General features: G+C 58.8%; 191 protein-coding genes, 3 tRNA genes and 6 pseudogenes (2 of these 200 running past the window's edge). 111 read left to right on the plus strand and 89 right to left on the minus strand.

Annotation, left to right across the window (positions count from 1 at the left end; translation table 11 throughout):
• Positions 1–2,717, minus strand: the 5' portion of a protein-coding gene (locus AB4O23_RS02330) for a DUF2339 domain-containing protein (RefSeq protein WP_217855703.1). The gene continues 799 nt to the left of window position 1, outside the view; only the first 2,717 of its 3,516 coding nucleotides appear in the window; the start codon lies at positions 2,715–2,717; its stop codon lies off the left edge, out of view.
• 157 nt (positions 2,718–2,874) lie between these two features.
• Positions 2,875–5,325 (minus strand): glycogen/starch/alpha-glucan phosphorylase, encoded by a 2,451-nt coding sequence (locus AB4O23_RS02335; RefSeq protein ID WP_017529541.1) that lies wholly within the window; start codon positions 5,323–5,325, stop codon positions 2,875–2,877.
• 226 nt (positions 5,326–5,551) lie between these two features.
• On the opposite strand from AB4O23_RS02335, the gene AB4O23_RS02340 reads away from it, so the two are divergent.
• On the plus strand, positions 5,552–5,986 hold the full coding sequence (locus AB4O23_RS02340) for a YkgJ family cysteine cluster protein (protein WP_068935359.1): 435 nt from the start codon (positions 5,552–5,554) through the stop codon (positions 5,984–5,986).
• Between the two features lie 193 nt (positions 5,987–6,179).
• Here the strand turns inward: AB4O23_RS02340 and typA are convergent, their stop codons facing one another.
• Positions 6,180–8,000: a translational GTPase TypA gene (typA, locus tag AB4O23_RS02345; protein WP_460150383.1), complete on the minus strand. Its 1,821-nt coding sequence runs from the start codon at positions 7,998–8,000 to the stop codon at positions 6,180–6,182.
• A 139-nt stretch (positions 8,001–8,139) separates the two neighbouring features.
• A complete protein-coding gene (gene thiI / locus AB4O23_RS02350) occupies positions 8,140–9,594 on the minus strand; it encodes a tRNA uracil 4-sulfurtransferase ThiI (RefSeq protein ID WP_068937238.1) in 1,455 nt (484 codons plus the stop codon).
• 334 nt (positions 9,595–9,928) lie between these two features.
• On the opposite strand from thiI, the gene glnA reads away from it, so the two are divergent.
• The 5 genes from glnA (at position 9,929) to ntrC (ending at position 15,324) form a co-directional block, all read left to right on the plus strand.
• Entirely contained in the window at positions 9,929–11,335 is a 1,407-nt protein-coding gene (gene glnA, locus AB4O23_RS02355) for a glutamate--ammonia ligase (RefSeq protein WP_017529544.1), read from the plus strand.
• A 109-nt stretch (positions 11,336–11,444) separates the two neighbouring features.
• Positions 11,445–11,984, plus strand: a complete 540-nt coding sequence (locus AB4O23_RS02360) for a chorismate mutase (RefSeq protein WP_460070183.1) — start codon at positions 11,445–11,447, stop codon at positions 11,982–11,984.
• A 99-nt stretch (positions 11,985–12,083) separates the two neighbouring features.
• A complete protein-coding gene (locus AB4O23_RS02365) occupies positions 12,084–12,509 on the plus strand; it encodes a cupin domain-containing protein (protein ID WP_065879512.1) in 426 nt (141 codons plus the stop codon).
• A gap of 296 nt (positions 12,510–12,805) precedes the next feature.
• Positions 12,806–13,891 carry a nitrogen regulation protein NR(II) gene (gene glnL / locus AB4O23_RS02370; RefSeq protein ID WP_017529546.1) on the plus strand — a complete coding sequence of 362 codons (1,086 nt, stop codon included), beginning with the start codon at positions 12,806–12,808 and terminating at the stop codon, positions 13,889–13,891.
• Positions 13,888–15,324, plus strand: a complete 1,437-nt coding sequence (gene ntrC, locus AB4O23_RS02375; protein ID WP_017529547.1) for a nitrogen regulation protein NR(I) — start codon at positions 13,888–13,890, stop codon at positions 15,322–15,324. Before glnL ends, ntrC begins: the two co-directional genes overlap by 4 nt.
• Positions 15,325–15,659: 335 nt before the next feature.
• Here the strand turns inward: ntrC and AB4O23_RS02380 are convergent, their stop codons facing one another.
• On the minus strand, positions 15,660–16,100 hold the full coding sequence (locus tag AB4O23_RS02380; protein ID WP_017529548.1) for a hypothetical protein: 441 nt from the start codon (positions 16,098–16,100) through the stop codon (positions 15,660–15,662).
• Between AB4O23_RS02380 and AB4O23_RS02385 the strand changes: the two genes are divergently transcribed.
• Positions 16,099–16,554, plus strand: a complete 456-nt coding sequence (locus AB4O23_RS02385; protein ID WP_010563141.1) for a tRNA (cytidine(34)-2'-O)-methyltransferase — start codon at positions 16,099–16,101, stop codon at positions 16,552–16,554. The two genes, AB4O23_RS02380 and AB4O23_RS02385, sit on opposite strands and share 2 nt — an antisense overlap.
• Before the next feature lie 119 nt (positions 16,555–16,673).
• Here AB4O23_RS02385 and secB read toward each other — a convergent pair whose 3' ends face one another.
• Genes secB through AB4O23_RS02400 form a run of 3 tightly spaced genes read right to left on the minus strand, consistent with a single transcriptional unit; the run spans position 16,674 to position 17,858 of the window.
• Entirely contained in the window at positions 16,674–17,153 is a 480-nt protein-coding gene (gene secB / locus AB4O23_RS02390; RefSeq protein ID WP_012721755.1) for a protein-export chaperone SecB, read from the minus strand.
• Between the two features lie 35 nt (positions 17,154–17,188).
• Entirely contained in the window at positions 17,189–17,443 is a 255-nt protein-coding gene (gene grxC, locus AB4O23_RS02395; protein ID WP_017529549.1) for a glutaredoxin 3, read from the minus strand.
• A 1-nt stretch (position 17,444) separates the two neighbouring features.
• Positions 17,445–17,858 carry a rhodanese-like domain-containing protein gene (locus AB4O23_RS02400; RefSeq protein WP_017529550.1) on the minus strand — a complete coding sequence of 138 codons (414 nt, stop codon included), beginning with the start codon at positions 17,856–17,858 and terminating at the stop codon, positions 17,445–17,447.
• Positions 17,859–18,009: 151 nt separating this feature from the next.
• Here AB4O23_RS02400 and gpmI point away from each other — a divergent pair, with 151 nt between their 5' ends.
• The 5 genes and pseudogenes from gpmI (at position 18,010) to AB4O23_RS02425 (ending at position 24,589) form a co-directional block, all read left to right on the plus strand.
• Complete coding sequence (gene gpmI / locus AB4O23_RS02405; RefSeq protein ID WP_017529551.1) at positions 18,010–19,536, plus strand: 2,3-bisphosphoglycerate-independent phosphoglycerate mutase; 1,527 nt, start codon at positions 18,010–18,012, stop codon at positions 19,534–19,536.
• Between the two features lie 257 nt (positions 19,537–19,793).
• Positions 19,794–21,087 (plus strand): annotated as a pseudogene (locus tag AB4O23_RS02410) (murein hydrolase activator EnvC family protein).
• 30 nt (positions 21,088–21,117) lie between these two features.
• The gene (locus AB4O23_RS02415) at positions 21,118–22,446 is read left to right on the plus strand and encodes a S41 family peptidase (RefSeq protein WP_017529553.1); all 1,329 of its coding nucleotides are present in this window, start codon (positions 21,118–21,120) and stop codon (positions 22,444–22,446) included.
• A 1-nt stretch (position 22,447) separates the two neighbouring features.
• Positions 22,448–23,233 carry a divergent polysaccharide deacetylase family protein gene (locus tag AB4O23_RS02420; protein WP_017529554.1) on the plus strand — a complete coding sequence of 262 codons (786 nt, stop codon included), beginning with the start codon at positions 22,448–22,450 and terminating at the stop codon, positions 23,231–23,233.
• 63 nt (positions 23,234–23,296) lie between these two features.
• On the plus strand, positions 23,297–24,589 hold the full coding sequence (locus AB4O23_RS02425; RefSeq protein ID WP_460062026.1) for a Vps62-related protein: 1,293 nt from the start codon (positions 23,297–23,299) through the stop codon (positions 24,587–24,589).
• Here the strand turns inward: AB4O23_RS02425 and AB4O23_RS02430 are convergent.
• The 7 genes from AB4O23_RS02430 to AB4O23_RS02460 all read right to left on the minus strand — a co-directional run bounded on the left by AB4O23_RS02430 (position 24,542) and on the right by AB4O23_RS02460 (position 30,328).
• Entirely contained in the window at positions 24,542–25,297 is a 756-nt protein-coding gene (locus AB4O23_RS02430; RefSeq protein WP_065879515.1) for a substrate-binding periplasmic protein, read from the minus strand. The genes AB4O23_RS02425 and AB4O23_RS02430 overlap by 48 nt on opposite strands.
• A gap of 66 nt (positions 25,298–25,363) precedes the next feature.
• Complete coding sequence (hisF, locus tag AB4O23_RS02435; RefSeq protein WP_003171107.1) at positions 25,364–26,134, minus strand: imidazole glycerol phosphate synthase subunit HisF; 771 nt, start codon at positions 26,132–26,134, stop codon at positions 25,364–25,366.
• A gap of 9 nt (positions 26,135–26,143) precedes the next feature.
• A complete protein-coding gene (gene hisA, locus AB4O23_RS02440; RefSeq protein WP_003187784.1) occupies positions 26,144–26,881 on the minus strand; it encodes a 1-(5-phosphoribosyl)-5-[(5-phosphoribosylamino)methylideneamino]imidazole-4-carboxamide isomerase in 738 nt (245 codons plus the stop codon).
• Positions 26,882–26,920: 39 nt separating this feature from the next.
• Positions 26,921–27,178, minus strand: coding sequence for a DUF2164 domain-containing protein (locus AB4O23_RS02445; protein ID WP_017529557.1), 258 nt, complete (start codon positions 27,176–27,178; stop codon positions 26,921–26,923).
• Positions 27,179–27,817 (minus strand): imidazole glycerol phosphate synthase subunit HisH, encoded by a 639-nt coding sequence (hisH, locus tag AB4O23_RS02450; protein ID WP_017529558.1) that lies wholly within the window; start codon positions 27,815–27,817, stop codon positions 27,179–27,181.
• A complete protein-coding gene (gene hisB, locus AB4O23_RS02455; protein WP_003218037.1) occupies positions 27,817–28,410 on the minus strand; it encodes an imidazoleglycerol-phosphate dehydratase HisB in 594 nt (197 codons plus the stop codon). Before hisB ends, hisH begins: the two co-directional genes overlap by 1 nt.
• Before the next feature lie 256 nt (positions 28,411–28,666).
• Positions 28,667–30,328, minus strand: coding sequence for an OFA family MFS transporter (locus AB4O23_RS02460; protein ID WP_065879516.1), 1,662 nt, complete (start codon positions 30,326–30,328; stop codon positions 28,667–28,669).
• 315 nt (positions 30,329–30,643) lie between these two features.
• On the opposite strand from AB4O23_RS02460, the gene AB4O23_RS02465 reads away from it, so the two are divergent.
• The 4 genes from AB4O23_RS02465 (at position 30,644) to AB4O23_RS02480 (ending at position 34,372) form a co-directional block, all read left to right on the plus strand.
• Positions 30,644–32,860, plus strand: a complete 2,217-nt coding sequence (locus AB4O23_RS02465) for an AsmA family protein (RefSeq protein ID WP_460062033.1) — start codon at positions 30,644–30,646, stop codon at positions 32,858–32,860.
• On the plus strand, positions 32,857–33,924 hold the full coding sequence (mutY, locus tag AB4O23_RS02470; protein ID WP_017529561.1) for an A/G-specific adenine glycosylase: 1,068 nt from the start codon (positions 32,857–32,859) through the stop codon (positions 33,922–33,924). The genes AB4O23_RS02465 and mutY overlap by 4 nt, the downstream gene beginning before the upstream one ends.
• Positions 33,921–34,193 carry an oxidative damage protection protein gene (locus tag AB4O23_RS02475; RefSeq protein WP_065879518.1) on the plus strand — a complete coding sequence of 91 codons (273 nt, stop codon included), beginning with the start codon at positions 33,921–33,923 and terminating at the stop codon, positions 34,191–34,193. Before mutY ends, AB4O23_RS02475 begins: the two co-directional genes overlap by 4 nt.
• Positions 34,194–34,296: 103 nt before the next feature.
• Positions 34,297–34,372: transfer RNA gene (locus AB4O23_RS02480), tRNA-Phe, on the plus strand.
• Between the two features lie 150 nt (positions 34,373–34,522).
• Here AB4O23_RS02480 and AB4O23_RS02485 read toward each other — a convergent pair.
• Together AB4O23_RS02485 and AB4O23_RS02490 are read right to left on the minus strand one after the other, a co-directional pair.
• Positions 34,523–36,130 (minus strand): ArnT family glycosyltransferase, encoded by a 1,608-nt coding sequence (locus AB4O23_RS02485; RefSeq protein WP_217855698.1) that lies wholly within the window; start codon positions 36,128–36,130, stop codon positions 34,523–34,525.
• A gap of 87 nt (positions 36,131–36,217) precedes the next feature.
• Positions 36,218–37,183 carry an arsenic resistance protein gene (locus AB4O23_RS02490; RefSeq protein WP_068936936.1) on the minus strand — a complete coding sequence of 322 codons (966 nt, stop codon included), beginning with the start codon at positions 37,181–37,183 and terminating at the stop codon, positions 36,218–36,220.
• 170 nt (positions 37,184–37,353) lie between these two features.
• On the opposite strand from AB4O23_RS02490, the gene AB4O23_RS02495 reads away from it, so the two are divergent.
• On the plus strand, positions 37,354–37,767 hold the full coding sequence (locus tag AB4O23_RS02495) for a hypothetical protein (protein WP_065879521.1): 414 nt from the start codon (positions 37,354–37,356) through the stop codon (positions 37,765–37,767).
• A gap of 55 nt (positions 37,768–37,822) precedes the next feature.
• Here the strand turns inward: AB4O23_RS02495 and gabP are convergent, their stop codons facing one another.
• Positions 37,823–39,214, minus strand: coding sequence for a GABA permease (gabP, locus tag AB4O23_RS02500; RefSeq protein ID WP_068936934.1), 1,392 nt, complete (start codon positions 39,212–39,214; stop codon positions 37,823–37,825).
• A 552-nt stretch (positions 39,215–39,766) separates the two neighbouring features.
• Here gabP and AB4O23_RS02505 point away from each other — a divergent pair.
• The 5 genes from AB4O23_RS02505 (at position 39,767) to AB4O23_RS02525 (ending at position 43,930) form a co-directional block, all read left to right on the plus strand.
• Positions 39,767–40,540 (plus strand): ABC transporter ATP-binding protein, encoded by a 774-nt coding sequence (locus AB4O23_RS02505; RefSeq protein ID WP_460116536.1) that lies wholly within the window; start codon positions 39,767–39,769, stop codon positions 40,538–40,540.
• A gap of 13 nt (positions 40,541–40,553) precedes the next feature.
• The gene (locus AB4O23_RS02510) at positions 40,554–41,306 is read left to right on the plus strand and encodes an ABC transporter substrate-binding protein (RefSeq protein WP_017529568.1); all 753 of its coding nucleotides are present in this window, start codon (positions 40,554–40,556) and stop codon (positions 41,304–41,306) included.
• 74 nt (positions 41,307–41,380) lie between these two features.
• Positions 41,381–42,073 (plus strand): ABC transporter permease, encoded by a 693-nt coding sequence (locus tag AB4O23_RS02515; protein ID WP_026067402.1) that lies wholly within the window; start codon positions 41,381–41,383, stop codon positions 42,071–42,073.
• On the plus strand, positions 42,073–42,762 hold the full coding sequence (locus AB4O23_RS02520) for an ABC transporter permease (RefSeq protein WP_017529570.1): 690 nt from the start codon (positions 42,073–42,075) through the stop codon (positions 42,760–42,762). Before AB4O23_RS02515 ends, AB4O23_RS02520 begins: the two co-directional genes overlap by 1 nt.
• Positions 42,743–43,930 carry a methyltransferase gene (locus tag AB4O23_RS02525; protein ID WP_135196351.1) on the plus strand — a complete coding sequence of 396 codons (1,188 nt, stop codon included), beginning with the start codon at positions 42,743–42,745 and terminating at the stop codon, positions 43,928–43,930. Before AB4O23_RS02520 ends, AB4O23_RS02525 begins: the two co-directional genes overlap by 20 nt.
• A 239-nt stretch (positions 43,931–44,169) precedes the next feature.
• On the opposite strand, the gene bcsQ is transcribed toward AB4O23_RS02525, so the two are convergent.
• The gene (bcsQ, locus tag AB4O23_RS02530; RefSeq protein WP_017529572.1) at positions 44,170–45,129 is read right to left on the minus strand and encodes a cellulose biosynthesis protein BcsQ; all 960 of its coding nucleotides are present in this window, start codon (positions 45,127–45,129) and stop codon (positions 44,170–44,172) included.
• A gap of 265 nt (positions 45,130–45,394) precedes the next feature.
• Here bcsQ and lapG point away from each other — a divergent pair, with 265 nt between their 5' ends.
• Positions 45,395–46,111, plus strand: coding sequence for a cysteine protease LapG (lapG, locus tag AB4O23_RS02535; protein ID WP_032883508.1), 717 nt, complete (start codon positions 45,395–45,397; stop codon positions 46,109–46,111).
• Positions 46,112–46,122: 11 nt separating this feature from the next.
• Positions 46,123–48,069, plus strand: coding sequence for a cyclic di-GMP receptor LapD (lapD, locus tag AB4O23_RS02540; protein ID WP_017529574.1), 1,947 nt, complete (start codon positions 46,123–46,125; stop codon positions 48,067–48,069).
• 55 nt (positions 48,070–48,124) lie between these two features.
• On the opposite strand, the gene AB4O23_RS02545 is transcribed toward lapD, so the two are convergent.
• Together AB4O23_RS02545 and AB4O23_RS02550 are read right to left on the minus strand one after the other, a co-directional pair.
• The gene (locus AB4O23_RS02545; RefSeq protein ID WP_065879524.1) at positions 48,125–48,463 is read right to left on the minus strand and encodes a tryptophan synthase subunit beta; all 339 of its coding nucleotides are present in this window, start codon (positions 48,461–48,463) and stop codon (positions 48,125–48,127) included.
• Positions 48,464–48,588: 125 nt separating this feature from the next.
• On the minus strand, positions 48,589–60,792 hold the full coding sequence (locus AB4O23_RS02550; protein ID WP_460070175.1) for a retention module-containing protein: 12,204 nt from the start codon (positions 60,790–60,792) through the stop codon (positions 48,589–48,591).
• A 344-nt stretch (positions 60,793–61,136) separates the two neighbouring features.
• On the opposite strand from AB4O23_RS02550, the gene AB4O23_RS02555 reads away from it, so the two are divergent.
• The 19 genes and pseudogenes from AB4O23_RS02555 to AB4O23_RS02645 all read left to right on the plus strand — a co-directional run bounded on the left by AB4O23_RS02555 (position 61,137) and on the right by AB4O23_RS02645 (position 87,424).
• Complete coding sequence (locus tag AB4O23_RS02555; RefSeq protein ID WP_068936928.1) at positions 61,137–62,489, plus strand: TolC family outer membrane protein; 1,353 nt, start codon at positions 61,137–61,139, stop codon at positions 62,487–62,489.
• 44 nt (positions 62,490–62,533) lie between these two features.
• A complete protein-coding gene (locus AB4O23_RS02560; RefSeq protein WP_017526005.1) occupies positions 62,534–64,687 on the plus strand; it encodes a type I secretion system permease/ATPase in 2,154 nt (717 codons plus the stop codon).
• Positions 64,677–66,054, plus strand: a pseudogene (locus AB4O23_RS02565) (HlyD family type I secretion periplasmic adaptor subunit). The gene AB4O23_RS02560 and the pseudogene AB4O23_RS02565 overlap by 11 nt, the downstream one beginning before the upstream one ends.
• Before the next feature lie 121 nt (positions 66,055–66,175).
• A tRNA-Thr gene (locus AB4O23_RS02570) sits at positions 66,176–66,251 on the plus strand.
• Positions 66,252–66,423: 172 nt separating this feature from the next.
• On the plus strand, positions 66,424–67,746 hold the full coding sequence (locus AB4O23_RS02575; RefSeq protein WP_460062048.1) for a tyrosine-type recombinase/integrase: 1,323 nt from the start codon (positions 66,424–66,426) through the stop codon (positions 67,744–67,746).
• A gap of 899 nt (positions 67,747–68,645) precedes the next feature.
• A complete protein-coding gene (locus AB4O23_RS02580) occupies positions 68,646–69,626 on the plus strand; it encodes an integrase domain-containing protein (RefSeq protein ID WP_460150385.1) in 981 nt (326 codons plus the stop codon).
• The gene (locus AB4O23_RS02585; protein WP_460062052.1) at positions 69,623–69,931 is read left to right on the plus strand and encodes a hypothetical protein; all 309 of its coding nucleotides are present in this window, start codon (positions 69,623–69,625) and stop codon (positions 69,929–69,931) included. The genes AB4O23_RS02580 and AB4O23_RS02585 overlap by 4 nt, the downstream gene beginning before the upstream one ends.
• Positions 69,932–70,113: 182 nt before the next feature.
• Positions 70,114–70,920, plus strand: a complete 807-nt coding sequence (locus AB4O23_RS02590) for a metallophosphoesterase family protein (RefSeq protein ID WP_460062054.1) — start codon at positions 70,114–70,116, stop codon at positions 70,918–70,920.
• The gene (gene tmk / locus AB4O23_RS02595) at positions 70,917–71,564 is read left to right on the plus strand and encodes a dTMP kinase (protein WP_460062056.1); all 648 of its coding nucleotides are present in this window, start codon (positions 70,917–70,919) and stop codon (positions 71,562–71,564) included. Before AB4O23_RS02590 ends, tmk begins: the two co-directional genes overlap by 4 nt.
• A complete protein-coding gene (locus AB4O23_RS02600; protein WP_460062058.1) occupies positions 71,554–72,435 on the plus strand; it encodes a hypothetical protein in 882 nt (293 codons plus the stop codon). Before tmk ends, AB4O23_RS02600 begins: the two co-directional genes overlap by 11 nt.
• Positions 72,432–72,776, plus strand: coding sequence for a MazG nucleotide pyrophosphohydrolase domain-containing protein (locus AB4O23_RS02605; protein ID WP_130872319.1), 345 nt, complete (start codon positions 72,432–72,434; stop codon positions 72,774–72,776). Before AB4O23_RS02600 ends, AB4O23_RS02605 begins: the two co-directional genes overlap by 4 nt.
• On the plus strand, positions 72,776–73,708 hold the full coding sequence (locus AB4O23_RS02610) for a thymidylate synthase (RefSeq protein WP_460062061.1): 933 nt from the start codon (positions 72,776–72,778) through the stop codon (positions 73,706–73,708). Before AB4O23_RS02605 ends, AB4O23_RS02610 begins: the two co-directional genes overlap by 1 nt.
• A gap of 22 nt (positions 73,709–73,730) precedes the next feature.
• A complete protein-coding gene (locus tag AB4O23_RS02615; RefSeq protein ID WP_460062063.1) occupies positions 73,731–74,075 on the plus strand; it encodes a hypothetical protein in 345 nt (114 codons plus the stop codon).
• Positions 74,076–74,604: 529 nt separating this feature from the next.
• Positions 74,605–75,933, plus strand: a complete 1,329-nt coding sequence (locus AB4O23_RS02620) for a tyrosine-type recombinase/integrase (RefSeq protein ID WP_460062065.1) — start codon at positions 74,605–74,607, stop codon at positions 75,931–75,933.
• A 905-nt stretch (positions 75,934–76,838) separates the two neighbouring features.
• Positions 76,839–77,819, plus strand: a complete 981-nt coding sequence (locus tag AB4O23_RS02625) for an integrase domain-containing protein (RefSeq protein ID WP_460062068.1) — start codon at positions 76,839–76,841, stop codon at positions 77,817–77,819.
• A complete protein-coding gene (locus AB4O23_RS02630) occupies positions 77,816–78,091 on the plus strand; it encodes a hypothetical protein (RefSeq protein ID WP_460062070.1) in 276 nt (91 codons plus the stop codon). The genes AB4O23_RS02625 and AB4O23_RS02630 overlap by 4 nt, the downstream gene beginning before the upstream one ends.
• Positions 78,092–78,334: 243 nt before the next feature.
• Entirely contained in the window at positions 78,335–80,362 is a 2,028-nt protein-coding gene (locus AB4O23_RS02635; RefSeq protein WP_460062073.1) for an ATP-binding protein, read from the plus strand.
• Positions 80,363–81,145: 783 nt separating this feature from the next.
• On the plus strand, positions 81,146–84,778 hold the full coding sequence (locus AB4O23_RS02640) for an NACHT domain-containing protein (RefSeq protein WP_460062075.1): 3,633 nt from the start codon (positions 81,146–81,148) through the stop codon (positions 84,776–84,778).
• 516 nt (positions 84,779–85,294) lie between these two features.
• Positions 85,295–87,424: a M48 family metallopeptidase gene (locus AB4O23_RS02645; RefSeq protein ID WP_460070168.1), complete on the plus strand. Its 2,130-nt coding sequence runs from the start codon at positions 85,295–85,297 to the stop codon at positions 87,422–87,424.
• A gap of 73 nt (positions 87,425–87,497) precedes the next feature.
• On the opposite strand, the gene AB4O23_RS02650 is transcribed toward AB4O23_RS02645, so the two are convergent.
• The 4 genes from AB4O23_RS02650 to AB4O23_RS02665 all read right to left on the minus strand — a co-directional run bounded on the left by AB4O23_RS02650 (position 87,498) and on the right by AB4O23_RS02665 (position 93,862).
• Positions 87,498–88,790: an OprD family porin gene (locus AB4O23_RS02650; RefSeq protein WP_460150387.1), complete on the minus strand. Its 1,293-nt coding sequence runs from the start codon at positions 88,788–88,790 to the stop codon at positions 87,498–87,500.
• Positions 88,791–89,280: 490 nt separating this feature from the next.
• Positions 89,281–89,496, minus strand: coding sequence for a hypothetical protein (locus AB4O23_RS02655; protein WP_017526019.1), 216 nt, complete (start codon positions 89,494–89,496; stop codon positions 89,281–89,283).
• A gap of 237 nt (positions 89,497–89,733) precedes the next feature.
• Positions 89,734–90,840 (minus strand): agmatine deiminase, encoded by a 1,107-nt coding sequence (gene aguA / locus AB4O23_RS02660; RefSeq protein WP_068936915.1) that lies wholly within the window; start codon positions 90,838–90,840, stop codon positions 89,734–89,736.
• Between the two features lie 121 nt (positions 90,841–90,961).
• Positions 90,962–93,862, minus strand: a complete 2,901-nt coding sequence (locus AB4O23_RS02665; RefSeq protein ID WP_460150389.1) for an aminotransferase — start codon at positions 93,860–93,862, stop codon at positions 90,962–90,964.
• Between the two features lie 151 nt (positions 93,863–94,013).
• Here AB4O23_RS02665 and rfbB point away from each other — a divergent pair, with 151 nt between their 5' ends.
• Genes rfbB through AB4O23_RS02700 form a run of 7 tightly spaced genes read left to right on the plus strand, consistent with a single transcriptional unit; the run spans position 94,014 to position 101,088 of the window.
• The gene (gene rfbB, locus AB4O23_RS02670) at positions 94,014–95,096 is read left to right on the plus strand and encodes a dTDP-glucose 4,6-dehydratase (protein ID WP_017526022.1); all 1,083 of its coding nucleotides are present in this window, start codon (positions 94,014–94,016) and stop codon (positions 95,094–95,096) included.
• Positions 95,093–95,968: a glucose-1-phosphate thymidylyltransferase RfbA gene (gene rfbA, locus AB4O23_RS02675; protein WP_017526023.1), complete on the plus strand. Its 876-nt coding sequence runs from the start codon at positions 95,093–95,095 to the stop codon at positions 95,966–95,968. The genes rfbB and rfbA overlap by 4 nt, the downstream gene beginning before the upstream one ends.
• Positions 95,965–96,510, plus strand: a complete 546-nt coding sequence (rfbC, locus tag AB4O23_RS02680; RefSeq protein WP_017526024.1) for a dTDP-4-dehydrorhamnose 3,5-epimerase — start codon at positions 95,965–95,967, stop codon at positions 96,508–96,510. Before rfbA ends, rfbC begins: the two co-directional genes overlap by 4 nt.
• Positions 96,507–97,388: a dTDP-4-dehydrorhamnose reductase gene (gene rfbD, locus AB4O23_RS02685; RefSeq protein WP_065876645.1), complete on the plus strand. Its 882-nt coding sequence runs from the start codon at positions 96,507–96,509 to the stop codon at positions 97,386–97,388. The genes rfbC and rfbD overlap by 4 nt, the downstream gene beginning before the upstream one ends.
• Before the next feature lie 36 nt (positions 97,389–97,424).
• Positions 97,425–99,233, plus strand: a complete 1,809-nt coding sequence (locus AB4O23_RS02690; RefSeq protein ID WP_017526026.1) for a sensor histidine kinase — start codon at positions 97,425–97,427, stop codon at positions 99,231–99,233.
• On the plus strand, positions 99,230–100,606 hold the full coding sequence (locus AB4O23_RS02695) for a sigma-54-dependent transcriptional regulator (protein WP_017526027.1): 1,377 nt from the start codon (positions 99,230–99,232) through the stop codon (positions 100,604–100,606). Before AB4O23_RS02690 ends, AB4O23_RS02695 begins: the two co-directional genes overlap by 4 nt.
• A 26-nt stretch (positions 100,607–100,632) precedes the next feature.
• Positions 100,633–101,088 carry a thioesterase domain-containing protein gene (locus AB4O23_RS02700; RefSeq protein ID WP_065876659.1) on the plus strand — a complete coding sequence of 152 codons (456 nt, stop codon included), beginning with the start codon at positions 100,633–100,635 and terminating at the stop codon, positions 101,086–101,088.
• Positions 101,089–101,153: 65 nt separating this feature from the next.
• Here AB4O23_RS02700 and cysQ read toward each other — a convergent pair whose 3' ends face one another.
• Positions 101,154–101,990, minus strand: coding sequence for a 3'(2'),5'-bisphosphate nucleotidase CysQ (cysQ, locus tag AB4O23_RS02705; RefSeq protein WP_065876643.1), 837 nt, complete (start codon positions 101,988–101,990; stop codon positions 101,154–101,156).
• Positions 101,987–102,553: an ADP compounds hydrolase NudE gene (gene nudE / locus AB4O23_RS02710; RefSeq protein WP_065876642.1), complete on the minus strand. Its 567-nt coding sequence runs from the start codon at positions 102,551–102,553 to the stop codon at positions 101,987–101,989. The genes cysQ and nudE overlap by 4 nt, the downstream gene beginning before the upstream one ends.
• 87 nt (positions 102,554–102,640) lie before the next feature.
• Between nudE and yrfG the strand changes: the two genes are divergently transcribed.
• Positions 102,641–103,303 (plus strand): GMP/IMP nucleotidase, encoded by a 663-nt coding sequence (yrfG, locus tag AB4O23_RS02715; RefSeq protein WP_017526031.1) that lies wholly within the window; start codon positions 102,641–102,643, stop codon positions 103,301–103,303.
• Between the two features lie 48 nt (positions 103,304–103,351).
• Here yrfG and lysM read toward each other — a convergent pair whose 3' ends face one another.
• Positions 103,352–103,792, minus strand: a complete 441-nt coding sequence (gene lysM / locus AB4O23_RS02720) for a peptidoglycan-binding protein LysM (protein ID WP_065876641.1) — start codon at positions 103,790–103,792, stop codon at positions 103,352–103,354.
• A 132-nt stretch (positions 103,793–103,924) separates the two neighbouring features.
• On the opposite strand from lysM, the gene AB4O23_RS02725 reads away from it, so the two are divergent.
• The 4 genes from AB4O23_RS02725 to AB4O23_RS02740 all read left to right on the plus strand — a co-directional run bounded on the left by AB4O23_RS02725 (position 103,925) and on the right by AB4O23_RS02740 (position 108,779).
• Complete coding sequence (locus AB4O23_RS02725; protein WP_135196898.1) at positions 103,925–104,800, plus strand: LysR family transcriptional regulator; 876 nt, start codon at positions 103,925–103,927, stop codon at positions 104,798–104,800.
• A gap of 109 nt (positions 104,801–104,909) precedes the next feature.
• Positions 104,910–105,749 carry a formate dehydrogenase accessory sulfurtransferase FdhD gene (gene fdhD / locus AB4O23_RS02730; RefSeq protein WP_065876640.1) on the plus strand — a complete coding sequence of 280 codons (840 nt, stop codon included), beginning with the start codon at positions 104,910–104,912 and terminating at the stop codon, positions 105,747–105,749.
• Entirely contained in the window at positions 105,746–108,094 is a 2,349-nt protein-coding gene (locus tag AB4O23_RS02735; protein ID WP_460150391.1) for an FdhF/YdeP family oxidoreductase, read from the plus strand. Before fdhD ends, AB4O23_RS02735 begins: the two co-directional genes overlap by 4 nt.
• Before the next feature lie 208 nt (positions 108,095–108,302).
• Positions 108,303–108,779 (plus strand): glycine zipper domain-containing protein, encoded by a 477-nt coding sequence (locus AB4O23_RS02740; protein WP_017526036.1) that lies wholly within the window; start codon positions 108,303–108,305, stop codon positions 108,777–108,779.
• A gap of 152 nt (positions 108,780–108,931) precedes the next feature.
• On the opposite strand, the gene AB4O23_RS02745 is transcribed toward AB4O23_RS02740, so the two are convergent.
• The 3 genes from AB4O23_RS02745 to AB4O23_RS02755 all read right to left on the minus strand — a co-directional run bounded on the left by AB4O23_RS02745 (position 108,932) and on the right by AB4O23_RS02755 (position 112,686).
• Entirely contained in the window at positions 108,932–109,363 is a 432-nt protein-coding gene (locus AB4O23_RS02745; protein ID WP_460062089.1) for an acyl-CoA thioesterase, read from the minus strand.
• A 23-nt stretch (positions 109,364–109,386) separates the two neighbouring features.
• On the minus strand, positions 109,387–111,324 hold the full coding sequence (locus tag AB4O23_RS02750) for a RecQ family ATP-dependent DNA helicase (protein ID WP_460089450.1): 1,938 nt from the start codon (positions 111,322–111,324) through the stop codon (positions 109,387–109,389).
• Positions 111,325–111,510: 186 nt separating this feature from the next.
• Entirely contained in the window at positions 111,511–112,686 is a 1,176-nt protein-coding gene (locus AB4O23_RS02755) for a tetratricopeptide repeat protein (protein ID WP_017526039.1), read from the minus strand.
• Positions 112,687–112,860: 174 nt separating this feature from the next.
• Between AB4O23_RS02755 and AB4O23_RS02760 the strand changes: the two genes are divergently transcribed.
• The 4 genes from AB4O23_RS02760 (at position 112,861) to AB4O23_RS02775 (ending at position 115,047) form a co-directional block, all read left to right on the plus strand.
• On the plus strand, positions 112,861–113,031 hold the full coding sequence (locus AB4O23_RS02760; protein ID WP_017526040.1) for a YhfG family protein: 171 nt from the start codon (positions 112,861–112,863) through the stop codon (positions 113,029–113,031).
• On the plus strand, positions 113,031–113,627 hold the full coding sequence (locus tag AB4O23_RS02765; protein ID WP_116079689.1) for a putative adenosine monophosphate-protein transferase Fic: 597 nt from the start codon (positions 113,031–113,033) through the stop codon (positions 113,625–113,627). The genes AB4O23_RS02760 and AB4O23_RS02765 overlap by 1 nt, the downstream gene beginning before the upstream one ends.
• 294 nt (positions 113,628–113,921) lie before the next feature.
• Positions 113,922–114,404 carry a hypothetical protein gene (locus tag AB4O23_RS02770; protein WP_065876633.1) on the plus strand — a complete coding sequence of 161 codons (483 nt, stop codon included), beginning with the start codon at positions 113,922–113,924 and terminating at the stop codon, positions 114,402–114,404.
• 286 nt (positions 114,405–114,690) lie between these two features.
• The gene (locus AB4O23_RS02775; RefSeq protein WP_065876632.1) at positions 114,691–115,047 is read left to right on the plus strand and encodes a DUF1493 family protein; all 357 of its coding nucleotides are present in this window, start codon (positions 114,691–114,693) and stop codon (positions 115,045–115,047) included.
• 190 nt (positions 115,048–115,237) lie between these two features.
• On the opposite strand, the gene AB4O23_RS02780 is transcribed toward AB4O23_RS02775, so the two are convergent.
• Together AB4O23_RS02780 and hslO are read right to left on the minus strand one after the other, a co-directional pair.
• Entirely contained in the window at positions 115,238–116,779 is a 1,542-nt protein-coding gene (locus tag AB4O23_RS02780) for a phosphoenolpyruvate carboxykinase (RefSeq protein WP_460062101.1), read from the minus strand.
• A 179-nt stretch (positions 116,780–116,958) separates the two neighbouring features.
• Entirely contained in the window at positions 116,959–117,861 is a 903-nt protein-coding gene (gene hslO / locus AB4O23_RS02785) for an Hsp33 family molecular chaperone HslO (protein WP_017526046.1), read from the minus strand.
• 125 nt (positions 117,862–117,986) lie between these two features.
• On the opposite strand from hslO, the gene AB4O23_RS02790 reads away from it, so the two are divergent.
• The gene (locus AB4O23_RS02790) at positions 117,987–118,790 is read left to right on the plus strand and encodes a phosphatase PAP2 family protein (RefSeq protein ID WP_065876631.1); all 804 of its coding nucleotides are present in this window, start codon (positions 117,987–117,989) and stop codon (positions 118,788–118,790) included.
• 62 nt (positions 118,791–118,852) lie between these two features.
• On the opposite strand, the gene AB4O23_RS02795 is transcribed toward AB4O23_RS02790, so the two are convergent.
• The gene (locus AB4O23_RS02795) at positions 118,853–119,260 is read right to left on the minus strand and encodes an RNA-binding S4 domain-containing protein (protein WP_017526048.1); all 408 of its coding nucleotides are present in this window, start codon (positions 119,258–119,260) and stop codon (positions 118,853–118,855) included.
• A gap of 116 nt (positions 119,261–119,376) precedes the next feature.
• Here AB4O23_RS02795 and rimA point away from each other — a divergent pair, with 116 nt between their 5' ends.
• The 3 genes from rimA to rimK are packed head-to-tail and all read left to right on the plus strand — an operon-like array spanning position 119,377 to position 121,554.
• Entirely contained in the window at positions 119,377–120,156 is a 780-nt protein-coding gene (gene rimA / locus AB4O23_RS02800; RefSeq protein ID WP_223496873.1) for a S6 modification regulatory phosphodiesterase RimA, read from the plus strand.
• 13 nt (positions 120,157–120,169) lie between these two features.
• Entirely contained in the window at positions 120,170–120,652 is a 483-nt protein-coding gene (gene rimB, locus AB4O23_RS02805; protein WP_460070159.1) for a retropepsin-like aspartic endopeptidase RimB, read from the plus strand.
• Positions 120,649–121,554 carry a 30S ribosomal protein S6--L-glutamate ligase gene (rimK, locus tag AB4O23_RS02810; protein ID WP_017526051.1) on the plus strand — a complete coding sequence of 302 codons (906 nt, stop codon included), beginning with the start codon at positions 120,649–120,651 and terminating at the stop codon, positions 121,552–121,554. The genes rimB and rimK overlap by 4 nt, the downstream gene beginning before the upstream one ends.
• Before the next feature lie 126 nt (positions 121,555–121,680).
• Here the strand turns inward: rimK and AB4O23_RS02815 are convergent, their stop codons facing one another.
• Together AB4O23_RS02815 and ompR are read right to left on the minus strand one after the other, a co-directional pair.
• Positions 121,681–122,994 carry an ATP-binding protein gene (locus AB4O23_RS02815; protein WP_017526052.1) on the minus strand — a complete coding sequence of 438 codons (1,314 nt, stop codon included), beginning with the start codon at positions 122,992–122,994 and terminating at the stop codon, positions 121,681–121,683.
• 117 nt (positions 122,995–123,111) lie between these two features.
• Complete coding sequence (gene ompR / locus AB4O23_RS02820; protein WP_460070157.1) at positions 123,112–123,852, minus strand: osmolarity response regulator transcription factor OmpR; 741 nt, start codon at positions 123,850–123,852, stop codon at positions 123,112–123,114.
• Positions 123,853–124,210: 358 nt separating this feature from the next.
• Here ompR and AB4O23_RS02825 point away from each other — a divergent pair, with 358 nt between their 5' ends.
• From AB4O23_RS02825 to tauD, 7 genes are all read left to right on the plus strand, one after another.
• On the plus strand, positions 124,211–126,535 hold the full coding sequence (locus AB4O23_RS02825; protein WP_017526053.1) for a Tex family protein: 2,325 nt from the start codon (positions 124,211–124,213) through the stop codon (positions 126,533–126,535).
• Positions 126,535–126,918, plus strand: a complete 384-nt coding sequence (locus AB4O23_RS02830) for a PaaI family thioesterase (RefSeq protein WP_017526054.1) — start codon at positions 126,535–126,537, stop codon at positions 126,916–126,918. The genes AB4O23_RS02825 and AB4O23_RS02830 overlap by 1 nt, the downstream gene beginning before the upstream one ends.
• Before the next feature lie 215 nt (positions 126,919–127,133).
• The gene (gene gshA, locus AB4O23_RS02835) at positions 127,134–128,717 is read left to right on the plus strand and encodes a glutamate--cysteine ligase (protein WP_017526055.1); all 1,584 of its coding nucleotides are present in this window, start codon (positions 127,134–127,136) and stop codon (positions 128,715–128,717) included.
• 245 nt (positions 128,718–128,962) lie between these two features.
• Positions 128,963–129,940, plus strand: a complete 978-nt coding sequence (tauA, locus tag AB4O23_RS02840; RefSeq protein WP_460070155.1) for a taurine ABC transporter substrate-binding protein — start codon at positions 128,963–128,965, stop codon at positions 129,938–129,940.
• Positions 129,941–129,958: 18 nt separating this feature from the next.
• Positions 129,959–130,738, plus strand: coding sequence for a taurine ABC transporter ATP-binding subunit (gene tauB / locus AB4O23_RS02845; RefSeq protein ID WP_017526057.1), 780 nt, complete (start codon positions 129,959–129,961; stop codon positions 130,736–130,738).
• The gene (gene tauC, locus AB4O23_RS02850; protein WP_017526058.1) at positions 130,735–131,571 is read left to right on the plus strand and encodes a taurine ABC transporter permease TauC; all 837 of its coding nucleotides are present in this window, start codon (positions 130,735–130,737) and stop codon (positions 131,569–131,571) included. The genes tauB and tauC overlap by 4 nt, the downstream gene beginning before the upstream one ends.
• An 11-nt stretch (positions 131,572–131,582) precedes the next feature.
• Complete coding sequence (gene tauD, locus AB4O23_RS02855; protein ID WP_460062112.1) at positions 131,583–132,419, plus strand: taurine dioxygenase; 837 nt, start codon at positions 131,583–131,585, stop codon at positions 132,417–132,419.
• Positions 132,420–132,487: 68 nt separating this feature from the next.
• On the opposite strand, the gene mgrA is transcribed toward tauD, so the two are convergent.
• The 3 genes from mgrA to epsC all read right to left on the minus strand — a co-directional run bounded on the left by mgrA (position 132,488) and on the right by epsC (position 136,915).
• On the minus strand, positions 132,488–133,525 hold the full coding sequence (gene mgrA / locus AB4O23_RS02860) for an L-glyceraldehyde 3-phosphate reductase (protein WP_065876629.1): 1,038 nt from the start codon (positions 133,523–133,525) through the stop codon (positions 132,488–132,490).
• 150 nt (positions 133,526–133,675) lie between these two features.
• Positions 133,676–135,637 carry a choline transporter BetT gene (betT, locus tag AB4O23_RS02865; RefSeq protein WP_175404166.1) on the minus strand — a complete coding sequence of 654 codons (1,962 nt, stop codon included), beginning with the start codon at positions 135,635–135,637 and terminating at the stop codon, positions 133,676–133,678.
• A 351-nt stretch (positions 135,638–135,988) separates the two neighbouring features.
• On the minus strand, positions 135,989–136,915 hold the full coding sequence (gene epsC, locus AB4O23_RS02870) for a serine O-acetyltransferase EpsC (RefSeq protein ID WP_017526062.1): 927 nt from the start codon (positions 136,913–136,915) through the stop codon (positions 135,989–135,991).
• A 167-nt stretch (positions 136,916–137,082) separates the two neighbouring features.
• Between epsC and AB4O23_RS02875 the strand changes: the two genes are divergently transcribed.
• From AB4O23_RS02875 to AB4O23_RS02930, 12 genes and pseudogenes are all read left to right on the plus strand, one after another.
• On the plus strand, positions 137,083–138,078 hold the full coding sequence (locus AB4O23_RS02875; RefSeq protein ID WP_065876628.1) for a D-cysteine desulfhydrase: 996 nt from the start codon (positions 137,083–137,085) through the stop codon (positions 138,076–138,078).
• A 218-nt stretch (positions 138,079–138,296) separates the two neighbouring features.
• Positions 138,297–139,091 (plus strand): cystine ABC transporter substrate-binding protein, encoded by a 795-nt coding sequence (tcyJ, locus tag AB4O23_RS02880; RefSeq protein ID WP_460062117.1) that lies wholly within the window; start codon positions 138,297–138,299, stop codon positions 139,089–139,091.
• A complete protein-coding gene (gene tcyL, locus AB4O23_RS02885; protein ID WP_017526065.1) occupies positions 139,091–139,756 on the plus strand; it encodes a cystine ABC transporter permease in 666 nt (221 codons plus the stop codon). The genes tcyJ and tcyL overlap by 1 nt, the downstream gene beginning before the upstream one ends.
• A gap of 3 nt (positions 139,757–139,759) precedes the next feature.
• Positions 139,760–140,506: an L-cystine ABC transporter ATP-binding protein TcyN gene (gene tcyN / locus AB4O23_RS02890; RefSeq protein WP_460070153.1), complete on the plus strand. Its 747-nt coding sequence runs from the start codon at positions 139,760–139,762 to the stop codon at positions 140,504–140,506.
• 329 nt (positions 140,507–140,835) lie between these two features.
• Entirely contained in the window at positions 140,836–141,612 is a 777-nt protein-coding gene (locus AB4O23_RS02895) for a hypothetical protein (RefSeq protein ID WP_068936896.1), read from the plus strand.
• A gap of 187 nt (positions 141,613–141,799) precedes the next feature.
• Positions 141,800–143,041, plus strand: coding sequence for an SfnB family sulfur acquisition oxidoreductase (locus AB4O23_RS02900; protein WP_217855615.1), 1,242 nt, complete (start codon positions 141,800–141,802; stop codon positions 143,039–143,041).
• A 40-nt stretch (positions 143,042–143,081) separates the two neighbouring features.
• The gene (locus AB4O23_RS02905; protein ID WP_017526068.1) at positions 143,082–144,275 is read left to right on the plus strand and encodes an SfnB family sulfur acquisition oxidoreductase; all 1,194 of its coding nucleotides are present in this window, start codon (positions 143,082–143,084) and stop codon (positions 144,273–144,275) included.
• Entirely contained in the window at positions 144,275–145,627 is a 1,353-nt protein-coding gene (locus AB4O23_RS02910) for an LLM class flavin-dependent oxidoreductase (RefSeq protein WP_460062122.1), read from the plus strand. The genes AB4O23_RS02905 and AB4O23_RS02910 overlap by 1 nt, the downstream gene beginning before the upstream one ends.
• A 79-nt stretch (positions 145,628–145,706) precedes the next feature.
• A complete protein-coding gene (locus tag AB4O23_RS02915; RefSeq protein ID WP_017526070.1) occupies positions 145,707–146,522 on the plus strand; it encodes a MetQ/NlpA family ABC transporter substrate-binding protein in 816 nt (271 codons plus the stop codon).
• Positions 146,519–147,634: a methionine ABC transporter ATP-binding protein gene (locus tag AB4O23_RS02920; protein WP_135196892.1), complete on the plus strand. Its 1,116-nt coding sequence runs from the start codon at positions 146,519–146,521 to the stop codon at positions 147,632–147,634. Before AB4O23_RS02915 ends, AB4O23_RS02920 begins: the two co-directional genes overlap by 4 nt.
• Positions 147,624–148,268: a methionine ABC transporter permease gene (locus AB4O23_RS02925; protein ID WP_058424826.1), complete on the plus strand. Its 645-nt coding sequence runs from the start codon at positions 147,624–147,626 to the stop codon at positions 148,266–148,268. Before AB4O23_RS02920 ends, AB4O23_RS02925 begins: the two co-directional genes overlap by 11 nt.
• A gap of 84 nt (positions 148,269–148,352) precedes the next feature.
• Positions 148,353–148,978 (plus strand): annotated as a pseudogene (locus AB4O23_RS02930) (class I SAM-dependent methyltransferase).
• 114 nt (positions 148,979–149,092) lie between these two features.
• Here AB4O23_RS02930 and AB4O23_RS02935 read toward each other — a convergent pair.
• The 14 genes from AB4O23_RS02935 to AB4O23_RS03000 all read right to left on the minus strand — a co-directional run bounded on the left by AB4O23_RS02935 (position 149,093) and on the right by AB4O23_RS03000 (position 163,538).
• Complete coding sequence (locus tag AB4O23_RS02935; RefSeq protein WP_017526074.1) at positions 149,093–152,152, minus strand: efflux RND transporter permease subunit; 3,060 nt, start codon at positions 152,150–152,152, stop codon at positions 149,093–149,095.
• The gene (locus AB4O23_RS02940) at positions 152,149–153,219 is read right to left on the minus strand and encodes an efflux RND transporter periplasmic adaptor subunit (RefSeq protein ID WP_017526075.1); all 1,071 of its coding nucleotides are present in this window, start codon (positions 153,217–153,219) and stop codon (positions 152,149–152,151) included. Before AB4O23_RS02940 ends, AB4O23_RS02935 begins: the two co-directional genes overlap by 4 nt.
• Complete coding sequence (locus AB4O23_RS02945) at positions 153,216–154,298, minus strand: efflux RND transporter periplasmic adaptor subunit (protein ID WP_065876622.1); 1,083 nt, start codon at positions 154,296–154,298, stop codon at positions 153,216–153,218. Before AB4O23_RS02945 ends, AB4O23_RS02940 begins: the two co-directional genes overlap by 4 nt.
• Positions 154,299–154,398: 100 nt before the next feature.
• Complete coding sequence (locus AB4O23_RS02950) at positions 154,399–155,247, minus strand: transporter substrate-binding domain-containing protein (protein ID WP_017526077.1); 849 nt, start codon at positions 155,245–155,247, stop codon at positions 154,399–154,401.
• Positions 155,244–156,020, minus strand: coding sequence for an amino acid ABC transporter ATP-binding protein (locus AB4O23_RS02955; protein ID WP_068936885.1), 777 nt, complete (start codon positions 156,018–156,020; stop codon positions 155,244–155,246). Before AB4O23_RS02955 ends, AB4O23_RS02950 begins: the two co-directional genes overlap by 4 nt.
• Positions 156,017–156,676, minus strand: a complete 660-nt coding sequence (locus AB4O23_RS02960; RefSeq protein ID WP_017526079.1) for an amino acid ABC transporter permease — start codon at positions 156,674–156,676, stop codon at positions 156,017–156,019. Before AB4O23_RS02960 ends, AB4O23_RS02955 begins: the two co-directional genes overlap by 4 nt.
• Positions 156,657–157,322 (minus strand): amino acid ABC transporter permease, encoded by a 666-nt coding sequence (locus tag AB4O23_RS02965; RefSeq protein ID WP_065876620.1) that lies wholly within the window; start codon positions 157,320–157,322, stop codon positions 156,657–156,659. The genes AB4O23_RS02960 and AB4O23_RS02965 overlap by 20 nt, the downstream gene beginning before the upstream one ends.
• Before the next feature lie 447 nt (positions 157,323–157,769).
• Positions 157,770–158,552, minus strand: a complete 783-nt coding sequence (locus AB4O23_RS02970; RefSeq protein WP_017526081.1) for a MetQ/NlpA family ABC transporter substrate-binding protein — start codon at positions 158,550–158,552, stop codon at positions 157,770–157,772.
• Between the two features lie 127 nt (positions 158,553–158,679).
• Positions 158,680–159,606: a sigma 54-interacting transcriptional regulator gene (locus AB4O23_RS02975; RefSeq protein WP_017526082.1), complete on the minus strand. Its 927-nt coding sequence runs from the start codon at positions 159,604–159,606 to the stop codon at positions 158,680–158,682.
• A gap of 48 nt (positions 159,607–159,654) precedes the next feature.
• A complete protein-coding gene (locus AB4O23_RS02980) occupies positions 159,655–160,236 on the minus strand; it encodes an alpha/beta hydrolase (RefSeq protein ID WP_017526083.1) in 582 nt (193 codons plus the stop codon).
• 240 nt (positions 160,237–160,476) lie between these two features.
• The gene (locus AB4O23_RS02985; RefSeq protein ID WP_017526084.1) at positions 160,477–160,878 is read right to left on the minus strand and encodes an ExbD/TolR family protein; all 402 of its coding nucleotides are present in this window, start codon (positions 160,876–160,878) and stop codon (positions 160,477–160,479) included.
• Position 160,879: 1 nt separating this feature from the next.
• Positions 160,880–161,599 (minus strand): MotA/TolQ/ExbB proton channel family protein, encoded by a 720-nt coding sequence (locus AB4O23_RS02990; protein ID WP_017526085.1) that lies wholly within the window; start codon positions 161,597–161,599, stop codon positions 160,880–160,882.
• 51 nt (positions 161,600–161,650) lie between these two features.
• Positions 161,651–162,448 carry an energy transducer TonB gene (locus AB4O23_RS02995; protein ID WP_065876619.1) on the minus strand — a complete coding sequence of 266 codons (798 nt, stop codon included), beginning with the start codon at positions 162,446–162,448 and terminating at the stop codon, positions 161,651–161,653.
• Positions 162,449–162,686: 238 nt separating this feature from the next.
• Positions 162,687–163,538, minus strand: coding sequence for a LysR family transcriptional regulator (locus AB4O23_RS03000; RefSeq protein ID WP_017526087.1), 852 nt, complete (start codon positions 163,536–163,538; stop codon positions 162,687–162,689).
• A 102-nt stretch (positions 163,539–163,640) separates the two neighbouring features.
• Here AB4O23_RS03000 and AB4O23_RS03005 point away from each other — a divergent pair, with 102 nt between their 5' ends.
• Complete coding sequence (locus tag AB4O23_RS03005) at positions 163,641–164,858, plus strand: CynX/NimT family MFS transporter (RefSeq protein ID WP_017526088.1); 1,218 nt, start codon at positions 163,641–163,643, stop codon at positions 164,856–164,858.
• 46 nt (positions 164,859–164,904) lie between these two features.
• Positions 164,905–165,840 (plus strand): LysR family transcriptional regulator, encoded by a 936-nt coding sequence (locus tag AB4O23_RS03010; protein ID WP_460150394.1) that lies wholly within the window; start codon positions 164,905–164,907, stop codon positions 165,838–165,840.
• On the opposite strand, the gene AB4O23_RS03015 is transcribed toward AB4O23_RS03010, so the two are convergent.
• Complete coding sequence (locus AB4O23_RS03015) at positions 165,731–166,825, minus strand: fatty acid desaturase (protein ID WP_026067124.1); 1,095 nt, start codon at positions 166,823–166,825, stop codon at positions 165,731–165,733. The genes AB4O23_RS03010 and AB4O23_RS03015 overlap by 110 nt on opposite strands.
• Positions 166,826–166,927: 102 nt before the next feature.
• Between AB4O23_RS03015 and AB4O23_RS03020 the strand changes: the two genes are divergently transcribed.
• A complete protein-coding gene (locus tag AB4O23_RS03020; protein ID WP_065876617.1) occupies positions 166,928–167,932 on the plus strand; it encodes an AraC family transcriptional regulator in 1,005 nt (334 codons plus the stop codon).
• Between the two features lie 125 nt (positions 167,933–168,057).
• Here AB4O23_RS03020 and AB4O23_RS03025 read toward each other — a convergent pair whose 3' ends face one another.
• Positions 168,058–168,423 carry a response regulator transcription factor gene (locus tag AB4O23_RS03025; RefSeq protein WP_017526092.1) on the minus strand — a complete coding sequence of 122 codons (366 nt, stop codon included), beginning with the start codon at positions 168,421–168,423 and terminating at the stop codon, positions 168,058–168,060.
• 100 nt (positions 168,424–168,523) lie between these two features.
• Here AB4O23_RS03025 and AB4O23_RS03030 point away from each other — a divergent pair.
• Positions 168,524–168,998 (plus strand): annotated as a pseudogene (locus AB4O23_RS03030) (GlcG/HbpS family heme-binding protein).
• Positions 168,999–169,021: 23 nt separating this feature from the next.
• The gene (gene uraH / locus AB4O23_RS03035) at positions 169,022–169,432 is read left to right on the plus strand and encodes a hydroxyisourate hydrolase (protein ID WP_017526094.1); all 411 of its coding nucleotides are present in this window, start codon (positions 169,022–169,024) and stop codon (positions 169,430–169,432) included.
• Here the strand turns inward: uraH and AB4O23_RS03040 are convergent.
• On the minus strand, positions 169,427–170,113 hold the full coding sequence (locus AB4O23_RS03040; RefSeq protein ID WP_017526095.1) for a Crp/Fnr family transcriptional regulator: 687 nt from the start codon (positions 170,111–170,113) through the stop codon (positions 169,427–169,429). The two genes, uraH and AB4O23_RS03040, sit on opposite strands and share 6 nt — an antisense overlap.
• A gap of 83 nt (positions 170,114–170,196) precedes the next feature.
• Here AB4O23_RS03040 and AB4O23_RS03045 point away from each other — a divergent pair, with 83 nt between their 5' ends.
• On the plus strand, positions 170,197–170,724 hold the full coding sequence (locus tag AB4O23_RS03045) for an Mpo1 family 2-hydroxy fatty acid dioxygenase (RefSeq protein ID WP_065876615.1): 528 nt from the start codon (positions 170,197–170,199) through the stop codon (positions 170,722–170,724).
• 132 nt (positions 170,725–170,856) lie between these two features.
• Here the strand turns inward: AB4O23_RS03045 and AB4O23_RS03050 are convergent, their stop codons facing one another.
• From AB4O23_RS03050 to dibA, 6 genes are all read right to left on the minus strand, one after another.
• Positions 170,857–171,837 (minus strand): sulfate/molybdate ABC transporter ATP-binding protein, encoded by a 981-nt coding sequence (locus AB4O23_RS03050; protein ID WP_017526097.1) that lies wholly within the window; start codon positions 171,835–171,837, stop codon positions 170,857–170,859.
• Between the two features lie 3 nt (positions 171,838–171,840).
• Positions 171,841–172,713, minus strand: a complete 873-nt coding sequence (cysW, locus tag AB4O23_RS03055) for a sulfate ABC transporter permease subunit CysW (protein WP_017526098.1) — start codon at positions 172,711–172,713, stop codon at positions 171,841–171,843.
• A 13-nt stretch (positions 172,714–172,726) separates the two neighbouring features.
• The gene (cysT, locus tag AB4O23_RS03060) at positions 172,727–173,545 is read right to left on the minus strand and encodes a sulfate ABC transporter permease subunit CysT (protein ID WP_017526099.1); all 819 of its coding nucleotides are present in this window, start codon (positions 173,543–173,545) and stop codon (positions 172,727–172,729) included.
• A gap of 76 nt (positions 173,546–173,621) precedes the next feature.
• A complete protein-coding gene (locus tag AB4O23_RS03065; RefSeq protein ID WP_017526100.1) occupies positions 173,622–174,632 on the minus strand; it encodes a sulfate ABC transporter substrate-binding protein in 1,011 nt (336 codons plus the stop codon).
• 65 nt (positions 174,633–174,697) lie between these two features.
• The gene (gene oscA, locus AB4O23_RS03070; RefSeq protein WP_003170956.1) at positions 174,698–174,880 is read right to left on the minus strand and encodes a sulfur starvation response protein OscA; all 183 of its coding nucleotides are present in this window, start codon (positions 174,878–174,880) and stop codon (positions 174,698–174,700) included.
• A 267-nt stretch (positions 174,881–175,147) separates the two neighbouring features.
• A complete protein-coding gene (dibA, locus tag AB4O23_RS03075; protein WP_135196890.1) occupies positions 175,148–177,061 on the minus strand; it encodes a phosphodiesterase DibA in 1,914 nt (637 codons plus the stop codon).
• Positions 177,062–177,226: 165 nt separating this feature from the next.
• On the opposite strand from dibA, the gene desA reads away from it, so the two are divergent.
• Both desA and AB4O23_RS03085 read left to right on the plus strand, forming a co-directional pair.
• The gene (desA, locus tag AB4O23_RS03080) at positions 177,227–178,411 is read left to right on the plus strand and encodes a delta-9 fatty acid desaturase DesA (protein ID WP_017526102.1); all 1,185 of its coding nucleotides are present in this window, start codon (positions 177,227–177,229) and stop codon (positions 178,409–178,411) included.
• A 188-nt stretch (positions 178,412–178,599) separates the two neighbouring features.
• On the plus strand, positions 178,600–179,601 hold the full coding sequence (locus AB4O23_RS03085; protein ID WP_026067125.1) for a GGDEF domain-containing protein: 1,002 nt from the start codon (positions 178,600–178,602) through the stop codon (positions 179,599–179,601).
• 178 nt (positions 179,602–179,779) lie between these two features.
• Here the strand turns inward: AB4O23_RS03085 and gabT are convergent, their stop codons facing one another.
• On the minus strand, positions 179,780–181,057 hold the full coding sequence (gene gabT, locus AB4O23_RS03090; protein WP_017526104.1) for a 4-aminobutyrate--2-oxoglutarate transaminase: 1,278 nt from the start codon (positions 181,055–181,057) through the stop codon (positions 179,780–179,782).
• Positions 181,058–181,240: 183 nt separating this feature from the next.
• Positions 181,241–182,683 (minus strand): NADP-dependent succinate-semialdehyde dehydrogenase, encoded by a 1,443-nt coding sequence (gene gabD, locus AB4O23_RS03095; protein ID WP_017526105.1) that lies wholly within the window; start codon positions 182,681–182,683, stop codon positions 181,241–181,243.
• Positions 182,684–183,053: 370 nt separating this feature from the next.
• Here gabD and AB4O23_RS03100 point away from each other — a divergent pair.
• The 9 genes and pseudogenes from AB4O23_RS03100 (at position 183,054) to AB4O23_RS03140 (ending at position 191,112) form a co-directional block, all read left to right on the plus strand.
• Positions 183,054–183,130, plus strand: a tRNA-Arg gene (locus AB4O23_RS03100).
• A 167-nt stretch (positions 183,131–183,297) separates the two neighbouring features.
• Positions 183,298–184,533, plus strand: a complete 1,236-nt coding sequence (locus AB4O23_RS03105; RefSeq protein ID WP_460062152.1) for a tyrosine-type recombinase/integrase — start codon at positions 183,298–183,300, stop codon at positions 184,531–184,533.
• Between the two features lie 859 nt (positions 184,534–185,392).
• Positions 185,393–185,626 (plus strand): helix-turn-helix transcriptional regulator, encoded by a 234-nt coding sequence (locus AB4O23_RS03110; protein ID WP_047279826.1) that lies wholly within the window; start codon positions 185,393–185,395, stop codon positions 185,624–185,626.
• Positions 185,623–185,928, plus strand: a complete 306-nt coding sequence (locus tag AB4O23_RS03115; RefSeq protein WP_460062154.1) for a hypothetical protein — start codon at positions 185,623–185,625, stop codon at positions 185,926–185,928. The genes AB4O23_RS03110 and AB4O23_RS03115 overlap by 4 nt, the downstream gene beginning before the upstream one ends.
• A 527-nt stretch (positions 185,929–186,455) precedes the next feature.
• Positions 186,456–186,740, plus strand: a complete 285-nt coding sequence (locus AB4O23_RS03120) for a hypothetical protein (RefSeq protein WP_060548259.1) — start codon at positions 186,456–186,458, stop codon at positions 186,738–186,740.
• Positions 186,737–187,009 carry a DUF3077 domain-containing protein gene (locus AB4O23_RS03125; RefSeq protein ID WP_048363502.1) on the plus strand — a complete coding sequence of 91 codons (273 nt, stop codon included), beginning with the start codon at positions 186,737–186,739 and terminating at the stop codon, positions 187,007–187,009. Before AB4O23_RS03120 ends, AB4O23_RS03125 begins: the two co-directional genes overlap by 4 nt.
• A pseudogene (locus AB4O23_RS03130) lies at positions 187,006–189,897 on the plus strand (DUF927 domain-containing protein). Before AB4O23_RS03125 ends, AB4O23_RS03130 begins: the two are co-directional and overlap by 4 nt.
• Before the next feature lie 98 nt (positions 189,898–189,995).
• Positions 189,996–190,838, plus strand: a complete 843-nt coding sequence (locus tag AB4O23_RS03135) for a chromosome segregation protein SMC (protein WP_460062159.1) — start codon at positions 189,996–189,998, stop codon at positions 190,836–190,838.
• Positions 190,839–190,902: 64 nt separating this feature from the next.
• Complete coding sequence (locus tag AB4O23_RS03140) at positions 190,903–191,112, plus strand: hypothetical protein (protein ID WP_256097457.1); 210 nt, start codon at positions 190,903–190,905, stop codon at positions 191,110–191,112.
• 248 nt (positions 191,113–191,360) lie between these two features.
• On the opposite strand, the gene AB4O23_RS03145 is transcribed toward AB4O23_RS03140, so the two are convergent.
• Both AB4O23_RS03145 and AB4O23_RS03150 read right to left on the minus strand, forming a co-directional pair.
• Positions 191,361–192,935 (minus strand): hypothetical protein, encoded by a 1,575-nt coding sequence (locus tag AB4O23_RS03145; protein WP_460062162.1) that lies wholly within the window; start codon positions 192,933–192,935, stop codon positions 191,361–191,363.
• 145 nt (positions 192,936–193,080) lie between these two features.
• Positions 193,081–193,980 carry a hypothetical protein gene (locus AB4O23_RS03150; RefSeq protein WP_065896182.1) on the minus strand — a complete coding sequence of 300 codons (900 nt, stop codon included), beginning with the start codon at positions 193,978–193,980 and terminating at the stop codon, positions 193,081–193,083.
• 284 nt (positions 193,981–194,264) lie between these two features.
• On the opposite strand from AB4O23_RS03150, the gene AB4O23_RS03155 reads away from it, so the two are divergent.
• The 4 genes from AB4O23_RS03155 (at position 194,265) to AB4O23_RS03170 (ending at position 199,032) form a co-directional block, all read left to right on the plus strand.
• Positions 194,265–194,480 (plus strand): hypothetical protein, encoded by a 216-nt coding sequence (locus tag AB4O23_RS03155; RefSeq protein WP_176718017.1) that lies wholly within the window; start codon positions 194,265–194,267, stop codon positions 194,478–194,480.
• A 297-nt stretch (positions 194,481–194,777) separates the two neighbouring features.
• Positions 194,778–195,170 (plus strand): hypothetical protein, encoded by a 393-nt coding sequence (locus tag AB4O23_RS03160; protein ID WP_065896184.1) that lies wholly within the window; start codon positions 194,778–194,780, stop codon positions 195,168–195,170.
• Positions 195,170–196,030 (plus strand): SEC-C metal-binding domain-containing protein, encoded by an 861-nt coding sequence (locus tag AB4O23_RS03165; RefSeq protein ID WP_065896185.1) that lies wholly within the window; start codon positions 195,170–195,172, stop codon positions 196,028–196,030. The genes AB4O23_RS03160 and AB4O23_RS03165 overlap by 1 nt, the downstream gene beginning before the upstream one ends.
• A gap of 56 nt (positions 196,031–196,086) precedes the next feature.
• Positions 196,087–199,032 (plus strand): KAP family NTPase, encoded by a 2,946-nt coding sequence (locus tag AB4O23_RS03170; protein WP_460062166.1) that lies wholly within the window; start codon positions 196,087–196,089, stop codon positions 199,030–199,032.
• Positions 199,033–200,164: 1,132 nt separating this feature from the next.
• Here AB4O23_RS03170 and AB4O23_RS03175 read toward each other — a convergent pair.
• Positions 200,165–200,608 carry a hypothetical protein gene (locus AB4O23_RS03175; RefSeq protein WP_065896187.1) on the minus strand — a complete coding sequence of 148 codons (444 nt, stop codon included), beginning with the start codon at positions 200,606–200,608 and terminating at the stop codon, positions 200,165–200,167.
• Positions 200,609–201,030: 422 nt separating this feature from the next.
• Here AB4O23_RS03175 and AB4O23_RS03180 point away from each other — a divergent pair, with 422 nt between their 5' ends.
• Together AB4O23_RS03180 and yddG are read left to right on the plus strand one after the other, a co-directional pair.
• Positions 201,031–201,807, plus strand: coding sequence for an AraC family transcriptional regulator (locus AB4O23_RS03180; protein WP_065876839.1), 777 nt, complete (start codon positions 201,031–201,033; stop codon positions 201,805–201,807).
• A 104-nt stretch (positions 201,808–201,911) separates the two neighbouring features.
• Positions 201,912–202,817: an aromatic amino acid exporter YddG gene (gene yddG, locus AB4O23_RS03185; protein ID WP_065876840.1), complete on the plus strand. Its 906-nt coding sequence runs from the start codon at positions 201,912–201,914 to the stop codon at positions 202,815–202,817.
• A 50-nt stretch (positions 202,818–202,867) separates the two neighbouring features.
• On the opposite strand, the gene AB4O23_RS03190 is transcribed toward yddG, so the two are convergent.
• A complete protein-coding gene (locus AB4O23_RS03190) occupies positions 202,868–203,932 on the minus strand; it encodes a 2,3-butanediol dehydrogenase (protein WP_223271488.1) in 1,065 nt (354 codons plus the stop codon).
• A gap of 370 nt (positions 203,933–204,302) precedes the next feature.
• On the opposite strand from AB4O23_RS03190, the gene AB4O23_RS03195 reads away from it, so the two are divergent.
• The gene (locus tag AB4O23_RS03195; protein ID WP_017526107.1) at positions 204,303–204,938 is read left to right on the plus strand and encodes a LysE family translocator; all 636 of its coding nucleotides are present in this window, start codon (positions 204,303–204,305) and stop codon (positions 204,936–204,938) included.
• A gap of 45 nt (positions 204,939–204,983) precedes the next feature.
• Here AB4O23_RS03195 and AB4O23_RS03200 read toward each other — a convergent pair whose 3' ends face one another.
• Positions 204,984–205,850: a LysR family transcriptional regulator gene (locus AB4O23_RS03200; protein ID WP_068936868.1), complete on the minus strand. Its 867-nt coding sequence runs from the start codon at positions 205,848–205,850 to the stop codon at positions 204,984–204,986.
• 116 nt (positions 205,851–205,966) lie between these two features.
• On the opposite strand from AB4O23_RS03200, the gene AB4O23_RS03205 reads away from it, so the two are divergent.
• Positions 205,967–206,998, plus strand: a complete 1,032-nt coding sequence (locus AB4O23_RS03205) for an SDR family oxidoreductase (RefSeq protein WP_065876843.1) — start codon at positions 205,967–205,969, stop codon at positions 206,996–206,998.
• Positions 206,999–207,044: 46 nt separating this feature from the next.
• On the opposite strand, the gene AB4O23_RS03210 is transcribed toward AB4O23_RS03205, so the two are convergent.
• From AB4O23_RS03210 to AB4O23_RS03220, 3 genes are read right to left on the minus strand one after another with little or no spacing between them, the layout of a single operon-like run.
• Complete coding sequence (locus AB4O23_RS03210; protein ID WP_460062171.1) at positions 207,045–207,650, minus strand: hypothetical protein; 606 nt, start codon at positions 207,648–207,650, stop codon at positions 207,045–207,047.
• Entirely contained in the window at positions 207,647–208,219 is a 573-nt protein-coding gene (locus AB4O23_RS03215; RefSeq protein ID WP_065876845.1) for an RNA polymerase sigma factor, read from the minus strand. The genes AB4O23_RS03210 and AB4O23_RS03215 overlap by 4 nt, the downstream gene beginning before the upstream one ends.
• A 54-nt stretch (positions 208,220–208,273) precedes the next feature.
• Positions 208,274–209,902 (minus strand): vWA domain-containing protein, encoded by a 1,629-nt coding sequence (locus AB4O23_RS03220; protein WP_135196965.1) that lies wholly within the window; start codon positions 209,900–209,902, stop codon positions 208,274–208,276.
• 590 nt (positions 209,903–210,492) lie between these two features.
• Between AB4O23_RS03220 and AB4O23_RS03225 the strand changes: the two genes are divergently transcribed.
• A complete protein-coding gene (locus AB4O23_RS03225) occupies positions 210,493–211,695 on the plus strand; it encodes a M10 family metallopeptidase C-terminal domain-containing protein (protein ID WP_460062177.1) in 1,203 nt (400 codons plus the stop codon).
• Between the two features lie 54 nt (positions 211,696–211,749).
• Here AB4O23_RS03225 and AB4O23_RS03230 read toward each other — a convergent pair whose 3' ends face one another.
• Genes AB4O23_RS03230 through AB4O23_RS03245 form a run of 4 tightly spaced genes read right to left on the minus strand, consistent with a single transcriptional unit; the run spans position 211,750 to position 214,089 of the window.
• A complete protein-coding gene (locus AB4O23_RS03230) occupies positions 211,750–212,400 on the minus strand; it encodes a DUF799 domain-containing protein (RefSeq protein WP_017526114.1) in 651 nt (216 codons plus the stop codon).
• Positions 212,397–212,759: a DUF4810 domain-containing protein gene (locus AB4O23_RS03235; protein ID WP_017526115.1), complete on the minus strand. Its 363-nt coding sequence runs from the start codon at positions 212,757–212,759 to the stop codon at positions 212,397–212,399. The genes AB4O23_RS03230 and AB4O23_RS03235 overlap by 4 nt, the downstream gene beginning before the upstream one ends.
• Before the next feature lie 29 nt (positions 212,760–212,788).
• The gene (locus tag AB4O23_RS03240; RefSeq protein ID WP_017526116.1) at positions 212,789–213,469 is read right to left on the minus strand and encodes a CsgG/HfaB family protein; all 681 of its coding nucleotides are present in this window, start codon (positions 213,467–213,469) and stop codon (positions 212,789–212,791) included.
• A gap of 38 nt (positions 213,470–213,507) precedes the next feature.
• Complete coding sequence (locus AB4O23_RS03245; RefSeq protein WP_460062180.1) at positions 213,508–214,089, minus strand: hypothetical protein; 582 nt, start codon at positions 214,087–214,089, stop codon at positions 213,508–213,510.
• Positions 214,090–214,261: 172 nt separating this feature from the next.
• Between AB4O23_RS03245 and AB4O23_RS03250 the strand changes: the two genes are divergently transcribed.
• The gene (locus tag AB4O23_RS03250; RefSeq protein ID WP_017526118.1) at positions 214,262–214,873 is read left to right on the plus strand and encodes a hypothetical protein; all 612 of its coding nucleotides are present in this window, start codon (positions 214,262–214,264) and stop codon (positions 214,871–214,873) included.
• A gap of 16 nt (positions 214,874–214,889) precedes the next feature.
• Positions 214,890–215,477, plus strand: a pseudogene (locus tag AB4O23_RS03255) (hypothetical protein).
• 75 nt (positions 215,478–215,552) lie between these two features.
• On the opposite strand, the gene AB4O23_RS03260 reads toward AB4O23_RS03255, so the two are convergent.
• From AB4O23_RS03260 to AB4O23_RS03310, 11 genes are all read right to left on the minus strand, one after another.
• A complete protein-coding gene (locus tag AB4O23_RS03260) occupies positions 215,553–218,141 on the minus strand; it encodes an autotransporter family protein (RefSeq protein WP_460089444.1) in 2,589 nt (862 codons plus the stop codon).
• Between the two features lie 372 nt (positions 218,142–218,513).
• The gene (locus tag AB4O23_RS03265; RefSeq protein WP_017526121.1) at positions 218,514–218,714 is read right to left on the minus strand and encodes a S26 family signal peptidase; all 201 of its coding nucleotides are present in this window, start codon (positions 218,712–218,714) and stop codon (positions 218,514–218,516) included.
• 36 nt (positions 218,715–218,750) lie between these two features.
• Positions 218,751–219,200, minus strand: a complete 450-nt coding sequence (locus AB4O23_RS03270; protein WP_017526122.1) for an SMI1/KNR4 family protein — start codon at positions 219,198–219,200, stop codon at positions 218,751–218,753.
• 139 nt (positions 219,201–219,339) lie between these two features.
• Positions 219,340–219,633: a hypothetical protein gene (locus AB4O23_RS03275; RefSeq protein WP_080598116.1), complete on the minus strand. Its 294-nt coding sequence runs from the start codon at positions 219,631–219,633 to the stop codon at positions 219,340–219,342.
• Between the two features lie 186 nt (positions 219,634–219,819).
• The gene (locus AB4O23_RS03280) at positions 219,820–220,449 is read right to left on the minus strand and encodes a hypothetical protein (protein ID WP_460062186.1); all 630 of its coding nucleotides are present in this window, start codon (positions 220,447–220,449) and stop codon (positions 219,820–219,822) included.
• A 288-nt stretch (positions 220,450–220,737) separates the two neighbouring features.
• On the minus strand, positions 220,738–221,055 hold the full coding sequence (locus tag AB4O23_RS03285; protein ID WP_440447078.1) for an SMI1/KNR4 family protein: 318 nt from the start codon (positions 221,053–221,055) through the stop codon (positions 220,738–220,740).
• A gap of 329 nt (positions 221,056–221,384) precedes the next feature.
• The gene (locus AB4O23_RS03290) at positions 221,385–221,654 is read right to left on the minus strand and encodes a hypothetical protein (RefSeq protein ID WP_460062188.1); all 270 of its coding nucleotides are present in this window, start codon (positions 221,652–221,654) and stop codon (positions 221,385–221,387) included.
• 285 nt (positions 221,655–221,939) lie between these two features.
• Positions 221,940–222,344 carry a hypothetical protein gene (locus tag AB4O23_RS03295; RefSeq protein WP_074848310.1) on the minus strand — a complete coding sequence of 135 codons (405 nt, stop codon included), beginning with the start codon at positions 222,342–222,344 and terminating at the stop codon, positions 221,940–221,942.
• A 619-nt stretch (positions 222,345–222,963) separates the two neighbouring features.
• Positions 222,964–223,488, minus strand: a complete 525-nt coding sequence (locus AB4O23_RS03300) for a hypothetical protein (RefSeq protein ID WP_080598196.1) — start codon at positions 223,486–223,488, stop codon at positions 222,964–222,966.
• On the minus strand, positions 223,488–226,397 hold the full coding sequence (locus tag AB4O23_RS03305; RefSeq protein WP_460062192.1) for a hemagglutinin repeat-containing protein: 2,910 nt from the start codon (positions 226,395–226,397) through the stop codon (positions 223,488–223,490). Before AB4O23_RS03305 ends, AB4O23_RS03300 begins: the two co-directional genes overlap by 1 nt.
• A complete protein-coding gene (locus AB4O23_RS03310) occupies positions 226,333–226,887 on the minus strand; it encodes a hemagglutinin repeat-containing protein (RefSeq protein WP_460062194.1) in 555 nt (184 codons plus the stop codon). The genes AB4O23_RS03305 and AB4O23_RS03310 overlap by 65 nt, the downstream gene beginning before the upstream one ends.
• 393 nt (positions 226,888–227,280) lie before the next feature.
• Here AB4O23_RS03310 and AB4O23_RS03315 point away from each other — a divergent pair, with 393 nt between their 5' ends.
• Positions 227,281–227,538: a hypothetical protein gene (locus AB4O23_RS03315; RefSeq protein ID WP_032883635.1), complete on the plus strand. Its 258-nt coding sequence runs from the start codon at positions 227,281–227,283 to the stop codon at positions 227,536–227,538.
• A 374-nt stretch (positions 227,539–227,912) separates the two neighbouring features.
• On the opposite strand, the gene AB4O23_RS03320 is transcribed toward AB4O23_RS03315, so the two are convergent.
• Both AB4O23_RS03320 and AB4O23_RS03325 read right to left on the minus strand, forming a co-directional pair.
• Positions 227,913–228,176, minus strand: coding sequence for a hypothetical protein (locus AB4O23_RS03320; protein ID WP_135196969.1), 264 nt, complete (start codon positions 228,174–228,176; stop codon positions 227,913–227,915).
• Positions 228,177–228,551: 375 nt separating this feature from the next.
• Positions 228,552–230,686 carry the end of a two-partner secretion domain-containing protein gene (locus tag AB4O23_RS03325; RefSeq protein WP_460116520.1) on the minus strand. It continues 5,986 nt past the right edge of the window, so only the last 2,135 of its 8,121 coding nucleotides appear in the window; its start codon lies beyond the right edge, outside the window — the gene reads right to left on this strand; it ends in the stop codon at positions 228,552–228,554.

The following is a 230,686-nucleotide window of genomic DNA, read 5'->3' on the forward strand; positions in this document are numbered from 1 at the left end:
AGCGCCCTGCCCGGCGCCACCGCCGCCAAGCGCCGCAGCGAGACAAAATGCACCACAAACACCGCCAGCCACGCCAACCAACCGTACTGCGCCGCCGGGTGGTAATAGGTGTGCGCCGAGGCCAGCAGCACAATGCCCGCCGCCGGCATCAACAGGGTGCAGAGCCTACCCAGCGACACCCAGCGCAGGCGTGTCGCCAGCAGCGTCCAGATCGCCACGCTGACGGCCGCGATCCCGAGCAGGAAGGCGCCCTGCAACTCGTCGGGAACAAAACGCAGCACTTCGCCGGTCAGCGCCATCGTCCACCAGGCCGCGCCCCACACCAGCAACACATCGGATAGGCGTTGCAGTTGCAACTGAGCAAACACCGGCGCATGTGGTTCGCGCTGCAAGCGCCAGGCACCGACCAGAGCGGCCAGGCCGAGTACCATCGGCGTCCAGAAGCCGCTGTGAGCCAAGGGGCGCAGACCTTCGCTCGTCAACGGCCCCAGCAAGTCCGGCACCGCCAGCAGGAAGGAGCCACCACCGATCAGTTGCAGCAGCAAACCAAATACAAAACTCACGCGCTGTTGCAGGTACAGGCTCAGCCAGATGATCAACAAACCACTGGCCGCCCAGACGCCACTGGCGCTTTCCCACGGCAGCACGAACAGCACGGCGAGGTTGATCAACACCAGGCCGGCCAGCAACACCACCGAAAGGCCACGCAACAGACGCACATCACTGCGCACCATGTCGTCGCGCGCCGCCAGCAGCATGCCGCCGATCAAAGCCAGGCCGATCAGCGAGGCGGTGAGCAAACCACTCCAACCGGCATTGAACACCGCCTCGCCCTCACCGCCCTGCAATCGCAGCAGAAACAACGCGCCACCCAGCAACTGCACGGCGAACGCGGTAAACAGGAAGGTGCGCGAGCCAATGCGCAGGCCAACAAGCAGCGTCACCAAGCCGGCGATGGCCCAGCTGACAGCGGTGCCTTGGGTCAGCAGCAGCAACGGCGCCAGCAGGTACAAAAAGCCCAGGCCCAGGCTCGCCAGTACCGGCAGGCCACGGCGCTCCCAGGCCGCCGCCTGCTCGCTCGGCGCCTGGCGCAACTGAAGGAAGCTGAACAACAACGCCGCGCCCAGCAGCAACGCACCCAGCGGCGCGCCGTCGAGCAAGGTGTGCTCGCCGATACGCAGTTCGCTGAGGAACGCCAGCGCCGAGCCCAGTTGCAGCAGTAACCCAAAGGCCCGCGCCAACGGTCGTTGCTGACGCAGCCCCAGCCAGAAGATCCCCGCGCCTTCCACCGCCCAGGCCGCAGCGGTCCAGCGCGCATCGAGACCCAGCGCAATCGCCAGGCTGGCAAAGATCACACCCAACGCCAGGCAGGTTTCGGCCAGTAGCAAGGCCCGCCCACCGCTCAACACACGCGCCAGGCCCATATAGATAATGCCCAGGCCGAGTGCGCTGAACGCTGCGGCGAACTCCAGGTGTTGTACCAACGCGAACTGCAAACCAAAGCCCACCAGTGGCGGGCCGAACAGCATGCTGCCGTCGACATAATCGCCTTTGGCCGCCGACCAGCGCAGCAACGCCTCACGCTCCTCTGGCGCCTCGCCCATTTCCTGCAACTTGCGCCGGGCGAACAACAGGCCGATGGCCAGGTACATCAGGAAAAACAGCATCAGGAACGGCTCGGTGCTCCACAGCAGTTCCGGCGTGTAGGAACGCATGCCCCAGGCGAAGCCGATGCCGAAGGTGCCGACAAAGCCGATCAGGTTGAGCAAGCGCCAGGCCTTGAACCAGGCAATAGCGAGGATGCCGGTATTGAGCAGGGCGAAATAGCTGAACAGCGCCACATGGTTACCGGCGCCGGTGGATGTGAGAATCGGTGCCGCAAAACCCCCGAGCGCCGCCGCGCAGGCCAACCCCAGCGCGTCCTGGGTGATCGCCAGGATCGCCGAGAACACCGTGACCGCCACCAGCATGCCCAGGGCCGCACCAGGATCAATCAGCGGGTGCAGGCGCATCGCCGCAAATACTGTGAGGTACAACACCGCGATACCGGTGCCTTGCAGCATCAAGCCGTAGTTGCTGTTACGCAGCCGCAACCACCAGCCCAGGCCCAACAGGGCGAGTGCGGCAGCGGCCACGCCGGCGTAACGCAGTTCGATCGGCACCACCATGCCTTCAGTGGCATAGCGCAACAGGAACGCCAGGCCGAGGAACAACAGCACCACCCCGACCCGCAGCACGGTGTTGCCCCCAAACAGCCAATTGCGCGCGCCGCCAATGGCGCGCTCGATCAGGTTGGGGCCGCGCGGCGCGACCGGTTCTTGAGGTGGACGTGGCGTCGGCGCAGGCGCCCAGACATCATCCGGCAACGGTTGGCTCGGTTCGGCGACCCTGGCGGCAGGCGCCAATTCGGCAGGCAGTTCCCACACCAGCTCGGGTGCCTTGGCGACAGGTGTCGGTTCAGGAGCAGGCGCTTCAAAAATGACGGTGCTCGACGGCGTGGGCACTTCGAGTTGCCGCAGGCGTTCACCCAGGGCGATCAGCGCCTTTTGCGTGGTTTCCAACTGACGTGCCTGCTGCTGCGCCTGGGTCGCCAGCTTCGACAGGCGAATCGCCTGGCCGATGCCCAACCCCAGCAGCGCACCGATGCCCGCATCATAGAACGACTCATCGAGCGTCCAGCCGAGCACCAGGCCAATCAGCATGAAAATCCATTGCATGGTCGATATTCCCTAAGCAAACCGGCGCTCAGTATATCGACGTGAACCCAATGTGGGAGGGGGCTTGCTCCCGATAGCAGGGTACCAGTCCACATATCTGCAAACTGACACTCCGCTATCGGGAGCAAGCCCCCTCCCACATTTGGATCTGCGCGGTTTAGTCGAGCGCTTTCCAGATCTCGGTAGCGTATTCGCGGATCGTGCGGTCCGAAGAGAACCAGCCCATCCGCGCCGTATTGAGCACCGCCGAACGCCACCATGCCTTGGAATCGTGCCAATGCGCTTCGACCTTGGCCTGGGCGTCCCAGTAGGAGTCGAAGTCGGCGCAGACCAGGAAGCGGTCATAGTCGATCAGCCCGTCGATCAAGCCCACGTAGCGGCCCGGATCATCCGGCGAAAACACCCCGCCACGGATCGCTTGCAGCACATCGTTGAGGCGATGCGAGGCGGCGATGTCCGGCCCGGCATTGAATTCGCCGGCATGCTTGCGCGCCTCGACCTGCTGGGCACTGAGGCCGAAGATAAACATGTGCTCGGCGCCCACGCGCTCGTGCATCTCCACGTTGGCACCGTCCATGGTGCCGATGGTCAGCGCGCCGTTGAGGCCGAATTTCATGTTGCTGGTGCCCGACGCCTCGAAACCGGCCGTGGATATCTGCTCCGACAAGTCCGCCGCCGGAATGATGCTTTCCGCGAGGCTCACGTTGTAGTTGGGCAGGAACACCACTTTGAGCAAGCCGCGCACGGTCGGGTCGTTGTTGACGGTGCGGGCGATGTCGTTGGTCAGCTTGATGATCAGCTTGGCCTGGTGATAACTGGCCGCCGCCTTGCCCGCGAAGATCTTCACCCGTGGCACCCAGTCGGTGCCCGGCTCGGCACGGATCGCCTGGTACAGCGCCACGGTGTGCAGCAGGTTGAGCAGTTGACGCTTGTATTCGTGGATCCGTTTGACCTGCACATCGAACATCGCTGCCGGGTTCACCGAAATGCCCAGGCGCTCATGGATGATATCGGCCAATGCTCGCTTACTGTGCAGGCGCTGGTCAGCGAAGGCCTTGCGGAACGCCTGCTTCTCGGCAAAGGTTTCCAGCTCGCCCAGCCGGGTTTCGATGTTGTCGAGGATATCCGGCCCCAGGGCATCCACCAGCATGGCGGTGAGTTTGGGGTTGGCCTGGTACAGCCAGCGGCGGAAGGTGATGCCGTTGGTTTTGTTGTTGATGCGCTCCGGGTAGAGTTTGTGCAGTTCTGAAAACACCGTGCTGCGCATCAATTGGGTGTGCAGGCCGGATACACCGTTAACGCTGTGGGAGCCGAGGAACGCCAGGTTACCCATGCGCACGCGGCGGCCGTTGTCCTCTTCGATCAGCGATACGGCGCGCAGGACGTCGAAGTCGTGAATGCCCTTGGCCCGCAGCGAGTCAATGTGCTGGGCGTTGATCAGGTAAATGATCTGCATATGCCGGGGCAGCATGCGCTCCATCAAGCCTACCGGCCAGGTTTCCAATGCCTCGGGTAGCAGCGTGTGGTTGGTGTAGGAAAGCGTTTCGACGGTGACGTCCCACGCGGCTTCCCAGGGAATGTCATGCAGGTCGACCAGTTGCCGCATCAACTCGGCCACGGCGATGGACGGGTGGGTGTCGTTGAGTTGGATTGCTGCGTGTTCGCCCAGGCTGAGCACCGAGCCATGCATGTTCTTGTGACGGCGCAGCAGGTCTTGCAGGGAGGCGGAAACGAAGAAATATTCCTGGCGCAGGCGCAGTTCCTGCCCCGCTTCGGTGCTGTCGGCCGGGTAAAGCACGCGGGAGATGCTTTCGGCGCGGGCCACTTCCGCCACGGCGCCCAGGTGGTCACCGGCGTTGAAGCGCTCCAGGTGCAAGTCTTCCACCGCCCGTGCCCGCCACAGGCGCAGGGTGTTGACGCTGGCGCCACGCCAGCCGACCACCGGGGTGTCGTAGGCCACGGCACGTACGGTTTCGTTGGGCGACCACACCTGGATCATCTTGCCGGAGGCGTCCGCCACGGTTTCGACGCTGCCGCCAAAGCCGATCGGGTAAATCACCTCGGCGCGCTCGAATTCCCACGGGTTGCCGAAATCCAGCCAGCGTTCGGTTTGCTCCTGTTGCCAGCCATCGACAATCGCCTGGCGGAACAAGCCATGTTCATACCGAATGCCATAGCCGTGGCCGGCAATGCCCAGGGTCGACATGCTTTCCATAAAGCACGCCGCCAGGCGGCCCAGACCACCGTTGCCCAGCGCCGCGTCGGGCTCCAGCAGGCGGATGCGTTCCAGGTCGACGCCCAGCTCCGCCAGCGCATCGCGAGCGATCTCCAACACCCCCAGATTACTCAGGCTGTCGTAGAGCAAGCGGCCGATCAGGAATTCCAGGGACAGGTAATAGACCCGCTTCTGACCTTTGCGGTAAATCCGCCGGGTATGGTCCATCCAGTGGTCGACCATCTGGTCGCGGGCGGCCAGGGCAATGGCTTCGAACCAGTCATGGTCGAAGGCGTGATCCGGGTCCTTGCCCACCGCGTAGGTGAGTTTGGTCAAGACGGCATCGCGAAATGCGGCTACCTCTGCTTCTCGTGCAAGTGGTTCCTGAGACATCAAATGCGACCTCGGGCGAGATAGAAGGAGTTGCTAGAGCCTAGACGGTCTGACAGATGGCAGACGCTCTGGTTCGTCAGTTTTTTAACTCATTCATCGTTGCGTGAATTAGATGCAGGGGCCGTGCCCAATCATGGCCACAGATGAAATCTTGAAAAGATTGTTCAAAAAACCACCAATCCCGGTATGATCGCGCGCCCTGATATCGCCTCACCCTGGAACCCTGATGAAGCCCCAACTGATCGCAGCCGCGGAACTCGACCGTCTTGAGACCTGGCAAAAATATTCCGCGCACATGTGTGGCGGTTGTGTGTCCAGCTGCTGCACGCTGCCGGTCGAAGTGAAGATCAAGGACCTGATCCGCATTGGCATCGTCGATGAATTCGAGCGCGGCGATCCGCCGAAGAACATCGCCAAGCGCTTGCAGAAGGAAGGCATTGTCGAGCGCTTCAATTCCAAGTCGGAAATTTTTACCCTGCAGCGCATGAGCAACAACGATTGCCTGTACCTGGATCGTAAGACGCGCTTTTGCACCATTTATGACAAGCGCCCGGACACTTGCCGCAACCACCCGAAGATCGGGCCGCGGCCGGGGTACTGTGCGTACAAGCCCAAGGAAGTGGTGCGCGAGACCAAGCTCAAGACCCTCGACAAGTTCTGATCCAGGTTTTTTGGGGCTTTCAAGGGCCTCATCGTGGGCAAGCCCCCTCCCACCTTTGACTATGTTCACAAACCAAAAAGTGGGAGGGGGCTTGCTCCCGATAACGCCAGTACAGGCACCCCAAATTCTGCAGGCACAAAAAAACGCCCCCGGCCTTTCGACCGGGGGCGTTTTTCATTCAGCCTGAGTTAACTCAGTTCTTGGCTTTCTTGGCAGCGCGGGTACGCTCGCCTTCGTCCAGGATCTTCTTACGCAGACGGATCGACTTAGGCGTAACTTCGCACAGCTCGTCGTCCTGGATGAATTCCAGGGCCTGTTCCAGGGTGAAGCGAACAGGTGGGACCAGGGCGATGGTTTCGTCTTTACCCGAAGCACGCATGTTGTCGAGCTTCTTGCCTTTGGTTGGGTTGACGCCCATGTCGTTGTCACGGCTGTTCAGACCAACGATCTGACCGTTGTAGATCTCTTGACCGTGTTCAACGAACAGCTTGCCACGCGCCTGGAGGGTTTCCAGGGAGTAGGTCAGTGCCTTGCCGGTTTCTACCGATACCAGAACACCGTTCTGACGGCCGGACATGTCGCCGGACTTCATGGTGTCGTAGCGATCGAAGATCGAGGTCAGGATGCCGGCGCCGTTGGTCAGGGTCAGGAACTGGTTACGGAAACCGATCAGACCGCGAGCAGGGATGTTGTATTCCAGACGTACACGGCCCTTGCCATCCGGCACCATGTTGGTCAGGTCGCCCTTACGCAGGCCCATCTCTTCCATGACCTTGCCCTGGGATTCTTCAGGGGTGTCGATGGTCACGTTTTCGAACGGTTCCTGCTTCACGCCGTCAACCTGACGGATGATCACTTCAGGACGACCAACGCCCATTTCGAAGCCTTCGCGACGCATGGTTTCGATCAGTACCGAGAGGTGCAGCTCACCACGGCCGGAAACCTTGAACTTGTCAGCCGAGTCGCCTTCTTCAACGCGCAGTGCAACGTTGTACAGCAGCTCTTTGTCCAGACGCTCCTTGATGTTACGGGAGGTCACGAACTTGCCTTCTTTACCGCAGAACGGCGAGTCGTTTACCTGGAAGGTCATGGAAACGGTTGGCTCGTCAACGGTCAGAGGCTTCATCGCCTCGACGTTGTCCGGCTGGCACAGGGTGTCGGAGATGAACAGCGAGTCCATACCGCTGACGCACACGATGTCGCCGGCGAAGGCTTCTTCGACGTCGATGCGGTGCAGGCCGTGGTGACCCATCAGCTTCAGGATACGACCGTTACGCTTCTTGCCGTCGGCGCCGATAGCCACAACCGGGGTGTTCGGCTTGACGCTGCCGCGAGCGATACGGCCAGCGCCGATAACACCCAGGAAGCTGTTGTAGTCCAGTGCCGAGATCTGCATCTGGAACGGACCTTCACGGTCAACTTTCGGCGCCGGTACGTTGTCGACGATCGACTGGTACAGCGGGGTCATGTCTTCAGCCATGTCGGTGTGGTCAAGACCGGCAATGCCGTTCAGGGCCGAGGCGTAGACGACCTTGAAGTCCAGCTGCTCTTCGGTGGCGCCCAGGTTGTCGAACAGGTCGAAGATCTGGTCCAGAACCCAGTCCGGACGCGCGCCTGGACGGTCAACCTTGTTGATGCACACGATCGGACGCAGGCCGGCTTCGAAAGCCTTCTTGGTCACAAAACGGGTTTGCGGCATAGGGCCGTCTTGAGCGTCAACCAGCAGCAGAACGGAGTCGACCATCGACATTACGCGTTCTACTTCGCCGCCGAAGTCGGCGTGGCCCGGGGTATCCACGATGTTGATGTGGTAGCCGTTCCAGTTGATAGCGGTGTTTTTTGCCAGGATGGTAATACCGCGCTCTTTTTCCTGGTCGTTGGAGTCCATCACGCGCTCGTCGTTGAGCTCGTTGCGCTCCAGGGTGCCGGATTGACGCAGGAGTTTGTCTACCAGGGTGGTTTTACCATGGTCAACGTGAGCAATGATGGCGATGTTACGTAGATTTTCGATCACTTGTGTATCTCGATCAGAGGATTCGGTGTGCTGACAGGTCGTGGCAGCGATTTACAGTAGAGTCAGGCCTTGCCGTTACAGCTTGACGGCAGAGTCGGGGGGCCGGTGACGCAGGCCACAGGCAAACAGCCCCGGGCTCTTAGCTCGGTCGATAAACGCGCACATTGGCATGCCCCTCACTGAGCAAATGGTGGGCATGCAGGCGACTCATCACGCCTTTGTCGCAATACAGCAGGTACTGACGGCTGTCATCCAGTTCCTTGAAACGCGCGTTCAATGCATAGAACGGCAGCGTTTGTACGTCGATGCCGGCGATTTCCAGCGGCTCATCTTCCGCGGCATCCGGGTGACGGATGTCGATGACGATCTGGCCGGCCAGGGCTTCGCTGACTTCTTCGATCTGCACATCCTGGCCCAACTCGTCGATAACACGATCGATCGGTACCAGCTTGGCGTTCTCGAGCGCACGCTCCAGAATCGCCATATCAAACTGTTGTTCTTCGTACTCCACGCGGTTGCGCTTGGCGTGGGTCTTGGGGTTCACCGAGATGACCCCGCAGTACTCAGGCATATGCTTGGCGAAGTCGGCGGTGCCGATTTCTTCCGCCAAATCGATGATGTCCTGCTTGTGGCTGGCGATCAGCGGGCGCAGCACCAGCTTCTCGGTCACGCAGTCGATCAGCGACAGGTTCGGCAGCGTCTGGCTGGAAACCTGGGAAATCGCTTCGCCGGTCACCAGCGCGTCGATCTGCAATTGATCGGCGATACGGGAGGCCGCGCGCAACATCATACGCTTCAATACCACGCCCATATGACTGTTATCGACTTTGCCGAGAATTTCGCCCAGCACTTCCTCGAACGGTACGCTCACAAATAGCACGCGTTGGGAGCTGCCGTACTTCTTCCAGATAAAGTGCGCAACTTCCATCACGCCCAATTCGTGTGCGCGCCCACCCAGGTTGAAGAAGCAGAAGTGGCTCATCAGGCCGCGGCGCATGATCTGGTAGGCCGCCACCGTGGAATCGAAACCGCCGGACATCAGCACCAGGGTCTGTTCCAGGGCGCCGAGCGGGTAGCCGCCGATGCTGTTGTGCTGGCTGTGGATCACAAACAACCGTTGGTCGCGAATTTCCATGCGCACTTCAATTTGCGGCGCTTTCAGGGAAATTCCAGCGGCGCCGCACTCGCGACGCAGCTTGCTGCCGACGTATTTCTCCACGTCCATGGAGCTGAACGGGTGCTTGCCGGCACGCTTGCAGCGCACCGAAAAAATCTTGCCTTCAAGGTTGTCGCCAAAATGCAGTTTGCATTTTTCGGTGATGTCGTCGAAGTCGCCCAGCGCGTACTCGTCAACCTGCAGGAAGTGTGCGATGCCCGGCATGCAGCTCAGGCGCTCGGTCATATCCTTCAAGGCTTTGGCGTCGGTCAGGCGGGTTTCCAGCTCGAGGTTGTCCCACACGCCATTCACCACCACAGCCGGGTCCAGATCTCGGAGCACGGCACGGATGTTCTTGGCCAATTGACGGATAAAACGCATCCGTACCGGTCGGCTCTTGATGGTGATTTCGGGGAAGACTTTAACGATTAATTTCATGGAAACAGCGCGCGCCGGGCCTGCTGAAAAAGGGGGGCGCGGATTATAGCGGAAATCGCTCAAGGTTTAACCAGTTAATATGCACTCACACCGCAACGCACTAAAGCGGTGCATTTGCATGCGCATGCGCCACATTGCAGTGCGCTATTTTCGGGCTTTTGTCGCTGCGCACCTTTATAGGGTCGCTTTTGGCGCAAAAAACCCATGTTGGCGCACTGGCATGCAATTTGCTCTCTTGTGAGGCAGGTTGCCATGGCGGACTATCCGCGCCGGCATCACCCACATTCTAAGGGCTAACTCCACTACCCCAGCCCGAAGCCACCCGGAGGACACTATGTCGAAGTCGGTTCAACTCATCAAAGATCATGACGTTAAATGGATTGATCTGCGCTTCACGGACACCAAAGGCACTCAGCACCACGTGACCATGCCGGCTCGCGACGCGCTGGATGATGCTTTCTTCGAAGAAGGCAAAATGTTCGACGGTTCCTCCATTGCCGGCTGGAAAGGCATCGAAGCCTCCGACATGATCCTGATGCCGGACGACAGCACTGCCGTCCTTGACCCGTTCACCGAAGACCCAACCCTGATCATCGTCTGCGACGTGATCGAGCCTTCGACCATGCAAGGCTACGATCGCGACCCACGTGCGATCGCCAAGCGCGCCGAGGAATACCTGAAGTCGACCGGTATCGGCGACACCGTATTCGTAGGCCCGGAACCAGAGTTCTTCATCTTTGATTCGGTCAAGTTCAAGTCCGACATCTCCGGTTCCATGTTCAAAATCTTCTCCGAGCAAGGCTCGTGGATGTCCGACCAGGACGTGGAAGGCGGCAACAAAGGCCACCGTCCAGGCGTCAAAGGTGGCTACTTCCCGGTTCCGCCGTTCGACCACGACCACGAAATCCGTACCTCCATGTGCAACGCCATGGAAGAAATGGGCCTGGTCATCGAAGTTCACCACCACGAAGTGGCGACTGCCGGCCAGAACGAAATCGGCGTGAAGTTCAACACCCTGGTAGCCAAGGCTGACGAAGTCCAGACCCTGAAGTACTGCGTACACAACGTAGCTGATGCCTACGGCCGTACCGCTACCTTCATGCCTAAGCCACTGTACGGCGATAACGGTTCGGGTATGCACGTTCACCTGTCCATCGCCAAAGAAGGCAAGAACACCTTCGCCGGCGAAGGTTATGCCGGCCTGTCCGACACCGCCCTGTACTTCATCGGCGGTATCATCAAGCACGGTAAGGCCCTGAACGGCTTCACCAACCCGTCGACCAACTCCTACAAGCGTCTGGTCCCAGGTTTCGAAGCACCGGTGATGCTGGCCTACTCGGCTCGCAACCGTTCCGCCTCGATCCGTATTCCTTACGTGTCCAGCCCACGCGCTCGCCGTATCGAAGCGCGCTTCCCTGATCCGGCAGCCAACCCATACCTGGCCTTCGCTGCGCTGGTCATGGCTGGCCTGGACGGCATCCAGAACAAGATCCACCCAGGCGATGCCGCCGACAAAAACTTGTACGACCTGCCGCCTGAAGAGGCCAAAGAGATCCCACAAGTGTGCGGCAGCCTGAAAGAAGCCCTGGAAGAGCTGGACAAGGGCCGTGCGTTCCTGACCAAAGGCGGCGTATTCAGCGACGACTTCATCGATGCCTACATCGAGCTCAAAAGCGAAGAAGAAATCAAGGTTCGCACCTTCGTACACCCACTGGAATACGAGCTGTACTACAGCTGCTGATCCGGTAGCGCTGCTTGACGCAGCGTGATGAAAAAGGCCTCCTTCGGGAGGTCTTTTTTTGCCCGGGAATTAACCCGAATCCCCCCTCCCTCCCACAAGGAGATCAGCATTGAAACGTCGACTTGCGTTCGCTTTAGTGTTTTTCAGCGCCAGTGCATTGGCTGCGCCCCCCACTCTTGAGCCGCTGCTCAACAGCATCGCCGAACGCCTGGAAATCGCCGACCAGGTGGCGCTGAGCAAATGGGACAGCAAAAAACCGGTGGAAGATAAGAAGCGCGAACAAGAAGTGATCGCCAGCGTTGTCGCCCAGGCGCCGAGCTACAAACTGGCACCCGCCGCCGCCGAGCAATTCTTCTCGGCCCAGATCGAGGCAAACAAGCTGGTGCAGTACACCCACCTGTCCGATTGGCAGTTCCAGGGCAAGGCACCCGACGATCCGCGCCCGGACCTGGTGAAGCAGATTCGCCCGCAGCTGGATCAATTGCAAACACGCCTGCTGCAACAACTGGCGGACTTCACCCCCCAACGTAGCGACCCGCAGTGCCCTCACTGGCTGACCGAAGCGGTGCATGAGCCGCTGAACGACCCGCTGCGGCAACTGGCGATGATCCGCGCCACGGCCGAGCTGTGTATTCGCACAGGCCAATAACGGATGACACCCACATTATTTTAGGCACCTTCCGGCATCCCTCCCCGAACAGCGATCGTAGCCTGACCGGCCACTCAGCGAACGGGATGAAACCAAACCATGGAAGCCCTCAAATGCTTGATCGCAACAGCGGCCTGCTTGTCTGCCCTAGGCTGCAGCAGCCAGCCGAAAAACGTCGTGCAAATCGAAAAGGAAACCCTGCTGCAGAGCAGCGCATCATGGGACGGAACACCTTACAAGGCCTACCCCTCCGGACCGCCGGAACTCACGCTGTTGCGGCTCAAGATCCCCGCGAATACGCAGTTACCCTGGCACAGCCACCCCATGCCGAACGCAGCGTATATCCTCTCGGGCGAGTTGATCGTTGAAGCCCGTAAAGGTGGGCAAGCCCTCACCCTGACACAAGGGCAAACCCTGGCCGAGATGGTAGGCACAGTCCATCGCGGCAGAACCGGAAGCACACCGGTGGAACTGCTGGTCTTTTACGCCGGCAGCGCGGGCATGCCACTCTCCCAGCCACACTGATAAAGCCCCACCACTGAGATCGCTCTCGCACAGCCGCCGAGAGCCCTCTCTCATCACTTCCTGAACAAACCTCACAAAACCGCACTATATTGGTGCGACGACCTGCACCCTTCCCACTGACTCACCCCATTTTGGTTCGAAACTTCCCGGCCAAGCTGGCAGAACGCCACAGTTTCGCGCCTTAAACCCCTATTTCAGGGGATTAACGCTTCTTTTCGGAGCCTTGGTTTGGTTTTTGCATTTTCCTTGTATCAGCGTGTGCCTCAAGCCCGCGCCTTGCTCCAAAAGAGGTCCCGATGACCATCAGCGATGCACTGCACCGTTTGCTACTCGACAACCTGACCACCGCGACCATCCTGCTCAATGACGACCTGCGCCTTGAGTACATGAACCCGGCGGCAGAGATGCTCCTGGCCATCAGCGGCCAGCGCAGCCATGGGCAGTTCATCAGCGAATTATTCACCGAGTCGGCCGAAGCCCTGAGTTCGTTGCGCCAGGCCGTGGAGCAGGCACACCCGTTCACCAAGCGCGAGGCGATGCTCACCGCCCTGACCGGCCAGACCCTGACCGTCGACTACGCCGTGACCCCGATCCTGAGCAACGGCGCCACCCTGCTGCTGCTTGAAGTCCACCCTCGCGACCGACTGCTGCGCATCACCAAGGAAGAAGCGCAGCTGTCCAAGCAGGAAACCAGCAAGATGCTGGTGCGCGGCCTGGCCCATGAGATCAAGAACCCCCTGGGAGGCATTCGCGGCGCGGCGCAGCTGCTGGCCCGCGAGCTGCCGGAGGAGCATCTCAAGGACTACACCAACGTCATCATCGAAGAGGCCGACCGCCTGCGAAACCTTGTGGACCGCATGCTCGGCTCGAACAAACTGCCGTCGCTGGCGATGACCAACGTGCATGAAGTACTGGAGCGCGTCTGCCAATTGGTCGAGGCCGAAAGCCAGGGCTGCATCACCTTGGTGCGCGACTACGACCCAAGCATTCCCGACGTCCTGATCGACCGCGAACAGATGATCCAGGCGGTGCTCAATATCGTGCGTAACGCCATGCAAGCCATCAGCAGCCAGAACGAGCTGCGCCTGGGCCGCATCAGCCTGCGCACCCGCGCCTTGCGCCAGTTCACCATCGGCCATGTGCGCCATCGCCTGGTGACCAAGGTCGAGATCATCGACAACGGCCCGGGCATTCCCACGGAACTGCAGGAAACCATTTTCTTTCCCATGGTCAGCGGCCGCCCGGACGGTACCGGGCTGGGCCTGGCCATCACCCAGAACATCATCAGCCAGCACCAGGGCCTGATCGAATGTGAGAGCCACCCCGGCCACACCACGTTCTCGATCTTCCTGCCATTGGAACAAGGAGCCCCCACGACATGAGCCGTAGTGAAACTGTCTGGATCGTCGATGACGACCGTTCTATCCGCTGGGTCCTCGAGAAAGCCTTGCAACAGGAAGGCATGACCACCCAGAGCTTCGACAGCGCCGACGGGGTGATGAGCCGCCTGGCGCGCCAGCAGCCCGACGTGATCATCTCCGACATCCGCATGCCCGGCGCCAGTGGCCTGGACCTGTTGGCGCGGATTCGCGAACAACACCCGCGCCTGCCGGTGATCATCATGACCGCGCACTCGGACCTGGACAGCGCTGTCGCGTCCTACCAGGGCGGCGCGTTCGAATACCTGCCCAAGCCATTCGACGTGGACGAAGCCGTCGCACTGGTCAAGCGCGCCAACCAGCACGCCCAGGAGCAACAAAACCAGGAAGCCCCGCCCACCCTCACCCGCACCCCGGAAATCATCGGCGAAGCGCCGGCGATGCAGGAAGTGTTTCGCGCTATTGGGCGCTTGAGCCACTCCAACATCACCGTGCTGATCAACGGCGAGTCGGGTACCGGTAAAGAGCTGGTGGCCCACGCCCTGCATCGCCACAGCCCGCGGGCAGCCTCGCCGTTTATCGCGCTGAACATGGCGGCGATTCCGAAAGACTTGATGGAGTCCGAACTGTTCGGCCATGAGAAAGGCGCGTTCACCGGTGCGGCCAACCTGCGTCGCGGGCGCTTTGAACAAGCTGACGGCGGCACGTTGTTCCTCGACGAAATCGGCGACATGCCCGCCGACACCCAAACCCGCTTGCTGCGGGTACTGGCGGACGGTGAGTTTTACCGCGTCGGCGGGCACACTCCGGTAAAGGTCGACGTGCGCATCATCGCAGCCACCCACCAGAACCTGGAAACCCTGGTGCACGCGGGCAAGTTCCGCGAGGACTTGTTTCACCGCCTCAACGTGATCCGCATCCACATCCCACGGATGTCGGACCGCCGCGAAGACATCCCGACCCTCGCTCGCCACTTCCTCAGCCGCGCCGCCCAGGAACTGGCCGTTGAGCCGAAGTTGCTCAAGAGCGAGACCGAGGAGTACCTCAAGAACCTGCCATGGCCCGGCAACGTGCGCCAACTGGAGAACACCTGCCGCTGGATCACGGTGATGGCGTCCGGGCGCGAAGTGCATATCAGCGACCTGCCGCCGGAGCTGCTGAGCCTGCCGCAGGATTCGGCCCCGGTGACCAATTGGGAACAGGCACTGCGTCAATGGGCTGACCAGGCGCTGGCTCGTGGCCAGTCAAACCTGCTGGACAGCGCCGTGCCGGCATTCGAGCGGATCATGATCGAGACCGCGCTGAAGCACACCGCCGGCCGTCGTCGCGATGCTGCGGTGTTGCTGGGTTGGGGGCGTAACACCCTGACGCGCAAGATCAAGGAATTGGGGATGAAGGTTGATGGTGGGGATGATGATGAGGGTGATGAAGCCTGATCACATTTGGATCTTCATAACGCTCGGGTTTGTGCACCGCTTCAATGCACTATGAACCGGCATTGAGCACAGACCAGAAAACTCGCCTATCGCTTTCGCTACAAATTCCTTAGCAGTAGAAACAACCAAAGCCCCGTATTCCGGGGCTTTGCGCTTTTTGGCATTTTCTCAAGCGGCAAATGCAAGTTTTGGCACGCCCCCTGCAATAACCCCAGTACAACCCAGTTTCGGGGACCTTGGTACAGGCAGGCCGAGAATCCCCTCTTTAACACCGAAGCCTCTGGCTTCACCCCGTTTTGGGAGCCCTGGTACAGGCAGGCCGGGAACTCCCTCTTTTATTGCTCTTGGAGATGGATCTCCAGCCGCCAGCGGTCATCGACCTCCTCGCCTTTCCACTCCCCGCGCAACGGCCGAGCCGCCACCAGGTTCAGCAGCAAACCGCTATCGGTCTTGCGAATGCGCCAGTTCACGTCCCTTTCATTGACCTTGAGCTGCCCGCTGGCGACCTTGCCCTGGGCGTCAAACAGCAGCGCCACGGTGCCGTCGACATGCTCGCCGTGCAGCTTGGGTTCACTGTTGAACCACACCACCACGCCGTCGCTTATTGTCTCTACCTGCTGCAATTGCACCGGATCGGGGATAGTCAGGCGGCCGATCATCAAGCCCACCATCAAACCGACAATCGCCAATGAGCCCATGACCCGTGGCAATAGCTTCGGCCTGGGGTCCTCTTCGGGGGTAGAATGCAGCGCATCTTTGCCTTCGGAGCCGTGCATGTTTCACGTCATCCTTTTTCAACCAGAAATTCCGCCGAATACCGGCAACGTTATCAGGCTGTGCGCCAACAGTGGCTGCCACCTGCATTTGATCGAACCTTTGGGCTTCGACATGGACGACAAGCGCCTGCGCCGCGCCGGGCTGGACTACCACGAGTACGCCACCTTGCAGCGCCACGCCGACCTGGCCAGTTGCCTGGAAAGCCTGGGCCATCCGCGCTTGTTCGCGTTCACTACCAAGGGTTCGCGGCCGTTCCATGATGCCAGTTTTGCCGAGGGCGATGCCTTCCTGTTCGGCCCGGAAAGCCGTGGCCTGCCGGCAGAGGTACTGGACGCCCTGCCCGACGGCCATCGCTTGCGTTTGCCGATGCGTGAAGGCTGTCGCAGCCTGAACCTGTCCAACACCGTGGCGGTGGCCGTGTACGAAGGCTGGCGCCAACTCGGTTTCAAATAACACGCAAAACAAATGTGGGAGGGGGCTTGCTCCCGATGACGGGTTGCCAGTCGACACTGATGTGACTGGTACACCGCTATCGGGAGCAAGCCCCCTCCCACATTTTTTACCGCATCGACTTACTGAACCGTCGACGAACCTTCCTGTTGCATGCGCTGCAGCTCTTGGGCGTACAGGGCATCGAAGTTCACCGGGGCCAGCATCAGCGCAGGGAACGAGCCACGGGTGACCAGGCTGTCCAGGGTCTCGCGGGCATACGGGAACAGGATGTTCGGGCAGAACGCGCCCAGGGTGTGGCTCATGGATGCTTCGTCCAGGCCCTGGATCAGGAAGATGCCGGCCTGTTGTACTTCAGCGATGAAGGCCACTTCTTCGCCATTCTTGACGGTGACCGACAGCGTCAGCACGACTTCGTGGAAGTCACCTTCCAGGGCTTTTTGGCGGGTGTTCAGATCCAGCGCAACGCTTGGGGTCCATTCCTGACGGAAGATGGCCGGGCTTTTCGGCGCTTCGAACGACAGGTCACGCACATAGATACGCTGCAGCGAGAACTGTGGGCCTTGAGCTTCTGCTGCTTCGGTGTTCTGTTGATCAGTCATCGCAGATCCTTCTTTATCTTGGGGTCTTTAAGGGGTTAAGCGGACAGCAGCGCATCCAGTTTACCGGCGCGCTCAAGAGCGAACAGGTCATCGCAGCCACCGATATGTTTGGCGCCGATCCAGATCTGCGGGACCGACGTGCGGCCGGCCTTCTGGGCCATTTCGGCGCGTACCTGGGGTTTGCCGTCGACCTTGATCTCTTCGAAGGCAACACCCTTTTTCTCAAGCAGGGCCTTGGCCCGCATGCAGTAAGGGCACCAATCGCTGGAATACACGACAACCTGGGTCATATCACTTCACCAGAGGCAGGTTATCGGCGCGCCAGCTGCCGATGCCACCGGACAGCTTGGCGGCGGTGAAACCGGTCTTGAGCATTTCGCGAGCGTGGGTGCCGGCGTGCTGGCCTTGGGCGTCGACCAGGATGATGGTCTTGGCCTTGTGCTTTTCCAGCTCGGCCAGGCGCGCGATCAGCTTGTCCTGGGGAATGTTCAGGGCACCGACGATGTGGCCGGCGGCGAACTCCTTGGCGGGGCGGATATCCACCACAATGGCTTCATCCTTGTTGACCAGCGCGGTCAGCTCCGAGGTGCTCAGGCTGCGGCCACCGCGGCTCAATTCGTGAGCGATCAGCAGCGCCAGCAAGATGACGAAGGCACCCACGAGCAGATAGTGGGCAGTGGCAAATGCAATCAGGTGATCAACCATCAAGGAGGTTCCAGGGCGTTAAAATGGCGGTAAGTATACACAGCCGTCAGGGGGGGCCAACCCCCGTAAAGCGGTGACGTGGTCGGAACTTCGCTTTAAACTGCCACTCCCTTTTCAATTGCCTTCCTTTATTACCGCCGCGAGAGGATCTATGACTACCACGCCTAAACCTTTGGTCCTGATAATTCTCGATGGCTTTGGACACAGTGAAAGCCACCACGACAACGCGGTCTACGCGGCGCGCAAGCCGGTGCTGGACCGTTTGACCGCCACCGTGCCCAACGGCCTCATCTCCGGCTCCGGCATGGACGTGGGCCTGCCGGACGGCCAGATGGGCAATTCGGAAGTCGGCCACATGAACCTCGGTGCCGGACGAGTGGTGTATCAGGACTTCACCCGCGTGACCAAGGCGATCCGCGATGGCGAGTTCTTCGAGAACCCGACCATCTGCGCTGCGGTGGATAAAGCAGTGGCCGCCGGCAAGGCCGTGCACTTCATGGGCCTGCTGTCGGACGGCGGCGTACACAGCCACCAGGACCATCTGGTGGCCATGGCCGAACTGGCGTTCAAGCGTGGCGCCGACAAGATTTACCTGCACGCCTTCCTCGACGGCCGGGACACGCCACCCAAAAGTGCGCAATCGTCCATCGAACTGCTGGACGCCACCTTCGCCGCCCTGGGCAAGGGCCGCATCGCCAGCATCGTGGGCCGCTACTTCGCCATGGACCGCGACAACCGCTGGGACCGCGTATCCCAGGCCTACAACCTGATCGTCGACGGCCAGGCCGACTTCAACGCCGCCACCGCCCAGCAAGGCCTGGAAGCCGCCTACGCGCGCGGCGAAAGCGATGAGTTCGTCAAGGCCACTACCATCGGCGAGCCGGTGAAGGTTGAGGACGGCGACGCCGTGGTGTTCATGAACTTCCGCGCCGACCGTGCCCGCGAGCTGAGCCGCGTGTTCGTCGAAGACGGCTTCAAGGAATTCGAACGCGCGCGCCAACCCAAAGTGCAGTACGTGGGCCTGACGCAGTACGCCGCCAGTATTCCAGCCCCGGCCGCCTTTGCGCCGGGCAGCCTGGACAACGTGCTGGGCGATTACCTGGCAAAAAACGGCAAGACCCAGCTGCGCATCGCCGAAACCGAAAAATACGCCCACGTGACGTTCTTCTTCTCGGGCGGGCGTGAAGAACCGTTCCCCGGGGAAGAGCGCATCCTGATCCCGTCGCCAAAAGTCGCCACCTACGATTTGCAGCCGGAAATGAGCGCTCCGGAGGTGACCGACAAAATCGTCGACGCCATCGAGAACCAGCGTTATGACGTGATCGTGGTCAACTACGCCAACGGCGACATGGTCGGCCACAGCGGTAACCTGGAGGCGGCGGTCAAGGCCGTGGAATGCCTGGACCTGTGCGTGGGCCGCATCGCCGACGCGCTGGAAAAAGTCGGCGGCGAAGCACTCATCACCGCCGACCACGGCAACTGCGAGCAAATGTCCGACGAATCCACGGGCCAGGCCCACACCGCCCACACCACCGAGCCGGTGCCGTTCATCTACGTCGGCAAGCGTGATTTCAAAGTGCGTAACGGCGGGGTGCTGGCGGATGTCGCGCCGACAATGCTGATGTTGATGGGGCTGGAGAAGCCGGTTGAGATGACTGGCACTTCAATCCTGGTGTGATTTCAACCACACCGCACAGCAGTGTGGGAGGGGGCTTGCTCCCGATAGCGGCGTGCCAGTTGATACATATACCGACTGACACCCTGCCATCGGAGCAAGCCCCCTCCCACATTAGCTTTGCGGTGTTTGGAAGATGTCTTTTTGCCATACCGCCGCCACTCGGCAGCTAACTTGCCCGCCGGCCCCAATTGGGCGTTTTTTTTGCAGCGCTTGGCGGGCATACTAGACCGTCCCTTTCCCTGGTGTCGCCCGCCTCTATGCTTCGCGCCTTGATTACCCTCGCTCTTGTCTGCCTGCTCCAACCGGCGTTTGCCGATGAGCGCGCACAAACCCAACAACAGTTGGACGCTACGCGTCAGGACATTACCGAGCTGAAAAAACTGCTCGGCAAGCTCCAGGAAGAAAAATCCGGAGTGCAGAAAGACCTGCGCGGCACGGAAACCGAAATGGGCAAGCTGGAAAAGCAAGTCCAGGAGCTGCAAAAAGAACTAAAGAAGAGCGAGTCGGAACTGGAGCGACTCGACGCTGAGAAAAAAACTCCAGAGCGCACGCGTTGAACAGCAACGCCTGATCGCGATCCAGGCCCGCGCCGCCTACCAGAGCGGCCGCCAGGAATACCTCAAGCTGCTGCTCAACCAGCAGAACCCCGAGAAATTCGCGCGCACCCTCACCTACTACGACTACCTGAGCAAGGCCCGCCTGGAGCAGCTCAAAAGCTTCAACGAGACGCTGCGCCAGTTGGTCAACGTGGAACAGGAGATCGCCAACCAGCAGTCGCAGTTGCAGGACCAGAAAAGCGCCCTCGACACCCAGCGCGATGAGCTCGACAAGGTCCGCAAGGAGCGCCAGCTGGCACTGGCCAAACTCAATGACGACGTGAAAGCCCGCGACGCCAAGCTGCAGGCCCGCGAGCAGGACCAGGCCGACCTGGCCAAAGTGCTCAAGACCATCGAAGAAACCCTGGCGCGCCAGGCACGTGAGGCTGAAGAAGCGCGGCAAAAAGCGCTGATCGCCCAGCAGGAAGCGGAAAAAAAGCGTCAGCGTGAGGCCGAACTGGCAGCCACCACCGACGCCCCGGCGCCCCGTAAACCGGCGCATTCCGCCCCAGGCCCGCTGGTTTCCAGCGCCGGCGAGTCCTTCGGCGGCCCTTTTGCTTCAGCCCGAGGCAAACTTCCATGGCCAGTTGATGGTCGATTGCTGGCACGCTTTGGGGAAACCCGTGGCGATGACACCCGCGCCAAGTGGGATGGGGTGATGATCAGCGCCTCCGCCGGCAGCCAGGTGCATGCCGTTCACGGTGGGCGCGTGGTATTTGCCGATTGGCTGCGGGGCGCCGGTTTATTGGTAATTCTCGACCACGGTAATGGCTATTTGAGCCTTTATGGCCACAATCAGACATTGCTCAAGTCGGCAGGTGATGTTGTAAAAGCCGGTGAATCCATCTCCACTGTCGGTAACAGTGGTGGCCAGGACACCCCGGCGCTGTACTTCGCTATTCGTCAGCAGGGTCGCCCGAGCGATCCCGCACAATGGTGCCGTTCCCAAGGATAGGGCCGCATCTACACTAGGAGTTCGTTCGACATGCTGCATTTGTCCCGCCTCACTTCGCTGGCCCTGACGATCGCCCTGGTGATCGGCGCGCCTCTGGCTTTCGCCGACCAGGCCGCCCCGGCTGCACCCGCCGCCACGGCCGCGTCCTCTGCCGCGACCACCAGGGCGCCGTTGCCGCTGGACGAGCTGCGCACCTTTGCAGAGGTCATGGACCGGATCAAGGCAGCCTATGTTGAACCCGTAGACGACAAGACCCTGCTGGAGAACGCCATCAAGGGCATGCTCAGCAACCTCGACCCGCACTCCGCCTACCTGGGCCCGGAAGATTTCGCCGAGCTGCAGGAAAGCACCAGCGGTGAATTCGGCGGCCTGGGCATCGAAGTCGGCGCCGAAGACGGCAACATCAAAGTGGTTTCGCCGATCGACGACACCCCGGCTTCCAAGGCCGGCATCCAGGCCGGCGACTTTATCGTCAAGATCAACGGCCAGCCGACCCGTGGCCAGACCATGACCGAAGCCGTCGACAAGATGCGCGGCAAGATCGGCCAGAAAATCACCCTGACCCTGGTACGCGACGGCGGCAACCCGTTCGACGTGACGCTGACCCGCGCGACGATCATGGTCAAGAGCGTGAAGAGCCAGTTGCTGGAGTCGGGCTACGGTTACATCCGCATCACTCAATTCCAGGTCAAGACCGGCGACGAAGTGGCCAAGGCCCTGGCCAAGCTGCGCAAGGACAACGGCAAGAAACTCAGCGGCATCGTGCTCGACCTGCGTAACAACCCAGGCGGCGTGCTGCAATCGGCGGTGGAAGTGGTCGACCACTTCATCACCAAGGGCCTGATCGTCTACACCAAGGGCCGTATCGCCAATTCCGAGCTGCGCTTCTCGGCCACCGGCAACGACCTCAGCGAAAACGTGCCACTGGCCGTGCTGATCAACGGCGGCAGCGCCTCGGCCTCGGAAATCGTCGCCGGCGCCTTGCAAGACCAGAAACGTGGCGTGCTGATGGGCACCACCAGCTTCGGCAAAGGCTCGGTGCAAACCGTATTGCCGCTGAACAACGAACGCGCGTTGAAGATCACCACGGCCTTGTACTACACGCCGAACGGTCGCTCGATCCAGGCCCAGGGCATTGTCCCGGACATTGAAGTACGCAAGGCCAAGATCACCAACGAGGTCGACAGCGAGTACTACAAAGAGGCGGACCTGCAAGGCCACCTGGGCAATGGCAACGGCGGCGCCGACCAGCCGACCGGCAGCGCAGCCAAAGCCAAGCCGATGCCACAGGACGATGATTACCAGTTGGCCCAGGCGCTGAGCCTGCTCAAAGGCCTGAGCATTACGCGCAGCCGTTGATATGCGCTTTGCCCTGATCATCGCAGTATTGTGCAGCCTGGCCGGGGTCGCCCACGCGACCCCGGCCGGTGAGCCGCGCAAAGCCTATCTCACCCTGATCATCGATGATCTCGGGCAAAACCTGCCCCGGGATCGTCGCGTGCTGGCCCTCCCCGGGCCGGTGACCACGGCGATCATGCCCGACACGCCTCACGCCGCCGAATTCGCCCGCGAAGCCCACAAAGCCGGCAAGATCGTGATGCTACACATGCCCATGGACCCGGCCACCGGCCCGTTCGCCTGGCATCCCGAGCTGCCTATCGAAGAGCTGGGCAAACGCCTGGACGCCGCGTTCAACGCCGTGCCCTACACCGCCGGCGTCAACAACCACATGGGCAGCCGCATGACCGCGCAACCCGCCGCCATGGCCTGGTTGATGGCCGAGCTGCAACGGCGCAACAAGTTCTTTGTCGACAGCCGCACCAGCGCGCAAACCGTAGCCGCCGCCGAGGCACAGAAGATCGGCCTGGCCCATGTCTCGCGGGATGTATTCCTGGACGACGAACGCACCGAAGCGGCGATCACCACCCAACTGCAAACCGCAATCAAGCTGGCCCACAAACAAGGCTCGGCCGTGATGATCGGCCACCCTTACCCGCAAACCCTGGCGGTGCTGGAGCGCGAATTGCCCACGCTCAAGGCACAGGGCGTGGAGTGGATCGACATCAAGTTGATGATCAGTGTGCGCAGTAATCAGGCCATGGCCGGTCACGGCAAAAACGGCACCTACCTTCCTGCGCATAGATAGATACAGCCCGCCCACGCGCTCGCTGCTCGACAGTTGATGCTCCCATCAACTGGAGCGATTTCCATGCAACCTCTGCAATTCAACGACCTGCTCATCAGCTTTACCAGCGAGTTCTTGCCGCTGTGGAACGATAAGGGTTCCAGCGCACAAAAGGCCGTCGGCCTCTGGCGACCCAGCACAACATCCGATGCGCTGAGTTCGTTTTACGCCTTGGGTGATATCGCGGTCGGTCACTACCGCAATATCAACCAAGGCAAGATCGTCGCAGTGGTGAGCGACGCGAATAAGGCCGACGGCACGGCGCTGCGTCCGCCCGTTGACTACCAACGGGTGTGGCACGATGAAGGGACCGGGGCGCATAGCAACCTTTCCATCTGGCGCCCGCTTGCGCCGCAGGGCTACGTCACGATGGGGCTGGTGTGTGGCGTCGGCTACGACAAACCCTCGCGCCATGCCGTGCGCTGTGTGCGCGAAGACCTGGTCGTGACGGCGCAATTGGGCGAGCTGATCTGGAACGATAAAGGCAGCGGCTGCGCCAACGATTTAAGCATCTGGTCGATCACCGCACCCGAGGCGCCCGTCGGCGAAGCTTACCTGGCGCCCGGTACCTTCCTTGGTCATGACAGTTATGCCAAGCCAGGTATTGAGGCCTACTCCCTGCGCCTGGCGTTGACCACCCATCTGAGCGACCTACCGTCACCTCCGGTTCTCACCGGGCACGAAATCCCCTCCCTGGATGAAAACACCGCCACGCTGCACGCCTGTGAGCTGCCGTGGTTTTGCGTAAAAGACCCGGAACTGAGCGCGGTCGAACAGCTTCAGTCGTCGCCCACCTACCGGCTCGAACGCACGGACCGTCATCGCCTCGGCGGCTTCGGGCACAACACCGGGCAGACCCCTCAGCCGTTTATGTGGACGGCCTCCAAAGGGGAACTGGGCACAAATGCCAGGGCCTTGGCGTTCAATACCAGCATCGACTTATGCAAAGAGTGGCCTGCGCATCCACAGGCGTTTGAGTTGAGTTTTTCGGCGCAGCTGGATCGTGACTTCACGCATACCCAACGCTCCGCGAAAGGCTGGAGTCATTCCTCGCCCTTGGAGATCATCATCTATGTCCCGCCGAAAAAGGCCGTGGCTGCTTACCTGTTACACAGTGAGTACTGCCTGCTGCGTCAGGATGGCAGCCAGGTTTCAGCGACCGTCAGCTACACCAATGGCGATCACGTTTATATGAGCGAATCTCCCGACACCGAGCCGCTGCCGCAAGAGGCAACCCCAAGGGAAGAAGCCCCACAAGCGGAGCCGGATCTACAGGTAACGGGCCATGATTTGATCGACAACGCCCTCACTCCGTAACTGATCAAGGGCCGCTTGCAGCCTGACCATCACGTCATCCGGCACGTCTTTGTTCAGCGCCAGATAAAGCTGCGCACTGTTGAAGCGCAGCACGGTTCTGAGTTGGGTCACCCCGACCTGGCGGGCCAGGTATCGGCCCGCCGGATCACCTGTGGCCCATAGGTCTATCTGGCCATCCATCAGCTTTTGCGCGTTGTCCTGGTCACGCAACGCGACGATCGGGTTGAGGCCCTGCTTTTCCAGGCTCTCGGCGATGGCATCGCCCTTGTAGGCGCCGATCTTGTAGCACCGCGCCTGTTTCACGTCATCCAGCTTGATCTTGCTGTCGGCTTTGGCGAGCAGTACCCAGTCATCCGGACCGATGGGGCCGACCCACTTGAACAGCGCTTCGCGGTCGGGCAGGCGGGCCATGACGAACACGCCATAGCCGGGCTTCTCCAGGGCGAGTTTGTAGATTCGCTCCCAAGGAAAACGCAAGGTGAGGTTGTAGGAAATACCGGCGCGCTTGAAGGTCTCGCGCACGATGTCCACGGCGATGCCTTCGATGTTCTCGTCCTTGGCGAAGTTCTTGCCGTTTTTCGCCATGTTGTAAGGCGGGAAATTTTCCGTGAGCAACACCAGGGAGGCGTCAGACGGTTCTTCGGATCGGGCGGTACCGACCATCAGCACGGAAATGCTGGCGAGAGCGAGCAGCAGCTGTTTGAACATGAAAGTTACCGGAATCCATGGCAAGCGCAGAGAGTGCCCCGCGCCTGCCACGGTGTCCAGCGACGTTTAGCGAACGACGATACCGCGTGCCGCCATGTAGGCCTTGGCCTCGGGAACAGTGTATTCGCCAAAGTGGAAAATACTCGCCGCCAGCACCGCGCTGGCATGGCCTTCGATCACGCCATCGGCCAAATGCTGCAGGTTGCCGACGCCGCCGGACGCGATCACCGGAATGCCCAGCGCATCGCTGATGGCGCGGGTCACGCCCAGGTCGAAGCCATTTTTCATGCCGTCCTGGTCCATGCTGGTCAGCAGGATTTCCCCGGCGCCCAGGCCTTCCATCTTCATCGCCCACTCCACCGCGTCCAGGCCGGTGGGCTTGCGCCCGCCGTGGGTGAAGATCTCCCAGCGCGGGGTTTCACCCGGGCCCGAGACCTTCTTGGCGTCGATGGCCACCACGATGCATTGCGAGCCGAAGTGCTGCGCGGCTTCGCCGACGAATTCCGGGTTGAACACCGCGGCCGTGTTGATCGATACCTTGTCCGCGCCGGCGTTGAGCAGGTTGCGGATGTCTTGCACGGTGCGCACGCCGCCGCCCACGGTCAGCGGGATAAACACCTGGCTGGCCATGCGCTCGACGGTATGCAACGTGGTGTCGCGGCCGTCGACGCTGGCGGTGATGTCGAGAAAGGTAATCTCGTCGGCACCTTGCTCATCGTAGCGACGGGCGATTTCCACCGGGTCGCCGGCATCGCGGATGTTCTCGAACTTGACGCCCTTGACCACGCGACCGTTGTCGACGTCCAGGCAAGGGATGATGCGTTTGGCCAGCGCCATGGTCAGTCCTCAGCCGTTGTAGGCATCGCAGTAAGCCTGGGCCTCGGCGACATCCAGGGTCCCTTCGTAGATCGCCCGGCCGGTGATCGCGCCGATGATCCCTGGCGCCTTGGCGTCCAGCAGCGACTTGATGTCGCCCAGGTTGTGAATACCGCCGGACGCGATCACCGGGATCTTCGTCGCGGCCGCCAATGCGGCGGTGAACGGCACGTTGCAGCCCTGCATCATGCCGTCTTTGGCGATATCGGTATAAACGATGGCAGAGACGCCGTCGGCTTCGAACTGCTTGGCCAGGTCGATCACCTGCACGGTGCTGATTTCAGCCCAACCGTCGGTAGCGACGAAACCATCTTTAGCGTCCAGGCCGACGATCACTTTGCCCGGGAACGCGCGGCAGGCTTCGGCGACGAAGGCGGGGTCTTTCACGGCCTTGGTGCCGATGATCACGTAGCTCACGCCGGCCTTGACGTAATGCTCGATGGTTTCCAGGGAGCGGATACCGCCGCCGATCTGGATCGGCAGGTTCGGGTAACGCTTGGCGATCGCGGTGACCACCTCGCCATTGACCGGCTGGCCTTCGAAGGCGCCGTTCAAGTCCACCAGATGCAGACGACGGCAGCCCCCTTCCACCCATTTGGCAGCCATGCTCACCGGGTCATCGGAGAACACGGTGGAGTCTTCCATACGGCCTTGGCGCAGACGTACGCAGGCGCCGTCCTTGAGATCGATAGCGGGGATAATCAGCATCTGGCAAACCTTATTCGAAATTCAGCAATGCTTGGGAAATCAGGGTTTCTCAAGCGACCACAAGTCGCTTTCGATGCTTTCGAACCTTTCTTTAAGGAGCGTCTGCGTGTCGAAAATCGCCCTGTTGTAATAATGCGGCGCCACTTCGTGGGTGAACAATTCGAGAATCTCGGCGACCTCGAACGACCCCAACTTGAGTTCGAAGCGATCTTCCATGAAACGCTTGATCTTGAGGGTAGCCTCACTCTCCTGTTCGGGCGTGAGGCTCAAGATCGGCTGCTTCGGCTTCCTGGCCATTTACCAGCGCCCATCCCAGGCGGCGAAGTTCTGCAGCAATTGCAGGCCATGGGTATGGCTCTTCTCCGGGTGGAACTGCACGGCAAAACGCGAGCCTTCAGCCAGCGCTGCGGCGAAATCGACGCCGTAGTGCCCACCCCCCACCACCTGGCGCGGGTTACCGGCGGCGATGTAGTAGCTGTGCACGAAGTAGAAACGCGCCATGTCCGGAATGTCGTGCCACAACGGGTGTTCCACGGTCTGGCTGACTTCGTTCCAGCCCATGTGCGGGACCTTCAGATGGGCGCCGTCTTCGTGCAGGTCCTTGCCGAAGAACTTCACCTGGCCGGGAAACAGGCCGATGCAGTCGACGCCGTCGTTCTCTTCACTGCGCTCGAGCAAGGCTTGCATGCCCACGCAAATGCCGAGGAACGGACGGTCCTGGCTGACTTCGCGCACCAGGCTGTCAAAGCCCAGGCGGCGGATCTCGGCCATGCAATCGCGAATCGCGCCAACCCCTGGGAACACCACGCGGTCGGCTTCGCGGATCACCTTGGCATCGCTGGTGATCAGCACCTTGCCGGCCCCCACGTGTTCGAGGGCCTTGGCCACCGAGTGCAGGTTACCCATGCCGTAATCGATAACCGCGACCGTCTGCATTACAGAACGCCCTTGGTCGAGGGCATTTGCCCGGCCATGCGGTCATCCAGCTCGACGGCCATGCGCAATGCACGGCCAAAAGCCTTGAACACGGTTTCGATCTGGTGGTGGGTGTTGGTGCCGCGCAGGTTGTCGATGTGCAGGCTGACGAGTGCGTGGTTGACGAAACCCTGGAAAAATTCCTGGAACAGGTCGACGTCGAAGCCACCCACGGTGGCGCGGGTGTACGGCACATGCATCTGCAGGCCTGGGCGGCCGGAGAAGTCGATGACCACGCGCGACAGCGCTTCGTCCAGCGGGACATAGGCGTGGCCGTAGCGACGGATGCCTTTTTTGTCGCCGATGGCCTTGGCAAAGGCCTGGCCGAGCGTGATGCCCACGTCTTCCACCGTGTGGTGGTCGTCGATATGCAGGTCGCCCTTGCTGACGATATCCAGGTCGATCAGCCCGTGACGGGCGATCTGGTCCAGCATGTGCTCAAGAAAAGGTACACCGATATCAAATCGGGCCTTTCCGGTGCCATCCAGGTTGATCGAGGCTTTGATCTGGGTTTCCAGAGTGTCGCGCTCGACGGACGCCTTACGTTCGGCCATCACCAGCTCCGCAAAATCATTGGGCGAAAAAGGCAGCCATTATAGGGGCGCGGGCGCTAAACAGAAACATCGAAGGGGATAAGACTGATGGAGTGTCGGGGATAGACATGTGCGTACATGTGGGACCGACTTATGAAAACTTCGCACCTTCAATGTGAAAGGGGGCTTGCTCCCGATAGCGGTAGATCAGCCAGCAACTATGCGGCTGAGCCACCGTCATCGGGAGCAAGCCCCCTCCCACAAGGGTTTTGCAGTGTTAGTGGAACAGTACCGCCGTCTTCTGCAGGGTCACCCACACACCCCACGCCAACGGAATACCCACTACCAGCCAGGCGGCAATCGCCACCGGCTTGCTGCCGGCAGAGGCTTTCCACTCCAGCACGGTGGTGGCGTCAGCGCCTTTGTCATGGCCCAGCGCCTGTTCGGCGGCCAACTCGGCATCGGTCATGAAGTACTTGTCGGCCACCGGGCGCACCAGCAGGTTGCAGATAAAGCCCAGCACCAGCAAGCCGGCGAGGATGTACAAGGTGATGTCATAGGCCGCGGCGCGTTCAACGCCAATGCTCAATTGATATTCACGCAGGTAGTTCACCAATACCGGGCCCAATACGCCCGCCGCTGCCCATGCGGTCAGCAGGCGGCCGTGGATCGCACCCACCATCTGCGTACCGAACAGGTCCGCCAGGTAGGCCGGAACGGTCGCAAAACCACCGCCGTACATCGACAGGATGATGCAGAACGCCGCCACGAACAGCGCCACGTTGCCCAGGTGCCCCAGGTTCGGGATCAGCGCGTACAGGGCAAAGCCCAGGGCGAAGAACACGAAGTAGGTGTTTTTGCGCCCCAGGTAGTCGGAGAACGACGCCCAGAAGAACCGGCCACCGATGTTGAACAGGCTCAGCAGGCCGGTGAAACCCGCCGCGATGGCGGCAATGGACGCAAGTTGCCCGGCGTCCAGTTGACCGAACGGCACATCCACACCCAGCAACTTGCCGCCGAACACTTCCTGCAACAGCGGCGAAGCCATGCCGAGGATGCCGATACCGGCCGATACGTTCAGGCACAACACCAGCCATACCAAGCGGAATTGCGGGGTTTTCCATGCCACGTTCACATGCACGTGACGGTGAGTGATCATCGCGTTGCTGGCTTTTTTCGCCGGCGCGGTCCAGCCCTCAGGCTTCCAGCCGGTCGGCGGCACGCGGTAGGACAGTGCGCCGCCGATCATGAACACGAAGTAAATCGCGGCCATCACCAGGAAGCTCTGCCACACGCCCACGCCGCTCGGCGATGCGAAGTGGCCCATCAGCGCAGCCGCCAGGGGCGCGCCCACCATAGCGCCGCCGCCAAAGCCCATGATCGCCATGCCGGTGGCCATGCCGCGCTTGTCCGGGAACCACTTGATCAAAGTCGATACGGGCGAGATATAACCCAGGCCCAGGCCGATACCGCCGATCACGCCGGAACCGATCCACATCAGCCAGATCTGGTGGGTATAGATACCCAGCGCCGAGATCAGCAGGCCACCGCACCAGCACAGGGCCGATACCACACCGGCCTTACGCGGCCCGGCATGTTCCAGCCAGCCGCCCCAGATCGCCGCCGAGCAGCCCAGGAAGATGAAGAACAGGGTGTAGATCCAGCCCAGCATGGAGATGGGCCAGTCGCATTGGGACGAGAAGACTTGGGCGATAAAGCTCATGTCCGGCGCGCAGGCCAACGGCTTGGTGATGCCCAGCGCCTTGGACAGCGGCAGCCAGAACACCGAGAAACCGTAGGCCATGCCGATGCAGAGGTGGATGGCCAGGGCGGCCGGTGGAACCAGCCAGCGGTTGAACCCGGGCTTGGCGATAATGCGCTCCTTGGACAGGAACGCAGGCTGCTCGGCGGTGTGACCCGCCGCGGTGCTAGTGCTCATTGGTGTTTCCCCCAGTTATTAGTCGTTGTCCGTCAGGCGCTCTCTCCCTCGGCCTTGCACGCAAAGCGTGGCCGTTTTTGTTGAGTGAAGCTCCATTTTGGCGCGACGATAGGTCGCAGAAGGCGGACGAACGCGCAAAGATTAGCGTCAGAAAAACCAAAGTGATATCACTTTTATCGGAAATTTCGCTTTTATTGACGTCAAATTCCCGTTCTGGCCGCCGTGGATACAATGTAACGATCGGTGAACTGATGCAGGCCGTCGGGCGTTATACTCTGCGGCTAAATTTTGAAATCGACATACAAGGACTCGCCCATGAAAGCGTTCGGCAAAATCCTGGGTCTGGTACTTCTCGGGCTGTTGCTGATCATTGTGGCTCTTGGCTTTGCCCTGACCCACCTTTTCGATCCCAACGACTACAAAGAAGAGATTCGCCAGATTGCCCGCGACAAGGCCCACATCGAGCTGACGCTCAATGGCGATATCGGTTGGAGCCTGTTCCCCTGGCTCGGCCTTGAACTGCACGAAGCCAGCGTGGCCACCCTGACCGCCCCGACCCAACCTTTTGCAGACCTGCAAATGCTTGGCCTTTCGGTGCGTGTGCTGCCACTGCTGCGCCGCGAAGTGCAGATGAGCGACGTGCGTGTCGAAGGCCTGAACCTGCGCCTGAACCGCGACAAGCAAGGCCATGGCAACTGGGAAGACATCGGCAAGAACGTGCCCGCCGCAACGGCCGGCGCGCCCGCCCCCGCCCCGGCGGAACCGGCGGCTGAAACCAAACCCGAAAAACCCGCACAGCCTATCCGCCTGGACATCGACAGCCTGACCGTCAACAACGCTCGCATCGAATACAACGACGAGCAGACCGGCAAGCAGTTCAGCGCCGAAAGCATCCAACTGAGCGCCGGCGCCGTGCATGAAGGCGCGAGCATTCCGGTGAAACTCACCGCGTTCTTCGGCAGCAACCAGCCGGTGATGCGCGTCAAGACCGAGCTTAACGGCAACCTGCGCATCGAGCGTGCGCTCAAGCGCTACCAGTTCGAAGACATGCGCATCAGCGGCGAAGCCACCGGCGAGCCGTTGCAAGGCAAGACCGTGACCTTCTCCACCCAGGGTCAATTGCTGGTGGACCAGGCGGCCAATATCGCCGAATGGACCAACATGAAATTCTCGGCCAACCAGCTGCGCGCGCTGGGCGAACTGAAGGTCAACGACCTGGACAAAACCCCGCAGCTCAGCGGCGCCCTGTCCATTGCCCAGTTCGACCTGGCCAAGTTCCTCGACAGCGTCGGCAGCCCGTTGCCGGCGATGGCCGAGGGCAGCCTGAGCAAGGTAGAACTGGTCAGCCGCCTCAAGGGCACGCCCACCAGCCTGGCCCTGGAAGACCTGAACCTGAAACTCGACGGCAGCACCTTCACCGGCCGCATCGCCGTGGACGATTTCGCCAAGCAGGCGCTGCGCGTGCAGCTCAAGGGCGATACGTTCAACGCCGACAACTACCTGCCGGCCAAGTCCGAATCCGCCAAGGGCGCAACTGCCGCGCGCCAGGCCGAAGTGCAGAACAGCGAAGCCGGCGCCATGGCAGCCGGCGGCACTACACCGCTGCCGGAGGCACCGACCAAAGGCGCCTGGAGCACCGACAAACTGCTGCCTCTGGCGCACCTGCGCAAGCTGGACGTAGACGCCGACCTGGCCTTCGGCCAACTGACCCTGAGCAAACTGCCGATCCAGGACGCCGTGCTCAAAGCCTCCGGCATCGATGGCCAGCTCAAGCTCGACACCCTCAGCGGAGGCCTCTACAACGGCACCTTCCAGGCCAACGGCACCCTCGATGTGCGCCAGGACGTGCCGGTGTTGGCGCTGCAAAGCCGGATCAAGCAAGTACCGGTCGAACGCATCCTGCAAGCCCAGGGGCAAACGCCGCCGGTGAAAGGCCAGGTCACGCTCGACAGCAGCCTCACTGGCCGTGGCAATAGCCAGAAGGCCCTGATCGACAGCCTCAACGGCAGCGCCAGTGTTGTGATCAACAACGGCGTGCTGCTCAACGCCAACCTTGAACAGCAACTGTGCACCGGCATCGCCATGCTCAACCGCAAGACCCTGAGCGGCGAACAGCGCGGCAAAGACACGCCGTTCCAGGAGCTGAAGGGCAACCTGACTTTCCGTAACGGCGTGGCCAACAACCCCGACTTGAAAGTGCGCATCCCTGGCCTGGCGGTCAACGGCAACGGCGACGTCGACCTGCGCGTGCTGGGCATGGACTACCGCATCGGCATCATCGTCGAAGGCGATCAGCGCGAAGTGCCCGACCCGGCCTGCGAGGTGGGCGCCAACTTCCGCGACATCGAAGTGCCGCTGCGCTGCCGTGGCCCGCTGGAACTGGGCGCCAAGGCCTGCCGCCTGGATAAGGACGGCTTGAGCCAGGTCGCGATCAAGGCGGCCGGCAACAAGCTCAGCGACAAGCTGGAAGAGAAGCTCGACAAGGTCAACCCACAGCTCAAAGATGCTTTGAAAGGCCTGTTCAAACGATGAGAAACGAGCAGTTTTCAACGGCGGTGCTGGACTGGTACGACCGCCACGGTCGCCACGACTTGCCCTGGCAACAGGGCATCACACCGTACCGGGTGTGGGTGTCGGAGATCATGCTGCAACAGACCCAGGTCAGCACCGTACTCAATTACTTCGACCGTTTCATGGCCTCGCTGCCAACGGTCCAAGCCCTGGCCGCCGCGCCGGAAGACGAAGTGCTGCACCTGTGGACCGGCCTGGGTTACTACACCCGGGCGCGCAACCTGCACAAGACCGCAAAAATAATCGTGGCCGAGTACGGCGGCGAGTTTCCCCGCGATGTAGAAAAGCTCACCGAATTACCCGGCATCGGCTTGTCCACCGCCGGCGCGATCGCCAGCCTGAGCATGGGCCTGCGCGCACCGATCCTCGACGGCAACGTCAAGCGCGTGCTGGCACGCTTTACCGCTCAAGAGGGTTACCCGGGCGAGCCCAAGGTGGCCAAACAGCTGTGGGCCACCGCAGAACGCTTCACGCCCCATGATCGCGTCAACGCCTACACCCAGGCGATGATGGACATGGGCGCCACGCTCTGCACCCGCAGCAAACCCAGTTGCCTGCTGTGCCCGCTGGAAAAAGGCTGCGAAGCGCATATGCTCGGCCTGGAGACGCGCTACCCGATCCCCAAGCCGCGCAAGACCGTCCCGCAGAAGCGCACATTGATGCCGATGCTGGCCAATGCCGAGGGCGAGATCCTGCTTTATCGTCGCCCGTCCACAGGCCTGTGGGGCGGTTTGTGGAGTTTGCCGGAGCTGGACGACCTGCACGATCTCGAACACCTGGCCAACCAGCATGCGCTCGAACTGGGCAAGCATCTGGAACTGCCGGGGCTGGTTCACACCTTCAGCCATTTCCAACTGGCCATCGAACCCTGGCTGGTGCGGGTCGAGGAAACCGCCCACCACGTGGCCGAGGCCGACTGGCTCTGGTATAACCTCGCCACCCCGCCGCGCCTGGGCCTTGCCGCCCCGGTGAAAAAACTGCTGAAGCGCGCGGCCGACGTATTGAACGCAGGAGTTTCGTCATGACCCGCACCGTAATGTGCCGCAAGTACAAAGAAAAACTGCCAGCCCTGGAACGCCCGCCGTACCCAGGCGCCAAGGGCCAGGACATTTACGACCACGTCTCGGCCAAAGCCTGGGGTGACTGGTTGAAACACCAGACCCTGCTGATCAACGAAAAACGCCTGAACATGATGAACGCCGAAGACCGTAAATACCTGGCGGGCGAAATGGATAAGTTCTTTTCCGGCGAGGAATACGCCCAGGCCGAAGGTTACGTGCCACCTGCTCAATAATTGATCAAAAACCGGGGTCGGCACGTAAGCGACGGTAATAATTAAATATTTTTTGAAAACTTGCTTGACGACCCCCTGAAAAACTCGTTTAATGCGCCCCGTTGCCCAGATAGCTCAGTCGGTAGAGCAGGGGATTGAAAATCCCCGTGTCGGCGGTTCGATTCCGTCTCTGGGCACCACTCATTAGTTTCAGGTGGTGCAAACGTCATCTGAAACACACAAGAAACCCGCCTAGTGCGGGTTTTTTGTTGCCTGGGATTTAACTTATCCGCGCACGGCGGCTGCGCGGCAGTGAATTCGCTTGCCGCGCGGTTAACGCACCCTCTTACTTACTCCAGCCGAAACACCAGCAATGGGTTGTCATTCAATCGCCCATTGAACGCCGGCGTCAGATACTCCAACGGTGTGCCCTTCAACAGCGCAGTCTCCTTGCGCGCCACAAGCACCCACGCCGGTCGGGGCACGGCTTCCAATCGGTCCAACTGATTGCCGCCGATAAACACCGGCTGCTCGTCGTGGTCCAGGTTCATCATGTAGCGCACCGCCCAGGTATCGCGACCGAGGTTGATAAACACCAAGGGGCCCGGTTGTGCCTTACGCAACGCCTCCACCTGGCCAACAAACACGCGGGTGTCGAACTGCAGATCCTTGGCCGGCTCCACCACACTCACCAGCAGCAGCCATTGCGCCGTTAATGCGATCAAGCTGAGCCACACCAATCGCCCGGCCCGGCGCCAGGCGATCAGCACCGCCCCTTGCAGTACCACCAGCGCTCCCACCAACATCAGCAACGAAACATCAGGCCAGTAACCGTGCTTCTGCCACCCATGCCGGCACACAAAAACCACGATCACGCATAACGCCGGTAGCGCCACGACAAGGCCTTCATAGCAGCGGCGCACACCCACGAACGCGCCTTGCGCCCGAAGCAGCCCATAGGCGGCGACAGCGGCAAACATTGGAACCATGGGCAGGATGTAATAAGCACGTTTGAAGTGCGGCACCGACAAACCGAGCAAGATCATCAAGCCACAGGCGCCAAGCCTTGCCACCAACTGCACCTCGGCATCGACGTGTCGCACAGACCAGCGATGACGCAACGCAACCAACGTGGCCAACGCCAGCGGCACCACGGGGAAATAGCGATACAGACTCAACTGAAAGTAGAAGTAGAACGGCTCGCCGCTTTCATCCAGCCGCCCAGCCACTTGCATCCTGAACACTTCGTCGGCAAAGGCGTCGCCACCGCTGATACGCGCCAGCTTCACCAGCAGCCACCAACAGAACGCCAGCAATACCAGGCCGACGATGCCGTGAGCCAGCACCTGCCTGACGCGCTCCCCAGGCTTGCCCAGCGCCCAATACACACACACCACGCCACAGACCTCGATCAACCCCAATGGCCCGCGCACGGCAAACCCAAGGATGAACAGCGGGAACACCATCAACGGCCTTAGCCGCGAGCCCAAGCGTTCGCCACTGTGCAGCAGGTAAAAGCTGCCGACACAGAGCAAAGCCACCATCTGGTCCAGGCACACCGAGCGCGACTTCTCCAGCAGTTGCGTCGTCAGCAAGGTCAGCAGCACGCTGAGCAGCGCCCACTGCCGATTCGACGGGACCAACAAGCGATAGATCAGGGCAATGACGCCGGCGGACGCCAGGGCGGTGGGCAATACGTTCGCCAGATGATTGGGCGCGCCGAACCAGCGGGCAAATACAAAGCTGAAGAAGGTCGCGGTGCCAGGGTAATCCGCGTAGGGCTGGCCGTAGGTCGTGGGGAAAAAACTTGCGCCATGGCGAAACATTTCTTGCAGGAACAGCGCCCAACGCCCATCGAACCCCTGGGGCTGTTGGTCCCAGATGCCCCAGGTGAACAGCAGCAAGGCAAACATAAAGATGCCCAGGGACTCCAGGCGAAAACGGTTGCGGTGATCCATCGGTAGACCTGTCAGGTGGGAAGCGCCGACTCATGGTGCCGAGGACACCCCTGAATAGCGCCTGAACAAACCCCAACATTCACGCGATTATCGATTTGCAGGCCACACCACGGCAGGAACGAGGCGAACGTAGATCAACTCGGCAACCAATTCGATCAAGGTCTGCAGGATTACCGCCGTGGCCGCCAGCCCGCGTACGTCTTCGGGCAGGGCCAGCGCCAGGGGTAATACCACCAGGGAATTACGCGTCGACGCGCTGAACGTCACCGCACGCGCCGTGATCGCAGGCAATGCACACAGCCGCGAAGCCAGAACTCCCATCCACGGCGCCAGCAGCGCAAAGCCCAGGTAGACCGGAATCACCGGCACCAACAGCTCGATATCCCGCACCACCGAGGTGATCTGCGAACCGATCACCACGAACAGCACCAACGCCATGGCCGGCACCGGCAGCCAGGCCCATGCACCGCTCCAAGCGCTGACGACCGAAGAACGCCGCGCCACGGACGCCGTCAACACCGCCAGAATCATAGGCAGCACGATCAACCCCACAAACGCCTGCACAAACGGCCCTGCCACCACCACCCCTTCGGACTGCGCCCCCAGCATCACCCCCAGGTACACCGGCAACAACGCCAACTGCAGCAACAACAGCACCGGCGTGGCCGCCAACATCAACCGCGAATCGCCCTTGCCGATGTGGGTGAACACCACCACGTAGTCGATGCACGGCGTCAGCAACACCAGCAACGCCCCCACCAACAGCGCCGGACGCTCTACCAGGCCACGGGTCAATGCCCACACCAGCAGCGGCACCAAAATGAAATTGGCCAGCAACAACGCCGACAGGAAGCGCTTGTTGCTCAAGCCTGCACGCAGGTCCAGAAAGGGAATTTGCAGGAACATCGCGTACATCAGTATCGCGATGGCGGGCGTGATCCATTCGTTGAGACTGTGAGCCCATGAAGGCGCGAGCAGGCCAAAGACGGCAGCCAGGAGGACGGTGACGAAATAGAGGGGGATCTGGTGGTGTTCGAGGGCGTCGCGGGTCATGAGTGAGGCTCTGGCGTGTCGCAAAAGCGTGAGCTTATGTGCCTACCGAGCGGTGGTCGAGCAATAACCCGCAGAGGCCACGAGACGAAACACACCCGCAAGCCCTTGGGATTTGCTCCGACCTGCGCTTCAATACGCCACCCAGATCCTTAAACACAGGACGTAAGCCCATGGCCTCGCCGAACAAGCAGCAAAAACGTGCCCAGCGGGCAAAGACCAAGGCCAAGCAAAACCGCACCCAACGCGCCGTCGCGGCCAAGCCGGATGCATTCGAGGGCGACGACAGCCGCATCGACCTTGAGTCGGTGGATTTGACCGAGTTGTTCGTGCAGATGCGCGACGCCGGCCAGAACAGCCAGCAGGCGCTGTGCGCCGCGTTCCTGAGCCACCCGCTGTTGGCGCTGGTGCTGGAGCAGGAAGGCGAAGAAGAAGCCACCGACTTTATTCTGGCGGCGCTGATCGAGTATCGGCAGTGGGCCACAGACAGCGATGATGAAGCGGCCGCCCTGGCGTGGATTGAATCGCCAGCGTTCCAGGCGGACTACGTGGCGGCGTCCCAGGCGCTGGTGACTTCCCAAGACTGACACCAAACAAAATGTGGGAAGAGGCTTGCCCCCTCCCACACGTGACCGCATGCATTCAGCTAAGTACCGCGGCACCCGCTCGCTGTGCCTTGCGACGGCTCGATACGAACAGCCCCGCCATCACCACCAGCACGCTCAAAATCCCGGTCGCGATGATCTCGACCCGGTGCGCCTCCTGGAACAGCATGATGGTCAGCGTCCCCACGATAAACACCATCACCGCGTAGGTCAGGCCAGGGAACAGCCACATCTTGAAGACGATCTTCTCGCCCGCCGCCATGCGTTTCTGGCGCATGCGCAGTTGCGACACCGCGATCACCAGGTACACCAGCAACGCGATGGCACCGGAGCTGGCCAGCAGGAACTCGAACACCGCCGCCGGTGCCACGTAGTTGGCGAACACCGCCAGGAATGCCGCGCCGGTGGACAACATCACCGCCCAGTAAGGCGTGCCGCTTTTATTGGTGCGCTTGGACACCGCCGGTGCATCACCGCGTCGCCCCAGGGAAAACAGCATGCGCGAAGCGGTGTACAGCGCCGAGTTCAGGCAACTGGTCACGGCAACCAACACCACCAGGTCGACGATCAGCTTGGCATTCGGGATACCCATGCGCTCCAGCACGGTCTGGTACGAACCCACCGCCGCCAGGGTCGGATCGTTCCACGGCACTAGGGATACGACGATGAAGATCGACAGCAGATAGAACAAGCCAATCCGCCAGATCACCGAGTTGGTGGCCTTGGTAATTTGCTGGCCTGGGTTTTTCGACTCAGCCGCTGCAATGGTGACGATCTCGGTGCCCATGAACGAGAACATAGTGGTGAGGATGGCCGCCAATACCGCGCCCATGCCGTTAGGCATAAAGCCTTGCGTATCGAACAAGTGCGACACGCCGCTGACCTGGCTGGTAGGCAGGAAGCCGAAAATCGCCGCCAGGCCGAGGATCACAAAACCCACGATCGCTACGACCTTGATCAACGCAAACCAGAACTCGAACTCGCCATAGTTCTTCACGCTGAACAAATTGGTCACCGTCAGCAACAACGTGATGACCAAGGTAAAGGCCCAGATGGCCACATCGGGGAACCAGGCATGCAGGATGGTGGCGGCGGCGTTGGCTTCCAACGGAATCACCAGCACCCAGAACCACCAGTACAGCCAACCAATGGTGAACCCGGCCCAATGACCGATCGCACGGTCGGCATAGGTGGAGAACGAACCGGTATCCGGTGACGCCACGGCCATTTCGGCCAGCATGCGCATGACCAAGACCACCAGCGTACCCGCAGCGGCATAGGCCAGCAGTACGGCGGGGCCGGCGGCGGCAATCGCGTGGCCGGAGCCGACAAACAGGCCGGCGCCAATAACGCCGGCAATCGACAGCATGGTGACGTGACGCGGTTTGAGCCCCTGTTCGAGGTCATTGGAGCTTTGCGTACTACTCATTGACACACCTTTGCGAGGAATTGCGAAAACGGTCCGCCCGGCCTGGACTCCTCCTCGTGAAAAGAAACCAACAGGGCGTTCTTTATTTTTTACGCAAGATTTGCGCCAAAATGTTACAAAGCCCCCATTGGCGCGGGCTGCAAGAGATTTCAACAGTCATCGCAAGTCATTGAGAACAATGGCATTTCGCTATAGCGTTACCGTGCGACCCACATTCAACGTGCACACGCGCACCAAAACCACACACAGCAAGCGCGTGACGCCCCATAAAAGAGCCCAGGGCGACCGTTTGCCCGTTTAACCCTTCCAACACCCGGCCAAAGCTGGCACCATCGCGCCCTTTTTTACGCGAAGCCTGCGGCTTTTCAGGTTCAAACGGTTGTTCGGTTGTTGATGGCGCGACACCCTGCTGTGCCGATGCGACAACCTGCCGCACACCGTCTGTTTACCGTCCGCGCCGCTGTTGGTGTCATCCAAACGCTATGCTAGCTTGGCGCCTCGCCAGGAAGGCCCCCAACAGCGCAGATCGCAATGAACACAAGAGGTACGCACATGGCCGAGGCCACGCCCGCGCTTGAAATCCGCAACTTGCATAAACGCTATGGTGAGCTGGAGGTACTCAAAGGTATCTCGCTCACCGCTCGCGACGGCGATGTGATCTCGATCCTGGGTTCCTCCGGTTCCGGCAAGTCCACATTCCTGCGCTGCATCAATCTGCTGGAAAACCCGCACCAGGGCGAAATCCTGGTGGCCGGCGAGGCACTCAAGCTCAAGGCCGCGAAGAACGGCGAGCTGATGGCCGCCGATGGCAGGCAGATCAATCGCCTGCGCAGCGAAATCGGTTTTGTGTTTCAAAATTTTAACCTGTGGCCGCACATGAGCATCCTCGACAACATCATCGAGGCGCCCCGCCGTGTGCTCGACCAGAGTAAGGCCGAGGCAATAGAAGTGGCCGAAGCCTTGCTGGACAAGGTCGGTATCGCCGACAAGCGCCACGCCTACCCGGCGCAATTGTCCGGTGGCCAGCAGCAACGGGCAGCCATCGCGCGCACCCTGGCCATGCAACCCAAGGTCATCCTGTTCGACGAGCCCACTTCCGCCCTTGACCCGGAAATGGTTCAGGAAGTACTTAATGTGATCCGCGCGCTGGCCGAGGAAGGCCGCACCATGCTACTGGTCACCCACGAAATGGGCTTCGCCCGTCAGGTCTCCAGTGAAGTGGTGTTTCTGCACCAGGGCCTGATCGAAGAGCAAGGATCGCCACAGCAGGTGTTTGAAAACCCGCTTTCGGCGCGCTGCAAACAATTCATGTCCAGCAACCGCTAACGGAGCAACATGCATGCAGAACTATAAAAAATTCCTTCTGGCTGCGGCCGTCTCGATGGCGTTCAGCGCCACGGCCATGGCAGAAACCTTGAAAATGGGGATCGAAGCGGCCTACCCGCCCTTCAACAATAAAGACGCCAGCGGCAACGTCGTGGGCTTCGACAAAGACATTGGCGACGCCCTGTGCGCCAAAATGAAAGTCGAGAAGTGCGAAGTGTATGTCTCCGACTGGGACGGCATCATCCCGGCCCTGAATGCCAAGAAGTTCGACTTTCTGGTGTCTTCGCTGTCGATCACCGATGAACGCAAGCAGGCCGTTGACTTTACCGACCCGTACTACTCCAACAAGCTGCAGTTCATCGCGCCTAAAGCCACTGCCGACTTCAAGACCGACGCCGGCTACCTCAAGGGCAAAGTCATCGGTGCACAGCGCGCGACCCTGGCCGGTAGCTACCTGGAAGACAAGCTGCCGGACACCGAAGCCAAACTGTACGACACCCAGGAAAACGCCTACCTGGACCTGACTTCCGGCCGCCTCGACGGCATCCTCGCCGACAAGTACGTGCAATACGAATGGCTCAAGAGCAAAGACGGTTCCGCCTACGAGTTCAAGGGCGACCCGGTTGTAGAGAGCGACAAGATCGGTATCGCCGTACGCAAGGGCGACCCGCTGCGCGAGCGCCTGAACAAAGCCCTGGCAGAGATCAAGGCAGACGGCACCTATAAGAAGATCAACGACAAGTACTTCCCGTTCAGCATCGAATGATCTGAGCGACCTGACCGGCGCGCTCCCTTGAGCGCGCCGGCTTTATGCAATGCCTGCCGCGATATGAAAACACCATGAATCTCGATCTTTACGGATTCGGCCCCGCGCTTGCCGCCGGCGCGCTGATGACCGTCAAACTGGCGCTCACGGCCCTGTGCCTGGGGTTGCTACTGGGCCTTGCCGGTGCCTTGGCCAAGACTTCGCCGTACAAGCCGCTGCAATGGCTGGGCGGTACTTATTCGACCATCGTTCGCGGCGTGCCGGAGCTGTTGTGGGTGTTGCTGATTTACTTCGGCACCATCAACGCCATGCGCGGGCTGGGTGAATGGCTCGGCATTCCCGACTTGTCGCTCAGCGCCTTCGCCGCTGGCGTGATCGCGCTGGGCCTGTGTTTCGGCGCCTACGCCACAGAAGTGCTACGCGGTGCGATCATCTCGATCCCCAAAGGCCACCGAGAAGCCGGCGTGGCGTTGGGCCTGTCGAAGTCGCGCATTTTCACCCGGCTGATCATGCCGCAGATGTGGCGTATCGCCCTGCCGGGGCTGGGCAACCTGTTCCTGATCCTGATGAAGGACACCGCGCTGGTCACGGTCATCGGCCTGGAAGAAATCATGCGCCATGCGCAAATCGCCGTCACCGTCACCAAACAGCCGTTCACCTTCTACATGGTCGCCGCGCTCATCTACCTGGGCCTCACATCCTTGTCGATGGTGGCGATGCACTTGCTGGAAAACCGCGCCGCACGCGGCTTCGTGAGGACGACGTAATGGAATGGGAAGTCATCCTTAAGTGGCTGCCGAAGTTTATCCAGGGCGCCGTGCTGACCCTTGAGCTGGTCGGCATCGCCGTGGTTCTCGGCCTTATCCTGGCCATCCCGCTGGGTATCGCGCGCTCTTCCAAGCGCTGGTACGTGCGCTCGCTGCCTTATGCCTACATCTTTTTCTTCCGCGGTACGCCGCTGCTGGTGCAGTTGTTCCTGGTCTACTACGGCCTGGCCCAATTCGACAGCATCCGCTCCAGCTTCATGTGGAAGTACCTGCGCGACCCGTTCTGGTGTGCCACCGCCACCATGACCCTGCACACGGCCGCTTATATCGCCGAGATCCTGCGCGGCGCCATCCAGGCCATCCCGCCTGGAGAAATCGAAGCGGCTCGCGCCCTGGGCATGTCCCGGCCCAAGACGCTGTTCTATATCATCCTGCCCCGCGCCGCCCGCATCGGGTTGCCGGCCTACAGCAACGAAGTGATCCTGATGCTCAAGGCCAGCTCGCTGGCGAGCACCGTGACCTTGCTGGAACTGACCGGCATGGCCCGCACGATCATTGCGCGCAATTACCTGACCGTGGAAATGTTCTTCACTGCCGGCGTGTTCTATCTCTTGATCTCCTACCTGTTGGTACAAGGCTTCAAACTGCTGGAACGCTGGCTGCGCGTCGATGCCTGCCAGGGACGTTGAAACACGCTTCAGAGCGCTGGATGCGTTCCTGACCGAGCATCAAGGGCTGTGGCGACCACGGCCCTTTACGCATCAACGGTTGCCTTGGGAAAGCGAACTGCCCGAACTCGCCCAATGGTTGCGCCAACGCACCTTGGCCGATGCCGAAACCAGCCACAACCACCCTCATGAAGTGCCCGCGCCCGCGCCTTTCGCTGCATTGGCCGCCGAGGCCGTGCGCCTCAGCGCTGTGGATAAGTTACCGGCGCAGCGCTTGCCACCCGCCGCGCATCGTCTGAGCGTCGACGTACCGGGCCGCAAATGGCAACAGATCGAAGCCTTCGGCGCGGCCCTTCATTTTGCGCAAACGCCAACCCACTGGCTGGACTGGTGCGCCGGCAAAGGCCACCTTGGCCGGCGACTGCTGTGCACCGGCCAGCAACTGACCTGCCTGGAACATGACCCGGCCTTGATCGCGGCCGGCCAAGCCTTGAGCGACCACCATCGACTGACCGTTACCCATCGCCTGCAAGATGTGATGGCGCACGTGGTGCTCAACGCGGAGCACACGCCAGTTGCCCTGCACGCCTGCGGCGACCTGCACGTGCGCCTGTTGCAACTGGCCAGCGCCGCCGGCTGCAAGCAACTGGCAGTGGCACCCTGCTGCTATAACCGCATCAATACACCCACCTACCAGCCACTTTGCGCAGCAGGCCGTGCCTCAACCCTGCGACTGTCGATCGACGACCTCGGGCTGCCCCTCAGCGAAACCGTCACCGCAGGCAAACGCGTGCGCCAGCAACGCGACACGTCGATGGCCCGCCGCCTGGCGTTCGATCAGTTGCAACGCCAGATACGCGGCTGCGATGAGTACCTGCCCACCCCTTCGCTGCCCGCCAGTTGGCTGGCCAAGCCCTTTGCCGATTACTGCCAGGCATTGGCCGACCTCAAAGGGTTATCCACAGGGAAACAGCAGTGGGCCGCGGTGGAGGCCGATGGCTGGCGGCGCCTCGCCGAAGTCAGAAACCTGGAATTGCTGCGTGGGCTGTTTCGGCGCCCGCTGGAGCTGTGGCTGGTACTGGATCGGGCACTGTTTCTGCGCGAACGCGGCTACAGGGTTGAGGTAGGCAGCTTCTGCGATCCGGCATTGACGCCGCGCAACTTGATGGTGCTTGCCGAGCGCGATTAAAGGGCAAAATTGTCGCATGCCAACCTGTGGATAACTCTGTTGATGAATTCTTTACGGAGCCTGTAGCCACCTGCGCTAACGGCCAAAACCCACTTTGTTCATTTTTTGTTCATCTCATAAAACGCACGTAAAACAGGCAGTTGCAGCGGGATGAGAACGGCTCCACAAAACGGCTGAGCCATGAGCCCCTCACCAACCAATTGTGTATAAGCATCCGGCGTTACGCTTATAAACCGCGCTTACGCGGTGCTTTTGCGGGTGACCAATAACCGGCAAAGGTCGCCGATATCGTCACGCGCAGGGCTTGGCGCCTTGCTATCGAGCGGGTCCGTCGCAAAGGCCAGGGCTTCGCTGAACACCGGGTCGCGATGCACGACCGCCAAGGGGTATTCACTGCGGCGCAACTTGAAGGCATCGAGCATTCCCAGGTTGAACGTCGAGTGCTCATCCAGCTGATTGATCACAAAGTGACATCGAGGTGCGGGCTCTCGCTCAAGATGGGGGGCCAACAGCGCGTCCAGTTGATCCAACGTGCCGAGGCACGCCGCATTGGGCTGGGCGACGACCAGCACGATGTCGGCCACGCTCAGTGCTTGATGAAGGTAAACGTTGTTGCCAGCGGGTGTATCGATGATCACCGTATGCGCTTCGCTCAACGCCAATGCCGACAGGTGCCGCACCAGCCATTGCGGCTCACGCGCGAGCCAGCGCTGCAGGTTTTCTTTCTGCGGGGTATCGGTATCGCCAAAAGGCAGCACTTGGCAACCGGAGAACCCCGCCTGCAGGAGGGTCGCCCAGGGTGTCTTGAGCAGGCTGCCGCCGCCCACGCCGGCGCGCTCATGGTCGACTCCAAAGTGTTGGCGCAAGGCGTTCTGGGGGTCCAGGTCCAATGCCACTACCGACTTACCCATGCGCCGCAAGCCGCTGCTCAACGCCGTGGCGAGGGTACTGCGGCCAACGCCACCATTGACGGATATCAACGCCACCACGGTCGGGCGCAGCGCAATGGGTTGAGGGTTGTGGGGTGTGTCATTGACGTAGGACGGCTGCGCGCCAAAGCGCTGGCCCTCTTTTTGGTTTACACGGGTGCCATCATCGAATGGCAGAGTGCCAAAAAAATGCACGCGCGGTTTTTTGCCCCTGGGATCACGGGCGACGCGCTTGCCGGGCAAGGCAAACAGGTCATCGGTGCGACTCATGGCCGGGCCTCCTTCACGGCGCCCGATAAAGACCTGAGAAGTCGGTAAAACAAGGCTTTACCGCAAGTCTTTTTGTAAGCGCCGATGGGATACATTCTGTGACAGCGGGGGACGAGTGTCATTATTTTGATGAAATAGCCACAACCCTTTCAGACGAGCGGAAATTGGCCAATTTACTGACGCACCCTTGATGCCTTCAAGCACCGATGATTTCATCGTGCCATTGTTTTTTAGCCGCTATCACCGCACCATTGCCCCATCTTCAATGCTGCAAGCTCTGGTAATCGCAGTGGCGATACGCTTTAAACTTCCGCGAATTCTGTACGGTTTCGCCATCACTGTATTGCTGGGTGGCGGCCTGCTCGGCGACTTGCTCGCGGACTGGGATTTCAGCCAGATCAGCCGTCGCGCCGAAACACTGTATGGGGCACTCGGCCCCGGCCGCCAGCGTATCGATGCCTGGCAACAATTGCTGTCGACACAAAAGCAGGTCAGCGAGAGCGAGCAGCTCAAAGTGGTCAACCTGTTCTTCAACCGCCAGTTGCGCTACGAGGAAGACATCGACCTGTGGCACGAAGTGGATTATTGGGCCACCCCCATTCAATCCCTCTGGAAAGGCGCTGGCGATTGTGAAGACTATGCCATCGCCAAATACTTCAGCCTGCGGCACTTGGGTGTGCCGGCCGAAAAGCTGCGCATCACCTACGTCAAGGCCTTGCGCCAGAACCGTGCGCATATGGTGCTGACGTATTATGCAAGCCCCGAAGCCATGCCCTTGGTGCTGGACAGCCTGATGGACCCCATCCTGCCGGCCAGCCAACGCACCGACCTGCTGCCCGTTTATGCGTTCAACGGCGAAGGGTTGTGGCTGACCGGCGCGGCGGGCAACAAAAAAGTCGGTGACACCAAGCGCCTGTCACGCTGGCAGGATGTCTTGAAAAAAATGACCGCTGAAGGGTTTCCGGCCAGTTCGGATAATTAACAGGAGCTACGATGTCACTGTTCAAACAATTGCTGATCGCTATCTGCGTGTTCCTGGTGGTCGCGTTCAGCGGTAGCTTCATGGTCAGCCTGGAAAGCTCGCGTACACAGTACGTCAACCAACTGCGCTCCCATGCCCAGGACGCGGCCACCGCACTGGCGCTGTCGCTGACCCCGAACATTGATGACCCGGCGATGACCGAGCTGATGGTCAGTTCGATCTTTGACAGTGGCTACTACGCGAGCATCCGTGTGATAGACCTGAGCAATAACCAGGTGCTGGTGGAGCGGGCCGCCGAACCGGATGCCAGCGGCGTGCCCGCCTGGTTCGTGAAGATGATCGGCCTGGCGCCGGCCGGTGGCGATGCCATCGTCAGTCGTGGCTGGCAGCAGGCGGCACGGGTTGAAGTGGTCAGCCACCCGATGTTTGCACTGGCCAAGCTGTGGCAGAGCGCGCTGGGCAGCCTGGGCTGGTTGTTGGTGTGCGGCGCCGTGAGCGCGGTATTGGGCGCGCTGTTGCTGCGCCGTCAACTGAAGCCGCTGGACTATATGGTCGAGCAGTCGCACGCCATCGCCCGTCGCGAGTTCCTGAGCTTGCCCGACCTGCCTCGCACCCCGGAGCTGCGGCGGGTGGTGCAGGCCATGAACCAGATGGTGGAGAAGCTCAAGGCGCTGTTCCATGAGCAGACCGAGCGTAGCGAGAAACTGCGTGTGGAGTCTTACCAAGACAGCCTGACGGGCCTGGCGAACCGTCGCTATTTCGAGATGCAACTGCAGTCTCGCGTCAGCAACCTGGAGGAGCCCAGTTCAGGTTACCTGCTGATATTGCGGGTCAATGACTTGAGCGGCCTCAACCAACGTCTTGGCGGGCAACGCACCGACCAACTGCTGCAAGCCGTCAGCCAGCAACTGGTGCGCACCTGCGCCAAATACCCGGAAACTCAAAACCTGATTACCCGCAGCCGTGGCGGCGAGTTCGCGGTCCTTGCCCCGGGCCTGGTACGTGATGAAGCGCTGCAACTGGCCCAGGATCTGGAAAGCACCCTGCAAAGCCTGCACGAAACGGGAGCCACCGACATGTCGGCCGTGGCTTATATCGGGCTGGCGCCGTACAACCCTGGCGATGCCTCAGCCGACCTGTTGATGCTGGCCGACCAAGCGCTGGCCCAGGCTGAAGCCGGCAGCGGCCCCACCTGGGTCTGCCTGGAACGCCAGGCGCCCGGCACCGTCAGCGATGACCCGCACAACTGGCACACCTTGCTCGACAACGCCCTGAACCAGGGTCGCTTCCGCTTGTTTTTCCAACCGGTGGTCAGCAGCCGTGACACCCAGCAAGTGCTGCACTACAAGGTACTTTCACGCCTGCTCGACAGTCAGGACCAGACCATTGCGGCAGGCCATTTTCTGCCCTGGCTGGAGCGCTTCGGCTGGACGGCGCGGCTCGATCAACTGATGCTCGACCTGGTGATCAAACACCTCACGCAACACAACCAATCGGTGGCGTTGAACCTCTCGGCCGCCACCTTGAACGACCCGCAAGCGTTGGAGCGGGTGTTCGAACGCCTGGCCCAACACCCCGCACTGGGGCCGCGCCTGACGCTGGAAATCGGCGAAGAGCAAGTGCCCGAACAAACCCAATTGGAGCGCCTCACCCGACGCATGCGCAGCCTGGGCTACAGCCTGGGCCTGCAACGTTTCGGCGGGCGTTTCAGCATGATCGGCAACCTGGCGAACCTGGGCCTGGCGTACCTGAAGGTCGACGGCAGCTACATCCGTGCCATTGATCAGGAAAGCCACAAACGCTTTTTTATCGAGGCGATCCAGCGCGCCGCCCACAGCATTGATCTGCCGTTGATTGCCGAGCGGGTGGAAACCGAGGGTGAATTGCGGGTGATCCGCGAGATGGGTATTGAAGGCGTGCAAGGCCAACTGGTCGGTGAGCCGGCGCCTTGGAAGTGACGCACTGACCGCTCACGCCTCCTTGACGGTCAACCCGTGAAGGAGGTGCGCAGCGTCAGATCAAGCCGGTTTCATCGTCATTGATCAGCTCGCTCAAGCCGCCCAACGTCGCCCTCGCCTTGGTACGCTCCAAAAACTTGGCCTGTGCCGCCGGCGGCAAGTCAGTGATGCTCATCACGTTCTTGGTGATCAGCACCTGGATCAAGTCATCAAGCACGCGGATCATCTCAAGGTCGCTTTGCCTGAGATGCTTGAGGCTGTTGTCCACCGCATCATCGGCAAACCACGCCAGAATCTCGTGATGGTCGGCCTCCAGTGTCTCGGTGGCCCCGGCGAAGGCATCCGCCTCGACGCGAACCAAAGCGTTCTGTTGATCGCGTTGCACGTAGAACATTAACGTTCTCCCAATAAAAAAATCCCTGCAGGCCCCAAGCAGGTGCCCTCGCAGAGATTACACAGATTTTCCCGACGCTGATGCCCATGCAGCGCCAATCCTTGAAGATTGGCGCTGCCGGGTGATCAGTCGTGATGCTTGACGGTCAGGTCGCCACCGGCGATCAGGTTATTGATCGCGGTGCTGCCGGAGCCCCAATTGGCGCCATCGATCTTGATCGTGACATCGGCCGTACCGCCCTGGGCGGTGAACGAGCCGCTGCTGCTCACGCTCAACGTCGAGTTGCCGGATGCGTCGGTGGTCAACTTCAAGTAGCTGGACAGGTTGGTGTCGTTATTGCCTTGCAGCAAATCGGACAGGTCCAGCTTGTCGCCTTCGCTGTGCTTGAAGTCGGTGACCGTGTCGCTGCCGGTATCGCCTTTGAGCCACACGAAGGTATCCGCACCCGCGCCGCCGGTCAGGGTGTCATTGCCCTTGCCGCCCACCAGGATGTCGTTGCCTGCACCACCGGAGAGGTTGTCGTTACCGCCCTGGCCGAACAGGATGTCATCGCCGGCGTTGCCGATCAGGGTGTCGCCGCCATCCTTGGTACCGTAGATGTTCGACGCGCTGGCCAATGCACCGATGTCCTGCACATGCTCGGTGACGAACTGATGCAGTGTACGGTCATCGATGTGATCGACCGTGGTGGACAGCTTCTCGGCAGCGAACGCCTTGAGTGCGGCGTTGCCTTCCTGGCCGTTGTAGCTGATCAGGTCACCGAACAGGATGTCATTGCCCGAACCACCGGAAACCTTGTCCGCACCAGTGTCGGCGGTGTGGCCGGTGATGGTGTCGGCCAGCTTCGCGGTATCGATCGTGCTGACCGTCTTGTCAGTATCGAAGTACTTTTGCAGCATGTCTTTGTCGACGCTGCTGCCCAGGCCGATGGCCTGCACTTCAACCCCGCCGGCCACCGAGGTGGTCAGCGCGGTGTAAGCCGCCTTGGCGTTGTCCAACGCATAGTCATAGCGACTATTGCTGGCAGCCCCCGCCACGTCGAAACCACCATGGCCGTCGGACACGACGTAACCTTGGAAGATCCGGGTGCCGGACGAGTCATACGAGTAGACCTTGCCGTCAGTGTCCACGATGACCCGTGTCTGGTCGTAGACGGTTGCGGTGAGCGCAGTGGTCTGGCCCAGGGTATAGGTGCTGCTGTTGACCTTGTTGTCGAAGCTGACGTTATTGCCCCACCAGTAGCTGGTTGAGCCCAGGCTGATGCTGTCGTACTTCACGTTGTAGACATTCGGCTCGCCGTCGGTAATGAAATACGTCAGGTTTTTCGCACCGGTGTTGCTGGTGGCGTCAGCGCTCTTGAACCAGGCCGTTGCCGCATTGAAGGCGTCTTCGTAGTTGGTCATGTCGTTCGGGTTGGAAGCCATGTTATTCAACACGGCCTGCAGGGCAGCCTTGGCGGCAGCCTGGTCCGCCAGGTTGACCGACACCAGCGACTCGACCTTGGTGTCGAAGTCGACCAGCAACACCTTCACTACACCCGAGCCCGTCATCTTCGCGTTAGCGATCAGGGTGTCGAAAATGCTCGAGAGCTGGCCCTTGATCGAGTTCATCGCCGACGACCCGATACTGCCCGAGGTATCCACAACAAACGCGATGTTGTAGTTGGAACCCGGCGTAGTGATACCCCCTTTGTCGCCCACCACAATGTTGTTGGCTGAGCTTGTGCCCAGATCGATGGTGTCCGCCGCCGCGCCGCCTTCGGCGACAGTGTTGTAGACCTGGGACTTGACCGTGATGGTCGTTGTCGCCACAGACGAACTCAGGCTGTTGCCACCCTCGTTGTCCGTCACGGAGACATCAATGGTGCGATCGCCGATCGCCGGGTACTTGCTGGTGCTGGAGTACTGGAACGACTCAAGCAGCGTCTTGTAGGTAGCCGCATCCGCCGCACCCGACAGGGTCAGCACGATCTTGCCGCTGACGTCCGTACCGACGCTGGTCAGGGTAATGCCTTTGTAGGTGCCCCCTACCGTCACCAGGCTGGAGCCGAGTTGATCACCCGCACTGGCGTTTTTCAGGGTGATGGTCGCACTTTGCATCTGGGTGCTGTCGACGTCAGCGATGGCCACGCTGCCGGTAATCGAAACACCGGTGTTGCTGCGCTCGGTGTACGAGGCGTTGTAGCCGGTGGCGACAGCACCATCCGCGGTGCTGAGGTCCAGGGTCGGTGCGTCGTTGACTGGGGTGACCACGATGCTCACTTTACCGGTCGTCACCTCTTCGACCCCGGTGCTCAACTCTTTGGCCGTCGCTTTCACGGTGATATCGAAGCTGGCGGTCGAGTCCTTGAGCGGCGTAACCTTCAGGGTTTTCAGGTTCCAGTCGCTGACATCGTAGAGCGCGGCGGTACCGGTGGAGGTGTAGCTGTGGCCCGTGGTGCCATCGGTAATCACGGTACCTTTGGGCAAGCCGCTGATTTCCACCTTGTGGGATTCCGAGCCGTCGTTGTCGACAAACGTGGTGGTAATCGGAGCGACCTTGATGGCGGTGTCTTCCAGCCCACGGTTGTAGACGTAGCCGGTGTAATAGCCTTCGCCATTGACCACATGGCTATCGCCCAGCACCGCGCCGGCGGCTTTCAACGCTTCCACACTGGTATAGGTCTGCACACCGCTGTTGCCCAGCGACATCGACGGGCCGTTGTTGATCGACACATTGACGTCGTAGTTGCCGCCGCCCGCCTGGTTGTAGTGGTAGATGTCGAGGGTGTAGTAACCCGACTCGGTCGGCGTATAGGCCGTCCCGGTAATCGCACTGCCCTTGCTCCAGGTTTCGGAAGCGACCAACTTGCCGCCCACGGTGATCGCCAGGCTGTCGTCGGCCGTACCGGTGAAGGTGTAGCTTTTGCCGGCTTCCAGGTAGATCAGGCCAGAGACTTTAGTCGCCGTGCCCTCCGCCACACTGCCGTTGCTGACATTGTTGATGACCGCAGTCGAGACTGCGCTGGCGGCGGTCTTAGCGTCGATCACCTTGATCAGGTCGCTGGACTGGGCAACACCATTACCGTTAGTGCCCAGGTCTTTAGCGAGCGTGCCACCGGTCCAGGTTTGAATGACCAACCCTGTCGGCACTGCGGCGAATGGGGGCACGACCACAACCGGCACATCCGTTACCGGGTGTATGTCCACCGTGATGGTTTTGGTGTCGCTGTAGGCGCTGCCGTCGGTAGCCTGGAACTTCAGCTCGGTGTAATCGCCCTGCTTGTTACCCACGCTGGTGCCGCCGAAGCTGTTGTCACCCGACTCGTTGGCCGCCGGGGTGTAGCGCACGTTGTGGTTATCGAAGTCAGATTGGCTGAATGCCTTGCCGGCTGAAGTATCGGTTTTCAGATCCGACGAGGTCAGCGCGACCCACTGGCCGTTGACTTTGTACTCGATGGAACCGGCCGGCAGGCTGGTAAACACCACTTTCGGGTTCGCGGAGTCCACATCCTTGACGCCAAAGGTGGACCAGGTCAGCTCGACCGACGTGTCTTCCTTGCTGTCGACGTAGCCATTGGTTGCAGTCGGCGCGTCGTTGACCGCCACGATGTTCACGTTCAGCGTGCTGCTGGAACCGGTGTTGGTGGTGTAGCCGACTTGCGGCACATCGCCGTTGAAGTCTTTGACCGGCGTGAAGGCGTACGCACCGTTGGTGCCGATGGTGATGCTGCCAATGCCCGCGATGATCGCGGTTTGGCCGGCGGTGTAGGTGGTGCCGTTGACGTTGAAGGTCGCAACGCTCAATGCGCTGTCCACATCGAAGTCGTTGGTCAGCACATTGCCTGTGGCGACGGTGTCTTCCAAGGCACTGCCGGTGTCGGCTTTCAGGACGCTCGCGTCGTCAACCGCCACGATGCTCACATTCAGCGTGCTGCTGGAACCGGTGTTGGTGGTGTAGCCGATTTGCGGTACATCGCCGTTGAAGTCTTTGACCGGGGTGAAGGCGTAGGCGCCATTGGTGCCGATGGTGATGCTGCCAATGCCCGCGATGATTGCGGTTTGGCCGGCGGTGTAGGTGGTGCCACCGACGTTGAAGCTTGTGACAGTCAGGGTGTTGTCGACATCAACGTCGTTGGTCAGCACATTGCCCGTGGCAACGTGGTCTTCCAAGGCACTGCCGGTGTCGGCTTTCAGGACGCTCGCGTCGTCAACCGCCACGATGTTCACGTCCAGCGTGCTGCTGGAACCGGTGTTGGTGGTGTAGCCGACTTGCGGCACATCGCCGTTGAAGTCTTTGACCGGAGTGAAGGCGTAGGCGCCATTGGTGCCGATGGTGATGCTGCCAATGCCCGCGATGATCGCGGTTTGGCCGGCGGTGTAGGTGGTGCCGTTGACGTTGAAGGTCGCAACGCTCAATGCGCTGTCCACATCGAAGTCGTTGGTCAGCACATTGCCTGTGGCGACGGTGTCTTCCAAGGCACTGCCGGTGTCGGCTTTCAGGACGCTCGCGTCGTCAACCGCCACGATGCTCACATTCAGCGTGCTGCTGGAACCGGTGTTGGTGGTGTAGCCGATTTGCGGTACATCGCCGTTGAAGTCTTTGACCGGGGTGAAGGCGTAGGCGCCATTGGTGCCGATGGTGATGCTGCCAATGCCCGCGATGATTGCGGTTTGGCCGGCGGTGTAGGTGGTGCCACCAACGTTGAAGCTTGTGACCGTCAGGGTGTTGTCGACATCGACGTCATTGGTCAGCACATTGCCAGTGGCAACGTGGTCCTCCAAGGCGCTGCCGGTGTCAGCTTTCAGAACGCTCGCGTCGTCAACGGCTTCGATTTTCACGTCCAGCGTGCTGCTGGAACCGGTGTTGGTGGTGTAGCCGATTTGCGGTACATCGCCGTTGAAGTCTTTAACCGGGGTGAAGGCGTACGCGCCATCAGTAGCGATGGTGATAGAACCAATGCCCGCGATGATCGCGGTTTGACCGGCTGTGTAGTTAGTACCACCCACATTGAAGCTTGTGACAGTCAGGGTGTTGTCGACATCAACGTCATTGGTCAGCACATTGCCCGTGGCAACGTGGTCTTCCAAGGCGCTGCCGGTGTCAGCTTTCAGGACGCTCGCGTCGTCAACAGCTTCGATCTTCACGTCCAGCGTGCTGCTAGAGCCGGTGTTGGTTGTGTACCCGATTTGCGGTACGTCACCATTGAAATCTTTGACTGGGGTGAAGGCGTAGGCGCCGTCGGTGCCGATGGTGATGCTGCCAATGCCCGCGATAACGGCGGTTTGACCGGCAGTGTAGGTAGCGCCGTTGACGTTGAAGGTGGCAACGCTCAATACACTATCAATGTCACTGTCATTGCTCAGCACGTTGCCGGTGGCAACGGTATCTTCCAACGCGCTGCCGGTGTCGGCTTTCAAGACGCTCGCGTCGTCAACCGCTTCAATCTTCACATCCAGCGTGCTGCTGGAACCGGTGTTCGTGGTGTAGCCGATTTGCGGCACGTCGCCGTTGAAGTCTTTAACCGGGGTGAACGCATAGGCGCCGTCGGTGCCGATGGTGATAGAGCCGATGCCCGCGATGATCGCGGTTTGGCCGGCGGTGTAGGTGGTACCACCGACGTTGAAGCTCGTGACAGTCAGGGTGTTGTCGACATCGACATCGTTGGTCAGCACATTGCCGGTGGCAACGGTGTCTTCCAAGGCACTGCCGGTGTCGGCTTTCAAGACGCTGGCGTCATCAACCGCTTCGATCTTCACGTCCAGCGTGCTGCTGGAACCGGTGTTGGTGGTGTAGCCGATTTGAGGTACATCGCCGTTGAAGTCTTTGACCGGCGTGAAGGCGTACGCGCCATCAGTACCGATGGTGATAGAACCAATGCCCGCGATAACGGCGGTTTGACCGGCGGTGTAGGTGGTACCACCGACGTTGAAGCTCGTGACAGTCAGCGTGTTATCAACGTCGACGTCATTGGTCAGCACATTGCCGGTGGCAACGGTGTCTTCCAAGGCACTGCCGGTATCGGCTTTCAAGACGCTCGCGTCATCAACGGCATCAATCTTCACATCCAGCGTGCTGCTAGAGCCGGTGTTGGTGGTGTAGCCGATTTGCGGTACGTCGCCGTTGAAGTCTTTGACCGGCGTGAAGGCGTACGCGCCGTCGGTGCCGATGGTGATGCTGCCGATGCCCGCGATAATTGCGGTTTGGCCGGCGGTGTAAGTGGTGCCGTTGACGTTGAAGGTCGCGACGGTCAGGGCGTTATCGACGTCAACGTCATTGGTCAGCACATTGCCGGTGGCGACGGTGTCTTCCAAGGCGTTGCCGGTGTCGGCTTTCAGCTCGCTTGCGTCATCAACCGCATCAATCTTCACGTCCAGCGTGCTGCTAGAGCCGGTGTTGGTGGTGTAGCCGATTTGCGGTACATCGCCGTTGAAATCTTTGACTGGGGTGAAGGCGTACGCGCCATCAGTACCGATGGTGATAGAACCAATGCCCGCGATGATCGCGGTTTGACCGGCGGTGTAAGTGGTGCCACCGACGTTGAAGCTTGTGACAGTCAGGGTGTTGTCGACATCGACATCGTTGGTCAGCACGTTGCCAGTGGCAACGGTGTCTTCCAAGGCACTGCCGGTGTCGGCTTTGAGTTCGCTGGCGTCATCAACCGCATCAATCTTCACATCCAGCGTGCTGCTGGAACCGGTGTTCGTGGTGTAGCCGATTTGCGGGACATCGCCGTTGAAATCTTTGACCGGCGTGAAGGCGTATGCGCCGTCGGTGCCGATGGTGATGCTGCCAATACCCGCGATGATTGCGGTTTGACCGGCGGTGTAGGTGGTACCACCGACGTTGAAGCTCGTGACAGTCAGCGTGTTATCAACGTCGACGTCATTGGTCAGCACATTGCCGGTGGCAACGGTGTCTTCCAACGCGCTACCGGTATCGGCTTTCAAGACGCTCGCGTCATCAACCGCATCAATCTTCACATCCAGCGTGCTGCTAGAGCCGGTGTTGGTGGTGTAGCCGATTTGCGGTACGTCGCCGTTGAAGTCTTTGACTGGGGTGAAGGCGTACGCGCCGTCAGTGCCGATGGTGATGCTGCCAATGCCCGCGATGATCGCGGTTTGGCCGGCGGTGTAGGTGGTACCACCGACGTTGAAGCTCGTGACAGTCAGGGTGTTGTCGACATCGACGTCATTGGTCAGCACATTGCCAGTGGCAACAGTGTCTTCCAAGGCGCTGCCGGTGTCGGCTTTCAGCTCGCTCGCGTCATCAACCGCATCAATCTTCACATCCAGCGTGCTGCTAGAGCCGGTGTTGGTGGTGTAGCCGATTTGCGGTACATCACCGTTGAAGTCTTTGACCGGCGTGAAGGCGTACGCGCCATCAGTACCGATGGTGATAGAACCAATGCCCGCGATAACGGCGGTTTGACCGGCGGTGTAGGTGGTACCGCCGACGTTGAAGCTCGTGACAGTCAGGGTGTTATCAACATCGACGTCGTTGGTCAGCACATTGCCGGTGGCAACGGTGTCTTCCAAGGCGCTGCCGGTGTCGGCTTTCAAGACGCTGGCGTCATCAACCGCTTCGATCTTCACGTCCAGCGTGCTGCTGGAACCGGTGTTCGTGGTGTAGCCGATTTGCGGGACATCGCCGTTGAAATCTTTGACCGGCGTGAAGGCGTATGCGCCGTCGGTGCCGATGGTGATGCTGCCAATACCCGCGATGATTGCGGTTTGACCGGCGGTGTAGGTGGTACCACCGACGTTGAAGCTCGTGACAGTCAGCGTGTTATCAACGTCGACGTCATTGGTCAGCACATTGCCGGTGGCAACGGTGTCTTCCAACGCGCTACCGGTATCGGCTTTCAAGACGCTCGCGTCATCAACCGCATCAATCTTCACATCCAGCGTGCTGCTAGAGCCGGTGTTGGTGGTGTAGCCGATTTGCGGTACATCACCGTTGAAGTCTTTGACTGGGGTGAAGGCGTACGCGCCGTCAGTGCCGATGGTGATGCTGCCAATGCCCGCGATGATCGCGGTTTGGCCGGCGGTGTAGGTGGTACCACCGACGTTGAAGCTCGTGACAGTCAGGGTGTTGTCGACATCGACGTCATTGGTCAGCACATTGCCAGTGGCAACAGTGTCTTCCAAGGCGCTGCCGGTGTCGGCTTTCAGCTCGCTCGCGTCATCAACCGCATCAATCTTCACATCCAGCGTGCTGCTAGAGCCGGTGTTGGTGGTGTAGCCGATTTGCGGTACATCACCGTTGAAGTCTTTGACCGGCGTGAAGGCGTACGCGCCATCAGTACCGATGGTGATAGAACCAATGCCCGCGATAACGGCGGTTTGACCGGCGGTGTAGGTGGTACCACCGACGTTGAAGCTCGTGACAGTCAGGGTGTTATCAACATCGACGTCATTGGTCAGCACGTTGCCCGTGGCAACGGTGTCTTCCAAGGCGCTACCGGTGTCAGCTTTGAGTTCGCTGGCGTCATCAACCGCATCAATCTTCACATCCAGCGTGCTGCTAGAGCCGGTGTTGGTGGTGTAGCCGATTTGCGGTACATCACCGTTGAAGTCTTTGACCGGCGTGAAGGCGTACGCGCCATCAGTACCGATGGTGATAGAACCAATGCCCGCGATAACGGCGGTTTGACCGGCGGTGTAGGTGGTACCACCGACGTTGAAGCTCGTGACAGTCAGCGTGTTATCAACGTCGACGTCATTGGTCAGCACATTGCCGGTGGCAACGGTGTCTTCCAAGGCACTGCCGGTATCGGCTTTCAAGACGCTCGCGTCATCAACGGCATCAATCTTCACATCCAGCGTGCTGCTAGAGCCGGTGTTGGTGGTGTAGCCGATTTGCGGTACGTCGCCGTTGAAGTCTTTGACCGGCGTGAAGGCGTACGCGCCGTCGGTGCCGATGGTGATGCTGCCGATGCCCGCGATAATTGCGGTTTGGCCGGCGGTGTAAGTGGTGCCGTTGACGTTGAAGGTCGCGACGGTCAGGGCGTTATCGACGTCAACGTCATTGGTCAGCACATTGCCGGTGGCGACGGTGTCTTCCAAGGCGTTGCCGGTGTCGGCTTTCAGCTCGCTTGCGTCATCAACCGCATCAATCTTCACGTCCAGCGTGCTGCTAGAGCCGGTGTTGGTGGTGTAGCCGATTTGCGGTACATCGCCGTTGAAATCTTTGACTGGGGTGAAGGCGTACGCGCCATCAGTACCGATGGTGATAGAACCAATGCCCGCGATGATCGCGGTTTGACCGGCGGTGTAAGTGGTGCCACCGACGTTGAAGCTTGTGACAGTCAGGGTGTTGTCGACATCGACATCGTTGGTCAGCACGTTGCCAGTGGCAACGGTGTCTTCCAAGGCACTGCCGGTGTCGGCTTTGAGTTCGCTGGCGTCATCAACCGCATCAATCTTCACATCCAGCGTGCTGCTGGAACCGGTGTTCGTGGTGTAGCCGATTTGCGGGACATCGCCGTTGAAATCTTTGACCGGCGTGAAGGCGTATGCGCCGTCGGTGCCGATGGTGATGCTGCCAATGCCCGCGATGATCGCGGTTTGGCCGGCGGTGTAGGTGGTACCACCGACGTTGAAGCTCGTGACAGTCAGGGTGTTATCAACATCGACGTCATTGGTCAGCACGTTGCCCGTGGCAACGGTGTCTTCCAAGGCGCTACCGGTGTCAGCTTTGAGTTCGCTCGCGTCGTCAACGGCTTCGATTTTCACGTCCAGCGTGCTGCTGGAGCCCGTGTTAGTGGTGTAGCCGATTTGCGGCACATCGCCGTTGAAGTCTTTGACCGGGGTGAAGGCGTACGCGCCATCGGTGGCGATGGTGATGCTGCCAATGCCCGCGATGATTGCGGTTTGGCCGGCGGTGTAGGTGGTACCACCGACGTTGAAGCTCGTGACAGTCAGCGTGTTATCGACATCAACGTCATTGGTCAGCACATTGCCGGTGGCAACGGTGTCTTCCAACGCGCTACCGGTATCGGCTTTCAAGACGCTCGCGTCATCAACCGCATCAATCTTCACATCCAGCGTGCTGCTAGAGCCGGTGTTGGTGGTGTAGCCGATTTGCGGTACGTCGCCGTTGAAGTCTTTGACCGGGGTGAAGGCGTACGCGCCATCGGTGGCGATGGTGATGCTGCCAATGCCCGCGATGATTGCGGTTTGGCCGGCGGTGTAGGTGGTACCACCGACGTTGAAGCTTGTGACCGTCAGGGCGTTATCAACATCGACGTCGTTGGTCAGCACATTGCCGGTGGCAACGGTGTCTTCCAAGGCACTGCCGGTGTCGGCTTTCAGGACGCTCGCGTCATCAATCGCATCAATCTTCACATCCAGCGTACTGCTGGAACCGGTGTTAGTGGTGTACCCGATTTGCGGTACGTCACCATTGAAATCTTTAACCGGAGTGAACGCATAGGCGCCGTCGGCACCGATGGTGATGCTGCCAACACCCGCGATGATCGCGGTTTGACCGGCAGTGTAGGTAGTGCCGTCGACGTTGAAGGTGGCAACGCTCAATACACTATCAATGTCACTGTCATTGCTCAGCACGTTGCCCGTGGCAACGGTATCTTCCAACGCGCTGCCGGTGTCGGCTTTCAAGACGCTCGCGTCGTCAACCGCTTCGATCTTCACATCCAGCGTGCTGCTGGAACCGGTGTTGGTGGTGTAGCCGATTTGCGGCACATCACCGTTGAAGTCTTTGACCGGAGTGAAGGCGTACGCGCCGTCGGCACCGATGGTGATAGAGCCAACGCCCGCGATGACGGCGGTTTGACCGGCGGTGTAAGTGGTGCCGTTGACGTTGAAAGTGGCGACGGTCAGGGCATTATCGACGTCGACATCGTTGGTCAGCACATTGCCGGTGGCAACGGTATCTTCCAACGCACTGCCGGTGTCGGCTTTCAGAACGCTGGCATCATCAACTGCGTCGACGTTCACATTCAGCGTGCTGCTGGAACCGGTATTGGTGGTGTAGCCGATTTGCGGCACTTCACCATTGAAGTCTTTAACCGGAGTAAAGGTGTACGCGCCATCAGCCCCAATGGTGATGGAACCCACGCCGGCAATAACGGCGGTTTGGCCAGCGTTGAATGTATTGCCACCCACGCTGAAGGTCGATACGGCCAGGACGTTGTCGATGTCGCTGTCGTTGCTCAGCACGTTGCCGGTCGCAACGCCATCTTCGGCGATGGTGTTGGTATCAGCCTGCAAAACGCTAGGATCGTCCACGGCAACCACGGTAGAGGTGGCCGCTTGCGGGTTGATCGCCAGGTTCTCGTAATTGCCGCCGGTGGCGCTGGTAATGGTGGCGCTGACGACCAGGTCTTTGCCATCGGCCAGGTTCGCGGGCGTGTCGATACTGACCGTACCGGTGGTTTTGCCCGCTTCGATGGTAATGGTCTGGTCGTTGGACAGCTTGATAACAACGTCTGTCTGCGCCGCGTTGGTCACGGTCGCGGTGTAGACGATCTTGCCGCCTTCATCCACCGATGCGGTCGCGGTCAGCGTGACGGTGGTGGTGTCGATGGTGTCGTTGATCTGGGTAACGGCCGGCGCCGGGTCAGTGGTGATGATCAGGTTGCCACCGCCGGAGGTGCCGGCGATGGTGGCGGAGATCGACGAGGCATCCAGGTAGGGCGTGTCATTGCCGGCAAACGTGACGTTCAGTACGCCCGAGGTCTGGCCGGCGGCGATCACAACTGCAAGGCCGTTGGACAAGGTAACGGTCAGGTCGCTGGTCGGGGCCTGGGTGACAAACACCGTATAAACAACCACACCACCGGCTTCGGTGATGGTGGGTGTGGCGGTCAGGGTAATAGTGACGTTACGTGGATCGACGCCATTATTGTCGGCGGCGGTCAGGGTATTGCCCACGGCATCAGCGGCGTTCAGACCGGTCGTCGGGTAGCCGATGGTAGGGTCAACCACCCCTGCGGTGGCTTCCAGTACCACAAAGCTGTGGCCGCCGCCCACGGCGCCGTCGGCACCGGCGGAGGTCGGGCCGGCAGCCGTGGCTTCAAGGACTTGGGTCGGGTCGGCACCGGCAGCGATGGCTTGCTGGAGTTCGGCGACGGACGGTGCGGCCTGTGCGGTAGCGGCGCTGAGGTCGGTGGACGAGTCAGGAGCGCTGGCGCTCCACTGAGTGTCGCGGCCCAGGTCGATGACCCGGCCATCCGCCAGCTCCAGCGAGACAGCGCCAGATGCGCCGGTATCGACCTGCTCACCCGCGACCAAGCGGTCCCCTTCTACGAGCAGGCGGCGAATCCCTTCCGGGGAAACTGCGAACACTTGACCGACAATGCTTTTGACGACCGCAACGCTGCTCATAAAAGACTCTCCGTGTATTGCCGTTCGGGGGTATCCATCAAGGAGACCGGCCCTCTCGCTGCTGCCGATTCAGATAGTTGGAGTACGCAATTTGTGTAAAAATATATTGGCGTCAATTTTCTGTTGTTTCTTGCGAAAAATTACTTTCCCGTCAAGGTATTGACCTATTGAGCGCCATCCTAAACAATCTGCCCAGTAATGTCACATTGATATTTAAGCGGCCTCGCGACTTTCTGTTTGCGCCTTCAGGCGTCCAAGAAAAACGGGCATTTCGAGTTGCCACTCCAATGCATATTCCAATTTGTTGCGGTTTTTCAGGCAACCAATCCCCGGGAAAAATCAGAATGCGTTTGCACCTTCTTAAAGCCATACCGTTTGCTCTAGCCGCCAGTTTTGTCCAGGCCCAAACCCTTCCCGAAGCGATGCAAGCCGCCGTGGAGAACCACCCGGAAATCCAGGCGGCCATCAATGCGCGCATTGCCGCCGACTATCAGGTCAGGGAAGCCCAAGGCGGCTACCTGCCTAAGGTCGACTTGCTGGGCGGTTATGGCCGTGAAAGCTCGGACAACACCTCCACACGTGCCGCCAGCAACAGCCACGACTGGAAAACACTGAACCGTGGCGAGTCGTCGATCCGTCTTCAGCAAAATCTGTTCCAAGGCTTTGGCACCGTCAATGAAGTCGGTCGCCAACAAGCCACCGCCAACTCCCGTGGGTATGCGCTGCTCAATACGTCCGAGCGCACCGCACTGACGGTTGCCCAGGTTTATCTGGATGTCTTGACCCGTCGCGAGATGGTGCAACTGGCAGAAGACAACCTGAAAAGCCACGAACGTATTTTTGACCAGATCCAACTGCGCACCAGCCGTGGCGTCGGAAGAATGGCGGACATGGACCAGGCCGAAGCCCGACTGGCCCAGGCCCAAAACAACCTGATCACCGAGCAGACCAACCTGGCGGATGCCAATACCAACTTTTTGAGCGTGGTTGGCAAAGAGCCCGACCAGCTGGAAAAACCACTGGGCATTGTGACCGCGCTACCGGCCAGCCTGGATGAAGCCCGCCGCCAGATGATTGCGGACAGCCCGGTATTGCGCTCTGCCGAGTCGGATATCGCCGCTGCCGAGAAGCAGTACGAAGCCGCCAAATCGACTTTCTACCCGCGCTTTGATGCAGTGCTGCAGCGTTCAGCCAACAACAACATCGGCGGCGAAGAAGGCCATGACAATGGTTACTCCGCGATGCTGAACATGCAGTTCAACCTGTATAACGGCGGCAGCGACAAAGCCAGCCTGCAGTCCAAGGCGTCCCAGGCCAGCCAGGCGCTGGATATTCGCAACAACGCCCTGCGTCAGTTGAATGAAGAACTCGGTTTGGCGTGGAACGCCTACAATAACGCCAGCCAGCAGGTGCCGATCGCACAGCAATACGTAGACCGCAGCAACAAAGTGCGCACCTCGTACCAGCAGCAGTTCAGCCTGGGCGAGCGCACGCTGCTCGACTTGCTCGACAGCGAGAACGAGCTGTTCACCGCTCAGCAGCGCCTGGCACAGATCAAAAGCCTGCACATCTATACGCAGTACCGCATCAAGGCCGATATGGGCCAATTGCTGAGAAGTCAGGGCGTCGTTGCGCCGCTGGCATCAGTTGTGCAGAACGAAGTCAAAACGAAGGTAAACCTGCCAGGGATGAACTGATTCTTGACGGCGTGAACCACTCAACCGTTTAAGAGAGAGTCAGCTTGGATTCTGAAATAGGTGTGGCGCAGCTCAACCATGACCCGCGCAGTCAGCATGACGACCCCTTGCTGGACGGGTTGTTGACGCTCTGCTCCCTGCATTACAAGCCTGCCAGCCGGGCCATGCTGACCACCGGCCTGCCCCTGGCGGGCCAGCGCCTGAGCCCCGACCTGCTGCCCCGCGCAGCAGCCCGGGCGGGTTTGCAGGGCCGTTTGCTGCAGCGCAAGCTGGAGCAGATCCCGTCCATCGCATTGCCGGCGTTGCTGCTTTTCAAGGAAGGACGCAGCGCGGTGCTGTTGGCATGGGAGGGTGACACCGCCCGCCTGTTGCTCAGCGAAAGCGACGGTGGCGAAGTCCAGGTTAGCCGCGAAGCGCTGAGTCAAGATTACAGCGGTCGGGTTTTCTTCGCCCAACCGCAACATAAATTTGACGTCACCAGCGGCACGCTGATCCCGCGGGCCCGCTCGTGGTTCAAAGACACCCTCAAACGTTCGCGCTGGCTGTACGCCGACGCCATCGCCGCCAGCCTGGTGATCAACCTGATCGCCTTGGCCGCGCCCCTGTTTGTGATGAACGTGTATGACCGCGTAGTACCGAACCAGGCCACGGCCACCTTGTGGGTGCTGGCCATCGGTATTTGCGGCGCCTACCTGTTCGATCTGTTGCTCAAGAGCATGCGCAGCCTGTGCCTGGACCTGGCAGGCAAGAAAACCGACCTGATCATTTCCGCGACGCTGTTCGAGCGCATCGTGGGCATGTCGATGAAAATGCGCCCGGCACGCGTGGGCAGCTATGCCTCGAACATCCACGAGTTTCAGGGGATGCGCGACTTCCTCACCTCCCTGACCCTCGCCAGCCTGATCGATTTGCCGTTTACCCTGATCATCCTCGCGGTAATCGCGCTGCTCGGCGGCCACTTGGTGTGGATCCCCATCGTCGCCTTCCCGCTGGCGCTGGGTATCGGCCATTTCCTGCAAAAACCGCTGACCGCGACACTTGAGCGCACCATGGCCCTGAGTGCCGAACGCCAGTCGAGCCTGATCGAAACCCTCGCCGGGCTGGATGCGGTGAAGGTCAACAACGCCGAAAGCGAACGCCAATACCAGTGGGAACAAACCATTGGCACCCTCAGCCGGCTGGAATTGCGGGTGAAGGTTCTGTCTGGCCTGGCGATGAACATCACGCTGCTGATCCAGCAAGTGGCGGGCGTGGCGATGATCATCTTCGGCGTGTACCAGATCATCGATGGCGCCCTGAGCATGGGCGGCCTGGTGGCGTGCTACATGCTCAGCGGCCGCGCACTCGGCCCGCTGGCGCAACTGTCGGGCCTGCTGACGCGCTACCAGCAAGCCAAGGTGACGATGGTGTCGGTGGACCAGATGATGGAGCTGCCGCAGGAACGCAACTTCGACGAGCGCCCCCTCAGCCGTAAAACGCTGCAAGGCGCGATGACGTTCCGCGAGGTCGACTTTACCTACCCGAACCAACAGAACCTGGCGCTGCGCGGCATCAACCTGACGGTTCGCCCTGGCGAGAAGATCGGCATCATCGGCCGCAGCGGCTCGGGCAAAAGCTCGCTGGCCAAGCTGTTGGTGGGCCTGTATCAACCCGACTCCGGCTCGTTGCTGGTGGACGGTGTAGACATCCGCCAAATCGACGTCAGCGAATTGCGGCATAACATCGGCTACGTGGCCCAGGACATCCAATTGCTGGCCGGCACCTTGCGCGACAACCTCGTGTCCGGTGCACGCTATGTGGATGATGAAATGGTGCTGCAGGCCGCGGAGCTGGCCGGCGTGCATGAATTTGCCAGGCTGCATCCGCAAGGTTACGAACTGCAAGTGGGCGAGCGCGGGCAAAACCTTTCCGGCGGCCAGCGCCAGAACGTTGCCCTGGCCCGCGCGCTGCTGCTGAACCCACCGATTCTGCTGCTGGACGAACCGACCAGCGCCATGGACAACACCGGTGAAGAACGCCTGAAGCAACGCTTGCAGTCGGTTATCGAAAACAAGACGGTGATTCTCGTCACCCACCGTGCTTCGCTGCTGAGCCTGGTCGATCGCCTGCTGGTGATCGACCGTGGCCAGATCCTCGCAGACGGTCCAAAAGCGGCCGTTATGGAAGCGCTGAAAAAGGGGCAGATCAGTGTTGCTTAAGTCCGGTTCAGGCCGTTGGAAGGACGTGATCTTCCGCTATTTCAAGGGCAGCGATTCGCTCGATGACCAGCCATTGCCCGAGGTCGAAAAGGCCCTGATCGACGATGCTCCGCGCATCGTGCGCCTGACCATCTGGGGCGTGATCGGCTTCTTCGTGTTCCTGTTGCTGTGGGCACACTTTGCGATTATCGATGAAGTCACCAAGGGCGACGGCAAGGCGATCCCGTCGTCGCGCATCCAGAAGATCCAGAACCTGGAAGGCGGCATCGTCGCTCAGATCTACGTGCACGAAGGGCAGATCGTCGAAGCCGGCGCGCCACTGGTGCGCCTGGACGACACGCGCTTTGCCTCCAACGTCGGCGAAACCGAAGCCGACCGCGTGGCCATGGAACTGCGCGTGGAGCGCCTTAGCGCAGAGATCGAAAATCGCCCGCTGAACATCACCGAGGACGCGCGCAAAGCCGTGCCCAACCAGGCCTCCGAACGAAGAATCGCTGTACCTGAGCCGCCGCCAGCAACTGGCGGACGAAATTGGCGGGCTGCAACAACAACTGCTGCAACGCCAGCAAGAGGCGCGTGAATTCAGCTCCAAGCAGGAGCAATACCGCAACAGCCTGAACCTGCTGCGCCAGGAAATCGGCATGTCCGAACCCTTGGTCAAACAAGGCGCGATCTCGCCGGTGGAAGTGCTGCGCCTCAAGCGCTCCGAAGTAGAAACCCGCGGCATGCTCGACGGCACCACCCTGGCCATCCCCCGCGCCCAGGCCGCCATCAACGAAGTGCAGCGCAAAATCGATGAAACCCGCGGCAAGTTTCGCAGCGAAGCCCTCGCCCAGTTGAACGAAGCCCGCACCAACCTGAGCAAGGCCCAAGCGACCTCCAAAGGCCTGGAAGACCGCGTCAGCCGCACCATGGTCACCTCCCCCGTGCGCGGCATCGTCAAACAGATGCTGGTCAACACCGTCGGCGGCGTGATCCAGCCCGGCAGCGACATGGCCGAAGTCGTCCCGCTGGACGACACCCTGCTGGTGGAAGCAAAAATCCGCCCGCAAGACATCGCCTTCCTGCACCCCGGCCAAGAAGCGATGATCAAATTCACCGCCTACGACTACACCATCTACGGCGGCCTCAAAGGCAAACTCGAAACCATCGGCGCCGACACCGTGATGGACGAAGAGAAGAAAAACACCTTCTACATCATCAAACTGCGCACCGACCGCAGCCACCTGGGCACCGACGAGAAGCCACTGCTGATCATCCCGGGCATGGTGGCGTCTGTGGACATCATCACCGGCAAGAAAAGCATCTTGAGCTACCTGCTCAAACCCATCATCAAATCGCGCGCAGAGGCCCTGCACGAGCGTTGATTTTTCGCGAGGGACGTAGGGAAATGCGGGGAGATTTGCGAAAACTTGGGTTTTCGCAAAAATAGTCAGATTTCAGGGGTTTACAGAACCTTGGCAGTCGCTATAATCGTCGCCCTAACACGCCGGTATAGCTCAGTTGGTAGAGCAACTGACTTGTAATCAGTAGGTCCCGGGTTCGACTCCTGGTGCCGGCACCATACAAGGTTCCAGAGAAGGCTTTCAAAATCTCTGGAACCCCCGAAAAACCCGCCTTCTGGCGGGTTTTTTCGTTTTGGCGTTCCGTCAGATTCCGTCAAAATCTGTTGGATTCCGACCGTTTTAGGGATAGATATAGGGGTAAGGTCATTCGATAAAGGGAGGAGTACCCTTATGTCGCGCACCACTGCACCACTCTCCGATTCGGCTTGCCGCGCAGCCAAGCCCACCGACCGCGCCTACAAGCTTTTCGACGGCGACGGCCTCTACCTCCTAGTCCAACCCAATGGCCGTAAAGGCTGGCGTCTCAGGTATGTCAAACCTGATGGACGCGAAGGACTGACTTCGTTCGGCAACTATCCTGTGGTCGGTCTCGCCGATGCGCGCCATAAGCGCCTGGAGGTGAAGCGGATGCTAGCGGAAGGCATCGATCCAATAGAGTCCAAACAACAAGCTAAGACGCAGGCCGCAGTCCAAGGCCGAACCTTTGAAAGCGCGGCCCTGGACTGGCACAAAGCGATGTCTGCCAAATGGGCACCAGGCCATGCCAAGACGGTTCTGAGCCGCCTCAAAACCCATGTCTTTCCACTGATCGGCGCTCGCTCTATTGTCGATTTGGACACCCATGACCTGATGCAACCTCTGGAAGCGATCCAGGAGCGAGGCACAATTGACGTAGCTTTAAGGGTACAAAACTACCTGCAAAGCATCATGCGCGAGGCGAAGCGCGCTCGACAGATCGCGGCAAACCCTGCCTCCGACCTTGAAGGTTTGATCAAAGCCCCGAGGGTTGTTCACCGTCCAGCGTTACCCTTATCGCGTCTGCCTGAATTGCAGGAGCGCATTGAGGACTATAACGGCCGCGTACTTACCAGGCTGACGGCCATGCTCTCGCTGCATGTGTTTGTACGCTCCAGTGAACTGCGCTTTGCCCGTTGGAACGAATTCGACCTCAAGCGCGGCACCTGGGAGATACCCGACACCCGTCCCGCGTTGGACGGCGTCCCCTTTTCCACAAGGGGTACAAAAATGGCCGGGGATATCCATCTTGTACCCTTATCGCCGCAAGCCGTGGCCCTGCTTGAACAGATCCACGTCCTCACCGGTAAATTCGACCTGGTGTTTGCAGGCGATACCAAGCCCTGGAAACCTATGTCTGAAAACACGGTGAACAGCGCGCTTCGAAAGATGGGCTACGACACCAAAACCGAAATCTGCGGCCATGGCTTTCGTTCGATGGCCTGCAGCGCACTGATCGAGTCAGGATTGTGGTCGGAGACAGCCATTGAACGGCAGATGAGCCACAAGGAGCGCAACAACGTCCGCGCCGCTTACATCCACAAAGCCGAGTTCATTGAGGAGCGCAGGCTGATCATGAACTGGTGGAGCCGGTATCTGGAGGCCAACCGGCAGGAGCATGTCACTCCACACGAATTCGCGAACCAGACCGGAGCGAACGTCGCTCGCCTAAAAGCAAAACGTGGCGCAACCGAGTAAGCGCTCGGTCTTCAGATCTCAGTGATCCGCTTGTCCACGCGGGTCCATCCAGACAGGGCTGCAAAGCCGCCCCGTCTGGATGGACCTCACTAAAAAATCCAAAGCCCACGCAACTGTCTGTGGAAAACCACTGATTTCCACCGGTGGATAATTTCATCCACAGCCGCAGAGCGCCTGAAAATTCGGGCCTTGACCCAAATTATCCACAAGCGTAGAAAAGATCGGGCAAATCGCTGTCGTTGACAGCAACCCAGGTAGCCAGAACCTTTAAGGCTACGCCACACCGTGGTGGTTCTCCCAAAGTGCGATTAGCGTCCGGCGGCTCGCACGGTCACAGCGATGTGATGGATGCCTACTTCTACTGTGGCAACTCATCCCCCTTCCTAGCTGCTCTGCAGCAACCTATCCGCTTGGCCATTTCCTTGCGCCAACCTGCGCCCGTCTCTTTCTCCCGGAAAGAGACGGGCGCTCCTACCACTGCTGCAGCCCAACTCGTACAAGGCTTTGCGGCATTCCCCCTCATGACAATCGGCGTGACAAACACCGAAAAGTCACCAGCAACAGCGATGCAGATGATGGTGCCGCAGCCCAGGGAATGGACTGCACCTGACTGACAGTCAGGCATGCCCCGGTCATCGAATCACTGCCTTCACCCGACTCAGGATCTCGCGGCGCCGGTCTCGTCAGCCAGCGCAGCCTCCACCCGCCCACTTCCTCGGAAGTGTTCAGGAGGCCAGATCATGAGATGCCCAAGCTCCCGGTCGTAAGGAGTCGCCAGTCCCGCGTTAGTGGACAACCCTCACAGGTCGCAGGGGCCTTGATCCCTGATAACACTCAGCATTCATGGCGGGATGACGTGGGGAAGGTTTTAAAGGTTTGGCTTCGAGAGGAGTTTGATCATGGCATTGGTCGGTAGACGGGACGGGCGGAACTTTGGCTATGGACGGCAACTGAGTTATGCCGGGCCACAGGCGCTACGTGATCTGTTTGGCGGCGGGCATTACGGGACGGTCAAAGCGCACAGTGATCGCTGGCAGGCGTTTGTGCGTTGGTGTCGGTCGGAGGATGAGCCAGGGTTTAACGATGCTCGGCAGATTGTTCGGCAGACTTTGCTCGATTACGCCAGACATCTGCGGCAGCAAGTTGAACAAGGTGAGCTCGCCATCGCCACCGCGCAAAACCGATTGTCCAGCGTGAACCGAACCATGGCGGCGCTTCGCGGTGATCTGAATGTGAAAGTGCCGAGTCCGAGCAAAGCGCTGGGAATGCGGCGCACCAATGTTCGTTGCTCGGTGCCGCAGGGCCAAGACCGCGAACAGGTGAAGCGGATCGTCGACGTGCTCTGCGAACACCAAATGCCTCGCGCCGCGGCCATCGCTCAGTTGGCGCGAGCCACCGGCATGCGCTTGCGCGAGGCCATTTTGGCCGATCTTCCCCGCCTAAAACGTGAAGCCGAACACTACGACAAAATCAACATCCAGGACGGCACCAAAGGTGGCCGCGGCGGCGCAACCGCGCCTCGTTGGATCACGGTGGATGACCATATTCGCGAAGCGCTCAGGTACGCCGAACAGGTCTCACCCGACGGTAGCCGCAACCTGCTGGCACCGAACGAGAGCTACCTCGATTTCCAACGGGAAATCGTCCGCCCCGCCCGAGATATCCTCCATACGCACAACCTCAAAGCCTTCCACGAACTGCGTGCGGCTTATGCGTGCGAACGCTATGAGCAGATCACCCATCACCTAGCACCCATTAACGGGGGCAGGTGCAGGCGCCTCGATCCACGCCTTGATCGAGAGGCACGCTTACAAATCAGCTATGAGCTGGGACATGGTCGAATCGACGTGGTATCGGCGTATATCGGTGGTCGGGTATGAATAAACCATTCGATATGGAGCTTTTCTTAAAAGGCGTTTTAACAGGAGGGCAGGCCACACAGCAACGTCATATACGGCAAGCCAAAACCATTCAGGCTGCGATCTATGACCGCTGGCACCTAAATAACCCATGGAGCTGGCAACAGAAACATCTAACGTGGATTCTCAACCACCACTTAAATCAAAAGACTCAATCAACACGCTATTATTATCTTCTGACTACCAGACTAATCACACTTCGCTTAGGAAAACCTTGGCAGCCAAACATAAAACAATTAAAAACCCAAAACAGGAGCAATATCTAATGGCATAGTCATGAGCACTTACACACCCAAAACACTTAATGCTGCGCAAATCAATTAAAATTACACAGTGGGCTTGGCGAGGGAGCTTTGGTATGATACGCCATAAGAGCTTACGAAGTTAAATGCGACGTATAATCACCCAAAACATTTAACCTCAACAATCAATAATTAGGACCCAGAAAATGCCCACCAATTTAATTCATATTTCCGACACCCATTTTGGTGATCCCTCCCCAACCTTTAACAGGCAAGAAATTAAAAAAGCATTAATCAAGAAGATCAATGATACAGAAGGCGATAAAATACTTATCATTAGCGGGGATATTACGTTCAAGGCCTGCCAGCAGGGTTACAGAGATGCGGAGGTTTTTTTTAGTGAAATAATGGAATCCTGTGGAATTGCTAGAGCCAATGTCATTGCCTGTCCTGGGAACCACGATATAGCTCGAGAAGGAGAACCTTTTAAAGAATTTGACCGTTTTATCTATACCCTAAGAAGGGATAGTGCAATATCCTTCACCAACAACAACTCAATATTGCTCAACATTCAACAACTATGTTTCTTGCTAGTTAACTCTGCATCACATCTCGACCACACCTACGGACAGATTCCAGATGCAACATTTGCCATGCTAGATAATGAAAAAGCCAATTTGCAGCAATGGAAACGTAGAATTGCTGTTACGCATCACCACTTGATTGGGCAAGAAATCAACGATACTTCAACCACTCGTAACGCCTATTCATTCCTTTATCATCTTGACCAATCAGGCTTCGATTATGTCCTACACGGGCATCAGCACTCAAAATTAGACTTGGTATGTGGAAATAATAAAATTCGCATTTTATCTGCTAGATCTATGAGCTATCATGGGAGAGGATACAGCAACGGATTCAGTCTACTTGATGCCGAATCAGGTACCGTGACGCCGTTCATCTTGACCCCTGACGAAGTTCCTGGATTATTGACAACAGGTGTAATTAAGTGAAAGGTAAATTTATTGTATTTGAAGGCATTGACGGCTCGGGAACTTCAACCCAATCAGAACTGCTATACAAATATTTATCCAAAAAAGGTAAAAAATCCCATTTAACTTGCGAGCCGTCAAACGGACCAATTGGAGATCTGATAAGACAAATTTTCAAAGGTCGCGTAAGCATGCCTAAGGGCCAAAATCCTATAATATCAACTGCCGATTTATTTGATGAGCAGATGGCTTACCTGTTTGCCGCAGATCGCCACGACCATCTTTTCAACACTATTGACGGGGTTTATAGCCTTATCAACAAAGGGTATACCGTAATTTCTACAAGGTACTTTTTCTCGTCATACGCCTACCACTGCACAAATGAAAGCGACATACAGTTTGTAAAAACCTTGAATGAAAGGTTCCCTAACCCAGATCTTGTAGTTTATTTAGATAATCCAGCCTCGGTATCGGTATCCAGAATAGATGAGCGGGTCTTTAAAGACGAGTACGAAAACAGTAAAAAACTTGTTAAAGCCAAAGACAACTACGACTCATTTTTTAAAACTTACAATGGTGATTTGCTTATTTTGAATGCCACCGACAAAGTCGAAGAAATTCATAACAAGATTGTAGAGCGCGTGGAGCAAAGAATTGAAAATTGAAGTAGTTCCAATATCCTCGCTTGAAGAAATAGCTGGCAATGCGGAGCAGGAAGTAAGCGATAACTTTTCTCTGAATTATATTGCGTCGCACCTTATCAGTGTAGTTGATCTAAAGCAAAAACCTCTCGCTGATGTTACTGAGGAGGCGAGCCGCTGGGCAGCTCTTGAAAAACCTGAAGAGCTGCAGATTAATCATGGGGAGTATATCAAAGATGGTCTTGAACACATCATCTCTGAACTCCAATACAAAAAGACCAGTAACAGGGCGTTGCTTTCGCTTATTGCACAAGCGGACATTTCAGGTACCGGCGATAAGCCTATTCCTTCCTTTATGCTAATGCAGTGCAACATCCACGAGGATGTACTTTACTGCACATCTTACTTCAGGGCATTAGAGGTATCTAAATTCTTAAGAATAAACCTCGAAGAGCTCCGACTTAAGATCTGTGAAATTCACAAATCAATACCAGAATTCAATAATGTCAACATTACGATATTTGCATTTAGAGCATATAAAAACCGGAACATCAATACACTTACAGTTCCAGAAATAGATAGAATTAACCCAATTGATCTTTATACCACTTTAATCGACAACCCGAAAAAAGTAGCCGCGATGCTCAGAGAAAAAAGCCTACCATCAACGGTTATAAAGACTGAATCGATAAAAAACTTGGTTATTTCTGTCGAGAAAGATGCTTTTAAAGGATTCAATAAAAGATTAATTACTCTTAACGCAAGTGGAGCAATCAGCGCAGCTGAGGCACTACTAGAATTAAGACGGCGGTCCTCTCACCATCCTGAAATTGAGAACTTGAACCAGGAATTTCAGAATAAAATTGTTGCTATCGCAGAGGAGCTAGAAAAATGAGCAAATCACTTGCGGAGCTAAAAGAAATTCAAAAGCAATTTGACCTAGGGCATACAGGGGAAAAGCAGCCATTTTACATTGAAATCACTGAAAATAACGTCCCAGATCTTGAGCACTTGGCTGTTTGCCTCGCGGGAGAGGTTGGCGAATTCTGCAACGTGTTGAAGAAAGTAACTCGTGGCGACTTTACTTGGGATCAGGCTAAAGCAGAATTGAGTGAAGAGCTCGCAGACATTTTTATTTATCTAACCAAAATATCCAATCAAGCAGACATAGATATTGAACAAGCAGTACTCAACAAGATCGAGCACAACAAACTTCGTTTCAAGAGGACTCTTTGATGCACATATTTTCTGGAGAGAACATAAATAGCGTTTATCTTTCCGCACTCAAAACCATTCGTTCAGAAAGCCATCTAACAACCGACTCTAGGGTTGGAAAAGTATTTGACCTTGGACCCGCATACTTTGAGTTCAAGAATGCTCACGATCAATTCCTAACTTTAAAAAACAGAAACTACAATCCGTACTTCGCCATTATAGAAGCCGCATGGATACTCAACGGTGAAAATACCCTTGAAGGGTTAAATAAAATAGTTCAAGGCTACGACAAATACTCTGACGATGGCCACTCACTTAACGGAGCATATGGTTACAGAATAAAAAAATATTTTGGAAAGGATCAAATAGAATCTGTCATTAGGCTTCTATCTAGCGAACCGAATTCAAGACGGGCCGTAATTACACTATACAGCACTGATGACCTCGACAATAATTCATCACACGACATCCCATGCAACGTTTCAATCTGCATGAAAATTCGAAACAAATGCCTTGATATAACGGTGCTAAACAGATCCAACGACATATTCTTAGGGATCCCGTACAACGTTTTTGTCTTTAACATACTCCAACGACACATTGCTAAGAGACTCAACGTATCTATAGGCATTCAACGACATTTCACGGACTCACTACATCTATATGAGCGCGACTTCGACCGTACAGATGAAATAATACAAACCAACTCGCAAGAAGAAATAGAATCATGGCAAAGAGCACCTTCAGCCATTTACATCTCCGAATGCATAATCGATGAATTTGAAAAAATATCAAATTCAGATATCAGCAATATAGTTTCACAAAAAACGAGAGACATTTTACACAACTACTGGACTCTTAAAAATGGCGGAGCCAAACTTGATTTTATAGCGAAATTACCTTATGATAATTTCGGCATCAGCAGTAAGCTTTGGGCTGAATCAAAAAAGTAGATACCCAATAGGACACGACTTTATGTTTCCAAATATTTTGAACGATGAGCCGAGCGAAGCCGCCAATGCCATAAAGCTCATCGCCATGAACAATATTGATAAAGAAAACGAGCTAAAGGCAATCATCTTTAACTCCAAGAATATTGATAAATATCCGTTCTCCACACTTAGCGGCACAGATTTTTTGTGCTACGTAGTTACATGTCTGGCTTGGACAAAAGTAGATACTGAACTTGTAAATATCCCACAATTCAGAAGTCGTTTGAGCAACAATATAAAATCAATACTGAAAGATCTTTCATTGGAAAGCCAACCTATCATTCCGTTATCTTCGCTAGAAGAAGACCTTTGTTCAATTATCAAATAAAAACTTTGTAATGCATTTCTCTTTTTAGCGCTCAACCCACGACATATCTTGCTGCGAAAATTATCACGACTTATTACATGCCCCACAGAAATTATCAATTAGGTCATTAGCATCAGCGACATTTTTTATTTTCAAATCCGTCACTTTTTAAACCATTTCAACAAAATATAGTCGCACCCGCTACCTCCGGCGAAGGCTACTAGTAGCATAGGCTTCGAAAAAAGTAACGCCTTCGGGGACTTCATACTCACCCCAGATCAAACGTGTGGGTAAAGGGTAGTTTTTGAGATAGATTTTTTTGCGCCATATAAAAAGCTATAGTAAACAAGATAATACATAATTATTCGATTCCTGGTGCCGCACCACATTAGGCTCCATTGCATTCCACCGAATGCTCTGGAAGCCCCGAAAACCCGCCCTTTGGCGGGTTTTTTCGTTCCAGGACCCTCTGTCGGGATCCAACAAAATCCCCCTTCCCCGAGGGTATGTTAGGGGTACTGCGATTTTCCGGTCAGGAGCGCGTACCCCTATGCCACGCCTAGCGATCCCTCTCAGCGACCTGCAATGCCGCACGGCCAAAACCCGCGAACGCGCCTACAAGCTGTTCGACGGCGGAGGTATGTACCTTTTCGTCAAACCCAATGGCGTGAAGACCTGGCGCTTGAAGTACACCAAGCCCAGCGGCAAGGAAGGTACGCTCATCATCGGCAATTACCCCATCGTTACCCTTTCAGTCGCACGACGTAAGCGAGACGAAGCCAAGGCGTTGCTGCTCGACAACCTCGACCCAATGGAAGAAAAGAAGAAGGCCAAGATCGTAGCCCAGCGGGCGGCACTGCTTTTCGAAACCGTCGCCCTGGAGTGGCACGCCGATATGTCCCGCCGCTGGACCGAAGGCCACGCAAAAACCGTAATGAGCCGACTGCGCACCCACGTCTTCCCGCTGATCGGCCAACGCCCCATCGCAGAACTCGATACCCACGATCTGCTAGAAATCACCCAGCGCATCAAGGAACGCGGCACCATGGATGTGGCGTTGAGGGTACAGAACTACTTATCCACCATCATGCGCGGGGCCAAAAGGGCTCGGCAGATCACCATGAATCCTGCACTGGATCTGGCAGGCTCGATTCACGCGCCGCGCACAGTCCATCGCCCAGCCCTCTCTCTCAGCCGCCTACCCGAACTGCTGCACCGTATCGACAACTACAACGGCCGCGAGCTGACGCGCCTTGCCGTCCTGTTGACGCTGCACGTATTCGTCCACTCCAGCGAACTGCGCTTCGCACGATGGAGTGAGTTCGATTTCCAACGTGCCATGTGGGAAATCCCCGACACGCGCGCACCGATTGAAGGGGTACGCAACTCCACACGTGGGACCAAGATGAACGGCGACATTCAAATGGTTCCGCTATCGCCGCAGGTCATCAAAATACTGGAGCGCCTGCGCAGCCTCAGTCGCTTTTCAGAGTTAGTGCTACCGGGCGACCACAAGTACTGGAAGCCCATGTCCGAGAACACGGTGAACACCATGCTCCGCAACGTCGGCTATGACACCAGCAAGGACGTGTGCGGCCACGGCTTCAGGACCATGGCCTGTAGCGCCCTACTGGAGTCCGGGTTATGGACCGACGCAGCCATCGAAAGACAAATGAGCCACAAGGAACGCAACCGCGTGCGCGCCGCGTATATCCACAAAGCTGAATTTCTGGAGCAGCGCAGGCTGATCATGGCGTGGTGGAGCAACTACATCGACGCCAACCGCCATGGGCATGTGACACCCCACGAATTCGCTCACCCAGTCGGCGACAACATCACGGCCCTACAAAATAGCCGTGGCGCATCCAAACGTGGGTAAGCCTGTGAGATCACCGTTGTCCGCCCTTCCACGCGGGTCCATCCAAGCGGGGCTGCAAAGCCGCCCTGCTTGGATGGACCTCATTTAAAAAATCTAAAGCCCACGCAAATTGTCTGTGGAAAACCATAGATTTCCACCGGTGGATAATTTCATCCACAGCCGCAGAAACCCCGACAATTCGAGCCTTGACCCGAATTATCCACAGGCGTAGAAAAGATCGGGCAAAGCGCTGTCTTTGACAGCAACCCAGGTAGCCAGAACCTTTGAGGCTACGCCCATCGTGGTGGTTCTCCCAAAGTGCGATTAGCGTCCGGCGGCTTGCACGGTCACTCACCGAGTGATGGATGCCTACTTCAGATCATTGCCATTGCGGCAAATACATCCCCCTACCCAACTGCCCTGCAGCAACCTATCCGCTTGGCCATTTCACTGCGCCAACCTGCGCCCGTCTCTTTCTTCTGGAAAGAGACGGGCGCTCCTACCGCTGCTGCAGCCCAACTCGTACAAGGCTTTGCGGCATTTCCCCTCGTGACAATCGGCGTGACAAACACCGAAATCACCAGCAACAGCGATGTAGATGATGGTGCCGCTGCCCAAGGAATGGACTGCACCTGACTGACAGTCAGGCATGCCCCGGTCATCGCATCACTGCCTTCACCTGACTCAAGATCTCGCGGCGTCGGTCTCGTCAGCCAGCGCAGCCTCCACCCGCCCACTTCCTCGGAAGTGCTCAGGAGGCCAGATCATGAGATGCCCAAGCTCCCGGTCGTAAAGAGCCGCCAATCCCGCGTTAGTGGACAACCCTCACAGGTCGCAGGGGCCTTGATCCCTGATAACACTCAACATTCTTTGGCGGGATGACGTGGGGAAGGTTTTAAGGGTTTGGCTTCGAGAGGAGTTTGATCATGGCATTGGTGGGTAGATGGGATGGACGCAATTTTGGCTATGGACGGCAACTGAGTTATGCCGGGCCACAGGCATTGAAAGATCTGTTTGGCGGTGGGCATTACGGCACGGTCAAGGCGCACAGCGATCGGTGGCAGGCGTTTGTCCGCTGGTGTCGCTCGGAGGATGGACCAGGGTTTAACGATGCGCGACAAATTGATCGGCAGACCTTGCAGGACTACGCCGGACATCTGCGCCAACAAGTTGAACAGGGTGAGCTGACCATCGCCACTGCGCAAAACCGGTTGTCCAGTGTGAATCGGACCATGGCCGCGCTTCGCGGTGATCAGTATGTGAGAGTGCCGAGCCCGAGTAAGGCGCTGGGAATGCGGCGCACCACTGTTCGTCGTTCAGTGCCGCAGGGTCAAGACCGCGAACAGGTGAAGCGGATCGTAGAGGTACTTTGCGAAAACCAGCAGCCGCGCGTCGCGGCCATCGCTCAGTTAGCGCGAGCCACCGGTATGCGTTTGCGTGAGGCGATTTTGGCCGACCTTCCGCGCCTGAAGCGCGAGTCTGAACAATACGGGAAGATCAACATCCAGGATGGCACTAAAGGTGGCCGTTCGGGTGCGTCAGCTCCTCGTTGGATCGAGGTGGATGAGCATATTCACGAAGCGATCAGGTATGCCGAACAGGTCTCACCCGACGGCAGCCGCAACCTGCTTGCGCCGAACGAATGCTATCTCGATTTCCAACAGCGAATCGTCCGCCCGGCCCGCTACATCCTCCAAATTCACGGCCTCAAAGGCTTCCACGAATTAAGAGCGGCCTATGCGTGCGAACGCTATGAGCAGATCACGCATCACCTTGCGCCAATCAGCGGCGGCAATTGCTACCAGCTCGACCATCACCTCGATCAGAAGGCCCGAGTGCAAATCAGCCATGAGCTTGGACACGGCCGTATCGACGTGGTATCGGCTTATATTGGGGGGCGAGCATGAGCAAGCCATTTGATATGGAACTGTTCCTGGCGGGCATCCTGACCGGTTCGTACACAACCCGCCAACGCCACATTCATCAGGCGAAAGCTATCCAAACAGCAATCGCTGAGCGCTGGCAACGCAATAATCCATGGACTTGGCAGCAAAAGCATCTCACGTGGTTTCTAAATCACCACTTGAACCAGAACGCTGAATCGACACGGTATTACTATCTGCTGACCGTGCACTTGCTCATTGAGCGCTTAGGAAAATCCTGGCAGTTCAACCGCTAGGCCAAGGTCAGCAATCGGCAACGGACTGTCGCTAGGCTACTCAAATTAAAGCACTAGCGTCAGCCGCTAAGGTCGAGCGAATTGCGACCTCACCCGCCTCCCCCCACCTCACGCTAAAGCTCTTGCATTGTTATTGCCTGCTTTGGGAGTATAAGCCTAATCTAGACTCCACAGCGCGAAGAACTAGATGAGCTAATAGATACCGTATTTTCGCCCCAGTCATGACTATCAATGGAGTGAACAGTGAGCCTACAAACAAACTTAAAGGGACGGTTACGCAATACTTCACTGCCCAAAAGCCATGGGTTGATGCCAGTATTTGAAGCAGTGGTTAACTCGATTCACTCCATTGAAGAGAAAGGTAATTTAGAATCTGGCGGTAGAATCACCCTCCACATTCTCCGATCTCCCCAAGAACTTCTCGAAATCGGAACAAAAACGACAAGCCCGATCACAGGATTCAGTATCTCCGACAATGGCTGCGGCTTTAATGACACTAATTTTTCATCATTCAAAACTCTTGACTCCGATCACAAAATTGAAAAAGGTTGCCGGGGTGTTGGGCGTTTAATGTGGTTAAAGGCTTTTAAGCAGGTTGAAGTCACCAGTACATTTTTGAGTGAAGTCGAATCTTACCAGAAACGCTCTTTCCAATTTGACGAAAAATTAGGGGTACACGCCGACAGCGTGGTCACATCCGAAAGTAAAGAAACGGGAACAACCATTAACTTAAAGTACTTCGAAGAATCGTACCGAAAAGCGGTCCCCACGAAGTCTGACGCTATTGCCAACCAGTTGTTAGAGCATTGCTTATGGTATTTCGTGCGTTCAGAAGGGGCACCAGAAATCACATTGGTCGATGGGTCAGAGACATTAAATCTATACAAGCTTTATGATGACCATATGCACTCAAGTGCATACCCGGAGACAATAACAATAATGGGGCAGCCCTTCGAGTTGACCCATATTAAATTTCGCGCATCAGTCAATAAGAAACACCAGATTGCCCTATGCGCTGCAAATCGCTTGGTTAAAGAAGAAAACATTCAAGGTAAGATACCAGGTCTCTACGGAAAAATCGCTGACGACTCCGGTGACTTTACATACACCTGCTATGTTTCCTCTGGCTATCTCGATCAGCATGTAAGAAGTGAGCGTACGGCCTTCGACATTGCAGAGGAATTTGATGGAATTTTTGCTGGCACTGAAATCAGTCTAAAAATGATTCGCGAATCAGTGCTTGACCGAGCCAAAGAATACTTGAATGAAGTATTATCCGTAAATATTACTGCCGGTAAGATGCGTGTAGATGACTTTATTTCCAAAAAAGCCCCACGCTACCGCCCCATCATTTCGTATATTGATGAAGAAGAGTTGATTGTTGATCCGGAAAAATCGGACAAAGACTTAGAATTGCACCTGCATGCCCAGTGGTACGAGGTCGAACGCCAGCTACTCCATGAAGGCCATGACATTATGCAGCCGTCTAGAGATGAGCATCTTGAAGAATATGAAATACGTCTACAGGCATATTTACAAAAGGCTGGAGACCTAAAAAAATCTGACCTTGCCAATTACGTGTCCCATCGAAAAGTAATTATTGATTTACTCCAAAAGTCTATTGGGCTTTTAAACGATGAAAAATACGCACGGGAAGACATAATCCACGAACTCATCATGCCAATGCGCAAAGACTCTACAGAAGTATTCTTAGACAACTGCAATCTTTGGTTAATTGATGAGCGTTTAGCTTTTCACAACTACTTGGCATCCGACAAAACCCTGAATGCCATGCCCATCACAGATAGCAACTCCACCAAAGAACCAGATATCCTCAGCCTTAGACTTTTTGACAATCCTCTGCTTGTAAATAACAGCCCATCTTTTCCACTCGCATCCATTACTGTGATTGAAATTAAACGCCCCATGCGCAACGACATGAAGGAGGGGGAAGATAAAGACCCCATACAACAGTCGCTCAGCTACTTGGAGCGAGTTCGAGAGGGGCAAGCAAAAACAAAGTCCGGCTTGCTGATTCCTGGATCAAAGTCAATCCCCGGCTACTGTTATATCTTATGCGACTTGACCGAAACGATGACAAAACGGTGTAAGCAAGCAAACCTAACTATCACTGCGGATGGCATGGGTTACTTTGGATACAATGACAACTATAAATCCTACATAGAAGTTATCTCATTTAATCAGTTAGTCAGGTCCGCTAGGGAGCGAAATAGTGCATTCTTCACCAAGCTGGGTCTCCCATCCAACTAAGACAGGGATTTAGCTTAGACGGGGCAGACCGGATAACTTTTTTATCGTGACTCAGCATATTAAGCGGCGCGGGCGCCAGAGATGCGCTGAGGAGCTATAACTTATAAAAAGCCGCATCTAGCAAGCTAAGTCTAGCTTTAATGATGATATACCGCCCCCTCCCCGCTATACCAACAAGTCCTATGGTAGCGGGATTGTGGGCTGCACCGAAAGTTATTACAGTGGGCGCTGACGTTAGCTTTAAGGTAACTAGCCCGTAGCACAAAGAAACCAGCTTAATGATCATCGATTGCTAACGCTTCAGAGATTCGACTGAGCACATCACCAAAACTCGCTCGCACCGTTAATGCTCCAACTTTATCTTCGATCACCTGATACTTTCGATGCAGTGCCCTTCTCCGCCGCCCCATGCAGGAACACACAGCATCAATTGAAACAAGTGCCACTATAAACCTCGCTACAGACCAAATCCTCACGATAAATTTAAAATCACACTAACGACCTTAAGCACCAACACAAAGTCTAACCAGGCGTTAACTTTTTAATTCGCAAAGAACAACCCGTATACCGAAGCAGTATGATAGCTCGTATAAAGTCAAAAACCGACGTACTGGCCAATTGCCGTTTTTTGAATTTTATGTAATCATTGGTACGTAGTACTATGCCCAGCATCCGAGCGCATATTAAATATTTTTAAAATCGAACAACCAAACCAATTTTCAACATACAGTCATTTAACTTAAAAAACTAACACTTCACAGCCCCTGCACAAGGATGTAGATTTTGAATCTAGTATTTTTAGCAACTTCTTGGTCTGCCACAAAGGGTGGGATAAATGCTTTAAATCATGATCTCTGCACCGCTCTTGCAATTAAGGGGTTAGATGTCACCTGTATTGTTCCTGCAAAAGATCTTTGCGAAGAACAAGAGGCAGAAGCCTCAGGCGTAAATCTCGTCTCGCTTAATCTCAACGACGAGTTCGATAAAAACGCCATTCATATTATCGCCGAGAGCCACAGTTATTTGTGCTCAACAGAAACCATCTGGGTTGGTCATGATATTAAAACTGGAAAACTCTCTTTAGAATGCAAAGAGAAATTTGGAGGAACATCCATTGTATTTCACCATATGGATTATGCCAACTACTACTCCACATTAAATCCCAGTAAATCCAGAGAAAAAATAGAATCCCAAAGAAGCATATTTGGAAAAGCCGACATTGTCGTTGGTATAGGCCCGCGGCTCGCTGCAAACGCAAAAAGATTCCGTAAGGGCCATGATGAAACATATGAATTAGTGCCGGGCTTTCCATCAATATCTCGCACCCCGCACGCATTTGATTTTCGAATTACTATCGCTGGCCGACTAGACTCAGAAAGTGACCCTATCAAAAAATCAGCTTTGGCCACTATCTGCTCTGCGAATATTTTATCTGAGCAGCAAAGCGGTCGTGGTTCGATTACATTGATAGGAACCACTCCTGAGTCGTTGGAGATTATTAAAGAAAAGACTTCTATCAACCCAAATGTCGCCATTAACGCCTTCACGCACATTTCCGACCGTTCCAGTTATTTTTCCCATATTGCTAGTAGTGACTTAATAGTGATGCCTTCTTTGAAAGAAGGGTTTGGATTGGTAGCTTGGGAAACCATAGGTCTCGAGATTCCAGTAATCATTTCGGAATCAAGCGGTGTTTATGAGCTATTGCGAAACAAAAATCTGCTCCACCTTAGCACAACTGTAAAAATTACCGGCAACGATGAAAATGACCGGGCTACATTAACGGATGCGATACGCGACGTATTTAAGAATTATCAAAACAAATCCGATCAAGCTCGAGAGCTTCATACGACCCTGTCAACTTACACGTGGGAACGATGCGCTGCGGATTTTATCGGCTTTTTGCCTCCTACAGAAAATAGCGATGCAACAGAGCATGAGAGCGACGATATACAGGCAAAAACGCTCGAAAAAACAAAAAATAGAACCGACCTTCTTACAAAATCTATACCCATCGGAAAAGATTATAGCTTTCCACGATTTGAAGATCTTCTAAAAATTAATCATAAAAATCGAGATGCACGTGAAGCTATAATCTCTACCGCAGAAGGTACCGATTTTTCAAAAGGGCAAAAAATTAAATTTGAATTCTGGAAAACTTCTTCTCCGGCTATTAACTATTTTTTAGTTTTATTTCCAAGTATTACCATAGCGCAAACGGTGACACGCGCAGTCGAAATTCTGTCAAAGAAAAAAATATTTGCCAGAGAAATAACAATTCTTCGTCGCGATAAAGGCGATGGCCAAATATATAAGATATTCCAAGAAAATAACTACAACAGCAAAATCAAAGAGTACACTTTCAAAGAGTATGTATGGCAATACTGTGTAGATGAACACATAAAGACAACCAACCCAATAAAAGAAATCAGCAATTACATTGATCAAACTCTAGTAACATACGAAGAATCCAAACCAATTCTTAACAACTCCGCCAGAAACTTCTTCAAAGAAAAGCTTTTAGAGAAAAACTCTCCAGTCGCGCATGTAATTATTGCGCCAGGCGGGATGGGTAAGACATCTTTGTGCCTGTCGATCGCTTCAGGAATTATAGCCAACCAACCATCACAAAGCTCTCCTATTCTTATTCAGTCTGAAAACCTAAGGGCTCATTTTTTAGAGGTCGGATTCTCTCATATTAAAATTGAATCATTGTATGACTTATATGAGGTTTATTCAAAATCAGAATACGGTTCGAGTACGTTAGACAAACTAACATTTGAGCTCTCCGTATTATGCGGAAATATTGTACTGATAATTGATGGACTAGATGAGTTAGCTTCTCTTCTTCAGGAAAAATTTGACCTGCTTAGCTTTTTAGCTTCCATTAAAACCTTACACAACCAACTCGGGACAAGCCAAGTAGTATTGACTACCCGAGATAGCAAACTGATAACCCAAACTCAACTATCTGAACTTGGTATGGCGCGCTATGAACTGCTTGGATTTAATGAAGACGATTGGGCAACCTATGCTCGACGTAGATTTCGCCATTTACCGTATTTTGAGGCCATCTCAGAAAAATTATTTAAATTACTTTCAGCTTTAAATCTACAAGAGGAGGGGCGCATAATACCTTTCTTCGTAGACGTAGTGTCAAACGTACTGGAAAGTGATTTTTCTAACCCTACAAATGGTTCATTTGAGATGAATTGGAAATCTACTCCATACCACTCAAATAATGACCTCCTGGACCATATAATCTACTCTGTAGTACGCAGAGAACTACGGCGTCACAAGATCGATATCAGCGCCCAAGAAGTTATCGAGTTGCTGTCTGAACTGATTTGTGTATATGGAGGCGCAATTCCTTTAACCGCACTCAAAGAAGATTTAGAAGCACTTTACGACTCACGTCACTTAGTGCTCTTCGAAAAAATAATATTGAACCCTCTCTTTAAAGCAAACAGCGCAGCATTAACACTACGATATTCATTTCTTGCAGACTACTTTCGCTCTCTTTATATAATTAAATCAATCATAATCCACTCGCAAACCAAAGAGTTCGTCAAGAGTCTAGCTAGAGCCAGCTCATCAGCGAGTACCGAAATTGTCGCAGTAAAAAAGTATTTTTCTGATAAGCATGAACAGCTACATAATAGTTTGAAAGTAATACTACTACACTACAAAGATGAGATCGGAAGGCTATCAAAGTCAGACGTCGAGTCGAAGATGGTCGAAAGTTTACGCAAAGCCTCATCTACACTACTGAGTCTATATGCATCTGTAAGAAACTTCTCTGGTGTAAAATTACGAGAGCAACTTCTTGAACTCCTCGCTAATAATAAATCTTCAGCATCACCAAACACCCTCGATGGTCTATATATTTATGGTGAGTTCCCTTCGTTAGACTTTTCCGACCTAACGATTAAAAACTCAAAATTTACGGGCTACAAAAAAATAACATCATCTAGATTCACGTCAGCTAAGTTTATATATTGCACATTCGAAAATTGCGCTTCAAACCAAGACTTTAATGAAAGCGTATTATCTGCAATATTTGACACCTGCAATATGGGGGATCTAGCAATGCTAATAGACAAGGCAGAATCACGCGGTGCCGTTTCAGAGGCGGCGCTAGAAGAAGACATACAAATGTTCTTATCAAGTTTCTTTAAGAATAGTTCCCCTTATGACCCTAAGTTGAACTGGATAAAATTTTCTAACAAAACAGCCAAACTTAAGCGTGAGAGCTTTTCAAAACTATGCCCAGAGTATTTTACTGTAAAAGTAAAAAAATCCGATGAAACTTATTATACTTTAGCGCCGACTTTTATCGATAGCGCCCGAAAGTTTTTTTCAGATAATTACGCCGACAGAAAAATGCAAGAATTTATTGACTTTATAAAGAACTGAAACATTCCTTTATATACTGATGTTGATTTTAGGGAACTATACGAGGCCAATCAGGTACCTCGCTCCCCCTAAAGAATAAATGGAGACGCGGGCATTGCCAACACAACAACAGCAGCAATCGGATGCCTATTCTCTACGAGGGATGATAGGCAACGCTCGAACTCAGGAGGTTTGCCATTCGTATGCGGCTCTGAATGGTTTACTTGCAAACTGACAACGTGCTGACATCTCAAAAATCCCGGCTTCGATTCCACTGAAAGCCATAATTAGCTGATTTATTTATAGTTATTAGTAGGGGTACGCCGAACTTTCCAGCGAACTCCAGACGCCTGAAAAACCTAGTCTCGCCGAAAAATACCGTTTGTCTGGTGCCGCACCATACGCAACATCAAAAAAGGCTCACCGAAAGGTGGGCCTTTTTTGTGCGCGCTGCCCAGCTCCCGCGGACGATCACCTCGGCCTGGCGCGTTTTTTTCGGTATAACCCTGTTCATCTCTGCGTGGTGAACGGCCCCCCATGAACGCCCTGAAATTAGTTGCTCTGCTGGTGATTTTCCCGCTGGTGCTCGCTGCCCTGGGTGGTTGGGAGCGTCAGCGGGCTGACGAAACCACCACCGCGATGATCGATTACCACATCAATGTGGATATCGCTAAGCAGCAACTTCAAGCCCTGGCGGCAAAGGACCCGGCGGCCAAGGTCAAGCTGGTAGACGAAACAATCGGTGTGCAACTGGCACTCTCCCGCCTGGCAAAAATCGAAACCGAACTGCCCATTGCTCATCGCGTGAACCGTGTGATGCGTGGGCTGGCGCCGTGGGTGATGGGCCTGGGGCTGTTGGCGGCAGGGGTTGGCGTGGCCGCTTTGGCGGGTACGTATTGGGCGGGGCGGCGGGCACGGCGGTCGCGGCAGAGGTTGTTGCAGGTGTTCTCTCTGGGCAGCCGCTTGTTGCCCTATGTGCTGGTGAGCCATGGGGTGGCGATGGCGGCGGCGGTCGCGTTGGTGCTGAGTTTTGAAGGCTTGGCGATGTGGCATATCGGTCGGCTGGGCAGCGGCGAAGTCAAGCTGATGGCGGTGCTGGGGGTGGTCGCGGCGTTCTGTCTGTATTCGATCTGGCAGTTGCTTAAACAGCTGCGCCACATGCTGGGGATGTTCACGCCCGAGCCGCTGGAGATGTACGGCCAGGTGGTCAGCCCCGAGCAGGCGCCGGGGTTGTGGCGGCATGTAAACGAGTTGGCGGGTTCACTGGGCGCGCTGCCGCCGGACCATATTGTGGTGAGCCTGGCCCAGGGTTTTTACGTGACCTCCAGCGACGCCGTTGTGCAACCGGCGGACATTGCGCTGCAGGGGCGCACCTTGCATGTGCCGCTGCTGTACCTGGGCCTGTTGAGCCGTGAGGAAATCGGCGCGGTGATCGGCCACGAGCTGGCGCACTTTGCGGGGCAAGACACGGCGTACAGCCTGCGCTTTTTGCCGATCTACGATGGGGTCAATCGCAGCCTCGAAGCGCTGTGGAACGCGTTGCTGGCCAGCGACTTTATCCAGGGACGGTTGATGCGGCCGTCGTTCATGTTCGGCGTGTTTTTCATGCAGCGCTTTGACCAGGCGGTGAACCACTGGAGCCGTGAGCGCGAATTACTCGCGGATGCCGCCGGCGCGCGGTTGGTGGGCAATGCCGCGGCCGCCTCGGCGTTGTTGCGGGTGGCGGTGTTGCAGCCGCACATTGAGGACTCACTGCTGGCGTTGTGCGACGCGGCGTCAGCGACGGACCTGCCCGATGCGGTTTTCGGCGCCTTGCGCGGGTGTGAGCTGCAACTGCCGCCCGAAACCCTGGAGATTCAGCAAGCGCACCCGACCGATTCCCACCCGTCCAATGGCGAACGCCTACAGGCATTGGGTGTGTCATTGGACGATGCAGTGCGCAGCGCCACGCGCGAGGTGGACCGTGACGCGGCGAATGCGCAAATCGACGCCTGTTTCAGCGCACCAAGGGCATTACGCGAACAACTGTCCGGCGACTTGATTGAGGTGGCGGTGGTGGAGAACGCCGAGCACACCCATCTGCTGGAAACCATGGTCGCATCGACCCAGGGCGAGCATGCGTTGCACGAGGGCGGGCGCCGAGGCGCTGTGCTGATGGCGGTGCTGTCGATCCCGTTCGTGCTGCTCGGGCTGTGGGTCATGGCCCAGCCTTGGCTTGCGCCGGAGCGCATGAAGGGCACGCCGTTGTCCGCCCTCGGCGCCGGTGCGGCCATCGGTAGCATCGCGCTGATCTTTCTATGGCTGGGCGTGCGTCGGTTCAAACGCGCCCCGCAAATTGCGTTGCGCCTGACGCCGGAACATTTTGTGTTTGCCAACCTGGCGCAGCCGTTGCCCATCGAGCACATCGACAGCGTCACGTTGCAATTTATGCAAGGCATCTGGGTGACGGTGGATCTGACGCCGGAAGCGCCATTGCCCGAGTTGCGCAAAACCGCGTTCGGCGTGCCTGGTGCACGGGTCAACAAGAAGAAGCGCCAGGTGCTTTTGCAGATGGCACAGCTGTGCATCGACAACAAAAAGATCGAGCCTTACGACGGCCTGGTGCTGATGACTGACTACGTCAACGCGTCGCTGGCGCGCAAGATTTTGCAGCACCGCGAGGACTGATCGGCGCCCATAAAAAAACCCCGAACCAGTCGGGGTTTTTTATCGCCTGGCATCAGGCACGACGTGCGATCACTTAGAAAACGTTGATCGGGTAGTCGGCGAACAGACGCAGTTCATTACCGCCAACGTTGTAGTTGCTGGCGTTGTTGGACACGCGCAACCACGAGGCACGGGCGCGCAGGCTCAGGTCTTTGGCCGGGCCGCTCTGGACCACGTATTTGAACTGGTTCCAGATTTCACGCTCGGTGCCATCGCCACGGCCAGAGCCATCGTCGATGTTGGTACCGCGCACGTAAGCGACGTTGTAGGTCAGGCCCGGCACGCCGAAGGTGGTGAAGTCGATGCCGTAGCCCGCTTGCCACGAACGCTCGTCCTTGCCGTTGAAGTCGGACCAGTACGAGTTGGCCAGCAGGATGGTGTTGCCGCCATCGCCGATGCCGGTGTCGCGGGTATTGTCGCGGTAGCCGCCATACAGGTAGCCGGTGTCGCCGGTGCTGCGCTGGTGGGCCAGAGTGAAGCTGTGTGCGCCCACTGCCCACGTGGCGCCCAGGCTCCAGATCTTGTTGTCGCGCGCGTCGGCATCGCCGCGCTGCTCGGCGAAGCTCTTGTCCAGCTTGGTTTTGTAGCCGTTGAAGTCAAAGGTCAGCGACTGTTTTTCCGGCAGGGCCAGTACGTAGTTGACGTTGACGTATTGCTTCTTCAGCACGTCTTCCATGTCGGAAGCGTACAGCGCAGCGGACAGGCTTTCGGTGAACTTGTAGCTGCCGCCCAGGTAGCTGATGTTTTTCAGGTTGCCGCTGTCGGTGCCTTCGGCGGCTTTTTGGGCTTCCTTGGTGAAGCGACCAGCGTCCAGCTGCAGGCCTTCGATCTCTTTGGAAACGATCGAGGTACCGGTGTAGGTTTCCGACAACAGGCGCGAGTTGTCGTACTGCAGCACAGGGACGGCCGGCATTTGATCGCCGTACTTGAGCACGGTGTTGGACACACGGAACTTCACTGCCGCGCCGCCCTTGGTCAGGTCGTCGGCTGCCGCGCCGCTGTCACCTTGCTTGAAGAAGTTGATACCGCCCGCACCGCTGCGACCTTTACCACCATCCAGGCGGATAGCGTATTGGCCGATCACGTCCACACCTACACCGACGGTGCCTTGGGTGAAGCCGGACTCGAATTTGCCGATGAAGCCCTGGCCCCATTCGGCTTTGTCTTGCTTGCCGTTTTTATAGTCGCGGCTGATATAGGCGTTACGTGCGGCGATGTTCAGGTGGCTGTCTTCAACGAAACCCTTGGATTGCTCCTGGTCGTTTGCCATGGCTGCCGATGCGCTCAAAATCCCCAGAGCGATCAGACTCATCCGTTGCTTCAACATTTTTTGTATTCCTTATTTCTGGTTGAGTACGCGCTGTGACACCAGGGCTCCGTGTCGCTTTTCTGGTGTCGACTTTATCCGGAAAAAAGAAGGCCCGCGGACGACTGAACATGCCGCGGGCCTTTTCTTATTGGATGAGTCATGGCTGTTAGCCACAGGCGTTGGGCGCAATCCTAGTCGCGCGTTGAACTATGTGTCAATTTCGTGAATCGTCTGTATTTAGGCGATTTAATTCTAAGCAATGGCTGAGAGCCTTTCTGGCCTTGAGCGACATTGGCCTACAGGATGCCAAGCTCGAAAAGGATTGCTCGGGTTCCGTCAGAAGGGCTGGGATGTGCGGGCGGCGCTGAGGTACTTACAGTTTCTAAAAAGCGACACACCCGTCAAATATGTGGGAGGGGGCTTGCTCCCGATTGCGGTGGATCAGCTACTGAAAACTTGGCTGACAGACCGCAATCGGAGCCCCTCCCACAGGTGTTAGCTGCGTTGCCTAGTTTTTCAACACGTCACACAACGCATGCAGTTCATCCTCGCTGAACAACCCCACCGGGTAGCGTTCACTCATCACGCTGCGTAAATCGGGCTGCTGCCTGATCTGCCGCGAGCCGTGTTCCTTCAACCAGAGCCCCAGCGCCTGGATCGCGTCGCCGTCGACCCGCAAAGGGTGGAACGTACGGGTATTCATCAGGTTGATATCGGCGTTCATTTCAGCGCTCTCTCCTACTGCTTGAGCGGCTAACTTACTCAAGGTTTATGACAGAACCGCGCAGTCATGCCCCTGAACCACTGTGAGCATCACCGATACAAGAGCTATGCCAATGTCCCGTATTCGCAGGCATACAGCCGCAAAAAAAAGCCCGCGACCGTGCTGGGCCGCGGGCTTGCTTTAGGCGCTGAAACCGAGTAGCGCCCGGTTACACGAAAGGCGCTGTTACAACTGCACTCAGTTTCTGTGCGGGGCCGGCTGTTGTTGGGTCAGGCAGTGGATATTGCCGCCACCCAGTAACAATTCACGCCCCGGCACCATCACCACTTCATGCTGTGGGAACAGCCTCTGCAGGATGGCCTTGGCCTCGCTGTCCAACGGGTCGTCGAAACTTGGCGCGATGATGCCGCCATTGGCGATCAGGAAGTTCACATAGGAACCCGCCAGGCGCACGCTCGGGTTGCGCTCTTGGGAGCCGTCCACCGGGTCGACGCCGGCACACTCTTGCTCAGTGGCATACAGCGGCCCAGGGATCGGCATTTTATGCACAGTGAATGGGCGGCCCTGTGCATCGGTGCTGCTTTGCAGGACATCCATGGCCGCATGGCAACGTGCGTAGTTCGGGTCCTGCGGGTCGTCAGTCCAGGCCAGCAGCACTTCGCCGGGACGCACGTAGCAGCAGAAGTTATCCACATGACCGTCGGTTTCGTCATTGAACAGGCCATCGGGCAGCCAGATGATCTTGTCCACCGCCAGGTTGTCGCTCAACACCGCTTCGATGCTGGCACGATCCAGATGCGGGTTGCGATTGCGGTTTAGCAGGCATTCTTCGGTGGTGATCAGGGTGCCTTCGCCGTCGACGTGAATCGAGCCGCCCTCCAGCACAAAGCCTTCGGTGCGGTAGCGCGGCGCGCGTTCGATTTCGAGGATCTTGCCGCCCACCTGCGAGTCACGGTTCCACGGCGCGTACAGGCCGCCATCAAACCCGCCCCAGGCATTGAAATCCCAGTTCACGCCGCGCACTTCGCCGCTGTTGTTGATCACGAACGTCGGGCCGGTGTCACGCACCCAGGCGTCATCGCTGGACATTTCCACCACCCGGATATTCGGCACGTCCAAGCGCGCACGGGCGTTCTCGTATTGGCCGGCGGAAACCGCCACGGTCACCGGCTCGAAGCGCGCAATGGCCTTGGCCACGGCCACATGGGCCGCCTGCGCCGGCTTGCCGCCCAGGCGCCAGTTGTCCGGGCGCTCGGGCCAGATCATCCAGGTTTGCGTTTGTGGCGCCCATTCGGCAGGCATATAAAAGCCATCGGCGCGGGGGGTGCTGTGCAGGGTGGTCATGGCGATCAAGACTCCGAATGGGGTAAAGGCCGACTTTATAACGGATAAAAATCGGCTTTAAAAGCGATCAACGAGCATGATCGATAAATATGACAAGCAATAACCGATAACAATCGATTAATTACAGTTGTTCATCCAGCACCTTCGACAGCATGTCGACAAAGAAGTCCACGCTGCGTTTAGAGGTAACCATCGGCGGCTTGATCTTGAGGATGTTCAGATAATCGCCGGTGGGCTGCATGAAGATTCCCAACTCACGCAGGCGCTCGCACAGCAGCGTGGTCTCTTCGGTGGCCGGTTCCAGGGTTTGCCGGTCGCGTACCAGCTCCAGGCCCAGATAAAAGCCGGACCCGTGCACCGCGCCCACCAGCGGGTGACGCTCGATCAGTGCTTGCAACCGAGCCTTGAAATGCCCGCCAACCACTTGGGCGTTTTCCCACAGCTTTTCTTCTTCCATGACATCCAGCACCGCCATGCCGATCCGGCAACTGACCGGGCTGCCCCCCGATGACGAGAAGAAATACCCCTCGGCCTCCAAGGCTTCGGCGATTTCACGCCGGGTAATCACCGCACCCAACGGCTGGCCGTTGCCCATGCCCTTGGCCATGGTAATGATGTCGGGCACTACGCCTTGTTCTTCAAAACCCCAGAAGAAGTGCCCCATGCGGCCATACCCCACCTGCACTTCATCGGCGATACACACACCGCCCTGGGCGCGGACCCGTTCATACACCTGATGCAAATAGCCTGGCGGCAGGGAGATCCCCCCCGCGTTGCCATACACCGGCTCACAGATGAACCCCGCCAATTGGCGCTTGCTCGCAGCCACTTTCGCCAGGTTGTGTTCCACGCTTCGTACGTAGTCCGGTGCACTGTCCGGCCCCCGAAACTCGCCGCGATAGGTATTCGGCGCGGTCACCGGATGCACCCAGTCCGGGCGACTGCTCAGCGCCTGGGGGTTGTCGGCAATCGAGGTGGACACCGCATCCGCCGCCACCGACCAACCGTGGTATGCCTCCAGCACGCTGAGCATGTCGCGCCCGCCGCTGTAGGCCCAGGTCAGGCGGATGGCCAGGTCATTGGCCTCGGTGCCGCTGTTGACCAGAAACACGCGGTCCATGCCCTTGGGTGCCAGCGCCAGCAAGCGCTCGGAGAACTCGGCAATCGCGGCATAGTGAAACCGCGAGTTAGTGTTCAGCAGCGACCACTGCCGCGCCGCCACCGCGGCCATGCGCGGGTGGCCATGGCCCAGCACCGCCACGTTGTTGAGCATGTCCAGGTAGGAACGGCCCTGCATGTCGATCAGGTGATTGCGCCAGCCGCGCTCGATGCGCGGTGGGTCGACATAATAGTGCTTCTGTGACCGGGCGAAGCTGGCGTCGCGGCGCGCGAGCAGGACGTCGGCGTCCAGCTCCGGCTCTGCGTCACAGGCCAGGCCGAGCAATGCCGAAGGTGATGGGCACAGTGCCTGCCAGGCCTGCGCCCGGGAAGGCGTGCAAAACAGCGGCGGTTCCAGGTCTGCACGGCACAGTTGCACGGTCAGCGGTGCCTGGACCTCACCCAGGGCTTGCCCTTTTACCAGCAGCGAACCGGGCTTCAATACCGTCTTCACGCCGCGCAAACGCACGCTCAACTCAACGCCTTGCACGCACACAAGGCCATCGGCGTCCTGGCGCAACGTGCCGGCGAAGGGCGCTTCCAAGGTCGTCCCATGGGGCACATGCAACTCGACGTGAAGAGGGAAACTTTCCGGCTCGGCGGCGCTGTCCGGGCAGGTGCGCGACAGCCGGTATTGGCCATAACGACCGGCCGCCAGCCCATGCACTGCCGCCGCCTCGTCCAATAACCGATGGTCGATACCGGGCGTCTCCCAATTGCCCGCTTCGAAATGCGGGCTGAGCACCCCCAGGTCGATCAGCGCGAATTCTCGCCCCACCAGCCCCGGCAACAAGGGCACGAAGCCTTCATCGGCAATCGGCGCGAGTGCCTCGCCCACGCAGCGCAAAATCGCCGCCTCCATCAGCTCGAACGGCACCGATGTCGCCACATGGAAAATTTCCCACTCATGGTCGGCGTTTTTCAACAGATAGGCATTGTCCGGGTCCAGACGTTGCTGTTGTTCGCTGCTCAGCACCAGCACCGCTGCGCGGGCGACAATCAGCGGCCACAGCACCTGCAACTCTTCGCGTTGCAAGGGGGTAATGGCGTGGCACGCCTGAATCGCCGGCAAGATGGCAAAGGGGTCACCTTCGGCATGGTGCAGCAGGGCCGCACAGGTCACCGACAGGTCAGCAATGCGCCACGTGCGCACCAGGTCACCAAAATCGATAACGCCCTGCCACTGCCACCGCCGCTGAGCATCGCGCTGCCACACCACGTTGTCGTCGGTGATGTCCATGTGCACCGCTTGCCACGGCAGGCGATCCGCCAAAGGGCCTACGCGCGCCTCGACCTGCTCGGCCACCTGCTCCAGCGCAGCGCGGTGGGGCAGGTTTTGCAGGGTGGCCAATAAGTGGGTGATCAGTTCCGGGGCGTGGCGCGGGTCCCATTGCAGGGTGCGGTCCAGGCCAGGGTGTTCAAAATCGGCCAATGCCTGGCTCATACGGCCGCAGAGGTCGCCGAACGCAGCGATCACATCACGCCCCAGATGCGGCAAATGAGTCAGTGGCTGACCGTCGATATAGTCCAACAACCGCAGGTGCAGGGTTTGGCCGCCGACGCTCAGTGTCAGTAGCTCCTCACCGCTCAGGGCCTTGATGACCTTGGGCACGCGCACGCCGTGCACCGCATTGAGCGCCGCGTGCTGGGCCTGCAACTCTGCAGCGGCATAATCGCCACGGCAGATTTTCAGAACAAAGCGGCCTTGAATGCTGTCAAGTTTGTAATTGAGATCTTGCTGGCTGCCCAATGACTGCAAAGTGCCACTAAGGCCGTAGTGCCGCGCAAGCAGTAGAGCGGCCTGATCGGGGCCTAGCTGAGGGCTGGGTAGGCTTGCACGGTGGATCAGCGTGGCGAGCAGCATTGTGACGACCTCGGTTTTTTTAGACGTCTATATCGCCATTGTTCAGGGGCGTTAGGCAACCCCCACTTACATGGTTCTTGCAGAGCTGGGCTCCACGACTCAAGCTATGCCCCATTCGCTTCAAGTACGTCTAAGGAAAAGGCCCTCCGACATGCGCATTCTCATCACCGGTGGCGCCGGTTTTATTGGCTCTGCCCTAATCCGCCACCTGATCCAACATACCGAGCACGAAGTGCTTAACCTGGACAAACTCACCTACGCCGGCAACCTGGAGTCGCTGGTCAGCGTCGCCGCCGATAGCCGTTATGAGTTCGTCAAGGCCGATATCATCGATCAGGCGGCCGTCAGCGCGGTGCTTGCGCGCTTTGAGCCACAGGCCATCATGCACTTGGCCGCCGAGTCCCACGTCGACCGTTCGATTGACGGCCCGTCGGACTTTATCCAGACCAATATTGTCGGCACCTACAGCCTGCTTGAGGCCACGCGCGCTTATTGGCTTACGTTGGCAGAGCCGGCCAAGAGCGCCTTCCGCTTCCATCACATCTCCACCGACGAGGTGTATGGCGACCTGCACGGCGTGGATGATCTGTTCACCGAAACCACGCCCTACGCCCCCAGCTCACCCTATTCGGCGAGCAAGGCCGCGTCCGACCACCTGGTGCGTGCCTGGCAACGCACCTATGGCCTGCCGGTGCTGCTGACCAACTGCTCGAACAACTACGGGCCGTTCCACTTCCCCGAAAAACTGATCCCGCTGGTGATCCTCAACGCCCTCGCGGGCAAGCCATTGCCGGTCTACGGTGATGGTTTGCAGGTACGTGACTGGCTGTTCGTCGAGGACCACGCCCGCGCGCTGCTTAAAGTGGTCACCGAAGGTGTCGTCGGCGAAACCTACAACATCGGCGGCCACAACGAGCAAAAGAACATCGACGTGGTACGTAGCATCTGCGGCCTGCTGGAAGAGCTGGCGCCGCAGCGGCCGGCCGGTGTCGAAAAATTCAGCGACCTGATCACCTTCGTCAAGGATCGTCCCGGCCACGATCAGCGTTATGCGATCGATGCCAGCAAGATCGAACGTGAATTGGGCTGGGTCCCGCAAGAGACCTTCGAAACCGGCCTGCGCAAGACCGTGCAGTGGTATCTGGATAACCTGGAATGGTGCCGCAGGGTCCAGGACGGCAGTTATCAGGGCGAACGTTTGGGCAACACCGATATGAAGGATTTGATTGCATGATGAAGGGAATCGTATTGGCGGGCGGCTCCGGCACCCGTTTGCACCCCATTACCCTGGGTGTGTCCAAGCAACTGCTGCCGGTGTATGACAAGCCGATGATCTATTACCCGATTTCGGTGCTGATGCTCGCCGGAATCAAGGACATCCTGGTGATCTCCACGCCGCTGGACCTGCCGCAATATCGCAACCTGCTGGGTGATGGCAGCCAGTTTGGCGTGCGTTTCAGCTATGCCGAACAGCCGACGCCGGATGGTCTGGCGCAGGCGTTTATCATTGGCGAAGAATTTATCGGTGATGATCCGGTGTGCCTGATCCTGGGCGATAACATCTTCCACGGTCAGCATTTTGGCGAGCAGTTGTTGGGCGCGGCCAAGCGGCCTTCGGGGGCTACGGTTTTCGGCTATTGGGTCAAGGACCCGGAGCGCTTCGGTGTGATCGACTTCGACAGCGAAGGCCGCGCCCTGTCGATTGAAGAAAAACCGGCCCAGCCCAAGTCCAGCTATGCCGTGACCGGCCTGTATTTCTACGACAACGACGTGATCCAGATCGCCAAGGCGGTCAAGCCCTCACCTCGTGGCGAGCTGGAAATCACCGATATCAACAATGCTTATCTCAAGCGCGGCGACCTGCATGTAGAACGCTTCGGCCGTGGCTTTGCCTGGCTCGATACCGGCACCCACGACAGCCTGCTGGAAGCTTCGCAGTACGTGCAGACCATCGAGCATCGCCAGGGCCTGAAAGTCGCCTGCCTCGAAGAAATCGCCTATGAAAATAGCTGGATCGACCGCGACCACCTGCTGGAACGTGCCAAATACTTCGGCAAAACCGGTTATGGCCAATACCTGTACGCGCTGGCTGGAGACAAACAGTGAACGTCGTTGAAACCTCACTGCCCGGCGTGCTGATCCTGGAACCCAAAGTGTTCGGGGATGAGCGTGGGTTTTTCTACGAGAGCTTCAACGCCCGTGCATTTGAAGCCGCGACCGGGCTCAAACGCGACTTCGTGCAGGACAACCATTCGCGCTCGCAAAAAGGCGTACTGCGCGGGCTGCATTACCAACTGGAACACACCCAGGGCAAATTGGTGCGGGTCATCGCCGGGGAAGTGCTGGACGTGGCTGTGGACATACGCCGCCGTTCACCTCACTTCGGCCAGTGGGTAGGCGTGCGCCTGTCGGCGCAGAACAACCGCCAGCTCTGGGTGCCGGAAGGCTTCGCGCATGGGTTTGTGGTGCTGAGCGACGCCGCCGAGTTCCTGTACAAAACCACCGACTACTATCAGCCGAGCGCCGAGCGCTGCATCCTTTGGAATGACCCGGCGCTGGCCATCGACTGGCAGCTCACCGAGACACCGCAACTGTCGGCGAAAGACCAAGCCGGCAAATTGCTGAAGGAAGCCGACCTTTTCCCATGACGCCCCCTTTGAAGATCCTCATCACCGGCCGGCACGGCCAAGTCTCCCGGGCGCTGCAACAGCAGCTCCAAGGCGTGGGCGAGTTGATCGTGCTGGGTAGCGACCAACTCGACCTGGCCGACGCCGACCAGATCCGCCGGCAGATACGCACCCACCGCCCCGACCTGATCATCAACGCTGCCGCGCACACGGCGGTCGACCAAGCCGAAAGCGAACCAGACGCCGCCTTCGCCATCAACGCCATCGCCCCTGGTGTATTGGCTGAAGAGGCCAAGGCCCTGGGCATCCCGCTGATCCATTACTCCACCGACTACGTGTTCGACGGCAGCAAACCCGCGCCCTACACCGAAGCCGACACACCCAACCCCTTGGGGGTCTATGGGCAAAGCAAACTGGCGGGTGAGCAGGCGATTGCGGCGGTGGGGGGCGAATATCTGATTCTGCGCACCAGTTGGGTCTATTCCAACCACGGTAAAAACTTCCTGCTGACCATGCAGCGCCTGCTGCAGGAAAAACCGCAAATGCGCATCGTCGCCGACCAGATCGGCGCGCCGACCTGGGCCGGGACCATTGCCGCCAGCACCCGTGCGTTGATCGAACGTTGGCGGGCCGGCGAGGCCGGCGAATGGGGCGTTTATCACCTGAGCGCCCAGGGTGAAACCTCATGGTTCGGTTTCGCCCAGGCGATTGGCGAGCATTTACGCACCGAGGGCAAGGCCTGCGCCGAACTGCAAGCGATCCCCTCCAGCGCTTACCCAACGCCGGCCCGGCGCCCACTGAACTCACGCCTCGATTGCAGCCGCCTGCAACAGCAATGGCACGTCAGCCAGCCGCAGTGGCAAGACGCATTGCGCGAGTGTCTTACACAACAGCACTAGGCATAATGCGCCTGTACCCCCAGGCGCACGACTCCCATGACTCCATCCCTTGCGCGAAGACCCCGCTGGCGCAGCCTTGCTCTGTTGGCGCTGTGCCTGGCACCGCTGTTGTGGCCGCTGGAGCATTTGGCCGAGCGCTACTACCGCAGCGAACTGGCCGGGCAAAACCGCCAGACTCTCGACCTGTACGTGGCCAACCTGCTGGGCACACTGCATCGCTATGAAGTGCTGCCGCAGATCCTCGGTGACTTGCCCGCCCTGCGCACCGCCCTGGATGCGCCGCACGTCAGCACCCACCTGGCCAACGCCAACCAGTTGCTCAAGGACGTTGCCGCCCAGGCCGGGGTAGAAGTGATGTACCTGATGGACACCACCGGCAAGACCCTCGCCGCCTCCAACTGGGATAAACAGGACAGCTTCGTCGGGCGCAACTTCTCGTTCCGCCCGTACTTCAGCGAAGCCATGGCCGGGCGCCTGGGGCGGTTTTTCGGCCTGGGCACCACGTCGGCCAAACGCGGCTACTTCTTCGCCGCCGCCGTGCGCGAGGGTGACACGATCATCGGCGTGCTGGTGGTCAAGGTCGACCTGGACCACACCGAAAGCCTGTGGGGCAATACCCCGGAACAACTGCTGGTCACCGACCACAACGGCGTAGTGATCCTCACCTCGCGCCCACAATGGCGCTTTCGCGCCACCCGGCCGCTGACCGCCGAAGAGCGCCAGGCCATCATTGCGATCCAGCCCTACCCAACCCGCGACCCGCAGCCGCTGAACCTGAGCGGCACCGCCTGGCTGCGCCAATCCACCGCCATCGCCGAGACCGGCTGGAACGTGGAGATCCTGGCGCCGCAATCCTTGATCAGCCGCCCCGTGCGCACCGTGGTTGCCGTGGGCGGCGCGACACTGTTGGTGTTGATGTTGCTGCTGGGCCTGCTGATGCAGCGCCGTCGCCACTACCTGGAACGCATCGCCTTCGAAGCCAAGGCCCGGCGCGAGTTGGAAATGCGCGTGGCCGAGCGAACCAGCGACCTCGAAGGCCTGAACCGGCGGCTCAAACAGGAAGTGCTGGAGCGCGAACACGCCCAGCAAGAATTGGTGCGCGCCCAGGATGACCTGGTACAGGCCGGCAAACTGTCGGCGCTGGGCACCATGTCGGCGAGCATCAGCCACGAACTCAACCAGCCCCTGGCGGCGATTCGCAGTTATGCGGAAAACGCCGAGATCCTGCTCGACCATGAACGCACCGCCGATGCGCGGGGCAATCTCAAGCTGATCAGCGAATTGACCGGGCGCATGGCCTCGATCATCGCTCACCTGCGTGCCTTTGCCCGTCGCGACCGGCACGCACCGGAGAGTGTGGCGCTGCAACCAGCGCTGGACGATGCGCTGGCGTTGCTGGCCAAGCGCCGGCGGTCGATGGAAGTGGAACTGATCCGCGATCTGCCGGAGGCGACCTTATGGGTGCAAGCCGGCGAAACCCGCTTGCGCCAGGTGCTGGGCAACCTGCTGGCCAACGCCCTCGATGCGCTCACCGAAAAAGGCCCGCCACGCAAACTGTGGCTGAGTGCCGAAACCACCGCACAGGGCGTCAACCTGTACATTCGCGACAACGGCCCAGGCTTTTGCATGGAAGCGCTGGGCCGCGCCAGCGAGCCGTTCTACACCACCAAGACGCGCACCCAGGGCCTGGGGCTGGGCCTGGCGATCTGTGAAACGCTGATGCGTGCGTTTGGCGGTGAATTGCTGTTCGCCAACCACAAGGAAGGCGGTGCGCTATTAACGTTGAAATTGCGTGCCGGCTCGCCGGGCGTGAGTCTGCAACCGTCCGAGGACCGCAGTGTATGAGTATCGATAACCAGATTCAGGTGGTATTGATCGACGACGATCCGCACCTGCGTCAGGCGTTGTGCCAAACCCTGGACCTGGCCGGGCTGAAAGTCCTGCCTCTGGGTGAAGCCAGCGGCCTTACCGCACGCCTGACGCGGGATTGGCCGGGCGTCGTGGTCAGCGATATCCGCATGCCCGGCATGGACGGCCTGGAGTTGCTCGCCGAACTGCACGGCCAGGACCCGGACCTGCCGGTGCTGCTGATCACCGGCCACGGCGACGTGCCGCTGGCGGTGCAGGCCATGCGCGCGGGCGCTTATGACTTTCTCGAAAAACCCTTTGCCAGCGACGCGCTGCTCGACAGCGTGCGCCGCGCACTGGCCCTGCGCCGCCTGGTGCTGGACAACCGCAGTCTGCGCCTGGCCTTGAGCGACCGTCAGCAACTGAGCACGCGCCTGGTGGGGCACTCGCCGCAAATGCTGCGCCTGCGCGAACAGATCGGTGCGTTGGCGGCGACCAAGGCCGATGTGTTGATCCTGGGTGAGACCGGCGCCGGCAAAGAAGTGGTGGCCCGTGCGCTGCATGACCTGTCGAGCCGCCGCAGCGGGCCGTTTGTGGCGATCAACGCTGGGGCCTTGGCCGAGTCGGTGGTGGAAAGCGAACTGTTCGGTCATGAGCCCGGCGCGTTTACCGGTGCGCAGAAACGCCGCATCGGCAAATTCGAATTCGCCAACGGCGGCACGCTGTTCCTGGATGAAATCGAAAGCATGAGCCTGGACGTGCAGGTCAAGCTGCTACGCCTGTTGCAGGAGCGCGTGGTGGAGCGATTGGGCGGCAATCAGCTGATTGCGCTGGATATCCGCATCATCGCCGCCACCAAGGAAGACCTGCGCCAGGCGGCGGACCAGGGCCGTTTCCGTGCCGACCTGTATTACCGCCTCAACGTCGCCCCGCTGCGCATCCCTCCCCTGCGCGAGCGTGGCGAAGACGCGTTGATGCTATTCCAGCACTTCGCCGACGAAGCCAGCAGCCGTCACGGCCTGCCGCTGCACGAGTTGCAGCCAGGCCAGCGCGCCTTGTTGTTGCGCCATAGCTGGCCGGGCAACGTGCGCGAACTGCAAAACGCCGCCGAGCGCTTCGCCCTGGGCCTGGAACTGGCATTGGACAGCACGCCGGACAACCCCGCCAGCGGCGCGCTCACGTCCACCCCGGGCGGCTTGAGCGAACAGGTCGAGCAGTTCGAAAAAAGCCTGATCGCCGCCGAGCTGACCCGCCCCCACAGCTCCATGCGCAGCCTCGCCGAAGCCCTCGGCGTGCCGCGTAAAACCTTGCACGACAAACTGCGCAAGCACGGCCTCAACTTCGCCAACCAAAGCGCTGACGACGAATGACCCCGCCCACCCACCACGAGGCCGCCATGAGCCGCGACAGCCGTTACCTGGAATCCATCCTCCACCACGACATCCCCCTCACCCGGGAAATGGGCTTGAAGGTGCTCGACTGGCAACACGGGCAACTGCAACTGCACTTGCCCCTTGAGGCCAATATCAACCACAAGAGCACCATGTTCGGCGGCAGCCTGTACTGCGGCGCCGTGCTGGCGGGCTGGGGCTGGCTGCACCTGCAACTGCGCGAGGAAGGGATTGAAGACGGGCATATCGTGATTCAAGAGGGGCAGATCAGTTACCCGCTGCCGGTGACGCAGGACGCTACGGCTATTTGCGCCGCGCCGGAAGAGAAGGTGTGGAAGCGTTTCTTGGCGACCTACAAGCGCTATGGCCGGGCGCGGTTGACGTTGGACACGTGGATCGTGAATGAGGGCAGTGACCAAAGAGCGGTAGCCTTCACGGGCCAATACGTCCTGCACCGCTAGCAGCCAAACACAAAACAAATGTGGGAGGGAGCAAGCCCCCTCCCACATTTTGATCTGCGCAGGTCTTAAGAACGGGCCAGGGTCAACAACCGCTCACGCCATGCCGCCTTGGCCGGCAACGCCAGAAAGAACGGGTTCAACAGCGACGCCCGCGCCGGGTAGCTGAACGGCTCGCCGCTCAGCTCCAGCACCTCGCCGCCAGCACCTTCCAGCACACCCTGGGCCGCGGCGGTGTCCCATTGCGACGTCGGCGCCAGCCGTGGGTAGCAATCGGCGCTGCCCTCGGCCAGCAGGCAGAACTTCAATGAACTGCCGATATTCGTCAACTTCAACTCACCCAACCCCGCACTCAACCCACTCAACAGGTTTTCTTGCTCAGGGCTGGTGTGTCGGCGGCTGGCAACCACGGTAAACGCCTCACCGGCCGCCGGTGCCTCGCGCACCTGGATCTGCCGAGGCGCTTCGTTCACATCGGAGCGCCATGCGCCCAACCCCGCGCCACCGAAATAGCAACGGCCATTGGTAGGCATCGACACCACACCGAACACCACACGCCCGTTTTCGATCAGGGCGATATTGACGGTGAACTCTTCACTGCCGCTGATGAACTCCTTGGTACCGTCCAAAGGGTCCACCAGCCACCAGCGCGTCCAACCGGCGCGCACGCTCTGGTCGATATCGGCGTCTTCTTCAGACAGTACCGGGATGCTCGGGTCCAGCGCGGTCAGGCCCGCGAGAATCAGGTGGTGAGCCGCCAGGTCTGCGGCCGTCACCGGCGAATCGTCAGCCTTGGAGGTCACGGCCACATCAGCGCGCCAGTACGGCAGGATGGCTTCACCGGCCTGGCGCGCCAACTCGATCACGGGGGCGATAAACGGGTGGCCTAAAAACAGTTCGCTCATGCGCCAAACACTCCACGCTGGGTCAACAGGTCTCGTACCAGATACAGCGCCGCCAGGGCGCGGCCTTCACTGAATTGCTCGTTTTGCGCCAACTGCGACAGCTCGCGCAGGTTGACCCTGTCCACGCGCATCGGCTCAGGCTCATCGCCCTCCAAGCGCTCCTCATAGAGATCGGTGGCCAATACCACCTGGATTTTCTGGCTCATGTAACCGGGCGACAGCGACAGTTCGGTAATGTGCTCCAACTGCCGCGCGCCATAGCCGGCCTCTTCCTTGAGTTCGCGGTCTGCCGCCGCCAGCACATCCTCGCCGGGTTCGATCAACCCCTTGGGCAACGACAACTCATATTCGTCGGTACCGCCGCAGTATTCTTCCACCAGCAACGCATGGTCTGCGTCAATCATCGCCACGATCATCACCGCGCCGTAACCGGCACCGCGACCCACCAGGCGCTCGTAGGTGCGTTCAACGCCGTTGGAAAAGCGCAATTGCACTTCCTCCACGCGGAACAAACGGCTACTGGCGACTATTTCGCGGGCGAGGACGGTGGGTTTCTGGCGCATAAGCGGCTCCTTGGCGTGATCGGGGTACTATACCGTGGCTTTTCCGATTGTCTGTGTCGGATATCTTTACTTATATGAGAACGCCCCATGCCCTCTTTGCCCTGGCAAACCATCGACACCGTCCTGCTGGACATGGACGGCACCTTGCTCGACCTGCACTACGACAACCACTTCTGGATGGAACACCTGCCCCAGCGTTATGCCGAACTGCACGGTGTGAGCCGGGCCATGGCCGAGATGGAGCTGCTGCCACTGTTCGAGCGTAACGCCGGACAGTTGCAATGGTATTGCCTGGATTTCTGGAGTGCCGAGCTGAAGATCCCGGTGCGCGAGCTCAAGCTGGAAACCGCTCACTTGATCGCCCTGCGCCCGGATGCCGATACCTTCCTGGCGGCGATCAAACAGGCCGGCAAGCGCGTGATCATGATCACCAACGCCCACCGCGATTCGTTGTCGCTCAAGCTTGAGCGCATCGAACTGGCGCCGTATTTCGAGCGGCTGATCAGCTCCCATGACTACGGTTTTGCCAAGGAAAACCCACAATTCTGGGATGCGCTGCAAGCCGACACCGGCTTCAACCCCTCGCGCAGTCTGTTTATCGACGACACGTTGCCGATTTTGCGCAGTGCGCGGGATTTTGGCGTGGGGCATTTGCTGGCGGTGAAAGAGCCGGACAGCAAAAAGGGGCCGAAGGACACGGCGGAGTTTGCGGCGGTCGATGATTACCGGGACCTGATTGCCGGGCTCTGAACCTATGTGGAAGGGAGCTTGCTCCCTCCCACATTTTGCCCTGCGTTGTTACTCAGGAATGCGCAGCGTCTGCCCTGGGTAGATTTTGTCCGGATGCGACAACAGCGGCTTGTTGGCCTCGAAGATTTTGTTGTACTGGTTGGCGTTGCCATACACCGTCAGGGAAATCGCGCTCAGGGTGTCGCCCTTTTTCACCACGACGAAACGGGCAGCGGCAACGGCCGGGCCGGTTACGGTGATCTGGTCATCCACACTGGCCACACCGGCAATATTGCCCAGCGCCAGCAGAATCTTCTCTTTCTCTTCCTGGCTGGCGACTTTACCGGTCACGGTCACCTTGTCGCCCTCCACCGTGGTCTGTACATCCGGATTACCCAGACCCACTTTGGCTACGTGCTCCTTCAACTGCTCACTGGCATTCGCATTGCCCGGCGTCAACAGGTCGATCAACTTCTCGCCGGCTTCCTTAACAAAACTAAAAAGACTCATGGTGCACTCTCCTTGGTATTTAAGTTCCAGATGCCCAAGACTAGACCAGCCTTACACAATTGGGTTCCAGACCGACCAAAGACCCAAACGCGCTAGAATCCCCCCGCCATTGGAATAAGCCCTGGAGCGAAGATGGACATCAAACAGCTGAAATTCCTCATCGCCCTCGACGAAACCCGTCACTTTGGCCAGGCGGCGGCGCGTTGCCATATCACTCAGCCGACCCTGTCGATGCGCCTGCGCAGCCTTGAAGAAGAGCTGGACTTGCCGTTGGTCAATCGCGGCCAGCGTTTTGAAGGCTTTACCGCCCCCGGCGAACGCGTGCTGGCCTGGGCACGCACCGTGCTGGCGGCGTATGACGGTTTGCAAGCCGAAGCGGCGGCCTGCCGGGGCAATCTGGTGGGTACGTTGCGCCTGGGCGTGGTGCCGCTGTCGAGCTTTGATCCGTTGGCGTTGATGCAACAGTTGCATAAAGAGCACCCGAGCCTGCGCTTCGAGCTGTCGGCCTTAAGCTCGGAACAGATCCTTGAGCAATTGGCGAGCAATCGCCTGGACCTGGGCGTGTCTTACCTGGAGCGCCTGGATAACGAGCGCTTCGACTCGCTGGCCCTGGGCGAAACGCGCATGGGCCTGCTCTACGATCAACGTTTTTTCAGCTTCGGCGACAAGCCGTTGAGCTGGGAAGCACTGATCGAACTGCCCCTGGGCATGCTCACCAGCGGCATGCATTTTCGCCAGTCCATCGACCACAACTTCCACAGCCGAGGGCTCACCCCCCAACCGCTGCTGCAAACCGATGCCGTCCATCAGTTGTTACAAGCCGTACACGGTGGACTGTGCTGCGCCGTGATGCCGCTGGACGGAGGCCTGGAAGCGCTCACCGAGCACCTGCGCCTGCAACCCATCGAAGACGCCCACACCCTCGCCCGGCTGGGGCTGATCATGCGGCGCGGCGCGCCACGTTCGGCGTTGGCCGAGGCCTGTTTCGCGCTGTATCAGAAATCGTAGATCGAGCCTTGATCGACGTCATCTATCGGTAGATCAGTACTGGCAATTAGACGCGACGCTTTGTCGCGCCTAGTCTAAACACTGATCAATCCGCCGGTGGTATTGCCTCATGAACGCCAAGCGCCCAGTCTGCGCGGCGCCCGCTCTCGAAACGCCCGCGCCCGCCGCCAGCCAGAGCTACCAGTACTGCACACTCGAACACACAGACGTCGCCAGCACTGCGTTGGCGGAAGAAGTGGCGTTGGCGATTGCCTACAACGACATCAGCCAGGCGGTCATGTTGGTAACACCGACCGATCTGGAAGACTTTATCGTTGGTTTTAGTATCGGCAGCGGCATTATCGCCGACGTTAGCGAGATTTATGACCTGAAACTCAGCGGTTCTGGCTCTGCCCAGTACGCCCATGTACAGATTTCCAGCCGCGCATTCTGGAACCTCAAACAGCAACGTCGCCAGCTGGCCGGCACCAGCGGCTGCGGCCTGTGCGGCGTCGAAGCCGTAGAGCAGGCTCTGCCGGATTTGAAGGTCTTGCCCGGTGCACCGTTACCGCCTGCGGCATGGCTTGATGGCCTGCGCCAGCGCATCAGCGCCTTCCAGCCCTTGGGCCAGTACAGCGGCGCGGTACATGCGGCGGTGTTTATGGACAGCCAGGGCCAGTTGCTGCTGGGCCGCGAAGACATCGGTCGGCATAACGCGCTGGATAAGTTGATCGGCGCGCTGATCCGCCAACAGATCCCGACCGAAGGCGGCCTGGCGATCGTCACCAGCCGTTGCAGCCTCGAGTTGATCCAGAAAGTCCTGCGCGCGGGCATCCAGACCCTGGTCAGCCTGTCGTCGCCCACCGGCCTGGCCCTGCAATGGGCTCGCCGACACAACCTCAATCTCATCCACCTGCCGCAAAAAAGTGCGCCGCGGGTCTACAGCCCTGCGATGGAGAACCAGCCGTGAGCAATCATCATCAAGCCGACCAAACCCCGACCCCGCGCTACAAGCCTTACAAAGGCCCGGCCGGCGGCTGGGGTGCCCTGATCAGCGTGGCACAGGCCTGGCTGACCAGCGATAACGCACTGAAAAACCTGCGCATGATGCTCAAGACCAACCAGAACGGCGGCTTTGACTGCCCCGGTTGTGCCTGGGGCGATTCGCCGGAAAGCGGCATGGTCAAGTTCTGCGAAAACGGCGCCAAGGCGGTCAACTGGGAAGCCACCAAGCGCCGTGTGGACGCCGCGTTTTTCGCCAAGCACAGCGTGACCGCGCTGCTGGAGCAGAGCGATTACTGGCTCGAATACCAGGGCCGCCTGACCGAGCCGATGCGCTACGACGCCCAAACCGATCACTACACGCCCATCAGCTGGGAAGCGGCGTTCGCCCTGATCGGTCAACACCTCAATGCGTTGCCAAGCCCGGACATGGCCGAGTTCTATACCTCGGGCCGCGCCAGCAACGAGGCGGCCTATTTGTATCAGTTGTTCGTGCGCGCCTATGGCACCAACAACTTCCCGGATTGCTCGAACATGTGCCACGAAGCCAGCGGCGTGGCCCTGGCCCAGAGCGTGGGGGTGGGCAAAGGCACCGTGACCTTTGATGACTTCGAACATGCCGACGCGATCTTCGTCTGGGGCCAGAACCCCGGCACCAACCACCCGCGCATGCTCGAACCGCTGCGCGAAGCGGTCAAGCGCGGCGCCCAGGTGGTGTGCATCAACCCACTCAAAGAGCGTGGCCTGGAACGCTTCCAGCACCCGCAACACCCGCTGGAAATGCTCACCAACGGCGACAGGCCGACCAACACCGCCTATTTTCGTCCGGCGTTGGGCGGCGATATGGCCATCCTGCGCGGCATGGCCAAGTTCCTGCTGCTGTGGGAACGCCAGGCCCAGGCCGAAGGCAAGGAAGCCGTGTTCGACCACAACTTCCTCAACGAACACACCGCCAACGTGCTGGATTACCTGGCCAAGATCGACGACACCTCGTGGGATGAAATCGTTGAGCAATCCGGCCTGCCGCTGGTGGAGATCGAGCAGGCGGCGCGCATGTACGCCAAGGGCAAGAACGTGATCATGTGCTGGGCGATGGGTATCACCCAGCATCGCCACTCGGTACCGACCATCCAGGAAATCGCCAACCTGATGCTGTTGCGCGGCAACATCGGCCGCCCAGGCGCCGGCCTGTGCCCGGTGCGCGGCCACAGTAACGTGCAGGGCGACCGCACCATGGGCATCAACGAACGTCCGCCGGTGGCGTTCCTCGACGCTCTGGAGCGTCGTTTCCAGTTCCAGGTACCGCGCAGCAACGGGCACAACGTGGTGGAAGCCATCCACGCCATGCTGGAAGGGCGTTCCAAAGTGTTTATCGGCCTGGGCGGCAACTTTGCCCAAGCCACGCCGGACAGCACCCGCACCTTCGAAGCACTGCGCAATTGCGACCTGACCGTGCAAATAAGCACCAAGCTCAACCGCAGCCACCTGACCCACGGTAAAGACGCACTGATTCTGCCGTGCCTGGGCCGCACCGATATCGACATCCAGGTCGACGGCGCGCAAGCGGTCACAGTGGAGGACTCGTTCAGCATGGTTCACGGCTCCAACGGCCAACTGCAACCGCTGTCCAAGCTGATGAAGTCCGAGCCCGCCATCCTCGCCGGCATCGCCGCCGCCACCCTGGGCAGCAAACCGGTGGACTGGAACTGGCTGGTGGCCGACTACGGGCGCATCCGCGATCTGATCGCCGACACCATCCCAGGCTTCAAGGACTTCAACGAAAAAATCAAACATCCGGGCGGGTTCTATCTGGGCAACTCCGCCGGCGCACGCCGCTGGAACACGCCCTCGGGCCGCGCCAACTTCCGCCCGAACATCCTGCCCAAGGACCTGATCCACGAGCGCACCCACGCCACAGGGCGCGTGCCGGACCTGATCATGCAGTCGATGCGCTCCCACGATCAGTACAACACCACCATTTATGGCCTGGACGACCGTTACCGTGGGGTCAAAGGCCAGCGCGATGTGTTGTTCGTCAACGAAGCCGACATTATCCGCCTGGGCTTCAAGCCTGGGCAGAAGGCCGACATCGTGTCGCTGTGGGAGGATGGCCGCGAGCGCCGCGTCAAGGGCTTTACCTTGCTCGCATTTGATATTCCGGCGGGGCAGGCAGCTGCTTATTACCCGGAAGTGAACCCGCTGGTGCCGCTCGAAAGCACAGGCGATGGCAGCCATACGCCAACCTCAAAATTTGTGGCGATACGCCTGGAAGCGGCGAGCGAGAGCGGTTTGATCCTGTCGCGTTCGGCCTGACCGATCATTTCGGACACAAAAAAAGGCCGCTTTTGTAAAAAAGCGGCCGTTCCGAAGTAGCTAATGACTCGCAAAAATCACTTAAGTTCCGTAGTTAAAACAGTAACTTGGAGAATTGTGTACAACTCGTGCTACTGGTCGGATTTCTATTGTCACAATGTCAATACAGCCTCAGGATCGCGCCGTCATCCCCTTGAGGTTTCCCTGAATGAAGTTCTCCTCGATTCTCTTGTTGTCCCTTGGCCTGGTCAGTGGCGCAGCCATGGCCGGTGGCACCACCGAAGCCGGTGTAGGCGGCGCATTGGGCGGGGTTCTAGGTTCTGTGGTCGGCCAGCAGTTGGGCGGCAACACCGGTTCGACGATCGGCGCAGCCATCGGCGGCGCGGGCGGTAGCGCGGTCGGCGCCGACAAACGCAGCCGTGGCGAAGCAGCCATTGGCGGCGCATTGGGCGCAGCCGGCGGCAACGTCGTGGGCCGCAGTGTCGGCGGCAGCACCGGTGCACTGATCGGCTCCGCAGCTGGTGGTGGCGCGGGTGGTGCGCTGGGCAACTATATGGGTAACAAGAGCGATGACGACGACCGCCGTTATCGTGGGCGCGACGACCGTCGCTACTACCGCGATGGCCACCCAGGCCGTGGCCATGCCTATGGGCATCGCAAGAACAAGCATCGTTATCGCGACTGATAAACACGCGGCCTGACGAATCACTGAAAAACTAAATGTGAGAGGGGGCTTGCTCCCGATAGGGGCGGATCAGTCATAGCATCCTTGACTGACCGACCTATATCGGGAGCAAGCCCCCTTCCACATTGTGCTTGCCGCGTTTGGGGGATCGGCTACACCGCCAACCGCTGCAACGCCTCGCGCAACGTCCCCGCTATCGTCACTGGCTGGTTAGTCTGGCGCTCCACAAACACGTGCACAAAACGCCCCGCCGCACAGGCTTGCTCTTCGCCTGCCTTGAATACCGCCAATTCATACTGCACTGAGCTGTTGCCCAACTTGCCCACCCGCAGGCCGATTTCAATGCGCTCGGGAAAGGCGATTGACGCAAAGTAATCGCACGCCGAACTCACCACAAACCCCACCACCTCACCGTCATGAATATCCAGCCCGCCCTGCTCGATCAGGTAGGTATTCACCGCCGTGTCAAAAAAACTGTAATAGGTGACGTTGTTTACATGGCCGTACACGTCGTTGTCGTGCCAACGCGTAATGACCGGCTGGAAGTGAGGGTAATCGGCACGTTGCGGCACGGAGTCAGGCATGGGCACCTCTGGTCAAAGGGAAGTTACAGGTCATTCAAATGGGCCTCGGCCCACTCGCGCACCTCGGCGTAGGGGTAGTCCTCCAGCGCAGCAAAACCCGAAATGCCTCGCGCCTTTAACCGGGTGAACAGCGGCACACTGATACCACTCAGAAAACGCGTCAACCGTTCAGCTCCAGGCAGTTGGCCGGTGTGTGCATGATGCCTGTGGATAAAATCACCGCACAGCCCCATGAAATTTTTATCCACAAGCGGCGGCAGGCTCGGCGGCGCCGGTAGATGCGCGACGTGCCCCCGGCATACCGAGCAATGCCCGCAGCGCTGCGGTGCGTTTTCATCGCCGAAATACCGCGCCAGCCGCTGCCCCAGGCAGTGTTGAGTGGCAAACAGCTCGAGCATGGCGTGAATTCGCGCCACCTCCGTCACCTCGTGCTGCTTGAAGCCTGTGTATAACTCGGCGCTCAACACCTGGGGGTCAAAGTCGGTATTCAGCAGGCTGTAGACCTCGGTCATCTGCTTGCTTTCCAGCTCGATCAGGCCCTGCTCCTGGAAGTAATCCAGCGCCTTCACCACGCGGCTGCGCTCGGCGTTGTGTTGCTGGTACAGCGCATCGAAATCCACCGTCGCCCAGGTTTTCGCACGCTTGCACACTTGGATAATCGCTGCGACAAACTGCTGCCGCTCACCGGAAAATCGTGCCAGCAACGCCTCGGGTTCGATCAGGTACTTGAAGCGATATTCAGCATAAAACGCATAGCGCGGCGCGATCACGCCCTTGAGCTCCAGTTGCACCAGCAGCGTCTTGAGTGGCAGCTCGCGGATATTGCTGTGATCCGACAGCGAGCGCAGCAGGAACTCCCACTGCCCCTCGCCGCGCGCCGCCTGCAAGTCTTCGAGCACGCGCCGGATGCCCTCCTGCTCTGGCGTATCGCCATAGACGAAGTTCTCCAGCACATTGAGGCTGTCGCGGTTGGCCAGCACCAGGCAGTCCGAAGGCTGCCCATCGCGCCCGGCGCGGCCGATTTCCTGGCTGTAGTTCTCAATGGATTTGGGCAGGTCGAAGTGCACCACATTGCGGATGTCACTCTTGTCGATGCCCATGCCAAACGCGATGGTGGCAACGATGCAATTGCAGCGCCCGCCCATGAAGCGCTGCTGGATACTCTCTCGTTTGTCGTGGAGCAAACCTGCGTGATAGGCCTCGGCCTGGATACCGTTGCGGTTCAGGTGCTCGGCGATCTGCTCGGCGGTTTTTTGCAGGGTGACGTAGACAATGCTCGGCTGGTTGGCCCGCTCACTCATCCATTGCACCAAGCGTCGGCGTTTGTCCGCACCGCTGACCGGCTCGACCAATAGATTCAGGTTCGGCCGATAGAACCCTGTGGTTACCACATCGTGCGGCGCGATGGCGAACTTGGCCTGCATATCGGCGATCACCTTGGGCGTGGCTGTAGCCGTCAGCAGCAGCGCTTGTGGGATCTTGAACTGACGTTGGTAGTCCGGCAGTTTCAGGTAGTCCGGACGGAAGTTGTGGCCCCATTCGGAAATACAGTGCGCCTCATCCACCACCAACAATGAAATCCGCACGCTTTGCAGGAAGTTACGAAAGCGCTCGTTTTTCAGGCGCTCCACTGAAATCATCAGGATTTTCAACTCGCCCGAACGTGCACGCGCCATGACGTCGTTGGCCTGCCCGCGGCTCTGGGCCGAATCGATACTGCCCGCCGAGATACCGTGGCGCTGCAAAAAACCCAACTGGTCCTGCATCAGTGCCAACAGCGGCGACACCACCAACGTCAGGTGCGGCAGCAGGACCGCCGATAGCTGGTAACAAAGGGACTTGCCTGAGCCGGTAGGAAATATCGCGGCCGCCGAACGACCGGCCAGCACGGCGCTGACCGTTTCTTGCTGGCCCAAACGAAACTGTGGATAACCAAAGACCTGCTGGAGGGTGTCGTGCATAGGCTGTCACTCCATTGACCGGTGAACGTGGCTTGAAAACGTAGCCCAGTCAGCTCAGCGGATCGAGAAAGGTCGCATGGAAAAAAGAGACAGGATGATACACAGGATGTAGCTAGGAACACCGCAAACCAAATGTGGGAGGGGGCTTACCCCCTCCCACACTTTCAGAACTGCGCCATGGCTGAATCAGCGGTTCCGCACCCGCTCAATCGCCGTGTCATACACCGGATTGGCCTTCTGCTCTTTGGCCAATTGGTAATGACGCAACGCATCCGCAAACTGCCCCGCCGCTTCGTAGATGCGCGCGATGTTGTAGTAAGCGCCGGCACGTACGGTGGTCGCATTGGCACCCGTCGCCAGGGCGATGGCCTTGCGGTTGGCCCAGATCGACTCAGCGGTGTTACCGGCCTTCTGATAGGCCAGGCCGAGGTTGCCGTAGGCCTTGCCAAAACCATTGTCCAGATCGATAGCCTGACGGAACAGGTCAATCGCCTGGTCCAGGTTACCCGCTTGGTAGGCCGCTTCACCCTGCACATTCAGACGCTTCGCATCAGCTTGTGCGGACGAGCTGACAGCTACTGCGGTGACCGCAACGCTGTCATCCAGCAATGGTTTTACTTCGTTCAGTACGTCCTTGGCATCGACCTTCACACCGCTGAACGTGTTGATGTCCTGGAAGTCGCCGCTGCCGGTCATGCGAAACACTGTCCACAGGTTACCGCTGCGGTTTTTCGGTACGTAGTAGGTGCGCACCAGCGATTGGCCCATGTACACGAACACCTTGGCTTCGCTGTTGGACAACTGGCGCGAGCCTGGATTGCCGCCGTTGCTGTAGTCATGCACGGCGTAAACGTAGCTTTCGCCGTAGTGTTTTTTCTGCAGGGTGATGGTTTCCGGGCCGTAGCTGTCGGTGTCATCTACGTCCAGCTCAGCGTCGGTGCCGGTCTTGTTCTCGAAGTAAATGTTGTTGCCGGGGAAGATCATATGGGAGTCGAGATCGTCCGGGGTCTGGCCCCAAGTCAGCACCACGCGCAGGCCGTCGAGGTTTTCCATCACCGGGCTGATGGCGTAAGTCATGCCTTTGCACGGGCACTTCACCACCAGGTTGGAATAGCCGGGCTTCTTGATGATCAGCAGGTTGCTGGCATCGTCGGCGGCTTCGCTGGTCAAGGTCACTTGGCCCTGAGCGTTGGTGCGGCCCACCACGTTCTGCGCGCCGTTGCGTTGCAGCAACACTTCGGCATCGGCGATTTTCTGATCCTTGACCACCGCGCTGAGCACTTCAATCGGCAACTGCTCGGCCTGAACGGAAAAAGCTACCGCGCACAATGACATCGCCGAAGCGACACGAAGCAAACTCATGCTTAACTCCCTTTAATAACGGGCGGAATCGCCCTACAAGATTTTGCGGTGAAACATACGCTGAATTCAGCCTGCTGGCGGAGTTTTTATACAAAATGTGACGCGGTTTTTATCCCGCCTGCCCGCTGACGCATTGCGCTACAATCAGGCCTTGCTAACCAGGAGGACGCTGCAATGAGCGAACTGACGTTTGAGCAAAAACAGGATCACTACCATAAGATCCGCCGCTCCAATTATCTGGCCAGCCTGCGCCTGGAAGGGTTCGAGACCCAACCGACGGACGTCGACAAACCGCTGCCGACCCGCGAAGCCGTGCTTGCCAAGTACCGCAACACTCCACGCTGATGCTCGACAAATACGGGGTGGGCCAGGACCCGTACTGCTACCCCGGGAGCAGCGTCCTGCGTAACCGCCTGGATTTGCTCGACGAACACCGCCTGCACCAGGCCGAGCGGGAATTATCCGAAATCGCCGTAGGCAGCCTCCCGCTCTTCCCGCCGCCCTACGACCTCGCCCGCCTGCAAAGCATCCACCGCACGCTGTTCAGCGACATCTATGACTGGGCCGGTGAACTGCGCAGCGTCAACATCCAGAAAGGCGACACACTGTTCTGCACCCCGGAACGCATCCCACCGGAAGCGGCGAAGATCATTCGTCATATGGAAGAAGCGAACTGGTTTGTCGGCGCAAACCAGGCTGAACTGGTGAGGAAAATTGCCGAGGCGTACGGCGACCTTAATGTTATCCACCCCTTTCGCGAAGGCAACGGCCGGGCGCAGCGGATCCTGTTCGAACAGATCATCGTGAACGCGGGGTTTTCAGTGAACTGGTGGCTGGTCAAACATGCAGCGTGGATCCCCGCGAACATTGATGCGGTTGCCTGCGACTATCGCGGGCTGGAGGCCATTTTCGAGCGGTGTATCAGCAGGCCGGCCAACTAAGAAAAAAGTTGGATTTTCGGGGCGCTACACCACCATCGCGGCATAGGTATCTACACAGTTTTTAAACGTTGGAAAATCCTCCCTGTAGTGAGCGGGCAAGCCGGACGCCCATCGTTTGAGCCGTTTCAGCTGTCAAATCGCTGCCAAGCCGAAAATGCCAGAAACCACTGTAGGAAACAGCCAAACACCGTGCAATCCCATTCCTAAACTGCAAAAAACACCTGCTTGCCCCCCTACAGAACGCCCCGCCTTCTGACCGAAACTAGCGCTCTCTCAATTTTTTCGGCAAAAAAAGTGAACATCGAAAGGACTCAGCACATCGGCCATTACGGCGTCACGTTCACTGTGATTCGCCTTACCGTTTTACCTGCCAACCGACAGGCACTGGCAAACCTTTGTTTATTGGAGGCCGGTCCTTCAGCAAACGAGGTTCGCTACGGCCTAATGTGCCTCTACGAAAAGAGGCTTGCCCGTGATTTGCCTTGCAAGATGACCGTCGCAATCTCCAAGCCGCTGACCCGGCGCCAGGCCGATTTGCTTAATGAACGTGGAACCATCGTGGCAGGGTTGATCGCCAGTGCTGTTTCAGCGCCCATCAGCCTGGCATCACCCTTTTTGGGAGCCGCCGCAGGTGGAGCAGTTGGCCTGAAAGTGAAAGATGTCATTCGCAGCTATCACGTCGCAGACGTCATCATCGGCATAGACGCACAAGTAAACGGCGGCATCGGTCCTCAACGATCGTTGTCAGCCATGGTCCGAAAGTTCCAGGGAGGATAATACGGTGACCGAATACTCTCCCTGGATAACTCTTATCATCGTTGTAGTACTTGCCACTGTATTGGATAGGAAACTGAAGCACCCCGTAATCAGAAAATGGACTGGGTTAGCCCTTATGCTTACAGGACCCACACTTTTATTCAGCGCCACGTCCTGGATAACACAGTTACCATTCTTCAGTTTCCCGATCATTGCCTTCATCACAGGTGTCGATCTCTTGTTCACCCAAAACAAACACAAAAGATCACACAACCATCCCCTTCACCCACTCCTGCGTGCCCCAACCATGAACCTGGCCCCCAACTTCCCCGAAGACCCGGCGATTCAACAGTTGCTGCAACTGCTGCACGAAGAAATCGGCCTGCCGAAACACAAGACCCTCCGCCTGCAAACCGCGATCAACTTCGACCTGGGTTGCGACGGCAGTGAGGCCAAACAACTCATGGAAGCACTGGAACAGGATTTTGGCGTCGACCTAGGCGACTACGACGCCTATCGTTACTTCAACCCACCGATGTTCGACGTGTTCATGAAGCGCCGCGCCAAGGGCCGTGGCGAAAAAGTGCCGCTGACCATCGGCATGCTGTACCTGGCGATCAAGACCCATAGCTGGGACACACAGACGCTGGAAAACCTGAGTTGAGCGAACACCGGGTCCAGGCACACCGCCACTCAAAATTCGATTCGTGTTTTTCAACGAGCGATTGTCGGCCGTACACGTGCTGGGGGGCGTGTGGATGCTGGTTGGGGCGATCGTTCTGCGCATCGCTTATCAACCCCTCACGCATAAAAAAGCCGCCCACAAGAGGCGGCTATTTCACAACGGCGCAGTCTTACAACTTAGGACCCGCAGCCTTGATCGCGTCGCTCACTTCAAACTTCTTGAAGTTCTCGATGAACAGACCGGCCAACGCCTTCGCCGCTTCATCGTAAGCCGCCTTGTCAGCCCAGGTGTTACGTGGGTTCAACAGGCCGGTTTCAACGCCCGGTACGGCCAAAGGCACGTCGAGGTTGATGGTGTCGAGGTGTTCGGTCTCGGCACCGATCAACGCGCCGCTCTGGATCGCTGCGATCACGCCGCGCGTGGTCGGGATGTTGAAGCGTTTGCCGACACCGTAGCCGCCGCCGGTCCAGCCGGTGTTGACCAGGTACACCTTGGAGCCGAAGCCGCGGATGCGCTTGATCAACAGCTCAGCGTATTCGCCGGCCGGGCGTGGGAAGAATGGCGCGCCGAAGCAGGTGGAGAAGGTCGACTTGATGCCGCTGCCCGAGCCCATTTCGGTCGAGCCCACCAATGCGGTGTAGCCGGACAGGAAGTGGTAGGCCGCTTGTTCTTCGCTGAGGATCGACACGGGCGGCAGTACGCCGGTCAGGTCGCAGGTCAGGAAGATCACTGCGTTTGGCTCGCCGCCCAGGTTCTTCTCGGAACGCTTGGCAACGTGCTCCAGCGGGTAGGCGGCACGGCTGTTCTGGGTCAGGCTCACGTCGGCATAGTCGGCGTGCTTGGCGTCGTCGATCACGACGTTTTCCAAGACTGCGCCGTGCTTGATGGCTTTCCAGATGACCGGCTCGTTCTTCTCGGACAGGTCGATGCACTTGGCATAGCAACCGCCTTCGATGTTGAACACCACGCCCTCGCCCCAACCGTGTTCGTCGTCACCGATCAGGTAACGGCTTTCGTCGGCCGACAGAGTGGTCTTGCCGGTACCCGACAGACCGAAGAACAGGGTCACGTCGCCCGCTTCGCCAATGTTGGCGGCGCAGTGCATCGGCAGCACGTCGGCGGCCGGCAGCAGGAAGTTCTGCGCCGAGAACATGGCTTTTTTCATTTCACCGGCGTAACGCATGCCGGCGATCAGCACTTTTTTCTGGGCGAAATTGAGGATCACGCAACCGTCGGAGTTGGTGCCGTCACGCTCAGGCACGCACTCGAAATTGGCCACGTTGAGCACTTGCCATTCGTCGCGACCGGCCGGGTTGTATTGGGCCGGGTTGATGAACAGGCAACGACCGAACAGGTTCTGCCAGGCCGTCTGGGTGGTCATTTTAACGGCCAGGTAGTGGTCTTCGGCAGCCCCTACGTGAACGTGGGAAACGAAGTGCTCTTGCGCGTTGTTGAAGGCTTCTACGCGGTTCCACAGGGCATCGAACTTGTCGGCTGGGAACTTGCGGTTGATCGGGCCCCAGGCGATGGCGTCCTGGGTGGAAGGCTCTTCAACGATGAAACGGTCAACCGGTGAACGACCGGTGCGGTGACCGGTTTCCACTACCAGCGCACCAGTATCGGCAAGCACGCCTTCACCGCGCTGCAGGGCTTCTTTGACCAGATCGTCAACACTCAGATCGGTGTATACGGCGTTATTGGCTTGCGTCATGAGGTTCCCCGTCGGCCTATGGCCGAGTGCTCCAAACGTTTTGTAGTAGAAAGTTGCGCACTACTACCGCGAAAAAAGTGGGCCGGATTATGCCAGAAAAGCCCAAAAAGAGTAGGGCCCTCCCGTCAGAACACCTCTAATCCGGCATTTGTCAGGTGATTTACCTGTGCTTAAACGTTTTAGTGGCGGGTGTCGGAAGGCGTGTCGATGCCCGCGCCAGCGAACAATTGAGCGACATCCGCCGCATCGAACAGGTAGCGCTCGTTGCAGAACTGGCAGTCGATCTCGATATGGCCACCGTGTTCCACAACCAATTGCTGCGCATCTTCCAGGCCCAGGCTGACCAAGGCATTGGCCGAACGCTCGCGCGAACAGCTGCAATTGAAGCGCAGGCCCTGTGCGTCGAACAGGCGTACGGCCTCTTCGTGGTACAGGCGATGCAGGATGGTTTCGTTGTCCAGGCCCAGCAGTTCTTCGGCCTTCAGGGTGTCGGCCAGGGCAATGATATGCCGCCAGCTTTCAGCACGGTCATCGTCGTCCTTGATGCGGTCAGCCGGTAATTGCTGCAACAGCAGGCCGCGGGCGCGCTTGCCGTCGGCATTGAGCCAGAACTTGGTGCCGACTTGCTGGGACATGACGAAATAATTGGTGAAGCAGTCCGACAGGGTCTCGCCGTCGAGGTCGACGATGCCCTGGTAACGCTGGCCTTCCGTAGGGTCGACCGTAATGGCCAATACGCCATTGGCCATCAGATCGGACAGGGTAGCGTCAGGCGCGATCTGGTCGGCGTGGTAACGGGCCAGGCCACGGATTTCACGCTCGCTGGAGCACTCGATCATCAGCATGGGCACCGGCCCTTCAGACCGCGCCTGCAGGATCAGCAGACCGTCGAATTTCATGGTGCCAACCAGCAGCGCAGCGGCCGCCATCAACTCACCGAGCAGTTGCGCGACCGGCTCCGGATAGGGGTGCTTGGCAAGGACTTCTGCGTAGCTGCGCTCCAGGGAGACCAGTTCGCCGCGGGCGTCGTTCTCGTCGAAAATGAAGCGTTGAGTGAAGTCGGTATCCGGTAGATCAGTCATAGGTCTGGGTATCTGAATTGATGACAAATTGATTACAACGTTTATAAAATTAAACGCTTTAGCACCGTTTTGGTGCGGTTTTCTCCTGGAAACAGAGAACTTAATAGAGCGAAGAGGGACAGTTTATGAACAATCCGGGTTTGTTCCAAGCCAAGTGGAACCTCCGGCGATGGGCTCTTTGCAATCTACTCGCTATCGGGCTGCTGTGTTTTTGGCTGTGGCCCACGGGGCAAATGCTGTGTTTGATTTTCGACGAGTGGCTGTTTCATCTGCTCAACGACCCGCTGGCGACCCATACAACATGGCTGCATGTGTGGGCTGTAGCCAGTTTGAGACCGTTTGATGCGGTGGTCGGGGTGATTCTGCTGACCCTGCTGATTCGCGGCGACTGGGTATTCAAGGCCGCGCAGGTGCGCCAGGCGCTGTTAGGTTTTGTCGGCATTTTGTTGCTGTTGCTGTTTATCCGCATGCTGTTTTCCAAGCTGGCGGCGCAAATGGGCTGGCAACACAGCAGCCCTTCGATGGTGGTCGGCGGGGCCATTCAGATGAGCGACTTTTTCCCCGGCCTGGAGAAGACCTGGGAGCTGAAGGACCGTTCGAGCCAGAGCTTTCCGGGGGATCATGCGTCGGTGCTGTTGATCTGGGGGATGTTCATGACCGTGTTTGCCCAGCGTATCGGGCAGTTACTGGTGATTTGGGGGTTGGCGGTGTTGTTCATGATGCCGCGCCTGGTGGCAGGCGCGCATTGGGGCCAGGACGATTACATCGGCGGCGTGTTGCTGGCCCTGTTGGCGCTGGGTTGGGGTTATTACACACCGTTTGCAGCGAAGGTGTCGGAGGGGTTGCTAAAGGTGACGACGCCGATTTTTGAGTCACTCGGCAAGTTGCCGGTGATCGGGCAATTAAGCGTCATACGCCCCGGTGCTTAATACTGCAGGCTAAATGTGGGAAGGGGCTTGCTCTCTCCCACATTTGACTGGGACAGGCACAATCAATCTTCATTGCCGCTGCCGCGAAACTTGAACAGATCGCGGCGTTGCTTCTTGCTCGGCTTGCCATCGGTGGTCAGGCCTGAAGCTCCCGCCTTGCGCATCGCCGCCGCATTTTCGCGCTTGGCGATGCTGGCTTCGGTCTCGGCGTACAACGCCTGCGCTTCAGGGGCGCCACGGCGCACAATGGAAAGCGCCTGCACGACGATCGTTTTTTCATCAAAACCGGTGCGAATCTGGAACTCATCGCCAATGCGCGGCTCCTTGCCCGGCTTGCAGCGCTCGCCACGGTGATGCACTTTGCCGCTCTCGATGGCGGCTTTTGCCAGGGCACGGGTCTTATAGAAGCGCGCCGCCCACAGCCACTTATCCAGCCGAACCTTTTCTTCCTCTTCCTGCTTCTGAGCCACTTGAATTCCTCGCTCTGAAAAATGTCGCAACTTTACCGTTGAAACCCTTCGACGCATAAACCCCAAGGCTCACCTAAGATACGCCAGATAGCATTCTGTTTTCGCGAGGATACGCCGTGACCGACTTTCCGCTTTCACTCACCTCGCCAAACCAGCCGTGCGTGGGTTGCCGGCAAAGCGAGCCCCTGGGGTTCGACTTTGCTTTCGCCTACCAACCCATCGTAGACCTTCGCGACCAGTCGATCTTTGCCAATGAGGCCTTGGTGCGCGGCATTCAGGGTGAAGGCGCCTTGACGGTGCTGGCGCGCGTCAATCAGAGCAATCGCTACCGCTTCGACCAACGCTGTCGCACGCAAGCCATTGCTGGTGCGGCCGCCTTGGGGATGCAGACCCACCTGTCCATCAATTTCATGCCCAATGCCGTATATCGCCCGGAGCTGTGTATCCGTAGCACGCTGGAGGCGGCACGTGCGCACAACTTTCCAGTGGACCGGCTGATTTTCGAAACACTGGAAAGCGAGCACGTAGATAACTATCGCCATTTGACGAATATTCTGCGTGAATACCGCGAATTCGGTTTCAAGACCGCCATCGACGATTTCGGCGCGGGCTATTCGGGGCTGAATCTGCTGGCCGATTTCCAACCTGACTTGATCAAACTCGATATGGCGCTGATCCGCGATGTCGACAAGGACCGTGTCCGTCAGGTGATCGTCCGGGGGATTGTCACAATCTGTGAGCAGTTGGGGGTTACTGTCATCGCCGAAGGCATTGAAAGTGCTGGCGAGCGAGACTTTCTGTCCGACTGTGGAATATTTCTGATGCAGGGTTACTGGTTCGCCAAGCCTGCATTCAATGCACTGGCCGAGGTCTCACCTCAGGCCTGGGCGAACTGATCGGTTATCCATATTGAAGACATTTGACCATTTGACCGTTGTAGGTCTGCGTGAATGGGTGGCACTTCCCGATTTGGGAGTGGCTGGCCTGCGCGCGAAGATCGACACCGGTGCCAGCACCTCGAGCCTGCACGCCACCGATATCGAGCCCTTCGAGCGCGACGGAGAAAAATGGGTACGCTTTACGGCGCACCTGGGCAGTGTGGTGCAACTGCGTCACCGTCGCTGTGAAGCGCCGCTGGTGACGATGAAAACCATCAAGAGCTCCAACGGTCATGCGCAGGTGCGCTATGTGATCAGCACCACCCTGGCGCTGGGCGATCGGGTATGGCGGGTGGAATTCACCCTGACCTGCCGCAAGGCTATGCGTTACCGCCTGTTGCTGGGTTCCAAGGCGCTGATTGACGGCCACTTGGTGGTCAATCCCGGCGTCAAGTACGTTCAAGACAAGCCGGTGTTCCCGGTCTCTACTATTTCTGCCCCAGGTGCTGCATGAAGATTGCTGTGCTGTCGCGAAACCCGCGTCTGTATTCCACCCGCCGCCTGGTCGAGGCCGGCACCGAACGTGGCCACGAAATGGTGGTGATCGACACGTTGCGTGCCTATATGAACATTGCCAGCCACAAGCCGCAGATCCACTACCGGGGCAAGCCGCTGGAAGGCTTCGATGCAGTGATCCCGCGCATCGGCGCGTCGGTGACGTTCTATGGCTGCGCCGTGTTGCGCCAGTTTGAAATGATGGGGGTGTATCCCCTGAACGAATCGGTGGCTATTGCGCGCTCGCGAGACAAGTTGCGCTCGCTGCAACTGTTGTCGCGCCGTGGCATTGGCCTGCCGGTCACCGGCTTCGCCCACTCCCCCGACGACATCCCGGACTTGATCGAAATGGTCAACGGCGCACCGCTGGTGATAAAGGTGCTGGAAGGCACTCAGGGCATCGGCGTCGTGCTGTGTGAAACCGCGACAGCGGCCGAGTCGGTGATCGAGGCGTTCATGGGCCTCAAGCAGAACATCATGGTGCAGGAATACATCAAGGAAGCCGGTGGGGCGGATATCCGCTGCTTTGTGGTAGGCGACAAGGTAATTGCGGCGATGAAGCGCCAGGCCAAGCCGGGCGAGTTCCGCTCCAACCTTCACCGTGGCGGCAGTGCCAGCCTGATCAAGATCACCCCGGAAGAACGCATGACCGCACTGCGGGCAGCCAAGGTAATGGGGTTGGCGGTAGCGGGTGTGGATATCTTGCGCTCCAACCATGGGCCATTGGTGATGGAGGTCAACTCGTCGCCGGGCCTGGAAGGGATCGAGACCACCACCGGCAAGGATGTGGCGGGAATCATCATTCAGCATCTGGAGAAAAACGGTGGCCCAAATATGACCCGGACCAAGGGCAAGGGTTAACCCCCGCCCGCTGACACAACAGAGCACCACGCGTGATAAGGGGCTTGCCCCCGATTGCAGTGGGTCAGCTACAAATAAGCTGGCTGATCCACCGCTATCGGGGGCAAGCCCCCTCCCATATTTTGGCTAGACCGCGTCTCTTGGCAGCATCAGCCCAAGCGGCAAACGCACCCGTGCTTCAAGGCCGCCACCTTCGCGATTACGCAATTCCACGTTGCCGCCATGCATCGAAGCAATCCGCCGCACAATCGCCAGCCCCAACCCCGTGCCCTTGCCACCCCGGGCACGGTCGCCACGGGTGAAGGGGTTGAAGATGCCTTCCAGCTCCGCCGGGTCGATCCCCGTGCCACGGTCCATCACACTCAACACCACATAGGGCGCAGCGCTGTCACCCGACACGTACGCAGCCACTTCCACGTCGGAACCGGCATGGTGCAGAGCATTGCCGATCAGGTTGTTCAGCAGACGTTTCATCGACACACGCCGCAATGCAAACGGCTGGATAGGTTCCAGACGCATGCTCACCTGTTCGCCGTTCTGGTTGTAGGGCGCAACGACCTCACGCACCAGATCCGTCAGGTCGACCTCCTCCACCACCTCATCACGGCCATCACGGATAAACGCCAGGAACTGGTCGAGGATCGCGTCCATGTCTTCGATGTCGCGGACCATGTCATCGGTAAGGTCGGTGTGGTTACCCATCAACTCCAGGGACAACCGCAGGCGCGTCAGCGGCGTGCGCAGGTCGTGGGATACTCCCGCCAACATCAGTTCACGTTCGCGTCCGGCCTGTTCGACGTCTTCGGCCATCTGGTTGAACGCCCCGTACACCTCGGTCATCTCGCTGGGCGTATCGCTGACCGGCAAACGCACGCTGCGCCCTTGACCCAGTTGGCGGGCGGCAAATACCAGGCGCTTGAGCGGCTGGTTGAGCTGCCGCACGAAAATCCACGCGGATGCGGTTGAAAGCAATCCAATAGCCAGGAACCAGCCCAGCACATTCCAGATCTTCTGCCCCCGCAGCGGGTGCGGGTACAGCGGCACTTTCAGCCAGTCTTCCCCCAGGCTCGGCGCGCGCACCCATAAGGCGGGAGACACATGCATGCGTAGCCGCACCTCGGTGTCTTCACCCAGTTCGGCCTGCATCTGGCGTTGGTAGATCTCGCTGTAGGGCCAGTGCTGCTCACCCTCCGGCACGCCCGCGCCGGCCACGCGCACCAGGGTGGCGGCCTTGGCGATCTTCTCGCGGTTCTCGGGGTCGGCGGCCCAGTAGGCACGCAGCGTCAAGGCGACACCATGGCTGTACTGCCGATCCACCAGCACGTCCTCGTTCATCAACAGATAAACCAGCGTAAGTGCCTTGGAAAACAGAACGACAATAAGCACCAGCCAAAGGGTGCGCGAGAAGAAACTTTGTGGGAACCACAGCGGGGTTTTCATAGATGACAGCTGGACACCTTGCAGGAACGAGCGGCGCTCGCAGAATTGCAGACGCCGAGCACGCCGTTGACCTTCATGGGATCAAACGCCAGGATGCTCGCCGCTGCAAATCATCGATCACTTGGTTGCGGTGCCATCCGGCACAAACACATAACCCACGCCCCATACCGTCTGGATATAACGTGGCTTGGACGGGTCTGGCTCGATCATCCGGCGCAGACGGGAGATCTGCACGTCGATGGAGCGTTCCAGAGCGTCCCATTCCCGGTCACGGGCAAGGTTCATCAGCTTGTCGCGAGTCAGCGGCTGGCGTGCGTTCATCACCAAGGCCTTGAGCACTGCGAATTCGCCGGTGGTGAGCATGTGCACTTCGTCGCCACGCTTGAGTTCGCGCGTTGCCAGCGACAACTCGTAATCGCCAAAGGTAACGCTTTCGTCTTCGCTGCCGGGCGCGCCAGGAACCGGCGGGGCCTGACGACGCAGTACGGCTTTGACCCGGGCCATCAGTTCATCCGGGTTGAATGGCTTGGCCAGGTAGTCATCAGCGCCCAGTTCAAGGCCCTTGATGCGGCTCAGCTCATCGCCCTTGGCGGTGAGCATGATGATTGGAATCTGATTGTTCGCGCCGCGCAGGCGCTTGCAGGCAGTCAGGCCGTCTTCGCCGGGCAGCATCAGGTCGAGTACGACCAGGTTGAACACTTCGCGCCCCAGTAGGCGGTCCATCTGCTCGGTGTTCGGCACCGCGCGGGCACGGTAGCCCTTGGAGTTGAAAAAACGCTCCAGCAGGCTGCTCAGCCCCGGATCGTCATCAACGATGAGAATTTTTTCGCCTTCAGCAGTTTGTGCAGTGCTGCTCATTGGATGCTCCTCTTATCTCGGCGCGCATTATGGCCTAGCTGCCGTTATACGCACCGTGTGCATTGTTAGCAGATTTTTCCTCCACTGCCAGTGAACCCGCGCCCTACAACCGCCGGCGCGGTACCCCCCAAGGGCAGAACGCTGGTTATAATGCGGCGCCTTCGTGCAGGGGCACTGTCAGACTTTACTGTTTACGGCTTCATCCGTTTTTTCAGCGCAGGGCAGCAATTTCCCGATTTCGAGGGTCAATAGGCTGCCTCTTGACCCAGGTAGCGGCGCCAGTCGGGCCGCTCAACCAGCTGCGCAAGGCCTTGTTTCCCGGGCCTGCGAGCTGCTTTTCAGAATTTCAGGTGGTTTTATGGACAGCATCAACAGCCGCATCGCCGAGGAACTCGGTGTACGCCCACAACAGGTCGAAGCGGCCGTCGCTCTACTGGATGAGGGCTCCACGGTGCCCTTTATCGCCCGTTACCGAAAAGAAGTGACCGGCAGCCTCGACGACATCCAACTGCGTCACCTGGAAGAGCGCCTGCGCTACCTGCGAGAACTCGACGAACGGCGCATCAGCATCCTCGCCAGCATCGAGGAACAAGGCAAGCTGACCCCGCAACTCGAGCGTGACATCAAGCTTGCCGACACCAAGACCCGTCTCGAAGACCTCTACCTGCCGTACAAACAAAAGCGCCGCACCAAGGGCCAGATCGCCCTCGAAGCCGGCCTGGGCGAGCTGGCCGACGGGCTGTTCAACGATCCGTCGCTGGCCCCGGAAGCCGAAGCCGCGCGCTTTATCGATGCCGAAAAAGGCGTCGCCGACGTCAAGGCCGCCCTCGAAGGCGCCAAGTACATCCTCATGGAGCGCTTCGCCGAAGACGCCAACCTCCTGGAAAAACTGCGCACTTACCTCAAGCAGGAAGCCATCCTCAGCGCTCGCGTCATCGCCGGCAAAGAGGAAGAAGGCGCCAAGTTCCGCGATTATTTCGAGCATGACGAACCGCTCAAAAGCATGCCGTCTCACCGTGCACTGGCAATTTTCCGCGGCCGCAACGAAGGCATTCTCAGCTGCGCGCTGAAAGTCGGCGACGAGTTGCCGGGCACCATGCACCCGTGCGAAGGCATGATCGGTCAACAATTCGGCATCCAGAATCAGAACCGTCCTGCGGATAAGTGGCTCGGTGAAGTCGTGCGCTGGACCTGGAAAGTCAAGCTCTACACCCACCTGGAAACCGACCTGCTCGGCGAGCTGCGCGACGGCGCCGAAACCGAGGCGATCAACGTGTTCGCCCACAATCTTCACGACCTGCTGCTGGCCGCACCGGCCGGCCCGCGCGCCACCCTGGGCCTCGATCCAGGCCTGCGCACCGGCTGCAAGGTCGCGGTGGTCGATGCCACCGGCAAGCTGCTGGACCACGCCACCGTGTACCCGCACGTGCCACACAACAAGTGGGACCAGACACTCGCCATCCTGGCCGCCCTGTGCGCCAAGCATTCGGTAGACCTGATCGCTATCGGCAACGGCACCGCCAGCCGCGAAACCGACAAGCTGGCCGCCGAGCTGATCAAAAAATACCCAGCCATGAAGATGACCAAAGTCATGGTCTCCGAGGCGGGCGCTTCGGTGTACTCGGCGTCGGAACTGGCGTCCAGGGAATTCCCGGACCTCGACGTGTCGATCCGTGGCGCGGTGTCCATCGCCCGTCGCCTGCAGGACCCGCTGGCCGAACTGGTGAAGATCGACCCTAAATCCATCGGTGTCGGCCAGTACCAGCATGACGTCTCGCAATTGAAACTGGCGCGAGGCCTGGATGCCGTAGTGGAAGACTGCGTAAACGCCGTGGGCGTGGACGTAAACACCGCTTCCGTGGCACTGCTGGCGCGCATCTCCGGCCTCAACGCCACGCTGGCGCAGAATATCGTCACCCACCGTGACGAAAACGGCGCCTTCAAAACCCGCGCCGCGCTGAAAAAAGTTGCACGCCTGGGTGAAAAAACCTTCGAACAAGCCGCCGGTTTCCTACGTGTGATGAACGGCGACAACCCGTTGGATTCGTCGGCCGTTCACCCGGAAGCCTACCCGCTGGTGCAACGCATCGCCGCCGAAACCGACCGAGACATCCGCTCGCTGATCGGCGACGCTGCGTTCCTCAAGCGCCTGGACCCGAAAAAGTACACCGACGAAACCTTCGGCGTACCGACCATCACCGACATTCTGCAAGAGCTGGAAAAGCCTGGCCGCGACCCGCGCCCAGAGTTCAAGACCGCAGAGTTCCAGGACGGCGTCGAAGACCTCAAGGACCTGCAACCGGGCATGATCCTTGAAGGCGTGGTGACCAACGTGACCAACTTCGGTGCCTTCGTGGATATCGGCGTGCATCAGGACGGTTTGGTGCACATCTCCGCGCTTTCGGAGAAGTTCATCAAAGACCCGCGTGAGGCGGTAAAGGCCGGCGACGTGGTCAAGGTCAAGGTCATGGAAGTTGATATCCCGCGCAAACGCGTCGGCCTGTCGATGCGCATGAGCGACACGCCCGGCGAAAAAATCGACGGTGCCCGTGGTGCGCGCCCTGGCTCCGCGCCACGCCCATCGCAGAACAACGCCCCCCGCAAGGAAACCGCGACTGCGGCGCCGAGCAACAACGCCATGGCCTCGCTGTTCGCCAACGCCAAGCAGTTGAAGAAGCGCTGATGCAAATCCCCGCCGGTTTGACCCAGAGCGCCTTCAGCGAACTGATCGGCTGCCGCCTGCAACGCCTGGAAGAAGGCGTTGCCGAGGTGGCCCTGACCCTGCAGCCGCACCTGCGTAACCGCGCGGGCAAGCTGCATGGCGGGGCGATTTTCAGCCTGGTGGACATCACCATGGGCCTGGCATGTTCCAGTTCCCATGGCTTCGACCAGCAGAGCGCGACCATCGAATGCAAGATCAACTACATTCGCGCCGTGGAAGACGGTGACGTGCTGTGCACCAGCCGGGTGATTCACGCCGGTAGACGCACCCTGGTGGTCGAAGCGGACGTGTATCAGGACGAAAGACTTGTCGCAAAAGCGCAGGGCACGTTCGCTGTCCTATAGCTCCTCACCCTTGATTTGAGTTAATTTCGGCGCTGCGATAACAGCGCCGGAATTTTCCCGCTGCGCTGTAGCCCAATTCGTAGAATGAAGTAGGCTTTATTTATAGCGGGTCAAATCGACTCAAAACCAGGCGATCACGCCAGTTTTAACTTCACCCTTGTAGACCGTCCTGCCCACCCCCATATTGGGGCGACTGACGCGTGAAGGAATCCAACTTGAGCGAACTTCTCAACCGCCGCCTGGCCCTGCTCGGCAAGCGCGAACACCTCTCCCTGCTAGAGCAATGCCTGCACGGCATCGAGCGTGAATGCCTGCGCGTTACCGGTGAGGGTCGCCTGGCACAAACGCCGCACCCCGAAGCCCTGGGCGCCGCGTTGACCAACGAATTGATCACCACCGACTACTCGGAATCGCTGCTGGAGTTCATCACCCCGGCCCTGCCCAACCCGGCCGATACCCTGAGCAGCCTGGACAAGATCCACCGCTTCGCCTACACCAAGCTCGGCAGCGAATACCTGTGGAGCCCCTCGATGCCGTGCCCCTTGCCGGCCGAGGAAGATATTCCGATTGCCTACTACGGCACCTCCAATATCGGCCAGCTCAAGTACGTGTATCGCAAGGGCCTGGCCCTGCGTTACGGCAAGACCATGCAGTGCATCGCCGGCATCCACTACAACTTTTCCCTGCCGGAACAGCTGTGGCCGTTGCTCAAGGAGACTGAAGGTTTTGTCGGCACCGACCGCGATTACCAGTCCACGGCCTACATCGCGCTGATCCGCAACTTCCGCCGCTACAGCTGGCTGCTGATGTACCTGTTCGGTGCCTCGCCGGCCTTGGACGCGGGCTTCCTGCGCGGTCGCTCGCACCAGTTGGAAGTGCTCGACGCCGACACCCTGTACCTGCCGTATGCCACGAGCCTGCGCATGAGCGACCTGGGTTACCAGAGCAACGCCCAAGCCGGCCTGACGCCGTGCTACAACGACTTGGCGAGCTACACCGATAGCCTGCGCGAAGCGGTAGCAACACCGTACGCGCCGTACGTTGAAGTCGGCACGCACAAGGACGGTGAGTGGGTGCAGCTCAACACCAACATCCTGCAGATCGAAAACGAGTACTACTCCAACATCCGCCCCAAGCGCGTGACCTACACCGGCGAGCGCCCGATCCAGGCGCTGATGGCCCGTGGCATCCAGTACATCGAAGTACGCTGCCTGGACATCAACCCGTTCCTGCCGATGGGCATCGACCTGCCGGAGTCGCGCTTCCTCGATGCGTTCCTGCTGTATTGCGCGCTGAACGACAGCCCACTGTTCGCCAACAACGAGTGCGGCAACGCCACCTCCAACTTCCTCAGCGTGGTCAAGGAAGGTCGGCGTCCGGGCCTGCAATTGCAGCGTGACGGCCAGCCAGTGGACATGAAAGAGTGGGCGGCCGAGCTGTTGGAGAAGATCGCCCCGCTGGCCGCTCTGCTCGATCAGAGCCATGGCATCACTGAACACAGCGAGGCGCTGGACGCTCAACTGGCGAAGGTTCAGGACCCGTCCCTGACGCCGTCGGCCAAGGTGCTGGCGGCGATGGCCGAACGCAAAGAAAGTTTCGCGCAGTTCTCGCTGCATCAGAGCCAGCTGCACGCCGAGTATTTCCGCAAGGAACCGCTCGCGCCCGAAGAGCAGGCACGTTTTGAAGAGCTGGCCCGCACGTCGCTGGCGCAGCAGGCAGAGCTGGAGCAAAACGAAGTGGGCGATTTCGATGTGTTCGTCGGTTCGTACCAGGCAAGCATCCTCGCCATCAGCAACTAAGGACCTACGCGGTTCCCGGTGGGAGGGGGCTTGCTCCCGATGGCGGCGGGTCAGTTGATGCCTATACCGACTGACACCCTGCTATCGGGAGCAAGCCCCCTCCCACAGTTGCCCTTCACTTGCAGGAAGATTGCTTCAACCTTTCGCCCATAAGCTAATTCGAAAAAGTTATTTATTTTCGGATTCTTAGATCATTTAGTCTCCTCACATGCCGACCCTCGGCCGCCTGATTGAGGAGCTTACCCTTGAAACTGCTGACCCCTCTGCGCCTTCTGGCCGCATTGTCCCTGGCCGGTGCCAGCCTGTTTGCCCAGGCGGCGGATGTGACCATCGCCTACCAGACCACCGTAGACCCCGCCAAGGTCGCCCAGGCCGATGGCGCCTATGAAAAAGCCACCCACGCCAAAATAGACTGGCGCAAATTCGACAACGGTGCCGACATCATTGCCGCCATCGCCTCGGGCGACGTACAGATCGGCTATCTCGGCTCCAGCCCGCTGACCGCCGCGATCACCCGCAAAGTGCCGGTGCAGACCTTTCTGGTCGCCACCCAGATCGGCGGTGCCGAGGCCTTGGTAGCGCGCGACGGTTCCGGCATCAACAGCCCACAGGACCTGATCGGCAAAAAGGTCGCCGTGCCGTTCGTATCCACCGGCCACTACAGCCTGCTGGCCGCGTTGAAGCACTGGAACATCGACCCGTCGAAAGTCACGATTCTCAACCTCGCGCCTCCGGCGATCATCGCCGCCTGGAAGCGCGGTGATATCGACGCCACCTATGTGTGGGACCCAGCCCTGGGCGTGGCCAAGGAAAACGGCAAAGTGTTGATCACCTCCGGCGAACTGGCCAAGTTCGGCGCACCGACGTTCGACGCGTGGATCGTGCGCAAGGATTTCGCCGAGAAGCACCCGGAAATCGTCACTGCCTTCGCCAAAGTCACGCTGGACGCCTACGCCCAATACCGCAAAGACCCACAAGCCTGGCTCGCCGACAAAAGCAACGTCGACAAACTGGTAAAGCTCTCCGGTGCCAAGGCCAGCGACATTCCGTTGCTGCTGCAAGGCAACGTCTACCCGCTGACCGCGGACCAAGTGACCTTGCTCGGCGCACCGACCACCAAGGCCGTGACCGATACCGCCGCATTCCTCAAGGAACAAGGCAAAGTCGACGCCGTGCTGCCGGACTACGCCCCTTACATCAACGCCAAGTTCATCACCAACTGATTCAAGGAGTTCGTCGCGATGGCCTTGCTACAACTGGAGCGCATCAGCGCACAGTACCCAGGCGCCCCGGAACCGGTACTGGCAGATATTTCACTTGAGCTTGGGCCCCAGCAATTGCTGGTCGCCCTGGGCCCTTCCGGCAGTGGCAAGACCTCGCTGTTGAACCTGATTGCCGGTTTTGTCGAACCCTGCGCCGGGCGCATCACCCTTGATGGCGTACCGGTCAAAGGCCCGAGCGCCGAACGTGGCGTGGTGTTCCAGGACGACGCGTTGCTGCCCTGGCAGGACGTGCTGGCCAACGTCGGTTTCGGCCTGGAGTTGGCCGGTGTAGCCAAGGCGCAGCGTGAAGCGCGTGCGCGAGAAATGCTCGCCCTGGTGGACCTGGCCGGCTTCGACAACCGCCGTATCTGGCAGCTTTCCGGTGGCCAGAAACAACGTGTCGGCCTGGCCCGCGCCTTGGCGGCCGACCCGCGCGTGCTGCTGATGGACGAACCCTTCGGCGCCCTCGATGCGTTCACCCGCGAACAGATGCAGGAGCTGCTGCTGCAAGTCTGGCGGCGCACGGCCAAGCCGGTGTTCCTGATTACCCATGACATCGAAGAGGCGGTGTTTCTGGCCACCGATCTGATCCTGCTGGCGCCCAACCCCGGTCAGGTCGTCGAGCGCCTGCAACTGGACTTCGGCCAACGCTACGCGGCCGGCGAATCGGCACGGGCGATCAAGTCCGACCCGCGTTTTATCGAAACCCGCGAGCACGTGCTGGGCAGAGTATTTTCGCAACGGCAGGTATCCGCATGAGCAGCTATGAACTCCCCGCCACTGTCGCCAAGCCGCCGGCGCACATGGCGATCGCGGTGCGTCGCAACCTGAGTACCCGCTGGGTCAGCGTGCTGACCCTGGCGGCATTGCTGACGCTTTGGTGGGCCGTCACCGCCACTGGTTTGATCGAACCGCTGTTCCTGCCACCACCGTCTGCGGTGCTGCAAAAAGGCTGGCTGCTGGCGACCACCGGTTATATGGACGCCACCTTGTGGCAGCACCTGGGCGCAAGCCTCAACCGTATCGGCCTGGGTTTGGGCTTTGCAGTGCTCACCGCCGTTCCGGTGGGGATCGCCATCGGTTCCAATCGCATTGCGCGCGGCATTCTTGATCCGTTGATCGAGTTCTACCGGCCGATACCGCCCCTGGCTTACTTGCCGTTGATCGTGATCTGGTGCGGCATCGGCGAGCTGTCCAAGGTGCTGCTGATTTACCTGGCGATCTTTGCACCAATCGCCATCGCGACCGCGACGGGCGTGCGCACTGTCGACCCGGCCAAACTGCGCGCGGCGCAATCGCTGGGCGCGAGCCGTGCCCAGTTGATTCGCCACGTGATCCTGCCCAGCGCCCTGCCCGACATCCTCACCGGTGTGCGCATCGGCCTGGGCGTGGGCTGGTCGACCTTGGTGGCTGCCGAGCTGATCGCCGCCACCAGCGGCCTGGGTTTCATGGTGCAGTCGGCGGCGCAGTTCCTGGTCACCGACGTGGTGGTGCTGGGGATCCTGGTCATCGCCCTGATTGCCTTCGCGATGGAAATGAGCCTGCGCGCCCTGCAGCGCAAACTGGTGCCCTGGCATGGCCAGGCACATTGAGTGGTGAACCTATGACCGGCCTGACCGTTACCCCATTGAGCATCGCCCTGGGCGCCCAGATCAGCGGCGTCGATATCACCCAGCCGCTGAGTGCCGAACATCGCGACGCCATCGAACACGCGTTGCTCAGCCACTCGGTGCTGTTCTTTCGCGACCAAGCCATCACGCCGCAGCAACAGGCGCGATTCGCCGCGCATTTCGGCGACCTGCACATTCACCCGATCTACCCCAACGTGGCGGAACAGCCCGAAGTGCTGGTCCTCGACACGGCCGTCACTGACGTGCGCGACAATGCCGTGTGGCATACCGATGTGACCTTCCTGCCGACCCCGGCGCTCGGCGCGGTGCTCAGTGCCAAGCTGCTGCCAGCGTTTGGCGGCGACAGCTTGTGGGCCAGTGGGTTTGCGGCCTATGCGGCGTTGTCCGAGCCGCTCAAGGCGCTGCTCAACGGCCTCACCGCTACCCACGACTTCACCAAGTCCTTTCCGCTGGAGCGCTTCGGCAACACGGCCGAAGACGTGGTGCGCTGGGAAGAAACCCGCCGCAAAAACCCACCGTTGTCGCACCCAGTAGTGCGCACGCATCCGGTCAGCGGGCGCAAGTCGCTGTTTATCAACGAGGGCTTCACCACCAGGATCAACGAACTGGAACCGGCCGAGAGCGAGGCGATTCTCAAGCTGCTGTTCGCCCACGCGACGCGGCCGGAGTTCACCATCCGTTGGCGCTGGCAGGAGAATGACGTGGCGTTCTGGGATAACCGCGCGACCCAGCATTACGCGGTGGATGACTACCGGCCGCAGCGGCGGGTGATGCATCGGGCGACGATATTGGGCGACGCACCGTTCTAGTCGTCACGCCGAAAATCAACGGTGGGAGGGGCAAGCCCCTCCCGCACTTTTGACCCAGTGGTATCAGGCTATTCAGCCGTGGATGGTTTTTCCCAAAGGTTAATCCCGCCTTCCTGCGCAAACCGGTCGATCTCTGCCAACTCCTCGGCAGTGAAGCTCAAGTTCTTCAACGCACCGACGTTCTCGATAATCTGCTCCGGCCGGCTCGCGCCGATCAGCGCACTGGTTACCCGTGGGTCGCGCAGGGTCCAGGCCAACGCCAGTTGCGCCAGGCTCTGGCCACGGCGCTGGGCAATTTCATTCAGCGCACGCACATGGGCGATGTTGGCTTCGGACAGATGCCCGGCCTGCAAAGAACCGCCACCCGGGCGATTGACCCGCGCGTCAGCGGGCACGCCGTTGAGGTATTTGTCGGTCAACAACCCCTGGGCCAGCGGCGTGAAAGCGATCACCCCGGCACCGAGTTCTTCGGTGGTGTCCAGCAGGTCTTTTTCCACCCAGCGGTTGAGCAGGTTGTAGGCCGGTTGGTGGATCAGCAACGGCACTTTCCACTCTTTGAGCAGCGCCGCCATTTCACGGGTTTTTACACCGGAATACGAAGAGATACCGATGTACAACGCCTTGCCCTGTTGCACCGCAGTGGCAAGGGCACTGGCGGTTTCTTCCAGGGGCGTGTCGGCGTCAAAACGGTGGGAGTAGAAAATATCCACATAGTCGACGCCCATTCGCTGCAGGCTCTGGTCGAGGCTGGCCAATACGTATTTGCGCGAGCCACCGCCCTGGCCATAAGGGCCTGGCCACATGTCCCAACCGGCTTTGCTGGAGATGATCAATTCATCGCGGTAGTGCTTGAAGTCTTCGCGCAGCAGCCGGCCGAAATTGATCTCGGCGCTGCCATAGGGCGGGCCATAGTTGTTGGCCAGGTCGAAGTGGTTGATCCCCAGGTCGAAGGCGGTGCGCAGCAGGGCGCGCTGGGTGTCGATCGGGGTGCTGTCGCCAAAGTTGTGCCACAGCCCCAGGGACAGTGCGGGTAGCACCAGTCCACTGCGGCCTACGCGGCGATACGGGATAGATTCATAGCGGTTTTCGGCTGCAATGTACGTCATCGAATCCTCTCTGGGCTTGGGGCAAACAAGGCCCGGGAATAACGTTATTCCCGAGCCTTTTAAGCCGCTGAATCGCTTAAGTCTGCCTCATCCTTTTACAGCAAAGCGCTACAAGAGAGGAACGGTTTGACGCACATCCACAGGCCGTTTTCAGCGCACCAAGTGCAGGAACTGCAGGTGCCGCTCGTACTGATCGAGGATGTCGTTAATGATCTGTTCCTTGGTATAGCCGACCAGGTCGTAGTCCTGGCTGCCCTCGCTCAGGTGCACTTCCGCGCGGTAATAGCGGCGGTTGTTGATCTCTTTGGAACCCATGCCGCCACGGGCGAACGACGGTGTGAAATAGCCGCGCATCTGCACCTGGTAGATGAACGGGTGCTCCTCGCCATGGCCGATTTCCAGGCTGACGCTGTCGTTGGCCGGGTCCGGCTGAGCGACCACGCTCAGGCCCTTTTCGACGAACACAGCGGTCACTTCTTCAATTGCCGGGCGTACCGTCGAGTCAAGGAAGCGATACACCTCGTCGCGCGACGGGAAGTGCACTGCCTGGCTCAAGCGCTGGCGCCAGCCGCCCCTGCCTTTACGCGAGGCCGAGATCGGCGCCAGCGAATGCAATTGTGCAATCTGCTTTTGCGACTCGAGATAGAAGGCTTTGTGCAGGCCCCACATCATCAACAGCAGGATCAGCGAGAACGGCAACGAAGTCAGCACCACCGCCGATTTCAACGAGTCGATACTGCCGGCAAACAGCAAGGCACTGGTGACCAGCGCGGTCATTGCGCCCCAGAACACGCGCAGCCATTTCGGCCCGTCTTCATCGGCGTTGCCGCCCTTGGACGACAAGGTCGACAGCACAACGGTGCCCGAGTCCGCCGAGGTGACGAAGAATACGAAGCTGATAAACACCGTCACCGCAATGACGGTTTTGCTCCACGGGTAGGTTTCCAGCAGCAGGTAGAGGCTCATCGACGGATCATCGATGGCCGACTGACCGAGCGCCGCCATGCCGTGGTTGAGTACCTGGTCGATGGCGCTGTTGCCGAAGATCGACATCCACGCCAGGGTGAAACCCAGCGGGATCAGGAGTACGCCGAACACGAATTCACGGATGGTACGGCCACGGGAAATGCGTGCGATAAACAGGCCCACGAACGGCGACCATGCGATCCACCAGGCCCAATAGAACACCGTCCAACCGCCCAGCCAGTCGCTGGGTTTGTCGTAGGCGTACACGTCGAAGCTCTTGGTCGGCAAGGCGCCAAGGTAGTCGCCGATGTTCTGGATCAGGGTATTGAGCAAGTGCTGGGTAGGCCCGGCGAACAACACGAACAGCAGCAGCGCGCAGGCCAGCAGCATGTTGATATCGGACATCACCCGCACGCCCTTGTCGACGCCGGCCACCGCGACCAGGATCGCCGCGCCCATCATCAGGGTGATCAGGCCGACCTGGATCCATTGGGTGTGGGCGATGCCGAAGAGGTAGTCCAGACCCGAGTTGAGGTGCAACACACCAAAGCCCATGTCGGCGCCCAGGCCGAATACCGTGGCAATGATGCCGAAGCCATCCACCGCATAACCAATGGGGCCGTTGATGCGCTTGCCGATCAGCGGGTACAGCGCCGAGCGCAACGCCAGCGGCAGGTTATGCCGGTAGGCGAAATACGCCAGGGCCATGCCGACGAACGCAAACACGCCCCAGCCGTGCAGGCCCCAGTGCAGAAACAGCACCTGCATGGCCTGGCGCGCGGCGTCAGCGTTCATTGGCGCGCCCTGGGGCGGTTGCACCAGGTGCGTCAGCGGCTCGGACACGCAGAAGAAAAACAGCGTGATGCTGATGCCGGCGGCGAACAGCATGCCGGCCCAGGACAAGTAACTGAATTCGGGCTCGTCGTGGTCGGCACCGAGTTTTATCTTGCCGTAGCCCGATAACGCGGTGACCACCACGAAGACCAGATACAGGGTCATCGCCAGCATGTAGTACCAGCCGACCGTATTGGCCGCCCAGTTTTGCGCCGCCAGCAACCAGGCACCGGCCTGTTGCGGGATAGCGATGACCGTGATGCCGAACAGCAAAATGAAGGTAGCGGCAAAGTAGAAAACCGGCGCATTCATGCGCACCATGCCGCTGGCTGGGGTGGACGATGCACTCATGAACGATGCACCCCGAGGGTTGGGAATGTGGCTGTAAAAAACGGACTCAGCAAAGGTAAGCCTCCTGTTGTGAGCGGGCAGCGAACCACCGGGTTTAACTTGAACAAGCGTTCAAGTTAAACATGAAAAGGCGGTCTGGGACTAATCGCAGGGCTGAGCGGCAGATACTTCCTACACCAGCTCAAGGTTTGGTATGACGGGTGGCGGGAGCCAATCGTTCAGCGATTGCAGGGAGAAATCCGGTAAAAATCTGGAATGCAATCAAAAGTGGTAGGGGGCTTGCCCCTCCCACAGGGGATTCATGCCGGTTCTTTACTTCTGCGCGCCATCGTCATGCTGCAAGTTCGCCTGCGTGATGTTCGCCTCGGCCGGTACGCTGCGGGTCAGCCACACATTGCCGCCAATGGTCGAGCCCTTGCCGATGGTGATGCGCCCCAGGATCGTCGCCCCGGCATAGATCACCACGTCATCCTCGACGATAGGGTGGCGCGGATGACCTTTCTGCAATTGCCCATCCTCGTCCGCCGGGAAGCGTTTGGCGCCCAATGTCACGGCCTGGTAGATACGCACCCGCTCGCCGATGATCGCGGTCTCGCCGATCACCACGCCCGTGCCGTGGTCGATGAAGAAGCTCGGGCCGATCTGCGCGCCGGGGTGGATATCGATGCCGGTGGCCGAGTGGGCGATTTCCGCGATGATCCGCGCCAGCAGCGGCAAGCCGGCGCGGTACAGGTGGTGGGCCAGGCGATGGTGAATCACCGCCAGGATCCCCGGGTAGCACAGCAGCACTTCATCCACGCTACGCGCAGCGGGGTCGCCGTGGTACGCGGCCAGCACATCGGTGTCCAGCAGGCTGCGCAACGAAGGCAAGGCCAGCGCGAAATCCTGGATCAGGCGAATGGCATGGGCATCGAGCCGGCTGTCATCCTGGCCACCCTGGCGCGCGGCATAACGCAGCTCCAGGCGCGCCTGGGCGAGCAAGGCGTTGAGTGCCACGTCGAGGGTGTGACCGACGTAAAAGTCTTCGCTCTCTTCGCGTAAATCCGCCGGCCCCAGGCGCATCGGGAACAGCGCCCCGCACAGCGCTTCAAGGATCTGCGCCACCGCCTCGCGCGAAGGCAATTCGCGGCCACCATGCTCGCCGCTCAACCGGCCGTTGCGCGTTCGCCATTGGTCGCGGGCGCCGCGCAGTTGGCTGACGATGGTCTGTAATTGCCAATGGCTGGAACGCTCACTCACGGTATTCACTCCTGACGTAATGGCCGTCACTTTACGGTATCCAACCGGGCCGCCCTTAAGAACCAATGGTGCGATGCTAAGAACTATTGGACATAAGCGATTGACGGTTGCCCGATGAAAAGTGCCTGCCTATAGTCGCTTCATCCCTTCAGCAACCGTGCGTAGCCATGATCAAGCAACAGCTCGACCGCTTTAACCGTCTGGACCTGTTGGGCGGCGTCACTGCCCTGGAAAAACTCGAACGGCTGTCGACCTGGCTGGGCCGGGACATCTACGTCAAGCGCGATGACACCACGCCACTGGCCATGGGCGGCAACAAACTGCGCAAACTCGAATACCTGGCGGCCGACGCCATCGCCCAGGGCGCCGATACCTTGGTGACCGCCGGCGCCATCCAGTCCAACCACGTACGCCAAACCGCCGCGCTGGCCGCCAGGCTCGGCCTGGGCTGCGCCGCCCTGCTGGAAAACCCTACCGCTACCGAAGACCCCAACTACCTCGGCAATGGCAACCGCCTGCTGCTGGAACTGTTCGACGCCAAGGTCGAACTGGTAGAGAACCTCGACAACGTCGACGACCAGCTCAATGCCCTCGCCGACCGCCTGCGCAGCAACGGCAAGAAGCCGTACCTGGTGCCCATCGGCGGCTCCAATGCGCTCGGCGCCCTGGGTTACGTGCGCGCGGGCCTGGAACTGGCCGCACAGATCGAAGACAGCGGCCTGGAATTCGCTGCCGTGGTGTTGGCCTCCGGCAGCGCCGGCACCCACAGCGGCCTGGCATTGGCGTTGAGCGAAGCGCTGCCGAACCTGCCGGTGGTGGGCATCACCGTGTCGCGCACCGACGAAGCCCAGCGCCCGAAAGTGCAGGGCCTGGCCGAGCGCACGGCCGAGTTGCTCGGCGTGGGCATCCCCGACGCGTTCAAGGTGATTCTGTGGGACGAATACTTCGGGCCCCGCTACGGCGAGCCGAATGCCGGCACCCTGGCCGCGATCAAACTTTTGGCCAGCCAGGAAGGTCTGCTGTTGGACCCGGTCTATACGGGCAAGGCCATGGCCGGTCTGCTCGATGGCATCGGGCGTCAGCGGTTTGAAGACGGGCCGATCATTTTCCTGCACACCGGCGGGGCGCCGGCGTTGTTTGCGTACAACTCAGTTTTCAACTGAATAAACGCGGGCTGAATGTGGGAGGGGGCAAGCCCCCTCCCACATTAGACCCAACACATATTCAGAAATGGAATATGAATTAAGATTTATATTATTTTCAAGTCTTAAAAACCGCCTTTATCATCGCGCCGAAGGCCAAGACGCGCTTCGCGCTTTAAGGCAGGATACGACCTACTGCGTCACCTGCTTCGCTCAACATAAAAAACACAGGGGCTCTCATGACTATTTCTGTATTGCGTCGCACGTTGCTGGTTGGCACTTTGGGTCTGGCGCTGGGCGCCGGTTGGCTGGGCCAAGCGGTTGCCGGCGAACAACTGGCCACTATCAAAAAGGCCGGCGAGATCAAGATTGGCCTGGAAGGCACCTACCCACCGTTCAGCTTCGTCGATGAAAGCGGCAAGCTCAGCGGTTTCGAAGTGGAGCTGTCCGAAGCCCTGGCCAAAGAGCTGGGTGTGAAGGTCAAGCTGCAGGCCACGCCATGGGACGGCATCCTCGCTGCCCTGGAGTCCAAGCGCCTGGACGCGGTGGTCAACCAAGTCACCATCTCTGAAGAGCGTAAGAAGAAGTACGACTTCTCCAAGCCCTATACCGTTTCCGGCATCCAGGCGCTGGTGCTGAAGAAAAACGTCGACACGATCAAGACTGCCAACGATCTGGCCGGCAAGAAAGTCGGCGTAGGCCTGGGCACCAACTATGAACAATGGCTCAAGGACAACCAACCCAAAGCCATCATCAAGACCTACAACGACGACCCGACCAAATTTCAGGACCTGCGCATCGGCCGCATTGACGCCATCCTGATCGACCGCCTGGCCGCCCTGGAATACGCCAAGAAAGCCCCAGACACGGCCGCCGCCGGCGACGCCTTCTCGCGTCAGGAATCCGGTATCGCCCTGCGCAAAGGCGAGCCTGAACTGCTGGACGCGGTGAACAAGGCCCTCGACAAGCTGCGCGCCGATGGCACCTTGAAGAAGCTCTCCGAGAAGTACTTCAACGCTGACGTCACTCAATAATGGAAGCAGGTTTCCAACTCGCGCTGGACTCCGCGCCCTTTTTGCTCAAGGGCGCGTATTACACGGTGATTCTTAGCCTTGGCGGGATGTTTTTCGGCTTGCTGCTGGGCTTCGGCCTGGCCTTGATGCGTCTGTCGCGCTTCAAGCTGCTGCGCTTGCCCGCCCGGGTCTACGTGTCGTTCTTTCGCGGCACGCCCTTGCTGGTACAGCTGTTTTTGATCTACTACGGCTTGCCGCAAGTGGGCATCGAGCTGGATCCGATTCCGGCTGCCATGATCGGTTTTTCGCTGAACATGGCCGCTTACGCCTGTGAAATCCTGCGGGCCGCCATCGCCTCCATCGAGCGTGGCCAGTGGGAAGCCGCGGCCAGTATCGGCATGACCCGCGCGCAGACCCTGCGCCGGGCCATCCTGCCGCAGGCCATGCGCACCGCCCTACCACCGTTGGGCAACAGCTTTATTTCGCTGGTCAAGGACACGGCGCTGGCCGCGACCATCCAGGTGCCCGAGCTGTTTCGCCAGGCGCAACTGGTGTCGGCGCGCACCTTCGAAATTTTCACCATGTATCTGTCCGCAGCCCTGATCTACTGGGTGCTGGCGAGCATCCTGGCGCATTTTCAAAATCGTCTGGAAGACCGGGTCAACCGGCATGACCTGGAGTCCTGAAGCATGATCGTGGTGGAAAAGCTGACCAAACAATTCAACGGTCAGGTGGTGCTCAACGGTATCGATCTTGAGGTCAAGGCAGGCGAAGTCGTCGCCATCATCGGCCCCAGCGGTTCCGGCAAGACCACCTTCCTGCGCTGCCTGAACTTCCTCGAAGAACCCACCAGCGGTCGCATCAAGGTGGGCGACATCCAGATCGACGGCAGCAAACCGCTCAACCAACAACAAAGCCTGGTGCGGCGCTTGCGCCAGCACGTGGGTTTTGTGTTCCAGAACTTCAACCTGTTCCCGCACCGCACCGCGCTGGAAAACGTCATCGAAGGGCCCACCGTGGTCAAGAAGATGCCACGCCAAGACGCTATCGCCCTGGGACGCAAGCTGCTGGCCAGGGTCGACCTGGCAGGCAAGGAAGACGCCTACCCACGGCGCCTGTCCGGCGGCCAGCAACAGCGTGTGGCGATTGCCCGGGCGCTGGCCATGGAGCCTGAGGTGATTCTGTTCGATGAGCCCACCTCGGCGCTGGACCCGGAGCTCGTCGGCGAAGTGCTGGCGACCATCCGCAGCCTGGCCGAAGAGAATCGCACCATGGTCATCGTCACCCACGAAATGAGCTTTGCCCGCGACGTGGCCAACCGGGTGATCTTTTTCGATAAGGGCGTGATCGTCGAACAGGGCGATGCCAAGGCGTTGTTCGCCAACCCCAGGGAAGAACGCACCCGACAGTTCCTGAGCAAATTCCTGGCTCACTGATACCGTTGCAACCAGGCAGCACACCGGCCTGTGACAAGGGAGCTTGCTCCCTTGTCACAGGGCCTACAGGCATGCGGCGAACCCTCAGGTAAAACACACCGCCAGCACCGTCTTAAAATCCCCCCTCCCAGTCAGACCCTTCTGAATCTTCTCCGACCCGCCGTTTAGCCCTTTGCCGCCATTGACGCCTTGCGGCAAACCCTCTTATCTAGCGCCCAGAGGATTGGATCCTATCCCGGCTACTCACTGAAATCGTTCCTTCCAGCTCCCGGCGCACCCGCGCCCACGGGCCGGAACGATTGCTGCTGGCTGCATCAAGGAGATGACTTATGACGCGCACTGCAACCGAGGCAATACTCACCGCCCCAATCCTGCCCCAAGCTAGTCGACAAGGCATCAACGCACTGGCGGCCGCACAGCTGCTGGTGGACATCGCCCCTTACCCCGGCATGGACGAAGGCGACCTGATCGAGCTGTTCTGGAACAACTGCTTCGCCGCCTCACGACGGGTGAGCGCGGGCAAGGTCGGCGCACCCACCCACCTGCGGGTTCCGCAAAGCTTTGTGCTGGACGGCCTGGCACAGGTTCGCTACCAGGTCATGCGGATCGGTCACGGCCCGTCGCGTTCGGCAGTGACCACGGTACGGGTCAAGACCAACTTCCCAGGCGGCCAGCCGATGGCGCTGTACAGCGATGAAAACCAGAACCTTGCACCGGTCGGCCTGCCCGAGACCATCCGCCGTTACGGCGTCAACGAGCGCCAGGCGCGGCGTGGAATCCCACTGACCATCGAGCCCTACCTGAACATGAGCAGCGGCGATGCCATCACCCTGCGCTGGGGCGATGTGCGCCTGGACCTGCCGCGGATCCAGGCGAAGACGGTGGGCCTGCCGGTGCAGGTCTGGGTGCCGTCGGCGGTGATTGTCGAAGGCGGGGACGACAGCCGCATCGAGGTCACGTACTGCATTCTGGATCGCGTCGGCAATAATTCACGCTGGGCGCCGGCACGCACGTTACGTATCGCCGCCTGCACCCCCCCCCACACCGCCAAGACGGCATTGACCTATCAACCACGGCCCCTCGGCTCGCCGTGCGAACCTGGGTAACGGCTCTTCTATGCATATTCCCAAAAGTTAGTTTATTTAAATATTTAACAAGCTTAGGGTATATGCACCGGACCACCGGACATCTCTGATTTTTCTGTTTTTATTTCATTGAATGCGAGGTCGGTATGGTCAGGATTACCCCGGTGCATAACGCCAGGGCATTACGTGCAGCCAAGGAGCGGCGCTGATGTCTAACTTGGCTCTAACACCCCCCCGGAATGATCTGGATATCGCGCCCCTGCTGTTGCCGGCCGCCGTGCTGCGCAACGATGCAGAGGCGCTCGACGCAGCCCATGCGCTGGCCCAGGCTGCACGTGTGCAGGCCGCCCAGCGCGACCAGCAACGCCAATTGCCGTGGGCGCAGGTCGAACAGTTCACCCGCAGCGGGCTGGGCAGTATTTCCATTCCCCGCGAGTACGGCGGCCCGCAAGTGTCTTTCGTGACCCTGGCCGAGGTGTTCGCGATCATCAGCGCGGCAGACCCGGCCCTCGGGCAGATCCCGCAGAACCATTTCGGCATCCTGCACCTGTTGCAGGGCGCAGCCACCGAGCGCCAGAAAAAGCAGCTGTTCCAGAGCGTGCTGGACGGCTGGCGCATCGGCAACGGCGGCCCCGAGCGCGGCACCAAAAACACCCTGGAACTCAAGGCGCGCATCACCGCCAAGGGCGACGGTCATGTGGTCAGCGGCCAGAAGTTCTACTCCACCGGCGCACTGTTTGCCCATTGGGTGGCGATCAAGGCGCTGAACGATGACGGCCGGCAGGTCATGGCCTTTGTACGCCGTGGCACCCCAGGGCTGCGCATCGTGGATGACTGGTCCGGCTTCGGCCAACGCACCACCGCCAGCGGCACCGTAATGTTGGACCAGGTGCCGGTGAGCGCCGAACTGGTGGTCGACAACTGGCGCATCGGCCAAAGCCCGAACATCCAGGGCGCGGTGTCCCAATTGATCCAGGCCGCCATCGACGCAGGTATCGCCCGTGGCGCCCTCGACGACACCCTCGCCTTCGTGCGTGAACGCTCGCGCCCATGGGTCGACGCCAAGGTCGAACGCGCCAGCGATGACCTGTATGTGATCGCCGACATCGGCAAGCTGACCATCGAACTGCACGCCGCCCAAGCGCTGCTGCGCAAGGCCGGTCAGGTACTGGACCAGGTCAGCGCCGCGCCGATCACCGCGCAGTCGGCCGCCCGCGCGTCCATCGCCGTGGCCGAGGCCAAGGTGCTCACCACCGAGGTCTCGTTGCTGGTCAGCGAAAAGCTCTTCGAACTGGCCGGCAGCCGCGCCACCCTCGCCGAATTCAACCTCGACCGTCACTGGCGCAATGCGCGGGTACACACGCTGCACGACCCGGTGCGCTGGAAGTATCACGCGATCGGCGCCTATCGGTTGAACGGCACGTTGCCGGCTCGCCACTCCTGGATCTGACCGACCAGAACACTTTTCCACGAGATTCTGGAGAACACCTATGACTTTCTCTGCAAACGTCGCGGTTATCACCAGCGACGAACAAGCCCTTATTGTCGCCAGCGATCTCGCCGAAGACCTGCGCCGCGACAGCGCCCAGCGCGACCGCGAACGCCGCCTGCCCTGGCCGGAGCTAGATGCGTTTTCCCGCTCCGGCCTGTGGGGCATCAGCGTGCCAAAACAACACGGCGGCGCCGGCGTGTCCAACGTCACGCTGGCCAAGGTCATCGCGCTGATCGCCCAGGCCGACGCCTCGTTGGGGCAGATCCCGCAAAACCATTTCTATGCCCTAGAAGTGCTGCGCGTGAACGGCAGCCCGGCGCAGCAACAGCGCCTGTACGCCGAGGTACTCGCCGGCCGGCGCTTTGGCAATGCCCTTGCGGAACTGGGCACCAAGACCGCTCACGACCGCGTCACGCGCATCACCCGCGACGGCGACGGCTTTCGCATCACCGGTCGCAAGTTCTATTCAACCGGGGCGATCTACGCGCAACGCATTCCGACCTCGGTGGTGGATGAACACGGCGTGCAGCAACTGGCCTTTGTGCCCCGCGACAGTACCGGCCTGGAAGTGATCGACGACTGGAGCGGCTTCGGCCAGCGCACCACCGGCAGCGGCTCGGTGGTGTTCGACAACGTGTGGGTCGCCGCCCACGACGTGATCCCCTTCCAGAGCGCCTTTGAACGCCCGACCACCGTCGGGCCGCTGGCGCAGATCCTCCATGCCGCCATCGACACCGGTATCGCCCGCGCCGCGTTTGAAGATGCGCTGCACTTTGTGCGCACCAAAACCCGCCCGTGGATCGATGCCGGCAGCGACAAGGCCACCGAAGATCCGCTGACGCTCAAGAGCTTCGGCCACCTGAGCATTCGCCTGCACGCCGCCGAAGCCTTGCTGGAGCGCGCCGGTGAGTTTGTTGACCAGGCCCAAGCCGACAGCAACGCCCACACCGTCGCCGCCGCCTCGGTTGCCGTGGCCGAAGCCCGCGCCTTGAGCACCGAGATTTCCCTGGCCGCCGGCAGCACTCTGTTCGAACTCGCCGGCAGCCAGGCGACCCTGGCCGAGCACGGCCTGGACCGCCACTGGCGCAACGCCCGCGTACACACCCTGCACGACCCGGTGCGCTGGAAATACCACGCGGTGGGCAATTACTACCTCAACGATGAAAACCCGCCGCTGCGGGGGACGATCTGATGGCAAAGAAAAAGATCCTGCTCAATGCCTTCAACATGAACTGCATCGGGCACATCAACCACGGTATGTGGACCCACCCACGGGACACCTCCACCCAGTACAAAACCATCGAGTACTGGACCGAACTGGCGCAAATCCTTGAGCGCGGGTTGTTCGATGGCTTGTTCATCGCCGATATCGTCGGCGTGTACGACGTCTATCAGAACGCCATCGACGTGCCGCTCAAGGAGTCGATCCAACTGCCGGTCAACGACCCGTTGCTGCTGGTTTCGGCCATGGCCGCCGTCACCCGAAACCTCGGTTTCGGCCTCACCGCCAACCTCACCTACGAGCCGCCGTACCTGTTCGCCCGGCGCATGTCCACGCTGGATCATCTGAGCCGTGGCCGGGTGGGCTGGAACATCGTCACCGGCTACCTCGACAGCGCGGCCAAGGCCATGGGCCTTACCGAGCAGGTCGAGCATGACCGGCGCTACGATCAGGCCGATGAGTACCTGCAGGTGTTGTACAAACTCTGGGAAGGCAGCTGGGAAGACGACGCCGTCATCAACGACCCGGCGCAACGGGTCTACGCGCAGCCGGGCAAGGTGCACAAGGTGCAGCATCACGGCGAGTTCTATCAGGTGCAGGGTTATCACCTGTGCGAGCCGTCGCCGCAGCGTACGCCGGTGTTGTTTCAGGCCGGCAGTTCGGAGCGCGGTTTGCTGTTCGCCGGGCGGCATGCCGAGTGCGTGTTCATCAGCGGGCAGAACAAGGCCGCGACCAAAGTGCAGGTGGACAAGGTGCGCGCCAGCGCGGTCGAGGCCGGGCGCAACCGGGACGACATCAAGGTGTTCATGGGCCTTAACGTCATCGTCGCCGCCACCGAGGCACTGGCCTGGGCCAAGCACGCCGAGTACCTGAGCTACGCCAGTGCCGAAGCCGGGGTGGCGCATTTTTCCGCGTCCACCGCGATTGATTTTGCCCAATACGCGCTGGACGAACCGATCCAGTACGTCAAGAGCAATGCCATCCAGTCGGCCACCAAGAACCTGCAGAACAACGACTGGACCCGGCGCAAATTGCTCGACCAGCACGCCCTGGGCGGACGCTATATCACCCTGGTGGGCTCGCCCGAACAGGTGGCGGATGAGTTGGAGTCCTGGATCAGCGAAACCGGCCTGGATGGCTTCAACCTGACGCGCATCGTCACGCCGGAAAGCTACGTGGACTTTATCGACCTGGTGGTGCCGGAGTTGCAGCGGCGAGGGTCGTACAAGACCGAATATGCGCAGGGAACGCTGCGCGAAAAAGTCTTCCACGGCACGGCGCGACTACCCGAACAACACACCGGCTCCACCTACCGACACTGATCGAAAAATGTGGGAGCAAGCCCCCTCCCACACTGGAACTGCATTGTTTGTCCTAATACCTCATGACTGGAAACCCACTATGAAAAAGACATACCTCAATAACCCAGTCAAAGCACTGGCCCTGGCCTTCGGCCTGCTCAGCTCGGCCGTGTTCGCCGCCGACGCGCCGCTCAAGGTCGGTACCACCGCCGCCTTCGCGATTCCGCTGGAGGCCGCCGTAGAAGAAGCCGGCAAGCAAGGCCTCAAGGTCGAGTTGGTGGAATTCACCGACTGGATCGCACCCAACGTCAGCCTCGCGGCCGGCGATATCGACGTGAACTATTTCCAGCACATACCCTTCCTGGAAAACGCCAAGGCCGCCGCCGGGTTTGATCTGGTGCCGTACGCGCCGGGCATCATCAACAACGTCGGGCTGTATTCCAAGCAGTACAAAAGCTTCAACGACCTGCCCGAAGGCGCCAGCGTGGCCATCGCCAACGACCCGATCAACAGCGGTCGCGGCCTGCAACTGCTGGCCAAGGCGGGGCTGATCACGCTCAAGCCGGGCGTGGGCTACAAAGCCACCGAAGAAGACATCGTGGCCAACCCGAAAAAGATCAAGATCCTGCAAGTGGAAGCCGTGCAACTGGTGCGCGCTTATGACGACGCCGACCTGGTGCAGGGCTACCCAGCGTATATCCGCCTGTCCAAGACCTTCGACGCGGAATCGGCGCTGCTGTTCGACGGCCTCGACCACCCGGAGTACGTGATCCAGTTCGTGATCCAGCCCAAGAGCAAAACCGACCCGCGCGTGATCAAGTTCGTCGACATCTACCAGCATTCGCCGGTGGTACGCGCAGCGCTGGATAAATCCCTGGGCAAGCTCTACCAGGTCGGTTGGGAAGCTAAAAAATGAGCGCCGCCAACGCCCAATTGCGCGACCTGGGCACAGCGCCCAGGGACGCCGAACAGACTGAACTGCACCCGGACCTGAACCGCGCCCATGTGCGCTTTATCAACCTGGGCAAGACCTATGACGGCCAGGTGCATGCCCTGCAAGGCATCGACCTGGCGATCCAGCGCGGCGAGGTGTTCGGCATCATCGGCCGCAGCGGCGCCGGCAAGTCCTCGCTGATCCGCACCATCAACCGCCTGGAGCAACCCAGCAGCGGGCGGGTGCTGATCGATCAGGTGGACATCGGCGACTTCGACGAAGACCACCTGGTGGCGCTGCGTCGGCGTATCGGCATGATCTTCCAGCACTTCAACCTGATGTCGGCCAAGACGGTATGGCAGAACGTCGAACTGCCGCTCAAGGTCGCCGGCGTACCCAAGCCCCAGCGCGAGCAAAAAGTGCGCGAGCTGTTGGAGCTGGTGGGCTTGCAGGACAAACACACGGCTTACCCGGCGCAGCTGTCCGGCGGGCAAAAACAGCGGGTGGGCATCGCCCGCGCGCTGGTGCACGACCCTGAGATTCTGCTGTGCGACGAAGCCACCTCGGCGCTGGACCCGGAAACCACCCAGTCGATTCTCGACCTGCTGCGCGAGATCAACCGGCGCCTGGGCCTGACCATCGTGCTGATCACCCACGAGATGGCGGTGATCCGCGACATCTGCGACCGCGTGGTGGTGCTGGAGCACGGGCGCATCGTCGAGCAAGGCCCGGTGTGGGAAGTGTTCGGCAACCCCCGACATGAAGTCAGTAAAACCCTGCTGGCACCACTGCAACACGGGCTGCCGCAAGAGCTGCAAAGCCGGTTGCACGCCGCTGCGCCGTCGCCTGACGCGGCCGTGGTGTTGCGCTTGCAGCTCACCGGCAGCAGCCGCGATGAGCCGGACCTGGCCGCGCTGTTCAGCGCCCTCGGCGGGCGCGTGCGTTTACTGCAAGGCGGCGTGGAACGTATCCAGGGGCATGCACTGGGGCAGTTGCTGCTGGCGGTGAGTGGCTCGAGTCACACCGCCGGCGAGCTGCGCACACGCGCCGCGAACTGGGCACAACAGGTGGAGGTGCTGGGCTATGTGGTTTGATCGTTTGGTACAGGGCGCCATCGACACCTTGTTGATGGTCGGTGTGTCGTCGTTGATCGCGTTGCTGGTGGGGATTCCACTGGCGGTGTTCCTGGTCACCAGCGACAAGGGCGGCATCTACCAGGCACCGGCGTTGAACCGCGTGCTGGGCGCGTTCGTCAATCTGTTCCGCTCCATCCCGTTCTTGATCCTGATGGTGGCGCTGATCCCGTTCACCCGCCTGATCGTCGGCACCACCTATGGCGTGTGGGCGGCGGTTGTACCGCTGACCATCGCCGCTACGCCGTTTTTCGCGCGCATTGCCGAGGTGAGCCTGCGCGAGGTCGACCACGGCCTGATCGAAGCCGCGCAGGCCATGGGTTGCCGGCGCTGGCACATCATCTGGCATGTGTTGCTGCCTGAAGCGCTGCCGGGGATTGTCGGCGGGTTCACCATCACGTTGGTGACCATGATCAACTCCTCGGCCATGGCCGGGGCAATTGGCGCCGGTGGCTTGGGCGACATTGCCTATCGCTATGGCTATCAGCGCTTTGATACGCAGATCATGCTCACGGTGATCGTGCTGCTGGTGGCGCTGGTGGCGGTGATTCAACTGGGCGGTGATCGCCTGGCGCGGGTGCTGAACAAGCGCTGAGCCCCGAGGGTTGCCACGCAACCGGCGCGGGGCAAGCCTGCTCAAGGTATAGTCGGGCCATCTCCGTATTCGGTATTGCCCGTCATGACCCTCAAGCCCGATGACCTCCACCAGATCACCTCCACCACCCTTGGCCACTACAACAAAGTGGCCGAGGACTTTCGCGAAGGCACACGCGATCACGATGTGAGCCAGAACATCGATGCGCTGCTGCGGCATCTCCAGGGCACGCCGCCGTTTACCGTGCTGGATTTCGGCTGCGGGCCGGGGCGGGACCTGCAGACCTTCACGCGCATGGGCCACATCGCCGTGGCCTGGACGGCTCCGAGCGCTTTGCGCAGATGGCGCGCGAAGACAGCGGTTGCGAGGTTTACCAGCAAGATTTCCTGAAGCTGGAGTTGCCGGCCGAACGCTTCGACGGGATCTTCGCCAACGCGGTGCTGTTCCATATTCCCAAGCAGGAACTGCCGCGTGTGCTCCAGCAACTGCATGGCGCGTTGAAGCCTGGCGGCGTGCTGTTCAGCTCCAACCCACGGGGTGATAACAGCGAAGGCTGGAATGGGCCGCGGTATGGCTCTTACCACGATCTTGCGGCGTGGCAGGCGCTGCTGACAACGGCCGGGTTTGTGGAGCTGGAGCACTACTATCGGCCCGCCGGGTTACCGCGCGAGCAGCAGCCGTGGTTGGCCAGCGTGTGGCGCAAACCCTAGAGACAATGCATTCCAAATGTGGGAGGGGGCTTGCCCCCGATAGCGGTGGGTCAGCCAACCTTGTTCCAACTGACACACCGCTATGGGGAGCAAGCCCCCTCCCACCCGTTGATCTCACTTGGCCTGTGATTCCTGCTTGGGCTCACGGATCTTGTACCAGGCCACATACAGCGCCGGCAAAAACAGCAGCGTCAGCAAGGTGGCGATGATAATCCCGCCGATCATCGCGTAGGCCATCGGCCCCCAGAACACTTCACGCGCGATGGGGATCATGCCCAGGCTCGCCGCAGCGGCGGTGAGCAGGATCGGCCGGCGCCGGTGCTCGGTCGCCTCCACCACCGCATCCCACGGCGTATAGCCCGCCACCTCATACTCATGGATCTGCGTCACCAGAATCACCGAGTTGCGGATGATGATGCCGATCAGCGCGAGAATGCCCAGGATCGCCACGAAACCCATGGGCGTGCCCGTGGGGATCAGCGCCAGCACCACGCCAATCAGCCCCAGCGGCGCAACACTCGCCACCAGGAACATCTTCTGCACACTGTGCAGTTGGATCATCAGGAAGGTCGCCATCAGGAACAGCATCAACGGCACCACGCTGGCAATCGGGCCCTGGGCCTTGCCGCTTTCTTCCACGGTGCCGCCGGTAGCGACTTTGTAGCCCACCGGCAAGCCCGCGCTGAACGTGTCGATATCCGGCTGGAGTTGCTTCACCAAGTCCGTCGGCTGCATGTCATCGCGCACCGACGCCTTGATGGTGATGGTCGGCTTGCGGTCGCGACGCCACACCAGCGGCTGCTCCAATTCGTAACGCACGGTGGCGAAGGCCAGCAGCGGGATCGAGGCGCCGTTGGGCGTGACGATCTGCAGGTTCTGCAAGGTTTCCGGGGTGCCACGCTCGGCGTCTTCGGCGCGGCCAACCACGTTGATCAGGTAGATATCGTCGTGTACCTGGGTCACCGAGGCGCCGCTGACCACGCTGTTCATCAACTGCGCCACATCTTCCGACGACAGCCCCAGTTGCCGCGCCTTGTCCTGGGCGATGTCGATGCGCAGCACTTTGCCCGGCTCGTTCCAGTCGTAGATGATCTCGCCCAGGTGGGTGTTTTTATCCAGCATGGTCGCCAGTTCGATGGCGTGCTTGCGCACCTGGTCGGTGTCTTTGCCGGACACGCGGTACTGGATCGGCCGCCCCACCGGCGGGCCCATTTCCAATGGCTGCACAAAGCTGCCGATGCCCACGAAGTCATCGCGCAGGCGTTTTTGCAGGCGCGCAATCAAGGCGCCGCGTTCTTCCAGGCCCTTACTCACGATGACCAGTTGCGCGTAGTAGGGGTTTTCCAGTTGCTGGTCGAGGGGCAGGTAGAAACGGATCGCGCCCTGGCCGATGTAAGTGCTCCAACGGGAGATATCCGGGTCGTCCTTGATGATCGCTTCCAGACGGTCGACGGCCTTGCGCGTCTCGTTGATCGAGGCGTTTTGCGGCAGGTTGAGGTCGACGAGGATTTCCGGGCGGTCCGACGACGGGAAGAATTGGTTCTGCACAAATTGCATCGAGAACACCGACGCCGCAAACAGCCCCACGGTGATGCCGATCGCCCACCAGCGGTTGCGCATGGCCCACAGCATGCCGCCATTGAAGGCCCGGCCAATGCGCCCCGGCTCGGCGTTGTGCGGCTTCACGTTGGCGCTGAGGATATGCACGCCGATCACCGGCGCAAACAGCACGGCCACCACCCACGACACCAGCATCGCCACGGCAATCACCGCGAACAGGGTAAAGGTGTACTCGCCCGCCGAACTCGCATTGAGGCCAATCGGCACAAACCCGGCGACGGTCACCAGGGTGCCGGTGAGCATCGGGAACGCCGTCGAGGTGTAGGCGTAAGTGGCCGCCTGCTCCTTGGTTTCGCCTTTTTCCAGGCGTGTGATCATCATCTCCACGGTGATCATCGCGTCGTCCACCAACAGGCCGAGGGCGATGATCAACGCGCCCAGCGACACCCGCTGCATGGTGATGCCGCTGTACTCCATGAACACGAACACCAGCGCCAGCACCAGCGGAATCGAGCAGGCCACCACCAGCCCGGCACGCATGCCCAGGCTGATAAAACTCACCACCAGCACGATGATCACCGCTTCGAACAAGGCACTGGTAAAGCCGCCGACGGCCTCTTCCACCACTTCGGCCTGGTCGGACACCTTATGCACACCGACGCCCACCGGCAGGTCGGCGGTCAACTCATCCATGCGCGTATGCAGGGCCTTGCCGAACGACTGGATGTTGCCGCCCTTCTGCATCGCAATCGCCAGGCCGATCGCCGGTTTGCCATTGAAACGGAACATCGGCCGCGCCGGGTCGACGTAGCCACGGCTGATCTCGGCGATGTCCGCCAAGCGATAGAAGCGGTCGTTGAGGCGCAGATTGACGTTGGCCAGGTCCTTCTCCGAGGCGAATTGCCCCGACGTGCGCACGGAAATCCGCTCCGGCCCGGCCTCGATCACCCCGGCGGGCGTCACCGCGTTCTGCGATTGCAGGCTCTGCACCACCTGGCGCTGGTCCACACCCAGCGCCGCGAGTTTGCGCGTGGAGAAGTTCAGGTAAATCACTTCGTCCTGCTGGCCGATCATCTCGACCTTGCCCAGCCCCGGCACCGAACGGATCTCGGCGCGCACCTGCTCCACGTAGTCGCGCAGTTGGCGCATCGACAGGCCATCACCGGTAAACGCGTAGACCGAGCCGAATACGTCACCGAACTCATCGTTGAACGACGGCCCCTGCAGCCCTTGGGGGAAGCTGCCGCGAATGTCGTCGATCTTTTTGCGCACCTGGTACCAGGTCTCCGGAATGGCCTTGGCGCTGGTGGTGTCCTTGAGGAACACGAATACGGTGGACTCGCCCGGCCGGGTGTAGCTTTTCACATAGTCGAGGGCGTCCAGCTCTTCGAGTTTTTTCTCGATGCGGTCGGTGACCTGCTTGAGGGTTTCTTCCTGGGTCGCGCCCGGCCAGCGGGTCTGGATCACCATGGTCTTGATGGTGAACGACGGGTCTTCTTCACGCCCCAGGTTCATGTAGGAGAACACGCCCATCAGCAGCGCGACGAACATCAGGTACCACACGAAGGACTGATGCTTGAGGGCCCAGTCGGATAAGTTGAAGCTCCCTTTCATCGCGGGCTGTCCTCGTCGATTTTGACTTTCTGCCCGGGTTTCAGGCTGTTCACGCCGGCGGTGACCACCCGCTCGCCGGGTTTGACGCCGGCGTTGAGCAAGGCATTGCCGGCGTCACGGCTGACCACGCTGACATCACGCGGTTGCACGGTCTGGCTCTGCGTATCGAGAATCCAGATGCGGGTCTTGCCGTCGATTTCCTGCAAGGCACTCCGGGGCACCTCAAGGCGCGGCGCGATCGCACTGCTCAAGGTCACGCTGATCGCCGTGCCCAGGCGAAACGCGGCGGGCGTCTCGCTCAGGCTCAAGCGCGCGCGACGGGTACGCGTGGCGCTCTGGGCCTGGGGTTCGATCTCGCGCACGACGGCGGTGGTGTTGACGCTGGGGTCCAGTTGCCCGGCGACCAGGAACACCACGTCCGGCGGCAAGCGTTCGGCGAGGCCGGCGGGCAGGTCGATCACCGCTTCCTTGATGTCCGGGCGGGCCAGAGTCACCACTTGCTGGCCGGCGCTGACCACTTGGCCGGCCTCGGCATTCCAGGCGGTGACGATGCCGGCGTGATCGGTGCGCAGTTCGGCGTAGTTGAGCTGGTCCTTGGCCTGGTTGACCGAAGCTTGGGCCTGGTCGAGGGTAGCGCGGGTGGTTTTCAGGTCGGTCTGGGCCACATCCAACTGGGCCTGGGCACCGACACCACGGTTAAACAATTCCTGCTGGCGCCGCGCGTTGGCCTGGGCATTGATGTACTGCGCCTGAACGCGGGCGAGGTCGCCCTGGGCGGCGCGCAACTGGTTCTGTTGGTCAGTGGGGTCGAGCACCGCAAGCAAGGCGCCCTTCTCCACTTCGGCGCCCACGTCCACGGCGCGACGGGCGATACGCCCCGGCACGCGAAAACCCAGGTTGCTTTCGTAGCGCGCCTGGATAGTGCCGGCAAAACGGCCGAGGGTTTCCTGGTCTTCGGCTTTCACTTCCATGGACAGCACGGGGCGCAGCGGTTCGGGCGGTGCTTCTGGCTTGGAGCAGGCCATCAGCAACAGGCTGGCGGCGAGTACAACCGTGAGGCGCTTCATGGCTGCGCTCCTGGCTGGGCGATCTCGACGATCATGCCGGGATGCAGCAATTGCCCACCGGCTACCACGACGTTTTCGCCGCCCTTGAGGCCGTCGCTGATGATCACCTTGCCGGTGAGGTAACGCGCCACCGTGACGTGATGCAGGTGCGCCTTGCCGTCGCCATCCACCAGCCACACGGCCGGTTCGCTGAGGTCCTTGGTCAAGGCCGACCACGGCAACTCGATACTGGCCTTGGCCGGGCCATTGGCGGTGGCGCTCACCACCGAACCCAACTCCATGCCTTTGGGCAGCGCTTGCAGGGCGATTTTCACTTGCACGGTGCCGGTATTGGCGGCCACGGCGGGCGTGACTTCACGGACTTTGCCCCGGGCCTGGATCGCGGGGTTATCCAGCAGGCTGACAGTGATCGGCGCGTCGGTCGGCGGCTCCACCAGCAGCGACTCGTAGACGTTGAACACCGCATCGCGTTCGCCATCGCGGGCCAGGCTGAAAATCGGCACCGTGGCCTGTACTACCTGGCCCACCTCCGCCTGGCGCGCAGTGATCACGCCCGGTGCATCGGCGATCAACGCGGTGTAGCTCAGTTGCTCGCGGGCATTGGCCAATTGAGCCTGGGCCGCCGCCAGCGCGCTTTGGCTGCTGCGCAGCGCGGCCTGGGCGGCATCGTATTCACTGCGGCTGGTGTAGCCCTTGGGCAGGAGTTTTTCCTGGCGCACAAAGGCGGCAGCCGTCTGTTTGACCCGCGCCTGCTCGGCCACGACCTGGGCCTGGGCGGAATCGACGTTGGTCTGCAAATCCTTGGGATCGAGCTTGGCCAGCACTTGTTTGGCGCTGACACGGTCGCCCACATCGACCATGCGCTGGATGATCTTGCCACCCACGCGAAACGACAGGTCGGTTTGCACGCGGGCCTGGATATCCCCGGTCAGCGTGACCGCCGCGGCAAAATCCGCCGGCTGCACGGTTTGCACAAATACCCGTGAATGGGCCTTGGGCTCGGCTTTTTCCTGGCCACAAGCACTCAGCAACACCACTAAGCCCAGGCCGACAATACAGATGGAGATACGACCGCCCATGCAGACTCCTTGTGCGCGATGCGATGTGCCAGTGTGTATGCGACTGTGAGCTTAGTTCAGGGTTCCTTATCTGCATGAGGCCAGAACAATCATCGAAAAATCAGCCCTGCCACTTGCCGCCTTCGACAATCACGCTTTCAGGCTTGGTCTCGTCGCTCAGCTCTTTACGCACATATTGGTCGTACAGTTTGAGCAAGAACTTCTCTTCACCCAACTTCGCCAACTCGGCATTCACCCAGTCGCGCAGTTCGACGTTGCCCTTTTTCACCGCCGGGGCGATGGGTGCTTCGTCGCCGAGTTTGTCTTCCAGCACGCGGTAGCCGGGGTTCTGCTTGGCCCAACTGAACAGCACCAGGTTGTCCTGCGCGTAAGCATCGCCACGCCCGGCCGACAGTGCTTGCAGCGACTCGGAGTTTTTCTCGAACTTGAGCAGTTTCCAGTCCGGGTGGTTCTTGGTCAGCCAGATATCAGCCGTAGTACCGGTGGTGACGATGGTGGTGCGGGTGGCCAGGTCATTCAGGCTTTTGACCGCGCTGTTATTGGGCACCAAGGCCTGTACCGCGACTTTCAGGTTGGGGTTGGTGAAGTCCACCGCCTCCTTGCGCTCCGGTGTGACGGTCATGTTGGCGAGGATCAGGTCGACTTTGTCGCTTTGCAGGAACGGAATACGGCTGGCCGGTTCCACCGCGACGAATTCGACTTTGTTCTCGTCGCCCAGCAGGTCCTTGGCGAATCGGCGGCCGATGTCGGTATCAAAACCCACATAGCGCCCAGCCTCGTTGACGAAGCCGAACGGCGGTTTGTCGGTAAAGACGCCGACGATCAGCTTGTCGCGCGCCTTGATCTTGTCGATGTAGCTGACGGCCGCAGGTTTTACCGGTTCTTCGACCTTTTTATCGCAGCCGGCCAGCAAGGCGACGGCAAACAGTGGCAGCAGTAACTTTTTCATATCAGTTCCAGTTCCTTGATCTTTTTGGGCAGTGTTGAAACAAAGGAGAACTTCTCCAGGAACTGCTGCGCGCGTGCGGTTTGCGGGTTCGTAAAGAATGCCTCGGGGGTGTTGTGTTCGAGGATGCGACCGGCCTCCATGAACACCACGCGGTCGGCAACCGCGCGGGCAAAGGCCATTTCATGGGTGACGATCAGCAGGGTCATGCCCTCGCGGGCCAGGCCCTGGATCACTTCCAGCACTTCCTTGACCATCTCCGGGTCGAGGGCGGCGGTGACTTCGTCAAACAGCATGACCTGAGGGTTCATGCACAACGAACGCACGATGGCGATACGTTGCTGCTGGCCGCCGGAGAGCTGGCGCGGGAACGCGTCGCGCTTGTCGGCCAGGCCGACGCGCGCGAGCAGTTGTTCGGCCTGCTCGCGCGCTTCACGCGGGTTGCGTTTTTGCACCTTGAGCGGGCCAAGCAGGATGTTGTCGAGCACGCTCATGTGCGGGAACAGGTGGTAGCTCTGAAACACCATGCCGATGTCCTGGCGCACCTGGCGCCAGTCCGTGGTTTTATCCAGCAGCTCTTTACCCGCCAAGCGCAGGCTGCCGCTGTGCGCCACTTCCAGCCCGTTGAGGCAACGCAGCAAGGTGCTTTTGCCGCAGCCGCTGGGGCCGAGGATCACCACCACTTCGCCACTGTGCACACTCAGGTCGATGCTCTTGAGCACCTGCTGCTCGCCGAAAAACTTGTTGAAACCCTGGAACTCGATCAATGCGCTCATGCTTGGGCCCAGCGCCGTTCCAGCACCTTGGAGGCAGCCGACAACGGGTAGCAGATAAGGAAGAAAAACAGGAACAGCGCGCCGTAGATCAACACCGACTCATAGGTGCGCTCGATGATTTGCTGGCCGACCTTGATCACATCCACCACGCCGATGAGCACCGCCAGCGAACTGGTCTTGATGAGGCGCGTGTAGACGTTGATGGTTGGCGGGGTCATGCGTTTGAGGGCCTGGGGCAACAGCACGTAGCCGAACAGTTGCGGGCCCGACAAGCCAATCGACAAGCCGGCTTCTCGCTGGCCACGGGGCAGCGAGTGCAAGGCGCCGCGTACGACCTCGCCAACCTCGCTGGCGCCCCACAACGACAGCACCAGCACCGCGCACCAGAAACTGGGGATGCTCAGGCCGAAGAAAATCGGCAGGCCAAAAAACAGCAGGTACAACCACACCAGCACCGGGATTGCCCGGAACAGCTCCAGGTACACCCGCAGCACGGCGTTGATCATCGTGTTGCCCAGGGTTCGCAGCACGCCATACACCACGCCGCCGACGGTACTGAAGGCGATGCTCAGGAAAGAAATCGACAGGGTTTGCGCAGCGCCCTTGCCCAGTTGCGGCAACGACACCCACAACAACTCAAGACCCGAACTGGCCATGCTGGAGCCTCCTTTCCAGGCGGCTGAGCAGCAACGACAGCGGCAAAAACAACAGCACGCAAATCAGCGTGAGCACGGCGAGCATTTCGTAGGTTTTGTAGTAAAGCGCGATGTAGCTCTTGGTGGTGTAGAGAATCTCCGGCACCGCCACGGCGGACACCACGGTAGTCTCCTTGAGCAGGAAAATGAAGTTGGCGAACAGCGCCGGCAGGCTGAGGATGCCGGCCTGGGGCAGGATCACATGGCGCAGCAATTGCCAGTCGGACAGGCCGATGGACTTGCCCGATTCGACCTGCGCCAGCGGCACCGCTTCCACTCCGGCGCGCAGCACTTCGGTGAGGTAGGCGCCGCCCAGGAAGGTCATGGTGATGATCGCCGCCCAGAACCCGGAGATATTCAAACCCAGGGCCGGCAGCGCGAAGTACACGAAAAACAGTTGGATCAGCAGCGGTGTGTTACGCGCCAGCTCCACGTACAGGGCCACCAGGCGCGACACGTAGGGCGTGCGAAACACCAGCAGCGCGGCGTTGATCAGCGCCACCAGCAGCGAGGTGGCAATGGCGATCAGGCCCACTTGCAGCGTCACCCCCACGGCGTTCAAAAACGCCGGTAAGGTACTGAGGATAAAAGCAAAATCGAAGGTCATGGGTAGTCCATATCGCCGCATGGGTAATGCCGCGAGCGCAGTCCGCTGCGAAGTGGATAACGTCGGGTAGCACGAACTTTAAAGGTATAAAAACTAAAATTTAAATACCGAAATAGCATATTGATATCACCCAAAAAGATAACCTCGGGATTCGCGGGATTGCCGGGCGACGGCTATGGTTGGGGGGTCTGTTTTTCGAAGGATTAAACAATGAACAAAGCGAAACCGATTGATCCGCAGGAGCTGGTGAAGTGGTTGGTGGCGTTGCGTCGGGCGATCAACCGCCGCGCTCTGTAACCCACTGAAAATCGGATATGAGATGAAGATCAACTGTGGGAGCAAGCCCCCTCCCACATGTTTGAGTACATTCCAAATCCCAGGCATAAAAAAACGCCGACGCTAAACCAGCCATCGGCGTTGAAACCTTGAAGGGGTTTTACACCTCGATCAGAACGCCGGCACGACCGCGCCGTTGTACTTCTTCTCGATGAACGCTTTGACTTCGGGGCTGGTCAGCGCCTTGGACAGTTTCTGGATAGCGTCGCTGTCCTTGTTGTCCGGGCGTGCCACCAGGAAGTTCACATACGGCGACTTGGCGTCTTCGATGATCAGCGCGTCTTTGGCCGGGTTCAGGCCGGCTTCCAGCGCGTAGTTGGTGTTGATCAGGTCGAGGTCAACCTGGTCCAGCACGCGTGGCAACAGGGCCGATTCCAGCTCTTTGAATTTCAGGTGCTTGGGGTTGCTGGCGATGTCTTTTGGCGTAGCCAGGGCGTTGGTCGGGTCTTTCAGGGTGATGACACCGGCCTTTTGCAGCAGCAACAGGGCACGACCGCTGTTGGAGCCTTCGTTCGGGATCGCCACGGTGGCGCCGTCTTTCAGATCTTCGATTTTCTTGATCTTTTTCGAGTAACCACCGAAGGGTTCAACATGCACGCCGACCACGGTCACCAGATTGGTGCCCTTGCCCTTGTTGAAGTTTTGCAGGTACGGCAGGGTCTGGAAGTAGTTGGCGTCCAGGCGTTTTTCAGCAACCTGCACATTGGGCTGTACGTAGTCGGTGAAGACTTTGATCTGCAGGTCCACGCCTTCTTTGGCCAGGGTCGGCTTGATCAGCTCGAGGATCTCGGCGTGCGGGATCGGAGTGGCAGCCACCACCAGTTTTTCGTTGGCTTGGGCGAAGCCGGCAGTCAGGGCAGCCGCCAGTGCGGTAAACAACAGAACCTTTTTCATGCAGTGTCCTTATCGAAATTCCGAGTGGTCTATGACGACCGCGCATTCTGTGAAGTGCCAGCGAAGTGCTATCGCGGCGTGGAGCGGACAATACCTAGATTTTTTATTCCCGGACAATATCTTTTATTCACGTTGATATTCCATTTTGTTCATGCAGAAAAGTGCGCAGGGTTTTCTGCTCCGCAGGGCTGGCCGTGTTGAAGATACGTTGCACCTGCTCCAGCGGCGAACCGGCCACGGGCAGGTTCAAATGTTCGGGCAAAATCTCGTCGCCGCTGCTCACCAGCAAGGCGAAGTGAATGACGTTTTCCAGTTCGCGGGTATTGCCTGGCCAACTATGCCGCTCCAGTACACGCTGGGCCTCGTCGCTGATCAGCGGCACCGGCAGGTCCAAGCGCTGGCTGTAGATGCCGAGGAAGTACTCGGCCAGCGACAGAATATCGCCGACCCGTTCGCGTAGCGCCGGCAGGTCCAGTTGCCCTTCGCTCAGGTAATGGAACAGCCGCTCATGAAACTTGCCCGCCGCCACCGCCTGGGCCAGGTCGATGCTGGTGGCTGCCACCAGACGCACATCCACCGGGCTCGGCTGATGGGCACCGACGCGGGTGACTTCATGGTTTTCCAGGGCGGCCAGCAATTTCACCTGGATAGGCAGCGGCAAGTCGCCGATCTCGTCCAGGTACAAGGTGCCGCCATTGGCCGAGCCAAACCACCCGGCGCGGCTGCTGGCCGCGCCACTGTGGCTACCGGCGGCATAGCCGAACAATTCGGCATCGGCGTAAGTGGGGCTGATCGCGCCGCAATTGACGGAAACAAACAGCCCGGCGCGGTCACTGCCACGGTGGATATGCCGTGCCAGCAGCTCTTTACCGCTACCGGTCTCGCCGCGAATCAACACGGGCAAGGCGCGGGGCGCCAGGCTTTCCAGGTCTTCGCGCAACTGGCGGGAGCGAGGGTCGACGAACACCAACGCCTTGGCGCGAATGCTCAGCGGGCTTTTTTCGGCATCGGGGAAGGTCAGCAGCGGCTGGCCGAAGGTTTCATTCAGACTCATGGCAGGCTCCCGCCCCAACCCACTCGGGGACGAGGCGTTGAAAGAAGGTTACGCACGACGCCGGGCGTGATGCTCAAGACGGTTTTGCAGGCGATAGAGGTAGGCGAACCCCTGCTCCCAGCGCTGATGGCCGGACTTCACGTTGATATGCCCGGCGCCGGAGAGGATGCCGGCCTCGGCGCCCCAGTTGCGCGCCATTTCCAGCGCGCGCGGGGTGCTGACGGCACTGTCATTGTCGGAGCTGACCACCTGGCTGGGGAACGGCAGCAAGTCGGTGGGAACCGGTGCAAAGTTGCGCAACGCCGGCGAACAGGCCGGGCGTTCAACGTCGGCCGGGGCCACCAGCAAGGCGCCGCGCACCTGGCGCAGGAAGTGCAGCGGCGCGGTCGCCGCCCAATGCGCCACGGTGATGCAACCCAGGCTGTGAGCGATCAGGATCACCGGCGTGCTATCGGCGGCGATGGCCTCGGCCAGCGCGGCCACCCAGTCCTCGCGGCGCGGCGTCAGCCAATCGGCCTGCTCCACGCGCGCGCTGTTGGGCAGGCTGTTTTGCCAATGGGTTTGCCAATGATCTTCTGGCGATCCTTGCCAGCCCGGCACGATCAGGTAACGAATCGACTCGCTGTGCACGGGTGTGCCCTCCTGCAGCGTTTAACGTTGCTGATCAGTATAGGGACGCGGATTATGTTAGTTAAGGAATAAGAAGCTATTTATTAATAACTAAAAACTCAAAACCACAATCGAAATGTGGGAGCAAGCCCCCTCCCACATTGGCCTCATTCCACCTGGAGATTTGGTTTGAATTTCAGTCAAAAAAAAAGGCCGCACCCTGCCAAGGAAACGGCCCAAAAACTGTCGAGGCTTTTACCACTACCGTGCGGTGATTACCGACAGCTTGGTAATCCCCGCGCGTTCGATAGACGCCATGGCTCGCGCCACTTCGCCGTAATTCACACCCTCGTCGGCCTGCAGTTGCACCCGCACATCGGGGTCCTTGGCCTTGGCCGCCTGCAGGTTGAATTGCAGCAGGTCCGGCTGGATTTCATCCTTGTTGATAAACAGCTTGCCGGCCCCATCGATGCTCACCACCAGCGGGTCCTTCTGCTCTACCGGGGCTACCGCCTCGGTCTTGGGCAGGTTGATCGGGATCGCGTTGGTCAGCAGCGGCGCGGTGACGATAAACACCACCAGTAGCACCAGCATCACGTCCACCAGCGGCGTGACGTTGATTTCGCTCAGCACCTCGTCACTGTCTTGCGTGGAAAAAGCCATCTCAGGACGCCTCCTTCACTTTTTGCGGGTTGCCGGCGCCGGCTTTGTTGAGCGTGGGGTGCAGCAGCACGCGGAACGAATTTTTTTGCGCGAGGCTGTAGAAGTCGTGGGCAAAGTCATCGAGGTCCGCAGCCGTGAGCTTCAAGCGGCGCAGGAAGTAGTTGTAAACCAGCACCGCCGGTACCGCGACGGCGATCCCGACACCGGTGGCGACCAGCGCCGCGCCGATCGGCCCGGCCACGGTTTCCAGGCTGGCGGAACCGGCGGCGCTAATGCCCTTGAGCGCTTCCATGATGCCCCATACGGTGCCGAACAGCCCGATAAACGGCGACGTGCTGCCGATACTGGCGACCACGGCCAGGCCGGTTTCCAGGGAGCGACGCTCCCGTACGATCTGTTGGCGCAGGGCGCGCTCGAGGCGGTCTTGATGGTTGATCGCCTGGCTCAAGTCCGCCGCGTGCGGCGCATCGCCCACCTGGATGGCGGCATAACCGGCCTGGGCCACGCGGGCCGCGGCACCGGGCTGGGTTTCGGCCAACTCGGCGGCGGAGTCAAGGCTCGACGCCGCCCAGAACCGTGTGTGGAACTTGCGATCCTGGGCCTTGAGACGACCGAACTGCACGCCCTTGAGCAGGGCCAGGCCCCAGGTGGCGACCGAAAAAACCACCAGCAGCCAAATCACCGCGCTTTCGATGGATTCAAGTGGAGATGCTAATGCCATGTTGTTTCCCTCTGTGCAGGTCGCGGCAGGTACAGCACCGCGCAGCCCTCGTTAGTGGATCTTGAAATCGATCGGTACGCTGACCCATCCGTTCTGGGCCACGTCGCCCTGCTTGGCCGGCACGAAACTCCAACGCTTCACGGCAGCCAGGGCGGCATCATCGAGTTGCTGGCGGCCGCTGCTTTTCTGGATCTGGATTTCACCCGGCTTGCCGCTGGCCAGTACCTGAACCCGCAACACCACCGTGCCTTCCCAACCCCGACGCTGGGCCAGCGAGGGGTATTCGGGCGCCGGGTTCTTCAAGTAGGCGGCATTGGCCGAAGCCGGCGTGACCGGGGCTGGCGCTGGCGTTGGGGCAGGCGGCGCGACAGGGGCCACCGCCTGTGGCGCAGGCGTTGGCGGCGGTGTCACTGGTTTGGCGACCGGCTTGGGCACGGGCTTGGCTTTGGGGATTTTTTTCGGCGCGGGCGCAGCTGCCAGCTCGTCCACGGCCGGTGGCGGTGGCTCGACCACCGGTGGTGGCGGCGGTGGCACAGCCGTCGGCGGTTCTACCAGCGCCGGCGCTGGCCGGGAAAGTTCGAGCGTCATCGGCGGGATTTCCGGCGGCACAATCGGCAGCACCGGCGTGGGCTTCTGGCTCACCCAATAAATCACCGCGCCGTGCAGGGCCAACACCAGCACCGCCAGCAAAACCCCTTCGCGCCGGCTCGAAAAGCGCTTGGGGGTTCGCTGCAAACGCAGTTGCCCCAACGGCGCGCGGTGTGGTCGGCCAAGGTCGACCAACTCACCACCCGGTGCCTGGCGCCATGGCGCCTCATGTGCACTGGCGGCGGTCTGGACATTGCCCATGATTGACTCCCTACGGTTTTTAAAACAAAAACCGACAGGCCTGGGTAGAAGGCCGTCGAGGGCTGAATCATCGGGGCCACCCGCTTATTTCTTAAAGTAACCTTTAAAGTTATACCTAGACCAAAATTGAATAAACGAAACCCATGCGCACGGCAAACCCACGGCCCGCGGGGCCTGGGGCGCTGGTGTGTTTTGCCCATGCTTGGCCGGCATGCAAAATATTCACTAAAGGCATGGCTCAACCGGGGCTGTTTGCGCACAAATCAAACAGTTCAGCCTGCAAACACTGCCCCGCCTCACTCAAGCCATGGCGGGCATACAACGCCAGGCGCACGCCTTGTACCACGGGCAAACCGCTGTCCGGCCCCAGTTCCACATGCCCGGGTTGTACGACCCGGCGCGGCAACAAACTCACACCCAACCCCGCCGCTACCGCCGAACACACACTGGCCAGGCTCGCGCTGGAATAGCCGATACGCCAGCGCCAGCCTCCCACTTCCAGGTGGTGCAGCATTTCATTGCGGTACAGGCCGCCCACCGGGAATGCCACCAAGGGCAAAGGGTCGCGCCCCAGGCACGGCGTGCTGCGGCTGTCTACCCAACACAGCGGCTCGGGCCACGAGGCCAGGCAGTCATCACTGCTGCCCATCTGCTTGACCAGCAATACATCGAATTCACCACTGCGGTACTGGCGCTGCAACTCTGGGCCGAGACCGCTGGTGACCTCCAGGCGCACCTTTGGATAGGCCAGCACAAACGCCGACAGCAACGGCATCAGCCGCTGCGCCGCAAAGTCTTCCGGCACGCCCAGGCGCAGCACGCCATCGCTTTGCTGGTTGATCAACACATCGGCGGCCTCTTCATGCAGCGCCAGGATGCGCCGCGCATACGCCAACAAGCGCTCACCCTCGGCGGTGGCGACGACACGCCGTTGATCGCGGTCCAGCAACAGGCACCCCACCGCATCCTCCAGGCGGCGGATCTGCTGGCTGACGGTGGACTGGGTCACATGCAGGCGCTCGGCGGCACGGGTGAAGTTGCCGCAATCCACCACGGCGACGAAGCTGCGCAGCAATACGGGATCGAACATGGTCATTCTCTTTGCCACTGGTTGGCATGGTTATATTTAATTTCAGAATACCTGGGGCGCTGGCCATACTCACGCCTCATTTACCCACTGCAAAGGCGCTGCATGACCCTCAATAAATCCCTCGCCGGCTGGGGCCTGCTGGTGGTACTGGGCCTGAATCTGCGGCCGATCCTCAGCTCCATCAGCCCGTTGCTCGGCGAGATTCGCCAGGCCACCGGCTTGAGCTTCCAGAGCAGCGCCCTGCTCACCAGCCTGCCGGTGGTGTGCATGGGGTTGGTGGCGCTGGTGGGTGTGCGCGTGGAAGCGCGGCTGGGTGAGCGACAGGGTATCGCCCTGGGCTTGAGCCTGATTGTGCTGGCATGCCTGGCGCGCTGGTTGATGGGCCAGGGCTCTGCGCTGCTGGTCACGGCATTGCTCGGCGGTGCCGGCGTGGCGCTGATCCAGGCGTTGGTGCCGGCGATGATCAAGCGCGAATTTCAGCATCGCGTGCCGGTGGCGATGGGTGTGTATTCGGCCTCGCTGATGGCCGGGGGCGGGTTGGCGGCGCTGCTCAGCCCGTTGGTCGCCACGCATTTCGAGCATTGGCAGGCAGGGTTGGGCGTGTGGCTGCTACCGGCGCTGGGCGCTTTGTTGTTGTGGGCCTGGCTGCCATTGGGTGCGGCGAAGAACCCTCATCAGGTGGCACCTGCGTTCCAGGGGCTGCGCAATCGACGCGCATGGCTGTTGGCGCTGTATTTCGGGCTGGTGAACTGCGGCTATATGAGCCTGGTGGCGTGGTTGCCGGCCTACTATCAGCAATTGGGCTGGGGCGTGCTGCCCAGCGGCTCGCTGCTGGCGTTCATGACGATCTTCCAGGTCATCGCGGCGCTGCTGATGCCGGTGCTGGCGCAACGCGGCATCGACCGTCGACCGCTGCTCGGCATCAGCCTGCTCGCCCAGACCGTCGGCTACCTTGGCCTGTTGCTGGCGCCGCTGCAATTTCCACACCTGTGGGTGGCGTTGTGCGGCTTCGGCCTGGGCGCCTGTTTTGCCCTGAGCCTGTTGCTGACCCTCGACCATCACCGCGACCCTCGGCAAGCCGGGCAACTGGCGGCCTTCGTGCAGGGCGTGGGCTTTTTGATCAACGCGGTTTCGCCGTGGATGACCGGCTGGCTGCGCGAACTCACCGGCCACTTCGCCAGTGCCTGGGTGGTGCTGACGGTGACTGCGCTGGCGATGCTGGTGGTGACGCGGGTATTCAGCCCGGCGACCTACCGCACTGGCGCTATAGATATGCATTTAAGATCTAGCTGCAATAACAAAGCTTCGTTGACGGAATAACCCGGCCTCTTAAAATTCCGGTTCTCCTCAAGGACGCCGGCATGCCATGGACCTTCGTCAATTGCGCTACTTCATCGCGCTCAACGAACACCGCAGTTTTGTGCGCGCCGCCGACGCCATGGGCATTACCCAACCGGCGTTCAGTCGCAGTATCCAGGGCCTGGAGCAAGAGTTCGGCTGCGTGCTGGTGGACCGCGGCCATAAACACCTGCACCCCACTCCCGAAGGCCAGGTGGTGTTGCAACATGCCTTGAGCCTGGTGCAAGGCGCTGCGTTGCTCAGCCATGAGGTCACGCGCATGACCAAGCTGGACGCCGGTGAAGTGCGCTTGGGCAGCGATGCGGTGGCGGCAGTCAACTTGGTGCCCCAGGCGATGGCGCGGTTTGTCACCGCCTACCCCAAGGTGCGCAGTACGTTGCAGGTGGACAACTGGCAAAGACTGGGGCGCAGCCTGAGCCGCGAGGAGATCGAATTCTTTATCGCCGACGTACGCCACTTCGAAGCTGACCCGAACTTCCAGACCGAGGCCCTCGCATCCCGGCGCAGCGTATTTTTCTGTCGCGCGGGCCACCCGTTGCTGGCCAAGGACAGCCTGTCCACCAATGACCTGTTCAACTACCCGCTGGCCACCCCCTTGATCGCGCCGGGCATTCGCAAGTTGCTCGCCAACCTCAGCGGGCGCATCGACTTTGCGCCCGCTATCGAGCTGGAACAGTTCACCGCGCTGGCGAGCATCGTGCGCCAGTCCAACGCCATTGACCTGGGGGCCGAAGAAGCCTTCGTCGAGGCCGTGGCCAGCGGCGACTTGAAGGTGCTGCACTGGCGCAACCTGCCGCACAGCCTCGACCGCTTGAACAACCACTGCGGCGTGATCAGCCGCGCTGGGGTTCGCTTGTCGCCAGCGGCGAAGGCGCTGATAGAGAGCCTGCGGGCGGTGGAAAACCAAGCCGATTGGCCCGCGCAAACGTGCCCAAATCATTGAAGCGCACCCCCATCTCGGCCATGACCTTATGTGCCACCTTGGCGGTCATCTGGCGGATGTAAAACGGCTCTTTCACCACAAAATGGTGAATCCCGTGGGTGCTGCCGAAATTGAAGCAGAACGCCTGCAGCGGCCACAGCCACCAGGGGTTGAGCACTTGGGTTTGCTGGATCACATTGCCCAGTTCCACATCGCCGTAGTAATGCATGTTGGAGCTGACAAAGTGCAGGCAGAAAGTGCGCAGCACGTTGGGGCCGATGATCACCACGGCGGCGATGTCGATCACCTGCATCACCTGTAACGTACCGGCTGACCACTCGATCGGCGCCCCCAGCAGGCTGGCGATGCCATTGGCGGCGTGAAAGCCGAGAAACACGTACCACGCGCCCCAATGCAGCAGCGCCAGCGGGGCGTAGACCAACAGCGAGCGCTTGAGGATCTTGAGTTTGTGGCCCCAGGTCCTGGCGCGCAGCATGCGGATAAACGCCGACATCACGTTATCGCCCACCATCAGCAACCGCGCAAAACCCCAGGGCTCGCCGTTGGTGATCGCACGTTCTTCCATATCGGTTTCGGTGCCCGATACCTTGTGATGGTTAAGGTGCAGGTGGCGGCGTATCCACGGGTTGATGGTGCTCGGCCGCGCCAGCCACACCAGGCCCATCATCAGGTTGTGCGGCACGCGCTGCTTGCGAAAGTACATGCTGTGGATCAGGTCGTGTTCCAGCTCATGGGTCAGCGACGCGAAAAACCCATTGAGCAGCAGGCAGGCCCACCAGGCCATGTGGCCGGTGATGTACAGCAACGCCGAGCCAAACATGCCGATCAATGCGAAGGCCAGGATGCCCGCGCCCAGGGCGTCCTGATGCAGCAGCCATGGGTGCTGGCGACGCAAGCGCACGCCTTCGGCCAGCACGACGTCGCGGATATGCGCTGAACGCTGTTGTGCGTTCATCTGCTGGGGACTTGCAGAAGTACCGTCCATGCTCCCATCCTCTTATGCAATGAAGGGTTACATCCTGCCTCAGGCCGTCTGGCAGGACGCTAGCCGCACACGCCAACCTGTTGACCGCAAGCGCCAATCGCCATGACCGAACCCACTTCCCTCGCCAGCTGGACCCGAGCCCTGCGCAAGCAGCTCGACGCCCTGGGCCTGGACAGCGCCGCACTCTGCGCCCAGGCCGGGCTCGACCCGCAGCAGATGGACGACCCCAACGCACGCTATCCCCTGTCGGCGACCACGCGCTTGTGGGCCTTGGCGGTGCAGGCCAGCGGCGATCCGGCGATTGGGTTGCGCGTGTCGCGCTTTGTCAGCCCCACGACGTTCCATGCGTTGGGCTACGCGCTGGTGGCCAGCGGCAGCCTGCGGGAAGTGTTCGAGCGCATCGTGCGTTATCACCAGGTGGTCAGTGATGCCCTGACGCTGGCGCTGATTCGGGACGGTGACCGCTATCGTTTTCGCCTGCTGCAACCCGAAGGCAGCCCGGCACCGGCGCTGGAAGCCATCGATGCGTTTGCGGCGATTTATGTGCGCACCTGTCGCAACCGCCTGGGCCGGGATTACGCGCCCCTGGCCGTGTACTTGCGGCGCCCGGAACCGGCCGATCCCACCCCCTGGCACACGGTGTTCCGGGCGCCGGTATTTTTTGGCGCCGATGAGGACTGCCTGGAGTTTGCGCCGCAGGACTTCGACAGCCACCTGGACGACGCCAACCCCGAACTGGCCGAACACAACGAAACCGTGCTCAAACGCACCCTTGCCCAACTGCAACCGCTGACCTGGGAACGCAAGGTACGCGCCGCGATCGAGGCGCAATTGCCGGAAGGCGAGCCGAGCGCCGAACGGGTTGCCCAGGCGCTGCACTTGAGCCTGCGCAGCTTGCAGCGGCACCTGGCGGATGAGGGGTGTCGCTTTGACGCGTTGCTCAATGAGTGCCGGCAGAACCTGGCATTGCTGCACTTGCGCGACCCGCAGTGCTCATTGGCCGAGATCAGCCATTTGCTGGGGTTTGCCGACACCAGCAGTTTTAACCGGGCCTTCAAGCGGTGGACCGGGGTGACACCGGGGCAGTTTCGGGATGGGTTGCAGTAGGCGGATGTGGGGGATTTGTGCAGGCCTGATCGGGGCCAAGCCCGTCCCACATTGGAATGCAATCAAGTGTGGGAGGGGGCTTGCTCCCGATAGCGAAGCTACAGGCACTGCAAATTCCGAATCCGTCAGCGCCCGCGATCGCGCCGCAACAACTTCCTCACCCGCGCCACCAACGCCTTGGCATCGAAGGGCTTGAGCAGGTAATCATCCTCATGCAACTCCAACCCGCGCAGGCGATCTTCAATACCGCCCGGGGTGGTCAAGAACAGCACTGGCGTGTCGCCCTGGTGCCGGATCGCCTGCTGCAGCTTCCAGGCGTTCAGGCCCGGCAGCATCACGTCCAGGATCACCAGGTCGTACGCGGTACTTTCCACGAAGCGCTGCGCCGCCATGCCATTGGCCGCGACTTCCACGGCGAAGCCTGCTTCGCTCAAGCCCTGGGCCATGAGCTGCGCCAGTTGCGGCTGGTCTTCCACTAACAACACGTGCATGCCTTACCTCTGGGTTTGATTACAAACCTGTCATCAAATTGTGCGGTTTCTGACCACGTCCACTGACTACCGTGACGGCCTGCCTTCAGGAGCCTTCACCATGTCTCGCACTGCCTTGTTCTTGAGCCTCGCCGTTTGCACGGGCGCGCTGGCGGCGCCGCCACTGCCGCGCCATGCCGACCTCGATCTGAATACCGCTCGCCAACTGGTCGATGCCGACCTCCAGCCACTGCAACGCCGCGCTGACCGTCCTGGATCGCGGCGCCAACCTGTTGCTGAGCCTGCGTGCCGACGGTGTCGGCCCGCATAACAGCCTTGCCAGCCAACGCAAAGCGTACACGGCGCTATCGACCAAAACCGCAACGCGGTTGTTTGCCGAACGGGCGCGCAACAACCCCGAGGCCGCCAACCTTAACAGCTTGCCGGAGTTGCTGTTGCTCGGTGGCGGCGTGCCGCTGTTTGCCGATGCCGAGTTGGTGGGTGCGCTGGGTATCGCCGGCGCAGGCGGCGCCGCGCAGGACGAAGCCTGCGCCACACAGGCCGCCGAGCAGTTGGGCCTGAAAACCTCTCTCTGATTCCCCCTCCATAGGACCTCTTGATGAAAACCCTCAGCATGACCCTCGCCGCCCTCAGCCTCGGCGGCCTGTGCAACCTGGCCCTGGCCGCCGGCAACCCACTGAGCGTACACGTGCTCAACCTGGAAAATGGCCTGCCGAGTGCCGGGGTGGGCGTCACCCTGGAACAGCACGTGGGTGACGCATGGCAGCCATTGTCCGAAGGCGTCACCAACCAGCAGGGGCGCATCGCCGAACTGTTCCCCGCCGACCGCAGCATGACGCCGGGCGAGTATCGCGTGGTGTTCAAGACTGGCGATTACTACAAAAAGGCCAACCGCGAGACGTTCTTCCCGCAGGTGCCGGTGATTTTCCAGGTGAAACAGGCCGACCAGCATTACCACATTCCGCTGCTGCTCAGCCCTTACGGGTTCTCTACGTATCGCGGCTCATAGGCCCGCAGCGTGTTGCAGGCGTTTGAGGTCCAGTAGCTCAATCGCACCGTAACTCAGCCCGATGATGCCCTGTTGCTCCAGCGCCTTGAGCAGGCTGTTGGTGGTCTGGCGCGACAGGCCCAGCATGGCCGCCACGTCTTCCTGGGGCAGTTGCAACGTGCGACGCGCCTGGTCTATTTCGCCGTAGCCCTGGGCGATCATCAGCAGCCGATGGGCCAGGCGCGCCGACGCGGGCATCAGGCTCATCTGCTCGATATTGATCAACGACAGGCGCAGTTTGTGGCTCATCAACAGGGCCACATCGCGCCAATAAGCCGGATGCTTTTCGAGCAGGTCGAGCATGCCTGCCTGCGGTACCTGCAACAGCGTACACGGCCCCGAGGCCTGTGCATCGTGGGTGCGCGGCAGGTTGTCGAACAGGCAGATTTCACCGAACCAGTAGGGTGTCTCCACCAGGCTCAACACGGCTTCCTTGCCCTGGGCGTTCACCGCGCTGATGCGCACCGCGCCGTCCAGCACCGCATACAACCCACACGGCGGATCGCCACGCTTGAACAGAAACTGGCCCGCCGCCAGCGAGCGCAGCCGCGATGCCGCCAGCAGACTCTGCTGTAGAGCTTCCGGCAAGTGGCTGAACCAATGGCCGCTGGCCAACCGGGCGTGCCATTTCGCTGCATCCATGAGGACTCCGAAGATTGTCGCCCAACTGACAGTCAGGCGCTGGCTGACAGGGCATGATCAAACATCCTACAGGAGGAACAACAATGAAAAGCCTCGTCGACCATCTCAGTCAATACGCCGCCTACCACCGCGACCCGCGCAATATAGCCAGCCACTTTGTTGGCATCCCGTTGATTGTGGTCGCCGTGGCGGTGCTGCTGTCACGCCCGGAATGGGCGGTGGGAAGCTTGTGGATCTCGCCGGCGGTGATCGTGGCGCTGTTGTCGGCGTGGTTTTACCTGCGCCTGGAACTGGCCTTGGGCGTGCTGATGACGGTGCTGATGGGCGCGTCAGTATGGGCCGGGCATGTGTTGGCGGCGCAGAGCACGATGGTGTGGCTGAGCAGTGGCGTGGGGATGTTCGTGGTGGGCTGGGTGATCCAGTTTGTCGGGCATTACTACGAAGGCAAGAAACCCGCGTTTGTGGATGATGTGTCGGGGCTGGTTGTGGGGCCGTTGTTTGTGGTGGCGGAGGTGGGTTTTTTGCTGGGGTTGCGGCAGGACCTGAAAGTGCAGATCGAAAAGCGCTCGGGGCCGGTGGTGCGCCGTGATCTAAAGCCAAGCGGGGTCTAAATGTGGGGCGGTGTGTCAGTGACATGTTCATCAACTGACCCACTGCTATCGGGAGCAAGCCCCCTCCCACATTGGCCCTCATTGGCACCTGAGCCCTCATTGCCCCTCAGGCACCTTGGGTTTGCGATGTGCTCAGGCTTTTTGCCAGACCTTGGGTTTGAAGAACAGGGTCTCGCCACGCGCCAGACCGATCAGGCTGTCATGGTCCTTCACCACTTCGGCTTCGATCAGCTCGGGCTGGCCTTCTACCTTGAGCGTCACCCGCGTGGTCGCGCCCAGCGGGCGAATATCGCGCACTTGCGCCGCATGGTGATCCTCCAGCTCATGCCGCGACAGCGACACTTCATGCGGACGGAACAACACATGCTTGTCCTCGCCCAGGTGCAGGCGGTTGGAGTCGCCGAGGAAGTGGTAGACAAAATCGCTGGCCGGGTTTTCATACACATCGCCCGGTGAGCCGATCTGTTCGATCACGCCTTTGTTCATCACCACGATACGGTCGGCGACTTCCATGGCCTCTTCCTGGTCGTGGGTCACGAACACCGAGGTCAGGTTGATGTCTTCGTGCAGGCGCGCCAGCCACCGGCGCAGTTCTTTACGCACCTTGGCGTCAAGGGCGCCGAACGGTTCGTCCAGCAGCAGCACTTTCGGCTCTACCGCCAGGGCGCGGGCCAGGGCGATACGTTGGCGCTGGCCGCCGGAGAGTTGTTCCGGGTAGCGGTCGGACAGCCAATCGAGCTGCACCATGTTGAGCAGTTCGTGAACCTTGCCTGCGATCTGGCTTTCCGTCGGGCGCTGGTTTTTCGGCTTCATGCGCAGGCCGAAGGCGACGTTGTCGAACACGCTCATGTGGCGGAACAGCGCGTAGTGCTGGAACACGAACCCGACGTTGCGGTCACGCACGTCGTGGCCGGAGACGTCTTCACCGTGAAACACGATGCTGCCGTCATCCGGGGTTTCGAGCCCGGCGATGATGCGCAGCAAAGTGGTCTTGCCGCAGCCGGAGGGGCCCAGCAACGCCACCAGCTCGCCACTCTGGATGTCCAGATTGATGCTGTTCAGGGCCTTGAAGGCGTTGAAGTTCTTGCTGACATTACGGACTTCGATCGACATGACTTATTCCTCACCGGCGCTGTTGCGCAGGCGGTTGATACGGTTCTCGCTCCACTGCTTGAGCAGCAGGATGAAGAGCGCCAGGATCAGCAACAGGCTGGCCACCGCAAAGGCGGCAACGTGGTTGTATTCGTTGTAGAGAATCTCGACATGCAGCGGCAAGGTATTGGTCACGCCGCGAATGTGGCCGGACACCACCGACACCGCGCCGAACTCACCCATGGCCCGCGCGGTACAGAGCACCACGCCGTAGATCAGGCCCCACTTGATGTTCGGCACGGTCACATGCCAGAACATCTGCCAGCCATTGGCGCCGAGCAGGCGCGCCGCCTCTTCTTCCTGAGTGCCCTGCTCCTGCATCAGCGGGATCAATTCACGCGCAACGAACGGCACGGTGACGAAGATGGTCGCCAGGACGATGCCCGGCAGGGCGAATACGATCTGGATGTCGTGCTCCTGCAGCCAAGGGCCGAACAAGCCCTGGGCGCCGAACATCAGCACGTAGACCAGGCCCGCGATCACCGGGGACACCGAGAACGGCAGGTCGATCAGCGTGACCAGGATGCTTTTGCCACGGAACGAGTACTTGCTCACGCACCACGCGGCGCTGACGCCGAACACCAGATTGAGCGGTACCGAAATCAGCACGGCGATCACCGTGAGTTTCAGCGCCGACAGCGCGTCGGGTTCCAGGATGGCGGTAAAGAACGCGCCGAGGCCGTTCTTCAAACCCTGGGACACCACGATAAACAGCGGCAGCAGCAAAAACAGCGCGAATACCAGCCAGCCAAGGCCGATCAGGATGCGTCGCGACGTGGCACTGCCACGCCGGGCGGCGTTGGCCGAGGACGCCGCGGAAATAGACGATTGGGACATGTTCCGCGCCTCCTTATGGACGTTCGATGCGCCGCTGCAACAAGTTGATCAGCAGCAGCAAGACAAAGGAAACCACCAGCATCAGCACACCGATGGAGGTGGCGCCGCGGTAGTCGTACTGGTCGAGCTTGACCATGATCAGCAACGGCAGGATCTCGGTTTTCATCGGCATGTTGCCGGCGATGAAAATCACCGAACCGTACTCACCCACGCCTCGGGCAAACGCCAGGGCGAAGCCGGTGAGCCAGGCGGGCAGCAGCGCAGGCACGAGGATGTAGCGAAACACCTGCAACGGCTTGGCACCCAGGCAGGCGGCGGCTTCTTCGACTTCGCGGGGGATATCGGCGAGTACCGGCTGCACCGTGCGCACCACGAATGGCAGGGTCACGAAGGTGAGCGCCAGGGTGATGCCCAGCGGCGAGTAGGCGATCTTGAAGCCCAGGTCGGCGGCGAACTGCCCCACCAGGCCCGTCGGCGTGTACAGCGCGGTCAGCGCAATACCGGCCACGGCGGTGGGCAAGGCGAACGGCAGGTCGATCATCGCATCGATGATGCGGCGGCCGGGGAAGGTGTAGCGCACCAGCACCCAGGCCAGCAGCGTACCGATCACGCCGTTGATCAGCGCCGCGTACAACGCGGTGCTGAAGCTCAGTTTCAATGCCGCCACCACGCGTGGTGCCGAGATGATGGCCCAGAACTGATCCCAGGTGAGTTGAGCGGCGTGTACGAACATCGCCGCCAGCGGGATGAGCACAATCAGGCTGAGGTACACCACGGTGTAGCCCAGCGTCAGCCCGAAGCCGGGTATGACGGGGGAAATACGACGCGACATAAGAGTCCTTGGTTAGCGGAACTGACACACAAAACCCGCAGGTGAATGCGGGCTCCATGAGGATGTGTTTCTCGGCTTACTGCGCCGTGTAGATCTGGTCGAACACGCCACCGTCGTTAAAGAATTTCGGTTGGGCAGTTTTCCAGCCACCGAAGTCTTTGTCGATAGTCACCAGGTCCAGTTTGGGGAACTGTTGGGCGTATTTGGCGGCGACTTTCTCATCGCGTGGGCGGTAGAAGTTCTTCGCCGCAATCTCCTGGCCAGCCGGGCTGTACAGGTGCTTGAGGTATTCGGTGGCGATCTCGGTGTTGCCCTTTTTCTCGGCGTTCTTGTCGACCACGGCCACCGGCGGCTCCGCGAGAATCGACAGGGACGGCACGACGATGTCGAACTTGTCGGCGCCGCCGTCTTCCTTGAGCGCCAGGAAGGCTTCGTTTTCCCAGGCCAGCAACACGTCACCCTGGCCATTGTTGACGAAGGTGATGGTCGAACCACGCGCGCCGGTGTCGAGGATCGGCACGTGCTTGAACAACTCTTTGACGTATTCCTGGGCCTTGGCCTCGCTGCCACCAGCCTTGAGGCCATAGGCCCAGGCGGCCAGGAAGTTCCAGCGCGCACCGCCGGAGGTTTTAGGGTTGGGCGTGATCACCGACACGTCTTTCTTGATCAGGTCGCCCCAGTCCTTGATGCCTTTGGGGTTGCCCTTACGCACCAGGAACACGATGGTCGAGGTGTAGGGAGTGCTCGCATCCGGCAGGCGGGTTTGCCAGTTTTCCGGAAGGGTCTTGCCGAGTTTGGCGATTTCGTCGATGTCGCCGGCCAGGGCCAGGGTCACGACGTCGGCGCGCAGGCCGTCGATCACGGCTCGGCCTTGCTTGCCCGAGCCACCATGGGATTGCTGGATCTTGACGTTGTCGCCCGGGTGGGACTGTTTCCAGTAGCTGGTGAATTCAGCGTTGTAGTCCTGGTACAGCTCACGGGTAGGGTCGTACGAGACGTTGAGCAGTTCGTAGTCTTTGGCAACGGCGGAACCGGCAAACACGGCACTGGCCAATGCGGCCAGGGCGTAACGGCGAATCGACGACATAGAAGCTCCTGAAAATTCTTGAGTGTTGGCTTTTCTTATAGTTGCGGGTCTATCGCCGTTCTTGCTCAGCTCGGTTTGTTACCCGGGTTCTGCAAACGGAATTTTTCCTTGCGTTCGATCTGTACCACTTGAGCGTTGTGCACAGTTATTTCCACCGCGCCAAACCGCAGATCGCGCAGGGCGCTCTGGATCTCACGCAAAATGGCTGCTTCGTCCTGGCCGTCGACGCTACGTAGAGATGCGCTCATGGTCTCGCTCCTGAAATGAATAGTGCCTGGCAGTGGCGGCACTGCTTGCGGCGTGAGAGCGATAGTAGTTAAGCGCGGATATTCTTAAAAATACTATTTAAGAATGTTTATATAACCAGAAAGAATTTTCTGGCGGGACGTGGGGTTGCGTGCCGATCTAGGCATCAAGTGGGAGGGGCTTGCTCCCGATAGCGGTGTATCAGGCAGAACTGAGGCACCTGACAGACCGCTATCGGGTTCAAGCCCCCTCCCACAGGTTGATGCATTTCAAGGCTGGATCGCGGGGGCTCGTGACCAGTCGATTTCATTCGCCGGCATCGGCCGCCCAAACCAGTACCCCTGCCCCATGTCGCAATCCTGCTGCAACAAGAACCGCGCCTGCTCGACCTGCTCAATGCCCTCGGCATGTACCTGCATGCCCATGCTTTTCGCCAAGGCGATTACCACGCGCACAATCGCGGCGTCGTCTTCGTCCCACGGCAGGCCGGCAACAAAACCCTGGTCGATCTTGAGCTTCTGCACCGGCAGGCGCTTGAGGCGCAGCAGCGAGGAATAACCGGTACCAAAATCATCGATGGCCAGGCGCAGGCCCAGTTCGCGCAGACGATGCAGCTGTTCCAGGGCCACTTCGGGGTCATCCATCACCGCGCTTTCGGTGACTTCCAGCTCAAGGAACGCCGGGTCCAGGCCCGTGTCGTGCAGCACCTGGGCCACTTGCTCGTAGAGTTCACGCCGGGCAAACAGGCGGCTGGACACATTGATCGCAATAAACGTCAGCGGTGCGCCGTCGGCCAGCCATTGGCACATCTGACGGCACGCCTGGTCCATCACCCAGGCATCAATATCCGCGATCAAGCCGGTGCGCTCGGCGATGGGGATGAACTCGACCGGAGGCACCAGGCCGCGTTCCGGGTGCTGCCAGCGCACCAGGGCTTCGACGCCGATCAGGCGGCTGCCGTGCAGTTCATGCACCGGCTGGTAGTAAACGCGCAGCTCGTGCTGGTCGAGGGCGCGGCGCAGTTCGCTGGCGATCTCGACACGGTTTTGTGCGTGCGCCGTGAGTTCTTCGGTGTACAAGGCGTAGCCTTCGCGGCCCACACTTTTAGCCTTGAACAACGCAGAATCGGCGTTGCGCAGCAGTTGTTCGGCGCTCAGCGCATCGCTGGGGAACAGGCTGATGCCGATGCTGGCGCTTATAAACAGTTGGTGGCCGTCGAAGATGAACGGTTGCTTCATCACATCCAGCATGCGTTGGGCCAATGCGGCGGCCTGCACCACCTGTGAGCAACTTTCGGCGAGCACTGCGAACTCATCGCCCCCCAGGCGCGCCAGGGTTACGCCAGGGCCGAGCAGCCCTTTGAGCCGCTCGCCCACCAGCTTGAGCAACTGGTCACCGACGTTGTGGCCGAGGCTGTCGTTGATGATCTTGAAGTGGTCCAAATCCAGCAACAGCAGGGCGCAGCCGCGTTTATGCAGTTGCGCCGAGGCCAGGGCCTGCTCGGCGCGGTCGGTGAACAGCAGGCGGTTGGGCAGGTCGGTCAGGGGGTCATGATGGGCCAGGTGGGCCAGTTCATGTTCAGAGTCCTTGATGGCGCTGATGTCGGAAAACACCGCGACATACTGGCTGACCTGGCCGTGATCGTCATGAATCACCCGGATCGTCTGCCACTGTGGATAAATCTCACCGCTTTTACGCCGGTTCCAGATTTCACCGCTCCATTCACCGCAGTGCTCCAGGGCCTGGAACATGTGCTGGTAGAAACTCGACGAATGGCGCCCGGATTTGAACAGGCTGGGCTGCTGGCCCATGACGTCTTCGCACCGGTAGCCGGTGATCTCCATAAACGCCCGATTCACATGCACAATCAGGCCCCGGGCGTCGGTAACCAGTACCCCTTCGCGGGTGCAATCGAACACGGCAGCGGCCTGGCGCAGGCGCTCACGGTTCTCCTGCAGGGGCTGTTGTTGCTGGTGGGCGTGGGCAACCCGGGCGCTCATCAGGTAAATCACCAAAGCGCTGCAGGCCACCCATAGATAGCCGCGCACCTGCAACCACAGGTTCAGGTCACTCCGGTTATCGACAAATTCGATCAATAGGTGGCCCGAGATGCCAATCCAGGCGATCGAAACCAGCAGGTATACCAGCCCGGCACGCGCGGCACCTCGGTATGAAAACAGCATATGGTCAGTAATCCTTACTAAAAAACAGCATCGCCCTACAAAGGTTGCGGATTATAGAATAAGAAACATCCAGTCACTTCTATCTGAAAGGGCGGCTGGTTTTCTTTGTGGGCTTAGTGATAATGCGTGAGCTGGTTTTTTCTTTATCTGAGGGCCATACAGCCTATGTGGTACAACGGTTTTCTTGACCTGTCAGCCTGGCAACTGGTGGCAGTCACTCTGTTGATGACCCACGTGACCATTGTCGGGGTCACGGTTTATCTGCATCGCTATTCAGCCCATCGCTCCCTGGAGCTCAATGCCGGCCTGAAACACTTCTTCCGCTTCTGGCTGTGGCTGACCACGGCACAGAACACCCGCGAGTGGACCGCCATCCACCGCAAGCACCACGCCAAATGCGAAACCGTCGATGATCCCCACAGCCCGGTGATCAAGGGCCTGTCCACCGTGCTGCGCAAAGGTGCCGAACTGTACCGCGCCGAGGCGGAAAACCCCGAAACCCTGCGTATCTACGGCAAGAACTGCCCGGACGACTGGATCGAACGAAAAATCTACACGCCTTACCCCTTGCTGGGCGTTGCCATCATGGGCGTGATCGACCTGCTGCTGTTTGGCACCATCGGCATCACCATCTGGGCCATCCAGATGATGTGGATCCCGTTCTGGGCCGCCGGCGTGATCAACGGCCTGGGCCATGCCGTGGGCTACCGCAACTTCGAATGCCGTGACGCGGCGACCAACCTGGTGCCGTGGGGCATCATCGTCGGCGGTGAAGAGCTGCACAACAACCACCACACCTACCCCAATTCCGCGAAATTGTCGGTGAAGAAGTGGGAATTCGACCTGGGCTGGGCGTGGATCAAACTGTTCAGCTTCCTGCGCCTGGCCAAGGTGCAGCGCGTGGCGCCGATTGCCCACCGCGTGGAGGGCAAGGGCCATCTGGACATGGACACCGCCATGGCGATCCTCAACAACCGTTTCCAGATCATGGCCCAGTACCGCAAGTTGGTGATCGGCCCGCTGGTCAAGCAAGAGCTGGAAAAAGTCGATCACTCGGTGCGCCACCAGTTCCACCGCGCCAAGCGCCTGCTGTCGCGTGAAACCAGCCTGCTGGATGACCGCCATCACCTGCGTATCCAAGGCATGCTGGAGCACAGCCAGGCCCTGAAAGTGATCTATGAAAAGCGCCTGGCCCTGCAACAGATCTGGCTCAAGACCAGCACCAATGGCCACGATATGCTCGCCGCCATCAAGGAATGGGTGCACGAAGCCGAGGCCAGCGGCATCCAGTCCCTGCGGGATTTCGCTCACCAATTGAAGACCTACTCGCTGCGTCCTGCGGCGGTCTGACCGTGCCGTGGGAGGGCCCGCCCTCCCACCCACCAGCTTTTTGACGTCATTTACCGGGCACCGCCAATCGGTACCGTTGACGGAACTTCACTGCAAATCGCCTCTCTCAATGAACACTTCGCCATCATGGTGGCCCCTTGTTGTGACCGCTGCTCCATCTTGCGGCGCGCCCAGAGAGAGTTGTGCCGATGGTTCACGAAAAACCTCACGTATCTGATCCTCCCGTCGCTGAACATCCGCGTCCGGCCGCGGCTGCGACCCTGCTGGCGCTGGTGCATGCCCAGGGCGAAGTCGAGCGTTTGAGTGAACGCGAACAGCTCCTGAGTTCGTTGCTGGTGAGCGTGAATGCGGTGCTTTGGGCCATCGATTGGGAAACCCGCCGCGTGCTGTATGTGAGCCCGGCCTATGAGCGCATCTTTGGACGTTCCGCCGGCCTGCTGCTGGCCGACCACCGGGAATGGCGCAACAGCATTCACCCCGAAGACCTCGACCGCGCGGAACAAAGCCTGGCCCGCGTGCTGGAACGCGGTGCCGTGGAGGACCGCGAGTACCGCATCATCACTGCCGACGGGCAGATCCGCTGGCTGAGCGACAAGTGCTACATCAACCAGCAAGTGGTGCCCGGCGAACCGTTGGTCGTGGTCGGCATGGCCGAAGACATCACCGACAAGAAGCAGCTTGAGCTTGAGTTGCACCGCCTCGCCACCACTGACGTGCTCACCCAGAGCAGCAACCGCCGGCACTTCTTCGAATGCGCTAACCATGCCTTCGACAACGCCCGCGCCCAAGGCGCGCCGCTGGCCTTCCTGCTGTTGGATATCGATGACTTCAAGGACGTGAATGACACCTACGGCCACCTGGAAGGCGACCAGGTACTGCGGCGTATCGCTGAGAGCGGTCGAGGCGTGTTGCGCCGGGGCGACCTGTTCGGGCGCATTGGTGGCGAAGAGTTCGCCGCCGTCCTGCCAGGTTGTGCGCCAGACATGGCGCTGCAAGTGGCCGAGCGCCTGGGCAAGGAGATCCAGGCACTGAGTTTCAGCTATGAAGGCCAGGCGTTCAGCGTGACCATCAGCCAGGGCCTGGCCAGCCTCACCGACGCGGACCCGAGCCTGGACAGGCTGTTCGCCCGCGCCGATGCCGCCATGTACGAGGCCAAGCGCCTGGGCAAAAACCGCGTCGTTGCCGGCTGACGCCGATCATAAACGGTGGGAGGGGGCTTGCTCCCGATAGCGGTGGGTCAGTATCAGATGTGCTGACTGAGCGACTGCTATCGGGAGCAAGCCCCCCTCCCACCGTTTTTTTGCGTACTGGCCGGCGCACAAAAAACCCGCCGAAGCGGGTTTTTTGTGTCATCTGTACAGCGTGCGCTTACAGCTCGGAGAAGCACTCTTCGATGATCGCCAGGCCTTTGTCCAACTGCTCGTCCGGCGAGGTCAGCGGTACCAGTACGCGCAACACGTTGCCGTAAGTACCACATGACAGCAGGATCAGGCCCTTGTCACGCGCCTTGGCCACCACGGCAGCCACGGCAGCGGCGTTCGGCTTGTGGCTGTCGCCATCTTCGAACAACTCGACCGCAATCATCGCGCCCAAGGCACGCACTTCACCGATCACCGGGTACTTGGCCTGGATGGCCTTGAGGCCCGTCACCAGGCGCTCACCCACAGCCTTGCAGCGGTCCAGCAGGTGTTCTTCTTCGAATACCTCCATCACCGCCAGCGCAGCAGCACAGGCGATCGGGCTACCGGCGTAAGTGCCACCCAGGCCGCCGGGAGCAATGGCGTCCATGTATTCGGCCTTGCCGCACACACCGGCCAGGGGGAAGCCGCCGGCGATGGATTTGGCGAAGGTGGTCAGGTCGGCGGCAACGCCCATCTGTTCCATGGCAAAGAAGGTTCCGGTACGACCGGCGCCAGTTTGCACTTCGTCGGCGATCAGCAGGATGCCGTGCTTGTCGCACAGTTCGCGCAGGCGCTTCATGAAGGCTTTAGGCGCGACGTAGAAACCGCCTTCACCTTGCACCGGCTCGATGATGATGGCAGCGATATCACGCGGCTCGGCATCGTTTTTGAAGATGCGTTCGATGCTGGCGATGGAATCGTCGTCGCTCACACCGTGCAGTTCGTTCGGGTACAGCGCGCGGAACACTCCGCCCGGCATCAGGCCCATGCCGGCCGAGTAAGGCACGACTTTGCCGGTCAGGCCCAGGGTCATCATGGTGCGACCGTGGTAAGCGCCGGTGAACGCAATCACACCCGCACGGCCGGTGGCGGCACGGGCGATTTTCACGGCGTTTTCCACGGCTTCGGAACCGGTGGTGACCAGCAGGGTTTTCTTGGCGAAATCACCCGGGACCTTGGCGGCGACTTTTTCGCACACCTCAACGTACGGCTCGTAGGCCAGCACCTGGAAGCAAGTGTGAGTCAGCTTGTTCAGTTGCTCGGTCACGGCCGCAATGATTTTGGGGTGCACGTGGCCGGTGTTCAGCACGGCGATACCGCCGGCGAAATCGATGAACTCGCGACCTTCAACGTCGGTCACGGTGGCATTCTTCGCCGATTCGGCGAAGATCGGGTGAATCTGGCCAACACCGCGCGGTACAGCGGCTTCGCGGCGTTTCATCAGGGATGCGTTGGTCTTGCTCATAAAGTCCTCATTCGCCACTCATCGGGTGGCGCGGTTCAAGGAATACGTGGCGGGGAGGCAACTGCGACAGCATGCGATGATCGACTGCCACAGCGTTCCCGGCCACTACGAATAACGGGTTGAAACACGCAAAGGGTCAGCGCTCTCGTGCCCTTTGCGTTTACAGCCATGCCAAACCGGGGCTTAGATGCCCAGGCAGAGGTATTTGATTTCCAGGTAATCCTCGATCCCGTACTTGGAGCCTTCGCGGCCCAGGCCCGAGGCCTTGATACCGCCGAACGGCGCCACTTCGTTGGAGATCAACCCGGTGTTGACGCCGACCATGCCGTATTCCAGGGCTTCCGCCACACGAAACACACGGCCCAGGTCGCGGGCATAGAAGTACGACGCCAGGCCGAACTCGGTGTCGTTGGACATCGCGATCACTTCGGCTTCGTCTTTGAAACGGAACAGCGGCGCCAGTGGGCCGAAGGTTTCTTCCTTGGCGACTGCGGCGTTTTTCGGCACGTTGGTGAGGATAGTCGGTTCGAAGAAATTCCCTTCCATCACCTTGCCACCGGCCAGCAGCGTCGCGCCTTTGCTCAGCGCATCGGCAATGTGCTCCTGAACCTTGGCCACGGCTTTCTCGTCGATCAGCGGGCCAGTGGTGGTGCCGTCTTCCAGACCGTTGCCGATCTTGAGTTTGGCCACCGCCACTTTCAACTTCTCGGCGAACGCGTCGTACACCGAATCCTGGATGTACAGGCGGTTGGCGCAGACGCAGGTCTGGCCGTTGTTGCGGTACTTGGAAATGATCGCGCCTTCGACGGCCTTATCCAGGTCGGCGTCGTCGAACACGATGAACGGCGCGTTACCGCCCAGTTCCAGGGAGACTTTCTTGATGTCCTTGGCGCATTCGGCCATCAACTGGCGACCGATTTCGGTCGAGCCGGTGAAGGACAATTTACGCACGATAGGGTTGCTGGTCAGCTCGCCGCCGATGTCGCCGGCACTGCCGGTGACCACGCTCAGCACGCCTTTAGGGATACCGGCACGGTGCGCCAGCTCAACCAGGGCCAGGGCCGAGAACGGGGTTTGCGAAGCAGGCTTGATCACCATGGTGCAACCGGCGGCCAGGGCCGGGCCGGCTTTACGGGTGATCATCGCAGCGGGGAAGTTCCACGGGGTGATCGCAGCAGTCACGCCGATCGGCTGCTTGATCACGATCAGGCGCTTGTCGGGCTGGTGGCCGGGAATCACGTCACCGTAGATGCGCTTGGCTTCTTCGGCGAACCACTCGATAAAGGAAGCGGCGTAAACGATTTCGCCCTTGGCCTCGGCCAGCGGCTTGCCTTGTTCGAGGGTCATCAGGCGGCCAAGGTCGTCCTGGTTTTCGATCAGCAGTTCAAACCAACGACGCAGCTTGTTGGCGCGTTCCTTGGCGGTGAGTGCGCGCCAGGCCGGCAGCGCCTTGTCGGCGGCTTCGATGGCACGGCGGGTTTCCGCGGCGCCCATCTTCGGCACGGTACCGAGAATCTCGCCCGTGGCCGGGTTATTGACCTTGATGGTTTGACCATTGTCCGCATCGACCCAAGCGCCATCGATAAAGGCTTGCTGGCGGAACAACTGGGTATCTTTGAGCTGCATGTCGGCTTTCCTTAACAGCACCGCGCGCACGCGGAGCGAATTAGAGTTGTTGAAAGGCGCCTTGTGGGCTGCCGTCAGGGAAATCAGCCCCAGTGCGCAAGATCGAATGAATCGCGCACGGGAGACAGAGCGTTTGAAATCTCAAACGAATCCTAGGATCAATGGGGGTACAGGGCAATAGTCTGTTCGAAAAAAAGAACGAAAACGGCGCATTTGCGGGGTTTATCTGATCAGCGTAGCGGGGCCGGGTTTACGCGCAACGTTCGCAAGGCTCGGCGCAGGGCCTTTGTTCAGGAAAATCCTACCGGCAGGCCCCCAAAGACCGGCATGGACGCCCAAGGTCGACATGGGTATGATGTCGCCCGCACAAGCATCCGTAGCTCAGCTGGATAGAGTACTGCCCTCCGAAGGCAGGGGTCGTGGGTTCGAATCCCGCCGGGTGCACCATATAGCAGTCTCGGGCTGTCTCAGACAGTCTACGAAACACCCCAAGAAGCCCGCCCTGTGCGGGCTTTCTTGTTTCTGGCTATCCATCCCTGTCTACCCCTATAACTTCCCGCCGTGTATGCCCACGTGTATGCTTTGAGATTCCTATAACTGGAGGCATACAGGAAGTGAAGCGCACTGAAATCAAACGCCGCCCCTTAGCAGACACCACTCTTGCAGGCCTGGAGCCTGAGCAAACAACGTATCGGGAGCAGGACGGGAATGGCCTGTACTTCCGGGTGAAACCTAACGGGCAGAAATCATGGGAGCTGCGCTACAAAAAGCCAGACGGAAAATGGTCTTGGCTGGGTCTCGGCGGCTACCCGGAAATCAGTGGCTCATTGGCGAGACAGAAAGCAGCTCAACTGCGTGAAGACGCATCGACCGGCAAAAATCCATTGGTGAGCAAGCAGGCTCGGAAGGTTGCAGACCAGGTTGCTGCCAATAACACCTTTGAAGCGTTAGGGCGCGAGTGGTTTGAGGCCAGACGCACAAGCTGGGAATCAGGTACGTCTCGACGGGTACTTGGCGCACTTGAGCTTCATGTGTTCCCCATCTTCGGAAAACGCGTGTACACAGAAATATTGCCCCTGGAATGGATGGAATTTCTACGCGGTATGGAGCAGAAGGGGATCATTGAACAAATGGGCCGAGTTCGTGCCTTTTGCAAAGAGATCTATGACCTGGCCCGCGTAACAGGACGAGCCGTCCACAACCCCCTTGAAGGTCTCAGCAAATTCCTGCAATCACGTAGCGCTGAAAACTATGCACACGTTTCGATTGAAGAACTGCCTGCGCTACTTCGAGCGATCAACTCCTACCCTCACGCAAAGGACGTTCGTATAGGGCTTCGCTTGCTTTCCTTATTAGCATCGCGCCCGAGCGAAATCCGAGAAGCACGCTGGTCAGAAATCGATCTCTCCAAAAAGCTATGGACGATCCCAGCCGAGCGAATGAAACGTCGTCGGGAACATGTGGTACCTCTCTCTCGGCAGGCAATCGAAGCGCTCACTGAGTTACGAACACTTACAGGTGCGTACCCTCTCCTATTTCCAGGCAGGAAAGACAGGACAATCCCCCGTAGCAACACCGTCTTTCTAATGGCGCTCCGCAGACTGGGATATGCCGGTCGACAAACAGGCCACGGCTTTCGTCACATCGCGAGCACCATACTCAATGAGCAGGGTTTCGATGAGAATCACATTGAGGCCCAGCTCTCTCACGCTAAGGAAGGAATAGCAGGGGTGTACAACAAAGCGGTTTACCTGCCTCAGCGCAGAGTGATGATGCAGTGGTACGCAGATCATCTGGATGAGCTAGTAGATGGCAACATTATTCAGGGACAGTTTGGCAAGGCGGGTTGAATACACCAACCGCACACCCATCAAAAATCGGTGTTACTGGTGTTACGCACGTTACACATACGATTAACTAGTTGATTTTGTTAAATATTTCTTGCGTAACACGTATTAAAAGAGATCCGTACACCATGTGTTACGCGTCAAAAGCGTGTTACGCCTAAGGCGCCCAAAACCTCTGGCGGCCATCTCTTATTGGTTGCCCCACGCTGAGGAGGGGCCGCTGTTACCGGACTACCAGAAGGGGCTCAGGGGACTACCGTTCGTCGGGATTTCACTGGGTTTCATTTCTCACTTTCCGATTTTTAACTGTATAGAAAACCAGTAGGGCAAGGTAGGACAGCCCCGGAAAAAACTGAAACTTTGCTGCGATCTTGCTGACTTAAATTGCCTTATCCATAAAACCTGCGTCGAAAACTATAAAAATAAAACTTTTAAAAAATAGAAAATCGTTTACATAGCTGGGGCCTGTACGAACTACGACAGGAAACGCGCTATGCAGCCTCACGACACTTCAGACCACTCCACTACCTCTCTCACCCCTGCTTGTTTGCTCACTACCGACCAAGTCGCTAATGCACTAGAGCCTGTCCAGCCGAACGCTTGCCGCCTGGCGAAGTTCTCGCATCAACTCACTTCCCTATATCAAAACCGGGTCTCGGGTTCGTTATCGCTCCCAAGACGTGGTCGCGTGGCTTGAAACCCAACTGCGCTCACCTGCAAAAACCGCTGGAGACAGGACCTGATGAGCGCCCCAAAGCAATCTGCAAAAGTTGTGGGGCTCGCCCCCTCCACTCCACGAGAAAGTCACCAAAAGGCCCCTAGCGGATCCTCATGCTTGCCGATCAGCGCGCCTCATACGGAAATGGGACAGTTCGATCCGGCCGCCACGCTGATACGCATCAATCAAGTCATAGCCCTAACAGGTATCGGCCGCGCAACGGTTTACAAACTTATGAGCCAGCCAGAGAGCGGCTTTCCGCAAGCGGTGAAGCTCACCGACAGCAATGCGCGTGGGGCTCCGGTCGCTTGGGTATTAGCCGAAATTTTGAATTGGACACGGGCGCGTATCGCGGCCCGCGACAGGGTGGCGGCATGAAAAATCGAGCCGCTAACAACGCCATTTTGCAGCCCTTTTCTGTACTCAGAACAGTCGGATTCTCATCACGCGGTATGCGGCGTTTTGAACGTTACCGCACAGAGCAAAAACGCCTGAACCGGGACGTGATGGTGATGCGATGGAGAGATGGCATCTGGTGCGCATTGTCAGTTCCCTGCCAAGCCCCGCAAGCAATCATCGTCGACGAAGGCCAACAAATCGACGCCTACGAAGATGCACGCGCCTGCCTCGAAAACGACCTGTTGCCCTTTGTCTCCCTGAACTGGGACGTCCATGCCTGAAACGAAAACGCCCCCGGCGGCAACCGGAGGCGTTGAGGTAAATCTACATGCCTAATCAATTTATGCCGCATCGAAAAAATCCGCAAGCGATCCACACAGTTGCACTTTCAAAAAACGGACGTTACTCTCTCGCCGTCGCTGCAAATTCAGCGATCGGGCTTGGTCGCCCGAAAAGCAAAAGGCGCATAGGCGCCCCCATTACAATTGCAGGCGCTTTTTTTGCGTCCGCAGTTCCGTGTTATGGCGGCTGTGTGTGGGAGGCCTTCGGGCCTGCTGGGTTCCTTTTGCCCCGGTCGACCAACCCGCGCACAGCTGCCACCCTAACTCGCTTGGTCGCGAACGGTGGTAGCTCCCCAGCAAAAGGAGCTCCACATGCACGCCCTCAATCCGTCCAAAATTCGCGCCGCCGCTCATCGAGCAATGGCTCTCGCCGCTTTACACGCCAATTCCAGTCTCGCTACACGCCTTTCCCGTTACAACGCCCATATGTCCAAGGCTCGCGCCCTGGAAGCCGCAGGGGGTGTCCAATGAGCATGCTCCCAGGCTTCTCACTTCCTGAGGATCTGCTCTGCGTCAGCCAGGATGCTGAAGCCGGTATTCCCATCGATGCCATCACCTGCGCCCTCGACCGTGCCGACTCAGTTCTGATGCTGCTGGAAGATCATTTAGACGGCGATAAACCCCTGCTTTCCAACCGCGTGCTGTCGTCCGTTATTTGGGACGTGCGTGGCACCTTGGGCTTGATCAAAACACTCACCATGTACGGTGATGCCTCCTCTGTGCCGATGGGCCAGAAAGGCGGTGCTCTGTGACACACTCCAGCACGCGTGGACGCTCCGAGTTTTCCCCTGCCAACGGTAACGGCCAAAACCTGTTTCGGGTGAATGCCGGTATCCCGCTGGAAGACGCACTTGAAGCCGTCTCCCAAATTCTGCACCACGCCAATCAACTGATCCTCGACGCCGCCATCAGCGATGCGGGCGAGCGTTTTAGTTGGCCTGCGTTCTACCTCGGCGAGATGGCTAAGGCGCTGATTGACGACGTGAACGAGGCGTTGCTTGAGTCGAGGACCACGCCATGACTCAGCGCACCGGCAACACCTCAAAACGCCCCAGCTTTGCCGACGTAAAAAGCGTTGCCCTGAAGAACATCGACCGCGTACTTGCTCAATGGCTGCCGAACGGCAAACGCGTCGACGGCGGCAAGGAATACACCGCACCAAACCCGACACGCACGGACAAACATGCAGGCTCACTCAAGGTCAATTTGAGCAAAGGCACCTGGGCGGATTTTGCCACCGGCGATAAGGGCGGAGACCTGATCGATTTGGTGCGCTATATCGACGGTGGCACAGATGTTGAAGCCTGCAAAAAACTGGCGGATCTGCTCAACGTCTCCGCTGGTTCCGCGACCACCAAAAGCGCACCGGCCAAAAGCGCAACGCCGGAGTGGATCGCGATTCAACCGATCCCGGCCGAGGACCATGAACAAGTGTCCAACCAAACACCGGCAACACGGTGTTCCGTCCAAAGTCTGGATCTATCGCGATGCTCAGGGCCAGCCGGTCATGGCGCTGTATCGTTTCGACCTGAGTCCCGATGAAGACGGCAAGCCGCGAAAGGTTTTCGCACCGTTGACCTGGTGCAAGCGCTCCGATGGGCAAACCACGCAATGGCGCTGGCAAGGATTGCTGGAGCCTCGGCCACTGCTGCGCCTGGATGAGCTGGCACAGCGGGCCGATGCGCCTGTGGTGCTGTGTGAAGGCGAGAAGGCTGCTGATGCCGCCGCTGAACTGATGCCGGAGTATGTAGCCACCTGCTGGCCGAACGGCTCCAACTCTTGGCACAAGGCCGATCTGACGCCACTCAAAGGGCGCACGGTGGTGCTGTGGCCGGATAACGATGCCAGCGGCAAGGCCTGCATGGACGCCATTGAGCTCAAGTTGATTGAGCTGGGCGTCGCTTCGGTACAACGAATCTCGCTCGACGTGTTTAAGCTCAAGCCCAGCAGCAAAGGCGGAAAGCCCACGCTCATCAAGGGTGGAAAATGGGCAGACGGCGACGATGCAGCGGATGCGTTAGCCAAAAGCTGGACCGCTGTCCACGTCGCCGAGCTGGTGCACAGCGGTGAGTTTTTCGGCAGTGCCGCTGAGCCAACTGAACCTCAAGAACAGAAGGCCAAGGCGCCCGCCAAACGCCCTGCGAAATCGAAAAATGACCTATTGCCGGGCGGCTTTCGCCTGACGTCTGAAGGGGTGTTTTATTCCGGCGATGATGGCGAGGCGCGTCCTGTGTGTTCGCCTCTCGAAATCATCGCCCGCACTCGCGACGACAAGGGCCACAACTGGGGTTTGTTGGTCGAGTTCGACGACCCGGACGGCGCCAAAAAGCGCTGGAATATTCCGGCCCGAACCATGACTGGCGACTTCGGCAAGGATGTACTCGGGCCACTGGTAGACATGGGGCTACGCCTTGCAGGAAGTCGATCAGGACGCAACGCACGCAACGACCTGCAGAGTTACCTCGGAGGCTTCGACAGCGCCCAGCGCGCACGTTTAGTGACGCGCCTGGGTTGGCACGACAACGCCTTCCTTCTACCCGAACAGCAGATCGGCTCGCACGCTGAACATCTGCATTTTTATGAGGCAGGTGCACAGCTGCCACCGATCAGCGAAGCGGGCTCCCTGGCGCAGTGGCAACAGCAAATCGGCGCACTGTGCGTTGGTAACCATCGCTTGGCGTTTGTCGTCTCTGTGGCCTTTGCAGGACCGTTGCTGAACCTGCTCGGACATGAGTCGGGCGGCTTCCACCTCTACGGCGACAGCTCAGGCGGCAAGACCACACACTTGCAAGTCGCCGCCTCGGTCTATGGCGGTCCGCGTCTGGTGCGTTCGTGGCGCTCGACAGATAACGCCCTGGAGTCCATCGCCGCTGCACACTCAGACGGCCTCCTGGTGCTGGATGAAATAGGCATGTGCGATCCGCGCATTATCGGCGAGACGGTCTACATGCTCGGCAACGGCACCGGTAAGGCCCGGGCGAATGATCGAGGACAAGCTGGCCGACAGGTGCAGGAGTGGCGCTTGCTGTTTCTCTCGACGGGCGAAAAGACGTTGGCGCAGCACATGGCGGATGCCAACAAGGAGCTGAAAGCGGGCATGGAGGTGCGCATGCTCGCCGTGCCTGCGGATGCCAGCAAAGGCCTCGGGATGTTCGATGTGCTTAACGGTTTTGAGGACGCTGCCGCCCTCTCCGATGCCCTCAAGGCCCGTGTAGCCAAATACTACGGCACGCCCCTCACCGCCTTCCTGCACGCACTATGCGCGCCAGGAGAAATGCTCAGGTGGTCGGTGATCGTTCGCCGCACGGTGGAGCAGTTCATCAACCAAAACCTACCCGCATCGGCCAGTGGTCAAGCCCAACGTGCCGCCCTTCGCTTTGGCCTCGCAGCAGCGGCCGGAGAGTTGGCCACCGCCTTCGGCGTCACCGGTTGGCCTGATGGCACGGCCACGACCGCCGCACGTGTGTGTGTCTGCATGCGTGGCTAGCAGAACGCGGAGGCGCCGGAAACTTCGAGGGCGATGCGATTTTGGCGCGGCTGAAGCAGGTCATCGAGCGCTTTGGAGAAAGCCGCTTTACGCGCTGGGAATCTGCCGCCGCCAAGATCGACGAACACGGCCCACGCACGATTGATCGGTTGGGCTTTCGCAAGACGATGGAGCACGGCATGGGCGACGCCTTGCACACCACCAACACCTACTACGTGCTGCCAGAAGCCTGGAGGGCCGAAATCTTCAAGGGCATGAATATCAGTGCGGTGAACAAGGAGCTGCTGCAACGGGGCGTGCTCGAGCCGGGAACCGACGGAAAGGCGTACAGCTTGCTTCGCCTGCCCGGATTAGGGCCTCAACGCTGCTACGTGGTGAGGACCGTTCCGGGAACGGATGAAGGCGAGGCCAAGGCCGCCTGACGGCATGCCTGCTGATCGAGGTAGCGCCGGCTCATTACCGGCCTCGCCAGCCGTTCGACAACCATCCCTATCAACCGCAATACCCAGAGACAATACGAATGAACACTATCCAAGAATTGAAAGACCGCCGCGACCAACTGACACTCGAAGTTGAGAGCATTGAGGGTGACCTTGCTCCCTTCGAAGAGGCGCTGGAAACCCCAGAGGTCATCCAGCAGGGCCGTCAACGAGCCGTGCAGGATGAAATCAACGATCACAAAAGACGCATCGACTCGCGAAAACTGGAGATCAGCAACCTGAATCAAAAGATTCATCGCCTAGAGACCTTGGCAAACCGTGAGAGCTTGGCTGCGGGCTATCTCAGCGATATGGCGAGCTGGAAAGCCGACGAGATGGAACTCAACGAAAAGCGCAGCAGCATCGAGACCCGGTTGCAGCAGGTCCGCCAGAGCGATCAGGAAGACATGGTAAAAGCTCGACAAGCTGAAACGGACGCAGCCACCGCTTATGCACAGGCTGTCGCCTGGGGCGATGTAGAGGGCGAGAAAGCCGCTAATGCGGAAGCCCAAAAGGCTGCAAAAAACCTCACGACTGCGGCTGAGCATCACCGCCGCCAACAACTGCTCATCACCGCCCTGGAGCAGGAGCTGGTGACGATTGATCAGCACATTACGGAGGCACAAAAAGAACATGCCAAGATTGAAAAAGAAGCAGCACATCTGGCAAACACGGTATTAGAAGAAAAGTGGAATGAGGCCGCGAAAGCGCTGCTGGAAACAGGCGGTAGGTTGTGGGCCGCACGCGACCTGATCAATCGAGACCCGGTTGCATTGATGAAGCTGGATATCCCTGAACAGGGAGAGCGCTTTGGAAGTTGGACCTGGAATGAACTAGCAGATCGCGCTCGCCAACACAGCCTGATTGACCTACTGGCGGCCTAGCATGAACCTTCCCTGAAGCAGCCTGAGAAAGGCAGGCTGTTTCGGGCCTACCATGGGTCTAACCATGAATAAACCACCACTGAACAATGCTCAGATGCCTGATTACCTAAAGGCCCGAAAGCTGCATTTGAACGGGATAATTGTCGGGATGGCTGGAGTGAAAAAGCTCAACGCAAGAGAAAACAAAGGCACCAAGGTTGAGACGCTCACGATTGATGCAATTGAGGCAGAGCTTGCTTTCATAGACTACCAGCTCAAAAGAAAGGGCGGTTGATGAAGAAGCGGAAGCTTAAGCAGCTTCCGCTTCGTTAGATCCCCCCATTACAAGCGAGGCTTCAGATTTTTCGGTTTCTGATCTCTGCCGGCTGTGGGCTTATGAACGCTTTCGGCCAGAAACGGACGGTCTCTGAAACTAGGGACGGTTCACACTGGAATAGTGTGGGCAACCTTATTGGAATACACATGTACCCAATGCTATAAATTGTCTAACTCACGGCTCGTCTGGCGGTGCATTAGCCCTCTTCATCGATGAAGAGGGTCAGGTTGATCAGGTGAGTGCGGCCAAAGCGACAGATGTACTTTGGCAAGCTTCGCAACGTACCAGGTAGGCAAAGGATGGCGATGCAACCTAGCTGAGATCGCAATAAGCACTTCCCAGGTGGTGTTGTGCCACGCGAAATCCTCTGGGGAGGCAGCCTGGCTCGGCACCTTCACAGAAGCCTCAACCTCATCAGCTGGCGTCTGCCGAAAGCCAATCAGGGCACGTGATATGCCAATGGCATTCATATAGGCATCGGAACCCGTCAGCGTCTGCAGTTTCTTTTGGGGGAACCACCTTTCCTTAGTCACCCCTTCAAGATTTGGCACAATCTCCGCAGTCAATTGATCAAGGGCTTTCTGGTCGCCCAGCAGTGCAGCCATGGTTCCTAGGAACGGCACCAAAGTCGTGGTTTTGAAGAATCGACCTCTTTGAGTTTCTTTCCCGGAGAACAGGGCCATGGCATCTTCAAGATCATCTGTATCAACCGGCATGATCCTGTTCAGATGCAGAGCGGCATCAAAGCGTTCAATGCACTCACGCACAATGAGTTGGGTGTTGGCCGCATCACCCACGGACATGATCGCGGTCATGGCTATCGAAAGGTCAATGGCTTGTCCGTCATAGACGGGTAGCAAGCATCCGTTGTGCGCGTTGATGAAGGACACTAGGCACCCGTGCATGGCTCGGAGAGTTGCGGTATCGACCTTCAGGGATTGAAGCAACAGCAGTGTGGTGCCCAACCGGCCAAGCTCATCGCAAATCAAATCGATGTAGAGCACCTGATCGGGGCGGTAACGGAGCATGCGTCTGCGGTTCAGAAGTGACGGCATTACGCGCTCGTAGTACCGTAACAAGGCGTTCGCATGGAGCCGCGCAAGCGTTTCGAAACGTTTGAGGAACTGAGTGTCGGTCTGCAGGCCAAGCGTTATAGATTCGCTCCAGAGGCGTAGTAAAAGGTACTCACCTGCGAGCACGCCTGGTTTCTGATTACCCTCAGTTTCGCCCCATACAAGAAGCACAGCCCACCCCATGCCCGCCGCCGCGGCTCGCTTGTGGAATCGGTTAGCACGCGTATTTTCTGATACGTCTTTGTCATCCTCAAGAGCGGCCATGCAGTCATCAACAAACCGAATGAACCTGGAGAATGAAGCCTGCGTATCTTCAAGCCCGGCCAAGGCTGCCCTCAGGTCGGATTTTCCTTTTCCGAGCAGCAAGGCATCGTCAAAGAGGTACTCCTCGATGTAGGGACTCAACTGATCCATGCCCCAGAAATCCAGCGAGCAAAGAGGCGAGAATTCGGCCACCTCTTTCGAGATTGCCGAATAATCTGACTGTGCGTCTTGCTTGAGAATGCCGTTTGAAACCAGGACGATTCGCTTTTTTAGCCCCCGCAGAGGCTCTTGCAGCCGATTCCGGACGTACTCGGTGTACGCTTGGCGGATGGAGGGCGAGATCGCCTGCTGAGTGCCATAGAAGTCGTTCCGGTTCACATTGCCAAATTTGATGATGAACAGGAAAACTTCCTTCTGCCCCTGAGCATCCTCCTTGGTGGACATGACGTCTACCCCCCCTGATTCACGCCAATCTGAGCACGACTGTGCACGGAATGCCCCATCGCTTGGAGAAGCTCTGGAAGGAGTGCATCCAGCTCATCGCGCTCGCGAAGCCCTGAAAGGTAGTGTGAGAGAACCAGTTGGATGCTCATTGGTCAGCTTCCTTCCATAGGCTCATGATCTTCTGGTCATACAGCAACGGGTCGGCAATCCAGGTCTGAGGCAATTCCATACTCATTTCCTGCGTGAACATGGGAATCATCGTCTCGACGGCCTCGTGATCGTTCTGATGCTCCACTGATACTTGGTTGGAATACTTGAAATGCTGCGCGGTCATGAACATTTCGAACAGGGATCCGACGTGGGCCTTCTCCGTCACCGCCCGATTCTCACTCCGACGAAGGTAGCTGAAGCTCCGCCGCATTTCCGATGACATCTGTAGCTCAGTGAGGTGGGGCAGGGCGTCCAAGGCGCTGCTTTCGGCGGACAGCCTTTCGCCCAGATGCTTGGCGGGAGTTGACTTGGTAAACGGTGACGGCTCTGCTTCAAGGAGACGTTTGCAGGTGGCTGGGTACTCTGTCGCCAAAAAATCGATCACCACACTGGTCGTTGCAGAAATCAGAGGGCTTGGGGGCAGGTCTTCGTTCAAACTCAACACCCAACCAAGTGATACTGGTACAGAAACGTTCAGGGCACACAATCTGCGGGCCACTGCGCTGGTGGATGCCTCTGTGGCCCCTAACAGCGAGAACCTCACCAACTTGGGATGTTGGAGGTACTGGACGCTGACTTCGTGCACCAACGCTTTGCTCAGCCTGTGGTGGCCTTTGTCACCAATCCAGTCGCAGGCCGCCAGGACAAACAAATCAGTAGACGCAACCCGATGGAGGCAGTTCTTTGCGTCATCTACAAGCGTATCGGCGTCCACTCCGGAGGTTTCCGCCTCGCGCCAGAGGGCATAGAACTCGCCCAACAAGGCCTTGCCATCCTGCTCAAGATTGGCTCCGTAGAGGCGGAGGTAAAAATCGTTGAACCGGATCATGTCCATGTGAATTAGCTCCGAGGATGTGGGTAGGTACGCATTAGGATGATACTAAGTCGCACCGTGGCTGCCCCAACACTGATTCGCCAGTAAAGCAATGACAGGTAAAGAATCGTGGAGCAACCAATGGCTACAATCGGCCGTTTGAATCGCCCCGGATTTCTTAAATAGTGATCGTCCGCTTTTGGCCGATTGTGTTGAAAAAGTCGGTCCTTTCAGGCTGTGCAAGTACTGACTGCTGAACATGCCTTTTTTGCGCGCAGCTACGCGAAATCTGAGCCCGGAACCCTATGCTCAAAGTAAAGATTTCAATCTCAAGCGCGTACTTTTCTGCCGTGGATACCATGGGCGACTTTTTCAACAGAATCGGCCGATTTCTGCCGTTTATGGCGGGCAGCAATCGGCCAGTAGCACTCGATCGTCGGGCATCATCTCCCGCCAAAAAGGGGCCTCTGATTGGATTAGCCGACAACTCCAATGCAGCACCAGTTTACACCAGCGGCTGATCGGTTGCGGCTGCACCCGAGTCGCCGATCCAAGAAGGCACAACGCGCCACTGATGATTTTCGCGGATATCAGCTTTCGTTGGGCATGATTTCACAAACCCTCTTTACGTAGTAGCATTTTGCAGTCAGGAAGGGACGCAAGGATTCGATGCCTGGGATAAGTGAGACTGGTTTTGAAGCAAGGAATATGACCCACAGCTCTAATCGAGAACTACGATCACATCCACATCAAGTCTTAATTTCCGCCTAATAAATGGAGAGATTCCAGCTTGATTAATCCAAAGATGGGGCCTGTATATGAAAATTGAATTTATGACCGATCGAGGTTATGAAGGGGCTCTTGCCGTTGAGGCAGGCCCTTTCAAAAAGTGGCTCAATATGAACCATCCTGAGATTGAGGTAGAAACGCCAAAGGATGCGACGATATTTGATCTCCACGACTACTCATACATCATGCCCTTGGTTAGCCTAGCCAGCGATATGTCCTTGCAAAACTATCTCGCGCTTGTAGTCCAATATTTAGAGACCTACACCAGTAACCGCTTGGATGGTGAGTCTGATGAAGTCCAGCTAAGCGCTTTCTATCAAGATGGATCTGTAACAAAGGAATTCAATTTCAAGGGAACCACAGATGCATTGAAGGCAAGCGTAAAAAAATTTGACCTTAACAAGTTTATGGAATCACCTTAATGTACGGGCTAAACCTTCTTGTCACCGAGCTGCCCAGTATTCAAAAGACTATTATAGAAATCCTAATACACATTTCTAGCAGGAATTATGACGATGCGCTTAAGCTAGTGGGCGAGGCGCAGACTGAAATCAACGAATATAAAACCGGCACAACCGAGGACCCGACAAAAAACAATTGTTTTATATATCACGTATTCTTCGAACTACTTAAAAGCCTAGCTTCGTACTGGAAGTGTGTTGAGTCAGAGAAATATTACGATTCTTGGTGCAAACTTCAGGACACTTTGGACTACTTACGTCAACTCAAGGGATTTTATAAACAAGAGAACAAAACTCTTCAGTTCCTGACTCGACAACTACTCTCCATAGAGAAAGTTTACCCTTACAAATATTTCTCAAGCTGCGGTTTTATTATTGAGAAATTTGAGTGCAGCCTTTGCTCTCAGAACATTGATAGTGATAAGTGTCCACATGTTAAAGGCCAGCTATATTCAGGGGAAATGGCAATCGCCATTGCTCGAAACATAAAAACCATCGACCATCTAGCGATTGTTACCAACCCAAAGAACAAACGTCTGGTCTTAGCACCAGACGACTCTAGGCAAGAATTCAACCTCCTCCGATTATTGGTTCTAGAGTTCAACGCAAAAAAATGCTGCCCATTGAGCTTCGCGCAAGTCCACCTCATTGAAAAAATCCGCATCGATCCAGACCATCAAAGAGCCCCGCGAAACTCACCATGCTATTGCGGAAGCGGAAAAAAATACAAAAAATGCTGCATAAAATCAGAGCAAATCCCTCATCTCCACATGGATATCTCTCTCGAGGCGTTTTTTGAAAGCCAAACATCCCAGTTTTAACCGGACAAAAATCTACCGCAGCGCAAAATCTGCACAATGAAACACTAGGAGTAAAGATGGCCAAGGCGAAGCCAGAGATGAAGATGCCAGAATTTATGGTGTTTCTTCGAGCATTAGCAGTTGGATTTCTGATAGCAGAAGTCTGGAGGGTATCATCCTATCTAGGTGATAACTTTGCCCCGAAATTGATCAATGTGAATTTCTGTACTAGAGCCTCATTCGTCCTATGCATAGCGTTGACTTGCTTTCTATATATATTAAAGCGAGGAGGATTATCACATGCTGCTCGCATCGTTCGCAGCGGTAGAGTTGATCTACTTTTAGCAACCATAGTCGGCGCATGTGTTAACGAACTCCTTTCTTCGAAGCTTGAAATATTCCACAAGGTTATCCAAGGTGCCGATCCGTACTGGACACCAGCGATTCTGGCGCTGCTCTGCACAATATTAATATCACCATTAGTTCAAGCCTATCTCGCCGACACCCAAAAAGACACTTCCCAGCTATATTTTTTAGCAGACGATGAAATACAGCAGAAGAATGAAGATGCATTAGGCTCTGATTCTCAAGCTGAATCATTCGCGAAAACCGTGATGGCAAGTAAAGCGCACCCAGGCCTAGTATTTGGCATTGATGGGCCCTGGGGCGTAGGTAAAACGAGCTTCATAAACCTGGCAGCCCGCCACTGGGAAAAACATTCTAATGAAGTAATTGTATGCCGCTTCGAACCACTCCGTTTTGCTTCTGAGCCAGATCTTACGGATAGGTTAATCAAGGAACTATCGGCAACTATTCAGAAAGAAGCCTACGCTCCGGAATTCCGGCCGGCCGCTACGCGGTATTCACGCCTAATCAAAGGCAAAGCAGATATATCCTTCTTGGGATTCAAGCTCGCTGTCGAACCATCACAAGAAACCCTTGATGAACTTTTAGATGACATTGACGATGTGCTTCGAAGAATAGGCCGACGCATTATTATCGTCATTGATGATCTTGACCGCCTAGATGCAAAAACCGCCAATTCTATTTTGTTCGCAACCCGCAGAACATTCAAATTATCACAAGCAACCTTCATACTTTGCTACGACACTGAAATTCTAGCAGGAGTGCAGGAGGAGACCTCGCGCGCACGTGAGTTCCTAGAAAAATTCGTCACTGTGAAGTTCAGCTTATTTGTCGATAGCAATTCCATACGGAATTTCCTGACGAGGGATTGGCGTAATAAAGAGCAGGAACTTGCATCGGTGCCTTCTGACACAATGGTACAGCTTGGCGCTGTGCTCAGCGAGCTTGCGAATATTCTTGAGGGGGATAACGCTGCTAGCTATTTGCCTTTTGTTGGGAATCTTCGAAAGGTAAAACGTTTCGTGAACGCCTTGCTTATTCTACAAATGGAGCGCAGCGACCTATCACGCACAGACTTCAACAAGGTCGACCTCATTAACCTCATATTGCTACATTTATTCTACCCAGGCACCTTCAGGCTAATTTATGCAGAAGAAACAGAAGGTAGATCCGGCCGCTTCTCATTGAAGAGAAATCCTAAATCAGACTACTTCATAAACTCACCAGAGTTCTCGGGACAATTAGAAAATGAGCCAGCTCAAGCTTTCCTGCTACGTCAGCTCTTCGACGCAGAAACTCTAGAACTCCCGCCACGCGCCGACATAGAGCTATCAGTACGAGCCAGTCGCGCATGCTTTAACCATGAAGAATCACGCAATCTAGAAAACTACCTCAAGCTTATTGTAAGATTTGCCACTCCTGAGCCCCAGGATACCTTCGCCCTGTACCAACAAGCTGTTAACGCAGTTATAAATGATGAAAAAGTTGAGACTATCCTATCGTCAAAAAACTTCTATCTACCTGTTCATGAGCGAGCCCATGATCAGTTCTGGAGACTGCTCGTAAATAGCTCCTCCAACTTCAACGATATTGCAGCCGAAGATGCCATTAACACCTTGGTTGAATACCTCCCCCGATATGCATCTATCGGCCGATCCGACGGGAGCCTACGGCATAGATCTATCTACGCACTCTTGAGGCTTTTAGATCGAGCTGGATGGAGTAGAACGGGCGGCAATCGTTTTGAAAACTCTAATGAAAATGTGAGAGAGATAGCTCAACGAATTTTTGGCGAGGAAGAGTACAAAAATAAAGGCCTGATTGATCGACTTGCCAGCGATGATCGAGGTGCGTTGGGGTGGAATGACTTAATGCTATTTCGGCTCCAATGCTCGGCAGATCGCCAAGGCCAACTGCATAATCTTCACAAAGCACTCATAGTGTTTGATCACCCGGACGCAGAAACCTCAGGCGCGGTGGCAAGATTGGCAATCATGGGAATGAGAAAAATCTCCCAAATAATCTTTGCCAAATTCAAAGCCGACTACATTGATAGGAAAGTTAATTTTTACGCTGCAGTTGATGCGATTCCAGTAGAAAACTTTGACACGACGGGACTTTTGCTCACTCATAGAAATGAGCCAAGCATTAAAAATGAAATTGCCAGCAACATACTTGCCAGCCGCTCAGGCGTAAAAGGTTTTGTGATATACCAGCTATGCAATAGCAAAGGCGCGAATGGCTCTGGAGTCGGTTGTGGTTACTACGATGAATCAGGTGTTGAGGACAATCACGGCATATCAAGAATAATTGTTAGTTACGTATTCGGTTTTTGCTTCAACCCCAAGGTTGATGAAGATAACGCCTATCACTTCCTTGATTATTGCCTCTCCCACCTCAGTAACTCATATTTCGAGGGAACGCCAGGTGATGGCTTCGTGGCAGCCAGAAGCGGTTTAATCGGATGCTTCGATATTGAGAGCTTTGCCTGTTATTGGAAAGAGCATGGGGCTTTGGTCCGTGCAAAAGCTGAAGAAACCCCCAACCGGAAGGTAGTGACGTCAAACTATGTCGCTTCCTATACCGACGATTTGAATGGGGTATTCAAAGTCCTTGACGGAATTGTCGATGAGAGAGAGCCAGCATATCTGGACTAACAAATAGCACAGCGACTCGGCCTCGGCGGAACAGAACCAGCGGTCATTGACCTGGCCGCTGTAGTGGGCATCTTTCCAACGCTTGTACATATTCCCAACCTACCGGACCTCTTGGCCCGAGCGGCTAGAGGATGTGGTCAGACGGCAGGACGCTGTAAGCTAAAAGAGGCCTTCAGGCCCTTTTCGTTAGCGAGCTTCCATAGACTGCATGCTTGACGGCCTTGTGAGCGTACAGCTGTGCAATCCATACTAGGGCCGCCTAGCCCCCGTAGCAAAAATAAAGCAAAGTACCTGCATTGCTCTAGGCAGGAAGCAATCACCCGTCGCTTAAGAATTTCTATAGAAAGAAGGGGTTTAGCGGTCTGAGCGATACATCTCTTAGTGTTGGAAATTACCGTGTCCAATCCATCATTGGCATCAACCGATGTGGGCAAACGGCTGCTTCTGGCAGGTAGCTGCCCTTATAGGCGAAAGCCCCTAAGTCGATGACCTCCCGCCTCAATCATCACAAACCGCTGCTCCAGAGCATCATTGATGTAACACCTATTTGCGGTGTAACACGCATATCGGCAAACCAGTCAGAGCTGTGTAACGCAATAAAAACCATTTAAAATCATAGACTTAAATAATAACGTAACACGCGTAACATCCGTAACACGGTTTGTTAGGGTATCCCGCTAGCCCCATTAGTATTGCTCCTCCAGCGAAGCGAGGTCGATCATGCTCTTGGCTTTAGTTGGATAGTGGGGGCCCTAGCGCATTCTTGAAGATACGGGGTAGGAAACCCGCCGGATCGTGTTAGCGGGAGGGCACCAGCTTAGTGAACAGATGAACCTGGTGAACTCCAGTTCACCTGTGCATATGCCCTACCCTTTTAGCCGTCTGCGAGTACCGTTACCCATACGGTAACGATGCCCTTTTTCTTCAAGATCCTTTCAATTTCAACATTGAAATTTCAGTAAGCTGGTGTGGTTGCCGCTACCACGATCCCGCGGGTTTCATGCCCCGTACTGCTAGTAAATCACCAGGGTCCCCAGCGCTTATCGGCCACGAAACTCCGACGGGTATCGCTACGAAAGATCGATACCAGGTGAAGGGAAGGTCTTTGGGGTCGCTATCCAGATGAATGCGCTTAGGAATTTGGTGGAGATTGAATGTAGACGATCTGCTTATCTCGACCCACCAACAAGCCGATGACGAGCAGGATCACTCCGAGGAAGAAGCCAACAAATCCTAGAAAGCCACTCACCAAAGTGCCACCGATGGCCGCTCCCGCCGTTTCTGCACCTGAGTGGGCGCCACTGACATTGGTAGCGATATGGCTACCGGTGAAAATAATACCGGACAAGGGGAGCATGAATGCAGCGATGCCCGAGGTCACTAGAAGTCGACGCCATGCTTTGCCAGGAGTGGGAGCATAAATCGCTACGACTAGTGCAATGATCCATGCGACGAAGAACACAATCGCGCCTGTCGCACCGCCAGCCCCTGGCGAAGCCGCTCCGGCGATGGCTACGACCATCGAAAGAAGAATGGCTAATATTAAACCGCCAACCAGCCCTGCAAGAACCTTCATCGTTAACTCCTTTTATTTGCCGAGGCATCGAATATGCTGACGTGATGTATAGCAGCAGAATGCCACTTCTGTCCTGCCGCACCGTTGTGGGCGACCAATGAATTCTCACAGAAACCGCATTTTGTGGCTCTAGCAGTTAGCCTCGTGTATGCCCACGTGTATGCCTAACCGAAACAGGACCTACAAAGCCCAGCAAATCCTGGCACTTTACAACCCAGTTCAAACGACGCCGGGGCACCATATAGCAGTCTCGGGCTGTCTCAGACAGTCTACGAAACCCCTCAAGAAGCCCGCCCCGTGCGGGCTTTCTTGTTTCTGCAGCTCCCCATTACCTCCCCTCCACAAATCCCACCCAACGATAGCCTGGCATCCAAACAAACCACTAACGTACGATACCCCCTCACCCTCCGGAGCCCCCACGGATGAGCACCCCCAACCCCCAACCCTTCGCTCTCTGGCTACGCTCCTACTCCGGTCAGGTCGAGCTTCACCAGCATGACTTCCATCAAATAGTGCTCTCCCAATCCGGGTCGATGGAGATTGAAGTCGACGGGCGAGGTGGCAAGGTCGATGCCAGCCAGGGCGTGGTGATTTCTGCGGGCTCCCGGCATACCTTTCTGGCCGACACCCATAACAGTTTCCTGGTGGTGGATGTGCCCACTGACCGTGGCGAAGCGCATAAAAGCGCTGCCGCGGAATTTGACCTGCTCAATGACAAGCGCTTTTTTGCGGTCAGGCCGGATATACGGCATTTGCTCGATTACGCCAGCAGCAACGGGGCACGGTTGATCGGTTCACTAGCGATGGCCGAGTCATGGAGTCGGTTGCTGTTGGACTCTTTGCTACAGCCCGACGTGGCGCCGAATGACCTTGGGCAGCTTATTCTCGCGAAGGCGTTGGCCTATAGCGAGCAGCACCTGGGCAACGCTCTGACAGTGCGTGATATTGCGCGCTATGCGGGCACCAGCGAACGGCGATTATATGTGTTGTTTGGGCAGCATCTGCATACAACCCCGTTCGCGCATATCGCGAATTTGCGCTTGAATCTGGCCGTTGACCTGCTGCGCCAGACGTCTTTGTCGATCATTGATATTGCGCATCGCGCCGGATACGCCGACCAGAGTGCGTTAACCCATGCGCTGAAGAAAGCGCGCGGCATGACGCCGGCCGCTGTGCGTAAACAAGCGCGACACCACTGAAAAAAAATAGCAGCCCTGAACAATTTTTTGGCGGGTCTGATCAATACTCGCTCGCCTGAGCTTTCTATTGTTCCCGCTTGAGGTTTATCCGCAGAGGGGTTTGCATGAGCACTTCCAACCCATCCATCACTCTTGCCAAGGGCGCCGTCGGTGCGACGCTGATTGGGGTGATTGCCGTGTTTTTGTGGGCGTCTTTGGCGCTCCTGACCACCTTGACCGCCGGGATCCCGGCCTTTCAGTTGTTGGCGTCGAGCTTCGCGGTCGCGTTCGTGACCAGCCTGTGCATGCTGGGGCTGCGTGGCGCTGCCGGGTTCAGCAGTTGGCGCCAGCCCTGGCCGGTGTGGGCAACTGGGTTTGCGGGTATCTTCGTTTATCACGCGTTGTATTTCTTTGCCCTGAAAGCCGCACCTGCGGCGGAAGCCAGTCTGATTGCTTTTTTGTGGCCGCTGTTGATCGTGCTGTTGTCGAGCTTTGCCACCGGCGAATCGTTGCGCAAGCGCCAGTTGCTCGGCGCTTTGCTCGGCTTAGCGGGGACGGCCTTCATCATGCAGTTGCGGGCGCGGAATGACAGTGCGTCGATGCCGGTGATGGGTTACGCCGCTGCCTTTGCCTGCGCCTGGGTCTGGGCGATCTATTCGGTGTTCAATCGGCGCTTCAGCCATGTTCCGAGCAGCATCATCGGGGGGATTTGCGGGCTGGTGGCGGTAGCCGGAGGGCTCTGCCATCTGGCTTTCGAAACCACGGTGCGGCCGGACCCAGGCCAGTGGGGAGCAATCATCGGCCTGGGGCTGGGCCCGGTCGGCCTGGCTTTTTTCGCCTGGGACCACGCGACCAAGCACGGCAACCTGTCGATGCTTGGCGCGCTGTCTTACCTGGCGCCGCTGTTCTCCACGCTGCTGCTGATTGCCATGGGGCAAAGCGATGCCAGGCCGATCCTGATGATTCCCGCAGTGTTGATCATCAGCGGTGCGGTCATCGCCACTTCACGCTCACGCGCGACCTCAGGGTGATTTCGACGGGCAAAGGAGGCAGACAATGAATCCTGCCTCACTTGCGCCCCTCAGACCCGAGCCGGCGACACAATGATTTTCACGTTGTGTTCCTTGTTTTTAACCAGTTCCTCGAAGCCCTGCCCCACGATCTGCTCCAACTGGATACGCCCGGTCACCAGCGGCGTGATATCCAGCCGGCCATCGGCGATAAATGCGATCACATCCGCGAATTCGCCGTTGTAGGCCAGTGCGCCCAGCACTTGTTTTTCTGTCGCTACCAGTTCGAAAAAGTTGAATTCGCTGGGTTCTTCGAAGATGCCCACCAGTACGCATTTGCCGGCTTTGCGGATCAGGTCGATGGCGAGTTTGGCTGTGTGTTTATTGCCGATGCATTCGAAGCTGACGTCGGCGCCGAGCCCGCCGGTGAGTCGGCGGACTTCGGCCAGGGCGTCGCACTGGTTGGGGTCGAGCACGTGGGTCGCGCCCACTTCCTTGGCCTTGGCCTTGCGGGCGCTGGACATTTCCAGGGCAATCACTTGCGCCGCCCCGGCCGCTTTGGCGCACATGATGGTGCACAGGCCGATGGTGCCGGCGCCTACCACCACGACGTTTTGCCCGAGCAGGCTGCCGGCTTTTTTCACGGCGTGCATGCCCACCGCCAGTGGCTCGATGAGTGCCCCGGCTTCGGCCGGGAAGTTCGCCGGCAGTTTGTACAGCAGGTTGGCCGGCACGTTGACCAGTTCGGCGAAGGCGCCATTGTTCATCAGGCCGGTGAAGGCCAGGTTCTCGCAGATGTTGTACAGCCCGTGGGTGCAGTAGTAGCAGGTGCCGCAATGCTGACAGGCGTCGGCCGCCACCGGTTCGCCGACGCTGAAACCTTGCACACCGGCGCCGAGTTCGACGATCTCGCCACAGAACTCATGGCCGAGAATGCACTGGCCCTTGATACCGGTCAGCGGGTGAGGGGCGTCGACCGGGATGAACACCGGGCCGGCCACGTATTCATGCAAATCGGAGCCGCAGATGCCGCACCATTGCACGCGGATCTGCACCCAACCGGCAGGAGGCGAATCGGGCAGCGGAACGTCTTCGACGCGAATATCGTGGCGGCCGTGCCAGACGGCGGCACGCATGTTGCGTTGCGGGGTGTTCGAAAGGCTCATCGCGAAGTCTCCTTGAAACGGTGGGTACCGGCGCATCGGGCAGGTTGCCAGAGCCAGAGCAAGGCCGGTGCCAGGTCCGCTGGAGTGCCTGAACAGCCGTTTCCTAGAGCGCTTGAATAGGCCGCCGAAGGTGGCGGGTGGCGCGGCCCAATGAGACGCGCCATGTCAGGCCACGCGAGGCCGCCACGAGACGCTGAGACGTTGCGTCTCACGTTTGAATCTGCCCACCGCGCCTGTATGACGTTTTGTCCGCTCATCTGTATCTAACGCCTGCCCTTGGACCGCCCTACCATCAGGCGCATCCAACCCGCGCAACGGCGTACCCACCAGGAGTCAACCTATGCCCGAACTGTCCAACTTGCTGGCGTATGGTCTGATTTCCCTCGCGATGGTGCTCACGCCCGGCCCGAACATGATCTACCTGATTTCGCGGTCGATCTGCCAAGGGCCGCTGGCCGGGTTGATTTCGCTGGGCGGCGTGGCGCTGGGGTTTGTCGTTTACATGTTCTGCGCGGCGCTGGGTATTACCGCGCTGCTAATGGCGGTGCCCTATGCGTATGACGCGCTCAGGCTCGGCGGTGCGCTCTACCTGTTGTACCTGGCCTGGCAAGCGGTGAGGCCGGGCGGGCGCTCGGCGTTCCATGTGCGGGACCTGCCGCGCGACGGGCCACGCAAGTTGTTCATGATGGGCTTCGTGACCAACCTGCTGAACCCGAAAGTCGCGGTGATGTACCTGTCGTTGCTGCCCCAATTCATCAGCCCCACCGGCCCCGGCAGTGTGCTGACGCAATCCATCGTGCTGGGTTTTACCCAGATCATGATCAGCGTGAGCGTCAATGCCGTGATCGCGATCATGGCGGGTTCCATCGCGGCGTTCCTGGCGGGTAGGCCGGTATGGCAGTGGGTGCAGCGCTGGCTGATGGGCACGGTGCTGGCCGGCCTGGCCGTGCGCATGATCATTGACGCAAGGCGCTGAGAGAGGCTGTTGTAGTGAGGCGTTTGAGCCTTTAGAAAGGTCTATCTACGCTACCAGGGCCTCGCGCAGCACCTGCTCCAGCAGGGTGAAGAACGCGTGGATATGCGCCTGTTTCAACGCCTGGGGCCGGGTGACCAGGTAGACGTCCATGGGCGGCAGTTCAATCTCCGCGAAAATCTCGCTCAGGCCCTCAGCCAGGATACGCGGCAGCACCGCCACGCCCATGCCGCGCCTTACCGATTCAAGCTGCACGTTGAACGAACTCACGCGGATCAAGGCATGGTCAAGCCCCGCCGCCTTCGCCGCGCGCATGTGCGGCAATAGGTCCAGCGGCGGCAGCAAGGCGATGCTGGCCGCCGTGGCCGGGGTGAGTGCCGGGCACCGCTGTAGATAAGCGGCATCCGCGAACACGCCGTAGTCGAGCGTGCCCAGCGCTCGATAGATCAACGACGGCTCGCCCAGATGCGCGGTGCGCACGGCGATGTCGGCCACGCCGCGCACGATTTTGTGGAAGTCCGTGGTGACCTGCAGTTCCACGGTGCAGCCAGGATGCAAGCGGGTAAAACGCTCTGCCGCTTGCAGTATCGAGGCCGAAAAACCTTCGCCGGCACTGATCAGTACCGTGCCACTCAGCGCCGCCTGCGCGCCGTCCTTCTCAATCAGGCTCTGGCGGCGCAGGCCGGCTTCGGCCGCCAGCGCCACGTCCACCAAAGACTGCCCCCGCGACGTCAGCCGGCAGCCCTCGACCCCGCGCTCAACCAGAGGCTCACCCAGGGCGGCTTCCAATTGGGTCAAGCGCCGAGCCACAGTGGACGCCGCCACCCCCAGCAACTGACCGGCCTGCAGGAAGCTGCCCCGTCGCGACACGGCCAACAGCAGACGAAGATCATCCCAATTTGCTTGCAACGCCATACCTGTGTTTATCCCTGGTCTGCAAATATGCAAAGCCATTATGCAGCAGTCGCCGTTTTTCACATGCGGTCTCAGCGGTATATCTAGCGGCCTTCTAAACACTGGGTATGGCCTGTATGAACACGAACCCCCATCGCTTGCGCAGCACCTTTGTGACCGGCGCCACCGGCTTGCTGGGCAACAACCTGGTACGCGAGCTGGTCGCGCGCGGCTACGCGGTCAAGGCGCTGGTGCGCTCGCAGTCCAAGGGTGAGCAGCAGTTCAGCGACCTGCCGCAAGTGGAACGGGTGGTGGGTGACATGGCCGATGTCGGCGCCTTCGCAGCGGCCATGCGGGGCTGCGACACGGTGTTTCACTGTGCGGCGTTCTTTCGCGATAACTACAAGGGCGGCAGCCATTGGGAGGAGCTCGAAAGAATCAACGTCGCCGGCACGCAAGCGCTGCTCCAGCAGGCCTATGACGCGGGGGTAAGACGCTTTGTCCACACCTCCTCGATTGCCGTGCTCGATGGCGCGCCCGGTACACCTATCGACGAGACATGCCTGCGCGCCGAAGCCGATGCGGACGACTACTACCGCAGCAAGATCCTCGCGGAGCGAGAGGTGCTGAGGTTTGTGCAAACCCATCCCCAGATGCACGCATGCATGGTACTGCCCGGCTGGATGTGGGGGCCTGGCGACCGTGGGCCGACGTCTTCGGGGCAGTTGGTCAAGGATGTGATCAACGGCAAACTGCCGGGGTTGATCCCCGGCACCTTCTCGCTGGTCGACGCCCGCGATGTGGCCTGGGCACTCATTGCCGCCGCCCAGAACGGACGACGCGGCGAACGGTATCTCGCCGCCGGCCGCAACTTGACCATGCGCCAACTGATCCCGCTGCTGGGGCGCATCGCCGGCGTCAAGACACCGTCCCGGCAACTGCCATTGCCCGCGCTGTACGTGCTGGCCGCCGTGCAAGAGACCTATGCCTACCTGACCGGCAAACCCATCTTGCTGAGCATGGCAACCCTGCGGTTGTTGGTACGCGAGGAGCACCGCACTTCGTTCAACCACCGCAAGAGCGAAGAGGAGCTTGGCCTGAGTTTTCGCGCGCTGGAGCAAACAGTCACTGACACGGTGGCGTGGTACCAGCAGCACGGCGGAGTATAAAAAAACCCCAGGTCGGCAGGCCTGGGGCTTTGCTGTGGGCGCCGGTTCAACGCTTTTGCAACGCCTCCAGGCGTGCCGGCAGATCTTCGTTGGGAAAGCGCGCGTGCAACGCCAGTAACTGTTCATCCGCGGCTTTGCTGTCGCCCGCCTCACGCAATAGGATAATTTCCCGCAGCCCTTGCTCCAGCGAAGGCCGCGCAACGGGCGCGCGCTTGCGCATTTTTGCCACGGACTGATCCGCCAGCGCGCCGGCAATTTCAGCCTGTACCGGCGCACTTTCGGCCTTGGGCGCAGCGGCGATCCGTGCCATGGGCGCCGGCGCCGGTGCGGAAAACGCTTGTGGTGCGGGCTGTGCGGCGTCTTCGTGCAAAGCGGAGAACGTCGCGGTGGGGATGTTGGGCTGTGGCACTGGCGAACGCATGACCACACCGATCATCAGCGCCAAACCGGCCACGGTGGCGAACGCCATTTGCCAGCGCGGGCGTTGGCAGGCGTGCAGCCAGCGTTGCCATAGGCTCGGTTGCGGCGCAGGCGCTTCGCGGCGGGCGGCATTAAGAATGAAAGCGTCGAGAGACGCAGGCGGCTCGCCGGTGCTGTGCTGGCGAAAATGCTGGATCAGCTCGTCGTCGGGAGTGTGTCGGGGGTCAGTCATACAGGTACCTCCTCGGCCAGCAGGCGACGCAATTTCTGCTGGGCGTAGCGCAAGCGGCTTTTTACGGTTTCCAGCGGCGTGTGGGTGAGCGCGGCGATTTGCGGCACTTCAAGATCAGCATGCAGACGCAGCAGGAACACTTCGCGCTGGTCTTCGGGCAAGTCTTGCAAGGCCGCGTCGAGGCGCGCCTGGTCGCGGCTCAGGCTCAACTGTTGCTCGGGGCCGGCGCTGTCGTCGGCCTGGGCGTGCAGTTGTTCATCGTAACTGTCGTGCAACGGGTTGTGGACGCCGTGCTTGCGCCAATGATCGATCAGGCGGTTGCGGGCAATCTGGAACAACCAGGTGCGAAAGCTCGCCCGGCCTTGTGGCTGGGTGCTGCTGCGGATCAGGCTGAGCCAGGTTTCCTGATAGATTTCCTCGGCCAGTTCGGCCTTGTTGCACAGAGACACGAGAAAACGGTACAGGCCCTGGCGATGGCGCGCATACAAGGCTTCGAACGCAGCGGCGTCGCCAGTGCGGTAGCGGGCCAGCAGGGATTCGTCGCTGGGTGGGTCGTCGGGTACGGCCATCTAATGGGTGAACTCCTTTCTGTCAGCCACAGTGGATCATTGTCATAGTCCAGATCAGTGTTTCAGGCTTTGGGCCAATTCCACCAGTTGCACGAATTCATTGCGCAGGCCAAAGGGGTCGTCGCCCCGTGCCGAGCGGGCCAGCGCGGCGGTGTCGTTCAAACGCATGCCGCCAGTGTAGCGGCCGTCACCCTTGAGCTGTTGCGCGAAAGCAGCCACGGCAGCCGCGAAGCGCAGGTCATCGCTGGCCTTGGTGCTTTTGGCGCTCACGGGCCGCTCGATCAAGCGGCTGTCACCACCCGCGGCAGGCTTGTAGCGCACGCGTACCATCGCCAGCTCATCGGTTTTACCTTCAGCGGCCGGCGCGGTGGCATAGCGCAGCGGCTCCAGCCAGCCCTTCTCTCCTTTCGGCACAATTTCGTACAGCGCAGTCACCGTATGCCCCGCGCCGATTTCGCCGGCATCCACTTTGTCGTTGTTGAAATCCTCACGCTTCAAGGCGCGGTTTTCATAACCCAGCAAGCGGTATTCGCTGACCTGGGCCGGGTTGAATTCCACCTGCAACTTCACATCCCGCGCCACCACGGCGAGGGTCGAGCTGAGCTGGTCTACCAGCACCTTGCGCGCTTCGCGCAGATTGTCGATGTAGGCATAGTTGCCGTCGCCGGCATCGGCCAGTTGCTCCATCAGGTGTTCGTTGTAGTTATCCACACCGAACCCGAGGGTGGTCAGCGACACACCGCTTTTACGCTGATCGACGGCCATTTGTTTGAGGCTGTCGAAGTCGCTGACGCCCACGTTGAAGTCGCCGTCGGTGGCCAGCAGGATGCGGTTGATGCCCTTGTCGATAAAACCTTCGCGGGCCATCTGGTAGGCCAGTTGAATACCGGATGCGCCTGCGGTGGAGCCGCCGGCGGTGAGTTGATCAATGGCGTTGCGGATCCTGGCCTTGTCGCGGCCCGAGGTGGGCGGCAGCACCACGCGGGATTCGCCGGCGTACACCACCAAAGAAACGCGGTCCTGCTCGCGCAGTTGATCGACCAGCAATTTCAGCGTGCTTTGCACCAGCGGCAAGCCTTCACGCCGGTCCATGGAGCCGGACACGTCCACCAGAAACACCAGGTTGGCCGGCGCCAGTTCGGCCACGGCATGCTCGGACGCCTTGATGCCGATGCGCAGCAGTTGCGTGCGCGGGTTCCACGGCGTGGCCGCGACTTCGGTGGTCACGCCGAACGGCGAACCGTCGGTGGGCAATGCGTAGTGGTAGGGGAAGTAATTGACCATTTCTTCCAATCGCACAGCGCCTTCGGGCGGCAGGCGGCCTGCGTTGAGGAAACGTCGTACGTTGGCGTAGCTGCCGGTGTCGACATCGACGCTGAAGGTGGAGACCGGCGTTTCGGCAACGCGATGCACCGGGTTGTCCGGCAGGTTGGCATATTGCTCACGGGGCTCGCTGCGATAGTCCATCGCGGCTGACTCCTGCAACTGCATCGGTGCGGGCATGGCCATGCGCTTGACCAAGGCGCCCTCGACATGCGCGCGCTGCGGCTCGGCGACTGGGGTGGGTTCGGCCGGTTTGACCAAGCCAGGCGATGAAGACAGCCCACACCCGGCCAGAGCGACCAGTAGGGTCACGGCAAAGCCTTGGGCAGCAGGACGCAGGTGGGAAAGAGGACGGGACATTGGCTTAACCTCATGTGTGAATGATTCGCTCACAAGGTCAGACGCAAAGCGTCAGGTGTTCGGGTTAATCAACGGTGAATCTGGAAAAATCCGAGCGGGTCGCACCGAGCACATCCAACCATGGTCGCCGGCCCGGCAGTGACGGGGGTCAGCGCTGAAATGGCGGGGCCGCCCACCCGCAAACACCCTGTTCAACCGCTCATGAACGCCGCAAAAAAGGTTTTATGCGGACATACATCCACCTTTGGAAATTCTCGCTGGCACTGGCAGTTTTGCCCTTGCAAGAAGGAAGCTTGCGGGCTTTATCACGTATGGACAGGTGCAAATAACCCAGCGGAACCACGACCTTGAGAATAGATTCCACACCGTCTTTTAACCCCTACACCCCCACCCCTCAGCCGGCTCAGCGGCCCTCCCGGCAGGCCGCCTCGCGGACAACCCTGCGGCCATTCCATGCGCCCTCGACCCCGCACCGCTATGTGCGCTCGGCCCAGCAGCACTCGGCCCCACAAAACCGCCGCACCCACCTGCCCACCACTGCCACTCAAACCGCCCACTATGACGCTACCCAGCGCTTGGACGACCCGCACGTGGCCCGGATCAACAAGCAGTCCTTTTACAAACAGCGCGCCATTGAGCAGCTCACCCAGGGAACCGGTAAGTGGCAGGACTGGAACCGAAACGGCCAGACCGAAATCGCCTACAGCTTTGTGCAGGGCGCCGGCGGCTTCAACGAGGCTCAAAAACAAGAGGCCCGGCGCGCCATCCAGTCCTGGGGGGATGTCGCCAACTTGGCGTTCACTGAAAACGGCACACAGACAGAGGGGCGGTTGTCGTTTCAAATCTCAGACACCGAAAAGACCGCCCAAGGCTTTTTTCCCGGGCGCCATTCCAAAAGCGGCGATACCGTTTTCAACCCGCATTTCGTGAAACGCCCGACTCTCACCCATGAAATCGGCCACACCCTCGGCCTGACGCATCCAGGTCACTACAACCTCACCGCGTCCGAGGATCAGCGCGTCTACGCACAAGACTCAAAAGCCCATACCGTCATGAGTTACTTCGAGGCGCGGAGCAGCGGCAAACAGCTTGAGGGTGAGCCAAAAGCCCCGATGATGGACGACATCAGCGCCGCTCAAACCTTGTACGGCGCCAATCGTCAAACCCGGCGGGAAGACAACACCTACGGCTTCAACTCCAACAGCGGACGAGATTACTACTCCCTCGCAAGCTACCGGGATAGCGCCGCCTTTTGCATCTGGGACGGCGCCGGCAACGACACGCTGGACGTTTCGGGTTACGGCAACAATCAGGTCATCAACCTCAGGGCCGGCTCGTTCTCCGATGTGGGTGGCTTACAGGGCAATGTCTCTATCGCCCGTGATTGCACCATCGAAAACGCCGTCGGCGGTTCCGGTCATGACGTCATGATCGGTAACGACGCCAATAACCGGCTCACGGGTGGGTTCGGCGCAGACCAGTTACGCGGCGGCAGGGGCGCCGACATATTCGTCTATAACCACGCCAGCGACTCCACGCCTGAAGCCGCGGATGAAATCATGGACTTCACCAGCGGCATCGACAAACTGGACCTGCGCGACCTGGAGCAAAAGGCGAATGCGCGCCTTACCCTCGTGACGGCATTCACCGGGCGTGCCGGCGAGACAATCGTGAGCTACAACCCCAGCACCCATCGCTACTTCGTCGCCATAGACCTTGCCGGCAAACGATCTGCGGACTTCCTGGTCAAGAGCTCGCAAGTGATCAGGCCGAAGGACATTCTGGTGAACTGACGGGGCGCCAGCGTTTGCTGACCGGCAGCGGCCGGCAAACGCATGTTCGGCAACTCAGTCGGTGCCGTACTTGGGGTTACGCGGCCCGTACAGAATCCCGGCGCGTTGCCCCGGCGACAGCAGCCGAGCACTGGTGATACCGGCAATCGGGTGCGCCGCATCGGTGGAGCTGTTGATTACCTGCTTGACCGCTGCGGTGATCAGCATGCCCACCAGACCGCCGCTGTTATTGTTGCCCTCTTCGCTGGAGGCCCGTGCCGAGCCGGTCCACAGCGTGGTGCCGGTGCGCAGGTCGACCAGTTTGGCCGAAGCGGTCACGGCGGTGTCGCTGGAGATCAGCATGTACTTGGTGCCGTATTCGCTGACGGTGATGTACAACGCCGCGTCCGCGCCGAAGATGTCATGCAGCTTGGTCGGCGGTACGCCCTGGATATCGTTGGCCGTGGTCAAACCATTCTGGCGGAAGGTTTCGTCCACCAGCGCAATCGGCAACACGTAGTAGCCGGCTTCGGCCAACGGATAGGTCACTTGCGAAACCAGGCTATAGGACGCCTGCACTTCCGGCGACTCGTTGATCGGTGGCAACACCAGGATCGACTTGGGCCGCGCCTGTTTGTAGGCCGTGTAATCAATGGTCTTGGGCGCTGCGCAACCGCCGAGCAGAGCCAGGGCCAGCAAGGCGCCGGTGAGTTTTAACAGGCTCATTTGGTGGCGACTCCGGCTTTGGCGTTTTTCAACAGAAAGTCCATGTACGCGGCGGACTCAGGGAACAGTGCCTTCTCGGTGCGAAACTCCTGCACCATCTGGTCGTCCTTGCCCATGCTCAGATACAGCATGCCCAAGTGGGCGTGGTAGCCCGGCGGCGCCTTGCGGCCACTGGCGTTGATCTTTTGCAGGTCACGCTCCAGCGCCTCGACCTGCGCTTCCTTGGGCTCGCCCTTGAAGTACTCGTAAACCTGCGGCTGGTAGCTTTCCCATTGGTACAGCGGTGGGGGCGCCGACTGGCACCCGGTCACCAGCGCGATTGCTGTCAGCGTCAGCGCTAACTTCACTGCCTTGCTCATCCGTGTACTGCTCCTTGAGATGCTGTTAATCAGTTGCGCGGGTTCCAGGCGCCTGCGTTGATGCCGTCGACGAGGCGGTTGATCGCTTCGCGCATGGCCAGGTCCAGCACCTTGCCATTGAGGGTGGAGTCGTAGCTGGCGGTGCCGCCGAAGCCGACCACTTCACGGTTGGACAGCGCGTATTCACCGGCGCCCTGGGTGGAATACACCACTTCCGACGTACTGATGTTGACGATGTTCAACGCGACCTTGGCGTAGGCCACCTGGGTCTTGCCACGGCCGAGGATGCCGAACAACTGGCGGTCGCCGGTTTCCTTGCGACCGAATTCGGTCACGTCGCCGGTGACCACGTAGTCCGCGCCCTTGAGCTTCTGCACGGTGCCTTTGATCGCGGCTTCCTGGGAGATTTCGCCCATGTTGTCGCGGTCCAGCACGCTGAAGCGGTTGGTCTGCTGCAGGTGGGTAATCAGGATGGTCTTGGCCTGGCCACCGAGGCGGTCGACGCCGTCGGAGAAGATGCCGCGCATGTAGCTGGAGCGGTTATCGAACTTGCCCACGGCGATCGGCACACGCACGCCGGAATAGGCGATGTGGGCGCTGGCCACTTGCTCCACCGGCATAGCGCGATTGCTTTCGGTGGCGCAACCGGCCACGGTCAGCAGGGCTGCGGCGGTGAGACCGGACAGCAGGGTTTTGGAAAGTATATTCACAGGGTGCTCCTGGAGAGATAAATCGGTAGTGGGCAACGTTAGCGAGACGGGATGTCGCGCAGGTCATCGACGATGTCGCGACTCAACACGCCGGTGTAAAAACGCTCGACGCTGGAGTTACCGGTGTTGGTGATAATGCCGCCCATGGTCCGCCACTGTTGCGCCTCACCCATCACACCGGCGGGTACGAGGTTCTCGCGCGTCTTGGCAAAGTGCAGCACCTCGCTGCCCCCCTTCTTGACCTTGACCTGATAGCTGAAATCGACACTGGCCAAAATGGTGTTGTCATCAACGATCAACGTCGAGAGGCCGCCCTTGGAATCCGGGATATGGCGCGTGTAGACGATGCTGATGTCCAGCAGGTAATCGGCTTTTTCCTTGCTCGAGGCATAACGCTTGGCGTTGAGCAGGCGGCTCACCAGATCGACGCCCAGTTGCTGGCGCACCTTGTCATCCGGCAAAAAACGCTCATTTTTGCCCACTACTTCAACGTCAAAGGTGTCGAGCCAGTAAGTGGCTGTTTTAGGAATCGTGACCGGTGTCGGCGAAATGTAGTACGCCGGCTTGGAGGCGCAGCCCGCCAATAGGCAGACGGCAAGGAATACGGCAAAGGCGCGCATGTCTGAATTCGTCCCTGAAAAGTATCGTGCTTTAAACAGTCGCGGCATTTTACGGGGTTGAGAGCGGTTCTCAAGGTGTTTCGTCGGCCAGCGTGCGGTAACGCACACTCCTCAAGTTATGCGTAAATAGGTCGAGACACTGACTCGGCTTGCTCACTTATAGGGATATTGCGTGCTTAACACTCTTCTACGGGCTACGGCCCTGCTTGCCGCGCTGTCGATGACCGGCTGCGTGTCCTACACCGTCACCGGCCCTATCGCCACCCCGCTCCACCCGGTATCTGCCAGCAGCCCGCGCAGCGCGCAAGTCGCCGACGTGACGGTGAGCGCCACCGACGTCAACGAGGCTAACAAGGCGGCCATCAGCAGTTCCCTGACGGCGCAGATCAGCCAGTACGTGCGCAGCGCCGGTTACTTCAAGCAAGTCACCGAGTACCCGGTGCGCCTGGGCGAGCAGGACGTCACGCTTAAATTCAACATGACCTCCCTCAAGGGCCATCGCGCGCCGCACCCGGCGTACGTGCCCGGCGCGCTGCTGACGCTGACCATTTGGATCTGGGTCAACGGCCCGATCTATGTGGACAGCTTCGACGTGGCCGGCGACCTGGTGATCGTCGACCGCAACGGCAAGGAACTGGCCAAGGCCAAAGACTCGATCACCTTCGAACACAACGTTGGCCTGTACAGCGGCCAATATTGGGCGCCTTCGATGGGCGGCCAACAACTGACCAAACTGGTCGGGCAACTGCTCGACACCGCTACCGCCAACCTGGCCAAACCGTAATCTCAAGGAGCAACGCGTGAAAGGATTGATCAAACACAGCCTGGTACTGACAGCGGTCTTGCTGACCGGTTGCGTGTCTTACTCGCAGCACGAACTGCCTGCCGTTCAGCCCTGACCGCCGACCGCCAATGCGCCCGCGCAAAAGCCCACCGCGTACGTGCACACCACGGCGCAGAACCACGTCAACGGTGGCCCGGGCAACGCGGCGGTCGGCGCGCCGGTAGTGCTGTGGGAAAAGGCCGTGGCCGATTCCTATCGCGCCTCCAACCGTTTTTCGCGGGTGAGCACCGATAAGGTCGACTCGGATATCTACGTGGATGCCACGTTGCATAACAACGAAGAGTACAGCCCGGTATCGGCGTTTATCACCGGCTTCACATTTTTCATCATTCCGAGCACGGCGAAGAACATCTTCACCCTGGAGACGGTGTTCAAGGACAAGGACGGCAAGGAACTGGGCCGCGTCAAGAAGAGCGAATCGGTGCGCACCTGGATGCACCTGGTGCTGATTGTGGGCATCCCGTTCCAGGCCGATACGCGGGAAGTGGTGGAGGCGCTGACGCGCAGTACGCTGGATGAGGCGGTGCAGCGCAAGTTGCTCTGAACCACCCAAGGTAACCAGCCAACAGGTCTTCCTGTAGTGAGCGGGCTTGCCCCGCTCACTACAGAAGTGCTGCGTTTAGAAGGCGTAGCGCGCTTTGAGCATCACGCCATCGGCATCAAAACCACTGCGCGCCTGGCGCGTGTAGCTGGCGCCCACGCTGAAGTCCGACACGTTGTAGTTCACGCCCACGCTGGCCTCGTAGCTGTCACGCGCCACCGATGCACCGGTCACGGTAAACGCCGAACCACCGGCCACGAAGCTGGAGGTTTGCGCCACGCGGTCACCCATCAGGTCGTGATAGGCCATCAAGGTCGCTTCCGGCTGCAAGCTGCCGGCGCCCATCGGCAGGTGGCCGGCCAGGCGTACGCCCGCACCCACTTCGCCCACTTCATAACGTTGCGAACGCGTACTCAGCGCCGCTGACGAACCTTTCTCGTCGTAGCCATCCATGCGCACGTTGGAATAACGCGCCGCCACACGCGGCTCGATCACCACCGCTTGCGACGGCTTGAAGCTGTAACCACCGATCACGCTGGCCGACAGCACATTGCTGTCATAACTGCCCTTGGCCGTGGTGCCGGCGATGTGGCGCTTGCTGTCGTTTTCGTTGTGGCCATAGCTGAGGCTGCCGTCGGCGAACCAGTTTTGCAGGGCCCAGTTGCCGTACAACGACAGCGCGTGCCCTTCGACGTCGGTTTTGTTGCCCAAGTCGGAGTGGATATTGGAATTGAGGTAGCTGTAGGCCACGCCCAAAATCGTGGTGTCGTTCAGACGCCCATCCACACCTACCGCCATGCCGCTGCTGTTGGCCGAATAACCGTTATCACCGCCGCGACCGTCCTGGTCCATGTTGCTGCTTAGGCCCTGCACCCACACACCGCCGACCTGGTGGCTTTCGCGTTGGTCGGTGAGGCGATTGAAGATCGCGCCGTTGACCACGGTTTGCCCCGACAACGCCACGTCGAGAGCACCACGGTTGACGTCCGGCTTGAGCTGGTCACCGATTTTCGCCAGTTGCTGCGCGGTGCCGGCGTTGGCCAGCGCCTGGAAGACTTGGTCGTCTGCGCTGAGCTTGCTGAGTACACCGTTCTTGAAGGTATTGACCGCCGTGACCGACGCCGCGCTGGCGCCCACAGCCGCCAGGTCTTGCTGAACTTGCTGGTTGCTTTTGACCGCCACCACGGCCTTGACCGTTTGCGCGTCGGACGAATAGCTGAGCACGTCCAGCAACGATGAAGCACTGGCCACGGACAGGCCGTTGTCTTGCACGCTGGTGGCTTGCAGCAGGGTGTATTGGGTGCCGTCGTGGGTGCTGGCGAAATCGCCAGGGTTGGCGCTTACGGTCAGCGTCGACGCCTGGGCAAAGTTGGCGGTGCCGTTGACGGTCAGGTACGGCGTGGTGGGCACAACACTGTCGGCCAGGTGCATATCGATACCGGCACCACTGGCAACGTTGAGGTTGCCGGTGATGGCGGTGCCGGGGGCCGACAGGTTCAGCGAGCCCGAATTGACCGACACCGGCGCAATGATGCGGCTGCCGCTGAAAGCGGCCTGGCCGTCAATATTCACCGCGTTCAGGTTCAGCACATCACCGATGATCGTGCCGCCGGTCCAGTTCAACGTGGCCAGGTTGCCGGCGTCGATGGCGATACCGGAATTGCTGCGAATCTCACCGGCTTGCTGGTTGATCTCAAACGTCGAGACCTGGTCGGCCGTGTCAACGCTGATGGCGGTGCCATCGGCGCGGATAATGCCGCGGTTGACGATACCGCGCGCGCCCGTCGCGCTGTTCTGGGCGAACGTGGCACCGGAGAATTCAAAGGCGCCGGCGTTGGTGCCCATGCCTTCGATGGTGCCGGTGTTGAGGATGTAATCCAGGGTACCTTCAAGCACCAGCACGCCACGGGCGCCATCGCCATTGGCCGACAGCAGGCCGCTGTTTTCGATACGCAGTGGGGCGGTGGGAGTTTCCACCTCGATCCCCCAAGCGCCCTCGCCGGTGGCCCTGATGGTGCCGGAGTTGAGGAGCTTGCCGCCGATGGTCACCGGGTCGGCGTTGTTACGGTCCAGCACGATACCGATCGCGCCTTCGCCCGCCATGTCGATCAGGCCGGTGTTGGACACATCGCCGCCAATGGTGGTGCCGTGCAGGTAGATGCCCTCGCCTCCGCCGATAAAGCCAGGCGACGGTGCAGGCGCCGAAGGTGGCGTAGAACTGATCGTGCCGGAGTTGATCACGCTGCCGCCAATGGTGGTCGCGCCGATCTCGAGGCCTTCGTCGCCACCGTTGTTCATCCGGATGTTGCCGGTCTGCAACACATCACCGGTCACAGAGCCCGGGCTGAGGTTGAGCGGACCGGTCCAGAACATCGGGTCCAGCGCAAAGCCGCGCACGGTATTGCCGTCGGCATTGAGCGTAATATCGGCGCGATTGATCAATGACCCCTGGATATGGGTACCCGCGACCCCCAGCCCGGCGGGAGGCATGTTGGTCGAGTTGATCACCTGGGTGGTCTGCCCGGTCAGGATCAGCGACTCGTTGTAGGTCTCGCTGACAAACTGGGTTTTGCCTGCCCCGAGGTCAACTTCTACCGCCAGCACTTGCGTGCTGATTGCGCCGACCACGATTGCCAACAGGCTTTTCTGGAACTGCTTGTGCTTCATTTCTAACTCCATGAACTACAGGTCAAAGCCGCCAACAGGCCCGGCGGCAGTAGGTGAATTGAGCGCAGGGACCCATCGATCCGAATACCTATCCTCGATGCGTTTGCGCAACACCCAGGCACGACGATTCGCACCGCGGGGGGCAGTGGCAAAACAACGGGGAATAGGGAATAAACGCTCACATCAATCCTTAATGTTTTTGAAAACGCTGCAATCCATGCAGCCCGACCGCGTGCGGGTGGGCGCGGTAAAGACCTTCAAACGTACGAAAAGGTTCAGGATTGTGTCGGAATTTTGTGCAGTCGATCACAGCGTGGGGCGTGCGAGGGGTGGGGTTTGGTGGGTTACAAACCGGGGACATCGTTTACATTTCTAACCGGTGACCTTGCCCACCACATCCTCAAGCGGGACTTGGCCCATCAAGCGGCTGTCGTGGCTGACATCACGGTTATCGCCCAACAGGTACACATGCCCCGGCGCGACATGGAGCGGCGCCAACTCAAGGGAGTAGTCCTTTTTGCCACGCTCAGCCGGTGCGTGAAACAACCCCAGGTTCTCACCGTTGCGGATCACCTCACTTAACCTTTCAGCTACCCGCTTGACTGCTAATTATTGCTCCGCTCGCCAATCGACATAACCTTTTACCTCAATTAATTGTTTGAGGATGAAGCTTGAGAAGTTATCGGCCAGCACCCTGACCCCATCGATCTCCGAATCAATCGCTACTATCGACCAGTTATTGCCTGCATCAAAAGCATAAAGTACACCATCGGAAGTACCTGCAAAAACATACATCCGGCTATATGCATCCACCTCACATCCGGCGATGGCCGCGTATTTATCTGGACCATCTTCTATATAAAGTGCGCTGTCTAAATCGCCAAACCCAAAGGTTCCTAGAAACGCCAGATAGTCAGCAGGGGCGCTGTCGCGGTCCGCTGCATCGACCCCACTCAATACGGCTTCACGATCAGTCAAGCAACTCCCGTAATCACCCTCATAAAGTTCAGCGGAGGTGATATGGTTAATAAGCTCGCGAATTTTAAGTGCGTTTTCCATTATCATTTTCCGAATATTTTATTTGCAGGACCTTGGGCCTTCACAGAACCGGCGCCCACTGAGAAAGCAAGATCGGCACAGCGATAGACTTTCGCAGATTAGCCTCGGCAAAGTCGCCTTTTCAGTGTATGTACGTTACTTAAACTTCCTTACCAAAGCCCAATACAAACCCTAATAAATAAATAACAAAACACACGAACGCCAGTGCAGCCCTCCCTACTGGATTTGCGTCTTTACCTAAACCACCTGGACCAATAGAGACCCAGCCACCTCTCAGGTAGGCAAATACAGCTTGCCCAAACCATAACTGAAGCATCAGCGCGCTAAAAAATGGCCTTGCATCGCCCCAAAATCGAAAAAAGCAATTGAGTAATGCGGCAATCAGCAGCAATACCCCCAATAAATACCTGTATTTGTAGAAAGTCGACTTCATGCTAATTCCCCTTGAAAACTTCAATAGCTCTTTCCGCCAATTCGTCCCAGACCTTAGCAATACCCAGTGCATTGGACACTCTCAATGCAGATGCTGGATTACCTGCCAGTGTTGCATCAGTAGCAATTGAACAATTAACGCAATTATGAGTTCGCCCAGCGTCTGGATAATCGGGATTGACGTTCCTTATTGAACCGGCAGGTTCGTCCGCCCCTTAGCACCCGATTCATAGGGTCCGTCTTTATAAAACCCATCATCACCAAAGTAGTCTACCGCGGGACATAATGTGGGTTGAATCGTCAAAAGCGACAGCGCGCAGTCGTCCTCCTTTATCTCACCATGCCCCCGCTCCTGCATAAAAGCAAAGTATTCATCGGGAGCCGCTGGCCACTGCTGTCGCATCCCACTCACGTCACCCTGTTTCATACTCAACCTTGTGTACCTGTCACAGACTTCGGAGTAGTTAAGCGTCACCGCATTAACATCATCTACGACACAATTCCATTTCCTGCCAAATTCGTACGCCAACCATAAATACATCTCCATCGAGCCTTTCGAATGACCCAACTGCATTTCGATCATTGTCTTAGGAGGGGCACCCAAAAAATTTTCCCAATCGAGAATATCTTTTGAATCATAAAAACTCATGAATTTTTCGGAATTTAGTAATGAAAAATATAAAGTGGCCTCATCCCAATTCAATACTCCACGATTACGTTTTCCGATACTAACGACTCCGCCTATAGAGTGGATAAAATCAGCAAACGCGTCTTCATCAATAGCCACATCCGATATGATTGAAGCCGAGTCGCTCATATTATAACCCTACTTTTTTGGCACCATACACGAACAATCAAAGGGGACAGATTTATTTAATTGCTACCAGCCAGCATCACATTAATTAAATCCGTCACCTTTATCTTCCAGCTGATTAGCTGCTAAGTAAGTGCCATTCAGATCCGCCCCCTTTTTCTTTATACCAACTAACACGCGCAGCTGCAGAAGTAGCCGGCACTCTCAGCTGCACTAGTCGCTTTTGCCCCGAGCCCCTCCGACCTTTTTAAACGTACAATCATTATTCAACTAAAGAAATTATTCTTTTCTCTAAGAAATCGATAAAATTTTTCGCATACAAACTAGAAGTTTGATTAGAAAGATCAAGCCTATAAACAGGATCTCCCCATCATTAAGACCATCGTCCGTGGCAAAATAAAATGATTCCCCTGCACCCGGCGGGTCACAGATAAATAGCCTCTCCATCCCACACAACCCATTTCGTCCGTTAACGATTGACATATAAACGATATCACCACCCCTTACACTATCAAAATCCATTTCGTAGACACTATAAATCTCCTCCCCAGATATTTCCCCGCCAGAATAATACTTCAGCCACCATTTATAGCTATCAGGCAATTTCAACGCAAGACGAGTTTCAGCTTTATAAATCCACTCATCAGCAATGCCATCACCATAATCAGCAAATTCAACGAAATCCGACTCTTGAATAATCCACGTCTAATTACTCCCCGCTCCGAGCCCGCAACTTCCAATAATCCGACTGATAAGAGCCAAACTCTTTAGCCTGCTTTGTCAATGTTTTTGCATTCAAATCCGTAGGAACTGAAACATGGGAAAATAGGGGTCAGACCACAATTAATGTAACCGTAGTCTGCCCCCTATTTTCTTCCAGATCAGGTGCAAAAACACCGGCGCTAGGATGGTGCCAGATCACATCTAGGCTTCTACAACTAACAAGAGACATTCAAACCGCAAGCAGAGATAAAATCACTTATCGGCATATCAAGAAAGCTACTCTCTCCAGCGGAAAGAACATCTTCCAAAGTGACGATGCCTTTTTCAAAGTCCAAAGAAACGTAAAAGCAATTAAACTCGAACTCCCTGAGCAGAACGTTCTTTGAGCACATCCGCTCATCAAAGGCATCTTTCAAAACAGAGCGAACGCCGTCGTCCAACTCTTGGGCGACAAATCGTTTTATTAGTGAGCCGCCATTGCTCATAACCACTCCTAACTAGTAGAGAAATAGGGGTCAGACCACCAATATACATTGGTGCACTAATCGTGGTCTGCCCCCTATTTCCCTGCGACGATTTGTCATACCACTTAGTATCCTCCGACACTCAGAGGAAAGAGGGGCCTGACCCTGAGGAATCCCCACCGTATTGTCCCGTTCGAGATTGGCGGATATGGAGCTATTGGTGCGCGATGAAGTACACCGGCAAGCTCAGAAGCTAGAGTAGATTTGTGGGGACTCCTCAGGGTCTGCCCCCTTTTTTTCACTTATTCAGCCGTCGCTTTGACTCAAAATATTTATCTCACGCCAGTAGACAGTCGCTGGTAGAGACTGATTCTGATTAAACAAGGAAAAAACCTCGATTACATCATCAATATTAAACCACTCATCCTTTTTTAATGGTACACGGCCCGCACCAAACGACAGCAAGCTTCCATCTTCAAAGTTTGTACTAGAATTTGAATGATAACCTCTAAACAGTTTTTTACTTTTAGCGTCATATCTTTCAATAAAACAAGTGAATCTGCCTCCAGCCACTTGCACATAGTTACCCTCATCATCAGTTATACATGCGAATGAGCTAGGGCCGTAGCTTTTTAATTTTTTTAGCGTCTTTATAATCTGCGCTTGATTTACACCTACTACTACAGGACTATTTTCGGCTTCGAGCTTCATATTTCCCACCTTTATGGCACATAGACTGTTGTAGCGCTTTCGATGACTTGTCCATTTAGCCGTCCTTTCCCTTGCGCCCCAAACTCATTAACAAAGTAATCGGTAAATTCTTGATAGCTGGTCTTACTAGCCGACCCGCTTTTTACCTCAAGACCGTGCAATTTACCATTTGCGTCACGTACTACAATGTCATACCTACGATCACCGAGAGGACCTTTAACAACCATCTCAGTCCCCACAACTTCCATTCCATTTGATTCCAAATGTTTAGCAAACTCATCTGCCTTGGCTGTTCCCGGAGGAGATACACCAGTCGGGCTTGCAAGTTTTCCATCAGGGGTTCGATAGCTTCCATCTGAATGCTGTTTTATTTCGGGAGTTAGATTGGTCTCTAAGCCAACTTTCGTCCCCTCAGTTGTAGCTGTATCTGCTACCTCGTTTGGACCATCAGTCGCTTTTGGCCCAGCCTCCTTTACCGGGTGGGCATCCGGCGAGACAGTCGAGGTATATGGCGCCTTTCCTGTGCCCGTCCCTTTTGCACCATTTCTAAACGCATAATTATTTTTTAGTCTCTGGCAGTGGTTTTAATGGCGCGGACACATCCTGTGCGCTCTTTAAACTACGACTGCCAGAATGTCAGACAGACGCCATATTCATCGAGAAGATCGTCAGCAATTTCAAACTGAAATACCTTTTCTGGAAAGGCATCGGATAACGCGCGCTTCCAATATCTAGTGATCTGTTCAGCAAATAAATGACAAAGACGATAGTCTTCTTCCGACAGGCCCACTTTAAATACGGGTCGTCCCGGTGCATCCTCCCACTTTGAAAAGAACTGATTTATTGAAAAAATATTTCTGTATCGTTCAACGTCTCTACACGATGTACTTTGTTCCAACATACTAGATTCGGTCTCAACCAGCCCGTTCAAATGAAATTTTTGCGGATCGTATTGCTGAGCGTTAGGCAGCCAGAAAATGTGACCACTGACCTCAATAAAATCAGGAGAGAGCAAACCTAGAACAGAAATTGCCTGTTCTAATGAAACCAAGTGCCCTACATATGAAAAAAACTCCCCGGAGCCAATATCTGAAACAAACAGATTCAACGACTCTTTAGAAATACTACCCTGATAAACTTTCATCATTTTAACCCTAAGCTATCAAGAACCGACTGAGGAACATTTCCCTCAAAAGCTTTTGTATCACTTCCCTTCTTGGGGAAATATGTTCCATTCGGAGCTTGGTTCCATTCGACCACCTTAATCCGAGAGCTAGACACATCATATAGCGCACGCCCCTCAGGACCGTAGACAACAACATGCCCATTTCCAAGATTCGCATAAGAATCGGGAGTTTGCCCTTGCAACGGATACTGAACACCACCACGCGTTTCCGTGACCGTCACATTCGTTTCCCTGAGTCCCTTGGTATAATCTAAATCAATAGTACTACCGGCAGAGTCCGTAATGAACCTGGGTGTATTTGGAGCGTTAGTAGTTGCTTTTGGACCGCCCCCCTGAGTTCCCGCTCCTCCCTTACCCTTCCCAACAATCGAAGCAATAGACGTTTTATCACGCCCTATCGAAGCGCCAGAAGCTGTCAGCACCTCCTTCCCAATTAAAGCCGCTTTCTCCCAGGCCGGCAGCGAGTTGTACAACAACCCCATATCGTTCTGGTTTTCTTCGGTGACAAACTCCTTCAACCGTGATGCGTCTGCCTCAGAAAGGCCGAAGTACCAGCGCAAGCTACTGACACTATCTGCCGTCTGTATCCCCCCCTCATATTCAGACTGATAACCAACGCTGCAAAGCCCTACCTTACCCGCACAGCCTGCCAACATCTCTGCCCGCTTCTCAGCGCTCAGTTTTTTGTATTTCTCCCAAATGGCCTCTGTTGGCTCGCCTTTCTTATTGGCGTTTATGAGCTCCTTCTGTAAATCAACGACATCTTTCGCGCTCAGTTGGTTATTTTCAACCGCATTCTTCCCAACCTGCGCGGCTGCCACCGCATTCAGCGCGTCCTTGCCAACCAACGATCCGGACAGCCCAGCCGCCAGGGTCGAGAGACTGGAAATTGTCTGCTTTTGCGCTTCGGACAGGTTTTCGTTACTGACTCCGCCATACAGACTTTCTTTGATCAGCTGTGCGGTTTTCTCCGCCGCCACGGCCCCGGCGGCCCCTGCCAATGCCGAGTTACCACCCGCCCGCGCCAACACCGCACCCAATACCGCATGGGCCATCAGATTCGCGTTCGGGTCACCGGCAGTCATCTTCTTGACCGTCTGCGCCAGATACGGCGCCGCCGCCCCCGCCAACGCACCACCAACGCTGCCACCCATCGCCGCTTGCACCACGGCTGTCACCGCCTGGCTGGCTTTTTGGAAGCTGCTGCCGACGCCGTAATCCTGTTGGGCACGCTGGCTGATCTGGGCCTGTGTCGGGTTGGCGTTACCCTCATCGATCAACTTCTGGCGCGTGGCTTTGCTTACATCACTGTCGGAGTTGTCGGCGGCTCTGATCCTGGCCGCAGCAATCGCATCACCAATGCCCTTGGTCAGCTCCATCGAGCTTTTGATCAGGTCCATGCGCTCTTGCATGGCCTTTTCGTCAGGCTTGTCGAGGCGCTGGTTGGCGTTGGCCGTGTCGCGGTTCAAGCCGACGAGGTCGTTGGCGCCTTCGGGGTTGCGCACTACGATCGTGCCTTCACTCACCGCGCTACGCGTATAACTGTGGTCCGAATCGTTCAGCGACATTCCATACAAGGCACCCGGCGTGAGGGTGCTCGCGCCGCTGCTGTAGGAACCAGAGACGCTCATGCCCGCCGACTTGCTCTCGATCTCGCTCTTGTTCTTGATGTCACTGACCAGCAACCGATCGGTGAGCAGCAGGTTCCTGTCGGCCGTAGCCTCGCTGGCAATCACCGCGCCTTTCAGTGTGGTGGTTTTGGCCACGTCGATGGTATAGCCACCCTTGCCGGCAAAGAAGCCGCTCTGGTCGGTGACGGCCTGGTAGTCGCTGTTCATCTTCGACGCCGCCAGGTTCGCCGACGCGGTGACTGGGGAGCCATAACAGATCGGCGGAATACAGATGCTCGCACCGAAGCCTGCGCTGTTCTGCTTGCTCTTGGACGTTTCGGTGTCTTGGCGCGACAGGATGTTGAGGTTGCCGCCGATGTTGGCATCGATACGCTCAGCGCGTACCTGCGCCCCGATCAGGCTGGTGTCCTGGCCGCTGCGCAGCACCAGCGAGCCGGTGTCCAACGTGGTGTTGACCTGGGTGACGGAGCCGCCCGACCCTAAGTTCTTGGCGGTTTGCGCGCCCAGGTCGATGGTGAAACCGTTTTGCTCGCCGATGTTGAAGCTGGCGCCGATGGCGGTTCTGTTGCGCGAGCCGTCGTTTTTGCGGTCAGTGGTGTTCTGTGCGCTTTGCATCAGGATGTTGTTTTTCGCGGACAACAACGTACTGTCGGCTTTCAACGTACTGCCGGTAATCGTCAAGTCACCCACAGTGCCCGGCGCATCGCCTGTAGCAATAATCGACAGTTTGCCCCCGGCGTTGAGGTTGCTCTGGTGAGCGGTCTGCGCCGTGTATTCGCTGCTGCTTTTGGTGCGGGTGTTGGCCAGCTCGGTACCGATCTTGATCAGTGAGCCGTTGCCGGCAGAGCCACCGGTCTTGTCCTTGAAGCCGGTGCTTTGCTTGGCGAGGTCGCCCGCCTGGTTATTCAAGTTGTACATCGACAGCGCCGCCTGGGCGATCTTCACGGCCTTGAGGCGCGGGTCGTCGGAGCTGCGTGCCGCCTCGGCTGCGTCGCGGATGCTGTTGGCGGTGTCGACCACGGTGCCCGCAATCACCCGCCCAACCGCCAAGCTTTTTGAGCTGTCCTTACTGGTCTGACTGGCCGTCTCCATCCCCGAGGTGACGGTGACATTGGCCCCACTCAACTCCATGTTCTTGGTGCTCACCAGATCACTGGCCACCACCTTCAACTCACGCCCGGCCGTCAGCGACACATTGCCCGCACTCGAGCCAATAGTGCTGCCGGTCAAGGTCATTGCTGCCCAGGGCGGTGGTGCGTTTTTCGTCGACTTTGTCCTGGACTTTGCTCGACTTCAGGCCGCCCCAGCTGCTTTTGCTTTCCTTGCGTTCGTGGCGAGCGCTGTCGGCGTTGCTGACGGCGAGGATGTTCACGTCTTGGCCGGCCACCAGTTGCGTGGCGCCTTTTTCAGCAGTGACGGCACTGCCAGCCAGCAGCAGGTCTGCACCGGCGACGACGGTGCTGTTCGTCCCCGCGCTGACCAGGCTGCCGACGTTGTTCACAACGTCGGTTTCATCCAGGCGGAATTTTTTGCCCTGGGAGGTTTTCTTGGTCTTGCTGTAGAAGCTGTAGTCCTGGTCTTGCGCGGCTTTGAGCTCGAGGTTTTTGCCGGAGACCAGGTACGCCTCGTTGCCGGCGTTGACCTGGCTGGCGACCAGTTGCAGGTTCTGCCCGGCGCTCAGGGTGGCGTCGCCGCCGGCCTTGATCACGCTGGACACTTGCTGCACGTGGTCTTCGATGCTCTTGACCTTTTTCGTGTTGCCCGTGGAGTGTTGCTCGTTGGCTGCCGCGATGGCGTTGAGGTTGGCGCCGGCTCGAAGGGCGACGTTGGCCTTTTGATGCCTTGCGTGTTTTTACGCTGAGGACTTATAGTCCGCCGGTCGTCCAAAAGGGCGATCGGATTTGGCGATCCGTTGACCGTATGCGAAAGCTTTCTGCTTGCTTGCAGGGGTTTCCGTACCCGCATCGCTGCTTTATGGCAGCTGTGCGCGGGAGACCTTCGGGTCTGCCGGAACTCGGTCCCGGTTCGCCAACCTGCGTACAGCTGTCACCCATTCGTTTGGCGACGATAGGTGACAGCTTTCATTACATCGACCGAGGTTTTACCTATGAATAGATACATGCCGCTTACGGGCCATGACTCAACCATCCCCGCGCTGGTGATCGATACACAAGCGCCCCTAGATGTTCTCTATGATGCCGCCGCGTATCGCATTCGTGCGGTAACTCAATTTTTGGAGAACCTCGCATTTCGGGAAGAGATCAGCAGTGATGCGATTGTGCTTCACGACTTTGCGCTGTTGCTGGCTATTCCGCTGCGGGATGGGTGTGATTTGTTGGATGTAATTGGGCGGAAGTTGAATTCACAAATTTCATAAATAAAAATGGGCGGTTATTTTCATAACCGCCTTATTTAAAAAATTTCAAATAGATAAAAATAAAACTAATTTTTAAAGATCGTAATATTGCAAGCTCAATTCCATAGACACTCAAACAAACGTTATCTGACCTCGATTACCCGCTCTACCACCCACCACGCCCGGATATAAAAGATTTCACATAATCCCACCGTGCAACTATCCAGCACACAGCAAATAATGCTGACAAGGGAAATCCAATCCAGATGAACACCCAGTTCGAATCTGTGCGAAGCAGTATACCAACCACTATGGCGACCATCATGCCGAAAAACGTACTCACCCCACACACCACCGCCGACAATGAAACTATCAGCAGCAGGGTATTTATAAGTTTACTTACTCGCATCGACCGCCTCATTGTTAAGGCTATTGCCTTTTGCGCCCACGGACAGAAAATATAGCAACATTGCACCACCATACGGCGCCTTTTTACCAAGAATAAATTGGTTATTAAAAAACTTTCTGACCGTCACATCAAATATTGATTTTTTCTTATTTAAACCATCAGCCAACCCCATCTCCAGAGGTACTTTTACAAACCCCGAACCAATTGACAACGCGAAAGCACGAGGGGCGGCAAGAGCTGAGGTACGCAAGAATGGGCATCCGAAGAAGGTTAAGTAAGTGCCATCAAATCTGTTTCCCTTTATTTTCTACTCTTTCTCTTGCACTTGGTATTACCTGAGTACTGTTTCACTCGCTCGATGGCATGTCAGGGTTAGCCTAACCTAGCATAAAACATCTACCAACCTCTGCGGCCCGTTACGAACTCCTTTACATACGTCCATCGGCTGACTGTCCAGTAAACAGCCAAGACAATTGAAAGTGGCGCGCCGATCCAGAGATAAACCCAATCATCGGTTGTTTTTAGAAGGACGCCGATGAAACCGGAAACCAGAACAGCTATAAAAAAACTAATGCCATAAACAACGCCCAATAAGCCCACCGCTAAAATGAACATTCGAATAGGGTTAATTCTTATCACGAGAGGCCTCCTCATAGAAAGTGTAGCCCTTCTCACCCACAGATTTTAGGTACACCGCTGCAGCGCTCCCATAGCGAATAGGCTTCCCAGTCCAGAAGTAGAACTGGTTGTTATCAAATTTTCGCACCGTTACACCGAACATTGATTTTGACCTATTCAAGCCGTCTGCAAGACCTAATTTCAAAGGTACCTTCACAAAACCGGCGCCCACTGAGAAAGCAAGATCGGCACCGCTATAGACCGTAGGTCCGTAACCACCAGGGATAAGATCAAAGGCGGCTCTCACGGGGTTGCTGTTGTCATTCAAGCCGGTGTAATGGTTCCACACGCCAGATCCGCCTTCCCACATGTTCCCCGCGCCAAACGTCATCATAGGCGCCCCAAATACACAGCCTGCGGCCGTGGCACACAATACCCCGCCAGAACCTACACTAATGCCCCCGCTTACCAAGGAGGTTGCGCTACCAGCCAGAGGAATAACATCGCGCGTGCCCCAGTCCTTCACGCTGTCAGTAAACGAATAATTGAATAAGCCCTTGTCTTTCTGAGCATCCGCCCACGCAAGTTCATTGCTCAAACCGACCATATCAGCTTCAGTCAGAACCGCATCGTGATACTCCTGGGTACCTCGATCCAACTGAGCCCAGCACTGAATAACGTAGCACAACGCTTTTCGCAGATTAGCCTCGGTAAAGTCGCCTTTCTGCGCCTCAGCCTTGATCGCCGCCACCTCTGCCTCATGAGCCGCTCGATTATAGACGTCCACCGACATCGCATTACCACCCGCAACGACTGCGCTGGCGGTGCCATTTCCGGAGCCAACCGCAGCGCCGACACCTACAGCGATCAATGCGGCCATCGTATCTTGGTCCACTCCCTTGATGTCATTTTTACCCAACGCATCAGCAATGATCGGCATCAGAGCAGCAGACGTTCCCGCCCCCAACGCGCCGCTCTGCACATTGCCGCTGGACACCCCAATAGCCGCCCCCGCCAACGCGTGCAACATCACACGCGCCGCACCGCCTTCAGCCCAAGCCGCCCGAGTGGCCGCATCCGACTTCGGATCAGTCGCACGTGATTGGGCATAATCGCCAATTTTGTTGAAGATATCGCTGGAGGCCGTGTTAGCGACAATGCCAACCGTCGTTCCAACAGGCGCACCACCCAGCCCTGCGGCGATCAGCCCGGACGCGATATCGGCCATTAACCGTTTGTCGCCACCGACCTGCCAGCGCTGGGCTTCCATGTAAGCGGCATTCGCTGCGAGCACCGTTTCAGCGGCGTCCGGCGAACCGGTCTCGGTTTGGGTTTTGGCTTTATCGGCCAGTGCTTTCGCCTCATCGGCCTTCGCCTTGCCTACCGCACTGATCACCCCACTGGCCAACTGCGCCGAGCTTTGGATCAGGTCAATACGCTCTTGCATGGCCTTTTCATCAGGTCGGTCGAGTTTCTGATTGGCATTGGCGGTATCGCGATTTAGCCCCACCAGGTCATTGGCACCTTCGGCATTGCGAACCACAATCGTGCCTTCGCTGACCGCGCTACGGGTGTAGCTATGGTCTTTCTCCTTGAGCGCTATCGGGATGCTGCCGCCCATCGACGCACCGCTGGTACTGCTGGAAGACACCGAAATACCAGCAGACTGACTTTTGATCTCGCTGACATTCTTGATATCGCTGACGATCAGCCGATCCGTGCTGAGCCGGTTCTTATCAGCTGACGCCTCACTGGCAATCACCGCGCCTTGCAGGGTGGTGTTCTTGCCGACATTGATGTCGTAGCCGCCCGTGCCCGCATACAAACCACTCTGGTCGGTCACGCCCTTGTAGTCGCTGTTCATATTGGCGGCGGCAAGGTTCGCCGAGCCCGCTACGGTAGAGCCGTAGCAGAACGGCGGGACGCAGATACTCGCGCCGAAGCCTGCGCTGCTCTGTTTGCTGCGCGACGACTCGGTGTCCTGGAGGGAGATGATATTGAGGTTTCCGCCAATATCTGCCTTGATACGGTCCGCACGAACCTGGGCGCCTTTGAGGGTGGTATCGCCACCGCTTTGTAACAACAGGCTGCCTGTATCGAGGGTGCTATTGACCTGAGTGACGGAGTTACCGTTGCCATTGT

It is taken from the genome of Pseudomonas sp. H2_A10 (assembly GCF_054680085.1).

Coding starts and splice junctions, on each gene's coding strand:
- AB4O23_RS02335 (WP_017529541.1), bottom strand. CDS start 5,325: ATGTCTCAGGAACCACTTGCACGAGAAGCAGAGGTAGCCGCATTTCGC.
- AB4O23_RS02340 (WP_068935359.1), top strand. CDS start 5,552: ATGAAGCCCCAACTGATCGCAGCCGCGGAACTCGACCGTCTTGAGACC.
- thiI (WP_068937238.1), bottom strand. CDS start 9,594: ATGAAATTAATCGTTAAAGTCTTCCCCGAAATCACCATCAAGAGCCGA.
- glnA (WP_017529544.1), top strand. CDS start 9,929: ATGTCGAAGTCGGTTCAACTCATCAAAGATCATGACGTTAAATGGATT.
- AB4O23_RS02365 (WP_065879512.1), top strand. CDS start 12,084: ATGGAAGCCCTCAAATGCTTGATCGCAACAGCGGCCTGCTTGTCTGCC.
- glnL (WP_017529546.1), top strand. CDS start 12,806: ATGACCATCAGCGATGCACTGCACCGTTTGCTACTCGACAACCTGACC.
- ntrC (WP_017529547.1), top strand. CDS start 13,888: ATGAGCCGTAGTGAAACTGTCTGGATCGTCGATGACGACCGTTCTATC.
- AB4O23_RS02385 (WP_010563141.1), top strand. CDS start 16,099: ATGTTTCACGTCATCCTTTTTCAACCAGAAATTCCGCCGAATACCGGC.
- AB4O23_RS02380 (WP_017529548.1), bottom strand. CDS start 16,100: ATGCACGGCTCCGAAGGCAAAGATGCGCTGCATTCTACCCCCGAAGAG.
- secB (WP_012721755.1), bottom strand. CDS start 17,153: ATGACTGATCAACAGAACACCGAAGCAGCAGAAGCTCAAGGCCCACAG.
- grxC (WP_017529549.1), bottom strand. CDS start 17,443: ATGACCCAGGTTGTCGTGTATTCCAGCGATTGGTGCCCTTACTGCATG.
- AB4O23_RS02400 (WP_017529550.1), bottom strand. CDS start 17,858: ATGGTTGATCACCTGATTGCATTTGCCACTGCCCACTATCTGCTCGTG.
- gpmI (WP_017529551.1), top strand. CDS start 18,010: ATGACTACCACGCCTAAACCTTTGGTCCTGATAATTCTCGATGGCTTT.
- AB4O23_RS02415 (WP_017529553.1), top strand. CDS start 21,118: ATGCTGCATTTGTCCCGCCTCACTTCGCTGGCCCTGACGATCGCCCTG.
- AB4O23_RS02420 (WP_017529554.1), top strand. CDS start 22,448: ATGCGCTTTGCCCTGATCATCGCAGTATTGTGCAGCCTGGCCGGGGTC.
- AB4O23_RS02425 (WP_460062026.1), top strand. CDS start 23,297: ATGCAACCTCTGCAATTCAACGACCTGCTCATCAGCTTTACCAGCGAG.
- AB4O23_RS02430 (WP_065879515.1), bottom strand. CDS start 25,297: ATGTTCAAACAGCTGCTGCTCGCTCTCGCCAGCATTTCCGTGCTGATG.
- hisF (WP_003171107.1), bottom strand. CDS start 26,134: ATGGCGCTGGCCAAACGCATCATCCCTTGCCTGGACGTCGACAACGGT.
- hisA (WP_003187784.1), bottom strand. CDS start 26,881: ATGCTGATTATCCCCGCTATCGATCTCAAGGACGGCGCCTGCGTACGT.
- AB4O23_RS02445 (WP_017529557.1), bottom strand. CDS start 27,178: ATGGCCAGGAAGCCGAAGCAGCCGATCTTGAGCCTCACGCCCGAACAG.
- hisH (WP_017529558.1), bottom strand. CDS start 27,817: ATGCAGACGGTCGCGGTTATCGATTACGGCATGGGTAACCTGCACTCG.
- hisB (WP_003218037.1), bottom strand. CDS start 28,410: ATGGCCGAACGTAAGGCGTCCGTCGAGCGCGACACTCTGGAAACCCAG.
- AB4O23_RS02460 (WP_065879516.1), bottom strand. CDS start 30,328: ATGAGCACTAGCACCGCGGCGGGTCACACCGCCGAGCAGCCTGCGTTC.
- AB4O23_RS02465 (WP_460062033.1), top strand. CDS start 30,644: ATGAAAGCGTTCGGCAAAATCCTGGGTCTGGTACTTCTCGGGCTGTTG.
- mutY (WP_017529561.1), top strand. CDS start 32,857: ATGAGAAACGAGCAGTTTTCAACGGCGGTGCTGGACTGGTACGACCGC.
- AB4O23_RS02475 (WP_065879518.1), top strand. CDS start 33,921: ATGACCCGCACCGTAATGTGCCGCAAGTACAAAGAAAAACTGCCAGCC.
- AB4O23_RS02485 (WP_217855698.1), bottom strand. CDS start 36,130: ATGGATCACCGCAACCGTTTTCGCCTGGAGTCCCTGGGCATCTTTATG.
- AB4O23_RS02490 (WP_068936936.1), bottom strand. CDS start 37,183: ATGACCCGCGACGCCCTCGAACACCACCAGATCCCCCTCTATTTCGTC.
- AB4O23_RS02495 (WP_065879521.1), top strand. CDS start 37,354: ATGGCCTCGCCGAACAAGCAGCAAAAACGTGCCCAGCGGGCAAAGACC.
- gabP (WP_068936934.1), bottom strand. CDS start 39,214: ATGAGTAGTACGCAAAGCTCCAATGACCTCGAACAGGGGCTCAAACCG.
- AB4O23_RS02505 (WP_460116536.1), top strand. CDS start 39,767: ATGGCCGAGGCCACGCCCGCGCTTGAAATCCGCAACTTGCATAAACGC.
- AB4O23_RS02510 (WP_017529568.1), top strand. CDS start 40,554: ATGCAGAACTATAAAAAATTCCTTCTGGCTGCGGCCGTCTCGATGGCG.
- AB4O23_RS02515 (WP_026067402.1), top strand. CDS start 41,381: ATGAATCTCGATCTTTACGGATTCGGCCCCGCGCTTGCCGCCGGCGCG.
- AB4O23_RS02520 (WP_017529570.1), top strand. CDS start 42,073: ATGGAATGGGAAGTCATCCTTAAGTGGCTGCCGAAGTTTATCCAGGGC.
- AB4O23_RS02525 (WP_135196351.1), top strand. CDS start 42,743: ATGCCTGCCAGGGACGTTGAAACACGCTTCAGAGCGCTGGATGCGTTC.
- bcsQ (WP_017529572.1), bottom strand. CDS start 45,129: ATGAGTCGCACCGATGACCTGTTTGCCTTGCCCGGCAAGCGCGTCGCC.
- lapG (WP_032883508.1), top strand. CDS start 45,395: ATGCTGCAAGCTCTGGTAATCGCAGTGGCGATACGCTTTAAACTTCCG.
- lapD (WP_017529574.1), top strand. CDS start 46,123: ATGTCACTGTTCAAACAATTGCTGATCGCTATCTGCGTGTTCCTGGTG.
- AB4O23_RS02545 (WP_065879524.1), bottom strand. CDS start 48,463: ATGTTCTACGTGCAACGCGATCAACAGAACGCTTTGGTTCGCGTCGAG.
- AB4O23_RS02550 (WP_460070175.1), bottom strand. CDS start 60,792: ATGAGCAGCGTTGCGGTCGTCAAAAGCATTGTCGGTCAAGTGTTCGCA.
- AB4O23_RS02555 (WP_068936928.1), top strand. CDS start 61,137: ATGCGTTTGCACCTTCTTAAAGCCATACCGTTTGCTCTAGCCGCCAGT.
- AB4O23_RS02575 (WP_460062048.1), top strand. CDS start 66,424: ATGTCGCGCACCACTGCACCACTCTCCGATTCGGCTTGCCGCGCAGCC.
- AB4O23_RS02580 (WP_460150385.1), top strand. CDS start 68,646: ATGGCATTGGTCGGTAGACGGGACGGGCGGAACTTTGGCTATGGACGG.
- AB4O23_RS02585 (WP_460062052.1), top strand. CDS start 69,623: ATGAATAAACCATTCGATATGGAGCTTTTCTTAAAAGGCGTTTTAACA.
- AB4O23_RS02590 (WP_460062054.1), top strand. CDS start 70,114: ATGCCCACCAATTTAATTCATATTTCCGACACCCATTTTGGTGATCCC.
- AB4O23_RS02605 (WP_130872319.1), top strand. CDS start 72,432: ATGAGCAAATCACTTGCGGAGCTAAAAGAAATTCAAAAGCAATTTGAC.
- AB4O23_RS02610 (WP_460062061.1), top strand. CDS start 72,776: ATGCACATATTTTCTGGAGAGAACATAAATAGCGTTTATCTTTCCGCA.
- AB4O23_RS02615 (WP_460062063.1), top strand. CDS start 73,731: ATGTTTCCAAATATTTTGAACGATGAGCCGAGCGAAGCCGCCAATGCC.
- AB4O23_RS02620 (WP_460062065.1), top strand. CDS start 74,605: ATGCCACGCCTAGCGATCCCTCTCAGCGACCTGCAATGCCGCACGGCC.
- AB4O23_RS02625 (WP_460062068.1), top strand. CDS start 76,839: ATGGCATTGGTGGGTAGATGGGATGGACGCAATTTTGGCTATGGACGG.
- AB4O23_RS02630 (WP_460062070.1), top strand. CDS start 77,816: ATGAGCAAGCCATTTGATATGGAACTGTTCCTGGCGGGCATCCTGACC.
- AB4O23_RS02645 (WP_460070168.1), top strand. CDS start 85,295: ATGAACGCCCTGAAATTAGTTGCTCTGCTGGTGATTTTCCCGCTGGTG.
- AB4O23_RS02650 (WP_460150387.1), bottom strand. CDS start 88,790: ATGTTGAAGCAACGGATGAGTCTGATCGCTCTGGGGATTTTGAGCGCA.
- AB4O23_RS02655 (WP_017526019.1), bottom strand. CDS start 89,496: ATGAACGCCGATATCAACCTGATGAATACCCGTACGTTCCACCCTTTG.
- aguA (WP_068936915.1), bottom strand. CDS start 90,840: ATGACCACCCTGCACAGCACCCCCCGCGCCGATGGCTTTTATATGCCT.
- AB4O23_RS02665 (WP_460150389.1), bottom strand. CDS start 93,862: ATGCTGCTCGCCACGCTGATCCACCGTGCAAGCCTACCCAGCCCTCAG.
- rfbB (WP_017526022.1), top strand. CDS start 94,014: ATGCGCATTCTCATCACCGGTGGCGCCGGTTTTATTGGCTCTGCCCTA.
- rfbA (WP_017526023.1), top strand. CDS start 95,093: ATGATGAAGGGAATCGTATTGGCGGGCGGCTCCGGCACCCGTTTGCAC.
- rfbD (WP_065876645.1), top strand. CDS start 96,507: ATGACGCCCCCTTTGAAGATCCTCATCACCGGCCGGCACGGCCAAGTC.
- AB4O23_RS02690 (WP_017526026.1), top strand. CDS start 97,425: ATGACTCCATCCCTTGCGCGAAGACCCCGCTGGCGCAGCCTTGCTCTG.
- AB4O23_RS02695 (WP_017526027.1), top strand. CDS start 99,230: ATGAGTATCGATAACCAGATTCAGGTGGTATTGATCGACGACGATCCG.
- AB4O23_RS02700 (WP_065876659.1), top strand. CDS start 100,633: ATGAGCCGCGACAGCCGTTACCTGGAATCCATCCTCCACCACGACATC.
- cysQ (WP_065876643.1), bottom strand. CDS start 101,990: ATGAGCGAACTGTTTTTAGGCCACCCGTTTATCGCCCCCGTGATCGAG.
- nudE (WP_065876642.1), bottom strand. CDS start 102,553: ATGCGCCAGAAACCCACCGTCCTCGCCCGCGAAATAGTCGCCAGTAGC.
- yrfG (WP_017526031.1), top strand. CDS start 102,641: ATGCCCTCTTTGCCCTGGCAAACCATCGACACCGTCCTGCTGGACATG.
- lysM (WP_065876641.1), bottom strand. CDS start 103,792: ATGAGTCTTTTTAGTTTTGTTAAGGAAGCCGGCGAGAAGTTGATCGAC.
- AB4O23_RS02725 (WP_135196898.1), top strand. CDS start 103,925: ATGGACATCAAACAGCTGAAATTCCTCATCGCCCTCGACGAAACCCGT.
- fdhD (WP_065876640.1), top strand. CDS start 104,910: ATGAACGCCAAGCGCCCAGTCTGCGCGGCGCCCGCTCTCGAAACGCCC.
- AB4O23_RS02740 (WP_017526036.1), top strand. CDS start 108,303: ATGAAGTTCTCCTCGATTCTCTTGTTGTCCCTTGGCCTGGTCAGTGGC.
- AB4O23_RS02745 (WP_460062089.1), bottom strand. CDS start 109,363: ATGCCTGACTCCGTGCCGCAACGTGCCGATTACCCTCACTTCCAGCCG.
- AB4O23_RS02750 (WP_460089450.1), bottom strand. CDS start 111,324: ATGCACGACACCCTCCAGCAGGTCTTTGGTTATCCACAGTTTCGTTTG.
- AB4O23_RS02755 (WP_017526039.1), bottom strand. CDS start 112,686: ATGAGTTTGCTTCGTGTCGCTTCGGCGATGTCATTGTGCGCGGTAGCT.
- AB4O23_RS02760 (WP_017526040.1), top strand. CDS start 112,861: ATGAGCGAACTGACGTTTGAGCAAAAACAGGATCACTACCATAAGATC.
- AB4O23_RS02765 (WP_116079689.1), top strand. CDS start 113,031: ATGCTCGACAAATACGGGGTGGGCCAGGACCCGTACTGCTACCCCGGG.
- AB4O23_RS02775 (WP_065876632.1), top strand. CDS start 114,691: ATGAACCTGGCCCCCAACTTCCCCGAAGACCCGGCGATTCAACAGTTG.
- AB4O23_RS02780 (WP_460062101.1), bottom strand. CDS start 116,779: ATGACGCAAGCCAATAACGCCGTATACACCGATCTGAGTGTTGACGAT.
- hslO (WP_017526046.1), bottom strand. CDS start 117,861: ATGACTGATCTACCGGATACCGACTTCACTCAACGCTTCATTTTCGAC.
- AB4O23_RS02790 (WP_065876631.1), top strand. CDS start 117,987: ATGAACAATCCGGGTTTGTTCCAAGCCAAGTGGAACCTCCGGCGATGG.
- rimK (WP_017526051.1), top strand. CDS start 120,649: ATGAAGATTGCTGTGCTGTCGCGAAACCCGCGTCTGTATTCCACCCGC.
- AB4O23_RS02815 (WP_017526052.1), bottom strand. CDS start 122,994: ATGAAAACCCCGCTGTGGTTCCCACAAAGTTTCTTCTCGCGCACCCTT.
- ompR (WP_460070157.1), bottom strand. CDS start 123,852: ATGAGCAGCACTGCACAAACTGCTGAAGGCGAAAAAATTCTCATCGTT.
- AB4O23_RS02825 (WP_017526053.1), top strand. CDS start 124,211: ATGGACAGCATCAACAGCCGCATCGCCGAGGAACTCGGTGTACGCCCA.
- AB4O23_RS02830 (WP_017526054.1), top strand. CDS start 126,535: ATGCAAATCCCCGCCGGTTTGACCCAGAGCGCCTTCAGCGAACTGATC.
- tauB (WP_017526057.1), top strand. CDS start 129,959: ATGGCCTTGCTACAACTGGAGCGCATCAGCGCACAGTACCCAGGCGCC.
- tauC (WP_017526058.1), top strand. CDS start 130,735: ATGAGCAGCTATGAACTCCCCGCCACTGTCGCCAAGCCGCCGGCGCAC.
- tauD (WP_460062112.1), top strand. CDS start 131,583: ATGACCGGCCTGACCGTTACCCCATTGAGCATCGCCCTGGGCGCCCAG.
- mgrA (WP_065876629.1), bottom strand. CDS start 133,525: ATGACGTACATTGCAGCCGAAAACCGCTATGAATCTATCCCGTATCGC.
- betT (WP_175404166.1), bottom strand. CDS start 135,637: ATGAATGCGCCGGTTTTCTACTTTGCCGCTACCTTCATTTTGCTGTTC.
- AB4O23_RS02875 (WP_065876628.1), top strand. CDS start 137,083: ATGATCAAGCAACAGCTCGACCGCTTTAACCGTCTGGACCTGTTGGGC.
- tcyJ (WP_460062117.1), top strand. CDS start 138,297: ATGACTATTTCTGTATTGCGTCGCACGTTGCTGGTTGGCACTTTGGGT.
- tcyL (WP_017526065.1), top strand. CDS start 139,091: ATGGAAGCAGGTTTCCAACTCGCGCTGGACTCCGCGCCCTTTTTGCTC.
- tcyN (WP_460070153.1), top strand. CDS start 139,760: ATGATCGTGGTGGAAAAGCTGACCAAACAATTCAACGGTCAGGTGGTG.
- AB4O23_RS02895 (WP_068936896.1), top strand. CDS start 140,836: ATGACGCGCACTGCAACCGAGGCAATACTCACCGCCCCAATCCTGCCC.
- AB4O23_RS02900 (WP_217855615.1), top strand. CDS start 141,800: ATGTCTAACTTGGCTCTAACACCCCCCCGGAATGATCTGGATATCGCG.
- AB4O23_RS02905 (WP_017526068.1), top strand. CDS start 143,082: ATGACTTTCTCTGCAAACGTCGCGGTTATCACCAGCGACGAACAAGCC.
- AB4O23_RS02910 (WP_460062122.1), top strand. CDS start 144,275: ATGGCAAAGAAAAAGATCCTGCTCAATGCCTTCAACATGAACTGCATC.
- AB4O23_RS02915 (WP_017526070.1), top strand. CDS start 145,707: ATGAAAAAGACATACCTCAATAACCCAGTCAAAGCACTGGCCCTGGCC.
- AB4O23_RS02920 (WP_135196892.1), top strand. CDS start 146,519: ATGAGCGCCGCCAACGCCCAATTGCGCGACCTGGGCACAGCGCCCAGG.
- AB4O23_RS02925 (WP_058424826.1), top strand. CDS start 147,624: ATGTGGTTTGATCGTTTGGTACAGGGCGCCATCGACACCTTGTTGATG.
- AB4O23_RS02935 (WP_017526074.1), bottom strand. CDS start 152,152: ATGAAAGGGAGCTTCAACTTATCCGACTGGGCCCTCAAGCATCAGTCC.
- AB4O23_RS02940 (WP_017526075.1), bottom strand. CDS start 153,219: ATGAAGCGCCTCACGGTTGTACTCGCCGCCAGCCTGTTGCTGATGGCC.
- AB4O23_RS02945 (WP_065876622.1), bottom strand. CDS start 154,298: ATGGGCGGTCGTATCTCCATCTGTATTGTCGGCCTGGGCTTAGTGGTG.
- AB4O23_RS02950 (WP_017526077.1), bottom strand. CDS start 155,247: ATGAAAAAGTTACTGCTGCCACTGTTTGCCGTCGCCTTGCTGGCCGGC.
- AB4O23_RS02955 (WP_068936885.1), bottom strand. CDS start 156,020: ATGAGCGCATTGATCGAGTTCCAGGGTTTCAACAAGTTTTTCGGCGAG.
- AB4O23_RS02960 (WP_017526079.1), bottom strand. CDS start 156,676: ATGGCCAGTTCGGGTCTTGAGTTGTTGTGGGTGTCGTTGCCGCAACTG.
- AB4O23_RS02965 (WP_065876620.1), bottom strand. CDS start 157,322: ATGACCTTCGATTTTGCTTTTATCCTCAGTACCTTACCGGCGTTTTTG.
- AB4O23_RS02970 (WP_017526081.1), bottom strand. CDS start 158,552: ATGAAAAAGGTTCTGTTGTTTACCGCACTGGCGGCTGCCCTGACTGCC.
- AB4O23_RS02975 (WP_017526082.1), bottom strand. CDS start 159,606: ATGAGTCTGAATGAAACCTTCGGCCAGCCGCTGCTGACCTTCCCCGAT.
- AB4O23_RS02985 (WP_017526084.1), bottom strand. CDS start 160,878: ATGGCTTTTTCCACGCAAGACAGTGACGAGGTGCTGAGCGAAATCAAC.
- AB4O23_RS02990 (WP_017526085.1), bottom strand. CDS start 161,599: ATGGCATTAGCATCTCCACTTGAATCCATCGAAAGCGCGGTGATTTGG.
- AB4O23_RS02995 (WP_065876619.1), bottom strand. CDS start 162,448: ATGGGCAATGTCCAGACCGCCGCCAGTGCACATGAGGCGCCATGGCGC.
- AB4O23_RS03000 (WP_017526087.1), bottom strand. CDS start 163,538: ATGTTCGATCCCGTATTGCTGCGCAGCTTCGTCGCCGTGGTGGATTGC.
- AB4O23_RS03005 (WP_017526088.1), top strand. CDS start 163,641: ATGACCCTCAATAAATCCCTCGCCGGCTGGGGCCTGCTGGTGGTACTG.
- AB4O23_RS03010 (WP_460150394.1), top strand. CDS start 164,905: ATGGACCTTCGTCAATTGCGCTACTTCATCGCGCTCAACGAACACCGC.
- AB4O23_RS03015 (WP_026067124.1), bottom strand. CDS start 166,825: ATGGACGGTACTTCTGCAAGTCCCCAGCAGATGAACGCACAACAGCGT.
- AB4O23_RS03020 (WP_065876617.1), top strand. CDS start 166,928: ATGACCGAACCCACTTCCCTCGCCAGCTGGACCCGAGCCCTGCGCAAG.
- AB4O23_RS03025 (WP_017526092.1), bottom strand. CDS start 168,423: ATGCACGTGTTGTTAGTGGAAGACCAGCCGCAACTGGCGCAGCTCATG.
- uraH (WP_017526094.1), top strand. CDS start 169,022: ATGAAAACCCTCAGCATGACCCTCGCCGCCCTCAGCCTCGGCGGCCTG.
- AB4O23_RS03040 (WP_017526095.1), bottom strand. CDS start 170,113: ATGGATGCAGCGAAATGGCACGCCCGGTTGGCCAGCGGCCATTGGTTC.
- AB4O23_RS03045 (WP_065876615.1), top strand. CDS start 170,197: ATGAAAAGCCTCGTCGACCATCTCAGTCAATACGCCGCCTACCACCGC.
- AB4O23_RS03050 (WP_017526097.1), bottom strand. CDS start 171,837: ATGTCGATCGAAGTCCGTAATGTCAGCAAGAACTTCAACGCCTTCAAG.
- cysW (WP_017526098.1), bottom strand. CDS start 172,713: ATGTCCCAATCGTCTATTTCCGCGGCGTCCTCGGCCAACGCCGCCCGG.
- cysT (WP_017526099.1), bottom strand. CDS start 173,545: ATGTCGCGTCGTATTTCCCCCGTCATACCCGGCTTCGGGCTGACGCTG.
- AB4O23_RS03065 (WP_017526100.1), bottom strand. CDS start 174,632: ATGTCGTCGATTCGCCGTTACGCCCTGGCCGCATTGGCCAGTGCCGTG.
- oscA (WP_003170956.1), bottom strand. CDS start 174,880: ATGAGCGCATCTCTACGTAGCGTCGACGGCCAGGACGAAGCAGCCATT.
- dibA (WP_135196890.1), bottom strand. CDS start 177,061: ATGCTGTTTTCATACCGAGGTGCCGCGCGTGCCGGGCTGGTATACCTG.
- desA (WP_017526102.1), top strand. CDS start 177,227: ATGTGGTACAACGGTTTTCTTGACCTGTCAGCCTGGCAACTGGTGGCA.
- AB4O23_RS03085 (WP_026067125.1), top strand. CDS start 178,600: ATGGTTCACGAAAAACCTCACGTATCTGATCCTCCCGTCGCTGAACAT.
- gabT (WP_017526104.1), bottom strand. CDS start 181,057: ATGAGCAAGACCAACGCATCCCTGATGAAACGCCGCGAAGCCGCTGTA.
- gabD (WP_017526105.1), bottom strand. CDS start 182,683: ATGCAGCTCAAAGATACCCAGTTGTTCCGCCAGCAAGCCTTTATCGAT.
- AB4O23_RS03110 (WP_047279826.1), top strand. CDS start 185,393: ATGGGACAGTTCGATCCGGCCGCCACGCTGATACGCATCAATCAAGTC.
- AB4O23_RS03115 (WP_460062154.1), top strand. CDS start 185,623: ATGAAAAATCGAGCCGCTAACAACGCCATTTTGCAGCCCTTTTCTGTA.
- AB4O23_RS03120 (WP_060548259.1), top strand. CDS start 186,456: ATGAGCATGCTCCCAGGCTTCTCACTTCCTGAGGATCTGCTCTGCGTC.
- AB4O23_RS03135 (WP_460062159.1), top strand. CDS start 189,996: ATGAACACTATCCAAGAATTGAAAGACCGCCGCGACCAACTGACACTC.
- AB4O23_RS03140 (WP_256097457.1), top strand. CDS start 190,903: ATGAATAAACCACCACTGAACAATGCTCAGATGCCTGATTACCTAAAG.
- AB4O23_RS03145 (WP_460062162.1), bottom strand. CDS start 192,935: ATGTCCACCAAGGAGGATGCTCAGGGGCAGAAGGAAGTTTTCCTGTTC.
- AB4O23_RS03150 (WP_065896182.1), bottom strand. CDS start 193,980: ATGGACATGATCCGGTTCAACGATTTTTACCTCCGCCTCTACGGAGCC.
- AB4O23_RS03155 (WP_176718017.1), top strand. CDS start 194,265: ATGCTCAAAGTAAAGATTTCAATCTCAAGCGCGTACTTTTCTGCCGTG.
- AB4O23_RS03160 (WP_065896184.1), top strand. CDS start 194,778: ATGAAAATTGAATTTATGACCGATCGAGGTTATGAAGGGGCTCTTGCC.
- AB4O23_RS03165 (WP_065896185.1), top strand. CDS start 195,170: ATGTACGGGCTAAACCTTCTTGTCACCGAGCTGCCCAGTATTCAAAAG.
- AB4O23_RS03170 (WP_460062166.1), top strand. CDS start 196,087: ATGGCCAAGGCGAAGCCAGAGATGAAGATGCCAGAATTTATGGTGTTT.
- AB4O23_RS03175 (WP_065896187.1), bottom strand. CDS start 200,608: ATGAAGGTTCTTGCAGGGCTGGTTGGCGGTTTAATATTAGCCATTCTT.
- AB4O23_RS03180 (WP_065876839.1), top strand. CDS start 201,031: ATGAGCACCCCCAACCCCCAACCCTTCGCTCTCTGGCTACGCTCCTAC.
- yddG (WP_065876840.1), top strand. CDS start 201,912: ATGAGCACTTCCAACCCATCCATCACTCTTGCCAAGGGCGCCGTCGGT.
- AB4O23_RS03190 (WP_223271488.1), bottom strand. CDS start 203,932: ATGCGTGCCGCCGTCTGGCACGGCCGCCACGATATTCGCGTCGAAGAC.
- AB4O23_RS03195 (WP_017526107.1), top strand. CDS start 204,303: ATGCCCGAACTGTCCAACTTGCTGGCGTATGGTCTGATTTCCCTCGCG.
- AB4O23_RS03200 (WP_068936868.1), bottom strand. CDS start 205,850: ATGGCGTTGCAAGCAAATTGGGATGATCTTCGTCTGCTGTTGGCCGTG.
- AB4O23_RS03205 (WP_065876843.1), top strand. CDS start 205,967: ATGAACACGAACCCCCATCGCTTGCGCAGCACCTTTGTGACCGGCGCC.
- AB4O23_RS03210 (WP_460062171.1), bottom strand. CDS start 207,650: ATGACTGACCCCCGACACACTCCCGACGACGAGCTGATCCAGCATTTT.
- AB4O23_RS03215 (WP_065876845.1), bottom strand. CDS start 208,219: ATGGCCGTACCCGACGACCCACCCAGCGACGAATCCCTGCTGGCCCGC.
- AB4O23_RS03220 (WP_135196965.1), bottom strand. CDS start 209,902: ATGTCCCGTCCTCTTTCCCACCTGCGTCCTGCTGCCCAAGGCTTTGCC.
- AB4O23_RS03230 (WP_017526114.1), bottom strand. CDS start 212,400: ATGAGCCTGTTAAAACTCACCGGCGCCTTGCTGGCCCTGGCTCTGCTC.
- AB4O23_RS03235 (WP_017526115.1), bottom strand. CDS start 212,759: ATGAGCAAGGCAGTGAAGTTAGCGCTGACGCTGACAGCAATCGCGCTG.
- AB4O23_RS03245 (WP_460062180.1), bottom strand. CDS start 214,089: ATGCGCGCCTTTGCCGTATTCCTTGCCGTCTGCCTATTGGCGGGCTGC.
- AB4O23_RS03260 (WP_460089444.1), bottom strand. CDS start 218,141: ATGAAGCACAAGCAGTTCCAGAAAAGCCTGTTGGCAATCGTGGTCGGC.
- AB4O23_RS03270 (WP_017526122.1), bottom strand. CDS start 219,200: ATGGAAAACGCACTTAAAATTCGCGAGCTTATTAACCATATCACCTCC.
- AB4O23_RS03275 (WP_080598116.1), bottom strand. CDS start 219,633: ATGAAGTCGACTTTCTACAAATACAGGTATTTATTGGGGGTATTGCTG.
- AB4O23_RS03280 (WP_460062186.1), bottom strand. CDS start 220,449: ATGAGCGACTCGGCTTCAATCATATCGGATGTGGCTATTGATGAAGAC.
- AB4O23_RS03290 (WP_460062188.1), bottom strand. CDS start 221,654: ATGAGCAATGGCGGCTCACTAATAAAACGATTTGTCGCCCAAGAGTTG.
- AB4O23_RS03295 (WP_074848310.1), bottom strand. CDS start 222,344: ATGAAGCTCGAAGCCGAAAATAGTCCTGTAGTAGTAGGTGTAAATCAA.
- AB4O23_RS03300 (WP_080598196.1), bottom strand. CDS start 223,488: ATGAAAGTTTATCAGGGTAGTATTTCTAAAGAGTCGTTGAATCTGTTT.
- AB4O23_RS03305 (WP_460062192.1), bottom strand. CDS start 226,397: ATGACCTTGACCGGCAGCACTATTGGCTCGAGTGCGGGCAATGTGTCG.
- AB4O23_RS03315 (WP_032883635.1), top strand. CDS start 227,281: ATGCCGCTTACGGGCCATGACTCAACCATCCCCGCGCTGGTGATCGAT.